This is a genomic window from Deinococcus rubellus, assembly GCF_025244745.1.
In the GTDB taxonomy this organism is placed as follows: domain Bacteria; phylum Deinococcota; class Deinococci; order Deinococcales; family Deinococcaceae; genus Deinococcus; species Deinococcus rubellus.
In genome coordinates this window covers 2,487,501-2,708,871 of record NZ_CP104213.1, presented here as the reverse complement: position 1 = coordinate 2,708,871, position 221,371 = coordinate 2,487,501, and the positions used below count along the sequence as shown (strand labels likewise).

The window sequence follows — 221,371 nt, the reverse complement described above, 5'->3', positions numbered from 1 at the left end:
CGGCATGCTAGAGCTGCTCAAGACCATGCGCCGCCTGCGCGCCCCGGACGGCTGCCCCTGGGACCAGGAACAGACCCATGCCAGCCTGCGCCCTTACCTGCTCGAAGAAGCTGCTGAGGCTGCCGACGCCATCTCGGCGGGCGATTTGGGTGAACTGCGCGGCGAACTCGGTGACGTGCTGCTGCAAGTGGCCTTTCACAGTGTCATTGCCGAGGCGGCGGGCGAATTCAGCTATCAGGACGTCGAGCAGGGCATCGTGGACAAGCTGGTCCGGCGGCATCCGCACGTCTTCGGAGACGTGCAGGTGTCGGACAGCGAGGAAGTGGTAAGTAACTGGCAGAGCATCAAGGCGCAGGAGCAGGGCGGCAGACCACGCAGCGCTGCCGATAAGGTCCCGCGTGCCCTGGGAGCACTGGCCCGCGAGGCGCAGGCGCAGAAACTGGGGCAACGGAGCAAGGACCCGGCCCGGACCCAGCTTCGACAGGCACTGGACGAGGCTCCGGGTACTGAGGCGGGCGTGGCGGCACTGCTGGCCGCCGCTGTGGCCTGGGCGCGTGGCCTGGGCATCGACCCGGAGGTGGCCCTGCGTGCCCACACCGACGCGCAGCTTCGGTCGCTGGACGCCGTGACGGATGAAGCGTGCACCGGTGAGTGACGGTCCATTCCAGTCGATGCTGCCGGAGAGTGACCCCTGGGCCGACTGGCAGCTTGGCCGCACCCGCCGCCGCCTGCACCTGCCGCACTACCGCGCCGCCGCCGTGCTGGTGGGCCTGACCCGCGAACCCGATCCCAGGGTGCTCCTGACACTCAGAAGCAGCGATCTGCCCACCCACCAGGGCCAGATCAGCTTTCCCGGCGGTAGCCTGGAAACTGGAGAAAGCGTCGTGGAGGCGGCCCTGCGCGAAGCCTGGGAGGAAGTCGGATTGGAGCGGGAAGCCGTAAGCGTCCTGGGCGAACTCGACGACGTGTTTACCCCCGCAGGCTTCCACGTGACCCCGGTGCTGGCCCGCCTGGACGCCGCGCCGCGCCTGAGCCTGAGCGCCGAGGTGTCGGCCATTCTGCTTCCGCCGCTGAGCGAACTGCGTGCTCTGGAGCAGCCCGCCGAGCGCCGCAGCGGGCCGGATGGGCAGATGTTCCTGCTCTACCGCTATCCCTGGCAGCAGCACGACATCTGGGGTATGACCGCCCGCGTCGTCCACGACGTGCTCAGTAGCGGCGTGACCTGAAGGCCGAAGACCGGGTTGGAGGCCAGCCCAGGGAGCCAGTTCAGGCAGAACGTGACCTCGGGCGCGGCCACAGCGCTGCCGGGGGCTTACCATGATTCTCAGTGCCCACCACCTCCAAGTCGCCCCGCCGCGCCGCCGCGCCGAGCCAGCGCGTTTGTAACCTGCCGTTCAGACAGCTTCACCTATACTCCCGGAGAGTAAATCCCACGACGAAAAGCGCCCAACCCCCACTCAACTCCGCAAACGCCGTGTTTCGAGGGATGCCATGAACCGATACGATGACCGAGCCAGACTGGTTTTTCACTATGCCCGCGAGGAAGGCAACCGCCTGGGCCACGCGATGGTCGGCCCGGAGCATCTGCTGCTGGGCCTGATGCGCGAGGGCGGCACGGCAGCCCTGATCCTGGGCGAGTTCGATGCCACCCTGGACGGCCTGCGCCGCCGGGTCGAAGAGATCATCGGGCGCGGCGAGGGCAACCGCCTCAACGACGCGCCCAGCATCACGCCGCGCGCCCGCCGGGTCATGGAACTCGCCAGCGCCGAGGCCCGCAGCCTGGGCGCGCAGGTCACCTCCACCGAGCACATTTTGCTGGGCATCATCCGTGAGGGCGACGGGGTGGCCTTCCGTATCCTCCAGGAACTCACCAAGGACGTCGACACCATCCGCTGGCGCATCCTGGCGCAGGGCGACGCGGCGGGCGGCAAAACGGCCAAGCCAGTGGCGACCCCCTTCCTCGACGAGTATGGCCGCGACCTCACCAAGCAGGCCAGAGAGGGCAAGCTCGATCCGGTGATCGGCCGCGCCGAGGAAATTCGCCGCGTGACCCAGATCCTCTCGCGCCGTACCAAGAACAATCCGGTCCTGATCGGCGATCCCGGCGTGGGCAAGACCGCCATCGTGGAAGGGCTGGCGCTGGCCATTCACGAGAAGCGCACCCCGCCCAACCTGCACAATGTCCGTCTGGTCAGCCTCGATCTGTCAGGCGTGGTTGCCGGAACCAAGTACCGGGGCGAATTCGAGGAGCGGCTGCGCCAGATCATCGAGGAGCTTCGCAACGCCAAGGTGATGGCCTTCATCGACGAGCTTCATACCCTGGTCGGTGCGGGCGGCGCGGAAGGCACCCTGGACGCCGCCAACATTCTCAAGCCTGCCCTCTCACGCGGCGAAATTCAGGTCATCGGCGCGACCACGACCGGCGAGTATCACCGCTACATCGAGAAGGACGCGGCCCTGGAGCGGAGATTCCAGCCCGTGATCGTTCTCGAACCCAGCCCTGCCGAAACCGTTCAGATTCTGCGCGGCCTGCGCTCCCGCTACGAGGAGCACCACGGCGTTCAGATCCCTGACGCGGCCATCGATCTGGCGGTCCGTATTGGTGAGCGCAGCCTGCCGGGGCGCAACTTTCCCGACAAGGCCATCGACCTGATCGACGAGGCCGCCAGCCGGGTGCGCCTCAACATGAGCCTGGGTATTCAGGTCACCGAGAATGAGATGGGCGAGCCGATGGTGTCGCGTGAAGACATCGAGAGCGTCATCAACTCGATGGGCGGCATCTACTCCGAGGAGACGGCGGCGCAACTCGCCGACCTCGACGATCAGCTCGACTCTCAGGTGTACGGCCAGCCCGAGGCCATCAAGGCGCTCAGCAATGCCCTGCGCCGCGCCCGTGTGGGCCTGGGAGGCCGCACCCGCGTGGCTGCCAGCTTCCTGTTCGTGGGGCCGAGTGGCGTGGGCAAGACGCACCTCGCCAAAGCGCTGGCCCGCACCCTCTTCGGCTCGGAGCGGTCGCTGATCCGGGTGGATATGTCGGAATTTCAGGAGGCCCACAGCGTCAGTAAGCTGATCGGTTCGCCTCCTGGCTATGTGGGCTACGAGCAGGGTGGCCGCCTGACCGAAGCAGTGCGCCGTCAGCCTTTTTCTGTCATTTTGCTCGACGAGATCGAGAAGGCGCACCCTGACATCTACAACACCTTCCTTCAGGTGCTGGACGATGGCCGCCTCACCGACGGCCTGGGCCGCACGGTGGACTTCCGGCGCACCATCCTGATCATGACCAGCAACACCGGCTTCAACGTCAGTCCCACCGCCGGGTTTAGTCCGGTGACCCAGGACAACAACACCCCGCTGCGCCACCTGTTTACCCCGGAGTTCCTGGACCGGCTCGACGAGGTGATCCGCTTCCGTCCGCTGGGCGAGGACGAACTGGTGCGCGTCTCGCAGCAACTGCTCGAAGAGATGCAGGAAGAACTCGCCAGCCGCGAACTCAGCGTCACCTTCGAGCCGGGCGTGGCGGCCTGGCTGGTCAGCAAGCTCAGGGCGCGCAGCCCCAAACACGCGGTGGGCAGCTCCCGGCAACTCCGTACCCTGGTCCGCGAGGAGATCGAGGACCCGCTGGCCCTGGAACTGCTCTCGCACGGCGAAGAGGAAGTGCGGGTGGGCATCGGCACCGAGCACCTGACCTTCGAGCGCGGCAAGCAGGCGCAGCCGCAAATGCTGGCGTAAAGCCCCGTTGGTTGAGAGCGCCCGGCGAGAAGTGCAGCCGGGCGCTTTTGGTGTGGGTGCCTCCCCTGGATCGTGATCGCCCACATCACTCCTGCTGATCCTTGGAGCATGGCCCAGGCTGCCAGGTCGCCGTCTTTGTTCCTGGTGCGGACGGCACATTCGAGTTGCCCGAGCTGGCCCTGTCCGGCACCCTGCCAAACTTGATACCCTGAGCAGATATGAGCCTCATTCTCGGCATCGACATCGGCGGCAGCGGCATCAAGGGCGCTCCGGTAGACACCCAGACCGGAAAACTCACGGCGGAGCGCTACCGCATTCCCACGCCGGAGGGAGCCAAGGCGCACGATGTGGCCGAGGTGGTTCACGACCTGGTCAAGCATTTTGATCACAGTGGGCCGGTGGGCGTCACCTTTCCCGGCGTGGTGCAGCACGGCCACACCATGAGCGCCGCCAACGTGGACAAGGGCTGGATCGGCCTGGACGCCGACGATCTGTTCACCAAGGCCACCGGGCAGCAGGTCACCCTGCTCAACGACGCCGACGCTGCTGGGCTGGCCGAGGCCCGTTTCGGCGCGGGCAAGGGCGAGGTCGGGGTGGCGCTGCTACTCACCTTCGGCACCGGCATCGGCAGCGCCCTGCTTTACGGCGGCGTGCTGATTCCCAACACTGAACTCGGCCACCTCTGGCTCAACGTCGACAAGGCCGCCACCGAGGCCGAGGCCTGGGCTTCCGACCGAATCCGGGAACAGGACGACCTGGGCTGGAAAAGCTGGGCCAAGCGCGTCAACAAGTATCTGCAACACGTCGAGATGCTCTTTAGCCCTGACCTGTTCATCATCGGCGGCGGCATCAGCAAGAAGGCTGACAAGTGGCAGGCGCAGATTGACTGCAAGACCAGGCTGGTCACGGCGACCCTGCAAAACGACGCGGGCATCGTGGGCGCGGCTTTGTACGCCAGCGAGCGCTAGAAAAGACGCTCTCGCAGACCACCAGAGCTGAAGAAGCGGGCCGCCCGAGTTGGGCGGCCCGCTTCTTCAGCAGAAATCTGGTTTAGCCTTTGAGGGCGGCGGCCAGCTGCTTGAGGCCGTCTTTGTCGGCATCGGGGGCGGCAGAAGCCAGCTTCTCGGTCTCGCTGCCCAGGCCGGGCAGAATTCCGGCGGCTTCCTGAAGGTTGCCGCTTTCCAGAGCCGACTTGAGCTTGGCGAGGTGGCTGACCAGCGTTTCCGCGCCGGGAACGCCGTTCAGGGCGCTATGCCAGCTGGTCACGTTGCTCAGGGCCGCAGCTGCCGGAATGTTGGCGACGCCGCCTTTGGCTGCCTGAAGGGTCTGACTTAGTTGCTCATTCATGGGTGTACCTCCTGTGAAGTGGTCTTGCCCACTTAGCAGACTGCACTGGGCGTCCAACCTGTGTCGGTCTTGTTACAGGCCAATTGTCGGCGCTGACACGAGTCCCTGCTCTTCTGTAAGGCGCGGTGTAGAAAGCAGGGGGTACCGTGAAAAAATGCCCAAGATGCTGCACCCGTCAATCTTTTCGGCGACCCAACTGTGGGCCATTCTGAGCGAAGTCTACGCCCCGGCAGGTCAGGACGCCCAGGCCAATGTGCTGGCAGCGCGGCGGCTGGTCGTGGCCTTTGCTTTTCAAAACCCTGACCTCTATCTCGTGGTGGACGGACGCAGCGGCGAGGCGGTGGTCAGGGCCGATGAAACCGGAGAGGTTCAGGACCTGCCCACGCCCGATCTGACGTTTCATCTGGCGGGTGACACGATCGACCGCTTCTGGCGCGGTGAACTCAACCCGGTGGCCGCCCTCTCGGCAGGGCAGCTCAGGATTGAAGGTTCGCTGCTGACGGCGCTGGCGCTGGCCCCGGCCCTCCCCGGTCTGCAAGCGCGTTACCGCCAGATCACGGCCCGGCTGGTGGAAGGCCCGGAGGTCTGAGCCGCTTCAGTCGCTGCGCCGGTAGTCGCCGCTCTTGCCGCCGCTTTTGCTGAGCAGGCGCACCCCCTGAATCTCGATGGCCTTGCTGGCAGCCTTGAGCATGTCGTAGACGTTGAGGGCCGCCACTGTCACGGCGGTCAGGGCTTCCATCTCGACGCCGGTGGGAGCCTGGGTTCTGACAGTGGCGACGATATGCACGCCGCCCGGCTCCAGGCTCACGTCTACCTGCGCGCCGGTCACGGGAATGGGGTGGCACAGCGTGATCAGGTCTGCCGTGCGTTTGCTGCCCGCCAGGCCCGCCAGTCGCGCCACCATCAAGGGGTCACCTTTCTTATTGGTGCCGCTCTCCAGCGCGGCGCGGGCCTCGGGCGGAAGAACGACCCAGGCCTCGGCGCTGGCCTCGCGGTGGGTTGCGGCCTTGCCGGTCACGTCGACCATGCGCGGCTGCCCCGCCACGAAGTGGGTGAGTTCCGGGGGGGCGGGCGTGTCACTCATCTCTATTCATCCGGCAATTCCAGACCGCTCAGCGACTTGAAGGGGTTCTGGCGGGCGTGCTGCTTCCCATCATGCTGGGCTTCCAGAAAACGCTCGGAGTCGTCCTCAATTGGCACGCCAGCGCTGTGCTCGCAGGGGCCGTCGTTGAGGTCGTGGCCGCAGACCTGGCACAATCCCCGGCAGGCGTCGTCGTGCAGCACGCTCAGCGGCGCTTCGAGCAGGGTGGTCTCGGCCAGGTAGTTGCTCAGATTGAGGTCGGGGTCGCCGAACACCAGAATCTCCTCGCCGGTGTCGGCTTCCTCCAGGTAAGGCGTTGTGGCGGCAGGATCGTAGCGCATCAGGGTGCCGAGCTTGAGCTCGATCGGCACCTCCACCGGGCGTAGGCAGCGGGCGCAGTCCATTTCCAGGGTCGCCTCGAAATGGCCTTGCAACCAGAATTCATTGCCTTGCAGGGCGTTGACGCTGATCTCGTAAAATGCAGGTTCGGCAAAACGCATCGTCTGCGCTTCTTTGCCCTGCTCGTAACGGAGTTCCGTGAGTTCACCGCTGGCTTCGGCGTCGCCCATCTGGCGCAGCAGCGTGCCGAGGTGAATCCGGGGGGTCTGGATGGTCATCCGCTCATGATAGGGCCGGGCGCGGGCCGACATGGCGAGTGAATATTCAGTTGAGGGCCGACAGTTCGGCAGTGCCCTTCCACGCACAGTGGGTGTGCTGCCCCGCATTCCCGTTGATATTCATGCAGTGCTGAGGCATACCGCTGCCCAGGCCCTAGCATGACCGGATGGACATCTCGATTCTGGGCATTCCGATGGACCTCGGTGCGGGGCGGCGCGGGGTGGATATGGGCGCGTCGGCGCTGCGAAACGCTCAACTGGCCGCCACCCTGCGGGCCCTGGGCCACACCGTCACCGATCTGGGCGACGTACCGGTGGCAGTGCCGGAAACTGCCGACAAGTATCAGGATCAGGGGCTGGTCTTTCTGGACGAAATTCTGAGCGCCTGCACCGGGGCGTACCAGCGCCTCAGCGCGCTCGACGCCAGCACCTTTCCGATTGCGCTGGGGGGCGACCATTCCATCAGCATGGGCACGGTGCCGGGTGCGGCGCGTGGGCGGCGAACCGGAGTCGTCTGGGTGGACGCCCACGCCGATTTCAACACGCCCGGCAGCAGCGAGAGCGGCAACATTCACGGGATGCCGGTGGCGCACCTGACTGGCCTGGGTGATTCGCGCCTGAGCAGCATCGCCGGGGGTTGGCATGCCCGCCCCGAGGACATCGTGATGATCGGCCTGCGGAGCGTGGACCCGCGCGAGCGCGAACTGGTGGCCGAGGCGGGCATCAAGACCTACACCATGAAGGATGTGGACCAGCTCGGCATCACCCGGATTGCCCAGGAAACCCTGGAGCGCCTCAGCCATCTGGAGCGCCTGCATGTGTCCTTCGACGCCGACGCCCTCGACCCGGTGGTCTGCCCTGGCGTCGGCACGCCCGTGCCCGGCGGCCTGAGCTACCGCGAGGGCCACCTCTTGATGGAACTGTTTGCCGAATCGGGCCGGGTCACCAGCCTCGATATCGTGGAAGTCAACCCGGTGCTCGACCTCAGAAACCAGACTGCCGAGGTGATGGTCGGCATGGCGGCGAGCCTGCTGGGACAGCGGATTTTGTAAGCAACCCCAGGCCTAAAGGCCGGGGCTTTTAAGGCCCCACTTGCTTACCCGACGACCCGTAAGGGTAAACGATGTTCAAGCCATCACACCCAAGAATGCCTCGCCAGTTTTTGGCTCTGTGTCTACAAACAAAGAAAGCCGGGAAGGGAAAACCTCGCGCCTCTGAATGTAGAGCGACAAACTTGAAGATGCCCGTCTAGGCGAACTTTACACGGCGCTTACGCGCAACAAGGACACACGATGAGTCACCGAGTTTTTGTTCTCAACCCAGATAAATCCCCATTGATGCCGTGTACAGCAAAACGGGCCAGGAAGATGCTGGAAGGCGGTAAGGCCGCTGTGTGGCGGCGCTATCCGTTCACAGTCATCCTGAAAGAAGCGTCTCCGAACCTCTCCCAACCCCTCGCCCTCAAGCTCGATCCTGGCTCCAAAACCACTGGTATGGCGCTCGTACTGAAAGGCAAGACGGGGAAGCAATGCATCTGGGGCGCGGAACTGGCGCACCGGGGTATGGCGATCAAGCTCAAACTACTCGCCCGCCGCTCACTGCGCTCAGCTCGCCGCAATCGCAAGCTGCGCCATCGCCCGGCCCGCTTCCTGAACCGCACCAAGCCTGCCGGGTGGTTGCCGCCATCCCTGATGCACCGCGTCCTCACCATCAAGTCGTGGGCGAAGCGGCTGGATCGCCTCACGCCGTTGGATGCCTTCTCGATGGAGCTGGTGTCGTTCGACACGCAGAAGATGATGAATCCTGACATCCAACGCGAGGAGTATCAGAAGGGAACGCTCTTCGGTACGGAGGTGCGGGCCTACCTGCGTCAAAAATGGGACGACAAGTGCGCCTACTGCGGGAAAAAAGGCGAAGAGGTCGAGCACCTTGTCCCCCGCTCTCGTGGCGGCTCCAATCGCATCAACAACCTCGTGTGGTCTTGCCGCAAGTGCAACGAGGAGAAGGACAACCTCACCCTGGAGGAGTTCCTAGCTAGGAAGCCCGCCGTCCTGCGAAAGATTCAGGAGCAGCAGAAGGCGTCCCTCCACGACTCGGCTGCCGTCAACGCCACCAAGTACCGCCTACTGGACGAACTCAAGACCTTCGGATACCCCGTAGAAACCGGGAGCGGCGCTCAGACCAGCTTCAACCGCACTGAGCAGGGCTACGAGAAAGCGCACTGGATTGATGCGGCCTGCGTTGGGGATTCGGGCGAGAGCGTTGCCCTCCGGCCCCTGAAGCCCCTGAAGGTCGCCTGCATGGGGCGCGGCAATCGTCAGGTGTGCGGCACAAATAAGTACGGCTTCCCGATTCGGCACCGGACGCGCCAGAAAGTGTTCTTTGGCTTTCAGACCGGAGACATGGTGCGGGCCGTGGTCACAACGGGCAAGAAGGTGGGGACGTACATCGGGCGGGTTTCTGTGCGGGCGACTGGCAGTTTCAAACTTCCGCAGGTGGACGGCATCCATCACCGCTTCTTCATAACGCTACACAAAGGAGATGGCTATGGCTACAGCTTCTAGGAGCGCCCCTGGCGCTCACCCCCTTACCTCCCCAGCCCTAAAGGGCGGGGCTTCCGGGGGTCTTTGGTGAGGCTGGTCTGGCCTGAGCTGGTCGGGCCAGTGCAAGTCAGGTAAGGTGGGACCGTACCCCTGGAGGTCAACGATGTTTTACGAACTGCGCCGCTACACCGCCCAGCCCGGACGCCGGGACGAACTGGTCAAATTCATGGAAGAAGTGATCATTCCTTACCAGGTGTCCAAAGGGATGGTCGTCACGGCCTCGTTTATTGACGAGGAGAACCCGGACGTGTATATCTGGATGCGGCGTTTCGAGGATGAAGCTGATCGTCAGCAACTCTACGCCGCGACCTACGACAACGACCACTGGAAGAATGAAATTGCGCCGATTACCAGTCAACTGATGATCCGCGAGAAGATGGTGGTGACCCGGATCGTGCCGACGGCCAAATCGGTGCTGCACTGATCTGAGCGGCTCGTCAATATAAAGCAACCCGCCGACCCCCTTTTCAGTGGGAGTTGGCGGGTTTCGTATCGAGCGCCGCTGCTGTTCTACTTCTCCCGAATGGCCCAGCCTGCCGCCCGCACCGCGCCAATGAGCCGCTCCATGATTGGGTCCACTTCGCTGTCCGACAAGGTCTTCTCGCCCCTGAAGGTGAGGCGCACGGCGACGCTGCGCTGCCCGGTCGGAATCTGCTCGCCCACGTACACGTCAAACGGTTCCAGGCTTTCCAGCAGTGGCCCGGCTTCTTGCCTGAGTAGACCAGCCACTTCGCCGTAGCTGACCGACTGCGGCGCGATGACCGCCAGATCGCGCCAGGCGGCGGGAGCGCGGCTGGGGTCGCTGAAGGCCCACCCGGCGGCGGGCAGCGGCAGAGCGACTTCCAGCAAGTAGGTGTCGCCCTTGAGGCCGTATCCCTGGGCAATCTCTGGGTGGAGTGCGCCCAGCCAGCCGACACTCTGATTGTTCCAGACAATTGCGCCCGCGATGCCGGGGTGCAGTGCCGCTGGTACGTCCGCGCCGCGCAACTGGCGAATCTCCAGACTCGCACCCTGCCCCGCCGCCAGCGATTCCAGCAGGCCCTTGAAGGCGGCGAAACTGCCTGCCACCCCCGCCTGATGGGTGTTGGGAGCCAGCGGCCCGCGCAGCAGCAGGCCCAGTTTCTCGATTTCGCCCGACGCGGGGAAGACGCGCCCGATCTCGAACAGCAGCGCCCGCTCGCCTTTGGGGCGGTTCTGGGCGGCCTTCAGCAGACTGGGATACAGGGCGGTGCGCAGGCCGGTGCGCTCCGCCGTCAGCGGATTTTGCAGCCGGACACTGGGGGCCTCGCTGCGGGCCTGCTCGGCTTCCGGGTCGCTGGTGAAGGTATAGGTCACCACTTCCTGAGCGCCGAGTCCGGCCAGTGCGCCTTTGAGGCTGCGCCGCGCCGCGCTGACGGCTCCCGCGCCGTGGTTGTCGGGGTGGGGGCTGAAAGTGGGCAGGGTTTCGGGCAACTCGGCGTAGCCGTGCAGGCGGGCGACTTCCTCGGCCAGGTCCTGCCAGACTACCATGTCCACCCGCCAGCTCGGGGGCGTGACGGTTAAGGTGTCGCCGTCCTGTTTCACCTTCGTGCCCAGACGCATCAGGATGTCCACCATTTCGCCCGTGTCAATGTGCATACCTAAGAGGCCGCGCACCTGTTCGCCGGTCACTTGAATGTCGGCGGGGAGGTCGGGTGTGCCCACCGTCGTCAGGCCCGCTTCCGCCTTGCCGCCACTGTACTTGACCAGCAACTCAGCCACCCGGTTGGCCCCACGGGGCGAGAGCATCGGGTCGACGCCGCGCTCGTAGCGGTACACCGCGTCGGTCTTGAGGCCCAGCCGGGTGGCGGTGCGCCGCAGCAGCACTGGGTCAAAGTGGGCCGATTCGATCACGACTTCGCTGGTGTCGGCCCGCACGTGCCCGTGATCGCCGCCCATGATGCCCGCGATGCCCAGCACGCCGCCGTCCGTTTGCGGAGTCTGGGCGGTCTGGAAGGCGTCGGCCACGCTCATCACGCCGCGTTCGCGTCCGTCCAGAATCAGCAGGTCTTCCGGCCCGACCTGATGCTCGCCGCCCATCAGATCCTTGACATTCTCGCCCTGCCGCAGACCGAAGGACACCAGAATCTTGTCGTTGGTCACGTCGCGGCGGTCATACAAAGCCGTCGGCTGACCGAGTTCCAGCATCACATAGTTGCTGCTGTCCACGATCAGGTCAATCGAGCGCATGCCGGCCAGGGTCAGGCGGCGCTGCATCTCCACCGGCGCGGGGCCATTCCGCACACTGCTGACGGTGCGGGCCGAGAAGTGATCGGAGCCGAAGCGCAGTTTCTTGCTGGGGTCGCGCTCCAGGGTGACGGCGCGGGGCGGCAGGGTCACTTCGATCTGGCCCTTGCCATTGGCGGCCAACCCCTGCGAAGGCTCTTTCAGCTCCAGCTTGAGGAAGGCCGCCAAGTCGCGGGCCACGCCCAGCACGCTCAGGGCGTCGGCGCGGTTGGGGGTGATCTCAATGTCGAGCACGCTGTCGGCGGCCCACACATCGGCCAGCGGCGTGCCGACTGGGGCCGTGCCTGCCGGAAACAGCAGCAGTCCGGCGCTGCTCTCGCCGATGCTGAGTTCCTTGGCGCTGGCGGCCATGCCCCACGACTCCACGCCTTGCAGGCTGCGGACGCCGTACTCCATGTCGCCCAGTTTGGTGCCGGGCACGACCAGTGCCAGCATCGTTCCGGCAGGCAGACCGACCGCGTTGGGTGCGCCGCTGGCAATGGTGCGCTGGCCGTGCGGACCAGTGTCGAGCGTGAGCTTGGTCAGTTGCGTGCCGGGCATGGCGGTGGCCTCGGTGACGGCCACCAGCAGCACCCCAGCGGGCGGGGCGGGGGCGTCGTCTATGCCTTCCAGCGGCAAGCCAAGCTGGGCGAAAATCGGCTCAAGGGTGTTGACAGGCGGGAGTTGGGGAATCAGTTCTTGGAGCCAGGAATAGGGAAGTTTCATAGGGTGTCCTTTGATGACCGATATTTACTGGAATCTTTTTGTTAGATGCATCATGTCCAGCGCTATTAAAACGCCGTGTTCCACGGTCCTAATTTCCTCATCGCTGAGCAGGCCCAAACGAGAAATAAATTTAGTGTGGTCAATGGTCGTAATCTGATGGCAAAGAATGTAACTGTCTTGCGTCAGTCCTCCCGCCCCAGCCGGTAGTGCTACTGCGGAAGGGCCGCGTGTCGCCTGTCTTCCGCTGGTCGAGCAGGGAAGAACGATGAACGATTTCCAGGTCTGAATGTCATTGAAAATGTCGCTGCTCAACACAAGCACTGGACGGCTGCCGCGCTGCTCACTTCCGCTTCTGGGATCAAGGTTGGCCTGCCAGATTTCGCCGCGCTTCACTCTTCGGCCTGCCAGACTTCCAAACCCGCCGCTTCAATGTCGGGATCGAAGTCATCAATTGTGCCTGCAACGGCCAACGCGTAAGCTTTCAGCTCTGCCCGAATCTTCGCCTGTTCGCGTTGCCAGAGTACTTCTTCAATAGCCTGCCGGGCCAGTGATGTCGCGCTCTCGCCGCTGGCCTTGGCGGTATGCATCAGCGCAGCGTGCAGCTCTTCGGAAAGAGGAACGTGTAAATTCTTCATGACACTAGTCTATGACAAATTTCATGGCAGAATATTGTCACAATTCACCCTAAAGCCCCCCGAAACTGCCCGATCACCTTCGGGTCGTTGGCGTAGAAGTAGCGGATGTCGGGGATGCCGTACTTCAGCATGGCGATGCGCTCCGGCCCCAGCCCGAAGGCAAAGCCAGTCTTGCCCTCGTAGATGCGCTTCTTGCCCGCCGCCTCGCGCAAATCGTCCACGGCCTTAAACACGTTCGGATGCACCATCCCGCAGCCGCCGAGTTCGAGCCATTTGCTCTCGCCGCGTGGGTTTTCCCACCACACTGCGAAGTCGGCTCCCGGCTCGGTGAAGGGGTAATAGCTCGGCTGAAAGCGCACCTTGGCCCCCGCGCCGAACAGGCCCCGAGCCATCTCGGCCACCGTGCCCTTGAGGTCGCTCATCTTGATGCCGTCGCCCACCACCAGACCTTCCAACTGGTGAAACATGGCCTCGTGGGTGGCGTCGGTGGCCTCGTAGCGGTAGACCTTGCCGCGTGCCACGATCTTCAGCGGCGGCGTGTGATCGACCATGTAGCGAATCTGCATTGGGCTGGTGTGGGTGCGGAGCAGTCGGCCATCTTCCAGCCAGAAGGTGTCCTGCAAATCGCGGGCCGGGTGATACCACGGCACGTTCAGCGCCTCGAAGTTGTGGTGCTCGTCCTCCACTTCGGGGCCTTCCACCGTGTCGTAGCCCAGCCGGGTGAAAATCTCGATCAAATCGTCGTACACGCGGGTAATCGGGTGCAGGCCGCCGGCAGGCAGGCTCAACCCCGGCAAAGTCACGTCAATCGCTTCCGAGGCCAGGCGGGCGTCCAGTGCGGCGCGTTTCAGCACCGTCTCGCGCTCGGTCAGGGCGCTGTCTAAGGCGGCCCGCACGGCGTTGATCTCGGCTCCGCGCGCTTTGCGCTCCTCGGGCGGGAGCTTGCCAAGGCTGCCGAGCTCCTTGGTGACGAGGCCGGACTTGCCGACATACTTGGTCTTGACCTGTTGCAGCGCCTCGACGTCGGCGGCGGCCATGATTTCCTGTAAAGCCTGTTCCTGCATGATTCTCCTTTGTGACACTGTTCAACATAAAAAAGCCCCGCCTGCAATCACAGACGGGGCAGCGGGCTGACGTTCTCAGCTCAGCACGGCCCCGCAGCCGAAAAACGGCGAAAGTGTACCGGCGCGGGGCGACATGCGCCCAGCCTAGCCGCTCGTCGGGGGCGGGGTCAAGGTGTAGACTCGGCGGTGACGAGCGCGGGGGAAGCCCGGTGACGGCCTGAGGGCCCATTCCGGCACTGTCGCGCAGCGGTGAAGGCTGTGTTGTGAGCAGCCCAAGTCCGAATGCCTGCCTCGCCGATTTCGCAGCTTGACCCTCGCGGAAAGGGAAACGCTCGGCGCAGTGTTTGAGTACACCACTCAACACCGCTGGACGCTTACTTCCGCCCCCGACGACGTGTCGGCACGGGCGGCTTTTTCGTTGAGGAGGAGGACTCCTCATGTATAAATTGATTGTTCTGAGCGCGGCGCTGCTGATGACTGCCGCCCACGCCACCGCCTACCCGCTGATCCTCACCGACGACACGGGCCGCAAGGTGACGCTCAAGGCCGAACCCATGCGGATCGTCAGCTTTTTGCCGAGCAATACCGAAACCATCTGCGCCATTGGCGGCTGCAACAAACTGGTGGGCGTGGACGAGTACAGCGACTATCCCGCTTCGGTGACCAGGTTGCCCAAAGTCGGCAATCTGTATCAGCCCAACATCGAGGCGGTGGTGGCCCTCAAGCCCGATGTGGTGATTGTCAGCAAATACGGCGACCTTGTCGCGCCACTGACCAATGCCGGAATCACTGTGCTGGCCGTCAATCCCGAAACCTACGAAGATGTGTTTTCCAAGACGCAACTTCTCGGCAAGATCATCAACCGCGAAGCGCAGGCCAAAGCGCTGGTCACGCAGATGCGCCGCGATATTGCCAGAGTGGAGATTCTGGCCAAAAACGCTGCCAAGAAGCCGACTGCCTACTACGAAATCGACCCGACGCCGTACACCGTCGGGCCCAATTCGTTTATCGGCGTGCTGCTGACCAAAGCGGGAGCAGTGAATATTATTCCGGCGTCTCTTGGCGACTTCCCCAAGATCAGCCCCGAATTGGTGGTCAGGTCGGCCCCGCAGTTCATCTTCGGCGTTGACCTTGCTACGGCCAAGGCCCGCCCTGGCTGGAATACCATCCCCGCCGTGAAATCGGGCCGCGTGTTCAAGGATGATGCGCTGGACCACATCCTCTCGCGCCCTGGCCCGCGCTTGCCGCAGGCACTCCTGGGCCTGGCGAAGCTGGTTCATCCTGAACTGTTCAAGTAGGGAGTGGATTGTAGTGCGTGGTTTTCGGCTTGTGGGAGCGGAAAGGGCAAGTTCGGCTTGCCCGTCACCCCCTCCCAACCTCGCCGCTTCCGCGACTCGTTCCCTTCATGGGGGACTCGTAGAGCTGCGGAACAGAGGAGTTAAAAGCAGAGCTCTTATTTTTCCTCTCCCTCTTCAGAGGGGAAATGTCCCGAAGGGACAGAGGGGGTGAAGTGAGCGTAGCGAAGACCTTCCCCAAGCGGGCTGTATCCTCCCTGGCCCTCCCCACACTCCTTCTTCTCCTTGTCACCCTCGCCACCGCCCTACTCGCCGTCGGCCTGGGTAGTGTGCCGATTTCACTTGCCGATACGCTCAAAGCCATTGGGCACGGGCTGAGCGGCACGGGTCTCAGCGGCAACGACGTGATCGTCTGGCAATTGAGACTGCCGCGTGTGGTGCTGGGCTTTCTGGTGGGCGCGGCGCTGGGAGTCAGCGGTGGGGCCTTTCAGGGCGTTTTCCGCAACCCCCTGGCCGACCCGTATCTGATGGGTGTGGCGAGCGGCGCGGGGCTGGGCGCGACGCTGGTGATCGCGCTGGGGCTGGCGACGCTGTGGTTGCCGCTGTTCGCGCTGCTGGGCGCACTGTTGAGCGTCTTCACCGCGCTGATGATCGCCCGCGAGGGCAAGAGATTGCCGCCTGCCCGCCTGATTCTGGCCGGGGTGGTGGTGGGCAGTATCCTCACGGCCTTCACCACTTACCTGCTGCTGCAAAACGCTGACCGTATCCGGCAGGTTTTTGCCTTCACGCTGGGCAATCTGGCGTTTGCGGGCTGGCCACAGGTGGGCAAGCTTTTGCCCTACGTGCTGATTGGCGGCGGGGTGCTGCTGCTGCTCGCCAAGGCGCTCAACACCTTGCAACTCGGCGACCTCACCGCCCACAGCCTGGGCCTGCCGGTGGAGCGTCTGAGACTTCTGGTGATCGTGGCGGCCAGCCTCTGCACGGCAGGCGCGGTCAGCTACGCGGGCATCATCGGCTTTATTGGGCTGGTCACGCCCCATCTGGTGCGGCGGCTGTGGGGCGCAGACCACCGGATTCTGCTGCCGGTGTCGGCCATCGCAGGCGGCACGCTGCTGGTGCTGTCAGACCTGCTGGCCCGCACCCTGACCCGCCCTGCCGAGTTGCCGGTGGGCGTGGTCACGACCTTGCTGGGCGGCCCATTTTTCCTGTATTTGCTGAGAAGGCAAAAAACGTAATGCTGGAAGCGCTGGATGTCTCGGTCAAGGCGGGCAATCTGCTGGCCGTTCAGCATGTCAGCGCTGCCTTTGAGCGTGGGCGATTCTCGGCCATCATCGGGCCGAACGGCGCGGGCAAATCTACTTTGATGCGGGCGCTGGCGGGGTTGGCCCCTGTACAGAGCGGCGAAATTCATTATCAGGGTCGTGCCTTGCCTGGCTACTCGCGCCGCGAACGCGCCCGCACGCTGGCGTATCTGGCCCAGACCGAGGCGTTGCCCCCCGACACCAAAGTGCGCGACGTGGTGGCGCTGGGGCGCGGGGCAGGGGAGTGGCTGTGGGGCCTCTTTCCCGGTAACCCGCTCTCGCTCGGCGGCCTGGGCCTGGAAGACGAGGGTGCAGTGGACTGTGCCATGCAGCGCACCGACACCGCCCGCTTTGCCGAGCGCTCTGTCGCTGAACTGTCAGGCGGCGAGCAGCAGCGTGTCTCGCTGGCCCGCGCCCTGGCCGCCGATCCAGAGTTTTTGCTGCTGGACGAACCCACCAACCACCTCGACCTTGCCTATGCGCTGAACTTGATAGACACTCTACGGGAGGAAGCCAGCAACGGCCTCGGTGTGGTGGCGGTGCTGCACGACCTCAACCTGGCGGCCCGCGCCGATCATCTGCTGCTGCTGAGTGAGGGCCGGGTGGTGGCGCAGGGCTGCGCCGAGGCCGTTCTGACGCCCCAGAACTTGCAGACGGTCTACGGCGTGCGGGTGGACGTCATTCGGCACGGGAGCAGGTTGGTGGTGGTGCCGGAGGGCTAAACATGTCAGGGCGCTGCCGCTCTCATGTCGCGTGTGGGTCCACTTCCCGACCGGCTGCGGGCTGACCTGCTCTCCCGTGATACTGAGCGGGTGTGGGCCAGCGCCTGCGCGGTGATCCGGCTGCACGATTCGGCGGCGTTGAGTGAGTTGGTGCGTCGCCTGCTGGAGATCGAGCGCTTCACGGCTGATCTGAATCTGGGCGGTGGCCTCTTCCAGAACAGCGAGCATCTGATGCAGGCGTTGCGCGTGCTGCGGGCGCATCGGGACGGGTGGGCATTCTGGATCACAGCCTGCCAAACTGGAACATGAGCGACTGCTATCAGTGCGCCGTCTGCGCCACCCGCTACGACGTGGAGTAGGGCGAGTCTCACCACACTTGGTGGCAGTGGAAGCTGGTCTGAATCAGGCTTCCAGGCCCTGCACTTTCCAGCGCTCCACGAACCGCCCGCCAAACACATGCACGATCAGTCCCACAAACACCAGCACCGCGCCCAGCACCTTGAGTGGCGGAAAACTTTCCTGAAAATAGAGGGCGCTGGACAGTAGCCCGAACACCGGCACCAGCAGCGAGAGGGGCGCGACCTTGCTCGCTCCGTGCTGCTGAATCAGCCAGTTCCAGATGCCGAAGCCCAGCACCGTGTTGAAATAGCCCATGAACGCCACCGCCGCCCAGAAGCCGGGGCCGCTGTGGGTCAGGGTGTGGCCGATGCTGGCCCAGCCGCTGGTGAGGCCGGTCATCAGCGTCAGCGGAATCGGTGGAATGAGTGCCGACCAGACCACCAGGCTGAGCATGCTGGCGTTGCCCGCCGACTTGATGAGAATGTTGCTGACGCTCCAGCCGAAGGCCGCGATCAGCACCAGCACCAGGCCGACGACGCTGGTGTGATGGTCGGCCAGCAGCCCGATGACGGCCATGCCCGCAAAAGCCAGCCCAATGCCCACGATCTGTGTGGCGGGCAGCCGCTCGCGCAGCAACAAGGCGGCCAGCAGCGCCGTGAAGAACGCCTGCATCTGCATCAGCAAACTCGCCAGGCCCGCGCCGAGGCCGAGCTGAATGGCCAGGTACAGCAGCCCGAACTGCACCACGCCCACCGCTATCCCGTAGCCCAGAAAAATCTGCCAGCGCATCATCGGGCGCGGGATAAAGAACACGGCAGGCACCGCGGCCAGCAAAAAGCGCAGGGCGGCAACCAAAAGCGGCGGCGCTTCAGTGACGCTCAGCTTGATGACCACAAAATTAACGCCCCAGATGAAGGTGATCAGCAGGGCCAGCAGGAGGCTTCGGAGCGGCATCGGCGATGACATGCCCCCACTTTAGCCCCGCCGCTTTGCAAGACTTGCACCCGAGTACCCAGCTGCGCCCGTGTAAGCTGGATGGCTGATGCCTCCTGGCCCCAAGTCCTTTGCCACACGCGGCCACCTGCTGGTCTGCCAGAACAGCAATTGCAAGGCGCGGGGCTCCGATCTGCTCTACCGCGCCCTCTGGAACGTGCTGGAACGCGACAAGCTGGCCTACTACAAGTCCGGCGGCAGCCTGCGCTTGACCGAGTCGGGCTGCCTGGGTGCGTGCGGTTTCGGTCCGGTGATGGTGTGTTACCGCACCAGGAACGGCGCGATGGAAGAAGCCTGGTACGCGGCGGTGAATGTGCTGCTGGCCCGCGAAGTGGCTCAGGCGATGCATGACGAAACTGAATTGCCTGCTCTTCAACGCTACGGCCCCTGAAATCAGGCGTGGTCTGAGGTCTATGGAGCGGTTGCCCAATGTTCGGGCACGTCTTTGACCTCAGCTGAATTTTATAAAACTATACGTGTTGCAAGAGAATTGGCCTCGAATCTAAAGCTATATTTGAGTTTGACGGCTCTAAGTTAATTTAGAATGAAATGACTCCCTAGCATTGTGGAAGGTAGAGAGTGAGCATTCTGCCTGCTTTACAATCGTTTTTTGAAGATGAACACGAGTTCATGAGCTACAATTTAACTTTGTGCTTATACTCGGTGTTTTGGTGAAATTCGATTTCATCTATTCACCAGATTTTGGGGTGACAGTTGAACAGAACGCACGACTGCCGCACCCGATGAACACAAGTCGAGCTGAACGGCAGGAACGGTAAGGGGGCAATGTGAATCAGAAGAGTTGGACACCGAGCCGGGGAGTGGTCATCCCGGCTCTGAAACTGTTGCGGGCCAAAGGCAACCACCTTGCTGAGGTGGCGTCATTTCATTGGGAGTGGTCAGCACCATTAACGGTGTTTCAGCGCCCGACTCTGCACAGACCAACCCAGCTCAAAGGAGGAAGCGTATGAGCACCGTCAGCGATTTTGTCATTGACCGTATTCAGCAGTGGGGTGTCACACGGGTCTTCGGCTTTCCTGGCGACGGCATCGGCGAGTTCGACGGCGCACTGGGCAAGGCGGAGCGCAAGGGCGAGGGCCTGAAGTACATCCGCCCGACCCACGAGGAAATCTGCGCCCTGATGGCCACTGCCCACGCCAAATTTACCGGCGAGGTGGGGGTGTGCATCGCCACTTCCAGCCCCGGCGCGTTTCACATGCTCAATGGCCTGTACGACGCCAAGATGGACAATCAGCCGGTGGTCGCCATCGTGGGGCAGCAGGGCCTGGCCTCGCTGGGCACCTTCGAGCAGCAGGAAAACAATCTGGAGCGGACGTTTGCCGACGTGGCCTGCTACGTGCAGACCATTGTCTCGCCGGAGCAGGCCCAGGCCGTCGTGGACACCGCCTTTCGCACCGCCCGCACCCGCCTCGCCCCTGCCGTGATTATTCTGCCGCACGACATTCAGGGCATGAAGATGGAAGACGCGGGCCGCGAACACTGGGTGTCGCGCAGCAGCGCTGTGGCTCCGTCCATTCAGATCACGCCGCCGGAAGACGAACTCAAGAAAGCCGCCGCTATCCTGAACGCGGGCAAGAAAGTCGCCATGATCGTCGGGCACGGTGCGAACGGGGCCACCGACGAGGTGCTGAAGGTGGCTGAGCTGACCGGTGCGGGCATCATCACCGCGCTGCGCGGCAAACAGGTGGTCCCCAGTGACGTGCCGCATCACACCCAGCAACTCGGCCTGCTCGGTTCCGGCCCCAGCCTGACCATGATGAAGGACTGCGACACCCTGCTGATGCTCGGTACCAATTACCCGTATGCCGAATTTTTGCCCAAGACCGGCCAGGCGCGGGCCATTCAGGTGGACCTCAAGCCCGAACAGATGGGGCTGCGTTACCCCACCGAGGTCAATCTGTGGGGCGACGTGAAAGCCACGCTCGCGGCGCTGATTCCGCATCTGGACACCAAGACCGATCTGAGCTTCCAGAGGATGCTCGCCGACGCCATGCACGACTGGGATCAGGAAGAGCAAGCGCAGGCCGAGGTGGAATACGAGAAACTCAATCCGCGTCTGGTGTATCACGAGCTGAATAAGCGGCTGCCTCCGCAGGCCATCGTCACCTGCGACGCGGGCACCACCGCCGACTGGTATGGCCATCACATCCGGCTGCGCCGGGGCATGATGGGCGATCTGTCTGGGCGGCTGGCGACCATGCTGGCGGCCATGCCCTACGCCACGGCGGCCAAGTTCGCCTATTCCGAGCGCTGTGTCATCTGCACCATCGGCGACGGCGCGTTTCAGATGCTGGGCATGAACGAACTGATCACCATCAAGAAGTACATGAAGGACTGGGAAAACCCGCAGTTCATCATTCTGGTGCTGCACAACGACGATCTGGAGCAGGTGTCCTGGGAAATGCGGACCGAGGACGGCAATCCGCTGTGGGACACCTCGCAGGACGTGGAGAGCATCGACTACGCCGGATACGCCGAGCTGCTGGGCTTCAAAGGCATCCGACTCAAGAAGGGTGACGACGTGGGGGCTGCCTGGGACGAGGCTTTTGCCCACCGGGGCGTGACGCTGATCGACGCTTATGTGGACAAGAACGTGCCGCCGATTCCGGCCCACATCAGCCGTCAGTACATGCTCAACACCGCCAAGGCGCTCCTGAAAGGCGACCCGGAAGAAGGCAGCGTGATCGTGGACTCGGCCAAAGCGCTGTTCACCGAGGGCGTGGAGCGGGCCAAGGGCATCTTGCACATCGGGCAGGACAAGGAAGGCGAGAAGAACAACTAACCAACGTGTCCCCGTTCCACTCGCCTCAAAAGGAGGCCAAACTCATGCCCCACACCCAACTGCCTCCCCTCACCACCGTCCATCTCCGAACCTACAAAGTCCCCACCCACTCCTTCGGGCAGGACCGCGCCGAGACCGACGGCACCGCCCGCTGGGACAGTACGGGCGTGCTGATCGCTCAGGTCACGGCGGGCAATCAAACCGGGCTGGGCTACGCCTACGTGGATGCGGCGGCGCTGGAAATCGCTCGCCACACACTCTGGCCGCTGCTGCAAGGGCAAGCCCCGCTGGACACGGCCCGGCACTTCTGGACGATGGCGGGAGCCGTTCGTAACCTGGGCTGGCCGGGTGTGGTGGCGGGCGCAATTTCGGCGCTGGACAACGCCCTGCACGACCTCAAGGCCCGCTCGCTGGACATTTCGCTGCTTCAATTGCTGGGCGGCGCACGGACGCACGTCATGGCTTACGGCAGCGGCGGCTTCACCTCGCAGACCCTTTCGCAACTGGAACAGCAGCTCGGCGGCTGGGCACAGCAAGGTTTGAAGGCCGTCAAAATGAAGATCGGCAGCCGCCCCGAGGACGACCTGAACCGCGTCAAGGCCGCCCGTGCCGCCATCGGCAACGATGTGGCGCTATTTGTGGACGCCAACGGAGCCTACAGCCGCAAACAGGCGCTGGGGTTTGCAGAACGCTTCGCCGATCTGAATGTGACCTGGTTTGAGGAACCCGTCTCCAGCGACGATTTAGAGGGATTGCGCCTGATCCGTGACCGCGCTCCCGGTTTCATGCAGATCGCGGCGGGCGAGTACGGCTACACGCCGACCTATTTTCACCACCTGCTCTCGGCGGGCGCGGTGGACACCCTTCAGGCCGACGCCACGCGCTGCGGCGGCGTAAGCGGTTTTCTGTCGGCGGCGGCCCAGGCACAGGGCGCAGGCATTCCGATGAGCGCCCACACCGCACCCGCCCTGCACGCGTCCATCGCCTCGGCGCTGCCCAACGTGGTCAACGTGGAGTATTTCTACGATCACGTCCGGATTGAATCTATGTTTTTTGAAGGTCTACCGATTCTGGAAGCGGGCGAACTGTATCCGCTGCCAGCTCAGCCGGGACACGGCTTGAGGTTCAAGGAAAAAGACGCCCAGCCGTATTTGACGGGCGAATGGAGGTCAAGATGACCGAACAGAAGAAACCTAAAATTGTAGTCGTGACCGGCGCGAGTGCCGGAGCGGGCCGGGCTGTCGCCGTGGCATTTGGCAAGCGCGGCGACACGGTGGCCTTGATCGCACGCGGCAAGGCCGGGCTGGAAGGCGCGAAAACCGAGGTGGAATCGGTGGGCGGCAAGGCCTTGGTCGTGCAGTGCGACGTGGCCGACGCCGACGCGGTGGAGGCGGCAGCCGAGCGCATCGAAACCGAACTCGGCCCAATTGACGTGTGGGTCAACGTCGCCATGACTGGGGTGTTCAGCTATGTCAAGGACATGAAGCCGGAAGAATACAAGCGCGTCACCGAGGTCAACTACCTGGGCTTCGTCTACGGCACGCTGTCGGCGCTCAAGCGGATGCTGCCGCGCGATTCGGGGCGGATCATCCAGTTCGGCTCGGCGCTGGCGTACCGGGGCATTCCGCTGCAAAGCGCTTACTGCGGCAGCAAGCACGCCATCCAGGGGTTTTGCGATTCGCTGCGGGCCGAGCTGCTCAGCGAGAACAGCAACGTGACGGTCAGCATGGTGCAGATGCCTGCCATCAATACCCCGCAGTTCGACTGGCTCAGAAGCCGGATGCCGCGCCGGGCGCAACCTGTGCCGCCCATTTTTCAGCCGGAAATTCCCGCCGAGGCGATTCTCTACGCCGCCGACACCGGACGCCGCGAGCTGCTGGTGGGGGCGTCGACCTGGGTGGCGGTCTGGGGCAACAATTTCCTGCCCGCTCTCGGGGACTGGTATCTGGCGAAGACGGGTATCAACGGCCAGATGACCGATCAGACGCAGCCGAAAGACGCTCCCGACAACATGTTCCACCCGCTGGACGATGAAAAAGACTGGGGAATGCATGGCCGATTTGATGACCGCGCCAAGAACATCAGCTGGCAGTTGCCGCTCGACATGCACCGCTCCATGTTCGCCACCGCGCTGGTCGTGACGGCGGCAAGCATTTGGGGGGTGGGCCGTGCGCTCCGCCGATAAAGTCGCCACCGCCGCGACAGTAACGGCCCTCGCCTCGCTGGCCATCATCAGCGCCCGGCAGTTCGGCTGGATTGAGAAGTTGCCGGAGCTGCCCGGCGCGGTATTTCAGTCCAACGAGTTGACGACCTCTGAAGACAGCAAGGTGCTGGGCCTGCCGGACGGCCCGCTGGGCATCGGCAGCTACGCCCTGACGCTGCTGCTCGTTTCGCGCGGCAGTTCGCTGGCCCGTTACAAGGTCGCGCTTGACCTGCTCTACGCCGTCTCGCGTTCGGGTGGCACCTACCTCAAGGAGAAAGAGCTGTGCGGCTGGTGCCTGATCGCTCTGGGCGCGAGCGCAGTAAGCACGGCGGCGTTGTGGGGTGAGCAATGAGCACGCTGGAAAAGACCATAAAGCAGGACGTCAGGGCCGTGTTGCGCGACGTGAATCAGGGCCGCTTTGAAAGGAGCATGTCCGGCGTGACGGCGGCGAGCGCGATTCTGGTGTGCGCCGAGGTGTATTACGAGCATTACAAAGGTTCGTTCAGCAACCGCCTGATGTGGTCACCCATCGTGGTCACGCCGCCGATTGTGGTGGCCGGTATCGCCGGAATTTTCAGCCGCCGAGCCGCCAAGACTGCGCTGCCCGTTGCCGCCGGACTGTACGTGCTGACCGGGCTGGCCGGGCTGATTCTGCACGCACGCGGTGTGGCCCGCAAGCCGGGCGGCTGGGACTACGCCCGCTACAACCTGGTGATGGGGCCGCCCGTGATCGCGCCGGGCCTGTTTGCAATGGTGGGCGGCATGGGCCTGCTGGCCTCGCTGGTGCGCCGCGAAGGTGAAGACGAATGACCGTCAGCGACCCGGTGAGCGAATTTAAGAAATCAATAGCTCAGACCGCTTCCAGTCAACCCTTCGACCCCAATGACCCCTTCCGCTCCGCTGCCCACCTGCCCAAGCAGCGCGGCGGCCAGGCTCCCGACCCCAACTATTTACCGCGCCAGCGGGCCGGAATCACCCCACAGATGCACGGGCGCTATCCCGATTACGACATTCTCTCGCAGGAAAACGCCTGGGACGAGGTGACGCGCCAGGTGGTGCTGGAACGGCTCAAGACTTATGGACAGCCGAAGTTCTTCAGCCTGGGCGAGTGGCGCACCTTATCTGCCTTTTCCGACGTGCTGCTGGCCCAGCACACCGAACCCAGAGTGGACGTGCTGGCCTACGTGGACGCCAAGTTGCACAAGGCGGGAGAAGGTGGCGTGGACGGCTTTCAGTACGACGATCTGCCCAGCGATCAGGACGTCTGGCGGCAGGTGGCGCGGGGGCTGAACGACTCGGCGCAGGGAAGAGGCGCGGCGAACTACGCCGAAGCGCCGCAGCAAGTCAAGGCAGGAATCCTCAGCGACTTCATGGACGGCACGTTGTCGGGCGGCGTCTGGGATCAGCTGAGCGTCAAGCGGGCTTTCAAGGTCGTCAGCCGCAGCCTTCTGGAAGGTTTTTACAGTCACCCCTGGGCCTGGAACGAGGTGGGTTTTGGTGGCCCGGCCTACCCGCGCGGCTATATGCGGCTCGGCATGGCGCTGGGTGAGGGCGGCGACCAGCGTGAACCCTGGGAAAAGCCGGAAACCAAAGACATCAACGCCCAACTGCTGCGCGACAATGAGGCGCACCTCGGCAGCAAGCAGAAGGCCGACGAACCCGAGGACATTCACTGGCTCAAGTCTCAAGCCGCCCGCGCTGAGCGCATCTCCAGAGCGCTGGCGGCCAATCCGCCGCAGTTTCGCGGCACCGGCTACAAGCGGCTGCTCAAGGGCGCGATTCAGCCCAAGGCCAACGACAGCGCCAAGCTGCTCCACGTTCACAAGCGGGCGGTGCCGCAGGACAAGATGAAGCGCTACGCCGACACAGACGAAGTCGATCTCCTGATCGTCGGCGCGGGCGCGGGCGGTGGAGTCCTGGCCCAGCGGATGGCGCGGGCAGGCTGGAAAGTCGTGGTGCTGGAAGGCGGCCCCTTCTGGGACCCCGACAAGGACTGGGTCAGCGACGAGGCGGCCTCGCACCACATCTACTGGAACGGTAAGCGCGTCATCGGCGGCGAGAACCCGGTGGAAATGGGCAAGAACAACTCCGGCCACGGGGTCGGCGGCAGCATGATTCACTACGCCGGTTACGTGCCGAGGTTTCACCCGTCCGATTTCATGACCCAGAGTCTGGACGGTGTGGGAGCCGATTGGCCGATCAGTTACTGGGACGTGGCGCGGCACTACGAGGCCTGCGAGGTGGAGCTGCCTGCCGCCGGGCAGGACTGGCCGTGGGGCCACATTCACCGCTACACCCACAGCGCCCACCCGATCAGCGGCGCGGCGGAGCGGCTGATCATTGGCGCAGACAAGTTCGGTATGGCGATGCGTGTCGGCCCGGTGGGAATCGCCAACGGCACCTTCGGCAACCGCCCGCACTGCATTTACCGTGGATTCTGTTTGCAGGGCTGCAAGGTGAACGCCAAAGGAAGCCCGCTGGTGACGCATATTCCCGACGCCATCAACCACGGCGCGGAGATTCGGGCCAACAGTACGGCGCTCAAGGTACTGATGGACGGTTCCAAAGCGGTGGGCGTGGAATACATCCGGGGCGGCCAGATTCGCCAGCAAAAGGCCAAACGCGTGGCCGTGGCGGGCTACTCCATTGAATCGCCGCGCCTCCTGCTCAACAGTGCCCAGCCAGGTTGGGAAGGCGGCGTGGGCAACCGCCACGATCAGGTGGGCCGCTACGTGATGGTGCAGGGCGCACCCGTTGTGATGGGCCGCTTTCCCGAAATGCTCCGCACCTACAAAGCACCACCACCCGAAGTCAGCACCGAGCAATTCTACGAAACCGACGATCAGCGCGGCTTCAAGCGCGGTTTTTCCATCCAGACCACCGGGCCGCTGCCGATCGGCTTTGCTGAGAACATTCTGGGTGAGGGCCACTGGGGCGACGCCCTGCGCGAGTACGCCCGCGATTACAACCACTGGGTCAGCATCGGCGGGCTGTGCGAGTTGCTGCCGCATCCCGAGAACCGCGTCACGCTGGCCGAGGTCAAGGACCACAATGGCCTGCCGGTGGCCCGCTACGACCACACCCTGCACCAGAACGACAAGGACAACATCGCCTACGCCAAGAAGTTCATCAAGGGGCTGCTGGAACAGGCGGGCGCTCAGGACATCATCGCCACCGAGCGCTTCGCCCACCTGATCGGCGGCAACCGGATGGGATATACGCCGGAAGACAGTGTGTGTAGCAGTGACCATAAAGTCTGGGGCACCCAGAACCTGTTCATCACCGACGGGAGCGCCTGTCCCACACAGGGCAGCGCCAATCCGGCCCTGACCATCATGGCGCTGAGTTCACGGCTGGGCGAGCGGTTCAGCCGAAATCAAGTGCCAGACGGCGAACCGACGCCGCAGCCCAAGAAGACGAAAAGCCGGGCGGAACTGTTCGGGCCACCAACTTGACCACCCAGGAGGCGCACCCATGACCAACCATCCATCAACCGACCACCCGTCACACAGCGACATCGGCAAACTCGTCTGGGCCATTCCCGAGGGCTGGATTCCCGGCTGGAGTCACGGTCCCGAGCCAGAGCTGCTCTCGCACGAGGCGGCCTGCATCCTCAACCCCAACGACCGCGACGCGCACGTGGAAATCACCATCTACTTTGAAGACCGTGACCCCATCGGGCCTTACAAACTGACCGTCGGCGCGAGGCGCACCCTGCACCAGCGCTTCAACACCCTCACCGACCCCGAACCCATTCCTGTCAGCACCGCCTACGCCTCGGTGATCCGCTCGGATACGCCCATCATCGTCCAGCACACCCGCCTGGATTCGCGTCAGGCTGAGAACGCGCTGCTCAGCACCATCGCTTACACGGAGTAACCATGTCTCAGCCCAGCATCCAACCCCCACTGCACGCTTCCGAGGCTCCCGGACGGCCTGGCCTCAAGCCCACCTGGACGAGCAGCGACAAAGACGCCGTGACCGGCGCACTCGGCGGCGGGCGGGTACGGGCCGCCGTCGGCTACGGGGTGGTCAACGAAGTCTACTGGCCGTCCTCCGGCGAGCCGCAGGTGCGCGACCTGACCTTCATCGTCAAGACGGCAGGCGGCTGGGTGGATATCAAGCGTGACTGCACCTACAGCCTGACGCCCCACGAGGACGGCCCGCTGATCAGCATTGAACACCGCCTGGCCAGCGACCCCGCCTTCAGTCTCAAGCTGGAAATCTTGCCGTCGATAGAAAACGACTCACTGCTGATCAATTACGACCTCGTGGGCGGCACCCTTTACGCGCTGCTCGCGCCCCACCTGGCCGACTCCGGCGAGGACAACAGCGCCTGGATTCAGGGCGGCGTGATGTACGCCCAGCGGGGTGACTCGGCGCTGGCGTTTCTGGCCAGTGGCGAGTTCGGCAAGATGAGCGCGGGCTTCGTGGGCGTCAGCGACGGCTGGCAGGACTTCAATCAGCACGGCGAGATGACCTGGCAGTACGGCAAGGCCGAACACGGCACCGTGGCGTTGATGGCCGAACTCAAAGACGCCCAGGGCACGCTGGCGCTGGCGTTTGCCCATCACGCTCCGGGCGCGGCCATTCACGCCCGCAGCGGCTTGCAGCGGCCCTTCGCCCTGCAACGCGAGGAGTTTCTGGCCAGCTGGAAAACCTGGACTTCGCGCCTCAGGCTGCCCGACGGCAGTGACGAGGAAACGGGCCGCGCCCGCCTCAGCGCCCAGGTCATCCGGGTGCATGAGGGGAGCGACTTCGCGGGCGCGATTGTCGCCAGCCTCAGCGTGCCGTTCGGGCAGGCCCACGACTCGCTGGGGGGCTACCATCTGGTGTGGCCCCGCGACATGGTGGAGGCGGCCACCGGCCTGCTGGCGGTGGGACAGGTGAACGACGCGGTTCGCAGTCTCAATTATCTGCTGGCCGCCCAGTCGCCCGACGGTCACTGGCCGCAGAACATCTTTCCCAACGGTGAGCCGTTCTGGTCCGGCGATCAGCTCGACGAAACCGCTTTTGTGCTGCTGCTGATGGCCAAGTTGCGCGAAGTGGAGCAGGACGACAACTTTACCGCGCGCGCCCTGGAGTGGGCGGCGACGCGGGCCGTGGGCTACTTGCTGCGGCATGGGCCAGTCAGCCAGGAAGACCGCTGGGAAGAAAACAGCGGGATCAGCGCTTACACCGTCGCCATCATGATTGCCGGGCTGGTGGCGGCGACGTCCTGGCTCACCCCGGCGCAAACCGAGTTGGCCCTGGCCGTGGCCGACGACTGGAACGCCCGCCTGGAGGGCTGGTGCTACGTCACCGGCCAGGACGCGGCGCTGGCCGGGAAGTACGGCGTCGACGGCTACTACATCCGGATTGCCCCGCAGGCCGCCGAGCAGCCGGGCCAGCAGGACGTGACCATTGCCAACACTGCCGATCTGAAGGTCAAGGCGGGCGGCCTGGTCAGCCTGGATTTCGGTTATCTGGTGCGGGTGGGTCTGCGGCAGGCCACCGACCCGCGTATTCAAAACAGTCTCAAGGTGGTGGACGGCGAACTCCGCAAGGAGACACCCAGCGGGCCGCTGTATTACCGCTATCAGCATGACGCCTACGGCAACACGGCAGACGGTGGCCCGTTTCTGGGCCTGAACGACGGCATCGGGCGGCTGTGGCCCCTGCTGGCAGGCGAGCGCGGCCATCTGGCGCTGCTGGCGGGCGGCTCGGCGGACGAGTACCTGGACGCCATGCTGAGGTCGAGCGGCGACGGCGGCCTTTTTCCCGAACAGGTCTGGGACACCGAGCCGGAGAAGACCTTTGAGCCTGGTAAACCGGCGGGCAGCGCCATGCCGCTGGTGTGGGCGCACGCCGAATACCTGAAGTTGTTGTGGGCACGCCAGAATGGTCGGTCTTACGAAACGCTGGAAGCGGTCAAAGACCGGTATCTGTCCGGCAGTCCCGCGCCCAAAGTCACCTTCTGGACGACCAATGCGCCTGTGTTCAGGCTGGCGGCGAACCTCGACCTGAGTGTGCAGGACACCCAGCCGTTCACCCTGCACTTTGGTTTTGGAGACGCCGGGCAGTGGACGAGCATTCAGGACAAAGACGCTGAGGAGGGCGAGTTCGGACTGTGGCAGGTCAGGTTCACGGCGCGGGAGCTGGCAGGCAGGGGCAGGCTCAACTTTGTCCGGCGCTACGACTCGGGTTGGGAGAGCCAGAACTGGCGGGTGGAGCTGCCCTCAACGTGAAGCTGCCCGAGCAGCTCTGGTTGGAAGACTACGGCCTGGTCGGCGACCTTCGCAGCGCGGCCCTGATCGGCGCGGACGGCAGCGTCAGCTGGCTGTGCCTGCCCAATCTGGACAGCCCCAGCGTATTCGGTGCGCTGCTTGACGCAGAGGCTGGATTCTGGCGGATCAGACCGGCTGAGTCTGAAACGTCCGGCAAACAGCGCTACTGGCAAGGCAGCAACGTTCTAGACACCACCTTTGATCTGCCCAGCGGCCAGGTCACTCTCACTGATTTTATGCCGCTGGGCGCGGGCACTCTGCAAAGTGACCTCAAAGCTGTAAGGCTGATCCGGCGGGTGCAGGTCACAGGAGCGGCCTGCGACATGGTGGCCGATTTCGCGCCGCGCCCGCAGTACGGCAAAGCGGCCAGATTCAATGCCGAGAATGGGCTGGTCAGCGTTCAGCACGGCCAGCAGATGTGGTTTCTGTGGAGCAGCCAGCCGCATGAAGTGAGCAAAGAGAAGCACGCGGCCCAGGTCCATTTCACGTTGCAACCTGACCAGACCGCCTGGTTTGCCCTCATCGAGCAGCCGCTCAGCCTGGAGCCAGAAGTTTTGAAAGAGCTTCTGGACGACACCCACCGCACCTGGGCCAACTGGCTCGCGGCAGGACAATCGCGGCGCACCCTGGGCGACCACCCGCACCGCGACCTTGAAATCCGCTCAGCCCTGGTGCTCAAGTTGCTCAGCTCCCCTGGTGGAGCTATCGCGGCGGCCCCCACCACCTCGTTGCCGGAAGTGCTGGGCGGAAGCCGCAACTGGGATTACCGCTACTGCTGGCTGCGTGACAGCACCTTCACCGCTCAGGCGCTGCACCACCTCGGGCACCGCGAGGAAGCCGCCGATCTGCTGAAGTGGTTCGGAAAAGCCAGTCGGCGCAGCAAGCCCAGGAACCTCAAAATCGCCTACACCATCGCCGGTGAAGCGGTGCCTGCCGAGCGCGCCCTGAAGTGGTTGGGTTACAAAGGCTCGCGCCCCGTGCATATCGGCAACGGCGCACGCAACCAGAAGCAACTCGACGTCTACGGCGAGGTGATGGCCGCCTATTTCGATTCGGTGCGCTACGGCAAAATGGAACTGGACGATCAGGTCTGGCAGGAGATCAGCGGGCTGGCGGGTGCGGTCTGTGACCTCTGGAAACGGCCCGATAAAGGCATCTGGGAAGCGCGGCAGCCGGGTCAGCAGCATACCTATAGCAAGTTGATGTGCTGGGTGGCGCTCGACCGGGCCGTGAAGCTGGGCGAGCAGAATGGGCGCAAGGTGCCGGGCAAGTGGAAAAAAGAGCGCGACGCCGTGCGGGAAATGATTCTGGACAGGGGCTTTAACCCTGATCTGAACAGCTTTACCCAGACCTTTGGCGGCACCACCCTCGACGCCACCTCGCTGATGATTCCGCTGATGGGCTTCCTGCCGCCGGACGATGTGCGGGTGCTGGGCACCTTGAAAGCAGTTCAGGAACACCTGGCCGATGGAGCGCTGGTACGCCGCTACAACGGCGGCGACGGCATGGAGGGTCAGGAAGGCTATTTCATTCTGTGCAGCTTCTGGCTGATCAGCGCCGAGGCCCTCTGCGGGCAGGTCAAACTGGCCCAGCAGCACTTTGACGAGATGCTGGGGCACTGCTCGCCGCTGGGCCTGCTGGCCGAGGAGATCACGCCGGACGGTGAGCATCTGCTCGGCAACTTTCCGCAGGCGTACAGCCACGTTGGGCTGATCAACGCGCTGGCGTACTTGCAGCAGGCCCAGGGCAGGTTTGAGCAGGATGACCAGCCCCTGCTGAGCGGCACGGAGGTGACTGAATGAATGTCAACTTAATGACCGCTCAAGGCTGGGGCGGCGCTTCCCCCTGGTACTGGCGGCCCGAAGCGCAGATGCTGGAGGAACTGTGATGTTGTTCGCTGTGATGACGCCCTGCGTGAAGGTGTCCGCGTGAGTCTGCCCGCCACCATTCCCGTGTTGCAGCCTGCCTCGCCGCTGGCCCGGCCCATCACCGAGCTGATCTACATCACGCTGGGAGTGGGCGGCGTGGTCTTCTTGCTGGTCACTGGCCTGACCCTCTATTTTTCCTGGCGCTTCAAGCACCGGGGCGCGCAGGGCGAGCCGCCGCAGATTTTTGGTAATGCCCGCGACGAGATCATCTGGATGGGCGCGGCGGCAGCAGTGCTGGTGCTGCTGTTCGGCCTGGCCTGGGGGCTGATGAACAAGGTCGACCCCGAAACGGGGCAAGACGGCACGCCCGACATCAAGGTGACTGGGCATCAGTGGTTCTGGGAAGCCAGCTACCCGCGTGCGTCCAATCCGGCGGGGCAGGGTGTGGTCAGCACCGCCACTGAAATTCATATTCCCACTGGCAAACGGATGCTGCTTCAACTCGCCAGCGCCGACGTGATCCACGATTTCTGGGCACCTCAGCTGGCCCGCAAGATGGACGTCGTGCCGGGCCAGAACAACCGCGTCTGGATTCAGGCCGACAAGCCGGGCAACTACCTGGGGGCCTGTGCCGAGTTCTGCGGAGCGCAGCACGCCTGGATGCGCTTCACGGTGGTGGCCCAGACCCCGCAGGACTTTCAGGCGTGGCTGGCGGCCCAGGCCCGGCAGGCGGCCCCCCCCAGTCCTGGCGCGGCGGCCTCGGGCGCGGCCCTGTTCGTGCGCCAGGGCTGCGGCGAGTGCCACCGGGTGCGCGGACTGGGCGCGAGGGGCAACGTCGGCCCCGACCTGACCCATTTCGCCTCGCGCAGCCAGATGGCCGGGGGCGTGCTGAGCACCCGCCCCGGCGACGTGGTGCGGTGGCTGGGCAACCCGGATGCCTACAAGCCCGGCACCCGGATGCCCAATTTCCACCTGAACGACGCGCAGTTGCGCCAGCTCACGGCTTATCTGGAGACGCTGAAATGACCACCCTCAAGCCTGAAATCAGCCAGCCAGAAACGCGTCTGCCCACCGCCGAGATGGAACCCAAAGCCGCGCCGCGCAACTTCACCCGCTGGCTCTCGACGACCAACCACAAAGACATCGGCCTGATGTACCTGGCGCTCGGCTCGCTGTTCTTCTTTCTGGGCGGGGTGGAGGCGCTGGTCATGCGGCTGCAACTGGCCCGGCCCGGCAATACCCTGCTGACCGGCACGACCTACAACGAGTTCTTCACCCTGCACGGCACCACCATGATTTTCCTGGCGGTGATGCCGATGCTGCTGGGGTTTTCCAATTATCTGCTGCCGCTGCAAATCGGGGCCAAAGACATGGCCTTTCCGCGCCTGAACGCCTTCGGCTTCTGGCTCTCGGCGCTGGGCGGCCTGACCCTCTATCTGAGTCTGCTGGAAGGCCCGCCCTCGGCAGGCTGGTTCGCCTACGCGCCTCTCAGCGAACGGCCCTTCAGCATGAGCCTGGGCGTCGACTTCTGGGCGGTGGCGCTGCTGCTCACCGGCACCGGCACCACCCTGACCGCCATCAACATCATCGTGACGGCCACCCGCTACCGCGCCGTCGGCATGGGCTTCTGGCGGATGCCGCTGTTCGCGTGGATGGTCTACGTCAACGCCTTCATGATCGTGTTCGCTTTCCCGGCACTCAACGCGGCCCTGATCATGCTGGAAGTGGACCGGGTCCTCAGCGGGCATTTCTTCTCGCACGGTGGCAGCGCCCTGCTGTGGCAGCATTATTTCTGGTTTTTCGGCCACCCCGAGGTCTACATCATGGTTCTCCCGGCCTGGGGCATCATCAGCGAGGTCATTCCGGTGTTCTCGCGCAAGCCGATCTTCGGCTACGAGTTCGTGGCGGGGTCCACCGTGGCCATCGCGGTGCTGAGTTTCGCCGTGTATGCCCACCACATGTTTGCCGTCGGTTTTGCCCGCCCGGTCAATCTGGCGTTCGCTGCCAGCACCATGCTGATCGCCGTGCCCACCGGCATCAAGGTCATGAACTGGGTGGCCACCCTCTGGAAAGGCAGTATCCGTTTCACGGTGCCGATGCTCTACGCGCTGGCCTTCCTGATTCAGTTCACCTTCGGCGGCGTCACCGGGGTCAGCTTCGCGGTGCTGCCGATCGACTGGCAGGTCACGGATACGTATTACGTGGTGGCGCACTTTCACTACGTTCTGATGGGCGGCAGCCTCTTCGCCCTGCTCTCGGGCCTGCATTTTTATTACCCCAAGATGACCGGGCGGATGCTCAGCGAATCCGTCGGCAAGTTCGCCTTCTGGATGATCACCCTGGGCTTCAACGGCGTCTTTCTGGTGCAGCACGCCCTGGGCCTGATGGGGATGCCCCGCCGGGTCTACACCTATCCCGATCTGCCGGGCTGGGGAGCCCTGAACATGTTCTCGACCTTCAGCGCCTTCGTGCTGGGTCTGGGGCTGCTGCTCACCCTGATCAATCTGGTGGTCAGCTTCAAGCTGGGCCGGGTGGCCGGAAACAACCCCTGGCAAGCCTGGACGCTGGATTGGCTGACGACCAGCCCGCCGCCGAAGGAGAACTTCACCATGCTGCCGCCGATCCGCTCCAGCCGCCCGCTGTGGGACCTGACCCACCCCGAAGACCAGGACCACAAGCGGCCCCAGCGCCACGACAAGCAGGGCCAGGGCCACATCCGCGCCGAGGAACGGGGGCACGACCAATGACCGGACCATCAGTCGCCGGACAGTCTCTCAGCGGGCCAGACTATGAACCGGGACCGGGCGGTGCTGTGCTGCCGCACTTCTCCGACGCCCATCCACCTGAGTACGCCGACGCCAGTCCGCAGTCCAACGGTTTCTGGGGCATGGTGGTGTTTCTCGCCACCGACACGGTGATGTTTACCTTGCTGATCGTCGCCAACATTTACCTGCGGCGCTACTCGCACGGCCCCGGCCAGAGCGCCCTCGACCCCGGCACGACCCTCTGGTACAGCCTGGGGCTGTGGGCGTCGAGTGGCACACTGATTCTGGCCGACCGCTTCAAGAGCCGCGCCGCGCTGTCCGGCGGCCTGACGTTGCTCACTGCCCTGCTGGGTCTGGTCTTCGTGTACGGCCAGGTGCAGGAGTACCTCGGCCTGATTGCCAAGGGCGCAACTGTGGACGCCAACCTGTTTTTCACTGGCTTCTACACCGTGACCGGACTCCACGGCTTGCACGTGCTGCTGGGCGCAGTCGCGCTGACGATTCTTGGCATTCTGCGCCTGCGGGGGCTGATCGGCCCGAAGCGCTCAGGCTTCGCGGCGGGCCTGGGCATCTACTGGCATTTCGTGGACGCCGTGTGGGTGGTGCTGTTTCTGGTGCTGTACATCTGGGGTGGGCCGTGACCGCTCTGGGTCTTAACCGCTGGCCGCTCGCTGGGGCACTCCTGGCCCTGCTCGGCGCAGGCCTGCTCTACGCTTCAGGCACGGAGATGCGTCCTGGCAGCTTCAGTTCGCACATGGGTGCCCACCTGCTGCTGTCGCTGGGGGCCGCACCGCTGCTGGTGCTGGCCTTTCCGGAATGGCGGCCCCGCGTGAGTGGCCCACTGGCCTTTCTGGCCTTCAACCTCGTCACCTACGGGGTGCATCTGCCCACTATCTACGCCCGACTGATGACGCCAGCCGGAATGGCGCTCGAAAGCCTGCTGTTTGTCGGCACGGGGCTGCTGTTCTGGCTCCGGGCGGCGGGCGGAGGGCTGGGCGCGGCGACGCTCCTCCTTTCACAAATGGTGGCCTGCGCCCTGCTGGGGGCCGCCATTACGTTCAGCCGTGACGCCTACTCCATGACCGTGCCCAGCGACACCGCGCTCGGCGGCGTGCTGATGTGGGTCTTGGGCGGGCTGGTGGTCATGGCGGGAGCGGTCTATCACCTGCTTTCCCTTTTGAATTCTGGTTTGAAGTCTGGACAGGAACCCCATGAACAAGCGACCTAGTTTTTTGACTCAACTGCTCAGCCGTCTGCTGAAAGTGCTGGGCGCTCCGGCGTACTGGCTGGTCCGGCGGCTGGGGTATAGGCCCACCGCGCCCGCCCAGATTCCGATCGTCGTTTCACCTGTGCCCGTTCATAGGCCACCCGCAGAAGCCCCGTTGCCGCCCGGCTGGACCCGCCCGCGCTCAATGCAGGAAGCCAAACCGACCCTTGCGCCGGTGCTGCTGGCGTTCGGGCTGGCGGGCGCGGCCCTCGGCCTGCTCATCACCATCTGGAGCATCGTTGGCGTGGGCGTGGTGCTGGCGGTGCTCGGCGGCGCGATGTGGGCCTGGGACAGCTATCAGGAATCGGGAGAGGGTTGATGAGCGGCGCGGGCGACAAGACTGCGGCGGCTCAGAAAACCCACCAGAAAACGCAGCAGCAGCAGGACACTTCCCGCCGCAAGTTTCTGGTCTGGCTGAGTCTCGGCTCCGGCGCGGCGGCGGCGGCAGCGGCAGGCTACCCGGTGGCGCGGGCGGTGCTCGACCCGGCCTTTCAGAATAAGTACAGCCCCACAGGCGACAAGGGCGAGTGGCAGACCGTCGGGCAGCAGGCCGACTTTCCGCTGGGCCAAACGGTGCTGGTGACGTTCACCCGGCCTGACGCCCAGGCCTACGCCGGGGCCGTCAAGAAGGACACCGCCTACCTGACCCGGCGTGAGGGCGACTGGCTGGCGCTGCACAACGTCTGTATGCACCTGGGCTGCCCGGTGCAGCATCAGGCGGGTTCGGGTCTCTACTTCTGCCCGTGTCACGGCGGGGTCTACAACGCGGAGGGCACCAACGTGGCCGGGCCGCCGCGCATTCCGCTCCGGCGCTTGGGGGTGCGGCTCCAGGGTCAGGACGTGCAGCTTCAGACCGCTGCGTTGCCACTGCCGACGCTGGTGTGGCCGGGGAGCAGTTCGTGAGCAGCCCACCTGACTTTTCCGAGAAGATCATGCCCGACACGCCGGAGGCCAACCGCGACGCCCGCCAGCACGGCAAGGTCGTCGGCTGGCTGGAAGACCGCACCGGGCTGGTCAGCCGCCTCAATCAGGCGGCGGGCCACCGGGTGCCGAGGCGCAGCGGCTGGGCCTTCGTGTTCGGCAGCGCCACGTTGTTCGCCTTCATCTTGCAGGTGGTCAGCGGCATCACGCTGGCGATGTTCTTCGAACCGGCCACCGCCACCGCCTACCAGAGCCTCCAGCAGATTTCGACGCCTGGCAGCTTCGAGGCCCTCGTGCGCGGGCTGCACTACTTCGGCGCGTCTTTGATGGTCGTGATGGCGGGCATCCACATGGCCCGCGTTTACCTGATGGCCGCTTACAAATACCCGCGTGAGGTGCAGTGGCTCAGCGGGGTGCTGCTGCTGTTTCTGGTGCTGGCGATGGCCTTCACCGGGCAGACCCTGCGCTGGGACCAGAATGCCCTCTGGAGCGTGGTCGTCGGTGCGGAGCAGGCTGCCCGTGCGCCCTTCGTCGGCCCGATTCTGGCCCGCTTTCTGCTGGCCGGCGATACGCTCAACGCCGCCACACTCTCGCGCCTGTTCAGCCTGCACGTGTTCTGGTTCCCGGCGATCATGTTCGGCCTGATCGGGCTGCATGTCTTTCTGGTTCTCAGAAACGGGATCAGTGAAACGCCAGTGCCGGGGCGCAAGGTCGATCCGCGCACCTACAAACAGGACTACCAGGCCCGTGTCAAGCGTGACGGCGTGCCGTTCTGGCCCGACGCGGCCTGGCGCGACACGGTGTTCGGCAGCGCCCTGATCTTGCTAATGGTGTTTCTGGCCTGGAAGATCGGCGCACCCGAACTCGGCAAGCCGCCTGACCCCAGCATCGTGCAGGCCGATCCCAAGCCCGACTGGTACCTGATCTGGTACTTCTCGGTGCTGGCGCTGTGGCCTTACGCCGTCACCAACATCATGATCATCGCCGCGCCGCTGCTGGCGCTGGTGGCACTACTGGCCCTGCCGTTTGTCAGCAACAAGGGTGAGCGCTCGCCCAGCCGCCGTCCCTGGGCTATTGCGGCGGTGGTCGTCATGGTGGGCCTGATCTTCAGCCTGACGGTGGTGGGCTACCGGGAACCCTGGCTGCCGCATTTCAAAGCGCTGCCGCTGAGTGCTCAGACGGTGGGCAGCACCGATCCGGCAGTGATTCGCGGTGCGGCCCTGTTTCACAGTCAGTCGTGCATCCTGTGTCACCAGATTGACGGGCAGGGCGGCATTCGCGGCCCCGATCTGAGCCAGGTGGGCGCACGCCTGAGCCGCGATCAACTGATCTGGCGCATCCAGAACGGCGCGGCCAGCATGCCGCCGTATGCCGGGGTGCTGACGGATCAGCAGTTGCGCGACGTGGTGGGCTTTCTGGAGACGCGGAAGTGAAGACAGGCAGGTGAAGACGGGTAGACTTGAGCATGACCCATCTGAGCGGCGGGAAACGCCGGAGGTGAAGTTGAACGCCTTGCAGCAGCGCCGCTGCGCCCACGCCGAGGCCATCACTGAAGTGCGGCCTGAAAGCCTGGATACCTGCCCGGAGTGCGTGGCACTGGGCGACACCTGGATACACCTTCGGGTGTGTATGACCTGCGGGCACGTCGGCTGCTGCGACTCGTTCGAGAATAGGCACATCACCAAGCACTTCCACGCCAGCCAGCATCCGATCATTCGTAGCCTGGAACCAGGGGAGACCTGGGCATACTGCTACGTGGACAGGTGGATGGTGGGCGGCAGACAAATGACGGTTGAGGTCAGTAATTTCCGTTCCTGACTCTGGGAAAACGAGAGAGAATGCTAAAAAAGCCCCTGCCGAAGTTGGCGGGGGCTAGGTTATTTCAAGTGTTTACAGCGAGATCAGGAACGGGTCTTCCAGGCTCTCGGCAATCGCCCGCACGAAGCGGGCCGCGTCCGCGCCGTCAATCAGGCGGTGGTCGTAGCTGAGCGAGAGCGGCAGCATGTTGCGCGGCTCAAACGTCTCTGTTTCCTTGTTCCAGACTGGCTCGAAACCGCCGCGCGAGACGCCCAGGATCGCCACTTCCGGCGAATTGACAATCGGCGTGAAGGCGTAGCCGCCGATGCCGCCGAGGTTGGAAATCGTAAAGGTCGCGCCCTGCATCTCGTCGGGCTTGAGCTTGCGCTCGCGGGCGCGTCCGGCCAGCTCGCTCAGTTGCAGCACCATCTCGGTGATGCTGAGCCGGTCCGCATTTTTCAGCACTGGCACCAGCAAGCCGTTGGGGGTGTCCACCGCCACGCCGAGGTTGACATAGTCCTTGTAGATGACCTGCTGATTCTCCAGGTCCAGGCTCGCACCGAATTTGGGGAACTTGCGCAGGGTGTTCGCCACGACCTTCATCAGGATGTGGGTCATGGTGAGCTTGCCGCCCGCCTTCTCGACCCGCGCCCCGAACTGCTTGCGGACCTCTTCCATGCGCGTCACGTCGGCCTTGTCGAACTGCGTGACCATCGGAATGCTGGTGGAAGCGTTCATGCTGCGGACGGTGGCCTTGCGAATGCCCGACATGTCCTCGCGGCGCACTGTGCCCCACTTTTCAAAGTCGGGCAACCTGGCGGCGGCGGGGACTGCCTGGGCAGGCACCGCTTGAGAGACAGCAGACGCTTGCGGAGCGGGAGCCTGAGCAGCGGCAGGTTGAGCCTGCGCTACCTGAGCCGGAGCGCCGCCCTTGGCCGCCTGCTGCACGTCCTCGGCGCTGATGCGTCCGGCGGGGCCTGCGCCCTGCACCGACTTGATGTTCACGCCGAGTTCGCGGGCCAGCCGCCGTACGCTGGGGGCCGCGTGAACCACGTCGCGTCCGTCGAAGGTCTGCGGGTTCTGGGTCCCTTGCGAGTTGGGATTCTGCGCTCTGGGCTGCTCGCCGCCGTTCTGGGCTGCAGGCGGCAGATTGGGCTGCTCGGTGATGTTATCGCTGGCGATAGGGGCTGGTGTGGACCCTTGCTCAGCTTGAGCGGGTACGCTCGGAGCCGGAGCCGCGCCGCCCGCCCCGGTCCCACCCGCCAGGGTCAGCAACACGCCGCCGATCTTGACCGAGTCGCCCACCTTGACCATCACTGAAGCGACCTTGCCCGCCGCGCTGGAGGGCACTTCCACCACGGCCTTGTCGGTTTCCAGCTCCACGATGGCCTGCCCCTCGGTGACCATGTCGCCCTCGCTGACCAGCACCGTGACCACCGTGCCCTGCTCGATGTTGTCGCCCACATCCGGCAGCACGATGTTCTGTCCGGTCCTGCTCGAAGCTGCAGGTGTAGGGCTGGCCTGTTTGGTTGCACCCTGGTCGGGAGTGGGCTGCTGCACGGCGGCAGGCACAGCCAGAGGAGCCGATTTCACCTGCATGGTCTCGTCGCCGCCGCCCTCGCTGGGAGACGCGGCGGGCACGCCCTGGGCCTGGGAAGCTGCGCCGTCTGCCAATGTCAAAATGACGCCGCCCACCGGCACGCTGTCGCCCACGTTGACTTTAACCTCGGCCACCGTGCCGCCTGCCTCGGCGGGGACTTCCACGACAGCCTTGTCGGTCTCGATTTCGATGATGGCCTGGCCCGCTTCGATGGTGTCGCCCACCTTGACCAGCACGCTGACGACGGTGCCCTGTTCGATGTTGTCGCCCACTTCGGGGAGTTTGATTTCGGTTGGCATGGAGGATTCCTTTTGGGCTGTGGTGAAGTGAGGTTTGGGGGAAGAGCAATCGCTGCGCTCGCTCACCCCTTCTCTCAGTCTCTCCCAAGAGTGGAGAGGAGCGAGACCCTGATCTTTGCGCTTTTACCGCTTGCCCCTTGCGGGAGTGGGGCGTTACGAAGCGGCGGGGTGAGGGACAAGTGCGCGCCAGCGATTGCCCTCAAATCAGCTCAATCAGCGAACCACCGGGGCCAGCCGCTCCGGGTCAATCCCGAAGTCGCTGATCGCCTTCGCTACCACGTCGCCCTTAATCTTGCCGTCGCGCAGCAGGGCGTAGAGCGCCATTACCGTGACGTGCCGGGCGTCGGTCTCGAAGAAGTCGCGTAACTCGGCCCGGGCCTCAGAGCGCCCGAAGCCGTCGGTGCCGAGCGTCCACAGCTTGCGGTCGATGTGACCGTTGAGGCCGTCCGCGCCGAGCTTCACGTAGTCGCTGACCGACACCAGCACGCCGGGGGCGTTGTCCTTGTTGAGCTGCTGGGCCACGTAGCTCACCTGCGGCGTTTCGGTGGGGTGCAGCATGTTATGACGCTGCACGGCCAGCGCTTCCTGGTGCAGTTGCTTGTAGCTGGTCACGCTCCAGATGTCGGCGGCGACGCCGTAGCCTTCGAGCAGTTTGACCGCTTCCTGCGCCGCGCCCATGGCCGGGCCGCTGGCGAGCAGTTGGGCACGCAGCTTGGCCTTGCTTTCGGACTTCTGAAAACGGTACATGCCCTTCACGATGGCGTCGTGCAGGCCCTCGACGTCGGGCGCGGCGGGCTGAATCTCGTTCTCGTTGTCCACCATGATGTAGTAGAAAACGTCCTCGCCGTCCACGTACATCTTCTTGATGCCGTCTTCCACGATGGCGGCCAGCTCGTAGGCAAAGGCCGGGTCGTACATTCGCAGGTTCGGCACGACGTAGCCTTGGAGCAGACTGTTGCCGTCCTGGTGCTGGAGGCCCTCGCCCGCCAGGGTGGTGCGCCCGGCGGTGGCCCCGATCAAAAAGCCCTTGGCCTTCTGGTCGGCGGCGGCCCACACCAGATCGCCCACGCGCTGGAGGCCGAACATGCTGTAGAACACGTAAAAGGGAATCGTGGGCACGCCGTGGTTGGCATACGAAGTGCCCGCCGCGATCCACGAGGCCATCGCCCCGTCCTCGGTGATGCCCTCTTCGAGCATCTGGCCGTCTTTGGATTCCTTGTAGGCCATCAAGGAGCCGCTGTCGACCGGTTTGTAGGTCTGGCCACGTGGCGAGTAGATGCCGATGCGCGGCACCAGCGCGTCCATCCCGAAGGTGCGGGCCTCGTCGGGCACGATCGGCACGATCAGCTTGCCCAGCTCTTTGTCGCGCAGCAGTTTGCTGATGACCTGCACCAGCGCCATGGTCGTGCTGACCTGGCGCTCGCCGCTGCCCTTGGCGAACTCCTGATAGAAGTCCTGTCCCGGCACCTCGGGCATCTGGTACTCGACGTGGCGGGCCGGAATCTGTCCGCCCAGCGCGGCGCGGTGCTCCAGGATGTACTTGACTTCCGGCGAATCGGGGCCAGGATTGTAGTACTCCAGGTGCTCCACCTGATCGTCGGTAAGCGGCAATTTGAGGGTGTCGCGCAGGGTCTTGAGGGCACCGAAATCCAGCTTCTTGACGTTGTGGGCCACGTTGCGGGCCATGGCGCTCTCGCCCAGCGCATAGCCCTTGATGGTGCGGGCGATGATCACGGTGGGGCTGCCCCTGTGCTTGATGGCCGAGGCGTAGGCCGCGTACACCTTGTTGACGTCGTGCCCGCCCCGGTTGAGCAGTTCCAGATCGGCGTCGCTCCAGCCCTCGATCAGGGCCTTGAGTTCGGGGGTGTTGAAGAAGTTCTCGCGCAGTTCCTTGCCGCCGAAGGCCGCGTAACGCTGTGACTCGCCGTCCACCAGCAGCTCGAAGCGCTTGACGATGGTGCCGTTGTAGTCCTTACTCAGCAGTTCGTCCCACTTGCCGTCCCAGACCACCTTGATGACGTTCCAGCCTGCGCCCCGGAACAGCGCCTCGAACTCCTGAATGACCTTGGAGTTGGCCCGCACCGGCCCGTCGAGGCGCTGCAAGTTGGCGTTCAATACAAAAATAATGTTGTCGAGGTTCTCGTAGGCGGCAAACCGGAGCGCCCCGATACTCTGCGGCTCGTCCATCTCGCCGTCGCCCAGGAAGGCCCACACCTTGGCGTCGCCGACCGGCTTGAGCTTGCGGTTTTCCAGGTACTTGATGAACCTGGCCTGATAGATCGCCTGAATCGGGCCGAGGCCCATACTGACCGTCGGGAATTCCCAGTAATCGGGCATCAGCCACGGGTGCGGGTAGCTGGAGAGGCCCGGCCCCTCTGTGCTCAGCTCGCGGCGAAAGCGGTTGAGGTGGCCCTCGTCAAAACGGCCCTCCAGAAAGCTGCGGCTGTAGATGCCCGGCGAGGTATGGCCCTGATAAAACAGCAGGTCGCGGTCCTGGCCTGCGCCGTGACCACGGAAAAAGTGGTTGAAACCGACTTCCAGCAGCTCGGCGGTGCTGGCGTAGCTGGCCAGGTGTCCGCCGATGCCGTCGCTGTTCTTGTTGGCCTTGACGACCATCGCCACCGCGTTCCAGCGGATGATGTTGCGAATTTTCAGCTCCAGCGCGATGTCGCCAGGGTAGACCGGCTGATGCTCCGTGCCGATGGTGTTGAGGTACGGCGTGTTCTGCTTGAACTGAATCGGCGCGCCGTGAAAGTAGGCGTAGTAATCCAGGTCTTCGAGCAGCTGTGCGGCCCGCTCGTCTCCGGCATTGGCCATCACGAAGGCGAGTGAGTCGAGCCACTCCTGCTTTTCGATCTCGTTGAGTTTTTCGCGCTCGGGCGCGGGCAGTTCGGCGCGGGGACGGGTCTGGGTCATGCGGGGGTTCCTCCAGCGGAAAAAGTCAAGGTAGGGCGGGGCGTATTTTGATCGCCTCTCAGTCTAGGCCCGCAGATTGCAAAGCGCCAACAGCGCAAACGGCTATGATTCACCAACCTGGATGGTAAATGGGAAGTAGGATGTGGTGGGTGGAGAGGGGCATCGCTTTGCCCCAAAGGAGCCACATGGAACTGCGCCACCTGCGTCATTTTGTCGCTCTGGCCGAGGAAGGCCACTTCGGACGCGCCGCCGAGCGGGTGTTTGTCGTGCAGCAGGCGCTCTCCAATTCCATCAAGAATCTGGAAGACGAGGTGGGCGTGCCGCTGGTGCTGCGGACCACCCGCAAGGTGCAGCTCACTCCGGCGGGGCGCGAGTTTCTGGAAGCGGCCCGCTCGACGCTTGAGCAGGCCGATCAGGTCATCGAGCGGGCGCGGCGGGCGGCCAGAGGCGAGGTGGGCCGCCTGACTCTGGGCTTCGTCTCGGGGATGGTGTTCGGCGGGCTGCCGGACGTGGTGCGGACCTTTCGTGAGCGCTACCCGAACGTCAGCGTGGCCCTCCATGAACTCACCGCCCAGGAGCAGGAACTCGGTCTTCGGGCCTCGCAACTCGACATCGGGCTGATGCTGCTGCCGGTGCGCGATCCGGGTTTCGCGTTTGAGGCGCTGTGGCGGCAGGAACTGGTGGTAGCGCTGCCGAGTGCCCACCCGCTGACCCGCAAGGCGTCTTTGAACATCGCCGACTTTGCCCACGAGCCGTTCGTATTCTTCCCGCGCCAGATTCGCGCCGCTTACTACGATCAGGTGATGCGCTGGTGCGCCTCAGCAGGTTTTGCGCCGCGCATCGTGCAGGAGGCCATCGAGGTGCCCACCCTGCTGTCGCTGGTCGCGGCGGGCCTGGGTGTGTTTTTGCCGATCCGCTTTTTCGAGCGCGTTTCGCTGCCGGGCGTCACCTACCGGCCCATTGAAGGTGCGCCCGTGGTCGACATCGTGGCAGTGTGGCGCAGGCAGGACGACAACCCGGTGGTGCGGGCCTTTTTGCAGGTGGCGCGGGAAGTGCTGATCTCAGAGCGGGTGGGGGAGGACTGAACTCACTGCCCCCGTGCCAGCGCCGCCTCCAGCGGCAAATCGGTGCCGTGCGCCAGCGCCTTCAGGTCATCACTCACGGCCACGTCCGGCGCGACTCTGGCCGTCAGGTACTGGCCGTCCAGCGAGCGGCTGCGCGCCACCGTGACGCTGAGCCCCCGGAGGCCCGGCAGATCGTTGATGTTGGTGGCGGTGTTGCCGACGCCCACCGTGACCTCGCCCAGCGCGGTGGCCCCGGCTTTTTGCAGCGTCTCGGTGACCACCTCGCTGGCGCTGGCACTCTCGGCGTTGACCAGCACCTCCAGCTTGCCGGTCCACCGCGCCGGATTCTGGATGGTGGTCAGCGCCTGGCTGCCGGAAAAGCACACCCCGCGCACTGCCACCTGGCCGACCGCACTGCTGCCCTGATAGAAGAAGGTGTAGTCCTGCGCGTCGAGAAATTCCAGGGTCTGTCCGGCCAGTTGGGGCGTGAAGGCGGCGCTGACGGCGGTGGCCTCGCTGACCAGCCCGCCCCGGTTGCCGCGCAGATCCACGATCAGGCGGCTGGCTCCGGCGCTCTGGGCTGCCCTCACCAGATCGTGAACTCGCTGGGCGGTGCCCTCGGTGGCAAATGAGGGAATCCTCAGCAGATACGTTGAGCCGACGAGCTGGCCGGACGGCAGGGAACTGCTGGCGATCACGGCGGGCGTCACCGACACGGAGAGTTGCGCCGCGCCGCGCCGGATGCCGAGCGTCACGCTCTGGCCGGATTTGGCCGCCGCACCAAGTACCCCGGAGTAGGCGCTGGCCGCCGCGTTGTCGTCCTGGCCGTCACGGGTGAGCAGTGCGGCGTTCACGCTCAGGATGGTGTCGCCGCGCTGCAGGCCTGCCTGAGCGGCAGGCGTGCCCGCGCCCACGTCGGTCAGCACCGCGCCGTCCTCGCCCGGTACGGCGGCCAGGCTGAAGCCGAAGCGCGGGCCGCTGGTCGGCGCGCCGCTGCTCTGATTCTTGAGTGCCTGATAGCTGGCGGGGTCGAGGTAGAAGGTGTGCTCGTCGTTGATGCCTGAGACGTACTGATCCATCAGGGGGTCGGCGGCGGCGGGAATGGCCTGCTCTAAGCTGCCGAAGGTCTTGCGGAAATTGGCTTCCCACGTTTCGTGAAGCGCTTGCAAATCCACCGTGCTGAAGCCGTAATACGTCGTGTTGATGAGCGTGCGGGTATCGGTGAGCAGGCCTGCCAGTGTCGCGGCGCTGGTCTGGGCGCTGAGGCGGCCCGGCGCGAAGCTGGTATAGGCCAGCCGGGCCAGATCGCCACCGCTGAGCTGCGAGGCCAGGCTCTGCGCCGAGCAGTCGGGCTGGGCCGGGCGCATCAGTCTGGGCACGGTGGGTAGGTCATTGCTGCGGGCACTGCTGCCGGAGCTGTTGGCGGGCGGGGCGGCAATCTGCGGGGCGGTGCCGCAGGCACTCAACAGGCCCACGGAAAGAAGCAGGGCGCGGCGGGTCAGCAATCGGTTCACGCTCCGTAGTGTGGCGTACCGAGGTGCGAAATCGGTGAAGGCGATTCGGGCCGCTAGCGTTGATCTGGCGGTCTCAGCGCCGTTTTCCAGGGACCCAGCGACGTGTTCAGGGTGGCCGGGTTCAGAGCGGTTGGGCCAGAACCGGCATCGAGCACGGCAGCCACGTCCAGCGCGAAGCCGCGCGACCAGGCGGCCAGGGTCATCAGCAGGCCGTAAAGCAGACCCGAGAGCAGCAGCAGGGCGGCCAGGCCCCACATTACCCCGCGAAAAATGGCGGTGCTGAACCCGAAGGCGGCGTTGTCCTCGAAAGCTTGCCCCAGCCCCGGTACGGCGGCCACCACCAGCACCATCAGGGCGGAGAGTAGAAGGGTCGCCAGCCCCAGGCCCAGCACGACCAGGCTGAAGATCAGCCAGCCGCCCGCCGCCGTGGCCGCTGGCGTGACCGGCACTGGAGTGCCGCGCGCGTGGCTGAGGGCCGCCGCGAAGAAGCGCTTGATGCTGCCCAGCACCAGCCAGGTCAGGACGACGGTAGGCACGCTCTGGGCCAGTCCGCTCAGCAGCACCAGAACGGTCTCCGGGCCGCCCAGAGACATTTCTCCATTGTCCGGCAAGAGCACCTGCGACAGGCCGAATGACGCCGCGACGATGCCCAGGCCCAGCACCGCCGAGGCCAGGGTGCCCCACTGCCAGACGCCCAGCCAGGTGATGAAGCGCTTCACGTCGCCGCTCAGCGCGTCGGGTCGCCCGCCCGAACGCCCCATTGAAAAATCCCCAGCCGAAGAAACATAGTCGCGCAGGCTGAGAATGGCCCGCCGCGCCGCTGAGAGTGCCAGCAGGTACGGCAGATAGAACAGGGCCGTGAGCACGAAGCCCAGGCCGAAAATCCAGGTGGGCAGCGCACTGCCCGCGCCGAGTTCCTGCCAGAACGACCCGGAAAAGGCCCACAGCGCCGCCAGCACGCCCAGGCTGAGGAGGGCCAGCAGCGTGTACAGGCCGATCAGGAGGCTGAGGCCGCTGCCGATGCGCTCGGCACGGGTCTGCATACCCTGGCGCGCAAGTTCGGGAGCAGGAAGCTGGGTCATGTCCGTATGCTGCCACGGCGGACGGGGCGCTGTGCCGGGTGAAAGAAGTCCTGACTGACGGCAGCCAGCCGTTACACTGCGCTTTGGCGCTCGCCTACTGCGCGAGTTGGCCGTCACAAGGAGGGCCGCATGTCCAGCGACCAGAGTGGAGTTATCCCCGTCCCCCGTCCCGCTTCCTCCCTGCCCCAGCCGCGCCTGCGTTACTTCGACCTGATCCTGGGCCTGTTCGCGGCGGTGCTGATCATCTCCAACATCGCCAGCACCAAGACCGCCACCCTGAATCTGGGATTCTGGCGACCCACCTTCGACGGCGGCACCATCCTCTTTCCGCTGACCTATATTTTCGGCGATCTGCTGACTGAGGTCTACGGCTACGCCCGCTCGCGGCGGGTCATCTGGTTCGGGCTGGCGATGAATGTGCTGGCGACCCTGACTTTCGCGCTGGTGGCGGGCCTGCCCGAGAGCGCCGACAGCCCCACCAAGGGGGCGTTCGGGGTGGTGTTCGCCTTCGCGCCGCGCATCCTGCTGGCGTCCACAGCGGCATTCTTCGTGGGCGAGTTTCTCAATTCCTACGTGCTGGCCCGCCTCAAGCTGCTGACGGGGGGCAAATGGCTGTGGACCCGCACCATCGGCAGTACCCTGATCGGGCAGGGGGCCGACACGCTGGTGTTCAGCCTGGTGGCCTTCTGGGGCGTGCTGCCGAACGACGTGCTATGGGGACTGGTGCTGTTCAACTACGTCTACAAGGTGGGTCTCGAAGTGGTGCTGACGCCCGTGACCTACGCCGTCGTCGCCTTTCTCAAGCGGGCCGAGGGCGTGGATACCTTTGACCGCCATACCGATTTCAATCCGTTTCGACTGGGCAACTGACAAGCCCTGAAACTGAACGCCCCTACAGCGGGACGTGCTGTAGGGGCGTTCAGTTGGAATCCGGTTCGGCTCGGTCCGGCTCAGCTTTTTGCCAGCGCCTGATACCACCTGGCGCTGTCTTTGAGGGTGCGTTCCTGTGTCTCGTAGTCCACATAGACCAGTCCGAAGCGCTTGGAGTAGCCGTAGGCCCACTCGAAGTTGTCCATCAGCGACCAGCCGAAGTAGCCGCGCACGTCCACGCCCGCTTCACCTGCTGCCAGCACCGCCCGCAGGTGGCTTTCCAGATATTTCACCCGCTCGGGGTCATGGATATCGCCCTCGGCATTTTGCGTATCTGGGTAGGCCGCGCCGTTCTCGGTGATGAAGATGGGCGGCAGGGTGTAGTCGGCGTGCAGGCGGATCAGCAGATCGCTGAGGCCCTGCGGAAACACTTCCCAGCCCATATCGGTGGTGACGGCTCCGGCAGGTTGCTCACCGCTGGCCGAGATATAGCTGCGGGTGTAATAGTTGACGCCCAGGAAATCGAGAGGCGCGCGGATGATCTCGAAGTCGCCTGCCTCCACGACCGGCACGTCCGTGCCGTAGCCGTCCCAGATGTCTCGGGGGTACTCGCCCCTGAAGACCGGGTCGAGGAACCAGCGGTTGAAGCGTCCATCGGCGACGGCGGCGGCGGCCCCGTCGGCGGGGGTGGCGGGGTAGGCTGGGCCGAGGTTGAGCACTGTGCCAAGGTCGGCTGACAACTTCAGCGCCCGCAACTCCTGCATCGCCAGCCCGTGTCCCAGGAGCAGGTGGTGGGCCGCACTCAGGGCGGCGGGGCGGTCGTGCCAGCCGGGGGCGTGCTCGCCGATCTCGTAACTCAGGATGCTGGCGCACCAGGGTTCATTGAGGGTGGCGATGCTGCGGACCTTGTGGCCCAGCCGCTCGCCGATGATGCGGGCATACTCGGCAAAGTGGTGCGCGGTCTGGCGGTTGGTCCAGCCGCCCTGATCCTGGAGGGCCTGTGGCAGGTCCCAGTGGTAGAGCGTCAGGTGCGCCGCAATGCCGCGCTGACTCAGGCCGTCCACCAGGCGTTCGTAGAAGGCCAGGCCCGCCTCGTTGGCCGCTCCGGTGCCGCTCGGCTGAATGCGCGGCCAGGCCACCGAGAAGCGGTAGGCGTCCACGCCCAGACTCTGAATCAGGTCGAGGTCCTGCTCCAGGCGGTGGTAATGTTCGCAGGCCACGTCGCCGTTGGTGCCGTCACGGATGCGTCCCGGCTCGCGGCAGAAGGTGTCCCAGATGCTGTCGCCGCGCCCGTCCTCGTGGGTCGCGCCTTCGATCTGAAACGCGGAGGTGGCGACGCCGAAGACGAAATTGGGCGGGAAGTTCTGGCGGGTCAGGGGTTTGATGTCGGGTGAAGTGAGGGTCATGGTTCTCCAGAAATGGGGGAGAGAGTGGTCGGGTCAGCCCTTCAGTGCGCCGCTGGTCAGGCCGTCGATCAGGCGGCGCGAGGCGAAGGCGAAGATGATCAGCAGCGGCACCACCGTCAGGGCCACGCCGCACATCAAGGCCCCCCAGTCGGTATTGGCGATGCCTTGCAGGGTGCGCAGGGCCAGCGGTGCGGTGTAGGTCTCGGCGCTGCGGAAGATGATCAGCGGCCCCAGGAAGCCGTTCCACGACTGCACGAAGGTCACCAGACCGAGGGTCGCCATCGCGGGGCCGGTCAGCGGCACGACCACCTTGCGAAAGGTCGTGAATTCGGTGGCTCCGTCGATGCGGGCGGCCTCGACCAGTTCCCTGGGAATGGCGCTGCCGATATACTGGCGCATCAGGAAGATACCGAAAGCGTTGGCCATGCCGGGAATCCACAGGGCGCGGGGCGTGTCGATCCAGCCCAGCGCCTGCATGATCAGGGCGTAGGGCACGATGTTGAGGGTGGAGGGAATCAGCAGCGTGATCAGCAGCAGCCCGAACAGCCAGCTCTTGCCCTTGAATTCGTACATGGCAAAGGCGTAGCCGCCCAGCGTGCAGAAAAACAGGGTGGTCGCAGTGGTCAGCACCGCCAGATACAGGCTGTTCCAGAGGTTGCGCCAGAACGGCATCCGTGAGAGCAGGCTGTCGTAATTGTTTGCCAGATCGTGGCCGAACCAGACGGGCGGCGGCAGCGAGAAGATTTCCTGACGCGGGTGGGTGGCAAAAATAAACATGAAGTAGAAGGGGGCCAGCGTCAGCACACCGCCGAACACGAGCAGCAGGATGGAGGCGGCGCGGCTGAGCGGGCGCTTGCCGCTGATGCTGCGGGGCGTCGTGCGTGGGGCGATCAGGGGTGTAGAAGTCATTTTGCCGCCTCGCCCGCGCCCATGCCGCTGCGCCCGAAGATGCGGTTGTTGACCAGAGTCAGCAAGCCGATCACGATAAAGAGGAGCCAGGCCATCGCGGCGGCCAGGCCCGCGTCACTGTAAGCGTTGTAGGTTCTAAACATATACATGATGGTGGTCAGTCCTGCCTGTCCGACGCCGCCGCCGCCGTTGGTGAGAATGTACGGCTCCTCGAACAGTTGGAAGCCGCCGATGAGACTCAGGGTCACGGCCAGGAAGATGGTCGGGCGCAGCAGCGGCAGGGTGATGAACCGGAACTGCTCGGTCCGGGTCGCGCCGTCTACCGCCGCCGCCTCGTAAAGTTCGCCGGGAATGGCTTGCAGGCCCGACAAGTACAGCAGCATGTTCCAGCCCACATAGCGCCAGACGATCACCATGGCGATTGACGGCTGCACGAAGGCGCGCTCACCCAGCCAGTTGATCTTGTCAGCAGGAAACAGCACACCCAGGATGGGAATGTGGTGCAGGCTGTTGAGCGCGGCGTTGAGCACCCCGTACTGCCAGCTGAACAGCGTGAAGAAGATCACCGAGATGGCGACCACCGAGGTGATGTAGGGCAGAAAGTAGATCGCCGTGATAAACGACTGCGCCCGCTTGAGGCCCATGTTGATGGCAAACGCCAGTGGAATGGCAATCAGGTGCTGCGGCAGGCCGCTCTCGACGGCCAGGATCGCAGTGTTCTTGAGTGACAGCCAGAAAGTAGGGTCCGTCAGGTTGTCGGTGAAGTTTCTCAGGCCCACGAACTTCATGTCCCCCAGGCCGCTGCCGGGTTGCCATTCATGCACCGAGAGGTAGCCGTTGAAGAGGATCGGAAAGAGGCCGAAGGCGAAGAACAACAGGAAGAAGGGGCTGATGAAGATATAGGGCGCGTACTTGCGCTGGAAGTTGTCCCAGCCGCCGACCTTGGGGATGGGTTTTGGAGCAGGTTGGATAGGTGCAGCGGTCACGGGACCTCCTCACGTGGGCAAGCGTCTGACGAACGGGCACAAGAAAAGCGTGGCGGCCACAACGCCGTCCACGCTTCTCAGTCGCGGCGTTTAGCGGGTGCGGCGCTCGACCAGGCGCTGGGCGTCGGCCAGCGCGGTGGGGATGTCCTTGCTGCCGTCGAGGACGCTGCCCAGCGCGTCGCCAACGATCTGATCGGCGATGGGGTCAAGCTTGTTGACGTCCAGCGGCTGAATCTTGGCCGCCGCCGTGCGCCACAGCAGGCGGGCCTTCTGGTTGCCCAGGTAGACCACGCCCTGGTTGAACACCGCGTCGGTCTGTCCGGCCTTGAGCGCCGGGAAGGCTCCGGTGGTCTTGAACGCCAGAACCTGCTGGGCGGGGTTGGTGGTCAGGTACTGCACCAGCTTCCAGGCCGCGTCCTTGTTGGTGCTCTGGGCGGGGATGCCGTAAAACGAGCCGCCCCAGCTGGCAAACGTATTGCCGGGTAGGTTCTGGGCGTTCCACTTGCCGGTGAAGTCCTTGGCCAGCCAGTTCTGCATGTGGCCCACCAGCCAGGCCCCTGAGAACTCGGTGGCGAGGTTGCCTTTCTGGAAGGCGGTGGTCCACTCCGGCGAGAAGGCCGCGCCCGCCTTGGCGTCGAGCTTGGCGTCGCGGATCTGCTTGGCCACCGTGAACGCCTTGACGAAGCGGGCGTTGTCGGGGCTGATCAGCACCTTGTTGTCTTTGTCGAAGTACAGGCCGTCGCCCGCCTTGAGGCCGGTGCGCAGGATGATCTGGGCGGCTTCGGAGGCGTCGGGAATCAGGAAGGTGCCGGGGTTGGCCGCCACCACTTTCTTGCCGTTGGTGATGTACGAATCCCAGCTGGCGTTGAGCTGTGAGGGCTTGACGCCTGCTTTGGCCAGCAAGTCGGTGCGGTAGAACATCGAGCCGGGGCCGATATCGGTGGGAATGGCGACGATGCGCCCGTCCTGGGTGGTGGCCTGCGGGAAGGTGAAGCCCACGAACTTGCTGGCCAGGGCCGCCGCGTTATACGGCGCTTTGCTCAGGTCGGTCATGCCGTTGCCCTCGGCGAACTTGGCGACGTAGCCGAAGTCGATGGCTTCCACGTCGTTGGCTCCCTTGCCGGTCGAGAGCGCGGTGGTCAGCGCGTTGTGGTGGTCGGCGTAGGCCAGCGAGTTGATCTTGACGTCGATGTCGGGGTAGAGCTTGTTGAAGCCCGGCAGGGCGGCCTTGACCACGCTGTCGAGGTCGGGGAACACGCCGATGGTGACGGTGGTTTTCTGCGCGGCGGCCAGGCTGACCGAGAGCAGGACGGTAACGGCGAACAAGCGTTGAATCTTCATGGTGAAACCTCCAGGGACAAGGAGCAGAATGCGCTGAAAACGTTATCTGAAACTCTGCTAAAGAAACCCAGCAGACCAGGGCAGAAATGCAGACTCGTTGCACTCCAGACAACAGGTTTGTGGTGAGGAAAAGCATAGGACGAGATAACGTTTTTTGCAAGCCCTGCTGATGGGGGAGGGGCAGGTCAGTCGCTGCGAGGCCGTGTGAGCGGGCAGGCAAGCATGTTGGGAGGTGGGCTGGAGCGGCGGCAGAAGCGTCTTCGGGTCGGGGGCGGTGGGTGCTGGGCTACTTTCGCTCGTGGAGTGGCCCACTCGATTGGCAGGATTGGCGAACACCCGCGCTCGTGATAACGTTTTCAGTATGACCGCCGGAAGCCTTGCCAAATCTCTGACCATTCGTGACGTGGCCCGGCATGCGGGCGTCTCGGTCAGCACCGTGTCGCGGGTCATCAACGGCAAAAAGGTGCGGCCCGAACTCGAAACCAGCGTGCGCCAGGTGTTGACTGACCTCAACTTCCGGCCCAGCGCGGTGGCCCGCAGCATGGTCCGGGGCACCACCCAGACGGTGGGCGTGCTGGTCGAGGATATTTCCAGCGCTTACTACGCCGAGCTGATCAAGGGCATCGAGAGCGTGCTGGAGCGCACTGGCCACCATCCACTGTTCAAGAGCAGCCACTGGAGCACGGTGCTGGAGGAAGAAGCCCTCAAGGTGTTTCTCGACCACAACGTGGACGCCATCATCGTGGTGGGCGGCTTCATTCCCGAGCCGCGGCTGCGCGAACTGGCCGTGCGGCTGCCGCTGGTGGTGGCGGGGAGAAGCGGTCTGAGCCTGGACGTGCCGACCCTGACGCTCGATCAGCGCGGTGGAGCGGAGCGGGCCACCCGCCACCTGATCGAACTCGGTCACCGCGAGATCGTGCATATTTGTGGCCGGATGACCCAGGAGGACGCGGTGGGCCGCCTACAAGGCTACCGTGACGCCATGCGGGACGCGGGGCTGGAGGTGCGGCCCGAATGGATCTTGCCCGGCGACTTTCTGGAAACCTCGGCGTACCGGGCGATGCTGGGCTTCGTCGAGCTGAACCTGCCGTTTACTGCCGTGTTCGCGGCCAATGACCAGATGGCGCTGGGAGCCAATCTGGCGCTGCACCGCAAGGGCCTGCGGGTGCCCGACGACGTGTCACTGATCGGCTACGACGATTTGCCGATGTCGGCCTACAGCTTGCCGCCGCTGACCACCATCCGCCAGCCCGCGCAGCAGGTGGGCGAGGCCGCCGCCCACGCCGCCCACGACCTGATGACCGGCAAGACGCCCCGTTTCCCGACCTTCGAGCTGAGGCTGGTGCTGCGCGAATCGACCCGTGCACTGCGGCGCTGAGGTGAGCTGCCGGGGGGTTGCGGCGCAGAGATCTAGATCTTCATCGGGCCTTGCTACGCTATGGGTATGACCACTGCTGTGCCCGAGGCTCCAGGCTCCCAAGTCCTCACCGTCCGCGAGATGGGAATCGCCGCGCGCCGGGCGGGCCGGGTGCTGGGCACGCTGCCCACCGCCCAGAAAAATGCCGCGCTCGGTGAGGTGGCCGCGCAGCTTCGCGCCCACGCTGCCGAGATTCTGGCCGCCAACGCGCTGGACGTGGCGGCGGCCCGCGCCGCTGGCCTGACCGCCCCGCTGATCGACCGCCTGACCCTGACGCCCGAGCGTCTGGAGAGCATCGCCGCCGATGTGGAGAACGTGGCGACCCTGCCTGACCCGGTGGGAGAGACGCTGGGCGAGGCAACCCGTCCCAACGGCCTGAGAGTCTCACGCCGCCGGGTGCCGCTGGGCGTGCTGGGGGTCATCTACGAATCGCGCCCGAATGTCACGGTGGACGTGGCGACGCTGGCCGTCAAGAGCGGCAACGCGGTGATCCTGCGCGGCGGCAAGGAAACGCAGCAGAGCAACGCTGTGCTGGTGCGCCTGATTGCCCGGGCGCTCGGCGAGCACGGCGTTCCGGCGGGCGCGGTGCAGGTGATCAGCGACCCGCAGAGAGCCAGGATGCTTGAACTCCTGCGCCTTGACGACCTCATCGACGCCATCATTCCGCGCGGTGGGGCGGGGCTGCACCGCTTCTGCGTCGAGAACGCCACCGTGCCGGTGATCGTGGGCGGCGTGGGCGTGGTGCATCTCTACCTTGACGAGAGTTACGTGCAGGACGCGGCGGGCCTGCACAGCGCCTCCGAGATCATCTGCAACAGCAAAGTTCAGCGCCCCAGCGTCTGCAACGCTCTCGACACCCTGCTGATGACCGAGGCCTCGGCCCGGCTGGCCCTGCCGACGGTGGCCCGCGAGTTGCTGGCGGCGGGCGTGGAACTGCGCGCCGATCCGTTCACCCTCAAGGTGCTGGCGGCAGCGGGTCTGACGGCGGTGGCCGCGACGCCGGACGACTTCGGCACCGAGTTTTTGTCGCTCACACTCAGTCTCAGGACGGTGGCCGATCTGAATGAGGCGCTCGACTTCATCGCCGAGTACGGCAATCACACCGACGCCATCCTGACGCGCGACGAGCTTCAGGCCGAGACGTTCGTGCAGCAGGTGGACAGCGCCGCCGTGATCGTCAACGCCTCCACCCGCTTCAACGACGGCGCGCAGCTCGGCCTCGGCGCGGAGGTGGCCGTCTCCACCCAGAAATTGCACGCGCGCGGCCCGATGGCCCTCTTCGAGCTGACGACCACCAAATGGGTGGTGCGCGGCGAGGGACAGGTCCGGGGCTGATGCGGCGGCGTTGGTTGATCTGGGCTGGGCTGGGCGGCCTGCTGCTGGCGTCCGGGGCGCTGGCCGCGGCTGCTGCCCGCACCGATCCCTGGCCCAGCAGCCCGGTGCTGACCCGGCTGTTTGCGCTGCCGTCATCGAAGGCCGATGTGAAGCAGCTCGCCGCCGACCTCGACCTGAGCGCCGGGCAGGTGCAGGACCTGCGCCAGCTCACGGCGGGTGAGGCCCGCAGCGCCAAACTCGGCGAGGCGGTGCAGAGCCGTCTTCAGGCCCAGCAGCTCAACACCGAGATCAGCGCCATGAAAATTGAAAAGGACCGCAAGGCCCGGCTGATTCTGGGGGGCAAGTACGCGGCATTCCGGCAGTGGATTCGCGAGTGGTGGGTAAGACAGGTGAAGCAGAGCCGTCAGGGGGCCGAGCTGCGGCAAGCGGCCCGTGAAGCGGCCCAGGCAGTGAAGGAGTAGATGGCGAAGGGGCAGGCGTCTCAGCCCGCCACGAACCTCAACGCTCCCTCGATATCTTGAAGGTCGCTCAATACCGGCACCACGGTACTCTCCGACACCTGGGCGGCGTAGCGCACGTCTTCGCCGAGGCCCAGGCGCTCCAGTGTCTGTCCGTGCATGCTGCTCGATAAAGCTTCCAGCGGGTTCCCGGCGCTGCGGCGCAGGGTCAGGGCGATGCGCGCGCCGTCATCCACACTCAGTTCGCCCAGCGCCAGCAGGTACTCGGCGATGACGCCTGCCGCGTACACGTCTTCCAGGCTCACCCGCTCGTCGGTTCCGGCGCAGACGATGGCGATTTCCTCCAGGGCCAGGGCCTTGGCCCGCCGGGCGGCGGCGTGGGCGTTGGTCAGCGAGGCCAGCAGCACCCGGCTGCCGCTCTGGGCCGCGATGTGGGCGGCTCCGGTGCCGTTGGTGGTGTTCATGATGATGGTCTTGCCCGTAAAGTTCTGCTGCGCCGCTTCCACCGGACTGTTGCCGAAATCGAAGCCGGGTATCGCCAGCCCGCCGCGCTCACCGCCGAGCAGGTAGGTGTCGTTGCGAATGGGATCGCCCGCCTCGTCGGTGAGGCCCGGCTGCCATTTGAGGCCCAGGGCGATGTCGGGGCTGGCGGTGAGCAGTAAGCTTTCCGCCCCACGCTCCAGGTAGGTGACGGCAGTGGTGGTGGCCCGCAGCACGTCGATGACCAGCACGGTGTCGGAATAAGACCCATGCGGCAGCAGATCGACCCGCAGCTTCATGCGCTCTCCTGGGTCAGCGCGGCGCGCAGTTTCGCCAGGCCCGCCGCCGCACTCTCTGCGCCGAACACGCTTGACCCGGCCACCAGCACCGTTGCGCCCGCATCGGCCAGGGCGCGGGCGTTCTCGGCGCTCACCCCGCCGTCCACTTCCAGTTCCGCCGCGCTGCCGAGTTCATTCAGCCAGCCGCGCACGGTGCGGACCCGCTCCAGCGACTGCGGCAGGAAACTCTGCCCACCGAAGCCGGGGTTGACGCTCATGATCAGGACCAGGTCCACGTCATTCAGCACCGGGCGCAACGTTTCCAGCGCCGTGCCAGGATTGAGCACCACGCCCGCCCGCTTGCCCAGCCCCCGGATCATCTGCACGGCGCGGTGCAGGTGCGGGGTCGATTCGACATGCACCGTCAGACCGTCCGCGCCCGCCGCCGCGAAGTCGGCCAGGTAGCGCTCGGGGCGCTCGATCATCAGGTGAACGTCGACGAACTGCCCAGGCGCGGCGGCCCGCCGGGTGGCGGCCAGAATCGGCACCCCGAAACTGATGTTCGGCACGAACAGGCCGTCCATCACGTCCACATGAATGTATTCGGCGCTGGCGATGGCCGACACTTCGTCACCGAGTCGGGTGAAATCACAGGCAAGGATGCTCGGAGCGAGTTTGACTGGCACGCGGGTCAGTGTACCAACCAGGAGCAGGGAAGCCTAGAGAGGCGGGGCATGAGGGGCGAGGGACCGCCAGGCACGTGGCATAGTGTCTCCATGCCCGCCACGCCTTTTCACCTCGTCGCCTGGGCCGTCATGCAGCGTCCGGACGGTCAGATTCTGCTGGCCCGGCGCAGCAACGTCAGTTACGGCAACGGGCTGTGGGGCCTGCCCGGCGGCCACGTCGAGGACGAAGAGACGCTGCCCGAAGCCGCCGCCCGCGAGGCGCTTGAGGAAGTCGGCACCCGCATTGACCCGGCCCCGCTGACGTTGCTCGGGATGACCCGCTACGTGGACACCAGCGGCGGCGAGCCGGTGCGCGGCCTGGACGCCTTCTATCTGGCGCTGAGCTGGCAGGGTGAGGCGCGGCCAGTGAGTGAATGTTCCGAGGTGGGCTGGTTTTCTCCCGACGACCTGCCACCGGACGTCCTGCCCTGGCTCGGCACCGTCGTGGCGGCGCACCTGCGGGGGCGGGTGGCCTTTCGGGAAGACCTGGGCTGACCTGGGCTTTCCAAGATAGCCAGATCTGGTCCGAATGCTAGGGTAGTGACAAGTGTGGGCTGAAGTAGTGTGATCCTGAATACAAGCGCATGCTAGATTTTCTCGGCGAGGGTTGACTGCTTGGGATGACAGAGTGAAAGTTGATCTGGAGGATATCTAGCGTTGCGTATACCCCATGTTCACTTATTTGGAGCACCCGTCGTCTTTTTGAACAATGAACTACTGCATCTTTCACGCCGTAGTACGGCACTACTAATTTATCTCCTTCTGACTGGTCCTCAACATCGTGACACGCTAGTCAGTTTATTCTGGCCGGGACGGAGCGGTATGAACAATCTCCGGGTAGAACTGTCTAAGTTGCGCTCGGCGGGGATCATTCTCGGGACGCCCGGCTCACCTCTCCTTGCTTTCGAGGCGACTTCCGATTTGCAGCAATGGTTGAGTGCCGCCGAGCAGTCACTGTCCGATTATCCGGCGCTCCAGGGAAGGGCGCTCTCCGGCCTGGAAGCGGTGGGCGAGACGGGCTTCCAGCACTGGGTCATACAGCAGCGCGAAGCCCTGGTCAACCGACTCTCCCCGATTTTGCGGCGGAGTTATGCCCACGATACACGGCCTGAGAGGCGGCGACTGATTGAAGAGAGTGCTGCGCGAATCGGCGTTGTTCTGGATATGTCACTGCCTCAAGGGGAGTACGACCTTTCCCAGAGTGATCTGAACGGTGACATCATTAGACTGCTGCAGGCAGCGATGGACGATCCTCAATTGCTGGTGTTCAGTGGTTGGCCTGGAAGTGGGCGGCGTTCTACCCTGAGCCGTGCCGCTCACTCGCCCTGGAAAGTAGTGGATGTGGACGCTGTTGGCCACTCTGGACTGATGGTCGCCGCCATGGTGATGAGGATCTTGGAGCAGCTTGCCTCAGGTGGCGCGGCGCTGCCAGAAGTGCTGGATATCTCGGCACAGACGCCGGAAAAAACCCTGATCCGGCTGGCTTCGCTGCTCCAGGACGTGCGGGCACCGCTGGTCCTGGTGATTCACGGCACGCGGAAGCTGTCGCAAGAGTCATTTCAACACCTGGAGTTTTTAATGAACTGCCCGGTTCCGCTGCTGATGGTCCTGATGCCGTCCGTGGCTGAGACGGCACCGCTGCTCCAGGTACTCGCAGAGCGGTCGCATATTCGCAACCGACAATTACTGGTGCAGCCGCGTCTGCGCCCCTCGGCGGTGTTGCCTGCCCTTGAGCAGACAGCCCAGACAACGGCTGGCCCTGACACGCTCGCTGCTGCGCTGAAGGTGATTCAGCAATCTGAAGGCTGGCTTGCCGCCGCGCAGGAGTTTTTACCTCGGGCCTTCAGTACTGTCAACCGCTTTCCACTGCCAGTTCGTCTGCGTAGCCTGCTGCTGGAAACGGGCAACACAGTGCCGGGATCATTGGAAACGCTGGCGCGGCTGGCAGGTCTGCGGGTGCCGCTGAGCGAAACGGAGGTGGCGGACCGCTTACCTGACTATGCTACCGCTGAAGCAATTCACACCGTTTTGGGTCGCGCGCAGGCTGCGGGGATGCTGGTCAGACGTCCAACGCAAATCACCGTGGTGCTGCCTGACCTGATCTGGAATGTGCCGGACGGTGAGCATCCCCTGGGCTTTGACAGCGAATTGCAGCGTGCGGCTCTGGCAGGTACGCTGGACGCCGGTTTGAGGGCACGCCTCCGCAGTAGCGGCCTGAGTGAGGGTCCCAGATCGCCTGCACCCCTGACAGCCCCCGTCTCACCGCTGGCCTGGCAGCCTGTGCCGCCGCTGCTTTCTGGAAAGCCGCTGAGCGCTCACGCGGCGGTGTGGTTGCCTGGCGGGTACCATCTCATCGCCGAAGACGGTCAGCTCCATGTTCTGCGGCTGGGTGTGCCGCAACCGAACACCCAGGAGCTGCTGCTGACCCTTCAGACCGCAGTGGCCATGCCCTGGAGCTTGACTGGGCGGCTGGACTCTTTTGCTGGTGGTGTGGGTGATTATCCGCTGGGCGTCTGTTCGGGCGAGAGCCGCAACGTTCTCGATCCGGCTCAATTGCCAGCAGCGGGGCAGTGGTTTCGAGTCGCGGGCACAACGGGCCAGTCCGGCTTGAAACTGACACTGCGAGCTTACGACCTTATTTTGACGATCCGCGAGATCACGCTTGGCGGGCAAGTTGTGCCGTTTGTTCCTGGAAATTTCAAGGATATTGGTTCGGGTGTCCAGCATTGAAACGACACGGTTTTTGTCATTGAGTTAATCGGATGCAACTCACGCCCGAACAGAGAAGCGTGAGGGTTTCCAGAAAGAAGAACGCTTTCGCAAATATGTTGGGAGTTCGGTTTTTCGATGATCGTAAGTGGGCGCAGTTGCCAGAACTGTGGCCAATCAGGGCGAGGCGCAGGTGACCACTGCCTGAGACTCGCTCAGGGTCACGGGACAGCTGCGGCTGCCATCATCAGATTTCAGTGTTGCAGCGGTGCCTTCAGGGACGCTGCCGATCAGCCCGTTGCCCTGGTCGTCCAGTGGATAAGCCAGGTCGCCGACGCGCAGCGTGCCGTAGGTGGCCGGTTCGCCGGGTTTCCAGAAAAGTTGCACGTAACGGCTGACCACGATGTTGCCTCGCCAATCCAGCACCGCTGTGCCGTTGGAAGGCAGCCTGAGCGTCGCGCGGTCGTTTTGCACATTGATATTAAACGGTAGAGCGTTGATGTCAACTTGAACCGTCACGTACTCGTCGCTGGGCAGACGGCTGAGCAGTACGTCGCCCTGGGCATCGGTGACACCTGCCTGGGCACCGTTGACCAGAAAGGGCACACCCTTAACACCTGTACGGATCAGAATCGAGCGTGAGCCGAGACCCTGGCTGAGGGTCAGGCGGCCATTGTTGAGCGAGAACGCTCCATCGAGTGTGCCGGTGACCGACGCACCATCCAGATTGGTCAGTGCCGAAGACGCGCTCAGGCTGGCCTGCACGCGCCCGTTGTAGACATATGACGCTCCTGCACTTTCGGTGTTCACTCTGGCGCTCAGCGTGTTCTGGCCGTTAGGTGTATAGCGCAGGTCGAGTGCTGGAACCACTCGGAATGCAGGCAGAGAGGTGGCCGCCGCGCCAAGACCCACTTGAAGATTTGGCAGAGGCGAGAGATTGGTGCTGAGTGTCGCACTCAATCCCTGCGGACTTTTGCCGATACCGAAGCTGATGGCCTGACCAGAAGCGAAGGTGTAATTGGTGTTGGCACTCAGGTTCAAGGCTTGCTGCCCGAAATCATAGCCGCCACTGACCTGATAGGCCCAGCGGTCAAGGCGGTAAGACGCCCCTGCCTGAAGATTGAGTTTTGCAGGTTGGGTCACAGGGATGGTTGTAGCGATGTTCACGCTGAACTGATCATTCACAATGCGGCCATAGCGCAAGCTCAATCGGGCCTCTGGAGTGGTCTGAACGGTGCCGCCCAGCGTCAGCCCTGTACTTACGCTGTTGAGATCGTCCACGTAATCGAGGGTGGCCGAGGCGCGGTAGCGCTCGCCAAACAGGTCGGCATTGCTGCTCAATGTCCAACCCCGGCCAAGTCCAAAGACCCCTTGCCCAGTCAGGCTGCGTTGACCATCTTGCAGCCCGGCCTGCACCCCCAGCACATAAGCACCGGGGCGCACGCTGCGGGCATCGGCAAAGTAACTGTAGTTCTTGATTCGTGCACCTGTGCCGTCGTCAATAATCACATCCACAGAAGCGCCAAAACCCTGGAAGGGAATATTGATCAGCTTGAGCGTGCCAGCGCTGGCCCGAAAAGTCCGCAGTTGTCGTCCATTGACATTGACCTGAATATCAGCGTCAAGCGGCAGTTCCAGGTTGATAGTAGGGAAGAAGAGCTGATTGTCGCTGCGGGCGTCTACTCGGACGCCCTGGAAGCGTTGCAGGCCGTCTCGGAAGCCCAACGAATCTGGCGGCGCATTATAGGCTGCGGTCAGGTCAAGGCGGGGATTGACCGAATACCGCAGCGTGGCGCGGGGTGCGGCGCTAAATCCTGAAACGGCGGTGTCGCCGGGCGAGAAGCTGGCAAAGCCGCCAGCGTAGCCCGACAGCGCTCCTGAAGCGTAGCCGATCCCCAGATATCCCTGCACGGTGGTGGAAAAATCTGCCGAGAGCGATTGACTGGCCCCGATGCCAAAATCCAGGCCAATACTCGGCTGTGTCAGGGTGGGCATGATCTGTTGATCGCGGCGAAAATCAAGCGTATTGCCTGCCAACAGGTCGAGAAATGGCTGCAATTGCAGGGCCTGCTTCAGCGGATCAAACCTGGGCTTGAGACGTGGGTCAAGCTCTAGGAAAGCACCTTCTTCGCATTCGTTGCGCGCGAGGACATATTTCTGCTCGCTGGGTTGAATGATCCGGGCCTCTACAAAAAACCGCTCGCCGCTCACCTTAACCACAGCGTCGCCGCGTGACTGCCCGCCCACACTGACACTGAGCAGTTGGTTGTCGAGAGCGCAAATGGTTTCGGGGGTCAGTGCGGCGGGTGCAGGCGGGGAAGCTGCTTGCTGCGCCAGTGCCAGCCCACCCAATAGCAATGCGACCGTTGTCAACGTTGTGGCAGCGGCGCTAGGGCAGCGCCAGCGTCTCATTTTTCGTTTCCCCATTGACATTGACGAAGCTGAGCGTCAGCGGCCCGCGCACATTGCCCCAGTCTTTGAGCCGGGCAGTGTAGGTTACGCCAGTCAGGACGGCGTAGGAAGGCAAAGTCAGGCTACGGTCGTCTGCTTTGAAGATGGCCTCACCGTAAACTTGGTGTCGGTTGCCCGCGTTGGTCATGCGGACGAGCAGATCGTTGCCGTCGCGGGCCACCTGATAACTCATGTTCGGTGTGGCGGTTGCACCAGTCACGTAGACGGCTAGACCAAATGAAACCACCTGCTTGAAGCTCATCTCCACCCCTTTTACGGTTTTGTTGGTGGTAGGCGTGTCTTCGTTCGGAACCTGGGTCACCATAACGCGGTAAGCCAGTTCAGCGGCTCCTGGCTTTTTGAGTAACCCTATGCGAATCACCTGGGTTTCACCAGGCTTAACGCTGAAGGAAGAGGGATTAACAACCAGATCACGCGAGGGACTGTACACATTCTGGCTGTCCTGCATCGTCCAGCTAACCACCTTGACGGTGAATTGCTCCGCATTAGCTCCGGTATTGGTGAGCTGCGTCTGGGTACTGAGGCGCTGGACGGGGTTGATGGTTATGGTGGGCGGATTGATGGTCAATCCCTGAGAAGATACGCTACTGACCGAGGCCAAAAACAGAAGGGCCAAAAGTTTCCGGATGGAGTCTTTATTTTTTCTCATATTCATTGTCTCTTCTATCATCTTTTATCGTTACTGGTCAAAAGCTGGAACTTCAGATTCTCAGAAAGATTGCCCTGAACCGTCCACTGATTGCCGGGAATGAGCACAGCAAACTGAAGTTGCTGATTACCCCGGTAAACCAGTCCGTTTTCTCCTGCCAGCGACTTGGCCGCATTGATCAGCAGCAGCTTCAGCGGCGTTTGGCTGTCTGTAAGTAGCTGGAGACTGAGAGTACCGTTTAAACTGCCCGGAACGAGTTGTGATGGGGGCGAGGTTAATTCAAGAGTGTAGGGCCCATCAGCTTGGTCGCAGATCACATTGACGTTCAGCATACCGATGGTGTCAGCCAGGGCCGAGTAGGTGGGAATGTTGGCACTGGTTTGCAAGGTACACTCCGCTCCCGCTGAGCTGCTGCTGATTATACCCAAGATACACAGCCACCGGATTTTGGGAGCCAGTCGCCCATATGGATGTTTGAAAAAACGATTCATCTGATCTCCATAGTAATATGGGCGTGGGCCTGAGCCACCGCCCAGGCCCACATTGTTCGCCTCAATTAATAGAAAGCAATGTTTGTGGTCACCGTACCGGTGTATGTGGCTGCTGGCACGTCCCAGTAACCGAGAGGCGCTGTCAGAGTCAAGTTAGCTGTGTGAACCTCTCCTGAATTGCCGGATGATTGCGTTACGACATCATTAGAGGAGGTGGCTACCAGATACTGGCCCACATTCATACCCGCGACCACTACACTATTCGTCACGGCGAGAGTCGTATTTACGGTGCAGCGGAGTTTGTAGTTGGGTGCGCTGGTGTCGCCCTGCAAGCCGTCAATGGCATTGTATGTGAGATTACGGGTAGCTGGGCTGAGTTCTGATTGACATACCTTAGAGACGATTATATTAAGTGGGGTAGTGACCGTGATCGGGCTAGCAGCAGCTCCCGCAAACGAAACGCCCATCATCAGCCCAATACCCATCAAAGCAATCATTTTCTTCATATGTATTCCTCCAGAAGTACCAGGTTGAGTCAATAAAGCAGGTTTCATCTCTTCTGGCTAAGAGGAGATGCTATCTCAAGTCTTTAGCTGCCCGGTTACGACCGCAGCTTATGGGGCTTACAGCGGGCTTACAAGCACCCCCCTCACTGTGCCATTATTTTTTACTCACCCAGACATTAAATTCTCGTTAAATTGCATTAAAGCTGTTTAGCAGAAATGGTTTTTTTGTCGTATTTTCGGCATTAAAGTTGTCCGGTCGCCAGAATTTTGTGAGAGTACCTGATTTAACGTTTCTTATGCGAACTCAGAAATCTAAGCTGCGCGGTCTGAAAATGAGTCTGTCGGTGTGCCTGTTCAGCGCCTTCTCGCTGGCTGCCGCTTCATCGACAACCATCACGACGCCGCTGAGCATCACGGTTCTGGCAGTCTGCTTCGTCAACGGCGCTACTGCCCAGCAGGTACAGCTCAAATGCACCCGTAACAGTGCGCCGCCGCAAGACCCCCGCACTCTGGGTGGTGTGCCCGACAATCTGCGTATGGCTGGCCCGCTGGTGGTGGTGGCTGAAGACCAGGCGTCAGACGGCGCGACCCTTTACACCTACGCCACGGCCCAGGGAGCCGTGAGCAGTCAAGACGGTGTGTGGAGCGTTGACTATTTCTGAACTTTCATCCTTGATTTTGCTGATTGATTAGGCTGAGCGGCTTGGCGTTCGGTTCAAGCTGCTGCGCCCCGATGCGTTACCCTTCAGTTTATGGACGTGATTGTCATTGGCGCGGGGCTGGCCGGACTGACCGCCGCGCGCACCTTGCAGCGGGCGGGTCAGCGGGTGCGGGTGCTGGAAGCCTCGGCGGTGGTGGGCGGGCGCGTGAAGTCGCGTGAACAGTCTGGCTTTACCCTCGATGCGGGCTATCAGGTGCTGTTCGAGGCGTACCCAGCGGTGCAGCGTCAGCTCGATCTGTCGGCGCTCGATCTGGTCCGCATTCCGCCGTCTGCGGCCATCAAACTGGGCAGCAAAGAGGAACTGCTGGGCGACCCCCGGCGCGACCCCGGCGTCATTCCCGGTCTGCTCACGGCCAGCAGTCTGACTGTCAAGGACCGGTTGCTGTTTGGCCGCCTGGCCGCCTCGGTGGCGCTGGTGCCGCCCCACACCCTGCTGACCGGACCCGACGAGCCGACCCGTGCCTACCTCAAGCGGATGGGCTTCTCGGACAGGGTGCTGGAGTGTTTCTTCGCGCCGTTTTTCGGGGGCATCTTTCTGAAGCGCGACCTCTCGACGGGTGCCCGGCTGTTTCGCTATTACCTGCGGATGCTGCTCAGCGGCCCGATCAGCTTGCCCCGGCAAGGTATGTCGGTCCTCAGCGAGCAACTGGCCTCGGAACTGGTCTCGGGTAGTGCCATCACTTTCAATGCCCGCGCCCTGAAACTCACGCCGCACAGCCGGGGGGTCAGCGTGACCACCTCGCTGGGCGAACTCGACGCCCCGCAGGTGATTGTCGCCACCGACCCGCCCAGCGCCGCCCGGCTGCTCGGCGAGGATTTACCCTACGGCAGCGTGTCCAGCACCTATCTTTATTACACGGCGGACGCGCCGATTGACCCGCAGTTCCGGCTGCTGCTCAATCCGGTGGGTGGTCTGAACAACACGGCCCTCATCAACAACGCCCAGTGGCTCAGCCACCTGATTCCGGAGCGTGCCCCGGCAGGCCAGCACCTGCTCACCGTCACGGTGCTGGGCAATCCTGAGCTGGACGACGCAGCGCTGGACACGGCAGTGCGGGCCGAACTCTCGGTCTGGTACGGCGTGCGGGTCAGCTTGCTGCGGACCCTGGCCGTCGAGCGCATTGCCCACGCCCAGTACCCCCAGCCGCCGGACTATGCAGCGCATCTGCCGGGCCACGCCACCCGGTGGCCCGGCGTGCTGCTGGCCGGGGAGATCACGTCCATGAGCGGCATTCAGGGCGCTATGGAGAGCGGTGAGAAGGCGGCGGCCATCGTGCTGGGTGACCTGGCAACGATGAGCCGCCCGCGCGGGGCATGAGCGTGCCCGCTCTTGATCGTCCTGCCATTGACCATCTGGTGATCGCTGCACGCAGCCTCAGTGAAGGCGCGGCCTGGCTGGAAGACCGGCTGGGCGTACACCTTGCTCCCGGCGGCGAACACCCCACCTTCGGGACCCACAACCGGCTGCTCTCGCTGGGCGAGGCATATCTGGAAGTCATCGCCGTCAACCCGGACGCGCCCGCGCCCACCCGCCCGCGCTGGTTTGGCCTGGACACGCCTGCCGTGCAGGAGCGGCTCAAGCGCGGCCCGGCCCTGATCCACTGGGTGGCCCGCACGCCCCAGCCGCCGCTGGCCGCGCAGGGCGAGGTGCTGGCCCTGACGCGGGGCCGCTACGTCTGGACGCTGACGGTGCCGCAGGACGGCTCTCTGCCGCTGGGCGGTGCATTGCCGAGTCTGATCGCCTGGCAGGGCGACTCACCCGCCGCCACGCTGCCAGACGTGGGCGTGCGCCTGCGAAGCCTGGAGCTGATGACGCCGCAGCCGGAACAACTCCGTGAGGCGCTGACCGGGCTGAAACTTGTGGAGCTGGTGACGGTCCATCAGGCCCCCGAAACCAGATTGCAGGCGGTGCTGGACATGCCGAACGGTGAGGTTGTTCTTGCCTAATCCCCGAAGGCTGCCGCTGCGCCCCGGCGTGGGGGCCGTCATCCTGCGGCGGGATGAGGCGGGCCGCGAGTGGCTGGCTGTCGTGTGCGAGGTGGATGGCAGCCTGACCCTGCCCAAAGGCGGCATCGAGCTGGGCGAGGACGCCTTAACCGCCCTGCGGCGCGAGGTTCACGAGGAAACCGGAATCACGGAACTGGGTGTGCTGGCCGAACTCGGCATCTGGCAGCGCGAGAACCAGGCCGGGACGCGCTGGGTCGAGAACCGGTTTTTCCTGTGTGTCACGGATCAAATTGCCGCCACGCCGCTGGAACCCGGCTACGCGCTGGAGTGGCATCCTCTCGCCAAGCCGCCCGCCCTTTTCTGGGCCGACCAGTACGCCGTGCTGGCCCAGGCCCGCTTGTGGCGAATTTCACATCCTGAGTGAGACTGCTCCAAGCCGCTGTACGACGGTATTCATCAAAAAAATCCGCGCCAGCACGCTGTTTTCCGGGCCTTTACGAATGGGGCGGCAGAAGAGTAAACTGAAGGCCTGACCGCCCCGACCAGTGATGGAGCACGGGGCCGTTCGCGGCCTGCCGAAGAGCAACATTGACGGCGCTGGACACTTCGTCTGGCGCTGCGCTGTTTTCGGCAGCCTGGGTTGCCAGGAGGGGGTGAGGACACATCGGAACCAAGGAGGAAGTGCGCGAGCGGCTGAATATCGCCGACGTGGTGGGCCAGTATGTGAGCCTCACCCCGGCGGGTAAGGGCCGCATGAAGGGCCTGTGTCCCTTTCACAACGAGAAGACCCCCAGCTTTCAGGTGGACACCGAGCAGGGCTACTATTACTGCTTTGGCTGCAAGGCGGGCGGCGACCTGTTCTCGTTCGTGCAGCGCACTGAGAACCTGAGCTTCGGCGACGCCCTGCGCAAGCTGGCCGAGCAGGCGGGCGTCACCGTCGAGACGCGCTACGGCGAGCGCAGCAGCCGCGACATCTACGACGTGAACGCCTTCGCGCTGGAGTACTTCCGCAGCCACCTGCCGGGGCCGGGTCTGGACTATTTTCATACACGCGGCCTGACCGAGGAGACGATTGCCAGGTTTGAACTCGGCTACGCTCCCGATGGTTGGGACGGCCTGCTGAGCCTGGCCCGCAGCCGGGGCCTGACGGACCGGCAACTGCTGGAAGCGGGTCTGCTCTCCGAGAACACCCAGACCGGGCGGGTCTACGACCGCTTCCGGGGGCGGGTGATGTTCCCGATTCGCGACCACCTCGGGCGGCTGGTGGGCTTTGGGGGCCGGGTGCTGAACGACGAGAAGCCCAAATACCTCAATACCCCCGAAACCGAGGCGTTCAAGAAGGGAGAGTTGCTCTACGGCCTGAACTTTGCCCGCAGCGCCGCCCAGCAGGCCAGCCCAGACGGCGGCGGTGAGCTGATCGTGGTGGAAGGTTATATGGACGTGATCGCGCTGCACCAGGCGGGCTTCGAGACGGCGGCGGCGACCCTCGGTACGGCGCTGACCGCCGACCACGCGACGTTGCTGGCGAGGCTCGACATTCAGAAACTGGCCCTGATGTTCGACCGCGACGAGGCGGGCCTGAAAGCCACCTTATCGGGACTCGATCAGGTGGTGGGCAGCAAGCTGAGGGTGCGCGCCACCCGTGTGCCGAGCGGTAAGGACCCCGCCGACGCGGTGATGGCCGGAGAGCTGCACGCTATCCGGCAGGCGCTGGCGAGTGGGCTGGACGAGGTGCATTACCGGGTGGAGGCCGCCGTGCAGAAGTACGGCGTGGCGACCTCAGAAAGCAAGCGCCGCATCTTGATGGAACTGCTGCCGCGTATGCAGAACCTCGATCCCTTCGACGAGAGCGCCAGGGAAATGCGGCGGCTGGCCTGTGACCCACTGGGCCTCAAGCCCGAAGCCCTCAGCGACTGGATCGCCAACAAGGCCAAGCGCAAAACGTTGACCGACACCCACCTGGCGGGCATGTCCAGCACCCCGCAGGGCGACCACGAGCTGGCCCTGCTGCGCCAGATTCTGCTGGCCCCCTCGCTGCTGTCCAAACTCGACGGGCAGACGCCCTGGCACAACGAGACGGTCCGCAAGGTGATGCTGGCCGCGCGCGGAGCGAAAAGCAGCGAGGAGATTCTGGAAGTCTTCCGGGGCCAGCCCGAGGAGCAACTGCTGATCCGTCTGCTGTTCGAGGGCCGCGACCCCCGCGCGCACAGCCGGGCGGCCACCGAGCAGTTCGAGCAGAAGGTGGGAGCCTACGCCGCCGCCGCCGTGGACGACATCCAATCGGGCCTGAGTATCGAGTCGCTCAAGGTTGAAAAGGACCTGCTGGCCCAGCAGATGACGGGCGCTTCTGCCACCGAGCAGCGGGCGCTACTGGTCCAGATTTCCGAGTTGCAGCGGGCCATAGAAGCCGAGAAGCGGGTGCGGCGGACACAGGCCTGAAAGTCAGACTCTCAAATGAGGATGAAGAGAGCGGACGACAAGCGGAGCCATCAACTTGCCGCCGCCAACTACTTTCCTGTCAGCAGGGCCGCGCCCGCCAGCGCCAGCACCACGCCGCCCCACTGGGTTCGCCGCAGCCGCTCGCGCAGCACACCCACGGCCAGCAGGGTGGTGAAGGCCGGATACATGCTGGTCAGCAGCGCGCCGATGGCGAGGCCGCCGCCCTGCACCGAGAGCAGATAAAACAGGTTGCCCAGCAAATCGCCGGGCGCGGATCCCAGGATCAGTGCGGGCTTGCGCGGCCTTAGGCCCACCGTGAAGGCGGTCAGCGGCAGCGCGATCAAGGAACTGGCGGTGCGCGCGGCCGTGAGCGTCCAGAGAGTGCCCGACGGCTCACTGGCCTGCCCCAGCATCACGAAAAAGAAGCCGAAGCCCAGCCCGGCCAGCAGGCCCAGGCCCACGCCGTTGCTCGCCTCGCCCTGTTTGCCCGGCGCGAAACTCAGCAGCGCCGTGCCGATGAGTACCAGCGCCGCGCCCACCCAGCCGAGCGCTCCCAGTGTCTCGCCGCCCAGCACGCCCACCGCCACCGGCACCGCCGCCGAGAGTGCGCCTGCGCCCACCGACACCGCGCCCATCGGCCCCACCGCCAGCGCCTTGTAAAAGGCCAGCACCGCCACCAGTCCCACCGCACCCGCCGACGCGCCCCACCACAAGTCGGCGGCGGGCGGCAGCGGCTGGCCCAGCACCAGCGCCATCAGGGCCAGGACGGCGGCAGCCAGCGGGTGCGAGAGCGCCACCACCCGCAGCGGCGGGTCAAAGCGGCTGGCCAGCCCGGCCAGAAAATCGCCCACCCCGTAGTTGAGCGCCGAGAGGAGGCCGAGGAGAGCAGGATTCATCACGCGAGTCTAGCGGCCCGCTCGCTGAGACTGAAACCGCCTGCGGCTTGAAGCACACCTGTCGGACAGGTTAGAGTGCGGACGTTCTCAAGTTCTAGTCACTTTTACCTGGAGGCCCATTGAGCCAACTGCTGCTGATCCGTCACGGGCAGGCCACCCCGTTTGAGGCCGACACCGACCGCCTGAGCGAACTGGGCCAGGCGCAGGCGCGCCGGCTGGGCGAAGTACTGCGCTCGGAAGGATTGGGCGTTACCCACGTTCTGCACGGTCCGCTGGTGCGCCAGCGCCGCACGGCCCTGATCGCCGCCGAGGACTCGGGCTGGCCTGACGCTACCGAAGACGCCCGACTGGCCGAGTACGACGGAGACGGCTTGCTGCGTCACCTCGCGCCGTTGCTGGCCGAACAGGACGCTAATTTTGCCCGGCTCGCCCGCACCTTCGAGCAGCAAAAGTTCGGCCCCGAGCGCAACAAGCACCTTCAGGCTATGTTGGAGCCGCTGACGGCCCGGTATTTGCAAGGTGATCTTCTGCACCCCGAACTGGAAGCCTGGGCCGACTTCCAGGCGCGGGTGCAGGCGTCGGTGCGCGACCTGCTCAGGCTCTCCGGCGCAACCGTGCTGGCCTTCACCTCCGGCGGCGTCATCGGCAGCGTGGTGGCGAGCGTACTCAAAGCCCCGCCCGACACGGCCCTGGCCCTCAACTGGCGCGTCAAGAACGCCTCTATCACCCGCCTGACTTACGGCGGCGGACGGGTCAGCTTGGATACCTTCAACGAAACCGGGCACCTGCCGCCGGAGCTGATGAGCTGGCGGTGAGGTCAATCTTTCGTTTCTCCAACATCGCCCAGAAGGTCCTGAAAATACGATCAGCCTTCCCCCATCAGCCCTCCGAAGGAGCCTTATGCAAGCTGTCCAGTGCACCCATCTCGGCCCGCCCGACGACCTCGAACTGAATACCATTCCTGACCCCACACCCGGCCCCGGCGAGGTCGTCATCGAAGTTCACGCCGCGCCGCTCAACTTTCCCGACGTGCTGATGATTCAGGGCAAGTACCAGATGCGCCCCGAGTTGCCCTTCATACCCGGCGCGGAGGTGGCCGGAATCGTGACGGCGGTGGGGGAGGACGTGACCCACCTGCAGGTCGGGCAGCGGGTCGCCTCCTTCGTGCAGCTCGGCGGCTTCGCCCAGCAGGTCAAGGCCCCCGCCAGCGCCACCTTCCCGCTGCCGGACGGGGTGGACTTTGCCGAAGGTGCGGCCCTGCCACTCGCCTACGGCACCTCGGCCCACGCGCTGATTGACCGCGCCGAGCTGAAAGCCGGGCAGACTCTGCTGGTGCTGGGCGCGGCGGGCGGTGTGGGGTTGGCGGCGGTCCAGATCGGCAAGGCGCTGGGCGCGCGGGTCATCGCGGCGGCGTCTACTCAGGAAAAGCTTGACCTCTGCCGCCAGAACGGGGCCGACGAAACCATCAACTACGCCGAGCAGGACCTGCGCTCAGTCCTCAAGGAGCTGACCGGGGGCAAGGGGCCGGACGTCATTTACGATCCGGTGGGCGGCAAGCTGGCCGAACCTGCCTTTCGCTCGATTGCCTGGGGCGGCAAATACCTGGTGGTGGGCTTTGCCGAGGGCGATATCCCGGCGCTGCCGCTCAATCTGCCGCTGCTCAAGGGCGCGTCGGTGGTGGGCGTCTTCTGGGGCGAGTTTGCCCGGCGCGACCCGAAGAAAAATCTTGCCAATCTACGCCAGTTGTTGACCTGGATGGGCGAGGGCAAAGTCAAACCGCACATCTCCGCCCGCTACGCCCTGGCTGACGTGCCGCAGGCCCTCAAGGACATGGCCGGGCGCAAGGTGACGGGCAAGGCGGTGGTGGAGCCGCAGCGGTAAGCGCGCCGCGCCGTATCTGGTGCGTGAATTGCAGAAAAAGCAAAGGGCCTGACGACAGGAGTGGTCAGGCCCTTTGCTTCGTTCGGCTGCTTACCCGATGAACGCCTTCCCGCCCAGAAATCCCTGCAACGCTGCCGGAATCCGGATGCGTCCATCTTCCTGCTGGTGGTTCTCCAGAAACGGCACCAGAATGCGCGGCACGGCGATGCCGGTGTTGTTCAGTGTGTGGGCAAACTGCGGCTTGCCGTCCTCGCCCCGGTAGCGCAGGCCGGTGCGGCGGGCCTGCCAGTCGCCCAGGTAGCTGCACGAATGCGTCTCGCGGTAGAGCTGCTCGGACGGCACCCAGGCCTCGATATCGTACATCAGTGCCTTGCCCGCGCCCATATCGCCGGTGCAGTTCTGGACGACGCGGTAGGGCAGTTCCAGCGCCCGCAAGATGCCCTCCGCGTTGGCCAGCAGCGTCCCGAACCACTTCAGGGCCTCCGCCTGATCGGCCCGGCAGATGACGTACTGTTCCACCTTGCGGAACTCGTGGACGCGAATCAGCCCGCGCACGTCGCGCCCCGCCGACCCCGCCTCGCTGCGGAAGGCGGCGGAGAGGGCCGCCAGCGTCACCGGCAGGTCGCCCTCGGCCAGAATCTCGCCCGCGTACAAGCTGTTGACCGGCACCTCGGCAGTTCCGGCCAGCATCAGATCCTCGCCCTCGATCTTGTAGACCTGATCCTCGCCGCCGGGAAAATGCCCCGTCGCCACCAGCGTCTCGGGCCGCACCAGCGCGGTGGTCGAGAGCGGCGTGAAGCCCCGGTCTGCCAGGTAAGTCAGGGCGAACGTCAGAATGGCCTGCTCCAAAAGTGCCGCCTCACCTTTCAGCAGGTAACTGCGGCTGCCCGACACGCGGGCCACCCGCTCCGCATCGGCCCAGCCATGCCGGTCGAGCAGAGCGACGTGGTCGAGCGGCGTGAAGCTGAAGCTCGGCAGTTCCCCTTCCCGGCGCAGTTCCACGTTGCCGCTGTCGTCCACGCCTTCCGGCACGCCGGGCAGCGGGAGATTCGGCACGCGCAGCATCAGTTGCCGCAGGGCGTCCTCGTGGGCGCGTAGCGCCGGTTCCAGCGCCTTGATCTCCTCGCCCAGTGCCTTGCCCTTTTCGATCAGCTCAGGCTTTTCCTCTTTCGAGACCTTCGGCACGGCCCTGGCATTGGCGTTGCGCTCGGCCTGCACCGTTTCTACCCGCTGGCGCACGTCCAGGAGTTCGCGGTCAATCTTCAGCAGCTCGTCCAGATCGAGGTTGATGTGTTTGACCCGGATGGCGTCTTTGACCAGGCCGGGATTGTCCCGAATAAATTTGAGATCAAGCATGTGTGTTCCTTCCAGGGTTCGGGAGTTCTGCTCGGCGGCTGATTTGGCGCTGAATAAGCCCAGCACCTCTCCACACCCCGTTCACTCCGTCTCTACCGTGCGCGGCACTTTCACGAAGCCGCCCTGCATCTCCGGGGCCAGTTGTTCTAGCGCAGCATGCGCCAGCATCTCGCCCGGCACGTCGTCGCGCATCACGTTGACCAGGGCCACCGGGCGCTGCATTTCCTCCACGCCAGTTGTGTCCACGGCCTGAAGTTGTTCGAAGTAGCCCAAGATGGCGTTAAGTTCGCCGCGCAGTTGCTCGGCCTCGCCCTCGGCCAGGTCCAGCCGGGCCAGCTCGGTCAGATGGTTCATTTCGGCGGCGTCGATCATGGGCGTCATTGTAAGTGAAAGACTGGCGGGCAGACTCCAGCGGCTCAGCCGTGTGCGGTGCGGTACTCCTCGCTCGCCAGCTTGATGCACACCGCCACCGCCTGCATCGCCTCTCGCACTTCCTCGACGGGTGGTCGGCTGGGCGAGAGGCGAATGTTGGTGTTGTGCGGATCGACGCCGCCCGGATAGGTGGCCCCGGCAGGGGTCAGGCTCACCCCGGCAGCCTCAGCCAGCGCGATTACCCGGTCCGCGACGGGCAGCACGGTGTCCACGCTGACGAAGTAGCCGCCTTTGGGCGTCTTCCAGGTGGCGTACTCGCCCGCTGCGCCGAGTCCGGCCGCCAGTGCGTCGTAGACGGCCTGGAATTTGGGGGCCAGCAGCTTGGCGTGGTCTTTCATCAGCCCGCCCAGGCCGCCGGGATACTGCGAGAGAAACCGGACGTGTCTCAGTTGCTCGATCTTGTTGGGGCCGATGCTCTGGACGCCCAGCAACTTGGCGAGGTAGGCCACGTTGGCCTCACTGCTGGCAAAAAAGCCCAGGCCCGCGCCGCCGAAGGTGATCTTGCTGGTGGAGGCGAAGACGATGGCCCGGTCGGGGTGGCCTGCCTCGGCGCACAGCTTGATCAGATTCACTGGCACGTCGCGGTTTTGCTCGAACAGGTGATGCACCCGGTAAGCATCGTCGGCAAAAATGGTGAAGTCGGGGGCCGCCGCCTTGAGCTGCGAGAGCCGCCGCGCCTTGTCCTCACTGATAGTCTCGCCGCTGGGGTTGCTGTAGGTCGGCACAAATAAGATGCCCTTGACCAGTTCGTCCTGGGCCAGTCGCTCGACGGCATCGAGGTCGGGGCCGTCGTCCTGCATTTCCACAGTCACCAGGTCATAGCCCAGCGTTTCGAGCAATAAGAAGTGGCGGTCATAGCCCGGCACCGTCACGATCATCTTGGGCTTGCCGCTCAGGCGCACCCAGGGCTGGGGGCTGCCGCGTAGGCCGTGCAGCAGCGCCGCCGTCAGCACGAAGCCCTGGAGTTCCAGGCTGGCGTTGTTCCAGACGATCACCTGCGCGGCGGGCACGTCGAGATACTGGCCGAACAGTTCGCGGGCCTCGGGCAGCCCGTGGACGCCGCCGGGATAGTTGCGGGTATCGAGGTTCCCGGCCATATAGTCGCCCCGCCGCAGCACGTCGAGGAGGCCGTTACTGAGGTCGAAGTCGGCGTCGCTGGGTTGACCGCGCTGCATGTTGAGCTTGAGGTGTCTGGCTTTCAGGGCGTCGTACTGTTGTTGGGCAGGCAGGTCGTCACGGGCAGTCATGTCTTCAGCTTAAGGTCTGGGGTGGGCGCGGCGGGCGAGAACGTCTATGGCATTCGGCAGGGGACCGGGAAAGTTAGGCTTCACTCCCAGATCAGCCGCGCCGCCCACAGCAGCAGCGGGGCGACGAGCAGGGCCGGTAAGAAGCTCCCCACCCGCACCCGGTGCTCTTCCCCGAAGCCCAGACCGGCGAGCATCAGGTTCCAGCCGATGCCCACGATCATCAGCCCGCCCGCCCCGGTGATGACCAGCACATACGGATTGCTGCCCAGGGTCGCGGGGTCGGCCCCGCCCAGCAGCAGCCCGGCCAGCCCGCCCGAGGCCAGCGCGATGCTGCCCTGAATGACCAGCACGGCCACGGCGCTGAGCAGCACGCCGACGCCGTAGACGCTCGCCAGCGCCAGCGACGAGATGCCGTCGAGGGTGGCTTTCAGCACATACGAACTGCTGTCGCCGGTCAGGCCGTTCTGGAGGCCGCCCACAATGGTCAGCGGCCCCACGCAAAACAGCAGCGAGGCGGCCACGAACCCTTCGGTGAACTGGCCCTCGCCGCGCATCCGGCGCTTGAGGCCGTCACCGAGGTGCGAGAGCCGGTCTTCCAGATTGAGCGCCTCGCCGATGACCGCGCCCAGCGCCAGCCCGATCAGTGCCAGAATGACGCCCGGCACCGGCCCGCCCCTGACGCTGCCCAGGCTGTTCGCCATGCCCAGCCCGATATACAGGGTCACCAGACTCAGGACTTGCAGCAGCGTGCGCTGGGTGCGGGCAGGCAGGCGGCTGCCGAGCAGCAGGCCCAGCCCGGAGCCGACGATCACCGTGGCGGTGTTGATGAGGGTGCCGGAGAGCTGGGCGAGAAGCGACATGCGCGCCATGCTAGCGCGGCGCAGCGGCCTCGCCCCTGGACTGCGGCGGTTGGATGGAGCGTCATCAGTACAGCGGTCGAGAAATTCCTAAATAAAGCTTCAGTGCTGCCTGAACGGCCCCTGACATCCGCTGTTATACTGAGGGGCAAGTTGAACGCTTACGGCTGTTTTCAACCGCGCCCGCTTTTCCGGCGGCCCCGCTTCGGTGGGCCTGGCGGTCAGGCTGTGCCGGACGCGGCGCTGCGTGCTCAACCCAATCAACATCTGATCCAGTGGAGGCTGCCTTGTGGCGGCCTTTTTTCGTTGTCTCCGGCTGCCCCCACGCTGTTGCCTCGCGCCCGCCGCCTGTGGTAAATCTCTGCCCGCCCCGCCTGGAGGATCATGTGACCCTAAGCGAACAGTTCCAGACCCTGCCCAAGCTCCTGAAAGTCAGCGAAGTCGCCGAGTTTACCGGCACCCACGAGCGCACCGTGCGCCGCTGGATTCGCGAGGGCCGGATGCCCGCCGTGGAAAGCCCTGCGGGCATCCGGGTGCCGCGCCGGACGCTGTGGCGCTTTCTGGGCCTGGACCTGCTGGCCGCTTGAGAGACCAAGCCGGGTTTGAATGTTAAGGCTGACTGGGCCAAAAGGCGGACGTTTGTTGACCCTGACCCCTCTATGCTGAGCACCATGACGCGCCGCTCCCTCCTGCTTTGTCTGCTGCTGTCGTTATCTGCGCAGGCGGCCACGCCGGGACAGTCTGCTTCGCCGCTTCCGCTCACCAGGGCCTCGGTTTCCGCTCCCGCTGCGCCTGCACCCACCATGACCCCTTCTGCGGCTGCTTCCACCTCACCCAAAGCTGCGCCCGCTCCGGCGTCCGGCGTCCCGACACTGATTCCCAGGGTGGTGGGAAGATACCCGCACGACCCGGCGGCCTTTACCGAGGGCTTGGAACTGGTGGACGGCGTGCTGTTCGAGAGTACCGGGCTGGTGGGGGAGAGCAGCATCCGGCGCACCAACCCGCAGACTGGCGAGGTCATGCAGCGCCGCGCGCCGCCGAGCAGTAAGGTCTTCTCCGAGGGCCTGACGGTGCTGGGCGACGTGGCTTACCAGCTCACCTGGCAAGACGGGCTGGCGTACCTCTACGACGCACGAAACTTGCGGAGCCTGGGACAGTTGCGCTACCGGGGCGAGGGCTGGGGCCTCACCAACGACGGCAAATCGCTGATCATGAGTGACGGCTCCGACACGCTGGTCTGGCGCGACCCCGACACCTTTGCCGTGACCCGCCGCGTCCGGGTATCCGACCGGGGTGCGGCGATCACCAATCTCAATGAGCTGGAATACGCGGGCGGCAGTGTGTACGCCAACGTTTGGCTGAGCAACAAGGTGGCCCGCATCGACCCGCAGTCAGGCAAGGTCACCGCCTGGATTGACGTGACGAACCTGGCCCGCGAGGCGCAGGCCGCCGCTGCCAAAGCCGGTCAGGAACTGGGCTTCGACGACGTGCCCAACGGGATCGCCTTCAACGCGGCCAGGGGTACGCTGCTGCTGACCGGCAAGCGCTGGCCGCTGGTGTTCGAAGTCAAACTGCCCTGAGCCACCGGGTAATGAAAAGAGCGGGGCGCTGAAATCGACTTTCAGTGCCCCGCTGCTATGGTCGGCGGTTCATTTCACGTTGAGCGCGGTGGTGCTGATACGTGAGGGCGGCGGGCAGCCAGGTGCTCATGCCCGAGGCCCCCGGCGGGTCGCTGCGGGCGTGTTCCAGCAGCAGCGGCAAAGCTACTGTCCCAGGCTCGTCAGGCCCGGTGCAGGCGCTTGTGGCGCTTGTGTGGCTGCTGAGTGCTCCAGGCGTTCGAGGTCGTCCAGGCTGCTGGGGCGCTCAAGCAGGGTGCCGACAGGGCCAGCGCGTCGGGTTGCAGCGGCCAGAGGGGGCTCAGGGTCTGCCGCGCCGCCCTCGGGAGGAAGGACCGCCTGAGCGCCGAGGCGCTGGCCCCCCGGGGTGCTGAATTGGGTGTTCAGAAAATCGAGAAGTTTCGTAAGCCTCCGTAGTCAATCAGGCCTCTCCGCCAGGAAGGGGAGAGGGGCAGGTGGCTGACATGAATAAATTCACCGGATTGCTTCATAGGCCTCAGGCAGCCCGGAGTCGAGCCTTCCGCAGTCCATCTCTCGCTCGCCCGGATCGACTGGCAGGGTAAAACAGCGCAGAAGGATATGGACGAACGTCCGCCGCCGAAGGTCTAGGCTGGGGCCATGACAGACTCTTCTCCCACGTCCGTTTCCCGCCCCCAGCGGGTGCTGCTGACCGGCGCGGCGGGCCACATCGGTACGGCCCTGCGCCAGCATCTGCGCGGCCACTACGGGCTGCTGCGCCTGAGCGATCTGCCTGCCGCACTGGCCGGGCTGCCACCTGCCGGGCCGGGTGAGGAACTGTGCCCCGCCGACCTGACCGACCCGGCAGCGGTGCGCGAGGTCACGCAGGGCATGGACGCCGTGATTCATCTGGGCGGCATTCCCGACGAGGACACTTATCCGGTGATTCGCGCCGCGAATATGGACGGCACCGCCAATCTGCTGGCAGCGGCGCAGCTCTGCGGGGTGCGCCGGGTGGCCTTCGCCTCCAGCATTCACGCCGTCGGCTACGCGCCCCACGAACCCACCGGCATGAATGGGCCGGTGCGCCCCGACACTTTCTACGGCGTCAGCAAGGTCTTCGGCGAGGCGCTGGGCCGGATGTACGTGGACCGCTACGGTCTGGAATTCGTCTCGGTCCGCATCTGCTCGTTTCTGGAGCGCCCCCGCGAGGCCCGCAACCTGGCCACCTGGCTCTCGCCGCGCGACGCCGCGCAGCTCTTCCGGCGGGCCGTCGACGCGCCGGGCGTGACCTATTTGACGGTGGCGGGCATCAGCGGCAATACCCGGCGCTGGATGAATCCGGACGGCTGGGACGCGCTGGGCTACGCGCCTGAGGACAATGCCGAGGAGTACGCTGCCGAGATCGGGCACATCGTCCCTGCACCCGGCAGCCACGCGGCGCGCTTCCAGGGCGGCGTCTTCACGGAGCCGGACTATCTGGGGCGGGCCGGGGCCAGATCGTGAGGGGGCCAGCTGTGCCGTGCTGGGGAAGTCGTGGTGAGGGTGTCGGCGCAGTGTTTTCTGACTTACCGTTCGGTCAGTGCTGCGGAGTAGACTCTCTCTTATGACCGCCCCCACCAGCCCGCCGCAACCCGCGCAGCCACAAGCCAGCGTGGGACGCGCCAAACTGATTCTGTTCCTGACCATCTTCGTGGCGATGCTGGGCCTGTCGGTGCTGTTTCCGATTTTCGGACCGCTCTCGCGCCAACTCGGCCTGACCGAATCGCAGACCGGCTGGTTTTCCACCGCCTACAGCCTGATGCAGTTCGTGTTCAGCCCGATCTGGGGAGCGCGCTCCGAGCGCATAGGCCGCAAGCCGGTGCTGGTGATGGGCCTCATCGGCTTCTCGCTGAGCTTCGGGCTGTTTGCCATCGTCGCTGACCTGGGCCTGCGCGGGGTCCTGAGCGGCACCTTGCTGTTCATGTTGCTGGTCGGGGCACGCTTCCTCGGCGGCATTCTGTCGAGCGCCACTTTGCCCACCGCCCAGGCGATGATGGCCGACCTGACGGATAGGGGCAACCGCGCCGCCGCGATGGGCCTGATCGGCGCGGCCTTCGGACTGGGCGTCATCTTCGGGCCGGGCCTGGGCGGCGTGCTGGCGAACTTCGGCCTGACTGTGCCGGTGTACTTCAGTGCCGGGCTGGGCCTGGTCACGGCGCTGCTGGCGAGACTGACCCTGCGCGAGACCCGCGCTCCCGGCACCTCGGCCCCGGCCACTGGCAGCCGCTTTGCGCTGGCCCGCGGCCCCATCATCGTGTTTCTGGTGATCAGCACCCTCTTCACGCTGGCCTCGGTGGGCATGGAGCAGACCATCAGCTTTTATGTGCAGGACAATCTGCATCTGACGGTGGCCCAGACCCCGCAGGTCGTCGGCGGGATGCTGGCCCTCTTCGGGCTGATCTCGGCGGCGGTGCAGGGCGGCGCGATCCGGCCCCTCAGCAAGCGGGTGTCTTCCACCACGCTGATTCCGGTGGGGCTGGTCGTGATGGGCGCGGGCATGTTCGCCCTGAGTGCCGCCAGCGTGTTCTGGACCATGGCCGGGTCACTCGCCCTGATCGGCATCGGCAGCGCCATCCTCGGCCCCAGCCTCTCGGCCGCCCTGTCACTCAGCGTTAACGAGAACCAGCAGGGGCAGGTGGCGGGCCTCAATTCCTCGGCGCTGGCGCTGGGCCGCATGACCGGCCCGCTGATCGGCACTGGCCTCTACCAGACGGTCAGCCACCACGCGCCGTACATTTTCAGCGGCGGCGTGCTGGCGGTGCTGCTGGTCGTCGTGGCACTGGCCCGGCCCCAGGTCAGGACACCCGTACCGGGATAAGTCAGCCCAGCGGCGTCAGGACTTTGACCTCGGCTCCAAACACGAACTCGCCTCCCTCGCCGTCCGGCAGCAGGGGGGCGAGTTGTTCGTGAAGCCAAGTCGCTACCTGTTCCGGTGTCTCGCGCCCCGCGTCGGTCACAGTGATGGTATTGCTCTGGGTCAGAAAATAGGCGATCAATAGCTCTCGGCTCAGCGTCACAGGGTGGGTGAAGCGCTCGGCGTGGAGAGAGAACCCGGCAGCTTCCGCCTCAGTTTGGCCGAAGGGGCGGCGGTCACGGTCAGCGCTCGGGTAGCGTCGCAGATAGCTTTGCCAGAAGTCGGCAAATTTCGGCTCCCCCGTCATCTCGCCCTCAAACCAACTGTTGCAGATCGCCAGCAGGCCGCCCGGTTTCAGCGCCCGCCGCGCCTCAGCCAGAAACTCTTCACGCCTGAGCCAGTGAAAGGCCATGAACACCGTCAGCACATCGGCGCAGCCGTCCGGCAAAGGCAGCGTCTCGGCAGGGGAGAGGGCGTAGCTCACGCGCGGGTGGGGCCGGGCATGGGCCAGCATTTCCTTTGAAATGTCGAATGCCCGCACCTCGGCCACCAGTTCGGCCAGCGCCACGCTGCATTGCCCGGTGCCGCAGGCCACGTCCACGCCCAGGGCTGTGCCTGCCAGAAACGGCTCGACCCGTGCCAGCACCAGCGGCTGCACGTCGGGGCGTCCGGCGGCGTAGCGGGCGGCTCCGTCGGCGCTCAGAAAGGGATTGGTCATGTCCCCACTCTAGCGGCCAGGCAGCAAAAACGCCCCGGCGCAGAGGCCGGGGCGTCTCAGAAAGCGTGTCTCAGATGTTGAAGCCGAACATCCGCATCTGGCGCTTGCCGTCTTCGGTCATCTTTTCCGGACTCCAGGGCGGCGTCCAGACAAACTCCACATTCACCCGGTTGACTCCGTCCAGGCGCATCACGGCCATCTCGGCGTCGGAGCGGATCAGGTCCTGCACTGGGCAACCCACCGAGGTCAGTGTCATGGTCACGTCGACCACACCCTCGGCGGTGATGTCCACGCCGTAGATCAGGCCCAGGTCCACCACATTCACCGGGATTTCCGGGTCCTTGACGATCTTCAGTGCCTCGCGTACCTGCGCCTCGTCCGGCAAACCCGCCGGGGCAGGCGCGGCGGCCGGGTTGATACCGGGATTAGCGTCTTCGCTCATGATGCTCCCGCCTCGGTGGGCAGGCCCGCTTCCTGCCAGGCCAGGGTGCCGCCCTTGAGGTTGGAGACATGGCTGTACCCGTTGTCCAGCAGGTGCTGGGCGGCCTGGGCGCTGCGTGCCCCGCTGCGGCAGATCATCACCAGCTCTTTGTCCCTGGGCAATTCGCTGTAACTCGCCGCGAATTCGCTCAGCGGCATCAGTTTCGCGCCCTGGGCATGGACATCCTCGTATTCACTCTGCTCACGCACGTCAATGAGCATCGCGCCGTCTTTCATTCTGGTCTGGGTTTCCTGCGGGCTGACTTCGTTCATGAAATCAGCATACCTGAGCGGCCCACTCGGTATTGTGAGTCGCCTAAACTGTTCACATGCTGCCTGGTCCTCAGTACCTCGTCATTGACCTGCGCCCCGGTGCCCTGCAAAGGGCTGAGCCGCTGTCCTCCCTGATCCCCAATCCCAGCCGCGCCGTGACGCTGGCCCAGATCGAGGAGGGCGAGCACGGCCTGAGCGCCGCCGACGGTCCGCTGGTCGTCCTCTGCGAGCGCGGCGTTCGCAGCACGCTGGCGGCCCGCTTCCTGCGCGCCGACGGACTGGAGGCGGTGGCCTTTCCCGGCGGCGTCCCGGCCCTGCGGCGGCCCTGAGTCGGCCATGAGTCGGGCGTGAGTCGGCCCACCATCCACGCCATGCACGGTTTTCTGGGCAGTGGCAAGACGACCCTCGCCCGCCAGCTGGAAACGGAGTTGCCAGCCATGAGATTCAGCAGTGACGAGTGGATGGTCGCCCTTCACGGTCAGGACCCACCCGCCGCCGACTTCGGTGACTCCCGCTCGAGGGTTTACAGTCTGATGCGGCGGCAGTGGCTCCGCGTACTGGAACTGGGCCTGCCCGTTATTCTGGACGAGGGCCTGTGGAGCCGCCGCGAGCGTGACGAACTGCGTTCGGAGGCGGCTGCACTCGGCGTGCCGCTCACGATCTACACTTTGAACACGCCCGAAGACCTGGCCCGCGAGCGCGTCCGGCGGCGCAACGCTGAACCGGGCAGCCTTTTTATCGCCGAGAACACCTACGATCTGTTTCGCCTACGCTTCGAGCCGCTCGGGCCGGACGAGGCGCACGTGGTGGCGGCGCTCTGACGGATGCTGCCTCAGTCCGGAGGACAAGCAAAAGCCCCAGCCACTTGGACTGGGGTACTTTTGATGTTGGTTGCAGGGACAGGATTTGAACCTGCGACCTCCGGGTTATGAGCCCGACGAGCTACCAGACTGCTCTACCCTGCGTTAACTGCTTTGCCCCGTTTTCCGGCGCTTAGAAATAGTACCCCCGAGCTGGCAATGTGTCAACTGTGATTGGAGTCGCGGTAGCCTGAATCAGGCCAGATCAGGCCCTTGCTTCCCTGCCCCGCTGCCCTGTATAGTCTTTTCTTGGCCGCAAGTGGGGCCGGGCATCAACAGCGCTCCCGAGCGCGGCCCGCTGACCCCCAGACGGCGACGCCCCAATTTAGGGGCTGTCCGCCGGGCTTTTGAGGAGAATCATGCCGAAAGTAAAGACCAAGAAAAGCGCCGTGAGGCGCATCAAGATCACCGCCACTGGCAAAGTGATGGCGTTCAAGAGTGGCAAGCGCCACCAGAACACCGGCAAGAGCGGCGACGAGATCAGCGGCAAAGGCAAAGGCTTTGTGCTGGCCAAGAGCGAATGGGCGCGTATGAAAGCCGCCCTGCCTGGGAGGAGATAAGGTATGCCACGCACCAAGACCGGCATCATTCGCCGCCGCCGCCATAAAAAGGTGCTCAAGCGGGCCAAGGGCTTCTGGGGATCACGCTCCAAGCAGTACAAGATGGCCTTCCAGACGCTGCTCAACGCCGCGACCTACGAGTACCGGGATCGCCGCAACAAGAAGCGCGATTTCCGTCGTCTGTGGATTCAGCGCATCAATGCGGGCGCTCGCCTGCACGGCATGAACTATTCCAACTTTATTGCCGGTCTCAAACTCGCGCAGATTGATCTGAACCGCAAGATTCTGGCCGATATCGCCGCCCGCGAGCCGGAAGCGTTTGCCGCACTGGTCGAGAGCGCCAAGACCGCCAACAGCAACAAGGTCAGCAAGAACGCCGCCTGAACTTGAGATGACTATCAGGGCCGCTCCTTTCGGGGGGCGGTTTTTATGTGGGCGTATGGCGTGTAACTTTTGCAGAGATGAGCAACACTCAAATTCTGTGCATCATTCTGGACGACGGAAAAGGGCAGCATTCAGGAAACCCATTGCAAACACAGCCTCAGCATTGTCAGGGCTTAGGGGGCCGCTGTCCAGCAGCTCCAGTTCGGAGAACACCGCCTGCAAGTCGTCCGTGCTGTACGCGGTTCCCCCTTCGAGTCTGCCTTGTCTGAACAGCGTCAAGTCATCAGCCACGCTGCCCATTTCACCCGGCGCAAAGGTGCAGATGCCGAAGAGTCCGCCGGGTTTGAGACATGCTGACAGGGCCGTGAGGTAGGACAGCCTTCGGTGCGGTGCGAGATGGTGAAAGCACCCCGAATCGTACACCACATCAAATGGTCCGCCCGGGATCTCTTCGCGCAAGACATCGCATTCGGCATAGGAGGCGCTGGAATCGGGAGACCGCTCACGGGCATGGCTCACCGCGTAGCGAGAGAGATCGACGCCTGTGGCGCAGTAGCCCTGAGCCGCCAGCCAGCGGGTATTCCGGCCCAAGCCGCAGCCGATGTCCAGTGCCATTTTGCTCCCGGTCCTCGGCAGGTCAGTGGTGGGGAGCAGGCCGCGTTTTTGCCAGTCCACCAGATTGGCATCTGGCAAGTCGGAGTTGAGTGGGTGATCTGGGCGGCCAAAGAGGTCGGCCCAGTGGTCGTGGGCGTTTCGTCTGGTCCAGTCCGAACCGTCATCAAAGAGGTGGTCGAGGGTGTCCAGGAGTTGTTCCAGGGTGGAGAGGCGCATCCGGTTCTCCATTTTGCTACTTCCCGAAATACTCCGGCAAGTCCTCTCTATTAATCAGGACTTCTCTAGGCTTGCTGCCCTGGTGCTTTGACACAATGCCCATCGCTTCGAGCAGGTCCATCAGCTTGCCCGCTCTGGCGTGGCCCACCGACAGGCGGCGTTGTAGACGGCTGACGCTGCCCTGGCCTTCCTCGATGCAGATCTCGGCGGCCTGCCTCAGCAGCGGGTCGGAGAAGTCCATGTTGCCCTTGTCATGGCTCGGTCCGCCCGCCTCGATGCCGCCGTCGAAATCTGGGCCGTAGAGTTCCACGAAGGCGTCGTCGAACACCTGACGGCGCAGCTCCTCGGTGATCCGGTTGGATTCGTCCTCGCTGATATACGGCCCCTGAAGCCGGATCGGCTTGACCAGGCCCGGCTGGTAAAACAGCATGTCGCCCATGCCGGTGAGGCGCTCGGCCCCCATGCTGTCCAGAATGGTGCGCGAATCGTGCGAACTGCTGACCGCGAAGGCGATGCGGGCGGGCACGTTCACTTTAATGAGGCTGGTCAGAATGTCCACGCTGGGCCGCTGGGTCGCCAGAACCAGGTGCATGCCGGTGGCGCGGGCCATCTGTGCCAGGCGCATGATCGCCGACTCGACTTCTTTGGGTGAGGTGATCATCAGGTCGGCCAGCTCGTCAATGATGATGACCAGATGCGGCAGTTCGGTTTCATTGACCTGGCGCATCTTGGCGTTGTACTGCTCCAGATTCTTGGCCCCCACCTGCGACATCATCTTGTAGCGCCGCTCCATGTGGGCCACCGCGCCGAGCAGCACCCCGGCGGCGTCCACCGGGTTGGTCACCACGCTGCGCACCAGGTGGGGAATGCCGTCGTAGGGGGTCAGCTCCACCATTTTCGGGTCGATCATCAGAAAGCGCAGATCGGTGGGCAGGTACTTGTACAGCAGTGAGGTGATCAGCGTGTTGACGCACACCGACTTGCCCGACCCGGTGCTGCCTGCGATCAGGAGGTGCGGCATCTTGGCGAGGTCACCCACCATCAGTTCGCCGTCGATGCTCTTGCCCAGGATGATCGGCAATCTGGCGCGGGTGTTCTTGAAGCTGCTGGCCGCCACCGCCGTGTGAAACGTGACCGGTTCGCGCTCGGCGTTGGGCACCTCCAGCCCGATGACGTTCTTGCCCGGCACCGGGGCCTCGACGCGAACCCCGCCGACGGCCAGGGCGCGGGCCAGGTCGTTACTGAGGCTGGCGATGCGGCTGATCTTCTCGCCGGGGGCCGGTTCGATCTCGTAGCGGGTAACGGTGGGGCCGCGCGCGAAGTCCACGACCTTGGCCGACAGCCCGAACTGGCCCAGCGTTTCGTTGATCAGGCCCGCCCGCTGCCTTGCCGAGATGTCGAGTTGCAGGGCGTTGTGGGCGTCCGGCGGAATCGGGTCAAGCAGATCGGTGCCGGGAATCGCCAGGTCGAGTGCGCCCTGCTGCGGGCGGCTGCGTCTGGGTGCACTGTCCGGCGCGTCCTCCCAGGGCAGGCTATCGGCCTCCAGCTTGCGGCCCGAGGGCACCGGCAGTGGCCCGCCCTGTCCCTGGATGCCGCTGCTGCCCGCCGCCACCGGCTTCATCATGACAGGCACCGCCGAGGCCACCAGGATCTCGGTTTTCAGGGAGTCGTCCTTGGCGGCGCCCTCCTGAGCCGGGTCCATCTGCAAGTCGATCAGGGGCGGCTGGAAAGCCAGCGTGCTGCCAAAACTGTCCAGCGTGGGTTCGGCGGCGCTGAACAGTTCGCCCTGCCCAAAGTCGAAGTCGAGAAGCGGCGTACTTGTTTCGGGCTGACCATGATCTTGGCCATGCTCATGAACATGGTCGAGTTTCTCCTGCCAGGCGGCGCGCTCGGCCAGGGTGGTATCGGAGTCGGTCAGCAGCGCCTGTTCGAGGGTCTCGGCCAGGTGCGCCGGACCCGCATCGTAGGCGCGTGCCAGGGCAGGCCAGCCTCCGTAGAGCTGGGCGCGGCGGTGCCAGGCGGCGTAGCCTTCTTCCAGTTCGCGCCAGCTCTGCACCCGCTGGGCGTGGGCCGGGCGCTCACGGGCCAGGAGCGCGGAGTCGGGCTTGCCCAGCGCCTTGGCGGCGCGCGAGCGTTCGCGCTCCAGGCTGCCAGCTTTGGCCGCCAGGCGCGAGAGGTCGAGCGTCAGGCTTCGCCGCAGCCGCTCCAGCGCTCCGCTGGCCAGGGTCGAGGGCAGTTCCAGGCCGAGTTCGTGGCGACCCGCGCGCACGTCCTGGGCCAGCCGCTCGACTTCCGCACCCGCTTCGGGGGCTTCTCGGTCCACGCCCGACTGCAACTCGCGCCCGGCGCTCTCGACAAACGAGTGGCTGATCTCGCGCCAGTGCTTCAAGTCGGCCTCCATGTCTTTAAGGCCGTGTTCGTCGAGGGCGCGTACCTGCTTTCCGGCGTCTTTGGTCTCGTCTTTCCAGCTCTGAAGTTCGCGGCTCTCGGGAAAGAGCTTGCCGAGCGTCTCCAGGTTGCGGCTGTGGGCCACGAGGTGCTGGCGCACCTGCTGGCGCTGCTGAGCGGTTTCCCGGCCTTCCTGCCGGGTCTCGACGGCGGCCTGCCCCCAGTTCAGCAGCATGCCGATTCCGGCGCTGAGGGTGCGGAAAAAACCTTTGAGCAGGCTCAGGGGGCTGAGCTTGAGAATCAGTTCCAGTCCCAATGTCAGGGTGATGATGGGCAGCAGGGCCGCCGCGTAGGACAGCACTAAGAGCGGGCGCAGGGCGAGCGAGGCGAGTTGCCCCGCCGTGCCGGGCGCGAAGATCTCCTGCAAGACCAGCAGTGAGAGCATCACCACGGCGGCTCCCAGCACCCGGCGGCTGAGGCTGCCCAGATCTTTGTTCAGAAAAATCAGCACGCCGTAACACAGCGGCAAGATGGGCAGGGTGTAGCTGGCCCAGGTGAGCCAGGTCATCAGCAGCGTGTGGGCCTGCGACATGAACCCGGCTCCCTGGGTGGGCAACCCCAGCGTAATCATCAGGAAAATGCCCAGCGCGAACAGCACCAGCCCGAACGCCTCGCCGTCGAAGCGGTTCTGGGCGGTCCTGGCGCTTTTTTTCGCCTTGGTCATAGTGTTCAGTCTAGCGGCTGCGGCGCACTTCTGGCGCTGAGCGGTTTCGGGTCACGTTACAGTTCAGCCGCCGCCAGCGCCGGGAAGCCTCACACTGAAGTATGCCTGAAGCTGCCCATCCCGCTGATCTGCCGCCGAGCGCCGCACCGTGGCTGGCCTTGCCGGAGGTGCTGGAAGTCCAGCTCTGGCAGCACGCCGGGCGGGCCGCGCCGCAGGAATGTGTGGGTGTGCTGGGCGGGCGGCGGGGAGACGGCGGCTGGCACGCCGAGGCGCTTTATCCGCTGAGCAACGTCGCCGCCGCCCCGGAGCGTGAGTATCTGGCCGACCCGGCAGGGCTGCTGCGCGCCCTCAAGGCCATGCGGGCCGAATCTCTCGAACTCGTCGCCATCTATCACAGTCACCCGGTCGGCCCGGCACAGTTCAGCCGCACCGACCGGGCCAGGGCTGCCTACGACGTGCCGTACCTGATCGCCGATCTCAGCTGCGCCGTGCTGGGCGCATACCTGCTGCCGGAAGGCCGGGTCTGCCAGCTCAGGCGGTGACCGGGTGTCCGGATGCTGGGTTTTTAGTGACTGTGCTGTTTAGTGGCTGGCGGCCATCACGCCCAGCACCCGGCGCGCGCCGAGGTAGCGGGTGGCCCAGTAGCGGCTGCCCAGGTCGTCGAGACCCACCCGGCCCGCGAACGAATTGGCGTTGATGAAGGTGTTGCCCTCCACCACGATGCCGACGTGCGTGACCTTGCCGCGCCCTTCGGTGTCGAAGAACACCAGGTCGCCGCTTTGCAGCTGGTCCCGCTCCACTGGTACGCCGACCTGGGCCTGGTCGGCACTCACGCGCGGCAGGCTGAGGCCCAGCGGCGCGAACACCTGCAACACGAAGCCGCTGCAATCGGTACCGCTGCGGCTCTTGCCGCCGTAGGCATACGGCACGCCCAGCAAGCTGCGGGCGTTGGTCAGCCAGTCACTGCCCAGCGCGTCGGCGGGCAGCGTGGTGATGATGCTGGCGGCGGTGGTGGCCTCCACTGGGGGCGTCAGGGCCGTGTCAATCAGGGTGCTGGGGGGCACGTCCGGCGTGGAAGCCAGAGACGGCAGCGGGGCGGCGGGCGCGGTGAGGGCGGGTGTCACGGTGATGCTGGACACGGTGCTCATGGACACGGTGCTCTCCGTGCGGCTGACGCTGGCTGCTGACGCATTGACCGTGCCGGGATTGCCCCGGACGATCAGCACCTGCCCCAGTTTCAGATTCGGGCTGGTGAGGTTATTGAGACTCAGCAGGACGTCCACGCTCAGACCGTTCCTGCGGGCAATCGAAAAAGCAGTGTCGCCCTTGACGACGCTGTACGTCGGGGGCGACACCACCAGCACCTGTCCTGCGCTCAGATCGGGGCTGCTGAGGTTGTTGAGGCTGAGCAGCGCGTCCACGCTGAGGTTGTACTTGCGGGCCAGACTGTAGGCCGTGTCTTTGGGCTGCACCGTGATGCTCAGCCCGCTGGGGCCTGACCTTGCCTGAGCATTGAGACCTGGAGCGCCGCCACCCGGTGTACCGGCAGTCGAAGTGGTGCTGGCCAGGGCCAGGCCGGGGCAGAGCAGGAGCGCACAGAGTAAGGTTCGGAACACGAAGACCTCAGTTGACTGGAGCTGCTCACGGGTGCCTGGTTCGCCATAGGTGGAAGGCCGGGGCAGTTCAGCGCGGGGATGCAGGATAGGTTGAGATCAGATGAACGTGAGGTGAAGCTTTGGCGCAGTGTAACACGGTTCACGCTTGAATGTGAGGCCCCCCTGAAGACACCTTGGGGGTGCTGGGCCGGGCCTGGGGGCGTTCCCCGGTTCGGGTTTGGTGGCCGCTCATGTTTCCAATCTGGCGGGGGCGCACGGTGACAGCATGTTTGCCGCCGCTCAGGCGTGGCGTGTCAAGACCTTCCGGGCACTGCGCCACCCCGATTACCGCCGCTACTGGTTCTCGCAACTGCTCAGTCTGGTCGGCTCATGGATGCAGAGCACGGCCCAGTCGTACCTGGTCCTCGAACTCACCAACAACAACTCGGCAGCACTCGGCTGGGTCACGGTGGCGCAGTTCACGCCGAGCCTGCTGCTGTCGCTCTTTGCCGGGGCCGTCGTGGACCGCACCTCGCGCCGCCGGGTGCTGATGGCGACCCAGCTCACCCTGCTGACCACCGCCCTGATTCTGGCCATCACCACCCATCTGGGGCTGGTCACGTTGCCGCTGGTGCTGGTGTTGGCAGGCGTCAGCGGCGTCGCCAACGCTTTTGACATGCCTGCCCGTCAGAGTATGGTGGTGGACTTCGTGCCGAGGGGGGACGTGCCCAACGCCGTGGCGCTCAACAGCTTGTCGTTCAACGTCTCGCGCACGCTGGGGCAAGCGGTGTTCGGCGGGGTGGCGGCGCTGGGGGTGGCGCTGTTTGCCGGGCGTGGGGCGGCCAGCAACTCTATCGAGGGGCTGGCCTTTCCCTTCTATCTCAATGTGGTCTCTTTTGGGCTGGTGATCTATGTGCTGGCGACGCTGCCGTTTCCCAAGCGTGAGGTGGGCGGGCGGCGGGCCGTCGTGGACGACATCAAAGAGGGACTGCGCTACGTGCGCGGTACGCCCTCCATCGCCGTGACGATGCTGCTGGTGGCGCTGCTGAGTCTCACCGCCATCAATTTCAACGTGATCATTCCCTATTTCGCCCGCGCCGTCTACAACCTCAAGGAGGGCGGTTTCGGGGCCATGAACGCGGCCTTCGGAGCGGGGGCAATGGTGGGGGCGCTGTGGCAGGCCTCACAGCGCGATCCGGCCAAGAACCTGCGGTCTGGCGCAGTTATTCTGATCGTCAGCCTGGTGATGTTCGCGTTGACCCCCTCGGCTGTGCTGGCGTCGCTGGTGCTGGCCTGCTGCGGCTTCGGGATGCTGACCTTTCTGATCAGTGCCAACAGCACCGTGCAGCTCACCGTACCGGACGCCCTGCGGGGCCGGGTCATGAGCCTCTACTCGCTGGTGCTGGCCGGAATGGGGCCGCCGGGAGCGTTGCTGGTGAGTTACCTGATCGGCACCACTGGACCGCTGGGACCGCGTGCGGGGCTGGGCGTGGTGGCGGCGCTGTCGGTGGTGGCGGTGGCGGCGGTGTGGCGGCGGCTGCCCAATGGGATCACCCGCTACGAGACGCCCCTGCAAATTGCCCAGGCGGTGCAGGCCGGCACCCTGGAAGCCGGGAAAAAGCCTGGGCAAGCGCCAGTGATGGGGGAGGGTAAGGGAACAGATTGAATCGGGACGTATTGATCAAGGCGGAGCTGGCCCGTCTTGCCCCCTGGCCCCCAAAGGACTAGACTCAGCGGCATGTTGACCGCCCACCGAGCCGGAGACGCCCACACAGGCGTGCTTCTTCTTCGCTGGGGGCGGTGAGCGCAAGCCTTCGCGTTCACCTGACGGCCCCCGAATCCTGCGCGGTTCGGGGGCTTTGTTGCGGTGTAGGGCGCTGAGCAGGAGGGAGGAAAGCCTATGGGAATGACGATTGCCGAGAAAATCCTGGCGGCCCACAGCGGCCACGACACGCTGAAACCGGGTCATCTGATCGAGTGCAAGACCGACTGGGTGCTGTGCCACGAGATCACCACCCCCGCTGCCCTGCGGATGCTCGAAGAGCGCGGCATGGACCGGGTCTTCAACCCCGATCAGATCGTGGCGGTGCCGGACCACAGCGTGCCCGCCATGAACATCAAGGCCGCCCAGATGTACCAGAAGCTCAAGAGCTGGGTCAAGGAAAAGGGCATCAAGCACTTCTATGACGTGGGGCGCGGCGGCATCGCCCACGTGGTGCTGGAGAATACCGGCCTGATGAAGCCCGGTCAAACGCTGGTGTCGGGCGACTCACACACCTGCAACGCCGGGGCGCTGGGCACCTTTGCCACCGGAGTCGGCAGCACCGACCTGGCCGGGGCCATCTACGCGGGCATGGTCTGGTTCAAGGTGCCGGAAACCATGCTCATTAAAGTGACCGGCCAGACCCAGCCAGGCGTGACCCCCAAAGACATCGTGCTGGAAGTCATCAAGCGCATCGGGGCCGATGGAGCCAATTATCTGGTCATGGAGTGGGTGGGCGACTACATCGACAACCTCGACATGGAGGGCCGCTTTACGCTGGCGAACATGGCCATCGAGGCGGGCGGCAAGACTGGCATCGTGGCGGTGGACGACACGACCCGCGCCTACATGGCCGAGCGCGGCGTCACGCCCGATCAGTACACCGAGTACCAGTCCGACGCCGACGCCGTCTACAAGGTCGTCGTCGAGGTGGACGCTTCCCAGGTCGAGCCGACGGTGGCCTACCCGCACATCCCCAGCAACGGCAGGGTGGCGGGCAGCGACCATATCCCCGTGACGCACGCCTACGTCGGCAGTTGCACCAACGGGCGCATCAGCGATCTGCGCGACGTGGCCCGCATCCTGAAGGGCAATAAGGTTGCAGACGGCGTGCAGATGATCGTGGTTCCGGCCACCCAGCTCATTTGGAAGCAGGCGGCGCAGGAAGGCCTGCTCGAAATCTTCGTGGACGCGGGGGCGAGCGTGAGTTACCCCTCGTGCGGCGCTTGCCTGGGCATGCACTCCGGCGTGCTGGGGCCGAACGATGTCTGCATCTCGAGCACCAACCGCAACTTCGTGGGCCGCATGGGCGATCCCTCGGCGGCGATTTACCTGGCCTCGCCCGCGACGGTGGCGGCCAGCGCGGTGGCGGGCTTCATCAGTGATCCGCGCGCCTACAACCACACCTTGCCGGAAGTGGGCGGGGCGGCGGACTGATGGGAGACGCCAAACGCCGCAAACAGCTCGGCCTGATGCCCACTGTTTATCCGTTTGAAGTGGAGATGGACCGGGACGGCACCCTCACCGAAGTCGTGATGCCCGAAGGCGAGGCGCAGCGCCAGCAGATCGCCACCACCCTGCGCCAGCTGCCCAGCGGCGCGCAGTGGGACCAGTTCTACCGCACCGATTACGTCTCGGCGGGGCTGCCGGAGGAGCGCCTGATCACCCGCGAGGACGTGGAGAAGATTGCCGTGCCGCCGCGCCGACGCCTTGTGGGCGAGCTGGCGACCTGGCCTGCGGGCAACCACCGCACCGAACCCGGCGAGCTGAAGGTCGCGGACGCCGAGCACGCCTGGCTGAGGCTGCGCAGCCAGCAGCACGCCTTCGAGAATCAGCCCTGGCAGCAGTTCCCGGAGCTGGAAAATACCGAGGAGTGGCTCGGTTACCTCTTCCAGCACCCGGCCTTGCAGCTTGAGGGCGAGGTTGCTGGCCGCTACAGCGCTGAGCAGTCGGCGGACGGCCAGCTCAGCTGGACCCCTGAGCCGCCCCAGGAGCAGCGCGCCGCCCTGGACGATCTGGCCCGCCGCTGGCACGGCGAGACGCCGGACGACTGGGCCGCCATTCACGCCGAGCGGCTGGGCGAGGAAGATTCGGCCTCGGTCAGCGCGCCTCAATCCCTCCGGTCCGCTTTCGAGTTGCGGCGTCCCTCGCCGCTGCGCTCGTTTCTGGCTGCGCCCTTCGACCTGATCGGCTCTCTGGAAGTCTTCCCCGACGCTGCTGGGCAGGCGTACTCGCTGGACGGTCAGACCTGGCAGGACTACCCGGTCAGTGAACCGGACGACGGTGAGGACTTCGGCGACTTCACCGACGTGGAAACCTTCAGCGCCACCGTCTGGGAAGGCGGGCGCATGGAGTGGCCCGTGGAGTCCCTGGATGCGGACGCTGCCCAGCGCCTCACGGCTGACCTGCTGGCCTACACCGGAGCGGACGACCCGGCGGCCTGGACCAGCTACACCGGGGGTGTGCTGAAATCCTTCTACGAGTTGGAAGAAGACGGCCCCCTGCCGCACGTTCAGGCCATCAAGATCAGCGTGCCGAACGATCTTTACGAGGATGAAGAGGGCAGCGATTCGTTCGAGGCCCAGGTCATTGAGGACGAGATCAGCTTTGACGGCGAACTCTGGCATGACCTCTACGAAGACCTGCCCGACGAACTGTCGGACGCCGCGCTACAGGAGCAGGAATAATGCCCAGAGTCCATGTGTTTGCCCGTGACCACATCAACACCGACGAGATCATCCCGGCCCGCTACCTGACCACCGATATCGAATCCGAACTCGCCAAATTTGCGATGGAAGATTACGACAAGGATTTCGTCAACCGCGTCAAACCCGGCGACATCATGGTGACGGGGGCCGATTTCGGCTGCGGCTCCTCGCGTGAGCACGCGGTGTGGTGCCTGCGCGGGGCAGGGGTCAGCGCCATTCTCGCGCCCAACTTCGCCCGGATTTTTTACCGCAACGCCATCAACAACGGCTTTATGGCCCTGGAATCCGCAGACGTGGTGGCGGCCTTCGAGGACGGCGACGAGGCTGAACTCGACATGGAAGCGGGCACGATCACCAACCAGCGCACCGGCCAGAGCGTGACCTTTCAGCCGGTGCCGCAGTTCGCGCTGGACGTGAAGGCGGCGGGCGGCTGGCTGGAATACATGCGTGACCACTCGAAGGCCGATCTGGAGGGCGAGACGCTGAATGCCCAGAGCACCCAGGCCGGGCACGGCCACCCCGGCCATGACAGTGACGAGAATCTGGCACCTGGAACGCAGCGTGCCTAGAGTCGTCGTGCTGCCCGGCGACGGCATCGGCCCGGAAGTCTGCGCGAGCGCCGCAGAGGTGCTGCAAAAAGTCGCGCCGGACGTGGAGCTCGACTACCAGCTTCTCGGTGGCGGGGCCTACGACCAGACCGGCTCGCCGTTTCCCGACGCCACCAGAGAAGCGGTCATGAACTGTGACGCGGTGCTGCTCGGCACAGTGGGCGGGGCGCAGAACTCGCCCTGGAACGCGCTGCCGCGCCCGCTGCGGCCCGAATCTGGTCTGCTGCAACTTCGTAAGGCGCTGGGCGTGTATGCCAACCTGCGGCCGGTCAAGGTGATGCCGGGGCTGGAGAGCTTATCGCCGCTGCGCGAGGACCTGGCCCGCCAGGTCGATGTGCTGATCGTGCGCGAACTGCTCGGCGGCGCGTACTTCGACCCCCGCCGCGCCATTGAGGGCGACAGCGCCTACAACACCATCGGCTACAGCAAGTCGGAGGTGGACCGGGTGGCGCGGGTGGCCTTCGACGCCGCCAGAACGCGCAAGAAAGAAGTCACCAGCGTGGACAAGGCCAACGTGCTGGAAGTCTCGGAGCTGTGGCGCGGCGTCGTGCAGAATCTGCGCGACACCGAGTACCCGGACATCAAACTGGAACACGAGTACGTGGACTCGGTGGCGATGCTGCTGGTCAAGACGCCGGGCCGCTACGACGTGATCGTCACCGAGAACCTGTTTGGCGACATCCTCTCCGACCTTGCCGCCGTGATTCCCGGCTCGCTGGGCGTGATGCCCTCGGCCAGCCTGGGCGACGGTCCCGGCCTCTACGAGCCGATTCACGGCAGCGCCCCTGACATCGCCGGGAAGGGCATCGCCAACCCCACTGGCACCATTCTCAGCGTGGCCATGCTGCTGCGCCACTCGCTGAACCGCGACGCCGAGGCCCGGCGCATCGAGGCCGCCGTGCAGGCTGCCCTGGAAGAAGTCCGCACGCCGGATCTGGGCGGCAAAGGGACGACGCAGGAGCTGGGCGCAGCGGTGCTGAAGGCCCTGGGCCGCGCCGACCTGGGCTGAAGCGGCAGGATGAACGACAGGCCGTCCCGTGAGCTGGGCGGCCTGTCTCGTTGTTGTCCTCGTTCAGAGTAGGCGGTCGGCCTGACGGCAGGCCAGTCGGGCCTGCTCCTCGGCGGCCCGTGTGTTCGCTTTCAGATAGTGCAGCAGCAGAGACACGAGATAAACCGGCAAGGCAAAGAAGACGATCAACATCAGAAGCTCAGTCGATCCCAAATTTGGCATGACTCAGGTTCTCAAGTATCGTCTCTGAAGGCTGTTCAACTTGATGGGTTTAGCGGCGCTGCTTGCCCTTCGACTTCCCCGAAGCCAATTTTTTGGCTGCCTGAGGCTGCTTCGTCGGCTCCGGTCATCGCGGCTGTGGCGGCGGAGCGATCTTTACAAACAGCCGCACCAGCTCCACGAACACCACCAGCACCAGCGCGATTAGGCCCACCACGATCAGAGTCCCCATGCGCTCAGCCCACGGCACTGGACGCTACGACGCCGGGATAACCTACGACCTGACTGGCAGGGTGTCCAGGACCGGTGGAGCCTGCATATCTTCGTCCAGCGCGGCGTCACTAGGCAGGCTGACCACCCTGTTGCGCCCCGCCTTCTTGGCTGCATACAGTGCGCGGTCAGCGCGGGTCGTACAGCTCTGAAGGTCGTCTCCGGCGGCGCAGCAGGTCAGGCCGAAGCTGGCGGTCACGCCCTGTCCGTGGCTGAAAATCTGCTCCTCCAGCTTGCGGCGCAGCTGTTCGGCCAGCTGCTCTACCAGTTCAGGCGAAAGCCCCGGCAGGGTGATCAGGAATTCTTCTCCGCCCCAGCGCCCCACTGTCCCTTCGTCTTTCAGGTGGGTTCTCAGCAGCTCCGAAAGTCGGATCAACACCTCGTCACCGACATTGTGGCCGAACGCGTCGTTGATGCGTTTGAAATGATCGATGTCGAGCAGGATCAGGCAGCCGCCCACGCCGGTGCGGGCCTCGGAGATCAGCCATTCGATCTCGGAGTAGAGGGCGCGGCGGTTGGGCAACCCGGTCAGCATGTCGGTGTTGGCGAGTTGCTCCATCGACAGGCGTTCACCGCGTTCGGCAGCGAAACGTTCCCTGTACCAGGCCAGCACCGAGAGCAGCACCAGCACCACTCCGCAGCTCAGTTGCACCCGGAGCAGGTTGGCAAACGAGCTGAAGGCTTGCCCTTTCCAGAGCAGGGCGGCCCAGGGTGCGAGCACGCCCAACAGGTACATTCCAGCCGAGAACAGCAGGGCCTGCCGGTTCTCGAAGATCAGGAAGGCCAGAATTGCCAGGGTCGTCAGCAGCCAGTAGGCCGAGCTGGCGAGCCAGACGACTTGGGCCGAGTCGTTGGTAAGGGTCAACAGCAACTGAAACAGCGTGATCAGTGCGTTCACTGCGAAGACGACCCGCTCGGCCACCACCAGGGGCTTACCCCGCAGTAGCCACCAGGTGGCCCAGATACACAGCGGGAGCTGCGCCAAGACCATGCCCACCTGCACGTAATCGGGCGACGGACTTCTGAGCTGGGTAGACAGCACGATCACGATGACGCCCACGCCCAGTGCGATCGCCCACAGATACACCCGCCGTCTCAAATCGGTAGAGGTCGGCGCAAGGCGCGAACGACGGGCCTGAACGGTCAACTCTGAAGGTCGGCGCTGCTCAGGAGTGGGCATCTCTCTGTACACATTACGCCTGAACCTGCCGATTGGTCGCTGAAGAACTTCAAACTCCAGACCGACTCGACCGGATTCTCTGTCGTCGACTGTCCGGCCAGCACATCTAGACCTTTGCCTGCCGACCCTTGACCCCCGAGCCACCTCACGCGTAAGCTGGAATCATGTACGCAAACGCGGCTGCCCTCGTGGTAGTAATTCTTGGCTCCGGGGGTTCACGGCGCTAAGTTCCGCGTGACGTTGTAACCCCCCGCCCCACACCCAGGGCGGGGGTTTTTTTGCACAGGGGCGACGAGAGAGGAGATGAGGCGCATGACCCAGCCAGAGCCGGACCAGCAAGGCCAGCCGCAACCAACGATGCAGGATATGACTGGCGCGAAGGCGCTGTGGGCGACTTTGGCCGCGCACGGCATCAACACGGTGTTCGGCTACCCCGGCGGGGCGATCATGCCGGTGTACGACGCGCTGACCTATTACCCAGAGGTGCGCCATATCCTGGCCCGTCACGAGCAGGGAGCCATTCACGCAGCGGAGGGCTGGGCCAAGGCGACGGGCCAGATCGGCGTGTGTATCGCCACCTCCGGCCCCGGCGCGACGAATCTGGTGACGGGCCTGGCCGACGCCATGATGGACAATGTGCCGCTGCTGGCGATCACCGGCAACGTGGCCCGCCACCTGATGGGCACCGACGCTTTTCAGGAAGCCGACATCACCGGTATCACCCTGCCGATCACCAAGCACAACTATGTGGTGACCGACCCCGACGAGCTGCCGACCATTATCGCCGAGGCCATCCGTATCGCCCGCTCGGGGCGGCCCGGCCCGGTGCTGGTGGACATTCCCAAGGACGTGCAATTGGCAGCCTTTCACGGCGAGCTGGTGCGTCCGCAGGCGACCCCCGAGATGCCCGCTCCTCGCCCCGAGGCCATCGCGGCGGCGCTCGAACTGCTCAAGAGTGCCCAGAAGCCGGTGCTGATGGTGGGGGGCGGCTCGCAGGGCGCGTCCAGGGAGATCACCGAGTTTGCCCGCGCCTGGCAGATTCCGACCATCACCACCCTGATGGGCCTGGGCGCGTTTCCGGCCTCTGATCCTTTGTGGCTGGGCATGCCGGGCATGCACGGCAGTGTGGCGGCCAACCACGCCATCAGCCAGGCCGACGTGCTGATCGGCTTCGGGCTGCGTTTCGATGACCGGGTGACGGGCCGGGTCAAGGACTTCGCGCCGCAGGCCCAGATTATTCACGTGGACCTCGACGCCGCCGAGATCGGCAAGATCGTGCGCGCCCACCTGCCGGTCAAGGCCGATGCGGCGCAGGCGGCCGTGGCGCTCACCGAAGGTGCGGTGCCGTTCGAGCGGCCCGAATGGACGGCCCAGATTGCCGAGTGGAAGACGCGCGGCGAACACCCGACCACCTGGGGCGCGGCCCAGGCGGTGCGGCAGGTCGTGGCCCGGCTGCGCCCCGACGATATCCTGACCACCGACGTGGGCCAACACCAGATGCTGGCCGCGCAACTGGCCCGCTTCGAGAAGCCGCGAAGATGGCTGACTTCCGGCGGCCTGGGGACGATGGGCTTCGGCTTTCCGGCGGGGCTGGGCGCGGCGATGGCCGAACCCGGCGTCGTCAGCATGGTGATCGCCGGAGACGGCGGCTTCCAGATGACCGCCCAGGAACTCGCCACCCTGACCAAGTACGACATCCGCAACGTCAAGATCTGCATCATCAACAACTCGTACCTGGGCATGGTGCGCCAGTGGCAGGAGCTGTTTCACGAGAAGCGCTACTCGGAAGTCTACCTGGGCGACTCCAACCCCGACTTTCTGAAACTGGCCGACGCCTACAACATCAGAGGCTGGCGGGCCGACAACAGTGCCGACCTGGAAACCCAGATTGACGCCTGGCTCTCGCATGACGGCTCCGGCCTGCTGGAAGTGGTGGTGCCCAACGAGCACGGCGTCTTCCCGATGGTTCCGGCGGGCGCAGCACTCTACGAGATGATCGAGAACGAACCCGTCAAGGTGCCGGACCTGGGAGACAAAATGAACGTGATGGCCGACGCCCCGCAGGAGGCCAGCAAATGACTGCCCCCAAGATGGCTCCGCTGGTGACGACCCCGACGCCGCCGGTGCCTGACCACCTGGTGTCGGCGCTGGTGCGCGACGAGCCGCGTGTGCTGACCCGTATCACTTCCCTGTTTGGGCGGCGCGGGTACAACATCAAGAGCCTCAGCGTGGGCACCACCGAGATGCCCGGTGTCTCGCGCATGACCTTTGTCGTCAGCGGCGATAGGGGCGTGGTCGAGCAGGCCATGAAGCAGCTCGACAAGCTCCACGACGTCGTCAAGATTATCGACCACTCGCTGGAGAAGTACGTGGACCGCGAGCTGGTGCTGGTGAAGGTGCGGGTAGAGAATGCCGAGCGCCGCATCGAGATTCGCCAGATGGCCGAGGACTTCCGCGCCCGCATCGTGGACGTGGGCCGCCACGCCCTGACCTTTGAAGTCACGGGCGACGAGGGCAAGATCACCGCCTTCATCGAGCAGATGCGCTCCTTCGGAATTCTGGAAACCATGCGGACCGGGCGCATTGCCCTGACGCGCGGCAGCAACGCCGACATCGCCAGCCATGTGTACCACGACGGTCAGACCGAGACGCTGGAGCCGATTTTGCAAAGTGCGCCGCGTGAGGGCAAGGCGCGGGAAGTCAACAACCTGTTCTGAGGAGTGACGGACGGCGGGCTAGAAAAGCAAGGGTGGGCACGAACGTCAAAGCTCTATAGTCGTTGCTGTTGCTTTTGGCTTGCATTCCATCCCCTTCTGCCCCAGCCTGGCGGCACGAGAACCCCCATCCAAGGAGACCCACATGGCCGCAAAAATGTACTACGACAAAGACGTTTCACTGACGCCCATCGAAGACAAGCTGATCGCCATCATCGGCTACGGCTCACAGGCCCACGCCCACGCCCAGAACCTGCGTGACAGCGGCCTGAACGTGGTCGTCGGTCTGCGGGGCGGCAGCAGCAGCAAGGCCAAAGCCGAGCAAGCAGGCCTGCGTGTGGCGACCATCGAGGATGCGGTGAAGGAAGCCGACGTGGTCATGCTCCTCATTCCCGACGAGAACCAGCCCAAGACCTACGCCGAGAGCATCGAGCCGCATCTCACGGCGGGCAAGGCGCTGGCCTTCGGGCACGGCTTCAACATCCACTTTGGGCGCATCAAGCCGCCCACTGACGTGGACGTGTTCCTGGTGGCTCCCAAAGGCCCCGGTCACATGTTGCGCCGGGTCTACGCCGACGGTGCGGGCATGCCCAGCATCTTCGCCGTCGAGCAGGATGCCAGCGGCCACGCCAAGGAGATCGCGCTGGCCTACGCGCGCGGTATCGGCGGCACCCGTGCGGGCGTCCTGGAAACCACCTTCAAGGAAGAGACCGAAACGGACCTCTTCGGCGAGCAGAGCGTGCTGTGCGGCGGCGTCACCCACCTGATCCAGGCGGGCTTCGAAACATTGGTGGAAGCCGGATACCAGCCGGAAATCGCCTACTTCGAGACGCTGCACGAAGTCAAGCTAATTGTGGACCTGATCTACGAGAAGGGCTTCGAGGGCATGCGCCACAGCATTTCCAACACCGCCGAGTACGGCGACTACGTGACCGGGCCGCGCATCATCACGGGCGAGACCAAGGCCACCATGAAAGAGGTGCTGGGCGACATCCAGAGCGGCAAGTTCGCCCAGAGCTTCATCAAGGACGCCGAGTCGGGTTTTCCGTACATGAATGAGCAGCGCGGCAAGATGCGCGACCATCAGCTGGAAGTCGTCGGCAAGGAACTGCGTGACATGATGCCGTTCATCACGAAAAAAGAGCTGGAAGTCTAAGCGCTTCCAACGTCAAGCGGCCCGTTCTCCCGGTGTGGAGGCGGGCCGCTTGACGTTGCCTGGGGTCAGCTCCGGCGGCGTTAAACTACTGACCGATGACCGACGATGCCCAGAAGTTGCCGCTCCTGAGTGCCGCCGTTGTGCTGCTCTGGTCGGGCGCAAATGAGGTCAAGAAGGGCCGTTCGTATGTGCGTCATCTGGATCAGCTCACCGCTGAGCCGCTGGACGTGGGCTGGCAACTCGGCGGCCACGCTTACGGCACCGACGACTACCGGACGAGCGCGACGCTGGAGAAAAACAGGGTCGCCCGAGCGCGCTGTTCCTGTCCGGTAGGCGGCAGGGGCGGTTGCAAGCACGTGGCGGCGCTGCTCACCCGCTTCAGCGAGTCGCCTGGAGACTTTCAGCGCCTCTCGCCGCTCTCCGAGATGCTGGCCCCGCTTAGCGCCGAAGCCCTGCGCGGCCTGGTGGAGCAGCTTCTGGTCGCTGCGCCCGATTTACGCGTTCTGGCTGAGCGGCTCGCTTCGGGCCGAGCGCCGCAGGGAAGTCAGAGTGTGTCCATCACTTCGCTGTTTTTCCAGCTGGAGCGCCGCCAGCCTCAGAACCACTGGGATGACGACGAGGGGCTGGATACCACCGCCCTGGACGGCGTGATGGACGAGGCGGACGTATTGTGGGAAACGCAGCCGGAGCAGGCGCTGGCGATCTATCTGGAGATGCTCGAGCAGATCGAGCAGGCCACGACAGGTTGGGCCGAGGCCTACGGCGACCCCTTCGAGGAACTGTTTCAGAGCGCGGTGGACGGCGTGCTGAGTCTGGTGGGCGAGGCCAGGCTGGCTGAACCCGTTCGCAGTCAGGCTGTCGCGGCCATCTTCAATATCAAAAACCTGCTGGGGCTGGTGGGCAGTGATGAACTGGCTGACTTTGCCGCCGAACTCAGCCAGACCGAACACGCCGGGTTGCTGCGGCACTTGCAACAGGCCCATGACCGCAGCAGGTTCCAGTATGAGCGGGAACAGCTGGCCCAGACGCTGCTCAAGTTGATTCCGAAAGCCTGCCAGACGCCCGCCCAGCGCGAGGCCTTGCTGCTCAGCAACGGTGATGATGTCCAGGTGGCTGAGTATTTTCTGACAGACGATCCACAGACGGGTCAGCCGGACCTGGCCCAGCGCCGCAAACTGCTCAATTACTTCACCCAGACCAGCCCGCTGTCTCCGCTGGAGCCGCTGTTCGGATTGTTTGAACACCACGCTGCCGAAAGCGTTCTGGAGCAGATTCTGGCGGTGCGCCTTGGCCAGCCGCATGCGTTTCGCCACTTTAGCCCCGAGCATCACTGGTTGCTGAGCCGCTACGCCGCCACCCAGCGCCGCGAGCAGGCGTTTGAACTGGCCTGGAAGGGTTTACTCGCGACGGCCAGTCCTGAATGGGAGCGCCTCGCGCAGTCGGTCAGTCTGGACTGGGCCAGAGACTGGAAAAAGGCTCTGGCCGCCTTCGAGCAGCGCCCTGGCCTGAACGGATTGGGGAATGCCCAACTGCTGGCCTTGCTGCTGGAGGGCGACCACGACCTGAGCGAGGTTGAAGCCTATGACAGGCGGCACCAGGGCCGTTACGCCAGTGCCTACATCATCAGCGGGATGCTGGGCAGGTCCGTCGTCAGCATGCGCGAACAGTTGGCGCAGCAGCTGGGCGAAGTGCCGGACCACCATGCCAGGGCCGCCGATATCTACCTGGACCTGGCTGCCCAACTGACCAGCCAGCGTGGGCGCGAGCAGTACAGAGCGGCGGCGCAGCACCTGCGTCGTCTGGCAGCCCTGATCGGCAAGGAAGCGGCCAGAGAGAAGATAGCGGCCTTTGCTGGGGCCAACAAGAATCTGCGGGCGCTGCAAGAGGAGCTGCACAAAGCCAGGCTGCTGTGACCCGGCCTCCAGCAGAACCTCCCGATTTGCTCCACACCCCCTACTGGCCGCTGCCCGAGCACCGCGCCTTGACGTAAACTGAAGCCAGAATGACTTTCTCCTCCTCCGAACGTCCCTTGCCTCTGATCGTCAGCGCGGGCGAGGCCCTCACCGACCTCGTGACCGCTGGCGGCAACCAGTGGACCGCCCACCCCGGTGGCGCGGCCTGGAACGTGGCCCGCGCCTGCGCCCGCCTGGGCCTGCCGAGCGCCTTTGCGGGCGCGGTGGGTCAGGACAACTTCGGTGACGATCTGGTGCGGGCCTCGGTGGAGGCGGGCCTCGATCCGCGCTTCTTGCAACGCTTCCCGGCCCCCACCCTTCTGGCGGTGGTGTACTCGGCCAACCCGCCCGCCTACCGCTTTCTGGGCGAGAACAGCGCCGACCTGCTGTTCGACCCCGGTCACCTGCCGAGCGGCTGGCTCAGCGCGGCCCGCTGGCTCCACATGGGCGGCATCAGTCTGGTGCGCTGGCCGCTGGCCGACACCCTGCTGGGGCTGATCGAGAACGCCCGTGCAGCGGGCACCAAGATCAGCTTCGACCCCAACGCCCGCATCGTCCACCGCAACCCCGCCTATTTGCCTGTGTTCGAGGCGGTGGTCAAGCGCTCGGATCTGATCAAATTCAGCGACGAGGACCTGGCCTTCTTCTTCGCTGGACAGTCCGAGGACGACGCGCTGCGCCACCTGCGCGGCCTCAATCCGCACGCGCCAATCATCGTGACGCGTGGAGCGCTGGGCGCGAGCCTGTACCATTCGGCGGGCCGGGTCGATTTGCCCACGGTGCCGGTCACGGTGGCCGACACGGTGGGGGCGGGCGACGCCCTGTGTGCCGGGCTGCTGGTCAGTGCCACCCAGCGCCCCCAGGCCCTCTGGACCGAGCACCTCCAGATGGGCCTTAGGGCAGCGGCGGTGGCCTGCGCGCATCCTGGAGCCTACGCCCCGACGCCCGAGGATATCGCGGCACTGGGCTGAGAGTACTGAGTTGAGCGTACTGGGCTGAAGGCGCGGCCCCAAAAAACCCCCGAGCCTTTCGGCTGGGGGGCTGCACTCCCGGTTAAGGGTGATCGTTCGCTGGGGGCGTTACTTCAGTTCGACTTTCGCGCCAGCGGCTTCGAGCTGGGCCTTGAGCTTCTCGGCCTCGTCCTTGTTGATGCCTTCCTTGAGCGCGCCGCCCTTCTCGCTGAGGTCCTTGGCTTCCTTGAGGCCCAGGCCAGTGATGGCGCGGATTTCCTTAATCACGTTGATCTTGGAAGCTCCGGCGTCGATCAGCACCACGTCGAACTCGGTCTTCTCTTCGGCCACAGGTCCAGCGGCGGCGGGGCCAGCCACGGCGACGGCGGCGGTCACGTTGAACTTCTCCTTGATGGCGTCGATCAGGTCGGCCAGTTCGAGGAGGGTGATGTTGGACAGATCGTCGAGAAACTGCTCTTTGTTAAACGCCATGATGAAGCTCCTTTGGTGTACTTTGCTTTGAGTTGAGAGAGAAAGAGTGAGCCGGAAGACTCAGGCTGCCGCTTCTTCGAGCTGGGTCTTGTAGGCTTCGAGGATACCCACGAAGTTGCTCTGGTGAGCGCCCAGCACGCCGACGAGTTCGGAGTAGAGCTGGTCTTTGGTGCCCAGGCTGGCCAGGCGCGACACGGTGGCGAGGTCAACGCGCTTGCCTTCCAGGAAGCCCGCCTTCATGGCCGGGATGCCCTTGTCGTTGGCCTTGGCCGCCTCGCTGAGCATCTTGGCGACGCCAGCAGGATCGTCCTGGGCCACCACGATGGCGCTCGGCCCCTTGAGGGCGTCGCTGAAATCGGTCTCGCCCAGCGCCAGGTTGATCAGGGTGTTCTTGGCCACAATAATGCGCCCACCCTTCTCGACGACCTGCTTACGCAGCGCGCCCAGCTGCCCGGCGTTCAGGCCCTGGTAATCGACAACGAAAAAGGTTTCGATGCCTTCCAGGGACGCCTTCAGCGTGGCCAGAATGTCTTGGTTGCGTTGGTTCGGCATACTTGCGAACCTCCTTCTTGAAACGAAAAACGCTTTGAAGTGAAACTTGAAGCGTCGAGTCCGGTGCGCGTGAGGCGCGTTCCGAACAGCTCGGCGGGTGGAGTTTAAACCTTATGGGGTTGTCAACCTTGGCAAAGGTACCCGCTGTCTACGGTGCCGCGAACGAAGGTGCCTGAATGCACCGGGGTGCTGAGATTAGGACGGGGAAGACGGAGTGAAGCGCTGGCCTTCCCCGGAAGAAAGCTGAATCTGGATGACTGTGTCTGTATTACTGCGTCTGGCCACTCAGCGTCAGGGGAATGCTCGGCCCCATGGTGCTGGTGAGGTAGGCAGTGCGCAGGTAGACGCCCTTGGCACTGGCGGGCTTGGCTCCCTCGAGGGCGCTCAGCAGGGCCTGATAGTTCTCGCTGAGGTTGCCGTTCTCGAAGCTCGCCTTGCCGATGGGGGCGTGCACCACACCGGTCTTGTCATTGCGGAACTCAATGCGCCCGGCCTTGAGGCTTTTCACCATGCCGACCACGTCGGGACCGACGGTGCCGCTCTTGGGGTTGGGCAGCAGGCCACGCGGCCCCAGCAGGCGGGCCAGCTTCTGACCGACCTGGGCCATCATGTCGGGGGTGGCGACCACAGCGTCGAAGTCCATGAAGCCGCCCAAGATACGCTCGATCAGGTCCTCGCTGCCCACCACATCGGCTCCGGCAGCTTCGGCAGCAGCCACGTTCTCGCCCTTGGCGATCACAGCCACGCGCACGCTGCGGCCCGTGCCGTGCGGTAGTGCCACCGTGCCGCGCACGTTCTGGTCACTCTTGCGAGGGTCGATGCCGAGGCGAAAGTGAACTTCCACCGTCTCGTCGAACTTGGCCGTGGCCAGTTCCTTGACCAGCGCGGCGGCCTCGTCCATGCTGTAGAGCTTGTTGCGGTCCACTTTGCTGATGAGCGCGTTGTAGCGCTTGCCGTGCTTAGGCATTGGGGCCTCCCTCGATGGTGACGCCCATGCTGCGCGCGGTGCCCGCGACGGTGTTGGCGGCGGCTTCCACGCTGCCCGCGTTGAGGTCGGGCATCTTGGTCTTGGCGATTTCCAGAACCTGATCCCAGTTGAGCTTGCCGACCTTGGTCTTGTTGGGCGTGGGGCTGCCTTTTTGCAGACCGGCGGCCTTGCGGATCAGGTAGCTCATCGGCGGGGTCTTGGTGATGAAGGTGAAGCTGCGGTCGGCGAAAATAGTGATCTCCACCGGGATGATGGCGTCACCCTTGTCGGCGGTCAGTGCGTTGAATTCCTTGGTGAACTGCATGATGTTCGCGCCGTACTGACCCAGCGCGGGGCCGACAGGGGGGGCCGGGGTGGCCTTGCCTGCCGGAAGCTGCAACTTCACGATGCCGGTAACTTTCTTCATGTTCTCTCCTTAGCTCCCCCGCACGGACCTGTCACTCATTGAGAAGCGGCCTGGGCGTGGTTGGGGTGCTGGCGCTAAGCGGCTCACCGTGCGAAAAACGCGGCAGCAACTTTTTAATTTTACTTACTGATCTGCGAGAAGTCCAGCTCGACTGGCGTTTCGCGCCCGAAGATGCTGACCAGCACTTTGACCTTGGCCTGGCTCAAATTGACCTCGCTGACCACGCCGCTGAAATCGGCGAACGGACCTGCCGTGACGCGCACCATGTCGCCTGCCTTGAAATCGGCCTTGACGCGCGGCGCGGCGGCCACCTCGGCTTGCTGGGTCACGCCCACCGAGACCAGCAGGCGCTCCACCTCGCCCTGCGAGAGCGGCACCGGGTACGTGGTGGTGCCGACGAAACCGGTCACGCCGGGGGTGTTGCGCACCGTTTCCCAGCTCTCGCCGAGTTCGCCGGGCGCGTCGTCGTCCTCGATATCCATCTGCACGAACACGTAGCCGGGAAACAGTAGGCGCTCGACGGTTTCTTTCTTGCCGCCGTCACGCAGTTCCACAGCCTTCTCGCTGGGCTGCAACACCTGGAAGATCTTGGTGCCCTGCATGCCGAGCTTGCGGGCGCGGTCCATCAGGGTCTTCTCGACCCGTTCTTCCTGGCCAATGTAGGTGTGAACGGCGTACCACTCGATACTCACGGCAACACCAGTCGCATCAGAGCGCCGAAGACCTTATCGAGAACGAAGATGATCAGGACCAGGCCGACCAAAAAGATCAGTACCGCCTGACTGCCCTCGAAGACCTGTTCCCGCGTCGGCCAGGTGACCCGTGAGAGCTCGCCCTGGGCGTCTTTGAAATACTGCACGATGTTCATGACCTCACCTCAAAGAAGGGCGAAAAAGAAAACACTGGGCTGCCGCTCCCGGCGCGGCTTGCGACCTGGCCGGAGAAGCGCGGCAGTCCTCAGACTTTTTTCTCCTTGAAGGGCACATGCTTCTTGGCCACCGGGTCGTACTTCTTGAGTTCCAGCTTGGCCTGGGTGTTGCGGCGGTTCTTGGTGGTGGTGTAGTAAAAGCCCGTGCCAGCGGTGCTTTCCATCTTGATGATCATGCGCGGTCCGTCTTTCGCCATGTGCCTTCTCCTTTTCGTCCGGGGACTGTGCGCCGCTCTTTCTTTTGGGGTAAAGCGGGAGCCAGTAGACCGAACTCCCAGCGGCTTCCAGCGTCGGGGCAGCCATCAACCCGTCACAGAGTGCGGCGGGAAAACGGCGGCGGTCCGGGTCACTGCGGCTCGCTGGTCAAGCCTGCCCTTACAGCAGACAGCGCTCACGAGTATACGGTGCAGTGGGGGCCGATGTCCAGCCGGGGAGGATAGGGCAGGTGGAGCGGATGTTCTGCTCGGGGCGAAAATCAACCGCTACACTCAGGGCATGACCGTGACGCCTGCCCAGCTCCGCGCCGCTGCTCTCGGTACGTTGAGCGCCCAGCCTGACATTCAGACGGCCCTCAGCGAGATGGGCTTCGTGCAGGCCGACCCGATACGTGCTCCCGCCCGTGCCCAGGACCTGACGCTGATGCAGCGGGTGGCGGGCTACCGAGCGGGTGACCTGGAGCGGCTTTACCCGGTGCTGGACGTGGAAGAGGATATGCTGCCCAATTACGGCTTCGTCCCCAGAAGCGTGCAGGCGGCGCTGCATCCGCGCGAGGTCGCGCCGCTGCATATCGAGGGGCACGCGCCGGGGCTGAGTGCCGAAGTGTTGGCGTTCGTGCAGGCCCACCCCGGCGGCGAGATTCATCCCCGTGAGGTGCAGCGGCACTTCGGTGCGGCGCGGGTGGGCAACGCCTGGGGCGGCCAGAGCAGCGCCAGCACGCGGGCACTGGACGGCCTGCACTACCAGGGCCGCCTGCGGGTGACGCGGCGGGTTGGTGGCGTGCGGCTCTATGGCCCCGCGACGCACCTGGACGACCTCCGCTCTGCGCCCCAGGCCGAGGCCGAACGCACCCGCGCCGTCGTTCGGCTGTTGGCCCGGCTCTACGGCCCGCTGCCCCAGGCCAGTCTCAGGTATCTGCTGTCACTGAGCGGCTACGGCCTGCCGCACCTCAAGGCGGAGTTGCGTGTGGCTCTCCAGGCGGCTCTGAAAGAAGAGCTGGTAAGCGCAACGGTGGACGGTGTGAAGTATGTCTGGGCTGAGGAAACACTGCTGGAAGACGCACCCACGCCCTCCGGCGTGCGAATCGTCGGGCCCTTCGATCCGCTGGTGTGGGATCGCCGCCGCTTCGCCCATCTGCACGGCTGGGCCTACAAATTTGAAGCCTACACGCCGCCCGCCAAGCGGGTAATGGGCTACTACGCCCTGCCGCTTTTCTGGAATGAGAAGGCGGTGGGCTGGGCCAATTTGAAAGTCGAGCAGGGTCAGCTGGTCAGCGACCTCGGCTGCATGCCGGGCGTGCGGCAGACGGCAGCGCTGCGAAAGGGGATAGCAGCTGAGTTGGAGCGCTACGGGAGGTTTCTACAGCTTGAAGGGTAGACCCACCGATCATGAATTTGCACGAAACGTCAACAGTCAAGAGGAAATACATGTCTAACAAGAGAACGCTGGTGACGTTCGGCGTGATGGCAGCATTGGTCATCAGTGCGGCCGCTTTTGCCCAGACGCCGTTATCTTTCGGCCTGAGTACCCTGAATCTTATAGAGTCCAGGGCGCTGATGTCGGGGAATGTAGATTGGGAGGCCCAGCGAATGGAGCTGATCCGAAACGCTGCGAAACTGAAAAGTGATCAAGACGTTTTGCCGTATCTAGGCGAAATGCTGCTCAGGCTGAACGATAACCACAGTTTTTATATTCTGGGCGATAGAAAGCTGAATCTCTATCAATTGGCAGTTTTATACAAATTAAAAGTAGACTCCTTGGGCGTGGTGACTGGTCTGGGTCAGAGATTTCCAACTGAACTGAAGATTGGGGATAGAATCCTAGAGTTCACTACAGATTCTGGCGTAAACCTGACTCTTCAAAGGACAGGTAAACCTCTCCAGATCACTCTCCCCAGTCTTTTGGACAGGAGCAGTGGGTTCTCTGTGGAAGATGAGAATGGAGTGGCCTACCTGAAAGTGCCAAATCAAATAGGGAACCAGACCCAGGAAGATTATTACGAATCTGGAATCTCGGCTCTTGAAGATCACGGTGAAGCCTGCGCCTGGGTTGTCGATTTGAGAGACAACAACGGTGGAAACCTTTATCAGCTCATTGCAGCACTCTCACCTCTGCTGCCAAACGGCAAACTTCTGGCTTTGGAGGAAAAGAAAGGCCAGCCGATAATGATCAGTATTGATGCTTCGGGCATTAATTTCGGTAAAGACAGGGTTATCGCATTACGGAGCCGAACCCAAGCGCCTAACGCTTCAACTATAGCGATGATTGTCAATAAAAATACGAAAAGCGCTGCCGAAATGATGGCAATGATTTTCAAGAAACTGCATTACCGGGTCTATGGAGAGCCGACCTTTGGGGCAGTAGGCTATCAGACGACCATCCCTCTGAGAAAAGACATCGCTTTGCAGCTGGTCACTGGCGGGGCGCTAGATGAAAGCGGAAAGTTACAGGAGGGGGCTGTCGTTCCCGACGAAGACGATGCTTCTCTTCAGAGCGTTCTGGTAAAGATGAAACAGAGGGGAAGCTGTCAAAAATAGTCGGGCTTTTTGGTGGAGAACCACGCCTGGGGGTGGATTATGGCGCAGCTGGAGCGCTGTTGGTCATTTCTGGTATTGGACGGTAATTCGCGCGGGTCAAGTCGGCGAAACCATCTCAATTTTCGGCCAATTTAAAATACATCTGCGTATCGGTATGACGCGACCCGCTCTTGGCAAAAATGCGGCGCATGGCCTGGTTGTCCGCCCCGGTGCCGCCCCCGTGATGAGCGAACTCCTGCGCTGCCAGACCCAGCAGGTGGGCGTGCAGGCGGGTGCCCAGCCCCTGTCCGCGTGCCTGGGGCTGCACACCGATCAAATCGATGCTGGCCCAGTCCGGGCGTCCGCTGGGACCAACCGCGCCCAGTGCGGCCATTGAGCCGCTGGCATCCGGCAGAGCGATCAGCGTCCAGTCTTCCTTGAAACTCCACTCTGCTCGGCCCAAACGCTCCAGCAAGGCGCGGATATCAGGGCGATCCGCGTCCACCGCCTGTGCCAGCGCATCGGGTGGGGCAGGGTGGGCGGACAGATCGGTGGCGTAGGTCATGTACTGACTGTCGAGCTGCCACCCGGCAACCTCCAGCGGGGCCGGTTCCAGCGGCGCGCAGGCGTTGGTCAGCAGGAGCTGTTGCTGCGGGGCGGCGCGCTCACGAAGGGCGCGGGCCAGGGTGGTCACCGCGTCTGGTGGCGTGTCCGCCCGGTAAGTCGGTATGAGGGGAATGCGGGGATGGTCGGGCAAAATGATGCTGCCCTCCACGCCCCGCTCGGATCTCAGGATCAATGTCTGAGCCAGCGCCAACTTTCCCCCGGCGAGCCGCTCTTCCAAGTCCCTGAGACCCGCCGCCGCTTTCACCCGGTCGGTCAGCAGTGCGAGCAGATCCGCCAGGGTTTCGGCGCTGGCGGGTTCAAGAGTGAAGGTCAGTGAATTCAAGGTGATGACCTCCAGAAATATTGTGCCGAGCAAGCGAACGTGGCAGCAGAGAACCAGTCGGCAGATTGAAGAGTTGTCAGGGGCGTCAGCACCTTTGACACGGTTTTAACACTTCTTCTTCTATGCTGCAGCGCAGGAGGTCAACCCTTGAACGCCGCTCTCTGGCCGTACTGGTCCTGGGTTTTGCCGATTCTGGGCGTCACGGCGCTGTACGCCAGCGGCTCCGGCAAACGCTGGGGCTGGCTGGTGGGGTTCGCCGGTCAACTGCTGTGGATCGTCTATGCTCTCCTCTCCCAGCAGTACGGATTCTTGCTGAGCGCCGCTGCCTTCGCCGCCATCTACGCCCGAAATTATCTTCATTGGCGTGGCGATGTCCCGGCCCGGCAGTTCCGGCCCCCGGTCAACGCTGCGCGGCGGCCACATCCGCAAAACCCCCCACGAACAAGGCCACGCGCAATTCGTGAATGAACTGCTCCAGCCACGCCTCCACCGCCTCGGCGCTTTCCAGGGCGGGGGCGAGCAGGGGCCGGGCCACTGCCACCGCCTGCGCGCCCAGCAGCAAGGCCTTGGCGGCGTCCAGCCCGGTGCGGATGCCCCCTGACGCGATCAGCGGCATCTGCGGCACGGCGGCGCGGACCTCGCGGAGTGCCTGGGCCGTCGGAAGGCCGATCTCGCATAGGTCGGGGCTGCGGACCTCGCCATACCGGACCAGCGCCTCCACCCGCGCCCAACTGGTGCCGCCCGCGCCTGCCACGTCGAGCGCTGCAAAACCTGCCGCCGCCACCGTGCGGGCCACCCCGGCGCTCAGGCCATGCCCGACTTCCTTGAGCAGCAGCGGGTAAGGCACACCCGGCACCACCTCGCCCAGCCGCGCCGCCAGCCCGGCCCAGTGGGTGTCGCCGCCGTGTTGCAGGGCTTCTTGCAGGGGATTGACATGGATTGCCAGGGCGTCCGCGCCGATCAACTCAATGGCCCGCGTGATCTCGGCGGCCCCGTAGCCCTTGAGAAGCTGCGCCGCGCCCAGGTTGCCGATCAAGAGAATGTCGGGGGCGTGTGGGCGCACCTGGAAGCTGCTCAGCGCGGAAGGGTCTTCCAGCATCACCCGCTGACTGCCCAGCATCAGGCCCAGGCCGAGCCGCTGGGCGGCCAGCGCCAGATTGCGGTTGATCCGGCCCGACTGCCGCGCTCCGCCGGTCATCGCCCCGATCAGGACCGGCGCGCTGAGGGCCTTGCCGAGAAACTGGGTGGAGAGGTCCACCGCGTCCAGATCGAGTTCTGGCAGGGCGCAGTAGGGCCAGCGGACCCCCTCCAGCCCGGTGGTCACTGTCTGATACTGGCTCTCGGGGCGCAGGCACGCCTCGATGTGGCGCAGCTTGCGGCCCTGGACCGTCTCGGCAGCGGATTCGGCGCTCGCGTGCGGCTGGGTGGGCAGGGGCATAGCGCCCACTCTAGCGGCTCGGCACTCCAGGGTTCAGCGCGGTTTGGAACCCTTGACCGCCCGCAGCAGGCGCTGCAAGGCGTCGGTCACGTTGAGGGCTTCCTGCCGGACAGTGGGGTCTTTGCTCAGCGAGCCGAGGCGCTCGGCGGCGTCTCGGGCCAGCTTCAGCGCGGCGGCGGTGGGGAGTTTGATGGATTTTCTGGTCATGCTGGACAGTCTGCGCCCGAATGAACTTTGAAAAAGCGGAGTGGGCCTTGATCTCAGCACGGCGATTTCAGCGCGGCTGCTCGATCAGCCAGTAGGCTCCGTAAGGTTCCAGAGCCACTTCCTCGTTGGTCAGATTCCACTCGTGGCCGCTGATGGCGTCGCGCGGGAAGTCGCCCACCACCTCGCGCAGCACCCAGGCGGGCAGCGGCTGAAACTCACCCGTGAAGTTGTAGACGCCCAGCATCTGGCCCAGGGGGTGTGACCGGCGCAGCAGCAGGGTGTGTTCGTTGGAGCTGCGGACGACCTGCGATTCGATGCTGGCATGCAGGTGCGGCAGTTGCTGGCGGGCGCGGATGAGCTGTTGCAGGGCGGCGTACATCTGTCCAGCGGGCGTGGCCGAATCGGCGCGCTCCTCAGCCTTGTCCCAGTCCATCGCCGGGCGGTGCAGCCAGCGGTTGTCGGAGGCGTGTTCCGGCACGTCCTGGTAGCTGTAATCGTTGGTCAGGGCCAGTTCGTCACCCATGTACAGCAGCGGCACGCCGCCGTAGCCCAGCGTCACGGCGTGCAGCAGCCGCAAACGCCTCAGGGCCAGGGACACGTCTTCCGGGGTTTGCGCCGCCTCCAGTCCGGCCAGGCTGGCCGCCGAGCCGCTGATTCGGCGGTCTCCGGTGCGCGGGTTGGCCTGGAAGACCTGCCCGCGCGCGAATGAGCCGGGCCACTCGCCGCTGTAGAAGTCGCTCAGAAAGGCCCGGTGGCCCCAGCCCACAGTGCCCGCCATGCCCGCGTCGTGGTCGCTGATGGCCCAGCCGATGTCGTCGTGGCAGCGTACGTACAGCCCCCAGGTGGTGTTGGTCGGCTTGGGCGCAAATGCCGAGAGGGCCTGCTCGAACAGCCGGGTGTTGCGGCTGGCCAGGCTGCTCCACAGCTGCACCATCAGCGAGTTGTGGTAGGCCATGTCCGACACTTTGCCGGAGTGGTCGCGCTTGCCCAGGTAGGCGATCAGGTCACCGGGCGAGACGATCGCCTCGGCCTTGAAGGCCACTGCCGGGGCCACGATGCGGGCGCAGGCGCGCAGGGCGCGGGTCAGGTCATGCACTTCCGGCTGGTTTTGCGAGTCGGTGCCCAGCCGCTTCCACAAGAAGGCGATGGCGTCGAGCCGGAAGATCTCCACACCCTGGTTGGCCAGGTACAGGATGATGTCCACGAACTCCAGAAACACGTCCGGGTTGGCCCAGTTTAGGTCCCACTGGTACGAGTTGAAGGTCGTCCAGACCCAGCTGGCGGCCTCCTCGTTCCAGGTGAAGTTGCCCGGCGCGAAATCCGGGAAGATCTCCGGTAGGCTGCGCTCGTAGGCGTCGGGCATCTGGCGGTCAGGAAACAGCAGGAAGTAGTCGCGGTATCTGGCTTCCCCGGCCCTGGCGCGCACCGCCCAGTCGTGTTCCCGGGCCACGTGGTTGATGACCAGATCGAGTTCCAGGCTGATGCCCCGCCCGCGCAGCTCGGCGGTCAGCGAGCGCAGATCGTCTATGCTGCCCAGGTCCTCACGCACAGCGCGGTAGTCGGCCACCGCGTAGCCGCCGTCGTTCTCCCTGGCGCGCGGCTTCAGGAGCGGCATCAGGTGCAGGTACTTGACGCCCAGTTCCTCCAGGTAGCCGAGCCGCTGCGACACGCCGCGCAGGGTACCCGCAAAGCGGTCGGTGTAGGCCACGTAACCGATCATCTCCGGCACTTGCAGCCAGTCGGGGCGCAGCAGCCGGGCCTCGTCGAGCCGCTTGAGGTCGGCAGGGCGCTCGGCCAGTGCCCGGCGCAGCAGCGCTTCCAGCCGGGGCCATAAGGCGTCCACCTGCTTGCCGTAAACCGCCCGCAGGCTGTTTTCCAGATCCTGACGGTAGCGCTCCAGCCGGATGTTGAAGGTGCTGAGATCGTGGCCGCTCAGCTCGGGGGCCGCAGGCGTGTCTGCTGTGGCCGCTGCTTCGGCGGCTTTCTTGCTGCGCGGTTTGCTGGTCGGCCTGGCTGCTCCGGTTCCCGCGTGCTCCAAGCTGGCCGCCGACTTGCGCGGGGCGCGGGGCTTTCTGACGGGCGCGGCGGACGAATCGGGCGCGGGCTGAGCAGAGGCAGATTGGTCGGGAATCGGCTGGTCGGCGGCGCTGCGGGGCGGGTTCTCCGGAGCATCTGGGGCAGGCGGCTTGGTCATGCCTTCAGCATAGCGGGGCAGCATGGGAACGGTTCCATCTGTGGTGTGCTTCGCTTTCTCACTCGGCGCAGCTGCGCCGTTTCTCATCCAGCTCCCTTTCTGGCGGGGCCGCCTGACGCTAGGCTGATCGGCAGTTCCCCGCTTTCCAATCACGCTACTGATCTTCCTGTTTCCCTGTTCACTTTTTCGGAGGCTTCATGAAACGATTTCTGAGCGCAACCCTGGCCCTGAATGCTGCCCTCGCCGCCTCGCCCGTGCTGGCTGCTGTGACCGGGGGAAGTGCTGCGCCCGTAACCAGCACGGCCAAGCCATCGCCGGTCCTGAGCGCCGCCAGCCCGAACGATTTCAGCCTCACCCGCGACGTCAAGCGCACGGTGCTGAGTAACGGCCTGACGGTGCTGACCAAGGAAGTGCACGGCGCGCCCGTCGTCAGCGTGCAGGTCTTTTACAAGATCGGTTCGCGCAACGAGGCCCCCGGCGTCAACGGCATCGCCCACCAGCTCGAGCACCTGATGTTCAAGGGCACCACCGACAGGCCAGTGCAGTTTGGCCGCCTCCTCGGGGCACTCGGAGCCGACTTCAACGCCTTCACCTACTACGACCAGACCGCCTACCATGAAACCGTGGAGCGCGAGAAGGCGGGCGCGGCCCTGCAACTCGAAGCGGACCGGATGGTGAACGCCAAAATTGACCCGGCGGCGTTGACCAGCGAGCGCAATGTCGTCTTGTCTGAAATCGAGGGTGACGAGAACGACCCCGCCTACCGTCTGGAGCGCGCCGTGCAGGCGGCGGCCTTTCCGGGGTCGCCCTACGGCCTGACGGTGGGCGGCACCCGCCAGGACATCGAGGGTTTCACGGCAGCCGAGGTGAGCGCCTATTACAAGAAGTACTACTCGCCCGAATACGCCACCCTGATCGTGGTGGGCGATTTCCAGACTGCCGACATGATGCAGCAGATTCAGGCGGCCTTCGGTAAGCTGGGCAAGCCCGGCACCCTGCCGGTGACGACCAGTGCGCCGCTGGTGCCGGGCGGCAGCGAGGCCACCCTCGGCAAGTCGCCGCCCAAGGCTCCCATCGTGCTCAAGGAAGCTGGGTCCACGCCGCTGCTCAACGCCGTGTACCCGCTCCCCGATGTCAGCAGCCCCGACGCTGCGGCCCTCAAGGTGCTCGACTACGTGCTGCTCTCCGGGCGCACCAGCAAGCTGTATCAGTCGATGTTCGAGTCCGGGCTGGCGGCAGATGGCGGCACACTGCCGTACCAGTTCGCGCGCGGCGGCTGGTATTCATTCAACTTCACCCCGACCCCGGATACTGGTCTGCCCAAGCTCGACGCCGCCCTGCTGGCGACCCTGGCCGACGTGCGGACCAATCTGGTGAGCGCCGAGGAGATCGCCCGCGCCAAAACCAGCATCAGTACCAGCACGCTGCTGGGCACCCGCTCGATTGACGCGCAGGCCACCAACCTGGGCATGGACGCCACCACTGCGGGCGATTACCAGTACACCGACAAGTTCCTGGCGGCCCTGCAGACCGTCACGCCTGCGGACGTGCGCCGGGTGGCCCAGAAATACCTTCCCGATAGCGCCCGCACGGTAGGCTACTTCGAGCCGACCAAGGCCGTGGCAGGCAGCGGCAATGCGCCCAGCGCGGGCGGGGCCACCCAGGAAGCCTTCAATGCCGGGCCACCCGTCGATCCTGCCGAGGTCGCCAAGTATCTGCCCGCGTACCAGCCCTCGGGCCAGGCCAAGATCACCTTGCCCGACAAGTTCACGCTGCCCAACGGCATGACCGTGATGCTGCTGAGAGACACCTCCACGCCCACCGTCAGCCTCAGCGCCAACGTCAAGGCCGGGCGCGAGTTCGACACCGACGCCGGGGCCGGGCTGGTCGATCTGGTGGCGGCCAACCTGCTCTCGGGCACCCAGACCCGCGACGAACTGACCCTGGCCAAGCTGCTCGACGACGTGGGCGCGCAGCTCGCTCCGGCGGCCAACCGCTTCGGGGTGCAGATCGGCGGGGCCAGCCGCGACAAGGACCTGCCGGTGCTGCTCACCGCACTCGCCGACATCCTGCAAAACGCCACCTTTCCGGCGGACCAGTTCAAGCGCTCGCAGGCCCGCGCCGTCCAGGGAGCCGTGCAGGCCAACGACGACCCCGGCAGCGTGGCCATCAAGGTGTTCCGCAAAACCCTTTATCCGGCGGGCAATCCCTGGCAGGTGTTCAGCAGCCCCGCCACCATCGGCGCGCTGACCCGCCAGGACGCCCTCGACTTCTACAAGACCCACTACCGCCCCGACGCCACTGTGTTGACCCTGGTGGGGAATTTCGACCCGGCCCAGGTGAGAACGCTGCTCAACCAGAAGTTCGGCGGCTGGAGCGCTTCTGGCCCCGCGCCGCAGGTGGTGTATCCGATGATTGGCAAGCCTGCCGGAGTCGTCAAGGCGTTCGGTGATCTGCCCGGCAAGACCCAGGCGGTGACCTACTTAGGCTACCAGAGCATCGCCCGCAGCGACCCGCGCTACTACGCCTCGCTGGTGCTCAACGACGTGCTGGGCGGCAGTACCCTGTCGAGCCGCCTGGGCACCGAGTTGCGTGACAAGGAGGGCCTGACCTACGGCGTGGGCAGCGGCTTTGCGGCGCTCAAGCAGCCGGGGGCCTTCTCCATCTCGCTCCAGACCAACCCCAAGGACACCGACAAGGCCATTCAGGGAGCGCTGAACATCCTCAAGGACGTGCGCGACAACGGTCTCACCGCCACCGAGGTCGCCACGTCGAAGAACGGGCTGCTGAGCAGCTACACGGTGGGCCTCGCCGACCCTGCCGCGCTGGCGGCCACCTTCACCAGCCTGGTGTCGGACGGGCTGCCGCTGAGCGAACTCACCGATTATCAGGCCAAGATCAACGCGGTGACGCCTGCCGCGGTGAACCAGGCCGCCAAGGAACTGCTTGACCCTGACAACATCGTGGAGGTGACGGCGGGGCCGGAGGGCGGCAAATAAACCTAGACGAGGAGCAGGCCACCCAGATTCGCGGGTGGCCTGCTCCTCGTTGGCCTGCTCAGTAGTTGTTCAGCAACTGGGGCAGATCAGCGCTCAGGGTGCCGTCGCCGAGCGAGTCGCCGTTGTAGACCCGCCGGAAGCGGCCCTGGCGGTCGAGCACCGCGATCTGGTCGCCGTGTAGAATGTTGCCGCTATCGGTGCGGGTGTTGAGGATAAAGAAGGTGCTGGCGGCAGTCTTGGCAATGGCAGGCGTGCCGGTCAGACCGCGAAACTGCGAATCGAAGTTGCTAAGGTAAGCGCGCAGCACCCTGGGCGTATCGTGCTGCGGATCAACGCTGACGAGCTGTACCTGCAGCTCGCTCTGCTGCTTGGCACTGAGCTGCTGGTAAATTTTGGAGAGGCGGCCCAGGGTCAACGGGCAGACGTCCGGGCAGCGGGTGAAGCCGAAGAACACCAGCCGCACCTGTTCGGCCGGGCCTCCCAGTACCGCCGGTTGTCCGTCGTCGCCAATCATCTTGAGGGCCGTCACGCGTGGGGCCGGGTCGAGTGCAGTGCCGCCCAGCGCCTCGGCGGTATTGCCGCGAAAAAAGAGCAGTCCGCCCAGTACGGCGGCGACGGACAGCAGGGCAGCAGTGAGCCACTTCATAGGGACTTAATCTAGTCCTGGACGGTGGGGATGGGTGTCCCTGCCCCCTCCTGTCCCCGGCGCTCAGTCTGCCGTCTCGGGGTAGCGGGTGATGACCAGGCCAATATTCAGCTTGCCCATCTGCCGCAGCAGTTCCGGTGGAAAGTAGCTGGTCTGGGTGTCGCTGCTGTACAGGCCCAGCGGACGGTCCTCAATACCGAAGTCGAGCAGGATGGCGTCCACGCCGGGGCAGTCGGCCAGCGCCGAGAGGGCTGCCTCGTGGCGTTTGAGAAACAGTTCGGCGTCGCTGGCCTGCTGGGCGGGCTGCCGGAAGGGAGCGGCGCTGGCCAGCGCGGCAAAGCCGGACTGCCCGTGTTTGAGTTCCTGGCCCGGTTCAGCGTCGCCGCGCCGGGAACTGAGCTTCTCGCCGCGCCGCCAGACTTTCATCGGCGAGAAACGGCTGCGACGCAAGAACGCGTCCACCTCGAACTCGGCCCCGACCGCCCTCAGCACGCACGACACGCCTGTCAGTCTAGGGCATGTGGCCACGCTCACGGCAAGATGAAACGGGTGTCCACCCAGCGAGCGCTGCCAGGGTTCGTGAACATCAGGTCAGACGGCCAGGCGCGGGCGGCGGCGCAGCAGGTTCACCAGCCACACCACCAGAAGCAGATCGAGCGCGGCGATGCCCGTCAATGCGAGTGGGGTCGCAGCGGGGCCGAAGGTGTCGCGCAGCGAGCCGATGACCGGTGAGAACAGCACCGGCCCCAGGAAGCCCCCAGCAAACACCAGGGTCGGGGCACTCTTGCCCGGCAGTTCGCGGCTCAGCCACACCAGGCTGGTGGCAAAGACCGGGGCCAGAAACAACCCGGTCAGGCTGTAGGCGGCGGGGGCGGCAGCGGGAATCGCTGCGCAGGCCAGACTGATGACGGCCAGCGCCAGCGCGCCGGTGACCAGTTGCGGCGGCGCGAACCGCAGCGTCAGCGGCGCGGTGATCATCCGCCCAGCGGTGAAGAAGACCCAGTAGAGCGAGGAGATCTGGCTGGCGGCGGCGGTGCTCAGGCCCAGGCTGTCTTGCAGCGCCGTGACTTCCCAGGCCCCCACCCCGCCCTCGACGGCGACGTACACCATGAACAGCAGGATAAAGACGCCCAGCAGAAGCTGAACGGGCCGGGCCGACTTGCGCAGCGGGGTTGGTGTGCTCCCAGTGGTTTCCAGGTGCGTGGTGGGGGCGGGGGAGCGGGGCAGTTTCAGCAGCGGCCACAGCAGCAGCCCGGCGAAGACCGCGCAGCCGAGCAGGGGTAATTGCACGTTGCCGCCTGCCCGGCCCACTGCCAGCGGAGCCAGCACCGCCCCGACGCCGAACCCGGCGCTGAGCAGATTCAGCATGGCCGCGCTGCGCTCACCGTAGCGGACCGACAGCCAGACGTTGATGGTGAGGTCGAGCATGCCGAATCCCAGGCCCAGCAGCCCAGAGGCCAGCAGCGCCAGCGGAAAGTCGGGCGCGAAGGCCAGCCCCAGACTGCCCAGCGCCGTGAGCATCAGCGCCAGCGCCGCCCGCCGCTCGGCCATGAGGCGCTCGGGCAGCAGGCCTGCCAGTACCACCCCCAGAAAGGCCCCCGCCGAGTTGGCGCTCAGCAGGAGTGACGCCCCAGTGGCTTGCAGGCCAAACTGCGCGCTGAGCCGGGGCAGTGCCGGGCCGAGAATCGGATAGATGATGCCCAGCAGCAGGAAAATGCCAAGGGCCACCGCCGCCAGGCTGCGGGGCGGCGCGGGAAAAGGGGCGGAAGTGGACTGCACCGACGCAGCATAGCCGCCGCGCAGGGGAAAGGTCGCCGCACGGGGAAGTGGGGCGGACTACTCCAGCGGCAGACTGGTCGTACTCTTTTCCTGCTTGACGATGATGGTGCTGTTGGTGTTGCGGACCCCTGGAATGGCCGCCAGCACATCGACCAGAAAGCGCTGGTAGGCGTCGAGGTCCGGCACGCAGACCTTCAGCAGAAAGTCGCTCTCGCCCAGGCACAGGTAGCATTCCAGCACTTCCGGGCGGCGGATCATGTGCTCGGCAAAGGTCTGGAAGCCGGGCTTGGTCTGCTTGTCGAGGCTCACGTTGACGAACACGGTCAAATCGCGCCCCACCTTCTTGGGATCGAGCAGGGCCACGTAGCGCCGGATGACGCCCTCTTCCTCCAGCCGCCGCACCCGCCGCAGGGTCGGAGCCGGGGTCAGCCCCACCTCGTCGGCCAGTTCGGTGTTGGGAATGCGCCCGTCGCGCTGCAAGATGCCCAGAATTCGGCGGTCAATGGCGTCCAGCTCGGGTTGAGACATTTTCAGAGTCTAGAGCCTGCCCAGGCGCATTGATATTGCTTGGAGGCCGCGATTTGGGCACGCTTCGGCAATCCTGTTGGCCCCGCTGAGGACTAGCATGGAGCCAAACTTCAAGGCAAACGCACCCAGAGTCGGGTGCAAAAGAGGACAACCATGCAGATCGGACTTCCCAAGGAAATCAAGGTCAAGGAAAACCGGGTGGCGCTGACGCCCGGCGGGGTGGGTACGCTGACGCGGCGCGGCCATCAGGTCATCGTGGAGCGGGGCGCGGGCGTCGGCAGCGGCATCCGCGACGACGATTACACGGCGGCAGGCGCGCAGCTTGGCAGCGCCGACGACGCCTGGGCCGCCGAGATGGTGGTCAAGGTCAAGGAGCCAATCAAGTCGGAGTACGCTTACCTGCGCCCTGATTTGCTGCTGTTTACCTACCTGCACCTGGCCGCTGACCGTGCGCTCACCGAAGCGCTGCTGGCCTCGGGTACCACCGGCATCGCCTACGAGACGGTGCAGAGTGCCGACGGCAGCCTGCCGCTGCTGATGCCGATGAGCGAGGTGGCCGGACGCCTGAGCATTCAGGCCGGGGCCTACCACCTGCAAAAGCCGCAGGGCGGGCGCGGCGTGCTGCTCGGCGGGGTGCCGGGCGTGCAGGCCGGGCACGTGGTCATCATCGGCGGCGGCGTGGTGGGCACCAACGCGGCCAAGATGGCGATGGGCCTGGGAGCCAAGGTCACCATTCTGGACGTGTCGCACCGCCGCCTGACCTACCTCGACGACGTGTTCTTCGGCAAGCTGACCACCATGATGAGTAGCGAGGCCAACATCCGCGCTCTGCTGCCGGAAACCGACCTCCTCATCGGCGGCGTGCTGATTCCCGGCGCACGCGCTCCGCACCTGGTCACCCGCGACATGCTCGCGCTGATGCAGGAAGGCAGCGTCATCGTGGACGTGGCGGTCGATCAGGGCGGCTGCGTGGAGACCATTCGCCCCACCACCTACGACGACCCGGTCTACACCGTGGAGGGCATCATCCACTACGGCGTGGCCAACATGCCCGGCGGCGTGCCGCGCACCAGCACCTTCGCGCTGACCAACCAGACGTTGCCGTTCGCGCTGCAACTGGCCGACCACGGCGTCAGTGCGCTGCTGGGCAATGAGGCGCTGAAAAAGGGCCTGAATACCATCGGCGGCAAGCTGACTTTTCAGGGTGTGGCCGACGCGCTCGAACTGCCGTTCACGCCGCCGGAAGACGCCCTCAGAATGCCGGTGGCCTAACCTTCCTCGCCCCTTACCTGCGCCGCTGCCGATTCCGGGGCGGCGCTTTTCTGGCGCTCCAGCAGACTCTGCAACTGCCCGAAGGCCGCCACCACGCGCGGAAAGCCCAGGTAGGGGGCCATGAACAGCAGCGCCTCGCGGACTTCCTGTTCGCTGGCCCCGGCCCGCATCGCGCCGCGCAGATGGGTCTTGAGTTCGGCCTCCGCGCCGAGGCTGGTCAGCAGGGCGCAGGCCAGCAGCTCCTTGGTCTTGAGATCCAGACCGGGCCGCTGGTACACCGTGTCGTAGGCAAACCCAAAGATGTACCTGGCCAGATCGGGGTCGAGCTGCGTCAGCCGGGCCTGAATGCGGTCATGCTGCTCACCGAAGATCAGGTGGCGGGCCGATGACCTGGGGTCGGTGTCGTCTGGACTGGACATGGCAGCAGTATAGAAAAGCGCTCCGCTCCCGTTGTCCGAACAGGCAGCGAAGCGCAGTTAAGCGGGAACTTTATTTCTTGACGGCCTTCTGCGCCGCCGCTGTCAGGTCGGTGGTCTGGGCATTGGCGTAAATGACGACGCTGCTGCTGGCCGCCTTACGCTTGTCGAGCACCACCGTGAAGCCCTGGGCTTTGGCCGCCGCCGCCACCGCCGCGTTGACCGATCCAGCGACGGGCGCAAATGCCTTGCGGCGCTGCACGTCGTAGTTTTGGAGGGCTGTCTGGTAAGTGGTCTGGGCCTTCTTGAGCGTCTGGAGGTCGGCGGGACTGGCCTTACCGGTGTTGACTTTGGCTTGCAGCGCCTGAATCGCCTGGCTCTGTTTGCCCAGGTCGTCGTCGGCCTTCTGATTGAGGGAAATGAAGGCCGGGCCGCCCTTACTGCTCTCGATGACCTTCTGCACGTCCACCAGCCCGACCTTCCCGGCCTTGAGGGTGGCTGCGCCTGCCAGCCCGGTGATCAGGGCGGCGGCCAGCAGGGTGGTCTGGGTAGGTGTCAGGTTCATCTTGTGACTCTTCAACTTGCCGGGCATTTACTTCTTGGCCAGGGCCGCTTTCACCGCGTCGGTCAGGTCGGTGCTGGGATCGGCGTAGACCACCAGGCCGTTGGCGGTGGCGGCGTCCATCACGACGGCCACCCCGTTGGCCTTGGCGGCGGCGCTCACGGCAGTGTCCACCTGGGCGGTGATCGGGTTGACCTTGGCCGAGATCTGGCCGTCGTACTCCTTGGCCTTGGCCTGGATGGTCGTGATCAGCTGGGCCAGCTTATCCTTGTCGGCGGGCTTGATGGCCGACCCCTGGGCCTGAAGCGCCTTGATCTGCGTGTCGAGCGGCTTGAGTTCGTCGTCAGCCTTTTTCTGGAGGGCCACCACTGCCGCGTTGTCAGGGTGGGCCTTGAGAACCTCGGCCACGTTCACGAAGGCGATCTTCTGCGGCGCGGTCTGGGCGTGGGGCGTGAGGCTGCCGAGGGCAAAACCGCCCACAAGCAGGGCGGGCATGGCGAGACTGAGCTTGAGATTGGGCATGGTCAGCAAGCTAGCATGCTCATTTTTGAGCATCGTGAACGCAAAAATCAGCGGGCCGTCAGCGTTCCAGGGGTGGCACCCGGCCCTGAATCTCCTTCCGGGTCGGCTATTTCTTGGTCATCACCGCTTTCACCGCGTCGGTCAGGTCGGTGGTGGGGTCGGCATAGACGACGATGCCGGACTGCTGGGCGGTGTTGGCGTTGAACACCACTGCGACTCCGTTGGCTTTGGCGGCGGCGGCGACAGCGGCGTTGGCCTTCCGGGTGATCGGATCGATTTTGGCATTGATCTGGGCGTCGTACTCTTTTGATTTGCTCTGGGCGGTGGCGATCAGTTGATTGAGCTTGTCCTTGTCGGCGGGGCTGATCTGACTGCCCTGCTTGAGTAGTGGCTGAATCTGGTCGTCGAGCGTCTTGAGGTCCGCGTCGCGCTTCTGGCCCAGGGCCGTCACCGCTGCGTCGTCGGGGCTGGCCTTGAGAACGTCGGCCACATTGATCAGCGCGATCTTCTGCGGCGCGCTCTGAGCGTGCGGCGCGAGGCTGCCCAGCACGACACTGCCGATCAGGAGCGCGGGAAAGAGAAGCAGGGCTGGGGTCTTCCTGGTTGGGTGCATGGCACAGAAAGTAGCATGCCGGTTGCTGAGGGCGGTGAAGGGCGCAGGGCGGCCCGGCGGGCGCTAAACTGTGAGTCATGCTGGTGCGCGACTGGATGACGCCTGACCCCCTGACCGTTTCGCCCACCACCCCGGTGATGGACGCCCTGGGCCTGCTCAAAGAGCGCGGCTTTCGGCGGCTGCCGGTGGTGGAGGGCGGGCAACTCATCGGCATCACCACCCGTAAGGACCTCAAGGACGCGCTGCCGAGCAAGGCGGCCACCCTCAGCATCTGGGAAGTTCACGCGCTGCTGAGCAAGCTGACGGTGGGGGAGATGATGGCCTGCCCGGTGATCACGGCGCAGGAGGGTGAGTATATGGAAGACGCCGCCCTGCGGATGCGCCAGCGCAGTGTGGGCGGTCTGCCGGTGCTGGATGACCGCAAGCAACTCTGCGGCGTGCTGACGGTGGGCGACGTGCTGGAAGCTTTTACCCATATTCTCGGCCAGGACGAGGGCGGCACGCGCCTGTACCTGCGGCTGCCCGACGTGCCCGGAAGCCTGGAGCGGGCCGCCCGCGCCGTGCAGCCGAGCAACATCATCTCGCTGGCGACCAGCGGAGCCGAACTGGGCGAATCGGGCGAGCGCGAGCGCACCTTCGTGGTGCGGGTGCTGGGCGAGCAGGCGGGCGGCGCACGTCAGCGCCTGCGGGAAGCGGGCTTCAAGGTGGAATAAATGCCTGAAGCGAGCGACTGAACCGGAGTCTGGCTCAGTCCTCCGCGCGGCTCTGGGGGCCCGACTCCAGAGCCGCGAGCTGACCCGGTGCGGCGTTTCTCTGTGCGGCCAGGTAAACGTAGCCCTCGATCAGATGCACGATCACCGGGTTATGGGTATGCACGCCGTGTGCCTCGCCCACCTCGCCCTCCTCGATGAAGTGGGCGATCACCGCCGCCTCACTGTCGCGGGACAGCAGGAAAGCGCTCTGCCCGTCGGCGGCCACACTGGGCAGGCCGCTCAGCGTCGTCTGCACGATCTTCACGCCCCTGGGGGTCAGACGCTCCAGGCGGCCCAGCAACTCGGCGCTGCCCGCCATCACCAGGCTGGCCCGCGCATTCAGCGTCAGGTCCTCGCACATGGACGTGATGGCCGCGTTGCCGTAGAGGTGATACACCGCTTCGGGGGCCGGGTCAGGCGCGAGGCGCGAGAGGTCGCGGTCGAGCGCGCCCAGGCGGTCATCGAACGACCTGCGGGCGCGGGCCAGGTATTCGCGGGCTGAGAGCGGCGCGTATTCCAGCGGGTTTTGCCCCACGCGGGCGGCCAGTCCGCGCCCTTCGAGGCGCTCCAGCGTTTCATAAATTTTGGGTCTGGGAATGCCCGCCTGCCGCGCTACACGGGCTGGAACGGCCCGCCCCAGGGCCAGCAAGGCTGTGTAGGCCCGGGCCTCGTATTCGGTGAGGCCCAGCGCTTGCAGGTGAATGACGGCGCTCATTTACCGTCCAGTGTACGTGATTTTGCGCGCCGCACGGCTGCACGCGGTCCGCAGCGTCAGGACCGCCGGATCAGCGCAGCAAAATGCGCCGCCCACACGTTCGGGGCGGCGCAACAAAGGATCTGTCCTGGGCTTACTTGAACTGCTTGAGGGCGGCGGCCAGTTCGGCGTCCTTGGCAGGATCGACGATGGCCACGCCCTGATCGGGATTGCTCGGCTGGGCCACGGGCGGGGCGATGTAGTTGAACTTGCCGTCCTTGTCGGCCACCACGTCCACCGGCTTGCCGCCGATATTCAGGGTGACTTTGGCCCCGGCCTTGACGCCGCTGCCGGTGAAGTTGAGCGGAATGGGGCGGCGGTTGTCGTCCACCTTGACGTCTGGCGTGATGCCCTTCTTCTGAATCTGGCGGCCATTGGGGGTCAGCCACTCGTTGGCGACGATCCGCACCTGCGCGCCGTTGACCAGTTCCACCGGGGTCTGGGCCACGCCCTTGCCGAAGCTGGTCTCACCGACGATGGTGGCCCGCTTGGTGTCCTGCAGGGCTCCGGCCACGATCTCACTGGCCGAGGCGCTGTTCTTGTTGATGAGCAGCACCAGTTGCCCGGTGTAATCGGTGGACTGGGCCTTGGCAGTGTCGTAGACGGTGGTCTTGCCCTTGTTGTCGCGCAGCGAGACGATCGGGCCCTTCTGCATGAACTGATCGGCCACGAACACGCCCGACGACAGCAGCCCACCGCCGTTGTCGCGCAGGTCGAGAATCAGTTTCTTGATGCCCTTTTTCTCCATGCCCTGCACGGCGGCGGCAAACTGCTCGTTGACCTTCTCGCTGTAGAAGGTATTGAGGGCGATGTAGCCGATGTTGCCCGGCAGGATGGTCTGCTCGACGCTGACAATCGTGACCGGCTGGCGCTCCAGCGCCACCGCGTAGGTGGACTTGCCGCGTCCGAAGGTGATGTTGACCTTGGTGCCCTTCTCGCCGCGCACCAGCCGCACCACGTCGTTGAGACTCAGGGTGGTCACGTCCTTGTCACCGATCTTGAGAAACACGTCGCCGGTCTGCACGCCGCCCTGAATGGCCGAGCCAGTCTTGAAGACGGTGTCTACCTTGGCCCCGGTCCCGTCGGGATTGGCCGCCGTGAGCTGAATGCCGATGCCGAAAAATGCGCCGCTGAGGTTTTCCTGATCGGTCTGGTTGTCCTGGGCCTCGACGTAGTACGTGAATTCGTCGTCGAGCGAGGCGATCATGCCCTTGATGGCCCCGTTCATCAGCTTGTTGTCGTCGAGCGGCCTGAGATAGAGCTGGTGCAGCGCTCCGAAGAGTTGCACGAACGCCTTGCCGTTGGTCGTCTTGACGATATCGGTGGTGCTGTAGGTCGTGAACTGCGCGTAGCCCACGGCGGCGGTGGCGGCAAGTGCGCCTGAGACGAGTAAGAGACGTTTTCTCACCCGGTCAGCATAACGGGCTGGGGTGAAGGCCGGTTAAGGAGCAGGTGACATTGATGCCGGGCCGGGCCAGGATTGGGTGCTGCGATGAGATTGGGCCACCGGCCCTCTCATGAGCGGCGCTTTGGTCACATTCATCTGCTCTTAAGCTATCCTGTGCCCGGTCATGACTTGCCTTCTTTTCTTCCTCCCTGTGCCGTGCGCCGCTTCCCGGCGTGACGGGCCACGATGATCGAATTTCGCAGCGTCAGTCTGGAATACGCCGTGACCCGCACCCTGGCCCTCGACGACGTGCATCTGTTTATCGGCAAGGGTGAGTTCGTCTATCTGGTGGGGCAAAGTGGCGCGGGCAAGAGCAGTTTCATGAACCTGATCATCAAGCGCCACCTGCCCACGCGCGGCGAGGTGCTGGTGGCCGGTGAAGCGCTCAGCCGCTACCGGGGAGCACGCACCGCCACCTTGCGCCGCCGCATCGGGATGGTCTTTCAGGACAATCTGCTGCTGCCTCACCTTAACGCGCAGGACAACGTGGCCTTTGCCCTGCGGGTCACCGGGGTGCCGAGGCGCGAGTGGGCCACGCGGGTCGGTGGGGCGCTCCGAACGGTGGGTCTGGAGCACAAGAAGCTGGCCCTGCCGCTGCAACTCTCGCAGGGTGAGCAGCAGCGGGTCGCCATCGCCCGCGCCATCGTGGGCGACCCGCCGCTGCTGCTGGCCGACGAACCCACCGGCAACCTCGACCCCGACAACAGCCGCGAAGTGCTGAAGGTGCTGCAAAACGTCAATCTGCGCGGCACCACCGTGCTGGTTGCCACCCATGCCCGCGATCTGGTCGAGACCTTTCGCCACCGCACCCTGACCCTGCGCCGGGGCAAGCTGGTGCGCGACGATCCGTACGGCGGGTACGCACTGTGAGTCGGAGTGAGTTCGTCAAGAACCAGGTGTTTTCAATTTGGGGTGTGGAAGGGCATTCGCTGCACTTGCCCACCCGTCGTGAACGGACGCCACTCTCTACCCCATCCCCAACCCTCGCCGCTCCCGCGACGCGTTCCTTTAAAGAGAGAGGGAGCTCAGTACCCCGCACCCCATCACTCTCTGGGTTGATGACCAGTCTCAAGAAGATATTGGAAACGCATTTTAAGGCTATCAAGACGGGTCACCAGATCTGGAGAGCTGAGTTTCCGCTCCAGCAGGTCAGGCCGTGAACTTTCATTTCCGCGAGGCGATGCTGCAAATGCGCGGCAATTTCACCGCGACCTTTTCCACCCTGATCACCATGACGCTGACCCTGCTGATGCTGGGCTTCGTGGTGCTGCTGACCCTCAATGTGGACCGTACCCTCTCGCAGCTCGAATCGCAGGTCGAGATCGCCGCCTTCCTGAGTGACAATGCCGATACCCAGGCGCTGACCCGGACGGTGCGCGACCAGCCGCAGGTCACCGAGGTCAAGCTGGTGGGCAAGGCGCAGGTGCTGAGCGAGATGAGCCGCGACTACCCTTACGCCGAGGAAGCGGCGACGCTGGCAGGTAATCCCTTTCCCGATACTCTGCGGCTGCGGGTGGCGCGGGTGGAAGACTCGCGGGCGGTGGCCCAGCTGGTCCGCAAGCTGCCGGGCGTCACTGATGTGGAGTACGGCGCGGGCTACGTCGACCAGACAGTCAGAACACTCAGCACCGTGCGTGGGGCCGGGTACGCGCTGGTGGGGCTGCTGCTCGTCGGCACCCTCTTTAACATTCTCAGCGCGGTGCGGGTCGCCATCTACGCCCGGCGCAACGAGATCAGCGTGATGCGCCTGCTGGGAGCCACACGGGCCTTTATCCGTGCGCCGCACCTGATCGAGGGGGTGCTGCTGGGCCTGCTGGCCGGGCTGATCGCCTCGGGCATCCTGGCTCCCAGCTACCTGGAACTCTCGCTGCGGGTGCAGGAACTCGTGCCGGTGTTGCCGATCATCACCGACCTCGCCACCATCTCGCCCGTTTTGGTGGGACTGTTGTTGCTGGGCGTGCTGGTGGGGCTGGTGGGCAGCCTGTTCGCCACCCGGCGCTACCTGCGGGAACTGGAGTAACGGGTGCCCGCTGCCCACCCCACTTCACCTGTGCGCCGCTGGGCGGCTGGCCTGCTGACACTGGGCCTGCTGGCGGGCAGCCTGGTCATGGCCCAGCAACCGTCTCAGCAACCGGCCCAATCCAAACCGACGCCAGCCAAAGCAGTCCCGGCCAAACCAGTCCAATCCAAACCGGCAGCGGTCAAACCGACTTCGCCCAAGCCCGTCCAGCCCAAACTGACCAGCACCAGTTCAGCCCAGTCGAGTTCAGGACAGTCGAGTTCAGGCCTGGCCAGCCCAGCCCAGCTCAGTCCGCCGCCACCGCCGACCAGCGTGCCCGACCCTTACAACCTGGGCCTGTCCACCACCAGCCAGAAATTGCAGCAGCTTCAGCAGCAGCTCAGCTCGCAACAGCAGCTCAGCACCGCCCAGTTGGCTCAACTCACCACCCTGCGACAAAATATCGCTTCGTTGAGCGCCCAGCAAAAAGACGTGCTGGGCCAGATCGACACGCTGGAAAACCGCATTGCGGCGCTGCAAAACCAGAAACTCAAGCTGGAGCAGTCCATCCGGGGCGCGCTGGCCGATCTGGAGCAGACCAGAGGCCAGGTGGCGCGCACCTCCGAGCGCGTCACGCGCCTGCAAGCTGATGTGCGCCAGCTTCTCGAACTGCTCTACCGCGAACGCAGCGGCCAGTACCTGCGGCTGATCAATCAAGCCAGCAGCCTGTCGGATCTGGTGATTCGCAGCCGCTACGCCAACATGGGCGGCGAGCACAACGTGGCCGTGATCGAGGACCTCAGAACCCAGCGGCGAAGCCTCCAGACCCAGCAGGCCCAGCAGAGCGCCCAGACTGCCCAGCTTCAGGACCTGCGCAGCCAGCAACTCGCCCAGCTCGCCAGGCTGCGTGACGCCCGCAGCCGCCAGCAGGCACTGGTGGCCCGACTCGAAAAGACCCAGGCAGGCAAGCAGGCGCTGGCGCTACAAACCCAGGCCCAGCAAGCCCTCACCGCCCAGAGCATCAACGATCTGGTGGGCGGCATCGTCTCCGAGCGCAGCCGCATCGAGGCCGAGCGGCGGCAGCGTATCGAGGCCGAGCGGGTGCGCCGAGCCGAGGAACTGCGCCGTATTCTGGAAGCCCAGGCGCGCGCCCGCCAGGAAGCAGCCCGGTTGGCGGCCCTGCGCGAGGCCCAGCGTCAGGAGGCGCTGCGTCAGGCCGCGCTGCAACGTGCCCAGGCCCAGGCTGCCGCTGCCGCGCAGGCGCAGGCCCGCTCTGACGCCGAGCAGCGCGCCAGCCAGCAGCGGGCCGCCGCCAACGCCCAGGAACAGAGCAGCTTGCAGTCGCGGGCCAGCCAGATCCAGGCCCAGCAGCAGCAGGCCGCCGTCGAGCTTGCGCCGCTGCCACCTGCCAGTGGGCCGCTCGGCTTTCCGCTGCCCGGCGGCGCGGTGGTCACACCATTCTCGGCCTCGGTGCCCTGGACCCTGATCAGTGGCCCGGCAGGCGCGCAGGCGGTGGCGGCCCAGGGCGGCAACGTGCTGGCCGTCACCAATTACGCCAGTCTCGGCTGGGTGGTGCTGGTCGAGCACAGCCCGGTGCTGGCGACGGCCTATATCGGTCTGGACTCGCCCAGCGTGGACGTGGGCGCGCGGGTGGCGCAGGGCCAGGCGCTCGGCACCATCGGCGGCTCCCCGGTGTTCGGCGCGGGCCGGATGGCCTTTCAGGTGAACCGCATCGCCGCCGACAACAGCCGTCAGGCGGTGCCGCCGACCTTCTGAGCCTGCTGGCAAGTTCCAGTCCAGCATTCAATCAGTCATGGCATCAGCAGGAAGTTACGCTGAACTGCTCCCGGCGTTCTTCCTGCAAGCCGCTTCCCGAGCCGACTTCAGCGGTGAACCGTCACGGTGAGCTGGCCCTCGGCGCTGCGCTTACCCTGCTGGGCAATCACGTTGAGGGTGTACTGCTGCGTGGGGGCCTTGGCCGAGGCGCTCAGGCGCAGCTTGGCCTCGGTGTTGGCGACCACACTGACCGGGTCGAGCACGGCGCTCAGCACCCCGTCCGGCACCTGAACACTGAGCTTGACCGGGCCGAGCGCTGCCACGAAACCGCCGGGCCGCGCCGTCACCTCGACGGTCTCGCCGGGATGCACCGTCACTTCCGGCAGACGGCCTCCCGAGGGCGTACCGAATACGACGTAGCCGCCCGCGCAGCCCACCGTCCGCAGCGCCGAGACGTCGCCCACCCCGAAGGCCAGCGCCGGAAACAGGGACGAGATCGCCATCCCGAAACCCAGCGCCGCCAGCCGGGGACGGCGGCCAAGCTGCGAGGTCGCCAGCGCGATGCCGCCCGGCCCCAGCAGCAGCGGCGGCAGCAGTGCCAGCACGGTATGGCCCTCGCAGGCGGGCAGCAGCGCCCGGCCCAGCGCCCGGACCAGAAAAAACAGCAACGAGCCGAGCACGAAGCCCCCCAGGGTGGCGAGTGGGGCTGAGATCGGCGGACGCAGCATGGTCATGCGGGAGAGCCTAGCGCGGCGGGTGGGGGCCGGTTGTACCTGCTTGTGGGTTTACCACGCCTAACGCTCTTCCTGCGCCAGCTCCACCAAGCGCGTCACCAGGTCGGGATAGCTCAGCCCCGCCGCTTCCCACAGCCTGGGATACATGCTGGTGGCGGTAAAGCCCGGCATGGTATTGACCTCGTTGAGCAGCAGTTCGCCGGTTTCCTCGACGTAAAAGAAGTCGATGCGGGCCAGCCCGGCGCAGTCGAGCGCCTTGAAGGCGACGAGAGCCAGTTCGCGCACCCGCGTGGCCACCTCGGAGGGCACCGGTGCGGGGATATGCATGCTGGCGCGGCCCTCGGTGTACTTGGTGTCGTAATCGTAGATCAGGCCCTCGAACCTCAGCTCGCCCACTGGACTTGCCTGGGGCGCGTCGTTGCCCAGCACCCCGACTTCCAGTTCGCGCGGTTTGTGGGCGGCGGCGGCCTCCACGATCACCCGGCGGTCCAGTGAGAAGGCCAGCGCCAGGGCGGCGCTCAGCTCGCCCGCGTGGGCCACCCGGCTGACGCCCACCGAGCTTCCCAGGTTGGCGGGCTTGACGAACTGCGGAAAGCCCAGCGCCTTCGCTTCCCTCAGGGCCGACTCGGGGTCCGCCGTCCAGGCGTGGCGGGTGATCAGGCGGTAGGCCACCTGCGGCACGCCCGCACTTTCCAGCACCTGCTTGGTCATCACCTTGTCCATGCTGGCGGCACTCCCCAGCACCCCCGACCCCACATAGGCCGCGCCGGTCAGCGTCAGTAAACCCTGCACCGTGCCGTCCTCACCGTGCGGGCCGTGCAGCAGCGGCCACACCACGTCGTAGCCCGCCACCTCGTAGGGCCGCAGTTCATTAGAACTCGGTCGCTCCGGCGTCTCGCCCCGGCCCAGCACCCGCGAAGTCTCGCCCTGGCCCAGCCAGCGGCCCCCCGCGTCGATCACCAGCGGCGTCACGTCGAAGTGCCCGGCAGGCAGAGCGGCCAGCACACTGCGGGCACTCATCAAGCTGACGGCATGTTCACCGCTCTGGCCGCCGCACAGCAGCAGCACGCGGGTCCTGGCGCGGGTCTTATCAGGGGTCGGCAAAGCGTCACGGGAAGCACTCACGCCCGGCAGTATGCCAGCTTGCTGCCGCCTGGGCAGCAGCTTTCGGGCGGGGCCGTGTTGCCGCTCCCGAGAGGTAAACCTATCATGTGTATCATGCTCCTCATACTCACCTGAACCAGCGCGAACGTGACAGAGGTTGCAAGCGTGTCAGGCGGGCATCAGCGGGGCGGGGACTTTCTCATCTTGAACTGAGTCCACCATCATGCATTCGTCTAGACCTTGGGTTATGATGCGCGGGTCTGCACCCGGTCCCTGAACATCTTCTTCACGTTGGTTTGTCCACCGCCGAAGTCAATCCCCTGTTCAGACCACCCCAGCTTCCGGAGGAATACACATGATGAAACCCAAACACGTTACCTTACTTACCGCCCTGCTGCTCGGCTCCGCCGCCCTCGCGGCCACGCCCAAGGATACGCTGGTCATTCAGCAGGCCAGCGACACGCCGACGCTCGATCCGACGGCCAACTACGACACCGCCAGCAGCAACATGGTCGAGAACATCTACGAGACGCTGTGGACTTACAAGGGCAATAGCCTGCGCGCCTTCACGCCGCTGCTGGCCACCGCTGTCCCGAGCTTCACCAACGGCGGCAAGACCCTGACGGTCAGTCTGCGTAAGAACGTCAAGTTCCAGTCCGGCAACGCGTTTACCTGCGCTGATGCCCAGTACACCTTCGAGCGCAATCTGGTGACCAACAGCGCCGAATCCGGCAACTGGTTTCTGGCTGAAGCCCTGACTGGCACCCAGGCCAATGCCAACGACGACAAGTCCGTGACCTGGGACAAGATCAGCAAGTCCGTGCAGTGCAACGCCCAGGGCCAACTGGTCTTCACGCTGCCCAAGGCCGACCCGGCGTTCCTGGCCAAGCTGGCCTTCTCGGGCCAGAGCATCCTGGATAAGCAGTGGGCCATCAAGCAGGGCGAGTGGGACGGCACCGAGAAAACCTGGAAGGACTGGGTCGGCAAAGACTTGCAGGGCAGCAACCTCTCCAAGAACCCCAGCGGCACCGGCGCTTACCAGCTCGTCAGCCGCGACGCCAACGCCATGCTGTTCAAGGCGTTCGCCGGATACTGGGGCAAAAAGCCCGCCATCCAGAACGTGATCGTGCAGAAGATTCCTGAGCTGGCGGCCCGCCAGCAGGCCTTCCTGCGCGGCGACGCCGACCTGATCGAGGCTGGCAGCCGCGCCAATATCGAGGAGCAGCTCAAGGGCAAGCCCGGCGTGGTCGTTGTGGACAACCTGCCGAACGTCGCCGCGACGGGCATCTTCATGAACGAGAATATCAAGACTGTGGACGCGCTGGGCAGCGGCAAGCTCGACGGCAACGGCATTCCCGCCAATTTCTTCAGCGACGCCAACCTGCGCCGGGGCTTTGCCTACTCGTTCAACTATGCCCAGTACATTCAGGACGTGCAGCAGGGCAAGGGCAAGCAGCGCACCATGCTGCTCCCCGATTCGTTCCCTGGCTACGACGCCAAGGTCAAGACCTACAGCTACGACGCGGCCAAGGCCAAGAGCTACTTCCAGAAAGCCTGGGGCGGCGACGTCTGGAAAAACGGCTTTATCCTGAACGCCGACTACCGCGCGGGCAGTGTGGCGGCCCAGACGGCCATGGAAATCCTCAAGAAGAACGTGGAGGCCCTGAACCCCAAGTTCAAGGTCAATCTCAAGCAAAAGCAGTGGTCGGACATGCTCAATGACTCCAAGCAGGGCAAGGAGCCGATGCTCATTATCGGCTGGGCACCCGACTACGCCGATCCTGACAACTTCATGTATACCTTCTACTCCAGTAAAGGCTACTACTTCCCGCGCAGCAACTGGAAGGACGCCGCCGTGGACAAGTGGCTCGATCAGGCCCGCGCCACTGTCAACACTGCCGAGCGCAACAAGCTCTACTCGCAGGTCGCCAACCGCGCCTACGAGCAGGCCCCCTACCTGCTGGTTCCGGCGGGTGTGAACCTCTTCGCCGTGCGCGATAACCTGGTCGGCGCGACGGCGGCCAACTACAACCCGATGCTCGGATCGAGCAGCCTGTTTAACGGCAGCGCCTGGAAAGACCTCAGTAAGAAGTAAGGCGCTTTGCCAGCTTCACGCTAAAAACTGCAAAAGGGGAGCGGACGGTGTGCAGCCGCCGCTTCCCTTTTTGATGTTTCCCGCTTTCGCTGGGCCGAACGCTGAGGTCTTCACCCTTCCGTTAGTTCCGCACACGGGCGATTCAGGCTAGGCCATTTGGCGTAAGTTAGGGGACAGATTATGAATGATTTCTCGGGGTACGGCTATGCTTAACTTCATCATCCGGCGCATTGCCCAGATTCCTCTGGTGATGCTGGCCCTCTCACTGCTGCTGTTTGTCATCATCTTTCAGCTCACGCCCGCCCAGCGTGCCGCCGGGTACATCCGCAGCGAGCAGCAGGCCGCCCAGCTCGACAACATCATCCGCCAGCGCGGCCTGGATAAGCCCTTTCCGATTCAGTACGGCAAGTGGCTGGCCTCCACCGTGCAGGGCGATCTGGGCTTCTCGCGCACCAGCAGCAAACCGGTGCTGGACACCATCGAGGAGCGGCTGCCCAGCACCATCGAACTGTCTCTGTATGCGGGCATTCCCATCGTGTTGCTGGGCATCTGGCTGGGCACCCTGTCGGCGCTCAACAAAGACAGGTTCGTGGACCAGTTTCTGAGGGTCTTCGCGGTGCTGGGCACCAGCTTGCCGAGTTTTGTGCTGGGCATCGTGCTGCTCAAGTTCCTTTACGGCTCGCTCGGCTGGCTGCCGGGACCGGGCCAGGTGGATGTGATCAACCAGTTCGCGGTGCTCGACCCCACCTTCAGGCACTACACCGGGATGCTCAGCGTTGACGCCATGCTCAATGGCCGCTGGGCGGTGGCCGGAGATGTGCTGCGCCACCTAGTGATGCCGGTACTGACCCTGGTGATCATCTTCAGCGCCAACATCCTCAAGGTGATGCGCGCCCAGATGCTCGAAACGCTGACCAGCGACTACGTGCGGACCGCCCGCGCCAAGGGCCTGGGCAGCAAGGCAGTTAACCTCAAGCACGCCCGGCGCAACGCCCTCTTGCCCATCGTCACGCTGACCGGCTTCACCGCCATCAATCTGCTGGCGGGGGCGATCATCACTGAAACCATCTTCGCCTACCCCGGTGTGGGGCAGTGGGTCGGCAGCGCAGCGCAGAACCTCGACGTCCCGGCGGTCATGGGCTTTGCGCTGCTCTCGGCCATTATCGTGGTGGGCATCAGCACCCTCACTGATCTTTTCTACGGGGTGGTGGACCCGCGTGTGCGTTTCGATTGAGCGGGCCGCTGCCCGCGCGCCAGGTCGTCAGCGCCATGAGCCAAGCTCTACTTCAATCAAGGCGGTGATCCTGTGACCACAATCCTCCCCACGTCCACCCCCGAACAAACGCCGGGACGCTTCAAGTCCTTTTTCTCATCGCGCCCGGTGGTCAAGCTGCGGCGCAACAAGCTGGCCGTCGTTGGCCTGATCATGACCTTCATCTTTCTGATGGTGGCTGTGTTTGCGCCGCTGATCGCCGCGCCCAGTCAGGCGGCGGGCGGTAACTGCCTGCGCGACCTGGGCATCACCCGGACCAGCCAGATCTACAACCCGGCGGGCGGGGCCTTCTGGAAAGCGCTGTTCACCGCCCCCGACAGCTGTTACCACACCGAGCGTGAGAGCTTCTCGCCGATTCCCACCCCGCCGGGAAGCGGAGCGTATTTCGGCACCTCGCAGGGCTACGACATCTTCTACGGCATGATCTGGGGCACCCGCGTCATGATGAAGCTGGGATTGGTCATCGTGGCAATCACCCTGCTCACCGGCATCGTCGTCGGGGCGATCAGCGGCTACTACGGCGGCTGGATCGACAACCTGATTCAGCGTTTCATCGACGTGATGCTCTCGCTGCCGAGCCTGGTGCTGACCATCGTGCTGCTGACTGTGCTGGGGCCGAGCATCAGCAGCATCATCCTGGCCTTTTGCCTGACCGGCTGGACCCAGTACGCCCGCATCGTGCGCGGCGACATTCTCAGAACCCGCAATCTGGAATTCGTGGACGCCGCCCGCAGCCTGGGCGCACGCGACTTCCGGCTGATCTTCAAGCACGTGCTGCCCAACTCGGTGGCCTCGGTGCTCACCATCGCCATTCTCGACCTCGGCACCATTCCGCTGAGCATCGCCGCGCTCTCCTTCCTGGGCATCGGCCTGCCGGTGGGCTACACCGACTGGGGCCAGTTCATGAGCTTTGCCCGCGCTTGGATGGACAACCAGTACTGGTACGTGACAGTGTTGCCTGCCACCTTCATCATTCTGTTCAGCCTCGGCTGGAACCTCTTCGGTGACGCGGTGCGCGACGCCTTCGATCCGCGCACCCGCTGAACAGCTGACCCGCTCAGATTGTCACCGATCCCCCCGTTACAGGGGGGCTTTTTCGTGTGCCAGACGGCAAATACCCACATCAAACCCAGATCAAATCGGGACTGATTCGGCGCACAATATAGCCACCTTATGAAACGCCTGCTGCTGCTCGCCCTGGCCCTGAGCCTGACGCCCCCGGCTTTCTCGCAGACCCCCTCACCGCTGCTGGAGTCGGCGGCCAAGCGCGTGGGCACCAGTTCCAGTTCGCCCGCTGTCAGTACCCCGAGCAGCACGGCCCTCCACTCGCCTGCTCAGGACATCTTCGACGAGGTCAACGAGCTGATTCAGGACCAGTACGGCGGCCTCAGCACGGTGGACCGCTCGGCGCTGACCAGGGACTATCAGGCTCGGCTGACGGCGGTGTGCGCCACCGACCCGGCCAGTTGCGCCGCCGAGAAGGCGTTCCCGGTGGTGTCGGCGGAAGTCACCGCGCTGGGCGACGACCACACCTTCTTTCAGGATCCGAGCGACTACCAGGATTTCATCACCAGCGCGACCGGCGGCAACCGGTTGCAGTTTGGTGTGCGGCTGGCGACCCTGGACGGCGAGAGCCGCCTGGTGCTCGACGTGATTCCCGGCAGCGCCAGCGAGGAAGCGGGCCTGAAGCGCGGCGATGTGCTGCGGACCATTGACGGCCAGCCCTACAGCTACGCCGCCCTCAAGACCGCCAAGGAGGCTGGGAAGCCCATCGCCCTGGGTCTGGAACGGCTCGGCACGCCGGTCACGGTGACGCTGGCCTCGCGCGAGAGCAGTTCACGCGACCTGCCGCGCCTGAGCTTCCTGAATGCGCCGGACGGTCAGCCCGGCAAGGTCGCCCTGCTGAGAATCCCCACCTTTCTGTCGGGCGGCAGTGTGGCCCAGACGGTGCACGATGAGGTGCGCTCGGCCCAGGCCCAGAACGCTTCGGGCATGATCGTGGATCTGCGCGGCAACACCGGGGGCGATCTCAGCGAGTGTGACGGTGCGGCCAGCGCCTTCGTGCCGATGTTCACCCGCCTCTCGAAGATGGCCCAGGGATCGAGCCGCACAGTGGTGCGCGGTGGCGCGCGGCTCGACGACGGGCGCATTCGCAGCAGCGTGCAGAGTCCGGCGCTGTGGACCGGCCCGCTCACCGTGATGGTGGACGGCGGCAGCGCCTCGTGCAGCGAATTCTTTGCCTACGAACTTCAGTACGCCAAGCGCGCCACCATCATCGGCGAGGCGACGGCGGGTGTGGGGAACACCGCCACCCGCGTCTTCCCGCTCGACAGCGGCGCGGCCCTGCAACTGACCATCCTCAACTACGCCAAGCCCGACGGCACGCCCTACCCGGTGCGGATCAAACCTGATGTCAGCGCCACCACCGACCTCAACGCGCTGAGCAAGGGCAACGACACCCTGCTGACTGCCGCCGCCCTGACCCTCAAGACGGCCCCGGTCCTGGGCAACGGCGACGCGCAGCGCAGCGTCAACTGAGCCGACTCAGCGTCTGTAGATTTTGAAACGGGCTGTCAGGTCGAAGGTGGCGCAGGGCGCTTCCCCGGCCTGCAGCGGCGAGGCGCAGACGGTCAGCTTGCCGCCTGCGCCCAGGGTGTCGGGTGTGCGCTTCCCGGCCAGGTCGCTGAGCTTGCCGAAGCGGCCCACCAGCTCCAAATGGTCGTAACTCGCCGAATCCAGTGCCAGGTGTAGCGGGTCGCCGCCGGGATTGACCAGCGGCGCGAGCGGCAGCCACTGGCTCTTGCCCTTGTCGCCTCTGACCAACAGGGTCGCCGAGACGCGTGGGATGATGAAGAACGTGCGCCTGCCTGGCCAGCGTTCGCGCAGCGCCAGCGGCCGCAGCTGGCACTGGCCGTAGTCCTCGTCGGGTAGGGCAAAATCCACCCGGTCCACCTTGAAATGGCTGTCGGTGCAGATGAGGCTGATCTTCTCGCGCGGCACCGTGAAGGTGGCGGCCTGGGCACACAGCAGGAGGGTCAGCGAAAGGCAAGCGCCGAGCCGGAGCAGACACGAGGATGGGTTCACTTTGCTCCCGAAGTTACTGGATGAGTTGGGCCTGGATGCTGTCTGTCGGCGGGCTGTACGCGCAACTGAAGTCGGCGCGGCCCGAGAAATTGGAACTGGAGACGACCCAGCCGTCCCAGCGCTTGCCGTCGGTGCTGGAGGTGATCTGGCGGGCCGCTTCCTGGGTATCCGGGAACTGGGCGGCGAGCTGGCCGAGCTGGGAGAGCAGTGCGCGCTCGCAGCGCTCGATCAGGGCGCTGGAGGCGATGCCGCCGGAGAGGTCGTCGGGCATGGGCGGCTGACGCATGACCAGGAAGGCGAGGGCCGCCGCCGTCCACAGCAGCCCGCCGCCCAGCACCCAGCGCCAGCGCCAGGGGCGGGCACGCTGCGCCGCCCGGACCTCGGCCCGGTAGGTTTCGCGGGCGCGGACGTGGGCTGAGCACTGCCGGGCTTCTTGCTCAGCCTGCTCCAGTGCCCGCTCCTCGGCCAGAATCTGCTGTTTCTCGTCCGAACTCAGCATTCCTGCATGGTAGCAAGTGACTCATCTGAGTACAATGAGCAAGATACTCATATAAAAGTCAACCGCCCATCATCGAGGCGGGCGGTTGACTGCGGATTGGTATTGAACCAGGCTTACTTGGCGACGCCGGTGGCCCGCAGCTCGCGCACCACCGTCACCTGCACCTGGCCGGGATATTCCATATCCTGCTCGACCCGCCCGGCGATCTCGCGGGCCAGCAGGGTGGCCTGGGCGTCGCTGACCCGCTCGGGGGACACGATGACCCGCACCTCGCGCCCGGCCTGGATGGCGTAGGCCGAGCTGACACCGGGAAACGACACCGCGATCTGCTCCAGGGCTTCGAGCCGCTTGATGTAACTCTCCAGCTCCTCGCGCCTGGCTCCTGGCCGGGCCGCACTGATGGCGTCGGCGGCGGCCACCAGCACTGAGTAGAGTGTCTCACCGTTTTCCGGGTCGTGGTGGTGGGCAATCGCGTCGATGACCTCGGGCGGCTCAGAAAAGCGGCGACCCAGGTTGATGCCGATCTCGACGTGGGTGCCTTCGATCTCGCGGTCGATGCTCTTGCCCACGTCGTGCATCAGCCCGGCGCGGCGGGCGAGTGAGGCGTCCAGGCCCAGCTCACTGGCCATGATGCCGGTCAGGTGGGCCACCTGCACCGAGTGCTTGAGCACGTTCTGGCCGTAGCTGGTGCGAAAGTACATCCGCCCCAGCAGCTGCATGATGCCGGGTTTGAGGCCCAGCACACCCGCCTCGATGGCCGCCTCCTCGCCCTGGGTGTGAATGAACGACTTCATCTCGTCCTGGGCTTTGTGGACCATTTCCTCGATGCGGGTGGGGTGAATGCGCCCGTCCTGTACCAGTCCCTCCAGAACATGCTTGGCGACCTCGCGCCGCACCGGGTTGAATGAGCTGAGAATCACCGCCTCGGGGGTGTCGTCGATGATCAGGTCCACCCCGGTCAGCGACTCGAAGGCGCGGATGTTGCGGCCCTCGCGCCCGATGATGCGGCCTTTCATCGCGTCGCTCGGAATCGGCACCACACTGACGCTCATGGCCGCCGACGTCTCCGAGGCGCTGCGCTGGATCGCCTGGGCGATCACGTGGCGGGCGGTGCGCTTGGCCTCGCCACTGGCCCGCTCGATCATGGCCTTGACCCGGATGGCCTTTTCCTCCTCGAGTTCGGCGTCGAGGTGAGAGAGGATCTGCTCTCTGGCCTGCTCGGCGCTGAGGCCTGCCACCTCGTAGAGCTTGAGGTCAGCCTGCCGGAGCCTGTCGTGAAGCTGGCTTTCGTCGGCGGTGAGGCGTTCCTGGTGGTGCTCCAGGCGTTCTTCGAGCTGATCGAGCTTGTCGCCGCGTGCGTCGAGTTGCTCGGCGCGGCGATTGAGGCGCTCGATCTCGCGCCCCAGATCCTCGCGCTCACGGCGGGTGTCGGCCCGCTCGGTCTTGAGGCTCTCGCGCTCACGCGCGGCGTCCTGAATAAGCTGGTCGCGCTGACTGGTGGCCTGCAAGACCATCTGGGCGGCGCGCTCGGAAGCGTCCTGAACAAGTTTGCTGGCGTCGCTGCGCTGACGCTCGGCGTCCTGGCGGCTGCGGGCGGCCTCGGCCTCGGCGTCCTGGCGCACGCGCCCCGCCTCGGCCTGAACCGCCACACGAATCTGCTCGGCCTGAAGCTGAGCTTCCTTCACGGCGCTGTCTTCGAGCACCTGACGCTGCTGCCGACCACGCGGAAATCCAGTGACGTAGCCGCCGACCAAACCCACCAGGAGCGCCAGGATGACAAACAACACGGTCATAGTGGCTCCTTTAAACGAAAGTACTGCTGAGAAAAACAAAAACGGGTACGCCCCGCCTGCTGCCTGACGGCAACTGCAGTCTCCCCACGTTCAATTGCGCGGCCCCCGCCCGGAGAAACCCGGAGAGCCGAAAACGAAATCGAGGCGGACGAAACCGGCACCCACCGAAAAGACATTCCTGCGGCGTGCCTGGCTGCCCCCCAGAGGAGCGGGGCGGCCAGGCCCACCTTCAACCATTCTTGAACAACGGGGCCGAAACGAAAAAAGGCTTCCGACCCAGGCGTCAGTCTAGTACGGATCAGTGAGCGCCCCCGGTTGTCCACCGCACAACCACCCGCACGGCCATCCACCGGTCAGCGAGAATGGAGGCAGTCTGCCCCTGCTGGCCCCGCTATCATGCCCGGCATGACGCCCGACTCCCCACTTTCTTCCCAGCACCCCCACGCTGAGATACCCCGCGTGGGTGACAAGCAGGACAAGGCCGAAGGGGTGCAGCGGATGTTCGCCGACATCGCGCCGCGCTACGACCTGCTCAACCGGGTGCTGAGTTTCGGCATTGATAAGAGCTGGCGGCGGGCGGCGGCCAGCGAGGCGTTGCTGCTCGGTCCGGCCCGGTTGCTCGATGTGGCCACCGGCACCGGCGACTTCGCCATCGAACTCAAGCGCCGATCTCCAGAGACCCACATCACCGCCTCGGATTTCGTGCCGCAGATGTTGGACATCGGGCGGAAAAAGGCCCAGGCCCGGCAACTGGACATCATGTTCGAGGAAGGGGACGCCCTCAAGCTGCCCTACCCTGACGCCAGCTTCGAGGCACTCACCTGCGCCTTCGGCTTTCGCAACTTCGCCGATTACGGGCGCGGCCTGGCGGAATTCTGGCGGGTGCTGACGCCCGGCGGACGGCTGGTCATCCTGGAATTTCCGCCGCCTGCCGGGGGCCTCTTCGGCAGCGTTTTCCGGTTTTATTTCAGGCATATCCTGCCGCGCATCGGCGCGCTGGTGAGCGGCAATGCCGGGGCCTACACCTACCTGCCCGAGAGCGTGCTGGCCTTTCCCGACCCGGCGCGGCTGGCCCGGCTGATGCAGGCCACTGGCTTTCGCACCCGCTACCGGTTGCTCAGTGGGGGCATTGCGGCGATTCACGTGGGGACCAAGCTGGGGTCGGCGGGCTGGGAAACACTTTAAGCTGGGCAGATGAACCGCGCCGCCGCCCTGCTTTTTCTGACGCTTTCTCTGGCCCTCGCTGCACCTGCCCACGACCCCGTCCACGATCTCTCGGTGGACGGCTGGGCCTCGCAGCGGGCCACCCACCTCAGCCTTCAGGTGGACGCCTACGACGCCTCACGCCACGCCGGGCTCCCGCTGCTGCAAAATATCGCTCGCTTACTGCCGCAGGGATCAGCAGGCGTGACGGTGACGTGTCAGGCTGGCGAGCAGAGCATCACCGTGCAGACCGATCAAAGCGGTCACGCCCGCTGCGATCTGGCCGCGACAGGAACAGTCAGGGTCAGCCTGGCGAGCGGCGAGTCGCTGATGCCCGACATTCCCAGCCTGCCCGACGCTCCCGTGACCATCATCAGCGACCTCGACGACACCGTGCTGATCACGGGGGGGCCGCAGGGCCGCGCCCTCGCCACTTTCCTGAACGCCACCGTCAGCAACCGGGCCGCTTTTGCCGATATCGCGCCGCTGTACCGCGACTTCGCAGCGCGGGGTTTATCTATCGTCTACCTCTCCAACAGCCCGCTGGGACTGAGCGACTTTCTGCGCACGGTGCTGCCTGCGCGGGGCCTGCCGAACGGCCCGCTGCTGCTGCGCCCATTGGACTGGAAGTCGCTGACCGCCTCAAAGAGCTTCAAGACCCAATCGCTGAACGAACTCGCCGCCGATTTGCCGGGCCAATTTCTGCTCATCGGCGACACCGACCAGAAAGACCCGGAAGTCTACGCGGCCTTCGCCAGATCGCATCCTGGCAGAGTGGTGGGCATCGCCATCCGCGACGTGTCGGGGGCGGGGCGGCGGGCCGAGGTCGGGGGTTTGCTGGCGAATATCGGTGTTCGGGTGGTCCTCAGCCCGGAGGCGTCGGCCTTCGCCTCACTCGTCCGCTGAGTCTGGCTGGGCTTCCTCCCTGGCCTGCGCCCGCAGGACGGCCTGACGCAGCAGCCGGATCTGGCCCCGGTCACTCAGCTCCTCTTCCATGACGTGAAACCAGATCCAGTGGTGGTTCATGTCGGTAAAGCCCGGCAGCGTCAGGCGCTCGGCGAGCCAGGCGTCATCTCTTCTGGCGAGTTCGGCGAGTGTGCCGCGCCTCACCTCCTCCAGCTCGCGCAGCAACTTCTCCAGCGATTGACGGGGCAGCACCGGGCCATGTTCGCCGTAGGTCATGGCTCCCAGGTAAGGGGCGTAGTCCGGTACGTCCTCGGCAAACGGGTCAGTGCCCTGAAAGGAAATGTACTGATACGCCCGCTCGGCGGCGGTCCGGTGCGCGAGTTGCAGGGCAACGGAATGCGGAAAGTCCGGGTAGGTGGTGTTCAGCTCGGCCCGGTCCATGCCCTCCACAGCTTGCAGGGTGGTGAGGCGTGCGTAGGTGAGCATCTCCACCAGCACGCCGATGTGCGGCGAGTAAGCAGGCTGCGGATCAATGCGCAGCGCCCGCGCCCAGGCTTCGGGAGTGGGAGTCGTCATTGCTTCAGCGCCTTGCGGATCAGCCGGATCTGGCCCCGGTGGCTGACCTCGTCTTCCATGACATGAAACCAGGCCCAGTGGTGATTCGGATAATCGAAATCAGGCGCACTCAGGCGTGAGGCCAGCCAGGTATCGCCTCGCCCAGCGAGTTCGGTCAGGGTTTTCGTGCGAACTGCGTCCAGATCGGTCAACAGCTCGTCTAGCGTGCGGCCCCGCACCTTCTCGCCTTTCTTGCCAAAGGTCATAGCCCCGATGTAGGGCGCGTACTCAGCATATTCGGCGACGTTCTCGTGCATCGGATCAACGCCCTCAAAACTCAGGTACTGGTACATCCGGTCGGTGGCGGCGATGTGGGCCAGCAGCATGCCGATGGAATTGGTGAAGTTGGTGGGCACGGCGTCCAGCTCGTCCATACTCAGACCGTCCACCGCTTGCAACGTCGTGAAGCGGGCATACGCCATCATCTGCACCAGTGCGCCGATGTGGGGCGTGTAGGGCGGCTGGGGTTCTATACGGAAGTCCTCTTCCTGCATCCGGCGGGTCATGACGGCAGTCTAACAAGGGTGTTACTTCTGGCAATCCAGCCGCACCCGGAAGCTGGGCGTGGGGGTGGTATAGGTCACGCCGGAACTTGTCGCCGCCGCGATGCTGGGATCGATCTCGACCAGGAGTTTGGACGGCTGGGCCAGGCTGGGCAGGGCGTCGTCGGCATAGAAGGGAATGTTGAAGGTCATCCCGGCGGCCTGCGGCAGCTTGCGGTACTTGAGCTGCTGGAGGTTGTCGGAGGTCAGTGTCGTCCCATCGGCCAGCACCAGTGTGAACTCCTTGAGGCCGGTGTTGAGGGCGTCGATGCTGCGGGCCGTGCCGTTTTTCCACTCCAGATTGAGTATGTAGCCGGGGTGGGTGCCGTATTCGAAGCCTGGCTTGAACGACCTGACGGTCATGCGCCAGACGCCGTTGAAGAGGGTCTCGTTCATGCAGCCTTCCAGCGAGGCTTTCTGGTTGGCTCCGCCGGGCGTGGTGGCCGTTGTTGAAGTCGCCGCGCCGCCCAGCGTGAGCGTGGTGCCCTTGAGGCTGCTGCCGATGCCCAGCAGCTTCAGGGCCGAGAGCGGCACATAGGTCTGACCATTCACCACGATGGCGGGAGCGGGGGCCACCTGGCCGTTGACGATGATGCTGTAGGTGCCGGCGGCCTGAGCGCCGGACAGGAGCAGGGCCAGGGCGAGCGGAACAAGTCGGTTCATGGGAAACCTCCTGCTGAGCAGAAATGATTGAAGTATTTGTCATAAAAGTCTCAAGATTTTTATGACCGAGCGGAGCGAGTGAAATACATGCTGGAGCAGGTGGGAGCGGGCAGGCGTCCCCAGGGGCGTCCGTTCTGCCCAAGACAGTGGAATTGGTGGAGTGCTTTTCTACACCAATGAAACGGACAGATGCTCTAGGGCCGGAAGGCTGCCTTCACCGCGTCCAGCAGCGGATCGCGCTGACCGGCGGGTTTGTTGCCGAAGTGGGCCTGGCCCAGCGTCCAGATGATGGTGCCGCCGAGTCCCTTCTCGCGGGCGTAGCGGCCCTTCTCGGCGATGGACTGTGCGTCCTCGTAGCTGACGAAGGTGCACTTGTCTGTGCCCAGCGGCGTGGCTGAACTCAGGTACGGCACCTTGGCGGCGGCGTCCCACTTCCTGGCGGCGGGCGTGAAATAGCCACTCATCAGGGTGGTGTAACTCATCTGGCCGTCGTCGGCAGCGATTTTCATGCCCGCCGCATTCTGGTTCGGCCCGAGGACGCCCTGGTAACACAGCCCGTAAAAGCCGATACCCAGGCCCAACTTGCTGGCCGGAACACCCGCCGCCAGGTACGCCTTCACGCTGCTGTCCACGCTGCTGGGCGTGCTGTCACTCTCGCCCATCAGCGCCGAGGAGTGCCACGACTTCCAACCCTCGTACACGCCTGCCATGCCGTAGCTCATGATGTTGAGCCGGTCAACGGTCTGGGCCAGGTCGGCGTAACTGGGCCGCGCCTCGTCGGCGGGAAAATTTGAATTGACGAAATTGACCGGTACGGTCAGCAGCAGGTCTGGTTTGGCTGCCTTCAGACTCACGGCCAGCGCCTTCAATGGGGCGTCGTCGGCGCTCGCCACCGGCTCCCAGTCGAGGTCCACGCCGTCAAAGCCGTAGTCCTGCACCAGAGTCAGGATGTTCTGGACGAACACTTGCCGCTTGCCCGCCGACGCCGCACCCACGAATCCGGCGTGCTCGCCCGCGCCGCCGAGCATCAATAGGGCCTTGACGTTATGGGCATGGGCCTGCTGCACCATGCTTTTGGCCCAGGCCGGGCCGCCCACCGCGTCGATGTCAAAGGTCGTGTTGAGGCTGCCGTCGGCGTTGGGTGTGGCGCGGCCCACGGCGAGGTGGGTCAGCGAGGCCCAGTTCAGTTCGCTGGGCGGCAGCAGATCGCGCTCGTAGCCCACCGCGTAGCCCATCACCCAAGCGCCCGAAACGGGGTTGGTGGTGTCAGTCGGGGTCGTGGAAGAAGGAGTGGAGGGGGAGCTGGCAGACCCGCCGCAAGCGCCCAGTGTGAGAACGAGCGAGAGGGCCACAACGGATAAGGGGGCGGGGTGCGGCATGGTTTCTCCTGTCATTCTGGATGTGGGGCACGGCGGGCTTCGGGGTTCAGTTTATGCCGGATCTGAGGCGGGGCAAGACTGGATCTCAATCTTGCCCTCCTCCCGCTTACTGGGCGATGCGGGAAGCAGCTTGTGCGTTGTCGTCTATGGCTTGCTGGCGCACTGCCGGAACCACGCAGACCGCGTCACCCTGGAAGGCGTTGCGCCACACAAAGCCGCCGACGCAGGAGTTGGAGCCGTAGGGGCCGTTGGGATCGCGTCGGGAGGCGGCCCGTGAGTTGTCGTAAGCCGTCTGCTGGCGCACCTGGGGGGTCACGCAGACGTGGTCGCTGGGAATTGCCTCACGCCAGACGTAGCCACTGAGGCAGGTGTCGGGGCCGGAAGCCAGTGGGGCCGGGGCGAGCCGATTGGCCGCCTGGGCGTTGTCGTTGCGGGTCTGTTGGCGCACCGCCGGAACCACGCAGACTGCGTCTCCCTGGAAGGCTTCGCGCCAGACGTAGCCGTTCACACAGGAATTGGAGCCGGAGGAGGCGTTGGGATCGCGGCGAGACCCGGCCTGCGAGTTGTCGTAGGCGGTCTGCTGGCGCACCTGGGGGGTCACGCAGACATGGTCGCTGGGAATCGCCTCGCGCCAGACATACCCGGAAGCGCAGGTGTCGGGGCCGGAGGTGCCAGCGGCCTGGGCGGGGCTGGCCAACATGGAGAGGGTGAGCAGGGCGGGGGCAGCGGTCACCAGGACTTTCAGGATGCTGTTCATGTCATTTCTCCTTGGGGTGTTTCAGGGGCTGTATCTCGGGAGTGGGCGGGTGGCCGCTGGGTTTCTTCTGAAGCTCCTCAAGCGTAGAAGGGGGACTGTCCCGTTGTCTTGAGGCTGGATTTGTCCCGGTTTCTGGGACAAGGGGCTTTCTTTCGGCGTCCCTGTCCCAGTTGGTGTCTCAGTCAAAGCGCACGGAAGCGGGCACCAGCTTCCACAGCTGGCAGGCACCGTCGGCGTAGGTCGAGCCGGGGTTGAGGCCCATGCTGGTGGAGCAGTGGTCGGCGTCCAGGAACTGGCCGTTGATCTTGAGTTGCAGCCGGTTCCAGCCGCCGCCCGCCGGAACGAGTCTCCAGAGTTCGCACGCGCCGTCGGCGTAGGTGGAGCCAGGGTTGAGCGTCACCGGGCTGGCGCAGTGGTCGGCGTCCAGATACTGGCCGTTGCTCTTGAGCTGAATGCGGTAGTAGCCGTCTCCGTTGGGGATGAACTTCCACAGCTGACACGCGCCATCGGCGTAGGTGGAGCCGGGGTTGAGGCTGAGGGTGGCGGTGCAGTGGTCAGCATCGAGGTACTGGCCGTTCACCTTGAGCTGAAGGCGGTAATACTGCGCCGAAGCGGACGAGGCGGCGCTCAGAGAGAGGGCGGTCAGGACGCTGGCGGCGCTGAGGAGCAGGGTCTTGTTCATGGCGGGACTCCTTGAAGCGGTTAGGGAAGGCGGGGAGAGGACAACGTCGTCTGGGACTTGCTTTTGGCTGGGCGAATGGCTGGCCTCCTTTGCCGACGAAAGGTCTGTGGCTGCTGCGCTTGAATGCAACTGCGCTTAAGTGGAACGGTTGAACTGACCAGACCTTAGGTGTGGTGGTGTCCTGTTGTCTTGAGACCGTTCTTGTCCCAGAAGCCGGGACACCGCGCTCCCTCGGCAGCGGGACACGGCGCGGGGCATACTCAGCTCATGCAGGTTCGCCCGCCCCTCGTGTCCACGCCCGGCAGCGCCCGGCGGCTTTTGTGGGCGCTCGAGACGTGGGTCTGGCCCGCCCTGCTGCTCGTCGGCAGCGCTGCCCTGATTTCCGGCGCGCTGCACCCGCGCTGGCTGGACCTGGTCTGGCAGGTGCGCGACCTCACCGACACCCAGTGGCCCGCTGCCTTTACCCGGTTGCGGCTGTGGCTGGACGGTGCCCAGACCGGGCTGGCTGCCCTCAGCGCCGCGTTGCTGCTGACGGTGGGGGGGCGGCAGCGCTACCCGGCGCTGCTGGGCGTGCTGGGGGTGGGGCTGGCGTCCAGTCAGTTGTGGCCCGTTCCGGCAGGCGGACTGCTCAGTTTCTGGCTGCTGCTCGGTGCGGCCTGGCTGTGGGGACTGTCGGACTTGAGGCGGCTGGAGCGCCCCCAGCGGGTATCCCGCGTGGTGCTGTGGGGCTACGGCAGCGTGCTATTGACGCTGCTGGTCTGGACTTTCGGGGTTGTGCCGCTGGAATTGTCGGGGGCAGCCCTGGACCGCGTGCCACCGGGCCTACTTTGGAATGAACTGATCCGGCCCGGCGTGCGCGATCTGGGCCTCGCGGCGCTGCTGCTGTGTGCGGTGCTGGCCTACGCCGAGCAGTCGCCGGGCGCGGTGCGCGGCGGCCTTCTGCGCGGACTGGTCTTCGGCGGCCTGAGCCTCGGTACCGCCCTGCTGTTCAGTGTGGTCGTCGGCGGCTTCAGTGCCCTGCTGCATACCTCGGGCACGCTCTGGCCGTCTCTGGTGGCGGCGGGGCTGGTCGCGGCCCTGATTGAACCGGCCCGCAGCGCCCTGAGCCGCAGCCTGCGCCGGTTGCTCTACGGCGAGCGCGACGACCCTTCAGGCGTGATGCAGGGACTGGCCCGGCAGCTGGAAAGCTCCGGCGGGGCCGCGCCACTCAGGACAGGTCTGGAAAATGCCCTGGCGGGTGTGGCCGCCGCGCTGAGGTTGCCGTTTGTGGCGCTGCGCTTCGCAGACGGGGAAGTGTTGAGCTGCGGTCAGCTTCCCGCGCAGCCGCCTGAAATCCTGCCGCTGACCGCTCAGGGCGAATTCATCGGCACGCTGGAGGTGGCCCGCCGCACCCAGCGCGAGGCGTTCAGCAAGGCCGAGTGGGCGCTGCTGGAAGGGGTGGCGCGCCAACTCGCCGTCTCCGCCCACGCCTGGCACCTGGCCGAGCAGCTTCAGGCCTCGCAGGACCACCTGATCCGGGCTGGTGAGGAGGAGCGCCGCCGCCTCAGGCGTGACCTTCACGACGGTCTGGGGCCATCATTGGCGGGGCTGGGCCTCAAGCTGGAGGCCGCCCGGCTGCTGCTGACCCGCTCGCCCGAGCGGGCCGCCGAGCAGCTCTCGGCCCTGCGGGAAGAGGTGCAGGAGAGTGTCAGCGAGGTGCGCCGGTTGGTCCACGATCTGCGCCCGCCCAAGCTCGATGATCTGGGTCTGGTCGGCGCGCTGGAAGAGTTGCTGGTCGGAGTGCGGCAGACCGGGCTGGACGCGTCCCTGGAACTAAAGCCGTTGCCGCCGCTGGGTGCGGCGCTGGAAGTCGCCGTCTACCGCATCGCCCAGGAAGCCCTGACCAACGTGATGAAGCACGCGCGGGCCAGCCAGGTCAGCCTTTCCCTGAGTGCGGCGGATGGCCTGCTGACGCTGGAGTGCCGTGACGACGGCGTGGGCCTGCCTGACGTACGCGAACCCGGCGTCGGCTCGCGCTCGATGCGTGAGCGGGCCGGGGCGCTGTCTGGTACGCTGGAGCTGGCGGCGGCCCCGGCGGGCGGTACATTGGTGCGTGCCCGCCTGCCGCTTGCCGCCGTGCGCCCTGGTGTTTAAGTTCCTGAGATCAAAGGTGGTCTATGTCCACTGATCCGCCTCTGAATCATCCCATCCGCGTCCTGATCGCCGACGACCACCGCCTGTTCCGCGAGGGGCTGAAAGTGCTGCTCAGCGTGACCGACCATCTGGAGGTCGTGGGCGAGGCCGAGAATGGACAGGCCGCGCTTGAGCTGGCCACCCAGCTTGGGCCGGACGTGATCATCATGGATATTCAGATGCCGCTGCTCAGCGGGCTGGAAGCCACCAAGCGGATTCTGGCCCTGCATCCTGACGTGGGCATTCTGGTGGTCAGCATGTTCGAGGACGACGACAACGTGTTCGCAGCCATGCAGGCGGGCGCACGCGGCTACCTGCTGAAAGGTGCGGCCCCTGAGGAGTTGCTGCGCGGCATCGAGGCGGTGGCGCAGGGCGAGGCGCTGTTTGCGCCCAGCATTGCCAGGCGGCTGATGAGCTACTTCAGCCGCCCCACCAAACTCCCGCCCACCGTGCTGCCGGAACTCACCGAGCGCGAGCGCGAAATCCTCTCGCTGATCGCGCAGGGTGACACCAACCCGAGAATTGCCCGTCACCTGGAGCTGGCCGAGAAGACGGTGCGAAACCACATCACCAGCATCTTTTCCAAGCTGCAAGTCGGCAGCCGCGCCGAAGCGGTGCTGAGGGCCAAAGAGGCGGGCTTGTGAGGTGGCTGCTGACTGCGGCGCTGTTGGCTTCTCTCTCCACGTCGCAGGCCCAGACTTTGCAACTGGGGCGCGGCGTCAATCTGGAAGGTTGGCTGGATCAGACCCAGTTTCAGCCACTGGATGAGGCCAAGCTCGGTCAACTCAAAATGATCAGGGCCGCCGGATTCGACTTCGTGCGGCTGATGGTCAACCCCAACACCCTGATTGCCGCCGTAAACAGCGCCGCTGAACCGTTCGCCTCGCTGACGCGGGTGCTTAAAGCGGCCCAGCAGAACAAGCTCAAGGTGCTGCTGACCCTGTTTGACGAGGCACCGACCAAGGACGCCGTGATCGCGGGCGGCAAGGCCAGAGACACCTACCTGGCGCTGCTGGAAAAGCTGGGCGGGGTGCTTGCCGCTTCCGATCCGCGCATGGTGGGGCTGGAACCGATAGACCAGCCCGGAGCCTGCGATCTCGCGCCCGCCGCCTGGACGCAACTCGAAAGTCAACTCGTCGCCGCCGTTCGCCGCAGCGCGCCCAGGCTTACCCTGGCCGTGACTGGCCCGTGCTACTCCGATTACTACGGCCTGACCACCCTGAGGCCACTGGCCGATGCCAATCTGATCTACAGCTTTCAGTATGTGGAGCCGCTAATGTTTACTCAGCAAGGCAACCCGACCAATAGCGCGTGGAGCTACTTTGCGGGCGTGCCGTATCCGCTTGATAAAAGCAGATTGCCCGCGCTGCTGAGCACAATTTTGAAGGCCACGCCCGCCGCGTCCAGGGCGCTGGTCAAGAAGGAATTTGAAGCGCGTACTGTCGGTAGTTTCGATCAGGCGGCCCTCGCGGGCCAGATCAATCTGGTGTCCGGCTGGGCGCAGCGCAGCGGCGTAAAGGTGCTGCTGAGTTCGTTCGCCGTGCACCGGAGCGCTCCCCCTGCGGACCGTCTGCGCTGGCTGCATGACGTGCGGATGGCGGCTGAGGCGCAGAAAATGGGCTGGGCGGTGTGGAGCTGGGAGAGTCCCTACGGGTACGGGGTGACCGAGCAGGGCAAGCTGCTACCTGAGATGAAGAAGGCGCTGGGGCTGCCCTAACGACTGGGTGCGAGCTGCTCCTTGACGTCTTGCACGGCTTTTGCATCGCCCGCTTCACTGAACGCTTCCAGAGCGGCTTGCCAGTGGGCCGTGGCCTTGCTACGTTCATCTTGCGCGGCGTACCAGTCGCCCAGCCCGCGCTCGCCGCAGCCCAGAGCCACCAGATCACCAGACGCCTGCTGCGCCTGAACGGCCTGCTCGAAATATTCCCTAGCCTTCTGCGCTTCTCCCAGCGCCTGCCAGACCGTGCCGAGTTCGTAGGCGTTGGCGGAGACGGGTAGCGGTGAGTCGCCCAGAGTGGCGATCAACTCAGCTTCCTCCTGAAAGCATTCGAGCGCCGCGTTCCACTCGCCTGCCATTCGTTCCACCATACCGAGCTGATGCAGGCAGACGTGTTCCAGCGGAAGTCCGACATTCTTTGTCCTCAACGCGGTGTAGATGGCGCGGGCTTCCTCGAAACGCCCGGTGAAGGCGTACACGTACCCCAGTCCAAAGGCCCTGCTATCTTCGGGCAGCGTGTCAAACAGCGCCTCAGCCTGTCCGTACTCTGCTTGATCGAGGGCGGCGTAGGCTTGCTGCTCGACGTTCATGCTCCAAGCCTACACGACAAAAAAAGAGCAACGACCCTCGCCGCTGCTCTCCAATCCATCTGCTCGCGTTTTACTCGGCGGCCACCAGTTCCGCTTCAGGCGCGGCGGGCTTCACTGCGTCCTTGACGTTCCCGGCCTTGATGGCGGCGGTGACGCGCTCGCGGATCTCCTGTTCCAGATCGGGGCGCTCGGCGATGTAGGCAATCGCCTTTTCCTTGCCCTGGCCGATGCGCTCCTCGTTGTAGCTGTAAAAGCTGCCCGCCTTTTTCACGATGTCCATGTCGGCGGCCAGGCCCACCAGATCGCTGAGCTGGTCAAATCCCTTGCCGAAGACCAGTGCCAGTTCGACTTCCTTGAACGGCGCGGCCACCTTGTTCTTCACCGTCTTGATCTTGACGGTGTTCGCCACTGCGTCGTTGCCGATCTTGGTGGGCTGACCGATCTTGCGCACGTCGAGCCGGACCGAGGCGTAGAACTTCAGCGCCCGGCCCCCGGTGGTGGTCTCGGGGTTGCCGTACATCACGCCGATCTTCTCGCGCACCTGGTTGATGAAGATGGCGGCGGTGCCGGTCTTGGACAGAATGGCCGTCAGCTTGCGCAGCGCCTGCGACATCAGGCGGGCCTGCAGACCGGGCAGCGAGTCGCCCATGTCTCCCTCGATCTCGGCACGGGGGGTGAGTGCGGCCACCGAGTCCACGACGACCACGTCGATTGCGCCCGAACGCACCAGCAGTTCCATGATCTCCAGCGCCTGCTCACCGTTGTCGGGCTGCGACACCAGCAACTCGTCGGTGTTGACGCCCAGGGCGCGGGCGTACACCGGGTCGAGCGCGTGCTCGGCGTCGATGAAGGCCGCCGTGCCGCCCGCTTTCTGGGCCTGGGCGATGATGGCCAGCGCCAGCGTGGTCTTGCCGCCCGACTCGGGGCCGTAAATCTCGGTGACGCGCCCGCGCGGGATGCCGCCGACGCCCAGCGCCAGATCGAGGCTGAGACTGCCGGTGCTGATGACCTGCACGTCGAGCTTGGTATTGGCTCCCAGCCGGACGATGCTGCCCTTGCCGAACTGCTTCTCGATCTGGCTCATGGCCGTGTCGATGGCTTTGGTGCGCTCCACGTTGTTGTTGGGGGCGGCGGTGGTTTCTTTGGGATTGTCTTTGCTCATGGGGTGTCCTCCAGATTCAGGGCAGCAGTGCCGATCGCTTCTGATTCAGTGCTGGACATAATGGTAGCACGTAATTCGCCGCGCAGTTTAAACATCGCCAGGTTCTCGTAGATTGGCCCGGTCTTCTGGAGGTGGCTGCGGTAGAGTGTGACCGCGCCCGCGTCCCAGCCGGTCTCGAACAGCCTGGGCGGCACCCTCGGAGCCGCGCCCTTCTTGCGGGCCAGGGTGATGTGGGCCTTGAATCCGGCGTTATCTGTTTCCACGCCGAGTTCGGCCAGATCCACGCGCAGCCGGGCGGCGAGGTCTTCCAGGCCCTCGGCCTCCACCTTGACGAACCACACGCGCGGGCTGCCCTCGTTGGGAAAGTAGCCGGTGCCGCGCAGCTTGAGGCCCAGCGGCGGCGTGTCCAGGGTCAGCGTGTCGCCCAGCTTCTTCAGGGCGTCCAGCTTGGTCGGATCGACGCCCGGCAGGTACGCCAGCGTCACGTGGAGCTGATCGGCCCGCACCGAGCGCCAGTTGCCGCGCAGGTCTTTCTGGACGAGGGCGAGCTGCTCGGCCACCTCAGGCGGCACTTTCAGCGCGTAGAACAAGCGTGGGCGGGCCTCGTGGGAGCTGACTTCCTGCGGCGGACCGTTCCTGTTGCCCGGCTTGCCTGGCTTTCTGGTATCTGCCTTGCCTGCCTTTTTGGTGTCCGGCTTGCTGGTGCGGCGCGGCCCGGTCATGAGTTGACCTGCTGGCCTGTGGAGACCTGGCCCACTGGCGATTGACCCAGCGCCCGGAATGCCAGATTGAGCGCGGCAGTGGCGGCCCGCTCGCGCACCTGCCCGGCGTCGCCCGGCCAGTTGACCAGGGCGCTGCGCTCCAGGTTCTCGCCCACGATGGCCACCGCCACCTGCCCTGCTGCCTCACCCTGGGTGACGGCGCTGACACTCAGGCCCATGTCCGCGCCGAAGCGTTCGCGTGCGCCGTGAGCGAGTTCCAGCGCGGCGGCCTGGCTGCCCAGCCCGGCCTCGCCCAGCGTCACGGGCGTCAGGCCGAGGGTGAGCAGGGTCGCGTGGTCGTCGGAAATGGCCACGCCTTTCAGCGCCGACTCGCCTGCGAACTGCACCGCCAGGCTACCGCTGCTGCCCGCCTCCACGATGCCCAGGCTGCGCCCGGCCAGCAACGCAGCGACGGCGCGGGCCAGCGTGGCAGGTGGGTCGCCGGGCTTTTCCTCAGCCCAGATGTAGTTGCCCAGCGCGGCGCGCACCTGGGCCAGCACCGGGGCGGCCAGGTGCTCGGCCTCACCCGATGTCGCGGCACTCGCCGCCACCCGCACGTCGGTTCCGCTCCTGCGGGCGTAGGTCGCCACGCTGGGATTGGCCACCCGCGTCAGCTCGCCCAGGAGCTCGGCCACGTTGCTTTCCCCGATGCCTGCCGTGTGCAGTGTCACCGCCCAGAAGGCCCACTCCGGCAGGTTCAGGCGCGGCAGCAACTCTTCTCTGAACATCCGGGTCATCTCGCGTGGCGGCCCCGGTAGGGCGGCGATGCGTTTTCCAGCAAATTCGTGGTCCGGCGGCAGGGTCACGAACCAGCCCGGCGCGGTGCCGAGCGGGTTGGGGAGCGCCTGGGCCGAGGGAATCAGCCAGGTCTGTTTGCGGTTGATCGGGGCCATCACCCGGCCCCGCGACGTGAACAGATCGTCCAGCCAGATCAGCAGTTCGGGGTCTTCGGTGGGCGTTTCTCCGGCCACTGCCGCGATGCTCTCGCGGGTCAGGTCGTCGTCGGTGGGGCCGAGGCCGCCGCCCAGGATGACCAGATCGGCCCGTGTCAGGGCTTCTTCAATCAGGCCGCTGATGCGCTCCAGGTTGTCGCCGACGGTGGCTTTGCGCCGCAGGGTGACGCCGCGCGCTGCCAGTTCGCGGGCCACGAAGGCGGCGTTGCTGTCCACGATCTCGCCCAGCAGCAACTCGGTGCCGACGCTGATAATCTCGGCGTTCAAGTGGACCTCTGCCGGAAGCGGGGAATGGGGCGGGGTGCGGGGTCAGTGGGGGAGATCAACATAGCGACAGCATAAACAAGGTTGGCGGGCGGCGTACTGGGGGAGACAGGTGCGCGCGGCTTGTTCAGCCGGTGTTGATCCTTTCTCCGCCTGCTGCCTCGAACCCGCTCTGGCGGTGCGAGCCGTCGCAGTAGGGCTTGTTGTGACTCGCCCCGCAGCGGCACAGGGCGGCTCGGGTGTCACGGACGCTGCCCTGCGCTCCTGCGATCATCAAATCACCGCGCACGAAGAGGGGGCCGTTGGCGCGGACCTCGATGCTGGTCGGCCCCGTCGGTTCAGCGAGAGCAGATTTGGCGGGGCCGTTCTTCAGCGCATAGTGTAGTGCCCCGGTGGGGCAGCGCCGCACCACCTCGGCCACCTGTTCGGCGGGCGCGGCGTCGGCCTGAATCCAGGGCCGGGCGGCGGTATCGAAGACCTGCGGCAATCCGCGAATGCAGGCGGCGAAGTGAATGCAGCGCGCTTTGTCGTAGTAAACCGTGAGGTCCGGCGCGGTGTAGGCGCGGCCCCAGTCGGGTGCGGGCGTGGGTGGCGGTGGCAATTCGGGTTGGCTCATCACTCTCTCCCCGGCGTGCTGGAAGCCAGCGCTTTGCCCAGCGTTGCTACGGCAAGTGTCGGCACAGCAAAAGCGCCGCCCGTATCTTGTCACGGGTCGGCGCTTGTATGGGTGGCTGATCTGGTGGAACTTAGCTGGCCCGCTCCAGACCGCCCGCCCAGGTCTGACGTTCGCGTCTGGCAACCTTGCGGTGCAGTTCCAGGATGGCGTCGTTGCCCTCGATCTGGCCGCCTTCCAGCGCGGCGGCGGTCGCGGCGTCGAGGTACGACAGGCGGCGCAGTTCGTCGGTGCTCAGGCCGTCGCGGGTGTGCTTGACCCCGCGTTCGCGGCGCAGGGTGGCGCTGTCTTTACCCAGCACGCTGCGGTTACTGACGCTTCCGAGCTGCCCAAATACCGGGCCGTGACCGCCGTGCCGGGCAGCGGCGCTCATCAACGTGCGGCGGGCGTCCTGCGATTCGAGCCGGGCGTGGAGCCAGCTGCGAGAGAGCGGCTCGGCGTTGCGCTCGGCAATCTCGGCGGCCAGGTGAATGTCGCCGGTCAGGGCGCGGGCGTAGCTCTGCTGCATCCGGCGCTGAATCCGGCGGGCGGGGGTGGTGTCGCTGCGGGCGGCCAGGGCCACGAACTCGGCCACACTGAGGGTCGGTTCCGGTCCCGCACCAAAGTCGCTGAGCACCCGGCTGAGCTGATGCGTGTGCTCGAAGGCGGCCCAGTGTGGGCTTTCCCAGTCCTGGCGTGCCCACCCGGCGGCCTGGGTCAGCCCCAGCACGGCCAGAGCGCTGGCGGCGTGCAGACGTCCGTCCGCACTCTGCGGCACCCGGGCGCTGCCGATCTGAAGGGTAGGGGCTACCGTTTTGAGGATTGCAGTCATAGAAGTATTGTAGCATAATTCTGCTGAAAACATAATAGATGAAGTACTTCCCGACTCCTTCAGACGCTCAACTTGTGGCAAAATCGTGCGCGTGAACCCCCGATTCCCCCTCCTGCTGACCGCCTGCCTCGCCGTCTGTTTCTCGGTCTCTGGGGCGGTTGCCCAGGCCGCCGTAGCGCCTGACGCTCCGCCTCTTGCCGGGCGCTACGGTGTGCAACTCGGCGGGGTGCCGCCTTTTCTGGTGTCTGCCGGAGGCTACGCCCGGTTGTCGGATACCGGGTCCAACCGGCTGGAAGGCCGGGTGCTGCTGAGTAGCGCCTTCCTGCCGACCTTTGCCAGTGCGCTGGGGGCCGAGGCCGATCTGCTGATCAGCCGTCCCCTCTCCGAGCGCTGGCGGGTGTACGGCGGCCTGGCAGCGGCAGTCGCCAATATTTCGCCCGGCGATCAGTCCACCTATTTCGGACTGGGCGGTCTGGTCGGTGTCCGTAGCGGGCCGGGGCTGGGCATCTTCGCCGAGGCGGGTGTGGCGACTTTCTTCGGCGGCGTCACCGGGCCGCTGCTCCGGCTGGGTGTCAACTACAGTTTCTGATGCTGCCGAAACAGAAAAGCCGGAGCGCACCAAGGCTCCGGCTTTTTCTGCTCTGCGGCGCTCGGTTCAGGCCCGCTGGCGCGGCCAGCTCAGCAGCAGGATGATCAGCGTGAAGGCCACCAGGCTCAGCACCGGGATGGTGACCACATTGGACACGCTGCTCAGGTTGCTGCCAAAGATCGGCCACTTGGCGTCACAACCAGTGCCGATGGGACCTGCCGTGCAGGCTTTGAGGGTCTGCACCACGCCCCAGACTTCGAGGTTCTGGTAGAGGGCGATCAGCCAGCCGACAGCGGCCAAGCTCAGCCCGTAGACCCGGATATTGAAATCGGCACGCAGCGCCGCCACCCCCAGCACAATCGCCAGTGGGTACATGAAGACGCGCTGAAACCAGCACAGGATGCACGGCACGAAGCCGCGAATCTCCGAGAAATACAGGCTGCCCATCGCGGCGACCAGGGCCACCACCCAGGCCAGATACAGACGGTTGTCGCGGGTCACGGTTTACTTCTTGGCGAGGTCGGCGTCAATCGCCTTGCCAATCTCATCGGCGCTGAAGTTTGCCGCCAGCACGCCGTTGACGAACACGCTGGGGGTGGAGTTGACGCCTGCGTTGACCGCCTGCTGCTTGTCGGCCTCGACCCGGGCCTTGGTGGCGTCGCTGTCGAGGCAGGTCTTGAATTTGGTCATATCGAGGCCGTCGACGCTGCCGGCCAGGTCTTCGAGCTTCTCCTTGGTGGCCCACACCTGGGTCTCGTCACCCTGGGCGCGGAACATGATGGTGGACATGCCCTCGTAGCCGTCGTTGCCAGTCTGGTCGTAGGCGCACTCTGCCGCCTGGGCTGCCAGCACCGAGTCGTTGGTGGGAAGGTTGTCACCCAGGAAGGGGAAGTTGATCTTGTACATCTTGGCCTTGCCGGTGTCGATGTACTTCGACTTGATCTGCGGGTAGATGTTTTCCTCGAAATTCTTGCAGTTGGGGCACTTGAAGTCCTCGAAGGCCACCAGGGTCACAGGGGCGTCGGCCTTGCCCAGAAACGGCTGGCCGGTCAGGTCGAAGGTCTTGGTGCTGGCCTGGGTGGCGGCTGTCTGGTTGCGCTGCACCGCCCAGACGGTGACGCCGATCAGCAGCAGGGCCACCAGGGTGCCGACAATCAAAACAATGCGGTTGTTGGAAGAGGAGCCGTTGAGTCTGGTCATAGTCAGAGCAGTTTAAGGGCTGGAGCGGCGACCATTGACCCAGCCCAGATGAGAGAGCCCCGGCGGGCCTTTACTGGCCGAGGCGCTGCCCGTTCTGGTCGCGCACAGTGACGCTGGCGAACTGGCCTTGCACCGCCACGATGGTCCAGGGACTGGTGATCGACTGGGTAGTGATGCTGCCGGGGCCGGGAGCGCGCACGTTCACCGTGATGTTCAGCGCCGAGCCACTGGCACTCACCGACTGCACCGTGACACCGTAACCCCCGGTGGGGCGGTTGCCCAGGAAGATGCCCACGGCGGTCTGGCCCAGGATGATCGGGGTGGGCGGCACCGGCACCTGACGCCCGTAGGCCGAGTTCCAGAGTGCGCCGAGATCGTCCTGACTGGAGGCCAGCTTGACCTGCGGAGTGCTGGCCAGGGCGTTGCTGCCGCTGGCGACCTCGCGAAACTTCAGGGTGGTGCCAGAAGGCACGGGCGCGTTCGAGCCGGAACCGGTCACAGTGCCTCCAGTGTTTCCAGTGTTGGTGGTCGTGGTGGTCGTCGTGGAGGTGATGACCGACAGCGGCTGGAGGTACAGCCCGGTCCGCAGCGTCTCGGTGGGGGCAGGTTGCGCGGCCAGTGGCGCGTCGGGCAGTTCGTCTGCGGGCAGCACCGTCACCGTGAAGGTGCCCTGGGTGCCCAGTGCGCTGCTGAGCACGCTGGCCTCGCTGGCAGTGAGCTGGCCTGCGCCGCTCAGGCCGCCCACCGGCTGGGCGGTGGCCTGCACCTCGCTGCCCGCCGCCAGTGCGCCGCTGAGCCGGTACCAGGCCCCGCCGGTCACCAGGTAGGTGGCAGCAATGTTCTGATTGGCGCTCACGGTATAGGTCATGCCCTGCTGCACCACGCTGGAGCGCGGCAGGGCGCTGCTGGTTTTGCTCTTGTAGACGGCCCGGCCGCCCACGCTGAGGCTGCCCGGCGTGCCCAGTGGATCGCTGATCTGTGGGCGGAGTTCCAGGGTCTGTCCGGCCAGGCTGAGGCTGCCCTTGCCGCCGGTGAGGCTGCCGTAGACCCACGTCAGCCGGTCTTGCGAGGAGCCGTAGAACAGCACCTCATGCACCTTGAGGTTGCCCGCGCCCTGCATGGTGCAGCCCGACAGTAGCGCCGCGCCGAGCAGTGCGCCCGCGCCCGAGAAAATGCCCGCAGATTTCTTCATGCTGCTCATCTTAGTGGGGAGGGCTGATGCACGACTGAAGGAGGATGAAGCTGGCCTTCATGCTTGGCGGCTCAGGGTGTTGACAGACTGGCCTTACCGGGCTTGCTCTTCTTCTTTCCGGCTCCTGTGGCCGCGCCCGCCGTGAGCAGTTCGCTGGCGTGTGAGAGGGCCACCTCCGAGGTATTGCCGCTGAGCATCCGGGCGATTTCCTCCAGCCGTTCCTGGCCCGACAACAGCCGCACCCGGCTGACGGTGCGCCCCGCTTCCACAGCCTTCTCGACCTTGAAGTGCCAGTCGGCGCGGGCCGCGATCTGCGCCAGATGGGTGACCACCAGCACCTGCCGCGAGTCGGCCAGGCGCGCGAGCTGATCGGCCACCGCCAGGGCCGCCGCGCCGCCGATGCCCGCGTCCACCTCGTCAAAGACCACGCTGGGCGTTCCGGCTCCCAGCACCGTGCTGATGGCCAGCATCACCCGCGAGAGTTCGCCGCCCGAGGCAGTGTCGGCCAGATCACCGAGAACCTCGCCGGGGTTGGCGGTAAAGCGGATGCTCACGTCGTCCAGGCCGTGTGGACCAGGCGTGCCGAGCGGGCGCAGCTCGAATTCCAGCCGGGCGTGGGGCATCCCCAGCTCGCGGATGATGCGCAGCAGATCGGCGGCCAGCGGCGCGGCGGCCTGCTGGCGGGCGGCCCGCAGGGTGAGGGCCACCTGGGCGGCTCTGGCCTGCAAGGCGTCCACCTCGGCTTCCAGGGTGCCTGCGTCATGTTCGTCGGTTTCCAGGGCGGCGAGTTCCCGCTCGGCTTCGATTTGAAAATTCAGCACGTCGCCGAGGGCCGGGCCGTACTTGCCCCGCAGCTTGCCGATCAGGCCCAGGCGGCTTTCAATCAGCGAGAGTGCCTCGGGGTCGGGGGCGCGGTCCTCAGCCACGCTGCGGAGTTCGCCCGCCACCGCCTGCAAGCTGTCGAGCGCCGCGCCGAGTTCGCCCTGAAGCTGTGAGAGGGCCTCGTCGTAGCGGGCCGGAGTGTTCAGCGCCCGCACCGCCTCGGCGATGAGTCCCGCCGCACTCACCTCGCCGTCGCTGAGCAGTTCCAGCGCCCCCGCCGCGCCGGAAGCGGTGGCCTCGACATTTGAGAGCCGCACCAGTTCGGCTTGCAGCGGCTCCTCCTCGCCGTCTCGCAGGGCGGCTCCGGCCAGTTCGTTCACCTGAAAGCGCAGCAGGTCGAGCTGGCGTGCCCGGTCTCGCCCGGAAGTCCGCAGGCGCTCCAGCCGCCCGGCGGCGTCCTGCCAGGCGCGGTAGGCGGCCTGGTAGGTCGTGAGGTCACCGGCGATGAGCTGGTCGAGCAGGGCACGCTGGTTGGCGGCGCTCAGCAGGCTCTGGGCGCTGTGCTGCCAGTGGATGGTGAGGCGCGACTGCGACACGTCGGCCAGCTCGCGCAGCGACACCACCTCGCCGTCCACGCGTGCATTGCTGCGGCCCTGGTGGGTCAGCTTGCGTGACAGGGCGTCCTCGCCCCAGAAGCCGGTGACCAGCAGGTCGTTCTCGCCGCTGCGAATCAGGTCAGTGTTGGCCCGTGCGCCCAGCAGCAGCCCCAGCGCGTCCACGATGATGCTCTTGCCCGCGCCCGTCTCGCCGGTAAACGCCGAGAAGCCGCTGCGCAGTTCGAGTTCCAGCGCTTTGACGGTGGCGAGGTTGCGGATCTCCAGTCGGGTGAGATGGGCGGGAGCGCGTTGGGGCACGTCCGGCAGTTTAGCGCGGGCAGCGGGTGGGACGGTGACGTGGGGCAGACTCCAGCTCAAAAAGCGCCGCCTCCTTTTTTGGAGTGCGGCGCTGATGGTTGACGCTCAGTTGCGGCTGTGTGCTTAAGGCTGCGACTTGGTGTCGGGCTTGTGCAGATCGGCCTCGTTCACGGCTTCCAGCGCGGCGGTGCCGGTCTCGTGGGGACGCACGTCGAGCGGGTTGATGCTGACGGTTTCCTTGCTCACCGAGTCGAGCAGCATGTCCAGCACGTCGGCCTCTCGGGCAGCAGCCACCGCCTTATGGGTGATGATCTCGCCGATGTTGAGAATGATGTTGTCGGCGGGGTCGAGGATGACCCGGTTGACTGGGCGGCCAACCGCGTCACGCTCTTTTTGCTTCTGCGCTTCCTGCTGACGCTGATCGACGGCTTCCCCGGCGTCGTCGCGCTTCTCGCCGAGCCACTGCTTGGCCCGGTCGAACAAATTGCTGGCCCCGGCGCTGACGTTGCTCAGCCCCGCCGAGAGCTGATCGCTGGTGGACGGGCCGCTGCCCTCGGTCACCGGCTGCCCGGCCCCGGTGGCGGCCAGCAGATCAGCTTCACGGTCCAGAATGCGGGCACGCTCCAGCACGCCCTGGGTCACGATCTGGCCCTGGGCGGCGATCAGGGTGCGGTTGGGGCCGTACACGTCGCTGCGAACCCGGCGGCCCAGGGCGCTGACGGCAGGTGTGGCGGCTGGCATGTCGGTGGCCGTGCTGACGGACGGGCCGCCACTCAGGCGCTCGACGCCGCTCTGCACGTTGCCCGACGCTGCCGAGGCCACCAGACGGCCCAGGGCGTGCTTCTCCTCGGCGCTCTGCACCGCCAGCGGGGTGATCATTTGACCCTTGAGAACGATCACGGTGTCGTCGTCGCCGTGTACGTCGCTGCCCGCCACCTTGCCCAGCACGTACTCGACCTGACGCTCGCGGCTGGCGCTGCTGAGGTCCTCGACCCGGCTCTGCACGCTCGACGAGGCGCTGGCGTAGAGGGTCTGCACGCTGCCGCTGGTGGCAGCCGCCGTGAGCTGGCCCAGCAAGCTGTGTTCGCGGGCACTGGCGGCCTGCTCGGCGGTGATGATGCTGCCCTTCGCCACCAGAATCACGCCGTCCTCGGTCATCACGTCGCTGCCCGCTGCCTTGCCGACCACGTACTCGGCCTGACGGTCCTGCGAGGCGCTGCTCAGGTCGTCCACCCGGCTCTGCACGCCCGTCGCCGCGCTGCTGTAGGCCGCCTGCATGCTGCCGCCGGTGGCCGCCGCGACCAGCGAACCGAGCAGGCCCTGTTCCTCGGCAGTGTCGGCCTGCTCGGCGGTGATGGTCTCGCCCCTGGGCACCAGCACCACGCCGTCCTGGGTGGTCACGTCGCTGCCCGTTACCTTGCCGATTACGTATTCCTTCTGACGCGACTTGGTGGCCGTCGCCAGGTTCTCGTAGTTCTGGCTGATGTTGTCGCCCGCCCGGTTGAGCGCGCCCTGAAAGCCGCCCGCTTCCTGCTCCTCCATCGCCTGCGCCACCGACACCGGTACGATGGCAGCGTTGTCGCCGATGCTGATGCTCTCGGGTGCGGGCACGAAGGTGCGCCCACTCGACAGATCGGAGAACAGCCCACCAGTGGCCTCGTAGCCCACCACCTTGCCGCTGACTTCCTCGAAGTACACGTCGGCGATCCTGCCGAGTTCGCGGCCATCGGTGGTCAGCAGTTGCAGGCCGATGAGGCCCACCTTGGTATCGAGCAGGTCGGCGATGCGCGAGTCGTCGCGCGCACTCACCACGTCGCCCTCGTCGGCGATCATCACGGCGTCCTCGCCGATGCTGCGAACCGCCTCGAACGGCACCACTTTGGCTGAGCGAAACCAGCCGCCCTCGTCGACCAGCAGGGCCAGCACCTGATTGGCGTCGTGGTCGAACACCAGGTCGTGGACCTTGTCGATATTCGAGCCGCTGCTGATGGCGACCACCGTGCGCCCGATCATGTCTTTCCCTTTAATCATAAAAGTCTCCCTGGAATGTAAGTGAACAATCAAAAACCGCTGTGTCGGGGCCTAGAAATCCGGGATCAGAACCCCAGGTCGAGCAGGCCGTTGGGTTGCAGATAAAAGCGGTAGAGCAGGTACAGCAAAACCAGCACCACGATGATCCCGATGATCCATGCCAGGCCGCCGCCGCCTGAGTTGTTGCCTTTGAGTCGCGCCATAAAGTCTCCTTGGATTGAGCTGGGCCGAAAACGTCTGCTGACGCGGCGGGTGAACATCGGTTGAAAAGCGGTCCATGACGCCAGAAGCCATAGACACTCCTGAAGAGAAGTCTAGGCCGCTGTCAGGCGTGTGCGAAACGTCACGGCGCTTACATGGGCTTGGCCTAGCCTTTGGCAAACCTTTAGCCGGGTCTGTCCAGACCGTTAGACTGCGGCCCATGACGCTTTATTTTTCTCTGTCCGGTCTCTGGCCCGGTCAGGAATCGCAGCCGGGTCAGGCCCGCCCATCAGAGGCCCAGCGATCAAATATCCGGCCGCCGAATGCTCAGCCACTCTCCACCCTGCCGCTGATCGTGCTGGTCGGTGTGACGGGCGTGGGCAAGAGCACCGCCCTGGCCGCCCTGGGTGCCGAACGCCTGCGGATTTTGCCGGACCGCCGCGAGGTGACGGACGCCGTGATGATCGGGCCGCTGGCAGGGAAGTCCGTGACCGACCGTCAGGAGCGTTTCGCCCTCACCGCCCGCTACCGCGAGGCCCACCCTGGCGGTATGGCACAGGCGCTCGGCGGGCTGTGGGCCGCGCCCGAAGCGGGTGAGCGCCTGGTCTTTGACGGGCTGCGCGGTCTCGATGAGGTGCAGTATGCCGCCGAGCAGTTTGCCGGGTGGAGATTTGTCAACCTGCACGCGCCCGATGTGCTGCGGGTGCGCCGACTGCTGGGCCGGAACGACAGCTTCGATCAGGTGAGTGCTGCGGGCGGCGGCGACTTGGCCCGTGAGCTGGCGGCCCTTTCCGGCGCGGCGCAGGTCTTTGCGCCTGCCGAGCTCGCCGAACTCGCCGCCCTGGAGTCAGCAGGCCACTCGCCCGCCGACATTCTCGCCAAAACTAAAATTGTGCTGACTGAGAAGCTGAACTACGACCCTGCCGCTGCCCGCACCTTCCTGCTGACCCTACCGCCCGAACGGGTGCTGGGTCTCGACACCGCTGCCCTGCCGCCGGAAGAAGTGGCCCGGCGCATTCGGGGCTGGTTGTGACAGGCAAGGCTGTGACGATCGTCCGGCTGGAGGGGATTCCCTACCGCCTGCCGCTGCACGGGTCGCTGGCCTGGGGCGCACACAGCCGCCTGAGTGCTGCCGAGCATGTGCTGGTGCGGGTTCATCTGGAAGACGGCAGCGTGGGCGAGGCCGAAGCGCCGCCGCGCCCCACCATCTACGGTGAGACGGTGGCGAGCGTGCTGGGCATTCTGAAGCACCTCGAACCCGCCTTCGTGGGCCTGGACATTCACGACGAGGCCGCCCTCAACGCCGCCCGCAACAGCGTGGCCCAGAACCTGACGGCCAGGGGCGCACTCGACATGGCGCTGTGGGACGCCCGCCAGAAAGCCAGCGGCCAGAGCCTCTTTGACGTGCTGCTGGGACCGCAGCATTCGGTGCGCGTCTCCTACATCCTGGGGATCAGCACGCCCGCCGAGATGCTGGAGGAAGCCCGCCGGGTGGTCGGACAGGGCGTGCGGGTCCTGAAGGTGAAGGTGGGCCGCGACCACGCCCGCGATCTGACCGTGATTGGGGTGCTGCGTTCCGAATTCGGCGACGCGGTGCAGCTTTATGCCGACAGCAACGAGACGCTGACGCCCGAGCTTGCGCCTGCTGCCCTCGAGGCCATGCGGGAGGCCGGACTGACGTATGTGGAGGAACCGCTGCCGGTACGCCTCCTGCATGAGCGCCGTGCCCTCAGGGCCAGCGGCAAGCTGCCCATCGTGGCCGACGATTCCTGCTTCACGCCCGCCGATCTGGAGCGCGAACTGGCCTTCGACACCTTCGACATTCTGAACATCAAAACGGCCCGCAACGGCTTTACCGACGGCCTGGCCATGCTCGCGCGTGCCCGGCAGGCAGGCAAGGGCGTGATGATCGGTTCGCAGGCCAGCAGCGGCCTCGGCACCCTGCACGCCGCGCTGCTGAGCACCCAGGGAGGCGTCACCGAACCGTGCGAACTGAGCTTCGTGCTGAAGGTGCAGGGCGATCTGCTTAACCTGCCGATTGAATTCAGGGACGGCTGGCTGGACGTGGCGGCGCTGCGCAATCATAAAGTGGACGAGGAGAAATTGCGGGCGGCGCGAATCTGAATCCGGCCCTGTCTAGTCTTCTTCAGGCAGTCAAATTTTTGTCAGAAAGCACCTGATACGTTATGAGAAATGCCTCAAGAGATGCTCAACACTCTCGCCCTGCCGCTGCTGTTCGCCACTTTTGCCGGTCTGTGGATTTACCGCCACCGCCGCTCGCAGCGCCCCCAGCTGCTGCTGACCCTCTGCCTGCTGTTCGTGGTGGCCGCTTACGGCTACGCGCAGGGGCCGCAGCCAACGTTGTTCGCGCTGCTGCTGGGCTTCATGCTGATCCTCAGTGGTCTGATGCTGCACCACTGGGAAGTGCTGACCGTGCCGGTGCCCCGCAGCGGCTCCCAGCGGCGATAACTCAGCGCTGTTGGTTTAGCGCCGGTGGGCGACCACGAAAATTCGCCGGAACTCCAAGGGCGTGCCGTAGCTGCGGGCCGGATACGCCCTGATAAGTTCTGCGCCGTACTCGGCCAGAAAGTCGGCGGCATCGGGCGCGCTGAGTTGCGCCAGCACCGGCCTGAGCGCCGTGCCCTTGACCCATTCCAGTACCGCGCTGCCGCCCTGCGGCGGGTTGGGCAGCAGGTGCAGGTAGGTGGTTTCCCAGGCGTTGACGGTAAAGCCCAGCGGCGCGAGCAGGTCGGTGTATTCGGCGGGGCCGAAGCTGCCCAGCGCCGCCTTATCGCGGCCCTCGCTCAGGGCGGTTGACCACCTTGGACGTGACAGCACCTCGGCCAGCAGCGTATGGCTCGGCGCGGTGAAGTTGCCCGGCACCTGAAAGGCGAAAGTGCCGCCGGAAGCGACCAGTCCGGCCAGGCGGGGGATCAGCGCGGCGTGACCGGCCACCCATTGCAGCGCCGCGTTGCTGATCAGCAGACCCGGCGCGCGCTCGGGTCGCCAGCTTTGAAGATTGCCCTGCTGGAAGCTCAGCCTGGCCGAGGTGTGCTGACGCGCCCGCTCAAGCATCTCGGCGCTGCTGTCTATGCCTACCACTTCTGCTTCCGGCCAGCGCTGTGAGAGTGCGGCGGTGAGGTGCCCGGTGCCGCAGCCGAGGTCGGCCACCACCTGCGGCTCACCTTCCACCTGCGCCAGCAGATCGAAAAAGGGCCGGTCACGCTCGGTCTGAAACTGAAGGTACTGCTGCGGGTTCCACATGTCGGCAGCTTAAAAGAAAGGCTGTGTCCGCCTGCGTACTACCGCAGGGACAACACTAGCCTTCCACTCCGTCCAGATAGAGCCAGCGCCCACCCTCCTGCACGAAGGTGCTGCGCTCCCGGAGTGACTGACGCTGGCCGCCCTCCTGATAGCGGGCGGTGAAGCTGACGGTGTCGCCCTCGGTGCGGCGCACGGTGAGGCCCAGCCACCCGGTGTGCCCCAGGCGCAGCTCGGCAGGGCGGGTGCAGGGGTGCCAGGTGGCGAGGAGATAGGCAGCGTCTTGCAGCACGTAGGCCGCATAGCGCGAGCGCATCAAAGCTTCGGGTGTCTCGGCGGGCGTTTCGCCGCTCAGGCACGGAGCGCAGCACCCGGCGTACTTTTTTCTGGAGCCGCAGGGGCAGGGCTTGAAGGCCGGATAGGGCAGGGGAGACATGCGCTGAGGGTAACCCAGCGCCACTGCGTCACGCGCCACGCCGTCCTATGCTCTAGGCCATGCTGAGTGCCCTTCTCACGGTGGTGCTGCCGGTGCTGCTGATTCTGGGTCTGGGGGCGCTGGTCGGCAACCGACTGTCGCTGGACTCCACCACCATCAACCGCCTCAACCTGTATCTGCTGACGCCCACGCTGGCGCTCAACACGCTGCTGCACACCGAGGCCAAACCGCGTGAACTGGCGACACTGGTGCTGGCCTACTTCGTGCTGTCAGGGGCGGGCGTGCTGCTGGGCTACCTGGCGGGTTACCGGCAACCCGGTCCCACCCGCCGGGCGGTGATGGCCTGCGTTTCCATCGGGAACAACGGCAATTTCGGCTTGCCGGTGGCCTTATTCGCGCTGGGTCAGGCGGGCTTCGATCAGGCGCTGGTGATCTTCCTGTCCAGCGTGGTGCTGACCTTCACGGCGGGGCCGCTGATCTTCGGCGGGGGCGGTGGCCTGTGGCCGACCCTGCGCGGCGTGCTCAAGCTGCCGGTGGTGTGGTGTATCGCGGCGGCGCTGATCATGCGCGGCCTACACCTGGCCCTGCCGTTGGGCCTGGACCGGGGCCTGGGATTGCTGGCGGGGGCGACCCTGCCGATGGTGCTGCTGTCGCTGGGGGTGCAGCTCGGCACAGGTGGGCGGCCCAGGCTGAATTTCCCGGTGTGGCTGGCCAGCGGGCTGCGGGTCTTCGCCATGCCGCTGCTGGGCCTCATCATCGGTTACGCCATTGGGCTGCGCGGGCTGCACCTTCAGGGGCTGGTGCTGTCCTCGGCCATGCCCACCGCCGTCAACGCCTTCGTGCTGTCCAAGGAATACCGCGCCGACAGCGACACGGTGGCCTCGACGGTGCTGGTCACCACCCTGTTGAGCGTGGTGGGAGTGGCGATTGTGGTGCCCCTGCTGGGACGGCTGCCGTAGAGGGGGTTGTAGGCGGCGGGAAAGCCGGGGGCGCAGACAGTGAGGTGCATACTGAGAATTGTGTCCACCGCGCCAGAGTCTGACCGCGCTGCCCCCAACAAGGCTCCGTCCCAGCCTGATTCCGTAACTCCGGATCAAGTGGCGAGCGACGCCCGCAATTACCGCCTGGGTATCCTCAACGGGTTTCTGGCTTCTACTGGCGACGGGTTTTTCAATACCTCGGTGGTGCTGGCGGGCTTCGCCTCGCGGCTGGGCGCGTCCAATACCGTGATCGGGCTGCTTCCGGCCATTGCCCAGGGCGGCTGGATGCTGCCGCAGATTCTGGTGGCGGCCAGGGTACGGGCGCTGCCGTACAAGCTGCCGGTCTATCGGTCCTCGGCCAGTGTGCGTATCGGCTCGTACCTGGCGATGGTGCTGATCACGGCCTTCTTGTGGGAATCTCCGGCGCTGTGCCTGAGCCTGTTCGTCGTGGCCATGAGCATCAACGCGCTGGCGTCGGGCATCTCGGGCCTGCCGTTTCTGGAAGTGGTCAGCAAGACGGTGCCCTCTCAGCAGCGGTCCGCCTACTTCGGTGTGCGCAATCTGGGCGGCGGGCTGCTGGCTTTCGCGGCGGGCCTGATCGTGCGCTGGATTCTGGGGTCGGGGCTGGGCTTTCCGTACACCTACGTCCTGATCTTCGCGCTGGCGACAGTGGCCTACACCGCCGCCTACACGATCTTCGGCAGGGTGCAGGAGCCGCCCGACGCAGCGCAGCCCGCTTCCGACATCCGCCAGGAACTCCAGGCCATTCCGCAACTGCTCCGGGCCGACGCCCACTTCCGGGCCTTTCTCAGCGTGCGGCTGATTCTGGCCTTCGCCAGTTTGGCCGATCCCTTTTACACCGTCTACGCGCTGCGCGAGTTGCGGGTACCGAGCAGCATGCTGGGCGTCTTTCTGATGACCATCACCGGGGTCGCGCCGCTCTCGAATATCGTCTGGCGCTGGGTCGCCGAGCGCAAAGGCTCGCGCCGGATTATCCGGTATTCGGCGGCGGCGGCGTTTCTGGCTCCGCTGATCGCGCTGGGGTTAGGGTGGTTTTTTGGGCCGTCGCACGCGGGCAGCGAAGTCAGCAGCGGGGCGCGGCAGAGTCAGGTCGGCTGGCTGTATCTGGCGGTCTTTGTGATGTCCAGCGTGGCGGCGCAGGGCTTTAACCTGGGCCACACCAACCACCTGCTCAACATCTCGCCGCCGCACAGCCGCAGCCGCTATATCGGCACGCTCAATACGCTGGTGGGGATGGCATTGTTCGCTCCGGTGCTGGGCGGCGTCATTGCCGACAAGCTGGGGTACGACGCGGTGTTCTGGCTGGCGGCGGGGCTGTTTGCGCTGGCATGGTGGTGGTGCGGCAAGTTGCGGCGAGATGCTTAGCGGCTGAGCAGTTGTTTGGGCTTTTGCGGTTGCCCCTTCCCTCAGCGGGCAGACGTCCTCAAGGGCGTCCGTTCTGCCCAAGAAGCCCCTTCCCCGGTGGGGAGTGGGAAGTTGGTCGCTCCGCTCAGGATGGAGCTTCCGGCTTTTCTGGCAGTTGATTGCGCCAACATTTCAGACTGGTGGACGCTTTCGTGGTGGGCGCTGTGCAAAAGGCTTACTCATAATTGGCAGGATGGAAGGCCGTGATTGACTCGGCTTTTGCCCCTTCGCCCTTGAGTGGGGGATTGGGAGGGGGTGAATGGGCGTAGCAAGTACCCTTCCCCCCTCAGCTCTCTTCACGCCCTGACCGCTCGTTCGGGGTGCATTGTCCTCCCCGGTGCGGCCTAGACTGCCCACATGGAATACCGCAAATTGCACGGCACCGATCTCACCGTCAGCGCTCTGGGCTTCGGCGTCTGGACGGTGGGCACGACCTGGTGGGGCGTCAAGGACGAGCAGATGGGCGAACAGCTGCTGCGCCGCGCTTTTGACCTGGGTGTCACCTTCTTCGACAACGGCGACACCTACGCTTCCGGCAAGGCCGAGGAACTCCAGCGCCGCGCTCTCGGCGACGTGCGCGACAAGATTGTCATTGCCAGCAAGTTCGGCTACGACATCTACTCCAACCCCGAACGCCCCGGCCAGCAGGAGCGCCCCCACGACTGGACGCCCGTGTATCTCCGCAAGGCGCTGGAAGGCAGCCTCAAGCGCCTCGGCACCGATTATCTGGATTACTACCAGCTCCACAATCCGCGCCTGAACGCCATCGAGCGCGGCTCGGCGCTGGCCGACGATCTGTGGGCCGAACTCGGCAAGCTGAAAGCTGAGGGGCTGATTCGCGCTTACGGCACCGCACTCGGACCTGCCCTCAACGAGCGCCAGGTCGACGAGGGCATCGCCACCATCAAAGACCGCCACGCGCCGCCGCAGATCATTTACAACCTGCTGGAGCAGATCATCGGTGGGCCAGTGCTGAAGGTGGCCGAGGCCGAGGGCGTCAGCGTGATTGCCCGCGTGCCGCACGCTTCGGGCCTCCTGGAAGGCTACATGACGCTGGAAACCGAGTTTGAGCCGGGCGACCACCGCAACTGGCGCATGACCACCAACGCCAAGAAAAAAGCCTGGATGGAAGACGGCCTTCAGAAAGCCGAACAGATCGACGCCGGATTCGTGGAGGGCAAGGGCCGCACCATCGGTCAACTGGCCCTGCAATTCGCGCTGCATTCGCCCATGATGGCCAGCGTCTTGCCCAACATCTACAACCAGAAGGGATTGGACGAGTACGTTGCCGCCTTCGACGCTGCCCCGCTGACGGCCAGTGAGTACGACGGCATTCAAGCGCTCTACGCTGACAATTTCGGCCTTCAGACCAACCTGATCGGCGAGGTCGTGAAATGAGCGCCGAATCATCCAAAGAAAGTTTGGATAGCCAGATGCCGACGCAGGCCGCCGAGACACCGCCCGCCAGGCCCGCAGGCCGCCCCAAGATGATGGTCGACCTCGATCCCAGTGGTCAGGTCACGCAGCGCGAACCCGATAGGGCCAACCGCCAGTTTCTCAATTACGCCTTCTACAAGCTCGACCCGGCCTTCAGGCGCTTACCGAGCGGCGAGCAGGCGGAGATCAAGGCTGAGTTTCTGGCGGCGGCTGCGGGCTGGGTCACGGACGCGCCCCAGCAGAAGGGCATCATTCAGCGTACCTACTCGCTGATGGGCGTGCGGGCCGATGTGGACTTCATGCTGTGGCGAATCGCCTTCGATGTGCGCGAGTTTGCGGATGCCCAGGCCCGCCTCAATCGCACCCGCCTGATGGGCTACCTGACGCAGCCTTACAACTATGTTTCGATGCAAAAGCGCAGCCAGTACGTCAACCGCGTCGAGGGTAGCGGGCACGGCCTGGAAGTGCTGCCGGGGCAGGGCCAGTTTCTGTTTATCTACCCCTTCATCAAGACCCGGCCCTGGTATAAGCTCACGCCGCATTCTCGCCAGGGCATGATGGACGAGCACATCTACGCCTCTGCGCCGTTCAAGGGCGTGCGGATCAACACCAGCTATTCCTACGGCATCGACGATCAGGAATTCGTGGTCAGCTTCGATTCCGACACCCCGCAGGAATTTGTGGACCTCGTTCACCGTCTGCGCTACACCGAGGCCAGCAGCTACACCCTGCGCGACGTGCCGATGTTCACCTGCATCAAGAAGGAACTCAGCGAGATTCTGGGGGAGCTGAGCTAGCTCTCACCCCCGTATCTCCCGCAGCCGCACCCCCAGATTCGGCAGATCTACTTCCGCCACCTGCACCTTCAGCAGCGTGCCGGTGGGGGCTGCCGTGCTCATCAGGGTATCTAAGGCCAGTTCGGGAATCAGCACGGTGGCCTGCGGGCCGCGCCGCTCGACCACCTGCGCGTCCCAGATGCGCCCAGGCTGGCGCTTGAGCATCACCAGGGTGTAGTGGCGGCGGGTGAGTCGCTCGGTGGTGCGGGTGCCGCCTGCGTTCATCTCGGCCTGCGCGACCCGCCCGGCGATCTCGCCCCCCGTCAGGCCAGGCTCCTCCTTGAGGGCGGCCCGGAGCTGCTGGTGCACCACCAGATCGAGGTAGCGGCGCATCGGCGAGGTGGCCTGTGCGTAGGCGTCCAGGCCCATGCCGTGATGTGCCCCCGGTGAAGGCCGGAAGCGGGTGCGGGCCAGCGTCTTGCGGCGTGCCCAGTGCGCCGGAAGGTCGTCGCCGCGCACCTCGCGGGTGGGGGCGTCCTGGGTGGCGTAGGGCAGCGCAATCTCCAGGTCGTCGGCGTAGATGGCGGCGGCCCAGCCCGCCAGCGTCATGCACTCCTGCACGATCAGGCGGGTCTCGGGCCGGGGCAGGGATTTGATTTCAATCTCGTCGCCGTGCAACTTGACGCGCACCTCCGGCAGGTCGATGGTCAGTGCGCCCTCGGCCTCGCGCTGCTTTTTGCTGGCAAGATAGAGTGATCTGAGCGTCACGAACGGCTCCTTGCCCGCGTCCAGCCGGAGTTGCGCGGCGCTGTAACTCAGCCGCTCGGCTTTGATGGTGGTCAGTTGCACGTCCACCGTGTCGGCGTTCCACTCGGCGTCGAAGTCGATGCTGATACTCAGCGCCGGGGAGGTCGGGTGCAGGCCCAGGCCGAGTTGCTCCACCACCGAGTTCGGCACCATGCTGTAAATTCGGTCCGGCAGATACAGGGTCGCGCCGCGCGCGCGGGCTTCCAGGTCCAGCGGGCTGTTCGGCCCGATCAGTGCGGCCACGTCCGCCACATGCACCCACAGCCGCCAGCCGCTGGAGAGTGGTTCCAGGCTGATGGCGTCGTCGGGGTCCAGGCTGCCCTCGTCGTCGATGGCGTAGGCCGGAAGGTGGGTCAGGTCGAGGCGGGTCTCACCTGGCAGTTCGGGCACCGGCAGGGCGATGTCACTCAGGTCAATGCCCGCCCGCTCGGCGTACGGCACCCGCAACTCGTCCCACACCCCCCGGCGCAGCAAAAACTCGTGGGCGATCTCCGGCGTCTCGTTGAGCTTGGCGTCGCGGATCACCTTGGAGCGCTCAGCCTTGCCGCGTGCCAGTAGTTCCACCTCGGTGCGTTGGGCAGGCGTCAGGTCGTCGGGTGGGGTGCTGGGGTGCTGGGGCGCGGTCATCCGTCCAGCATAGCGGGGCAGAAGGGACACCGGAACGGCATAACATTTTGTAAAGGTCGGCTTTCTAATCGCGCCTTATTCCGGTCTGAGCTGCCCTTTTGGCTCCCACTTTCGACATTAAAATCTTGAATAGAAATCTAAACTTGACAATCTGGCACTTTTAGGTTTATAAAGAGCTCAGAGGAAGGGCGACGACCGCCTGACCCGGTACGGCCTGGAGGACATATGAACGACGAGAACACGGGAGGACAGCATGCGGCAGACCAGAACGCCTTTCGCCTGCAAGTTCAGACGCTGGTGGCGCAAGGCAAACTCACCCCCGAGGAAGCCGCCGATCTGCTGGGTGAGGGCATCGAGACCTTCGAGAACACGGCCAGCCCGGTATCACCAGTCCCCCCAGCCCCAGTGGAGTTGAGCAAGCCGGTTGAGCCGACGTCACCTGCTGAGGGCGCGGGCCTGGGCAGCAATATTCCCACCATCCCCGGTCTCTCCGCCGCTGCGCCGCTGATCGGCAAGCTGGTCAACAAGCTGGTGAGGGAAGTCGCGCCGCACCAGGAAGGCGACACGCCCAGCGACCTGCGCCTCGACATCGCGGGCTACTCGCTGATCGTCAGCACCGATACCTCGCTGAGCGCCCCGATCCTCAGTGGCGACACCGACGGCCTGACGCTGCTCAGCTCCCACAAGGGCTGGAGCCTCAAGCAGGAACACGGTTTGCGCTTCGGCGGCAGGCGCGTGACCCTCAGCGTTCCGTTCGCACCGCGCCACGTGCGGGCCGAGCTGGCAGGTGGGCAACTGGTCTTGCCGGACGTGCTGGGCGAACTGCAAGTCGAAGTCGCGGGCGGCAATGTGCGGGTGGGCAACGTGGGCCACCTCAAGGCCGAGATCAACGGCGGCAACCTGACGGCGGGCGAGGTCGGCGGCAACCTGCACCTGGAAATCAACGGTGGCAACGGCAAGATCGAGCGCAGCCAGACACTGATCGCCGAGGTCAACGGCGGGATGCTCAACTGGACCGGTTTGCTCACCGAGGGTCAGCACCGCCTGGAAGTCAACGGCGGCGCGGCCAACCTCAACCTGCTCCCCGGCAGCAGTGTGCAGCTCAGCGCCGAGGTCACGGTGGGCCAGCTCGTCAGCAATTTCCAGACCCATAAGCGAGGTGGGATGCTCAATGCCACCTACAGCGGCACGCTGGGCAGCGGCGCGGCGGGGCTGTCGTGTCAGGTTTCGGCGGGCCAGGTGCGCCTGAATGCCGAGGACGTTTTGCCGGGAGGAGTGACCCATGCGTGAGCAGATTCGCCGGATTCTGGGCCTGGTTCATGCGGGCCGCCTCAGCAGTGAGGACGCCGCGCCGCTGCTGGCCGCCTTACACCCCAAGCTGGCGCTCAGCGAGGACGCCCTCGCGCCGATCTTTGCCCTGCTGGTGGCCGACGGGTTCGGCCCTGAACGGGTTACCGACATTCTGTATGCCCGCACCGACCCGCCCAAGGCGGCGGCGGCCAGCGCCCGCAGCGTGCCGAGTGCGCCCGCAGCGCCGCCCCCGCCCAAAGCTGGTGGCTGGCTCGGCGGCCTCGACGGCCTGGCCGAGCGCATCACCGACACCGTGGAGCGGGCGCTCGACAGCGTGCCGGGTGTGTCCAGCAATGTGACTTCCAACAGCGCCCGCCCGCCCGGCCCACAGCGCCCCGGCAGCATCCTGAGAATCGAGGTGGAAGACCAGAACGGCGGCAGCTACAGCGCCAACCTGCCGATGAGCCTCGCGGCCCACGTCGGCAAACTGATTCCGCCGCAGGCCCTCAAGTCGCTGGCTAATATGGGCCTGAGCGTGGAAGCCCTGCAACTGCTGCTGGAAAGTAATCCCCCGCTGGGGCCGCTGCTGGAATCTGAGGACGAGAACGGCAACGAGGTGCGGCTGACGGTGAAGTGAGGCAGCCGCCAGGGGCGTCTTGCCCAGCCTGCCAGAGCGGCCCGGTGACGACCGGGTTTCTTCTGGCAGGTTTCTCCTGTTCTCTGCTCAAGGAGCGCTAGATTGAACTCCATGCCCCGCCGCTCTTTGCCCCTGCCGTTCCCCGATGTGACCGAGGCCCCGCTGGTCACCGAGCTGCGTTTTCCCGAGGCGGGCCTCACCATCCAGGGCGAGTTCGAACTCAATGAATTCGCCACCCTCGCGCCCGACACACTCGATTTTCTGCGCCTCTACATCAAGGTGCGCGGCAACCTCAAGGAAGTCGAGCGCATTCTGGGCCTGAGTTACCCCACCGTGCGCGCCCGGTTCGACAACCTGCTGCGGGCCATCGGCTACGAATCCGAGGTCGCCGATCCCCGCGACGAGGTGCTCAGCCAGCTTGAGCGCGGCGACATCACGCCCGAAGAGGCGGCCAAAAAACTGCGGCGCTGAACATTCAATCGTTCAGCGCCGCAGTTTCAGTTGGGTTCGTTTACTCTTCGTCTTTGGCGGCCAGCTCGTTGTACTTGTTGGCCAGCACGAAGAAGGTGGGGGCCCACAGGCCCACGAAGATGCCGAAACGCTCACCGTGGGCGCGCTCGTCGCCGCTGCCCTTGCCGCCGGTGGTAAACCAGATGGCGATGGACGCCAGAATGGAAGCGAAGCCCGCGACGGTCAGTACGTTGGAAGTGGTGCGGTTGTCCATGATGGTGGTCCTCCTGAATGTGATGGTCAGCACGCTGCTGGCCTGCTCCGGTCAGTCTGCTGGACGCGTCGGCACCGCTCTGCATCTTTACTGACCAATCCCGCCGCGCTTAAGAGGAAATTAAGAAGCGTTGCCCGGCAGTTCAGGCTCGTTCTTGGCGTTTCTGAAGATGTCCTGGCCGCTGAACTTCTCGACCTTGACCCGCTGACCGCTGCGGGCGCTCTGGTAAATGGCGTCCATCAGGCGGTGGTCCTGCACGCCCTCCTCGCCAGAGGTATAAGGCTGCCTGTCCTGGCGGATGCACTCGGCGAAGTGATCGACCTCCAGCGTGAACTGGTCGTAGGCAGGAAACTGGGGCCGCGTCTTGGCCTGCTTGTCGCTCAGTTCCAGCTCCAGGCCGCTGTAGACGAAGGCCGGGTCGAGCAGCACCGAGCCGTCCTCGCCCAGCACCCGCACGGTGTCGGTCTTGGTGGCCCCGTAACTGGTCAGGATGTTGGCGATCAGACCACCGGGAAAGCCCAGCATCACGCTCATGGACTCTTCCACTTCCCTGAAGCGCTCGTCTCCCTGAGGCTGATGTGTGGCGGCGTAGACCCACTCCGGCTCCAGGCCGATCAGGAAGCGCAGGGTGTTGAGGCAGTAGATGCCCACGTCCACCAGCGGCCCGCCGCCCGCCTGCTCCAGGCTCAGTCGCCAGACGCTGGCATCGTCTTCCACCTGGGTGTGGATGCTGTCGAGGAGTTTAATTTTGCCGAGCTTGCCCGCCGCGATGGCCCGTTTGGCGGCCCAGTGGTGCGGTGTGTACTGAATGCGGTAGGCCGCCATCAGCTTAACGCCCGCGTTTTTGCAGGCGGCCACCATCGCCTCAGCGTCCTCAGTGTTGGCGGCCAGCGGTTTTTCGCACAGCACGTGCTTGCCCATTTTGGCGGCGCGCTCGGTGTACTCGCGGTGCAGGTTGTTGGGCAGCACGATGTAGATGGCCTGCACATCGCCCCGCTTCGCCAGGTCGTCGAACTGCTCATAGGTGTAGGCGTCGTTCTCGGTCAGGCCAGCGGCACGGGCAAAGGCCTTGCCCTTCGCCGGTTCGCCGGTCACGACGGCGGCCAGGTAAGCGTGCTGGCTGGTTCGCAGTGCGGGAATCAGTTCCTCGGCGCTGAGTTCGCCCAGGCCCACGACGGCGAAACCGACGCGGCGCTGCTGGGGTTCGGGGTTTGAAATATCGGGTTTGTTGGGCATGGCGGCTCCTTTGGAGTGAGGTCCAGTCGCCCGCTTACCCTAGAAGGCGGCGCTCACGTCCGGATTGGGGGGCCGTCAAGCGGTCTTTAAGTAACTGGCAGGTCAATGAAATGGTCGCTCAGATCACCCCGCCGCCGATAACCAGCCGCAGCCCGGCCAGCACCAGCACCACCGCGCACAGCACCAGACCGCCGCGCTTGCCGCTGATGGCCCCCAGAATCAGGCCGATGATGCCCAGCGGCAGCGTCACGAACCAGTTGGTCCAGCCCAGCAGCGGCAAAAATCCCAGGACGAGGCCCAGCACGGCCAGGATGCCGAAGATGATCGAAGCGGTGTTCATGCCTGTGAATACTGTCGGTGCGCCGCGAAAGTTGCTGGACAGTTTCGACTGACCCCGTTCCTGAGTCCGACTTCAAGGAAGCGTGACTTCACGCCCAAGCCGCCTTTGCTCCGTCTTCACGGGCCACCGAGCGCCGGAGTCCAGGCTGCGTGACATGACCAGTTCACAACCCTTGCAGGGCAAGACCATCGCCATTCTCGCTGCCGACGGCGTGGAGCAGATCGAGCTGACCAGTCCGCGTGAGGCACTCGAAAAAGCCGGGGCCACCACCCACCTGATCAGTCTCAAGGCCGGGCAGATCCAGAGTATGAAAGGCGACATCGAGCCGAAGGACAACTACCCGGTGGACAAAACAGTGGCCGACGCGAGTGCTGGCGACTACGACGCTCTGCTGCTGCCGGGCGGCACCGTCAACCCCGACAAGCTGCGCCTGAGCGACGAGGCGATGTCTTTCGTGCGCTCGTTCTATGAGGGCGGCAAGCCGATGGCGGCCATCTGTCACGGCCCCTGGAGCCTGAGTCAGATCGGCATCGTGAAGGGGCTGAAGCTGACCAGTTGGCCCAGCCTGCGCCGCGAACTCGAACTCGGCGGAGCGCAGTGGGTCGATCAGGAAGTGGTGCAGGACAGGGGGATTGTCACCAGTCGCAAGCCGGATGATCTGCCCGCCTTCAACCGGCAGATCGTTGCCCTGTTTGCTGAGGGAGATCAGCACGCTCAGCGTTCCTGAGCCGTCCCTCGTTTCTAAGTGCGCCTGAGTCTGATGCTCACCCGAACCCTGGCGGCAAGGGGCAGGCTGGGAGCATGACCAATTCTGAGAGCACCAGCCAGGACAAGCCCAACCAGTACAAGCTCAGCCGCAGCGAAACCCAGCACGGCAAGGACGGTCAGCACCATCTCATCAAAGGCGAGAAGGGAAGCGTGCGCCTGTGGCACAACGAGGAACCTTCGGTCAATGACGACAAGACCATGCACAAGCACGAGTACGAGACGCTCGGCTACGTCATTTCGGGTCGGGTGGAGTTGCTGGTAGGCGGCCAGACCATCGCCCTGGAACCGGGAGACAGTTACTGCGTGCCCAGCGGTGCGGAGCATGCATTCCATATCCTGGAAACCCTGACCGCCGTAGAAACGACCACGCCCAGCGCCTTCTGAAGTAAGAATCTGTTGGGCAGCTTGACTTTGAGCGCACTCCAACCCCTAGAGTGCGCTCATGACTGATTCCCAGACAGTTCCTGACCACATCACCTCACCGTTCGGTGCCCGCAGCACGGCCCTGGAGGTCGTTGCCGGACACAATTTGAGCGGCAAGACCGCTGTCGTCACCGGAGCTGCCTCCGGTATCGGTGTCGAAACCGCCCGCGCTCTGCTCAGTGCTGGGGCGCGGGTGCTTCTGGCGGTGCGCGACACGGCGAAGGGCGAGGCGGTGGCCCAGGAGCTGAGAAGGAGTACAGGCAATGACGCGGCGGAAGTCGTCGAACTCGACCTCAGCTCGCTGGCCTCGGTGCGTGCGGCGGCGGCCCGGATTCTGGAAAGGGTACCACGGCTCGACATCCTGATCAACAACGCGGGCGTGATGGTCACGCCATTCTCGCGCACGGCTGACGGCTTCGAGATGCAGTTCGGTACCAACCACCTGGGCCATTTCCTGCTTACTGAACTGCTGATGCCTGCCCTGCTGGCGGCGGCCCCGGCGCGGGTGGTGGCGCTCAGCAGCAGCGGCCACCGCCGCAGCGACGTGCGGCTGGACGATCTCAATTACGACTCGCGGCCTTACGAGAAGTGGGAGGCTTACGGTAACTCCAAGACCGCCAATGCCCTTTTCGCCGTCGGCCTGACCCGGAAGTACGGCTCCCAGGGCGTCACGGCCAACTCGGTCAACCCCGGCGGCATCATGACCGGCCTGCAAAAGCACCTGCCTGCCGAGGAACAGCGGGCGATGGGCTGGATGGACGAGAACGGCAATCTCAATCCTGTCTTCAAAACAGTGGAGCAGGGCGCGGCCACCAGTGTCTGGGCGGCGGTGGGTGCCGAGCTGGAAGGCGTCGGCGGCCTGTACCTGGAAGATGTGCAGGAAGCCCTGCCGGTGGACCCGTCACGGCCTTACGTGGGCTACCTGCCCTACCTGCGCGACGGCGAGAAGGCCCAGCGGCTGTGGGACGAGAGCGAGAAACTGGTCGGGCTGAAGTAGACCCTGCCAGTAAGCCAGAGCAAACGCCCCCGATCCGTCTGGGGGCGCTTCTCATTGAGGTCCTGGGATAAAAAGTGATCACGAATGACCTACACTCCGAAATTCGATTGCAAGCACACCGTCGGCGCTTCCGTTCCGGTAGGGGCATAATACGCTCTGGACGTACTCAATGAATGTAATTCAAGTTTGAATAGCTGCATACTGCCTCGCGGTGTTGGCTGGGCGGGTGTGGAGGGCAGGTCTAAAGTTTTAGACTTGCCGGGCAGCCATCTGACCTGCCACCGGTATCTGCCGTCTGGTCGGTTGCCAGTGCTGAAGATGACCCGGACACCCTCAAGGACGTCACTCCTTACCACTTAAGCTACCTGCTGGAGCGCTGAGCGCCTTTTTGCCTTTCTTGCCGGGTCCTTCGCTCCCTTTTGGGGCGTACTGCTCCACCCCGCCCGCCGCTGCGAACTCGGCCTCCAGTTCAGCCAGTGGCTTGTCAGGCTTGCTGCTGGCGTCGCCCGGCAGGGTGTGGGCAAACACCTCGATGGCGTCGGGGTAGCCGTCACCGTCGCTGTCACCATTGGCAGCCAGCACGCTGTACAGCACGTCCCCGAAGTTCGCCCTGGGATTGGTCTGGAAGCCCTTTTGGAGCGCCTGCCCGAACGGATTCCAGGGTGCGCCGCCGTCCTTGTTGACGTGGCAGAAGGTGCAGGCCATGACCCTGCCGCTGTACTGCCACAGCGGCTCGCCCACGTCGTAGTGCAGCTGCTGGATGGCGGTGAGGCGGAAGGCAGGCATCGAGAGGGCCGGCGTCAGGATGAGGAGGGCCAGCGCCCCCCAGCGTCCGAACGTCCTCCTCAACTGAGCCATTTCGGGCCGTCGAATTTGCCGCCCAGGATGTCCTTCGAATCGAGTTTCAGCCAGGTGTCGAGTGCCTGGGCATAGACGCCCCGGAAGTCCTGCTTGTAGCGGATGTCGCCGTCGGCCAGGTTTTCCAGGTCGGGGCTGTCACCGTGAACGCCTCCCTTGACCGATTTGCCCAGCACGAACATCACGCTGCCCTGGCCGTGATCGGTCCCGGCGCTGTCGTTCTCGGCCACCCGCCGCCCGAACTCGGAAAATCCCATCACGACCACCTTGTCCGCAAGTCCCTGCACGTCCAGATCGGCCTGGAAGGCGGCCAGCCCTTCGGCGAGCTGGGTCAGCAGATCGTCTTGCTCAGCGCGTTGCCCGGCGTGGGTATCGAAGCTGCCCAAGCTCGTATACAGCACCCGCTGGCCGTTGCCGCCCGCGATCAGCCGGGCGATGTCCTGCAAGCTGGCAGCGAACTTGCTGTCCGGATACGCCGCGCCGGGGCGGTACTTGCTGAGGTTTTTCTGCACCCGGGCAGTGTTGAGCAGCATCTGCTTGGTGGCTTTCTGGAGGTACTCGGCCTCGCCCTGTCTCGGCGCGTTCAGCATGGTCGTGAAGGGGTCTTTCAGCCCGGCGGGCAACTTGACCTGAAAACTGTCCACGCTGCTGATGCTGGGCAGCGAGAAGTCCTTAGCCTGGAGCGCCAGCGGCGTGGCGTTGCCGATGTTGCTGGCACAAAACGGATCGCCGATGGTCTCGGCAATGCGCCCGATCCAGCCGTCCGAGGCGGCCTGGGTGGGATCGGCGGTGTGCCAGATGGCCATGCTGGCAAAGTGGCTGCGGTTGGGGTTGGGGTAGCCGATATTTTCCAGCCAGCCGAGTTGCCCGGCGTCCCAGAACTTGCCCAGCGCCCGCAGGCTGGGGTGCATTCCCAGATCGGCACTCAAAGTCAGCACGTCTTTTTTGGCAATGGCGATGTTGGGCCGGGCCGCGTAGTACGCGCCGTTGGAATAGGGAATCAGGGTGTTGAGGCCGTCGTTGCCGCCGGTGAGCTGAATGACCACCAGGGTCTGGTCGCCGCCCGAGGCGCTGGCCTGGGCCGCTGCCCGCGCCAGAAAGCCGGGCATCCCGCTGGTGACGCTGACCGCCAGCGCCGAGACTTTGAGAAAATCGCGTCTGTTCATGGAGGACTCCTTTTTCGGATTGTGGGGTGGTGAGCAAAGCAAATATTCCAGCCCATACCCTCAGATCAACTGGTACTCGGGGCTGACCAGCATCAGGTAGGTACGCTGTGCGGGTGGCAGCTTCGCCAGGGCAGGCGGCAGGTGTTCGCTGCCGGTCAGGGCCAGCGGGCTGAACCCGGGCGCGGGTTTGGTACCCTGGCCCAGCGCCTGCTTGCCCAGGGTCAGCCCGGCGGCCACCTGCATTCGCAGGAGCAGCGTGCCGTCGTTGATCCACTCACGGCCCCCGTCCCACCCCTTGACGGTGGGCGGGTGCAGCAGTTGCTGGCCCAGCCGCGCCAGGGTGCCGCTCAGGTTGAGGTAGGTCTTCTCGTCGATGTCGCCACGGTTAGAAGAGCGCAGCGCCCCCACCACGAACTCGGCAGGGCTGCGGATGATGCTGCTTCTGGCCGCGTAGAACTCCTGGCTGCTCAGTAGGTCCTGCATCACCGCCCTGAGGTCGCCGCCGTGCTGGCGGTAGGTCTCGGTCAGCCTGGCCTGCCCCGCTGCGTCGGGCGTGTCACTGACGAACGACCGCCACAGCTTCATGGCGACCCGCCCGGCGGTGGAAGGATGGCCCGCCGCCAGCCGCACGATGTCGTCGCCGCCGAAGTTGCCTGACTGGCCCAGGTAGGTTTTGGAGCCGCTGTCGTGCTGCTTGGGGTTGAAGGCGAAGACTTGCGGGTCGGCAAACTGCTTGTTGCCCCGGCCCCCCTGATAGGTCCAGCCGGTCAGCGCCCTGGCTCCCTCTTTCACGTCGGCTTCCGAGTAGTTGCCGATGCCCGCCGTGTAGAGTTCCAGCAGTTCGCGCCCCAGGTTCTCGTTGGGCTTGCCCTTGCGGTTCTGGTCGTTGTCGAGGTAGTTCATCACGGCAGGTGTCTTGACGGCGGCCAGCGCCAGGTCGGTGAAGTTGCTCAGGGATTGGGTCCTCAGCACCGTCAGGTAGCCTTCCAGCGCGCTGACGTTCTTCACCTTGTCGGTGCCGATGACGAAGTGGTTACTCCACATCAGGGCCAGACGCTCGCGCAGCGGGTAGGGGGTGAGCACCATCTCGCGCAGCCAGCCCGCTTCCATCAGCTTGATGGCGGCGTAGGGGGCCACCGCTTCCAGGGGCTTGAACGGTGTGTCGAGGGTGGTTGCCGGGAAGCTCAGCAACCCGGTGGCGGCGGCCTGCGGTGTCTGCCCGATCAGGGCGCGGATCTGCGCTTCGGTGGCTCCGAAACTGGTGCGGCGCAGCAGATGGGCGGCGTCGGTCAGCGTCAGGGGCCGGGTGTTGGGGGTGAGTGGCACAAAGTCTCCTGGGGGCTTCGAGGATTGCGGGAGGTTCAGGGTTGGCGGGATTCGGGGACAGGAAGAGTCAACTCTGCGGCTCTACGGATTGGAGTCGTCCGGCGGCATGAAAGTTCCCAGCGCGCTGAGGTCGCCGGGCCGGATTCCCTTGAGTGCGGTCTGAAGGTCCTGGGCTGTGAGGTTGCCGACCAGCCAGACGAAGCCGTCGCCGACTTTGCGCGAGACCACACCCTGCGCCGCCTTGACACCTTTTTGCGCGGTGACCAGCGCCAGCACGTTGAGGCCGTCGCTGAACACGACCTGCGCGCCCGCCGGACGCCGCCCCACGCCCACCGCCCGGAAGCCGGGTGGCAGCGCCAGCCCCGGTAGGGCCTGACGTAGCGCCTGCGCCAGCCCTGGCAAAGCTGCGGCCTGCACGGGCTTGCCACGCTTTTGCAGCTTGTCGGCCCGCAGCAGTTCGGCGCGGCGGGCCAGGCTGCCGTCGGCGCTGCGCTCCTCGTAGGCCAGCGGCACATTCCACCTGGCGTCCACCCAGACGCGCCAGCTCGCCGCCGCGCCGACTTTGGGGGTCAGCGTGAAGACCTGGCTGGGCCGCTGCGCCACCACCTCGTCGGGCTGGCGTTTGATGTCGAAGTTCTGCTTGAGCATCGCGGGAAAGACCTCGATCAGCGGCAGGCTCTGGGCCGTGCGGATGGGCGTGGGGCGCGGCGGAAACAGTACCGTGACGCTGGCCTCGCCGCGCACGACGAATCTGGTGTTCTTGATCAGGGCGCTCAGGAGCCGGGCGGCGTCGGTGGGGGTTGTGATGCTGGCCACAACGGTGCTGGGCACGGTATTCTTCAGCGCAGCGGGGGGCAGGGTCGTGACGGATGGGGTGGCCACTTGAGCTGCCAGCACCGGACCACTCAGCGGCCCCAGCAGCAGCAAGGTCAGGACCGCGCGGGCCGCGCCGCGCCTCACCACTCACCGCCCAGCGCCGAGGTATAGGCGTCGTAGGCGGCGCTGCTGGCGAGCAGCGGCTGGGGCGGGGTGGTCGGCGCGGGCCTCAGCACCAGTATCCCGCCGCAGAGGGCGGCGGCCGCCAGCAGTGTGGTCAGTACGGACGGCCACCGGTGCAGAGGGGGGCCCAGACGGCGTGCGGGCAGTGTGGGCAGGGGAGTGGCAGACACCATCGACACCTGGCGGCTCAGAAAGCGCTCCGCTGCGCCAAGGTCGTCCGGGGTCGGCTGCCGCACTCGGACGAACAGGTCGTCCAGATCTGCATCGTCGAACGTTTCGGGGTGGGCGGATGGCGGCTTCATGGCTTGACTCCTTGTTTCGGGGCAGGCACGTCCCAGTGGTCGCTGAGCAGGTCGCGGAGTTGGGCGCGGCCCCGGCTGATTCTCGATTTGACGGTGCCGAGTTCGACATTCAGTACCTCGGCGATCTCTGCGTAGTCCAGTTCGGCCAGTTCGCGCAACGTCACGGCCTCGCGCACGCCCTCGGGAAGCTGCTGCATGGCCCAGGCCAGCCGTTCGCGCAACTGGGCCTGCTCACCGGCCTGCGCCGGGTCGCTGCGGGCTACCATTTCCGGCCAGTCATCCAGCGAATCGGGTTGCTTTTTTCTCAGCGCCGCCGAGCAGGCGTTGATCGTGATGCGGTGCAGCCAGGTGCTGAACTTGGCGTCGCCCCGGAAAGATTTCAGATGTCTGTGCACGCTCACGAACACCTCCTGCACCACGTCGTCGGCAGCGCCGGGGCCCACCACGCTGGCGGCCAGCCGGTGAACCTGGGGCGCGTGGCGGCGCAGCAGTACCTCGAAGGCCCCGGCGCTTTCCGAGTGAGCGCCGCTTCCTGGGTGGGCCAGGCGAATGAGTTGTTCGTCGGTGTAGTCATCCATGGGTGGGGCCGCCCTGAGCAAAGCGCCTTACTTCTTGGAGTCGGGCCAGGCCCTGAAAGTTCCCTGCCCCTCCCTGCTACTCTAGGCCGCGTGAGCCTGAGCCTGCCGCCCGAACTCAGAAGAGTGCTGCCTGCCGCCCGCTGGGAGGACGTATCGGGCGATTCCGGCGCGCGGGTGTGGCGCTCGCAGAAGTTCGTCGTCAAGGTGCAGGAGCTGGGCCGACTGGAAAGCCTGAGAACCGAGCAGGCCAAATTGCGCTGGCTGGCCGGGCGCGTGCCGGTGCCGCGCGTGGTCGGTTACGCCACCGACGAAGTGAGCGAGTACCTGGCCACCACCCGCTTGCCGGGGCTGCCGATGCACCACCCTGACGCCCTGCTGCACGCCCGGCGCAATGCCGGGTTACTGGCCCGCGCCCTGCGTCAGCTTCACGCCCTGCCGGTCCGCGAGTGTCCCTTCAACGAGAGTCTGGCCGTCAAGCTGAGACAGGCACGTGAACGGGTAGAGCGCGGGCTGGTGGACGAGGCCGACTTCGACGCCGAGCGCCGTGGCCAGTCGGCGGCGCAGGTGCTGGCGTACCTCGTTCGCGCCCGACCTGTTGCCGAGGACCTGGTGGTGGCGCACGGCGACGCCTGCCTGCCCAATTTCCTGGTGTCGGGCGACTACGTGGAAGCTGTACTGGACGTGGGCCGTCTCGGTATCGCGGACCGTCATCAGGATCTGGCGCTGGCCCGCCGCAGCCTGCGCCGCAACGCGGACGACGAAATGGCTGATCACTTTCTGGACACCTACGGGCGCAGCCTGATTGATCTGGCGAAGCTGGAGTATTACCAGGGCCTCGACGAACTGTTCTGAGTGATGATTACTCTGGAGTCAGTAGCGGTTAAATGCCGTCTCAGCGGCATTTAACCGACCTTTAGGTCTTCCTTAAGGTGTCAAATGTCCTTTTGGAGCTGTCTGCAAACGAGTAAAGTGAAGTCACCAACAAATCCGTCCTCTGGACTGCATGTGTTCGCGGGTTCTGCGCTTTTAAATGGGCCACTCGGCTTCCAGTTTGCTGACGGGCGTTGCCAAACCGTTCATTCTCAAAGCTTCAAAGGGGGAAAGTGAAGTGTCGAGCATCGTCTGCACTTGGGTTCCGGGCACCACCGATACCATCCGTCTGATGACCCGTCAAAAGACCCTCAAGATCAAACTTCGGCAGGTTGTTTCCTTACTTGGCCCGCAGGCTGTTAACGATCTCTATCTGCGGGGCCGTTTTTCCAAAACAGTGACTCCGGAAGAATTGGAGCAATTGCTGAAAGCCTGAACTGTTGTTAGAACCTCAGTCAGTGTTTGAGAGATCGCCACATGTCAGAGAGCTGGAGGCAAAGTCCATGACTGCCCCCGGCTCTTTTCGATTTCGTTCCGGATCGGCGCTGACCCGACTCTGACGCCTTCTTAAGTGTTCCTCATCTTCGGCTTAGGGCAGATCATCTGCGGCGGGGCATACTGCCTGCATGATCAAACGCTCAATGCTCCTACTCGGCGCGGCCCTCACCGTGGCCAGCGCCACTCAGGCCTCGGCAGGTCGGCTCTCGCCGGATCTGCTGACCAAAGTCCGGTCCAACAGCACCGCGCCGATTGGCGTCATCGTGCGCTTCAGCGTCTCCAATTCGGCCCAGGGCCGCGACGTGTTCAAGAACCTGCGGGTGCAGTTGCAAAACAGCCTCTCCAAGCTCGGCCCGGCGGCGGGTTTCGTCAATGATTCCCTCAAGAAAAACGGCGCGGAGCTGTGGCTCGATCAGTCCATCTTCCTCAAGCTGACGCCCGCCCAGATTCGCGCCCTGGTGACGTTGCCCATCGTGGACGAGATCTTCGAGAACTTCAAGGTGCAGATTCCCAAGGCCCAGGCGCTCAGCGCGGCCAGCGCGCCCACCGGGGTGCCGTACCATCTCCAGGCCATCGGGGCCAAGCAGGCCCAGGCGGCGGGCTTCAAGGGGCAGGGCGTCCGCATCGGGCACCTCGACACCGGTATCGATCCCAACTCGCCGGAATACAAGGGCAAGATTCTCAACTACGCCGAGTTCAACGGCGACGGCGACAAGGTGCAGGGCAGTCAGCCGCACGACACCGCCGAGCACGGCACCCACACGGCGGGTCTGCTGGTCGGCAACACGGTGGGCGTGGCTCCCGATGCCAGGCTGATCAGCGCCCTGGTCCTGCCCGACGGCTCCGGTACGTTTGCCCAGGTCATCGCGGGCATGCAGTGGGTGCTCGACCCCGACAACAATGCCGACACCAACGACGGCGCGAACGTGGTCAGCATGAGCCTGGGACTGCCCGGCACCTACCAGGAGTTCGTGGTGCCGGTCCAGAACATGCTCAAGGCGGGCGTGGTGCCGGTCTTCGCCATCGGTAACTTCGGCCCCACGGCGGGCAGCACCGGCAGCCCCGGCAACATCCCCGACGTGATCGGCGTCGGCGCAGTCGATCAGAACGGCCAGGTGGCCTCGTTCAGCAGCCGGGGTCCGGTGGCCTGGACCGGGGCCTACAGCGGCACCTTCATCAAGCCTGATGTGGCGGCCCCCGGCGTGGCGATCACCAGCAGCTTCCCCGGCGGCGGCTACGGTTCGCTGTCCGGCTCCTCACAGGCGGCCCCCATCACGGCGGGTGCGGTGGCGGTGATGTTGGGAGCCAAGCCCGGTACCAGCGTGGACGCCATCAAGCAGGCGCTCTACTCCAGCGCCTCCAACAACGGCCAGAAGAACAACAACACCGGCTACGGCGAGATCAATCTGCCCGGCGCACTCGCCAAGCTGGGCGTGAATATCTCTGCTCCCGCTCCTACCCCCGCTCCGGCACCGACGCCCGCCCCGACGCCGACCCCTGCGCCCACTCCGGCACCGACGCCAACCCCAACGCCGACGCCGACCCCCGCGCCCACCCCAACCCCAACGCCAACTCCGACCCCCACGCCGCCCCCGGCCAACAATAATGTGGTGCCGCCTGTCGGCTACACCTTCTGCGCGCCGGAAGGCGGAGCCTGCAACTTCAGCGGCGAGCGTCAGGCCGCGTTCGGCGCGAATGGCCGCTACATCTCCGGCACCGCCACCGACGGCTTCAAATGCACCGTGGCGGAATGGGGATCGGACCCGGTGCCCGGCGCGACCAAGGCCTGCTTTCTGAAACCCGGTGCGGCTCCCGCGCCCAAGCCCACTCCGGCCCCGGCCCCCGCGCCGACTCCGGCTCCCAAGCCGCCGACCTCCGGTAAGCTGCCCACCGTGCTGCTGGTGGACGACGACATGGGCCAAGGACCGGACGTGACCACCTACCTGCGTGACGCGGTCAAGGCCAATGCCGCGCCGGGCGGGGCCTTCCGCTGGGACGTGCAGACCCAGGGCGCGGTGCCGCTTGAGGAGATGAAGAAGTACGACATTCTGCTGTGGCTCAGCGGTGAGCAGTACAGCAACACCATCACGGCGGCCGACCAGCAGAATTTGCAGCAGTACCTGGCGGGCGGCGGCAAACTGATCGTCAGCGGTCAGGACATCGGCTACGACATCGGCGAGAGCAACTTCTACCGCAGCATCCTCAAGGCCCAGTTCGTGGCCGATTCGTCCGGCACGACCAAGTTCGTGACCAGCGGCGTCCTGGGCAACGTGGGCTACACCCTCAACGCCGACGGCAGCGCCAAGGATCAGGTGTACCCCGACGTGATCGCCAACATCGGCGGCAGCGTGGTGGCCGGATCGTGGGGCAGTGCGGGTGCGACGGCGGGCACCATTCAGGCCCAGAGCATCGGCGCGGACAACAACAAGGCCCGTGCCCAGTCCAAGAGCGGCAAACCGCGCGGCCTGATCGAGCAGGTGACGACCAGTGTGCTGCGCCAGCTCATCGGGCAGGCGGGCAACGGCAAGCCGGTCAAGCAGCCCTCGGTGCGTGCCCAGTCGGCGGGCCAGGATGCCGGGGCCATCGTGCTCAACGACGGAGGCCGCTACCGCACTGCCACGATGGGCTTCGGCCTCGAAGGGCTGTCGCCCAGCGCCCGTTCGTCGCTGCTCAAGGCCACCTTCAACTGGCTGATGCGCTGAGTTAATCTCAAGCTCTTTTCCACTCAAAGCCCGCCTTCCAACTGGGAAGGCGGGCTTGTTCAGCGTGGGATATTTACGCCACGTCGTCGTTCGCCAGTTCCAGGCGGCCCTTGGGCAACCAGACGTTGACGGTGGTGCCGCTGCCCACCTGGCTCTTGAACCAGATGCGCCCGCCGTGGGCGTCTACGATGCTGCGGGCAATCGCCAGGCCCAGTCCTGCGCCGCCCTGGTCGCGGCTGCGCGATTCCTCCACCCGGTAAAAGCGGTCAAACAGTTTCTCCAGATGCTCCGGGGCGATGCCGGGGCCGTCGTCACTGACGCTCAGACGCACGCCGCTCTCACCGGTTTCGTTCGTGTCGGCGCGGCTGCTCAGCTCGACCTGACTGGCCCCGGCCTTGAGGGCGTTGCTGACCAGATTGATGACGACCTGCTTGAGCCGGTCCGGGTCGCCCTCCAGCGCCTCGTCGCTGCCGGTAACATTCAAAGTCGCCTGCTGGGCCTGGGCCAGCGGCTGCAACTCGCGGGCGATCTCGCCCAGCAGCATCCTGGGCAGCACCGGCTGGCGGCGCAGTTGCATCACCCCGCCGTCTGAGCGGGCCAGTTCCAGCAGGCTGCTGATCAGATTGGTGAGGCGCTCGGCCTCGCTGCGGATGATGGTCAGGCTCTCGCGCTGGCCCTCGCTGGGGCTGGTGCGTCTCAGCAGGTAGCTGGCGTGGCCGCTGATGGCCGTCACCGGGGTTCTGAGTTCGTGGCTGGCATCGGACGTGAAACGCCGCTGCGCCTCGAACGAGCCTTCCAGACGGCCCAGCATCCGGTTGAGCGCCTGGGCCAGCGACTGCACTTCGTCACGGGTGCTCGGCTCCGGTACGCGGGCGCTCAGCGTCTTCCCCCCGATCTGTTCGGCGGCTTTCTGCACCTGTCGCAGCGGCCTGAGTGCCTGGCCCGAGAGCAGGTAGGCCCCCACGCTGCTGATGACCAGCCCACCCAGAAACAGCACCCACATCAGCGATCTCAGACGGTCCAGCGTGTCGTAGGTCGGTTGCAGGCTGCGCCCCACGTAGATCAGCGCCGCCTGGGTCAGCGGCTTGTTGTCGATGGCGACGCCGGTTTGAATCTCGGAGAGCTGCACATACACCTGGGTCGGCACCGGATCGTCGAAGGCCGCCTGGGTCGGCACGGTCAGCTCCAGCCCGCGTGAGGGGTCGCTCAGGAGCTGGGTCAGTTGGGCGTCGCTCAGCTCAATCGGCGCGTTCGGGTCGATGCCCACCGGCAGGCGCTTTTTCGAGGCGATCAGCCGCATGAAATTCAGCTCGGCCACGCGGTCCTGGGGACTGCTCTCCATCATCGCCTGCAAATTGTCGATGCTGGTCACCAGCGGGTCAATCTGAATGCGGTAATTGGGAAAGCTCTGGCGCAGGGTCGATAAGGTGGGACCGCTGGGGTCGCTGGGATCGCTCAGCAAACCGCCCCCCAGCCGGTCCAGTGGGCTGGCCGGGTCGAGTGGGGCGTTGGGCAGTACCAGACGGCTGATCTGCCCGAAGGTGTTGGTTTTGAGATCGTCCTTGATGCTGCCGATCAAGCGGTTTTGCATGATGCCCAGCACCAGCACTGCCAGCAGGGCCAGTAGCGCGGCCAGCAGCACTGTGTAAAACAGGGTCAGCCGCCCGCGCAGGGTCATGCGGGCGGCCTGATATGACTGAAGATGGAGGAGAGGAGGGCAGACATGGCCGCCAGTCTACAGGCAAGCGGTGAGCTGCGGGTTCCCGGCCTGGGGGCGGGTTATTCCTCGCGCAGCACGTAGCCCACGCCGCGCACGGTGTGGATCAGGCGGCGCTCGCTGCCCTCTTCGAGCTTGCGGCGCAGGTAGCCGATATACACGTCTACGACGTTGCTGCCGCCGGTGTATTCGGGCCAGACCTTCTCCTCGATCTCGAAGCGCGAGAAGACCTTGCCGGGGTTGCGGGCCAGCAGTTCGAGCAGCTCGAATTCCTTGGCGGAGAGCTCGACCCGCCGTCCACCCCGGAAGATCTCGCGCCCGTCGAGGTTCATGACCAGATCGGCCACCCGCACTTCCCCAGTCACGGCAGGGTTGACCCGGCGCAGGTGGGCGCGCACACGGGCCAGCAGTTCCTCGATCGAGAACGGTTTGATCAGGTAGTCGTCGGCCCCCGAGTCCAGGCCCTCCACCTTGTCCTGAATGCCGTCCTTGGCGGTCAGGATGATGATGGGGGTGTTGGAGGTCTTGCGGACCCGGCGGGCCACTTCCAGGCCGTCGAGCACCGGCAGCATCAGATCGAGAATCACCAGATCGGGGTTGACTTCGCGGAATTTGGACAGGCCGGTCACGCCGTCGAAGGCCACCTCGGTGGCGTAACCTTCGGCGGCCAGCTCCAGCTCAATAAAGCGGGCAATGTCTTTTTCGTCTTCGATGACGAGCACCAGGGGCTTGCGTTCCATACCTCCACCCTACGTTCCATTCTCATGAGAAGAGGGGTGGGGGGCTTAACCACTTTTCATCTGGCCGCTTCGAGCAGCAGGCCGCGCACGGTTCCGGCCAGATACAGGCTGCCGGTGACCAGCAGCGTGCCGCCCGGCGGGGTCAGCGCCCGCGCCCGCGCGAAGGCCGCAGGTACGCCCTCCACTGCCTCGCCGCCGAAGCGCCTGGCCAGCTCGCGGGGGTCACTCGCCAGATCGCCGGGAGAGGTGAACACCCGCCGGGGGGCCAGGGCCAGCAGCGGCGCGAGGGTCGCCCCGGTATCCTTGCGGGCCAGGTTGCCGAACAGCAGCACGTCGGCGTGCGGCACGGCAGCGGCCAGCGCCCGGGCGGCGTGCGGGTTGTGCGCGCCGTCAAGCAGCACAGTAATGTCGGCCACCCCGTTTCCAGGCAGCCCGAAGCGCTCCAGCCGGGCCGGGTGGCCCGCGTCCAGGGCAGCCTCGATCCCGCTGCCAGAGCCCAGCAGCCGCAGGGTGGCGGCGGCCAGCTGGGCATTCTCGATCTGGTGCGGCCCGGCCAGGCGTGGCGGGTGCGGCAACTCGAAGAGGGCCGGGTGCGTCTGCGGCGTGTAGAGGGGTGTGCCCCGCTCTCCGGCCACCTGCCGGATCACGTCCAGACCCTCGCCAATGGCGGTTGTCAGCAGCGGCACGCCCGCCAGTGCGGCCCCGGCCTTGTCACGGGCGATGTCGCTGAGGCCTGGCCCCAGGACCGCCGTGTGGTCGAGCGCGACATTGGTGAGGGACACCGCCGCGACGCGGTGAAGCGCCTGGGTGCCGTCCGAGCGGCCCCCCACGCCCGCCTCCATCACGGCCCAGCTCACGCCTGCGCGGGCAAATTCCGAGCAGGCCAGCCCCAGTGTCAGGTCGAAAAAGGCTGCGTCCGGAGCGTGCTGACGCGCCCAGGCGATGAAGACGGCGCTGCGGCGTGGGTCCAGCTCCTGCCCGCTGGTCCGAATGCGTTCCTCGAAGCGCTCCAGATGCGGGCTGGTAAAGCGCCCGGTGGGAAGTCCGGCGGCGATCAGTCCGGCTTCCAGCATGGTGCAGGTGCTGCCCTTGCCGTTGGTGCCGATGACCCGAATGCTCTGAAACGTCTGGTCCGGCGAGCCGAGCTGGTCGAGCAGTGCCCGCGCCCGCTGCGGCCCCCGCGCCTGGCCCTGACGGGTGCGCGAGTAGAGCCAGTCGTAATCGGGCCGCTCCTGCTTGGGCCAGTTCTGCTCAGGTTGTGCTGGTTCAACAAGGTCACCGGGCCGCGTCATCTCCGGCGCAAGATACGCCATCTGTCAGGCTTGGAGAGCAGGGGAGATCGGGAGATCGCCCGGTGGCCCGGCCCGCTAAACTGGCTGAGTGACGGTTTCCTTGACAGCTTCCTCAGAACAACTTCAAGTCGGCGTGGTGATGGGCAGCCGCAGCGACTTCGACACCGTGAGTGGCGCGCTGACTGTGCTCAAGCAGCTCAAAGTCGCCTACGAGGTGCGGGTGCTCTCGGCCCACCGCACGCCGCAGCTTCTCTCCAGCTACGCGGCGCGGGCCGAGCAGCTGAACTTCTCGGCCATCATCGCGGCAGCGGGCGGGGCGGCCCACTTGCCCGGCATGCTGGCGGCCTACGGGCGGGTGCCGGTGCTGGGCGTGCCGGTGCAGAGTAGGGCGCTCAGCGGCCAGGACTCGCTGCTGAGCATCGTCCAGATGCCTGCCGGGATTCCGGTGGCGACCTTTGCCATCGGCCCGGCAGGAGCCAGAAATGCGGCCCTGTTTGCTGCCGCCATGATCGCCACCACCGACGCGGCCATGCGCGAGCGCCTCGACGCCTTCCGCGCTGCCCAGACCCAGGCTGTGCTGGACGATCCGTACTTCGAGGATGAGCCGCAGGCGGGCGAGGCGTGAGCGCGCCGTTCCCGGTGGCCACCCTGGGCATTCTGGGCGGCGGCCAATTGGCCCAGATGCTGGCGCTGGCGGCCCTGCCGTTGGGCGTGCGGGTGGTGGTGCTGGAACCTGATCCACACGCCCCAGCCCGCGTGTGTGCCGAGCACATTCAGGCCCCCTACACCGACGCAGCGGGGTTGGAGCGCCTGGCGCAATGCGACGCCGTCACGCTGGAATTCGAGAACGTGCCGCTGGCGGCGCTGGCCCAATTGGAGGGCCGGGTGCCGGTGAGGCCTGCCGGGTCGCTGCTGAATTTCAGCAAGCACCGCGCCCGTGAGAAGGAGGCGCTGCACGCGGCGGGTGCCGGAACCGCTTCCTTTGTGGTCATCGAAACCGAGGCTGATCTGCCCGGCGCGCTGGAACGGATCGGCGGGCGCGGCGTGCTCAAGACTGCCGAACTCGGCTATGACGGCAAGGGCCAGGTGCGCATCGGGGCGCAGGCCGAACTCAGTGTGGCCTGGGGCGAGTTGGGCCGGGTGCCCTGTGTGCTGGAAGGCTGGGTCGACTTTGTCCGCGAGGTCAGCCTGGGTGTGGCGCGCACAGTGGGCGGCGGGCTGGCGTTCGGCGGCCTGACCGAGAATGTCCACCGGGACGGTATTCTGCGCCGCAGCCTGTACCTGCCGAACGATCCTGCTGAGGTGCAGGCCCGTGCCCTGGCCCGTCAGGTGGCCGAGGGCTGGAACCTGGAAGGGCTGCTGACCCTGGAGTTCTTCGAGCTGCCTGGCGGTGAGCTGCTGGTCAACGAGGTCGCGCCCCGCGTTCACAACAGCGGCCACCTGACCCAGGACGGCGGCGGCGTCAGCCAGTTTGAGGCGCAGGTGCGGGCGGCGCTCGGCTGGCCTCTGCCAGACTTCACGCCGAAACTGCCCTGTGCCATGGTCAATATTCTCGGCTGGCCAGCGGATCAGGAACCCGACTGGCAAGGCATTCTGAAGCTGGAGGGCGCGAGGCTGCACCTTTACGGCAAGGCCCACAAGCCGGGGCGTAAGCTAGGGCACGTCAATCTGGTGGCGCAGGACGAGGCGGCACTCAGGGCCAGGCTGGGGGAGTTGGAAGCGCTGATTCCCTGAGCCACATAAAACGAAAAGGGGGAGAAGTCGCTCTGGACTTCTCCCCCTTTCATTACTGGAATTACTCGCTCTTCGTTTCCTCGTCCTGAGCCTGCTCGCCTGATTCACTCTGAGCAGCTTCGGCGCGCTCGTCGCTGGCCGACTCAGTCTGGGCGGCCTCGGGCTGGGCCTCGCTGGTCTGGGTCTCTGCGGCTTCTGGGCTGGCCGCTTCCGGCTTGGGCGCGAGCTGGGCGAGGGCCTGGGTCAGCGCCTTCTCGCGCACGATGCTGGCGTAGTAGCTGTTGAGGCCGTCCGGCCCGAGCTGGGTGCGCAGCTGCTGGGCGGTCAGCTCGTTGGCCTGGGCCAGCGCCATCATGGTCTGGTTGAATTCCTGGTCGCTGACGTTGACCTGCATGTCTTCGGCGAGCTGCTCCAGCGCCAGATCACGGCGTACCCGAGTCTCGGCGTTCTTGTCGAGGTCGGCCATGAATTCGTCGAGCTTGCCCTGCTCCTGCATGAAGCTCTCGTACTCGCCCCACTTGACGCCCTGGCGCGAGAGGTCACTCTGAATTTCTTCCATCATGGCGTCGCGGCGGCGCTTGAGCAGCGCTTTGGGAATGGTGGTGTCCATCCCGGCGACAAGCTGCTCGATGAACTCCTCGCGGCGGGCCGCCTCGCCTTCCTGCTGGGCGCGGCGGGTCAGCTCGGTTTTCAGGTCGGTTTGCAGACGGTCCAGGCTCTCGAAGTTGAGGCTCTTTGCAAACTCGTCGCCGAGTTCCTGGCGCTGCTTGTGGCGCACGTCCAGCACCTTGACCTCCACGGTGTGCTCGGGATGCTCGTGGTCGCCGTGCTGGTGGGCGGGCACGGTGATGCTCACCTCGTCACCCTTGCTCTTGCCGCTGAGGGCTGCCTGCACGTGGGGTTCGGCCACGTCGAGGTAGATCGGGTAGCTGCCGCCCTCCTCGCCGGTTTCCTCGATCATGATCATGTCGTTGCCCTCGGCGGGCCGCTCCACGCTCTCGAAGGTGGCGTTGCGGTCTTGCAGGTCACTGAGGGTGCGCGAAAGCACGTCATCGGTGATCTGCGGCGCGGCGGAGCTGAGCTGAGCGGCCTTCCAGTCACCGAGCTTGACCTCAGGGTAGGTCTCGCCCTTGACGCTGAAATCGAACGACTGGCCGTCTTTCAGGGTGGCTGGGTTGATCTCGGCGTCTACCAGGCTGAGTTTCAGCTCGCGGGCGGCCTGGGGGTAGTGGACTTGCAGCAGCCGGTCACGGACCTCGTTCTCGACGTAGTCCGCGCCGACCCGCTGCTCCAGCACCTTCTTGGGGGCCTTGCCAGGTCTGAAGCCCGGCACCCGCACGTCGCGCGACAGCCCGGCCCAGACCTGCTGGTAAGCGCGGCTGACCTCTGCGGCGGGAACCGACGCCTTGAATTCGACTTTGTTGCCCTCTCTACTCATCAGCTCTGCCATGGTCTCTCCCGTTGCGCCGTGCGCTCTTGCCCTGCGATTGCTTCCCCGCTTTCCCTGCTTCAGCGGCAAAAAGAACGGCCCCATCACAGGGCCGCCGTTTCTGCTGGTGCGAGGAAAGGGACTTGAACCCTCACATCTTTCGATACCAGATCCTAAATCTGGCGCGTCTACCAGTTTCGCCATCCCCGCGTGTGACTCACCGGCCTTGAGCCGACTTCCGTCAGCACGTGGGGCTTTCCCGGCGCAGCTCTGGACACCTGTGTAGTTGGGGTGGATTAGGGGACTTGAACCCCCGGCCTCCGCTTCCACAGAGCGGCGCTCTAACCAACTGAGCTAAACCCACCGTACCCACCGGACCGGCTCGGTCCAGCTTCCTGCCTTGCTCAGAGCCTGCGCTGTGAGCCTGACTATGCTAAAGAATCACTCTCCAGGTGTCAAGCGCCCATCTAGGAAAGCGCGCCGCCGTCTTCATCTTCCGGCGTCTCCCAGGTCTGCCGGGGGCCCTCAAGATGGCGCTCCGGCACGTCGGCCCAGCGGCCCGAGATCACCGGAACAAAGCCCGGCGCGTGCCTGCGATCAGTCCGGGCGTACAGGTACACCCAGCTCCGGGCCGGGCCGCCAGCAGTCTGCACCGTGACCAAGGCGCGCTCGTACAGCGGCGGTGAGAGGTGCAGGCCCTCCAGGTCGTCGAGGAAAGGGAGGGCAAGCGGCCAGCTCGCGGCGTCGTAGGTGTAGAGCCAGCCGTGAACCACGGCGCTGGCCTGCGCGTCGGTAAACAGCGCCGGGTAGCCCTCGGGCCGCAGATCGGCCAGCACCACGCCGCCGAGCTGGGCGATCTGCGCGTGGTAGGTACCGCCACGGCGGGCGACGGCTTCCCAGCGCTCGCCGGGCATCAGGGTGCCGTAGACGAAGACACTGGTGGGTTCGCGGCTGGGTTCGGAGCCGGTGGATTCGGAGCTGGCATCGGTCACGGGGGCGTCGGGCTGGCTCATGTCTCCAGGGTAGAGCGGGGCGGGGGCGCAACTGTCAGAATGACGCCCATTTCTCACCCCCTGACGGCGCAGAGTGGGGCATGTCGCCCGAACGATCTGATTCCGGTATGGCCCGGCTGGGAGCCAGGGTATGGCTCGGGCCCGTGCTGGCTCTCTCTTCTGTCGCCGCCGCGCAGGGCGCAGCCCCCCAGCTCAGCGCGCCGCCGACCTCGCCACTGCCCCGCCTGGCCGCCCCACCTGCCGGGGTCGACGCCGCGCCCAAGCCGCTGACCCAGAGCGAGCAAAAGAGCCTGGGCAGCATCTTCACCAAGTCCCGGCCCGGCAGCCTGCGTCTGGAGCAGTGTCCTGTCACCGGAAGCTGCGAGCCGCCCGATGGCGAGCCCGATGGCCTGGGCAGCGCCTTCGTCATCGAGTCGGGGGCGAATGGCACACTGGCACTGACGGCTTACCATGTGGTGTTCGGGGCCAAGAAGCTGGTCGCCGTGACACTTGACAAGACCCGCTACCCGGTAACGGTGCTGGGCTATGACGACGGGCACGACGTGGCCCTGCTCAGGATCAACGTTCCGACGGGGCGCACCCTGCCGGTGCTGCCGCTGGCTGCCGCCATGCCCAAGGTGGGCCAGAGTGCTTTGGCCATCGGCAACGGGGGCGGCGACTTTCTGGTTTCAAAAACTGGGCGGCTGACGGCGCTGAACGTGGCGGCCAGCCGTGCTGACTTCCCGCCAGGCACGCTCGAACTCACTGCGCCGCTGGTGCCGGGCGACAGCGGCGGCCCGATACTCAACGCGCAGGGCGAGGTGATGGGCATCGTGAGTTACATCAGCGCCATGCCCACGCCGTTCGGCATCGCCACCCGCTCCTCGTATGCCGTGCCGGTGACCAGAAACGCGCCGATTCTGGCCCAGCTCCGGGGCGGCCTCAAGGTGGACGCGCCAGTCATTGGCCTGCTCTCGTTCGGTGACATCGCCGATGAATATTTCGGGCCGCTGGGCCTGGGCAGCCTGCCCGGCGCGGTGTTCACCTCGGTCACCAAGGGCAGCCCCGCCGATCAGGCCGGACTGAGGCCGCTTAAGCCGCTTAAGACTGACCAGAACGGTACCCCCACCCGGCTCAGCGGCGACGTGATCACCGCCATCAACGGCCTGCGGATTCACAATTTCGACGAACTGCTCAGCGCGGTGCGGGCGCGGCGGGTGGGCGACGTAATCAAGCTCAGCGTGGTGCGCGACGGCAAACCGATTCCCGATCTGAGCCTCAAGCTGGGGCCGCGCACCCTCACGGCAGGTGAGCAGCCCTAACGTGGTGAAGGGGGTGTCGTCTACTTCTGGCCCAGCGGATCACTGACGGCAGGGGTGAAGCCCAGCGACTGGTCGCAGTCTGAGCAGCGTCCCGGCACCACTCCGCCCGCAGCCAGCGCGCCGCAACTCAGGCAAGCCAGTGGAGCGTTGTGAATCGTGCCGGGCGGGACGATGCTGGGCGGTTCCAGATCCCAGGGCGGCACAATCGGTAGGCCTGGCGGCGCTTTGCCGGACGGGTACGTGAACAGGCTGAGCTGGCCGTTTTGCTCGAAGTAGGCCCGCTGCACTTCGCCGAGTTGCCGGACGCTTTGGTTCCTGAGTGTCTCGCACACGTCTTCGCGACTGAGTTTGGCGTGTTCGAGTTCGGAAAGGCGCAGGCGGCCGCCGTGCACCAGTTCGCTGGGCCGTCCTTCGATCAGGGTTTCCATCCGCTCGCTGCGGCGAATCAGAAGCGCCATACCGTGTTGAAGGCCCACCACCAGGGCCATTACCAGCATGGCGTGCAGGAGCGGCACCTCGGGGTAGAACATCGGGTCGCCCACCGCCGAGCCGAGCGCGATGACGATGGCAAACTCGATGGCGCTGAGTTGCGCCAGACTGCGCCGCCCGGTGGCCCGCAGCAGCACGATCAGCCAGATGAACACCACCAGCGTCCGGAAAGCGATCTCCAGATAAAACAGTGGCGGCGCGTCGCCCACAAAGAGCCTGGCCCAATCGAAGAGGGGCGACGTCGTTCACGGCTGCTCCGGCCAGCCCCCGCGCAGATCCTCTTCGCTGAGCCCCAGCCCGGCCAGGATCTGCGGGCGAGGCCACCCGGTCAGGGCACTCAGCTCGGCGAATGCCTGCTCAAACGTCTCGGCATTGGCCTGGGCCTCAAGGGGACCGGATTGCCGGAGGACGAGCCACAGGGCATTGCGGCGCTCCAGAAAGGCACGGTTGGTTGCATGGGGCATGGGTCTATTTTAAGTTGAACCGCTGGGGTCGGCAGCGGTGTTAAGCTCTCGGGCGTGAACAGACCGCCGATGACCGCCTCCAAAGCGGAGTGGCGCACCTGGGCCAGGGCGCAGCGCGCCGAATTGCCCGACGTTTCGGCGCAGCTCTGCGCGCAGCTGCAAACTTTCCTGCAGGCGCGTGGTGCGGCAGTGGTACTGGCTTACCGGGCGCTGCCGGGCGAAGTCGATGTGTCGGCCCTGAGTGCTGACTTCACCCTGCTTGCCCCGCGCGCCCACTTCCGGCCCACGCCGCGCCTGACCCTGCACGCCTGGGAGAGCGCCACCGAGTTGAGCCGGTTTGGGGCGCTGGAGCCGCCGCTGGGCACCCCGGAAGTCGGGCGGGAGGCGGTGGACGCTGTGCTGCTGCCGGGCCTGGCCTTCGACACGGCAGGCGTGCGCCTGGGCTACGGCGGGGGCTTTTATGACCGGCTGCTGGCCGACTGGCTGGTCTGCACGGTGGGTGTGGTGGCCAATGCGTTGCTGATGCCTGCTCTGCCGCGCGAGGCCCACGATTTGCCGGTGCAGTGGCTGGCGAGTGAGACGGGGGTGCGCCGCTCCCAGCAGGCTTGACACCTTCCGAGGGAGTGCTTATACTCCCCTTCGCCCTCAAGGGCCGTTAGCTCAATTGGTAGAGCAGCTGACTCTTAATCAGCGGGTTGTAGGTTCGAGTCCTACACGGCCCACCATAGAAAAGCCTCGTCTCAGACGAGGCTTTTTGCATTCTGCTGAAGTGAGATTGAGGCGCTTTCAGACCGGAATGTCACTTCAGTGTCACTCCGCCCGCCTCAACGGCCGTTTTGGCTGCTGCCGCGCCCTGCGCTGCGCCGCGCGTCTTGATGGGCCGCAGGTCTGCCAGATCGAAGGCCTCCTCCTCCCACTGCTGATCGTTGAGGTGTGTAGACGCGCACGGTGAAGACCACGTCGGTGTGCCCGAGGCGGTCACTGCTTCTCTTTGGCGTCAGGCCATGCTGGAACATCAGCGAAGAGGACGAAGACATCGAAGACCGACCCAGTGTGAATTAATTAACACCGGAACCTCCACCTCATTTAAGTCCGCTGTTAGAGCCTGGCGGGGAAAGTAAAGGGTGCGCGCGTGGAGTGCTGTCGTTCCAGATTCTGGCAGACCACTTCAAATTCAGCGGGCACAGGAGGATGAAATGCATATCTTACAAAAAGTCTTTTGGGCGGGCCTGGGTCTGAGCACCATGCTGCTGCTGGGCGGCTGTGGTCAGTCAGGGGTCCAGGGGCTGAGCAAGGCGCAGGCGGTCAGGTACGAGTACAACACGTCCGTGTCGATTACCGCCAGCGACACGCAGGCCGCCGTCGAGCAGCGCTACGGTGCTACAGCGGTGGTCTGGCGACCCGACGCTGGATTTGCGGTGCTGGGCCTGCATCACAGGCCCCAAGGTGGGCAGCTTCAGGTACAAGATCTGAATGGAGCGGCACTCACGTATGTGGACAATCAGAACGTCTTTGGGGCCAGCGGCACGTCGAGCGCCTGGTCCGGGAAGGCGGTGCAACTCGACAGTGCGGGCCGGGCCTACGTCTGGAGCGGGGGCCGTGCCTACGTTTGGAGTGGAGGGCGTGCCCGTGTCTGGAGCGGTGGCAGCGGCACCGTGGGCGGTATTCCCGAAAACAGTGCAACTTGGGGCCGGATCGGTTTGCCCGCCGCCTGGGCCGCCGCGCCCAACCTGGGTGAGGGCGTGACGGTGGCGGTCATCGACACCGGTATCGACCTCCAGCACGAGATGTTCCAGGGTGCGCTGGTCGGTTCCCAGGACCAGTGGGATTTCGTCGGCAACGACGCAGTGCCGCAGGAAGAGGGCAGCTTCTCGGACGAAGGGTTCGGCCACGGCACCAATGTGGCGAGCATCGTCTTGCAGATCGCGCCGCACGCCAGGATCATGCCGCTGCGGGTGCTGGCCCCGGACGGCAGCGGCGACGAAACAGCGGTGGCGCAGGCCATCGACTTTGCTGTGTCTCACGGCGCAAACGTCATCAACCTGTCGCTCGGTTCCATCACCAAGTCGGACACGATCAAGAAGATGATCAATTACGCCGCCAGCAAAGGCGTCGCGGTCATCTCTTCGTCCGGCAACACCGGCGACGACCGCGTGACCTACCCGGCGCGGGACGCCAGCGGCAATTTCATGGTGGGCGTCGGCAGCGTCAATTCCAAAGACCTGAAGTCGGACTTTTCCACCTACGGCGATAAGGTCGGTGTGATGGCCCCCGGCGAGATGGTCTGGGGTCCGGTGCCGGGCAACCTCTTCTCATACTGGAGCGGCACCTCGATGGCCTCGCCGATGGTGGCGGGCAGCTTGGCGCTGGCGCTGGGCCAGCCACTCGCCAACAAAATCAAGCCGGAAAACCTGGTCGGCCTGATCCTCAAAACCGCCAGTGATATCAAGAACCTGAACGGAAGTTACGGCGCGAAGGTCAAATTGCGCTTGAACGTCGGCAGCTTCATTCAGGCAGCCACGCAACCCTCTTCGTCCAAGTAGTTCGGTTGAGGCTGCGCCGGTCACTGAGGCCGGTGGCAGGCTGAGTCCAGACAGCGGTCTTCACCATCTTGTTGCAGCGGGGGCATGGCCGGGCCGGGTCCGTCCCCGCTGCTGTTCGTCAACCAATCGGCGCTTCAGCTTTCGGCGCGTCGCCCCTGATTTCTTTCCGGCCCCGGAGTCCTGTTATGCAGCCACCCTTTGACGCCTTCGCTCAGCCGCCCAATTCCCCGACGGTGGACGCCCTGATCCATGCTGCCTCGGCGCTGCTGCCCATCAACCCCAAGCGCGCGCTGGACATGGCCCAGGAAGCGCTGGCGTTGGCCTGCGATCTGGCTTATCAGGCGGGGCAAGCGCAGGCCCATTTGCTGTGCGGGCAAACCCTGCACCGCATGGCTGAGCTTCAGGAGGCCGAAGGTCACCTCAACAGAGCCGTCACGTTGTTCACTGACCTCGGCGACACGGCGAAGCAGGCCCAGGCGCTGCTGGCCAGCGGCATGGTGCTGCGTGAACTCGGCGAGCCGGGTCAGGCCGGAGAAGCACTGACGCGGGCACTCAGCCTGAGTGAGCGAATGAAGGACCGCTCCATGCACGCCTCGGTCCTCAACCAGCAGGCCGCGCTCTCGCAAACCAGCGGCAATGCGAAGCTGGCCCTGGAGCAACTCGGCGGCGCACTCGAAATCCGCCGCCAGCTGGCCGACAACCTTGGCGCGGCGCAGTGTCTGAACAACATCGGGCAGGTTCACCTGAGCCGCCACGAACTGCCCACGGCCCTCCAGACGCTGACCGAGGCCTACGAGCTGCTCAAGACGGTCGATGACCCCAGCACCAGCGCCCACTGCCTGGTGAATATCGGCTTCGTTTACGAGGAAATGGGCGATCACCAGCTCAGCTACGACTACCACGCCAGGGCCCTCGAACTGGCGCGCGGACACGGCAACCACACCCTGGAGCTGTATTGCCTCAATAACCTCGCTGAAGCAGTCAGCAGCTTAAAGCGCCATCAGGAAGCCTGGGAGCTGTTTACCCAGGCACTGAGCATGTCTGAGCGCATCGGCATGCGCTACCTCAGTGGCTGCGCCCACCACGGTCTGGGCCGGGCGGCCACGGCCCTAGAGCGTCCTGGCGACGCTGTCACGCACCACCAGCAGGCACTGGACATCGCCGCTGAACTCGGTGAGGCCCAGAGCGAGATCGACGCCCTGCTGGGCCTGGGAGAAGCGTACCTGGCGCTGGAGCAGCCCATCAGGGCGCAAGAAGCCCTAGGGCGCGCCCTGCCCCTGGCGATAGATGCGGTGGCCCACAAGCAGGTGGCGCGCATCCGGGCGCTGCTGGCCCACAGCGCTCAGGCGGCGGGCGACTTTACGGGCGCACTGGATCACCTGTGGGCGCTGCGCGAACTCGAACAGTACCTGTTCAACGACGAGCGCGAACGCCACACCCGGCAACTCACTGTGCAGTTTGATGTGGAGCGTGCCCACCACGAAACGGCGGTGTCGAACCTGAAAACTGGGATCGCCCAGCAGGCCTATCAGGCGGCTGAACTCAAGGTCAGCGAGCAGACCCGGCGCTTGGCCCAGACACAAGTCGAGGTGGCGATCAGGCTGGCCAACGCCGCCGAGTACCGCGACGATGTGACCGGCGAACACACCCTGCGGGTCGGTCACGTTTCGGCGTTGCTGGCCCAGCAGCTGAATTTTCCTGCCGAAGACGTCGCGCTGCTGAGGGTAGCGGCGCGGCTGCACGACGTGGGGAAGATCGGCATTTCCGATTTGATTTTGCAAAAGCCCGCCAAGCTCACCGAAGAGGAATTCGAGACGATGAAGCGCCACACGACCATCGGCGGCCAGATTCTGGCGGGCGGCGTGTCGCCCCTTCTGCAAATGGCCGAGCAGATCGCTCTGGGCCACCATGAGCAGTGGAGTGGGCGTGGCTATCCCCAGGGCCTGAGCGGCGAGGCGATTGCCCCGGTGGCCCGCATCGTCGCCGTGGCTGACGTGTACGACGCGCTGCTCAACCCCCGCCCCTACAAATGCGCCTGGGAACTTGGCGAGGTGCTCGGCGAAATTCGCCAGCAACGCGGGCGGCACTTTCAGCCGGAAATTGTCGATGCCCTGCTGGCGCTGCACGCTTCAGGCGAGTTGCCGCTACGCACCCTGCGGCACGACGACACGCCGCTGCAAGATATCCTGATCAAAAGGAGTGCGGTGGAAACGCAGCCGGGCCAGGCTCCACTGCCAAGGAGCCGTGACGGTGCCGGGCACCTGCTGGAGCTGGAACATAAGTATCAGCAGGCCTGTCAGACCATCGACACCCTGAAGGTCGCGGCCTTTACCGACGCCCTGACGGGGCTGGCCAATCGCCGCGCCTTCGAGGACGAACTCCAGACTGAAATTCTGCACGCGGTCCGCCACCAGCACCCGCTGAGCGTGGTATCGATGGATGTCGACGGCCTCAAGGGGGTCAACGACCTCGAGGGCCATGACCGGGGAGATACGCTGCTGCGGCAGGTGGCGCTGGCGCTGCGCACCCACATCGGCTCGGTGGGCCGACTCTACCGCATCGGCGGCGACGAATTTGCCGTGGTGGTCGGCCACGTCGGTAAAGCGCAGCAAGCCAGCTTCCTCAAAAACTTGGAGCGGGTGGTTCGCACTGTTCAGCAGCAGGGGTTTCCTTCCACCAACATCAGCGCGGGCATCGCTTCGTTTCCGGAAGAAGCGGCCCTCGAAGGTGACCTGCTGCGCCTGAGTGATCAGCGGATGTACGCCTGCAAAGTCGCCCGCCGCCAGCACCGAGCAGCCACGGCTCCCCACCGCGTCAACTGAGCCGGGCAGGGACGATTGAACTTGGATACGTCGTTCGTGGTGGGCTGCTGACGCCCAACTGGAACAATGTAGATGCAGTGGACTGCATCATCCGTCACATAACTTTCGGCCCACTGCACGTTCTCGCCATCTCGCTGCATGCTCTCCAACACACGATTGGCGTTTTGCGAGGCCCCTCGCAGTTCCTCGCTAGTGATGACTCCCCGCTCTAAAGGGCGAGGCTTCTCTGGTCAGCAAGCGCCGGAGATTGCACGCTCTCGCAGAAGGCAGCATCCCTGCCCCGATTCAGGATATTCAAAGCGGCATGGACATCGCGGTGCATGTCCAGTCCGCAGTTGGCACACAGGTAGGCATGGCCGATTTTAATTTTCTGGCGATGCCCACACTGGTGACAGTCCTGACTCGTATATTTCGGGTCAACCCCGAGAACTCTCCGACCAGCGTTCGCAGCTTTGAGGGAGAGGATGTTGATGAAGCTGGCCCAACCCGCGTCCAGTACACCTTTGGCGGTACGGGAACGGGCCAGCCCGATGATGTTGAGGTCTTCGTGAAACACGGTGTCGTGGCGATTCACCAGAGTGCGGGCCGTCTTGTGGTGGAAGTCCCGGCGACGATTGGCGACCCGGCGATGCTCAGCAGCGACCTGACGCTTCAGCGCCTTGTGGCGGCGGCTGCCCCGCTTCCTCTTGCTGGCGGCCCGCTGAAGCAGGCCAATTTTGCGCTCCGACTTCTTGAAGTGACGGGGAGCCGGAACGAACTCGCCGTCCGACGTGATGAGGAAGTTTGGATTCGTGCCGAGGTCAATCCCAATCACGTCACCCGTCGCGGGGAGGGGTGCAGCTTCGACCTCGCAGGCAAACACGATGAACCACTTGTCACCCTCCCGCTTGACGGTGGCCGTCTTGACCTGCCCTTCAAGCGGACGGTGGAACGTGCAGCGCACGTTCCCAATCTTGGAGAGGTCGACCTTCCCAGAATCTTCCAGGGGCATCGCCCCCGTCTTACCCGCTTGCGGGTAAGTAAAGGAGTCGTAGTGGTTGCGCCCTTTGAACCTCGGATACCCGGCAGTCTGTTTTGCCTTGACCCGCCGAAAGAATCCCTTGAAGGATTTGTCCAGCCGCTCTATGACGTCCTGCAACACCTGGGAGTGGATTCCCTTGTACTCCGGCAGGTCGGCCTTGATTTCAGTCAGGGCGCGTTTCTGTTCGTAGTAGCGGACCGAGACGCCGCTTTTCTTGTAGGCTCCCCTGCGTTCCTCAAGGGCCGCGTTGTACAACTGGCGGCACAGGTACAGCGTGGTATCCAACGCCTTCTCCTGCGTGACGTTCGGGAAAAGCCTATATTTCATGGCCTTAAACCCCATCGTCTTCCACCTGCCCTTTGCGCTGCCCTTCGATGTACCGCTGAATCACCTCGGCGGAGATGTTGCCCGCCGACCCGACGTAGTAGGCATTCGTCCACAGGTGGCCGCGCCGCTTCAGCTCGGGGAACTCCTGAAGGAGAAGCCGAGCTGAGACGCCCTTCAGAATCTTGGCGATGTCGGACGGTGCCCATTTCGGCGGGCAGGACACGAACACATGCACGTGGTCCGGCATGACCTCCATGCCCCAGATGAGCCAATCCCGTTCAGCGCAGGTAGCCGTGAAAATCTCCATCAGGCGGTCACGGGACGGGCCGAAGAACGAACGACGGCGGTACTTCGGCGTGAACACCAGATGGTAGTTCAAATTGAAGTGTGCATGTCGTGTTGAACGCTCTTGGGCCATATGCACATGGTAGCAGATAAACCACTAGATTTCTAGCCCGTGCGGTGCTTTAGCTTTGCGGCACCTGCGGTGCCGAGGGCTTATATCCCCGCCCTGAAGGACGGGGGATGATGCCCTTTTCTCTAAGTTTTCCGGCACCTGGAATCTCCTGTTCGATCAGATATTTCGGCATCCACTCTCCCGCGACTAGGAAGGCTTCGGCCGGATGCGCCATAAACTCGTGCGGTGGGCAAGCGCCCAGGATACGTCCATCGCAGTCCGTGTCTCCGGAAATCAGGAGCGAATTTACTCCCGTGATGCAGGCCGGGTATCTCGCTGTTACACCACACATGGGAGCCACTACACCTGTCAACTTCCCTCACTGAGTGAGTAAGGGTCAGGCCCGCGCCGTCAGACAGCGGAAGCTGGCCCCGATGGTGTAGCTGCCGTCTGGCTGGCGATACGGCTCCATCGCCCGGCTGATGGCTGTCTGGACTGCTTCCTCACCGGAGTGGTTGATGGCCCGCACCGCGACCCCGGCCGAAAGTTGCGCGCGCAGGGCCGTGGAGAGGTTGGCGTAGTGCCACAGCAAAGGTACGTCGAAGACCTCCAGCGGTTCCAGACCTGCGCCAGTCGCAAATGCCCGCAGGGCCACCTCGTCCGAGAGGGCAAACGGGCCGGGTGCACCGGGGGGCGGGGGCGGCAGCAGCGGCCCGAACGTCCTGACCACTGAGGCTGCCTCCATCTCTTCCGGCTCGCCCCAGGTCATGATCAGCACCTGGCCGCCCGGTCTGGTGACCCGCTTCGCCTCGCCCAGCGCGATGCCTGGGTTTCCGGCGTACTGGAACGAGTTGAATCCGGTCACCAGATCGAAACGGTCATCCGCGTAGGGCAGGACTTCAAGGTCGCCCTCCAGGAATTCGGCGGTCGGCACCCGTTCCTGAGCAATCGCCAGCATGTTGGGTGAGGCGTCGAGACCCCGAACCGACGCGCCCCGTTCGGCGGCGAGCTGCGCGGCCATCCCGGCACCGCATCCCACGTCAAGGTGGTCGCACCCTGCTGACAAGCCGAGGCGCTCGTAGGCGGCCAGATACACGGGTCGGCACTGGCCTTCCTGAAGGTCGGCCCAGTCCCGTGCCCGGCTGCCCCAGAGCGGGGCGTTGACGGCGGCGGTGCGAGGTCTCGGTTCACTGGTCATACATGCCTCCACCTTCTGGCGAGCGTGTGCTTCTTGCAGCTGTGTGCGGCCCTCAGTTGGACGGCGGTGTGGGTGCCTGGCGCGGCGGCAGACGAAGGGCAGGGAAGGCCCCGAAGCTCAGGTCTTCCCTGCCGACATGTCCTCTGAACCCAGATGAAGGCAGCACCACCGCTGAATGTCGTTTCTACAGCAGCCCGTCTTGCCAGGAGCCGCTCATTTGACCGGAGTGACCAACTCAGCTCCGTCGAGCAGCAGAAACGCCGACACGTAAGTCGCAGGCAGCGTGGTCATGTTGCAAAAGTTGTGGACGTCCCCTGCCGGGTAGATGTAGGCCTCACCCGCCTTGTACGTCTTGCTGGTGGCCGGAGTGGTGGCTGTGGCCTGCGTTTGCACGACGATTTCTCCACTCAGCACGGTCTCGATGCCCGGCCCGCCGTGGACATGAAAGCCGGAGCAAACCCCTGGCGAAAACTCGAGATAGGATTGGTCGACCTGCACCGTGGCCGGAAGTGGCGGAGGCGTGAAGACGTTATTGTAGACAACCCGGAACCCAGGATCCGGTGCGGCTGGAGTCTGGGCCTGTGACGCTCCCAGCAGCAGACCCCCAATGCAGACGACGGCGCACAGACGCGTAAATGCTCCCCTCATGCTTTCCCCCTGGCAAGGCGTATTTGCCCTGCGAACCAGAAAATCCTCTGAACCCAGATGAAGGCGGCACCACCGCTGAATGTCGTCTCTACAGCGGCCCAGTTTGCCGGGAGCCGCTCATTCGTCCGGCGTGGTCGGCGCGGCTCCGTTAGGCAGTAGGAGCACCGCTGTGTAGGACGCGGGCAGCGTGGTCATGTTGCAGAAGTTGTGGACGTCTCCTGCCGGGTAGATGTAGGCCTCACCCGCCTTGTAGGTCTTGCTGCTGGCCGGGGTGGTGGCTGTGGCTCTGGTTTCCACCATGACCTCGCCAGTCAGCACGGTCTCGATGCCTGGACCGCCGTGGTGATGAAAGCCGGTGCAGATTCCTGCCGGAAGATCGAGCACGTCTTGCTCCACCTGCACTGTGGCCGGGAGTGGCGGAGGAGTGAAAGCGTGCGCCGAGACAACCTTGAACTCGGGCTTCGGCGCGTCTGAAGTCTGGGCCTGTGACGCTCCCAGCAGCAGACCCCCAATGCAGACGACGGTGCATAGATGCGCAAATGCTCCTCTCATGCTTTCCCCCTGGCAAGGCGTACTTGCCCTGCGAACCAGAACATCCCTCTTCCAGTCGCCCTGTAAGTGGTGCTTTCACTTTCCGAACCTTCCCTCACTGAACGGATGGACCAGAATCCGGATCAGCCCTCAGTGATGCCTTACGGTAGGCGCTGGGAGGACACCTTCACATCAGCAATACTCGGTAGTCTGCCCTGGTAGTAGGATTCGGTACACCGCCGCAAATCTGAAGAAGCACGGCCAGCCAGGAGTGTGGGGACCGTACGCCCGGTACGGAAGCCCGGTATGGTCAATCTGATCGGTCACCGACCAACATCGGTCTTGACCTGCTGTTACGGGTGGAGAACCGTTCGCTGTTTGGTGGCCCAGCGGGTCCGTTGCATGCGGTTGCACAGCCCCTGGTCGTGTTGCCGCACGATAATGTCGCGCGGTGCCCCAGCCTTTGCCCCGTGACATGAAGCATAAAACGCTCAATTTGATAGAACCCCAGAACACAGGCGGCAGGCGGACACCCACTTATGGGGGTGCCCGCCTGCATTCACCCGCTTAGAGACCGCTGGCGTAGGCCGTGCCCATCACCGGTACACCGAAGCTGGTCAGCGCCTGGCCGTCCGAGGACAGGGTAATGGTGCTGATGGCGTTGACAGAACTGCGCTTGCTCTCCCGCTGCACCGAGACGGTCAGCAGGGCGTCTGAGCCGTCCTGCTCCGCTTTCGCGAGGGTGATGGTGGTGCCGACAGGCAGGTTGCCCGCCGCGAGCGTCAGGTTGCTGGGCAGACTGCCGCCGAGTTGCGCAAGCGGCATGCGCAGCATCATCCATTTCGACTCGGTATAGAGAGCCGAATAAGCAATATCACCTTTTTTGTTGCAGATCATGACGCTGCTGGAGATGTCGGCGCTGGGCGCGGCGAGGGCAACGGGGGCGAACAGGGCGGCGGCGACGGTCAGGCAGGCAATGAACTTACGCATGGTGCGTCCTCCAGGGCAGGGCAGACCTACCGCTGCGCTCCTTTTTCATCCCCATGGGACGACGGGCAGCGCGAAGAGAAACGGGTGAACGACGCCGAAAACCCAGGGAGCCTGGTGCGCTGCTCCCCCTCTGCATCAGCGTTGCGCTGACCCTTTCAGGGTGCGCGTTCTCGGGGAAAAGTACATCGCCACAACTGCGAATACCCCGGCTGACGACCCTGGCAGCACTAGGTACGCCCCTGGGTCTGCGTTCTCTACGGGTACAGCAGATAGCGGCGGCGGCGGGAGTTCGCCGTCACGTCCGGAAGATGTGTTTCCAGCTCAGTTCTTCGCTTCGTTTTTGCCGTTGAGGGGACCAGTAGAGGGTTAGTCAAGCGCCAGTCAAGACCTGGGTTGTCCTGACGTCTCTGCGGAACCTGGTGCGTCTGGCGGCGCGTGCTCGATGGCCCAGCGGGCCAGTTCTACCCGGTTGCGTAGCCCCAGTTTGCCGAGGAGGTTGCTGACGTGTTTGCTCGCCGTGCCCGGACTGATGCCCAGCAGGCGGGCGACCTTCCGGTCCGGGTGGCCCTGCGCGACGAGCGCCAGCACCTCCCATTCACGGGGCGTCAGGGCTGGACGGGCGTCTGGACGCTGCGCGGGTACGGACAGGTGCTGCACCAGCTGTTCAGCCAGCTCCACCGCATCCGGCAACAGCAGGCGTGTTCCTGCCGCCCAGGCCTCGAGGTAGCTGTCCTCCCCCAACACCTGACGGGCCTGGGCCAGATCACGCCGGAGCTGGAGGTCCGAGACGCTTTGCGATTGTTCCAGACATGGGTCATTCACGAACGCCGCGAACTGTACCAGGGTGCGCCAGTCCTGCACGTCCGCCGCCAGTAGGGTCAGGCTCCAGCTCAGGACAGCGCCGGCCACGCTCCTGAAGCCCTGCCTGGCCGCCTCGTGGAGGCAGGCAAGCAGCAGCGTCATGGCCTCAGCCCGCCGGTTCAGGTGCAACATCAGTTGGCCCATCAGGTTCTGGGTGAGAAGTTCAAACACATGGTTACTGACCTCCCGGTAATACTGGCGGGCCAGTGTGGCGTAGTTCAGGGCCTCCTCGTGCCGACCCAGTTCCAGCAGGCAGCGGGCGGCTGCCAGACGCGAAATGGGCCGGTTCATCCGCCCCCTGGGGGTCTGGCAGCCGCCGACCATCCGTTCAGGTTCCTCGCGCAGCACCTGCTCCACGCGTTCCCAGGCTTGATCGGCGCGGCCTGTCGCCAGTTCCACTTCGGCGAGGGCGAGGCTGGTCATGGCGGTGGCGTCCTGGTCGTCCAGCTCCTGGCAGATCGTCAGCATCTCTTGCAGTCGCACTTCTGCAACCTGCAACTGCCCAGTGGCATTCAGGCTGTAAGTACTGACTTGCAGTGCCCGCAGCAGCATCTGCCGGTCCTCGGGAGCGGGGAGAGCCAGCACCTGATCCGTCAGCAGCGAGTCCTGGTCAGTCAGACCGAAGGACATCCAGAAAAATCCGATCGTGCAGAGGTAGCGGTAGGCGAGGTCGGCCTGACCCTGCTGTATGACCCAGACCATCCCGGCCCGGATGTTGGGATAGTGCGGCAGGTAACTTGCCCGGTGGTCAATGTCGCCCTGTGACCACTTGCGGATGGCCTCCTCGATCATTCCCAGAAAGTAGCGGGCATGTCGGTCACGCCAGGTCTGCGCCAGCGGGTTGTGGGCGAGGTGCTCGGCGGCGAGTTCACGCAGCGGTTGCAGGATCTTCCAGCGCGTTTCTGGCGTGTCCAGGCGCTGCACGAAGCTCTGGTCCAGGAGCATCTCGATCCGGTCAAGCGCGTCCTGTGAGCCCCAGACCGCTGTCAGCCCCGCCGGAGTAAAGCCGCCCTCGAACAGAGCGCAGCACTCGAAGATGTCACGGTCATCCCCGCCCAGCAGGTCGTAACTCCACTGCACGGCGGCGCGCAGCGAACGCAGCCGTTCCGGACGGTCCCGGAAATCCGCGTGCAGTCCCCCCAGTGAGTGTTCCAGTTGCACCAGCAGGTCGGGCAGGGCGTAGCTTCGCAGGCGGGCAGCGGCGAGTTCCAGGGCCAGCGGCACCCCTTCCAGGATTTCGCAGAGCCGGATCACTTCAGGTGTATTATCCGCACCGAGTTGAAAGGAGGGGCGCGAAGCCTGGACGCGCTGCACGAAGAGCTGCACGGCGGGGCTGCACGCGGCCTGGACGGCGCTTCCCGGCAGGGCCAGCGGCTCCACGGGATGCTCGTGTTCGTCATGGAGGCGCAGGGCGGTGCGGCTGGTGACCACGATCTGGAGGGTGCCGTCGCCCGAATGCAGTTCACACAGATGCACCGCTGCCGGGAGGAGGTGCTCGAAGTTGTCGACAATCAGCAGTGTCCGCTGCTGTGCGGCGAATTCACGGATGAGTCGTCCAGGATCGGCCCCATGTGCGGGCAGGGAGAGTGCCAGCGCGATGCTCTTGAGGACCTCGCCTGGGTCGCGTAGGGCAGACAGGTCCACGAACTGGACGTGGTCGTACATCATCTGCACCCACTGGGCCAGGTGCAGGGCGAGCGCCGTTTTGCCGATGCCGCCGGGACCGCGCAGGGTGATGAGCCAGCAGCCGCTGTGCAGGAGTTCGGTCAGACGGCTCAGATCGTGCTCTCGGCCCAGCAGGAGGCCAGGTCCTGCCGGAAGCGGTGCCCCCCTCTGAGGGTTCATGCCTTAGTGTACAGAGTGAATTACCTCACACGGCTCTGTGACCCGTCCCTATTGGAGGAAGACCCCAAACCGGAGTCCTGAGCGCAGGTTTTGGTTCCGAGTCTTAGGTCACCCCAAATGGACTGGAACCTCCACGGCAGCCCGAACGGATGTTATCGTGTGACTGTAAGTACGGCTCCTCCGTATGCTCCTGCTTTGACCGGGTAGGGTTTCACAGCGCAAACTGTTGGCACCGTCGCCACTTCAATACTGCACTTTCGATTGCGTGCCCTACGTTAGGTAGAGGAGGACATATGAAAGGACTTCTGACCCTCTCATTGGCCGCGACTGTCACGCTCGCCTGCGCCGCCCCCACCCGTGGCGGCACCCTGACGTATGGCCGCTTCGCTGACTCGCTCCTGCTCGATCCTGTCTATACGGACGCGAATTTCGACATCCGGATTCTGACCAATATCTACGACACCCTGATTGAAACCGTGCCGGGCACGGACACGTTCCGCCCCGCTCTCGCCTCGGCGTATTCATTCTCGCAGGACGGCAAAACCTTTACGCTCACTGTCCGCCCAGAAGCAAAGTTCTCAGACGGCACACCAGTGAGCGCTGATGATGTGAAGTTCTCGCTCGACCGCGCCCGCGACCCCAAGAACGGCGACTGGAACTTTCTGCTGGACTCCATCGGAACGGTCACGACAAAGGGCGATCAGGTGATCCTCAACCTGAAGCACCCTGATCCCAGTCTCGTGGCTGCGCTCGCCACCTTCAACTCGGCGATCTTACCGAAGAAGCTCTACATGGTCACTCCGGGCAAGAACGACGCGGCCCGCGCCGCCGCTTTCGCCGCGCATCCGGTGGGATCGGGGCCGTTCATGCTCAGCGAATGGGAGCACGGTTCCTCCATGACTCTCAAGCGCAACCCCTACTACTGGCGCAAGGCGGCGGACGGTCAGACGTTGCCTTACCTCGATGCCGTGCATTTTGAAGTGATTCCCGATGACAACACCCGCGTCCTGAAACTACAAGCAGGCGAGTTGCAAGGCGCGGAGTTCATTCCCTTCGCACGCGTGGGGGAACTCAAAGCCGATCCGCAGCTCAATATGGTTCTCTTTTCGTCCACACGGCGCAATTTCATCGTGATGAACAACCGTCCCAAGCTGGTGGGCGGCCAGGCCAATCCGCTCTCAAACCTGAAGTTACGCCAGGCACTCAATGACGCGACCGACAAGGCAACCCTGATCAAACTCGTCGCGTTCGGCAACGGCAAGGTGAGTACGTCCTTCCTGGCGAGTACAACCCCGCTCTACGCCGCGCAGACGGGCTACCCATATGATCTCGCCAAAGCGAAGCAACTCTTCGCGGAGTCCGGTGTCCCAGAAAACCTTTCGCTGAGCCTTCAAATCGTCTCTGGGAATGCCGACCAGATCGCCCTCGCGACCGCGTTGCAGCAGATGTGGAGTGCCATCGGCGTGAAGCTCAGCATTGAGCAGGTCGAGAATGCCAGCTTTTATGGCCGCTCCGGGAACAACGACTTCCAGATGCAATTCGGTGCCGAGACCGATGACATCGCTGATCCCAATGAGGCCACTGCCTACACCGCCGTCTACAAGAACGCGCAGTCCTTCCACACCGGCTTCCAGAGTGCGCGTGTGGATCAGCTCTTCGTGCAGAGTCAGTTCGAACTCAACCAGGCGCAGCGTGCGGGACTGTACAAGCAAATACAGCAACTCTACGTGGCGGCGGCCCCGATCGTGTTCCTCTACGAGCAGCCATTCCCGATTGCGCTTCGCAGCAATGTGCAGGGCTTTGTGCAGACTCCGCTGGGCACCAGCGTCTTCATGAACACCTACTTGACGAAATGATGGTGTGACGGATGGAAGGTGGCTCCCATCAGACCGCTCCGTGATCTGTCCTCGCTGGAGGAAGACCTCAACTGGATTGCTCAGCGTAGGTGTTGGTTCCAGGTCTCCAGATCCCCCTTTCCCTGGAGAGCATCGTTATTCAGTCGAAGCAGCGAAAGGCAACTCTGAACCAGCGGGTTGTAGGTTCGAGTCATATACGCCCCATCATTAAAAAAGCCCCGCCTGGCGCGGGGTTTCTGCATATATTGAGTTTTTCGTACTTGGGCGAGACTGTTTATTTCCGCCCCTCACGCAACCGCTTAAAAAAGTTCAGACAGAACATCAGCAGCGCGAGGCCCGCTCCCGCCCCCTGCGCTGCCGCCGAGTAGTCACCGTCCTCGGCTGAGGTGACGGCCAGTACGCCCAGGCCCAGCACGAACACCGCAAGGAGGGCCAGTACGACCCAGCGCCAGGCTGGACTCACCGGGAGCCGCTGATCACAGCAGGCCCTGTAGTATCAGACTGATCACTGCACAGTAAACGCCGTAGAGCACCGCCGCGCCCAGCACCCAGGAGTGTCGGGCACGTGCCGCGTGGCAGGAGGGTATAGATGGTCAGCTTTTTCGCCACCGACTTATTCCTGCTCGGAGAGCGATTTGGCTTTCTCGGCGCTGGCGACCTCGCTGCGCGCCGAATGCACCGCCCGATAGATGAAGTAGCCCGGCACGCTCAGCACCGCCAGCCCGATCAGGCCGTAGCTCTGGTAGCGGTGCCAGACCTCGATGAAGGCCACCCCGCCCAGCCACATCCCGATCTGCCACACCGCCGTCCAGGACAGCGCGCCCAGAAACGAGCAGGCCAGGTACGGCAGCGGTTTGAGACCTGCCGTGCGGGCGTACAGAATGAACAACGTCCTGAGCGGCCCAAACCAGCGGCTGATGACGGCCATCCAGGGACCATGCTTTTCGAGCATGTTCTGAATCTGAATCAGGCCCAGGCGCTGCTGGGTCTTCTTGGGAATGAGCCTGAGACCGCGCGGCCCGATGTAGTAGCCGATCAGATTGCCCAGGGTATTGCCCAGGGTGCCGAACAGCACCGCTTCCCAGAGCGTGGTGGTTTGCCCCTTGACCATCAGGCCCAGCGCCAGCATGCTGGCTTCGTAAGGAACGCCTGGCAGGCCGATGCCCTCCAGGGTCAATAGGAGAAAGTTGACCAGATGAACGGTGAATGGATCGAGGGTTTCCAGCCAGTGCAGGACGGCGTTGACCATGCTCCTGCCTCAGCGCGACGACTTGCTCAGACGGGCAATCGGCGTTTGTGCGCCGTAGACCTGATCGCCCACGCCCACCAGGAAGTCCACCTCGCCGAAAATGAACAGATCGACCTGTGAGCCTCGCTCGATGAAACTGATCTTCTGGCCGGGCCGGGTGGTCTCGCCCACCTTCACATAAGTGCTGATTTTATTCACGAACTTGTCGGCGATCTCGACCATCGCCACCTTGACCCGGCCCTCGATGAAGATGGTCTGGCGCTCGTTTTCCAGGGCGTAACGCTTGGCGAACAAGTCGACGGCCCGGCGCAGATAGGTGAGCTGGATGTATTCCCAAAGGTCTACCATCGGCAGGTTCAGTTTCGCGCCGTTGTGGACGATGCCGGTGATGCGGCCCTGCATCGGTGCATAGTTGAAATGCACGTCCAGCGGCGACATGTAGATGCCGATCAGCCAGCCTGCCCCCGGCGTCTCACCCTCGGGCCACTCGGCGTGGGTGATTTCCGAGACGCGGATTTTCTGGCCCAGCTTCTCGCTGACGATCTCACCGTTCTCGACCCGGCGTACGTAGACCACCTGGCCGTCGCAGGGACTGGTCAGCAGATCCTCGTCGGTGGGGGTGATGCGCACCGGGTCGCGGTAAAACCAGACGCGCTGCAAGAACAGCAGCACGGCTCCCCAGATCAGAGCGAACGGCAGCAGCCGCCGCAGGAAGGTCAGCAGGAATTTCAACATGGCCAGAGTCTATCAGCGGCGGCCCGGTTCATCAGTGCTGGGATGATTCTCCAGGTACGCCTTGCGGGCGATATACGGCAGCTTGGGCAGGTAGTAGCGGGCAAATCCGGCGGGGCCGTGCCAGGCGGGCGGCGGGGCGTGCGGTGTGCCGAGGTCCTGCCAGACGCCGCTGCGGTATAAGCCGTCGAGGTGCGCGCAGGTGCTTTCCCAGCCGTGGGTTTCGGTGTGGGTCAGCACCCGCTCGGCCTCGGTGTGTTCGGTCCAGTGCAGATCGAAGCCGGTGAGCGCCTCGACTACCTCCGCCCGCGCCCGCAGCGCCGGGGTGAGGCCCATCAGCATCTGCGTTCTCAAGGTGTTGTAATCCTCGCGGCTCCAGGGCAGCGTGTCTGGCAGCCGGGCTACCCGCTCCACCGCCTGCAAGATGGCCCACAACCGCTCGGGGTCCGGCACCGGGTCGAGAACGCGCAACTCCACAGTGCCCAGCCGCCGCGTCACGATCAGGTCCTGAAAGCGCTCGCGGGAATCGGGGCCGAGTTCACCCAGCGCGAACGACGCGCCGACCCGCGAGAGCGCCCCGGTGCCGCCTGCACCGAAATACGGACTGCTGGCGCTTGCCAGGGCCAGCACCGGCAGCACATAAGCCAGATTGCCGTAGAGCCGCGCCCGCTCGCTGCTGGGGTCACTGCCGGAACCGGCAGGCACGCCGACGTGGATGTGCAGGCCCGCCGTGTGGTAGCGGTCACTGCCGGGGAGTGCTCCCAGCGCGACGAGTTGCCCCGATGCAAAAACCCGCGACAGTGCGGTGCGGCGCGATAGGGCCGCCGTAAAGAGGGTGGCAGCGCTCAGCTCGACGGGTGTGCTGACCTCCACGCTGCTCATCACTTCCCGCCGGGCCGCTTTGCCGCGCCGGAAGTTGGTGGCGGTGGCGGCCCAGTTGCGCTTTGGGTCTTGCCACAGCAACCCGCCCATGTTCCACAGGCTGCCCAGCGAGGTGCGCCCGCCGTGCAGCACGAAGACTTCTTCCTCCAGGCCGAAGCTGGGGCGGGCCGACTGACTGCTCGGGGCGGACATGCCAGCGAGTATAGGGGCCTAGAGAAGGTCTTTCTTCATGAATCCTTCGTTTATATTGGTGGGCGCTGATGCGCCTGAAAAAGCCACGCAAATGGAAACGCCTGACCAGCCTGCTGGTGCTGGTGGTTTTGCTGGCAGCCTTTGTCAACGGCTGGTACTGGCTGCCCACCGGCAGCCTGACGCTGCATCAGGTGAAGGCGGCGGCGGCAGCCCTGCCGGAAATGAAGCCGCTCAGCGGGCGGGTGCTGTTCGTCTCGCCGCACCCCGACGATGAGACGCTGGCGGCGGGCGGCATTTTGCAGGACGTTATGGAGAGGGGCGGGCAGGTCTACGTGGTCTTCTTGACCAGCGGCGACGGCTTCGAGTGGGACGCCCGCGCCACCACCCGCGAGCTGAGCGTCAGCCACGCCGACATGCTGCGCCTGGGCCTGCAGCGTATGAACGAGGCCCGCGCCGCGACCAGGGCGCTGGGCATCCCCGCCTCGCACGTCTATTTCCTGGGGTTTCCCGATCAGGGCCTGACGCCGATCTACCTGCAAAACTACCTGGTGCCTTACACCTCGCTGCATACCGGCGTCAACCGGGTGCCGTATGCCGGAACCCTCGCGCCGGGCAAACCCTACACCGGCAAGGAGTTGGATAGGCAGCTGTCCGCCGTCTACGATCTGGTCAAGCCCGAGATCGTGCTGGCCCCCAGCGCCCAGGACGGCCACCCCGACCACCGCACGGCGGCGTATCTGGCCTCACGGCTGGCCTCGCAGCGCGGCGAGAAGCTGTACTTCTACCTGGTTCACGGCGGGCTGGAGTGGCCGCTGCCCAAGGGCCTGCACGAGGGGCTGCCGCTCGCGCCGCCGCGTCCTACCTCGCAGGGCCTCAAGTGGCAGCGCTACCCGGTGACGGCTCCCCAGCGTGCCCGGCAGATCAAAGCCATCCAGGCCTACAAATCGCAACTGGTGGTCATTCCGCGCTTCATGTGGGCCTTCGTGCGCCAGAACGAACTGCTGTTGCCTGCCCCCGCCGAGGGCAGTCCCATTCCGCCTGCCGATCTGGGCAAGTAGCCACGGTCCATGGAACCCGCCGCCCCCGTACCTGCTGCTACCCCACCTGCTGCTGCCGTACCCACCGCCGACGGCTCCCTAAGTGTCTTCAGCGAGCGCTACGGCGAGTGGTACGCGTCGCAGCACGGCGCGGTCCGCCAGTCGCGTACGGTGTTTCTGGAAGGCAGCGCCGCGTGCCTTCACCCGGCCCCCCGCGTGCTGGAGGTCGGTTTCGGGCTGGGCCTGAACTTCCGCACCACCCTGGCCGATGTGACCGGGCGCGGCGTGCCGCTGAACTATCTGGCATTTGAGGCGTTTCCGTTGGCGGCTTCCGATCTGGTGGGTGTGGCCGGAGACGAGGCCCATCCTCTCTGGCGGGCGCTGCTGCACGCCTGGGATGCCGGCCAACAAGCCGGGCATCTGAGCGTTCAGCACGGGCCGCACCGCCTGCGCCTATGGTTTGCCGACATCACCGCCGCATTGCTGCCCCCGCAGTGGGCCGACGCCATCTATCTCGACGGCTTCAGCCCCGCCCGGAACCCGGAAGTCTGGACGCCTGAGTTTCTGGCCCGCCTGGCCGACAGCCTCGCGCCGGGTGGACGGCTGGCGACCTACAGCGCGGCGGGTGCAGTGCGGCGCAGTCTGATCGCGGCGGGTCTGCGGGTGGAGCGGCGGCGTGGCCGGGCTGCCGGGTTGGTGGGCAAGCGCGAGTTTCTGGTGGCCTGCAAACCGTGAGACGCCTGCTGGTCATCGGCGGCGGCATCGTGGGAGCGTCGGCGGCGTATTTCGCGGCGCGGCGCGGCTTTGTGGTGACGCTGCTCGACGCTGGGGAGGGCCGCTCAAGCGACGTGCCCGCTGCGTTGCTCAACCCGGTGCGCGGGCAGAGCGGCAAGGTGGAGGCGCTCTCACTCAAAGGCTTGCGCCAGACCTGGGCCTTGATCCAGGAGCTTGAGGTTTGCGGCCACGTCGTCCCCCACGGTCAGACCGGCGTGCTGCGCCCGGTGCCGGACGAGAAGACCCGGCGCAAGTGGCAGGCCAATTTGCCCGCTGAGTTGCCGCACCGCTGGCGCGAATCTACCGACCTCCCGCCCGGCTGGCACAGCGCTCTGGAGATTCCCGAAGGCGGCTGGGTGAGCGGCGCAGCATTGGTGCGGGTCCTCAAGGTGGCGTCGGGGGCTCGGCTGGTGCGCGGGCGGGCGGCAGCGATCACCGGCAGCGGCGCGGTGCTGGAAGGCGGGACAACCCTGGCTGCCGATCAGGTCATCTGCTGCGGGGGTTCGTTTGGGGCAGCACAGTTCGGTGTGGGCCGGGGCGTTCACCGGGCCGGGAGCCTGTTGCTGCTGGACGAAGCCCCCGAGCAGCCGCTGAGCTTCGGGGCATACCTGTCACCTGCCCAGGTCGGCGGCGTGCTGGGCGCGACCTTCGAGACCCAGGTGGACAGCCATGCGGAAGCGCTGGCCCTCGGCTTGCCGCTGAAATCGCTGGACTGGCTGCTGGACAAGGGGGGGCCCTTACCGATTTGCGCGGCGCTGGCGTCACGGGCCGCTGGACGGGCGTGCGCCTCTCGCCGCTGCGGTGCGGACTGGACGAGTCAGGGGTGTGGCACATCAGCGGGCTGGGCAGCAAGGGCTTCTTGCTGGGGCCACTGCTGGCGCGGGATGTGGTGGCGGGAATGGCGTCTCCGACCCAGGATTGTTGTTCCTCCAGTTGGTACAGATGATGAACCTGACGGAAGCGGTGCATCCATTACACTAAATCCATTATGGCTCACTACCGCATTGCACTGATTGAAGGCGACGGCATCGGCCACGAAGTTATTCCAGCGGCCCGCCGCGTGCTGGACGCCGCAGGTTTCAGCGCCGAGTACGTGGACGCTCAGGCTGGGTACGAATACTTCCTGGATCACGGCACATCTACCCCTCAGGCCACCTACGACGCGGTTGAAACCACCGACGCCACCCTCTTCGGGGCCGCCACCAGTCCCACCGACAAGCCCGCCGGATTCAAGGGCGCGATCCGCCATCTGCGTCAGAAGTACGGCCTATATGCCAACGTGCGCCCCACCAAGACCCGCCCCGTGCCGGGTGCTTACGAGAACGTTGACCTGGTACTGGTGCGCGAGAACACCCAGGGGCTGTATGTGGAACAGGAACGCCGCTACGGCGACACCGCCATTGCTGACACGGTCATTACCAAGGACGCCAGCCTCGCCATCGGCAAATTTGCCGCCAACCTCGCCATGCAGCGCCGCAAGAAGCTGACGGTGGTCCACAAGGCCAACGTGCTGCCAGTCACGCAGGGCCTGTTTCTCAATACCATCATGGATGAGGTCAGCGGCATGGACGGGCTGAATGTCAGCACCATGATCGTGGACAATGCTGCCATGCAGCTTGTCCGCAACCCCCAGCAGTTCGACGTACTGGTCATGACCAACATGTTCGGCGATATCCTCTCCGACCTTGCGGCGGGACTGGTGGGCGGCCTGGGCATCGCAGCCAGCGGCAACATCGGCGATAAGTTCGGCATCTTCGAGTCGGTTCACGGCTCGGCTCCCGACATTGCCGGGCAGGGCGTCGCCAACCCCAC

Annotated in this window: 220 protein-coding genes, 4 tRNA genes and 1 pseudogene (1 of these 225 running past the window's edge); 110 read left to right on the top strand and 115 right to left on the bottom strand. The window is 65.0% G+C overall.

Annotation, left to right across the window (positions count from 1 at the left end):
• Nucleotides 1–4 precede the first annotated feature (4 nt).
• The 4 genes from N0D28_RS13895 (at nt 5) to ppgK (ending at nt 4,697) form a co-directional block, all read left to right on the top strand.
• Complete coding sequence (locus N0D28_RS13895; protein ID WP_260560087.1) at nt 5–655, top strand: MazG family protein; 651 nt, start codon at nt 5–7, stop codon at nt 653–655.
• Complete coding sequence (locus tag N0D28_RS13890) at nt 633–1,226, top strand: NUDIX hydrolase (protein WP_260560086.1); 594 nt, start codon at nt 633–635, stop codon at nt 1,224–1,226. Before N0D28_RS13895 ends, N0D28_RS13890 begins: the two co-directional genes overlap by 23 nt.
• 265 nt (nt 1,227–1,491) lie before the next feature.
• Entirely contained in the window at nt 1,492–3,729 is a 2,238-nt protein-coding gene (locus tag N0D28_RS13885; RefSeq protein ID WP_260560085.1) for an ATP-dependent Clp protease ATP-binding subunit, read from the top strand.
• A gap of 218 nt (nt 3,730–3,947) precedes the next feature.
• Nucleotides 3,948–4,697, top strand: a complete 750-nt coding sequence (gene ppgK / locus N0D28_RS13880; protein WP_260560084.1) for a polyphosphate--glucose phosphotransferase — start codon at nt 3,948–3,950, stop codon at nt 4,695–4,697.
• An 82-nt stretch (nt 4,698–4,779) separates the two neighbouring features.
• Here ppgK and N0D28_RS13875 read toward each other — a convergent pair whose 3' ends face one another.
• The gene (locus N0D28_RS13875; protein ID WP_260560083.1) at nt 4,780–5,076 is read right to left on the bottom strand and encodes a hypothetical protein; all 297 of its coding nucleotides are present in this window, start codon (nt 5,074–5,076) and stop codon (nt 4,780–4,782) included.
• 154 nt (nt 5,077–5,230) lie between these two features.
• On the opposite strand from N0D28_RS13875, the gene N0D28_RS13870 reads away from it, so the two are divergent.
• Nucleotides 5,231–5,665, top strand: coding sequence for an SCP2 sterol-binding domain-containing protein (locus N0D28_RS13870; RefSeq protein ID WP_260560082.1), 435 nt, complete (start codon nt 5,231–5,233; stop codon nt 5,663–5,665).
• A 6-nt stretch (nt 5,666–5,671) separates the two neighbouring features.
• On the opposite strand, the gene moaC is transcribed toward N0D28_RS13870, so the two are convergent.
• Nucleotides 5,672–6,160 carry a cyclic pyranopterin monophosphate synthase MoaC gene (gene moaC, locus N0D28_RS13865; RefSeq protein ID WP_260560081.1) on the bottom strand — a complete coding sequence of 163 codons (489 nt, stop codon included), beginning with the start codon at nt 6,158–6,160 and terminating at the stop codon, nt 5,672–5,674.
• A 2-nt stretch (nt 6,161–6,162) separates the two neighbouring features.
• Entirely contained in the window at nt 6,163–6,774 is a 612-nt protein-coding gene (locus N0D28_RS13860) for a DUF177 domain-containing protein (RefSeq protein WP_260560080.1), read from the bottom strand.
• A 167-nt stretch (nt 6,775–6,941) separates the two neighbouring features.
• Between N0D28_RS13860 and rocF the strand changes: the two genes are divergently transcribed.
• The 3 genes from rocF to N0D28_RS13845 all read left to right on the top strand — a co-directional run bounded on the left by rocF (nt 6,942) and on the right by N0D28_RS13845 (nt 9,801).
• A complete protein-coding gene (gene rocF / locus N0D28_RS13855) occupies nt 6,942–7,826 on the top strand; it encodes an arginase (protein ID WP_260560079.1) in 885 nt (294 codons plus the stop codon).
• A gap of 240 nt (nt 7,827–8,066) precedes the next feature.
• Complete coding sequence (gene iscB / locus N0D28_RS13850; protein ID WP_312846411.1) at nt 8,067–9,338, top strand: RNA-guided endonuclease IscB; 1,272 nt, start codon at nt 8,067–8,069, stop codon at nt 9,336–9,338.
• 142 nt (nt 9,339–9,480) lie between these two features.
• The gene (locus N0D28_RS13845) at nt 9,481–9,801 is read left to right on the top strand and encodes a putative quinol monooxygenase (protein ID WP_260560078.1); all 321 of its coding nucleotides are present in this window, start codon (nt 9,481–9,483) and stop codon (nt 9,799–9,801) included.
• Between the two features lie 86 nt (nt 9,802–9,887).
• Here N0D28_RS13845 and N0D28_RS13840 read toward each other — a convergent pair whose 3' ends face one another.
• The 4 genes from N0D28_RS13840 to pheS are packed head-to-tail and all read right to left on the bottom strand — an operon-like array spanning nt 9,888 to nt 14,046.
• A complete protein-coding gene (locus tag N0D28_RS13840; RefSeq protein WP_260560077.1) occupies nt 9,888–12,347 on the bottom strand; it encodes a phenylalanine--tRNA ligase subunit beta in 2,460 nt (819 codons plus the stop codon).
• Nucleotides 12,348–12,371: 24 nt separating this feature from the next.
• Nucleotides 12,372–12,740, bottom strand: coding sequence for a type II toxin-antitoxin system PemK/MazF family toxin (locus N0D28_RS13835; protein ID WP_260560076.1), 369 nt, complete (start codon nt 12,738–12,740; stop codon nt 12,372–12,374).
• Complete coding sequence (locus N0D28_RS13830; protein WP_260560075.1) at nt 12,737–12,982, bottom strand: YlcI/YnfO family protein; 246 nt, start codon at nt 12,980–12,982, stop codon at nt 12,737–12,739. The genes N0D28_RS13835 and N0D28_RS13830 overlap by 4 nt, the downstream gene beginning before the upstream one ends.
• A 44-nt stretch (nt 12,983–13,026) precedes the next feature.
• Nucleotides 13,027–14,046 (bottom strand): phenylalanine--tRNA ligase subunit alpha, encoded by a 1,020-nt coding sequence (pheS, locus tag N0D28_RS13825; protein WP_260560074.1) that lies wholly within the window; start codon nt 14,044–14,046, stop codon nt 13,027–13,029.
• 437 nt (nt 14,047–14,483) lie between these two features.
• Between pheS and N0D28_RS13820 the strand changes: the two genes are divergently transcribed.
• The 4 genes from N0D28_RS13820 (at nt 14,484) to N0D28_RS13805 (ending at nt 17,673) form a co-directional block, all read left to right on the top strand.
• Complete coding sequence (locus N0D28_RS13820) at nt 14,484–15,344, top strand: ABC transporter substrate-binding protein (protein WP_260560073.1); 861 nt, start codon at nt 14,484–14,486, stop codon at nt 15,342–15,344.
• A 326-nt stretch (nt 15,345–15,670) separates the two neighbouring features.
• Nucleotides 15,671–16,576: a FecCD family ABC transporter permease gene (locus tag N0D28_RS13815; protein WP_312846410.1), complete on the top strand. Its 906-nt coding sequence runs from the start codon at nt 15,671–15,673 to the stop codon at nt 16,574–16,576.
• Nucleotides 16,576–17,364, top strand: coding sequence for an ABC transporter ATP-binding protein (locus tag N0D28_RS13810; RefSeq protein ID WP_376777630.1), 789 nt, complete (start codon nt 16,576–16,578; stop codon nt 17,362–17,364). The genes N0D28_RS13815 and N0D28_RS13810 overlap by 1 nt, the downstream gene beginning before the upstream one ends.
• 33 nt (nt 17,365–17,397) lie before the next feature.
• Nucleotides 17,398–17,673, top strand: a complete 276-nt coding sequence (locus N0D28_RS13805) for a hypothetical protein (protein ID WP_260560071.1) — start codon at nt 17,398–17,400, stop codon at nt 17,671–17,673.
• A gap of 93 nt (nt 17,674–17,766) precedes the next feature.
• On the opposite strand, the gene N0D28_RS13800 is transcribed toward N0D28_RS13805, so the two are convergent.
• Nucleotides 17,767–18,657 carry an EamA family transporter gene (locus tag N0D28_RS13800; protein ID WP_425556294.1) on the bottom strand — a complete coding sequence of 297 codons (891 nt, stop codon included), beginning with the start codon at nt 18,655–18,657 and terminating at the stop codon, nt 17,767–17,769.
• An 88-nt stretch (nt 18,658–18,745) separates the two neighbouring features.
• Here N0D28_RS13800 and N0D28_RS13795 point away from each other — a divergent pair, with 88 nt between their 5' ends.
• The 18 genes from N0D28_RS13795 (at nt 18,746) to N0D28_RS13710 (ending at nt 38,607) form a co-directional block, all read left to right on the top strand.
• The gene (locus tag N0D28_RS13795; RefSeq protein WP_260560069.1) at nt 18,746–19,087 is read left to right on the top strand and encodes a (2Fe-2S) ferredoxin domain-containing protein; all 342 of its coding nucleotides are present in this window, start codon (nt 18,746–18,748) and stop codon (nt 19,085–19,087) included.
• Between the two features lie 576 nt (nt 19,088–19,663).
• The gene (locus N0D28_RS13790) at nt 19,664–21,499 is read left to right on the top strand and encodes a thiamine pyrophosphate-requiring protein (protein WP_260560068.1); all 1,836 of its coding nucleotides are present in this window, start codon (nt 19,664–19,666) and stop codon (nt 21,497–21,499) included.
• 44 nt (nt 21,500–21,543) lie between these two features.
• Nucleotides 21,544–22,677, top strand: a complete 1,134-nt coding sequence (locus N0D28_RS13785) for an enolase C-terminal domain-like protein (RefSeq protein ID WP_260560067.1) — start codon at nt 21,544–21,546, stop codon at nt 22,675–22,677.
• Nucleotides 22,678–22,706: 29 nt separating this feature from the next.
• Complete coding sequence (locus N0D28_RS13780; RefSeq protein ID WP_260560066.1) at nt 22,707–23,684, top strand: SDR family oxidoreductase; 978 nt, start codon at nt 22,707–22,709, stop codon at nt 23,682–23,684.
• Entirely contained in the window at nt 23,668–24,054 is a 387-nt protein-coding gene (locus tag N0D28_RS13775) for a hypothetical protein (protein ID WP_260560065.1), read from the top strand. The genes N0D28_RS13780 and N0D28_RS13775 overlap by 17 nt, the downstream gene beginning before the upstream one ends.
• Complete coding sequence (locus N0D28_RS13770; RefSeq protein WP_260560064.1) at nt 24,051–24,512, top strand: hypothetical protein; 462 nt, start codon at nt 24,051–24,053, stop codon at nt 24,510–24,512. The genes N0D28_RS13775 and N0D28_RS13770 overlap by 4 nt, the downstream gene beginning before the upstream one ends.
• Nucleotides 24,509–27,157 (top strand): GMC family oxidoreductase, encoded by a 2,649-nt coding sequence (locus tag N0D28_RS13765; protein WP_260560063.1) that lies wholly within the window; start codon nt 24,509–24,511, stop codon nt 27,155–27,157. The genes N0D28_RS13770 and N0D28_RS13765 overlap by 4 nt, the downstream gene beginning before the upstream one ends.
• A 19-nt stretch (nt 27,158–27,176) precedes the next feature.
• Nucleotides 27,177–27,581, top strand: a complete 405-nt coding sequence (locus tag N0D28_RS13760; protein WP_260560062.1) for a sensory rhodopsin transducer — start codon at nt 27,177–27,179, stop codon at nt 27,579–27,581.
• A 2-nt stretch (nt 27,582–27,583) separates the two neighbouring features.
• On the top strand, nt 27,584–29,929 hold the full coding sequence (locus N0D28_RS13755) for a glycoside hydrolase family 15 protein (protein ID WP_260560061.1): 2,346 nt from the start codon (nt 27,584–27,586) through the stop codon (nt 29,927–29,929).
• Nucleotides 29,926–31,770 carry a glycoside hydrolase family 15 protein gene (locus N0D28_RS13750; protein ID WP_260560060.1) on the top strand — a complete coding sequence of 615 codons (1,845 nt, stop codon included), beginning with the start codon at nt 29,926–29,928 and terminating at the stop codon, nt 31,768–31,770. Before N0D28_RS13755 ends, N0D28_RS13750 begins: the two co-directional genes overlap by 4 nt.
• A 126-nt stretch (nt 31,771–31,896) precedes the next feature.
• Nucleotides 31,897–32,862 carry a cytochrome c oxidase subunit II gene (coxB, locus tag N0D28_RS13745; protein WP_260560059.1) on the top strand — a complete coding sequence of 322 codons (966 nt, stop codon included), beginning with the start codon at nt 31,897–31,899 and terminating at the stop codon, nt 32,860–32,862.
• On the top strand, nt 32,859–34,583 hold the full coding sequence (locus N0D28_RS13740; protein WP_260560058.1) for a cytochrome c oxidase subunit I: 1,725 nt from the start codon (nt 32,859–32,861) through the stop codon (nt 34,581–34,583). The genes coxB and N0D28_RS13740 overlap by 4 nt, the downstream gene beginning before the upstream one ends.
• Nucleotides 34,580–35,242 carry a cytochrome c oxidase subunit 3 gene (locus tag N0D28_RS13735; RefSeq protein ID WP_260560057.1) on the top strand — a complete coding sequence of 221 codons (663 nt, stop codon included), beginning with the start codon at nt 34,580–34,582 and terminating at the stop codon, nt 35,240–35,242. Before N0D28_RS13740 ends, N0D28_RS13735 begins: the two co-directional genes overlap by 4 nt.
• A complete protein-coding gene (locus tag N0D28_RS13730) occupies nt 35,239–35,829 on the top strand; it encodes a cytochrome c oxidase assembly protein (protein ID WP_260560056.1) in 591 nt (196 codons plus the stop codon). The genes N0D28_RS13735 and N0D28_RS13730 overlap by 4 nt, the downstream gene beginning before the upstream one ends.
• Nucleotides 35,813–36,187, top strand: coding sequence for a hypothetical protein (locus N0D28_RS13725; protein WP_260560055.1), 375 nt, complete (start codon nt 35,813–35,815; stop codon nt 36,185–36,187). The genes N0D28_RS13730 and N0D28_RS13725 overlap by 17 nt, the downstream gene beginning before the upstream one ends.
• A complete protein-coding gene (locus N0D28_RS13720; RefSeq protein WP_260560054.1) occupies nt 36,187–36,771 on the top strand; it encodes a QcrA and Rieske domain-containing protein in 585 nt (194 codons plus the stop codon). The genes N0D28_RS13725 and N0D28_RS13720 overlap by 1 nt, the downstream gene beginning before the upstream one ends.
• Complete coding sequence (locus N0D28_RS13715) at nt 36,768–38,222, top strand: cytochrome b N-terminal domain-containing protein (RefSeq protein WP_260560053.1); 1,455 nt, start codon at nt 36,768–36,770, stop codon at nt 38,220–38,222. The genes N0D28_RS13720 and N0D28_RS13715 overlap by 4 nt, the downstream gene beginning before the upstream one ends.
• Before the next feature lie 70 nt (nt 38,223–38,292).
• Nucleotides 38,293–38,607 (top strand): UBP-type zinc finger domain-containing protein, encoded by a 315-nt coding sequence (locus tag N0D28_RS13710; protein ID WP_260560052.1) that lies wholly within the window; start codon nt 38,293–38,295, stop codon nt 38,605–38,607.
• Between the two features lie 72 nt (nt 38,608–38,679).
• On the opposite strand, the gene aceF is transcribed toward N0D28_RS13710, so the two are convergent.
• Both aceF and aceE read right to left on the bottom strand, forming a co-directional pair.
• Nucleotides 38,680–40,485 (bottom strand): dihydrolipoyllysine-residue acetyltransferase, encoded by a 1,806-nt coding sequence (gene aceF / locus N0D28_RS13705; protein ID WP_260560051.1) that lies wholly within the window; start codon nt 40,483–40,485, stop codon nt 38,680–38,682.
• Between the two features lie 213 nt (nt 40,486–40,698).
• Nucleotides 40,699–43,401, bottom strand: a complete 2,703-nt coding sequence (gene aceE / locus N0D28_RS13700) for a pyruvate dehydrogenase (acetyl-transferring), homodimeric type (RefSeq protein WP_260560050.1) — start codon at nt 43,399–43,401, stop codon at nt 40,699–40,701.
• Nucleotides 43,402–43,586: 185 nt separating this feature from the next.
• Between aceE and N0D28_RS13695 the strand changes: the two genes are divergently transcribed.
• Nucleotides 43,587–44,486 carry a LysR family transcriptional regulator gene (locus N0D28_RS13695; RefSeq protein ID WP_260560049.1) on the top strand — a complete coding sequence of 300 codons (900 nt, stop codon included), beginning with the start codon at nt 43,587–43,589 and terminating at the stop codon, nt 44,484–44,486.
• Between the two features lie 2 nt (nt 44,487–44,488).
• Here the strand turns inward: N0D28_RS13695 and N0D28_RS13690 are convergent, their stop codons facing one another.
• Together N0D28_RS13690 and N0D28_RS13685 are read right to left on the bottom strand one after the other, a co-directional pair.
• On the bottom strand, nt 44,489–45,979 hold the full coding sequence (locus tag N0D28_RS13690) for a S41 family peptidase (RefSeq protein ID WP_260560048.1): 1,491 nt from the start codon (nt 45,977–45,979) through the stop codon (nt 44,489–44,491).
• Between the two features lie 53 nt (nt 45,980–46,032).
• Entirely contained in the window at nt 46,033–47,061 is a 1,029-nt protein-coding gene (locus tag N0D28_RS13685) for a hypothetical protein (RefSeq protein ID WP_260560047.1), read from the bottom strand.
• Between the two features lie 129 nt (nt 47,062–47,190).
• Here N0D28_RS13685 and N0D28_RS13680 point away from each other — a divergent pair, with 129 nt between their 5' ends.
• The gene (locus N0D28_RS13680; protein ID WP_260560046.1) at nt 47,191–47,931 is read left to right on the top strand and encodes a queuosine precursor transporter; all 741 of its coding nucleotides are present in this window, start codon (nt 47,191–47,193) and stop codon (nt 47,929–47,931) included.
• 80 nt (nt 47,932–48,011) lie between these two features.
• Here N0D28_RS13680 and N0D28_RS13675 read toward each other — a convergent pair whose 3' ends face one another.
• The 4 genes from N0D28_RS13675 to N0D28_RS13660 form a co-directional block, all read right to left on the bottom strand.
• Nucleotides 48,012–49,337, bottom strand: coding sequence for a GH1 family beta-glucosidase (locus tag N0D28_RS13675; protein WP_260560045.1), 1,326 nt, complete (start codon nt 49,335–49,337; stop codon nt 48,012–48,014).
• A 33-nt stretch (nt 49,338–49,370) separates the two neighbouring features.
• A complete protein-coding gene (locus N0D28_RS13670) occupies nt 49,371–50,246 on the bottom strand; it encodes a carbohydrate ABC transporter permease (protein ID WP_260560044.1) in 876 nt (291 codons plus the stop codon).
• Nucleotides 50,243–51,232: a carbohydrate ABC transporter permease gene (locus tag N0D28_RS13665; RefSeq protein ID WP_260560043.1), complete on the bottom strand. Its 990-nt coding sequence runs from the start codon at nt 51,230–51,232 to the stop codon at nt 50,243–50,245. Before N0D28_RS13665 ends, N0D28_RS13670 begins: the two co-directional genes overlap by 4 nt.
• Before the next feature lie 90 nt (nt 51,233–51,322).
• Entirely contained in the window at nt 51,323–52,573 is a 1,251-nt protein-coding gene (locus N0D28_RS13660; RefSeq protein ID WP_260560042.1) for an ABC transporter substrate-binding protein, read from the bottom strand.
• A gap of 361 nt (nt 52,574–52,934) precedes the next feature.
• On the opposite strand from N0D28_RS13660, the gene N0D28_RS13655 reads away from it, so the two are divergent.
• The 3 genes from N0D28_RS13655 to N0D28_RS13645 all read left to right on the top strand — a co-directional run bounded on the left by N0D28_RS13655 (nt 52,935) and on the right by N0D28_RS13645 (nt 55,786).
• Nucleotides 52,935–53,951 carry a LacI family DNA-binding transcriptional regulator gene (locus tag N0D28_RS13655; protein WP_260560041.1) on the top strand — a complete coding sequence of 339 codons (1,017 nt, stop codon included), beginning with the start codon at nt 52,935–52,937 and terminating at the stop codon, nt 53,949–53,951.
• A gap of 66 nt (nt 53,952–54,017) precedes the next feature.
• Entirely contained in the window at nt 54,018–55,325 is a 1,308-nt protein-coding gene (locus N0D28_RS13650; RefSeq protein ID WP_260560040.1) for a glutamate-5-semialdehyde dehydrogenase, read from the top strand.
• Nucleotides 55,325–55,786, top strand: coding sequence for a hypothetical protein (locus N0D28_RS13645; RefSeq protein ID WP_260560039.1), 462 nt, complete (start codon nt 55,325–55,327; stop codon nt 55,784–55,786). Before N0D28_RS13650 ends, N0D28_RS13645 begins: the two co-directional genes overlap by 1 nt.
• A gap of 20 nt (nt 55,787–55,806) precedes the next feature.
• On the opposite strand, the gene N0D28_RS13640 is transcribed toward N0D28_RS13645, so the two are convergent.
• The gene (locus tag N0D28_RS13640) at nt 55,807–56,562 is read right to left on the bottom strand and encodes a 2-phosphosulfolactate phosphatase (RefSeq protein ID WP_260560038.1); all 756 of its coding nucleotides are present in this window, start codon (nt 56,560–56,562) and stop codon (nt 55,807–55,809) included.
• On the bottom strand, nt 56,559–57,227 hold the full coding sequence (rpe, locus tag N0D28_RS13635; RefSeq protein ID WP_260560037.1) for a ribulose-phosphate 3-epimerase: 669 nt from the start codon (nt 57,225–57,227) through the stop codon (nt 56,559–56,561). Before rpe ends, N0D28_RS13640 begins: the two co-directional genes overlap by 4 nt.
• Before the next feature lie 90 nt (nt 57,228–57,317).
• On the opposite strand from rpe, the gene N0D28_RS13630 reads away from it, so the two are divergent.
• Both N0D28_RS13630 and N0D28_RS13625 read left to right on the top strand, forming a co-directional pair.
• Nucleotides 57,318–57,761 carry an NUDIX domain-containing protein gene (locus N0D28_RS13630; RefSeq protein ID WP_260560036.1) on the top strand — a complete coding sequence of 148 codons (444 nt, stop codon included), beginning with the start codon at nt 57,318–57,320 and terminating at the stop codon, nt 57,759–57,761.
• Nucleotides 57,762–57,968: 207 nt separating this feature from the next.
• Nucleotides 57,969–59,996 (top strand): AfsR/SARP family transcriptional regulator, encoded by a 2,028-nt coding sequence (locus tag N0D28_RS13625; protein WP_260560035.1) that lies wholly within the window; start codon nt 57,969–57,971, stop codon nt 59,994–59,996.
• A 156-nt stretch (nt 59,997–60,152) separates the two neighbouring features.
• Here the strand turns inward: N0D28_RS13625 and N0D28_RS13620 are convergent, their stop codons facing one another.
• The 4 genes from N0D28_RS13620 to N0D28_RS13605 form a co-directional block, all read right to left on the bottom strand.
• Nucleotides 60,153–62,348, bottom strand: coding sequence for a fimbria/pilus outer membrane usher protein (locus tag N0D28_RS13620; RefSeq protein ID WP_260560034.1), 2,196 nt, complete (start codon nt 62,346–62,348; stop codon nt 60,153–60,155).
• 16 nt (nt 62,349–62,364) lie between these two features.
• Nucleotides 62,365–63,102, bottom strand: coding sequence for a fimbrial biogenesis chaperone (locus N0D28_RS13615; protein WP_260560033.1), 738 nt, complete (start codon nt 63,100–63,102; stop codon nt 62,365–62,367).
• A gap of 11 nt (nt 63,103–63,113) precedes the next feature.
• Nucleotides 63,114–63,482, bottom strand: a complete 369-nt coding sequence (locus N0D28_RS13610; protein WP_260560032.1) for a hypothetical protein — start codon at nt 63,480–63,482, stop codon at nt 63,114–63,116.
• Between the two features lie 170 nt (nt 63,483–63,652).
• A complete protein-coding gene (locus N0D28_RS13605; protein WP_260560031.1) occupies nt 63,653–64,093 on the bottom strand; it encodes a hypothetical protein in 441 nt (146 codons plus the stop codon).
• Nucleotides 64,094–64,389: 296 nt separating this feature from the next.
• Between N0D28_RS13605 and N0D28_RS13600 the strand changes: the two genes are divergently transcribed.
• The 5 genes and pseudogenes from N0D28_RS13600 (at nt 64,390) to dnaG (ending at nt 69,200) form a co-directional block, all read left to right on the top strand.
• On the top strand, nt 64,390–64,755 hold the full coding sequence (locus N0D28_RS13600; RefSeq protein WP_260560030.1) for a hypothetical protein: 366 nt from the start codon (nt 64,390–64,392) through the stop codon (nt 64,753–64,755).
• A 78-nt stretch (nt 64,756–64,833) separates the two neighbouring features.
• Nucleotides 64,834–66,132 (top strand): annotated as a pseudogene (locus N0D28_RS13590) (protoporphyrinogen/coproporphyrinogen oxidase); the annotation flags it as partial.
• On the top strand, nt 66,129–66,761 hold the full coding sequence (locus N0D28_RS13585) for a VOC family protein (protein ID WP_260560029.1): 633 nt from the start codon (nt 66,129–66,131) through the stop codon (nt 66,759–66,761). The pseudogene N0D28_RS13590 and the gene N0D28_RS13585, both read left to right, overlap by 4 nt.
• Nucleotides 66,754–67,185, top strand: a complete 432-nt coding sequence (locus N0D28_RS13580; protein WP_260560028.1) for an NUDIX domain-containing protein — start codon at nt 66,754–66,756, stop codon at nt 67,183–67,185. Before N0D28_RS13585 ends, N0D28_RS13580 begins: the two co-directional genes overlap by 8 nt.
• Before the next feature lie 257 nt (nt 67,186–67,442).
• Nucleotides 67,443–69,200, top strand: coding sequence for a DNA primase (dnaG, locus tag N0D28_RS13575; RefSeq protein WP_260560027.1), 1,758 nt, complete (start codon nt 67,443–67,445; stop codon nt 69,198–69,200).
• 68 nt (nt 69,201–69,268) lie between these two features.
• Here the strand turns inward: dnaG and N0D28_RS13570 are convergent, their stop codons facing one another.
• The gene (locus tag N0D28_RS13570; RefSeq protein ID WP_260560026.1) at nt 69,269–70,096 is read right to left on the bottom strand and encodes an EamA family transporter; all 828 of its coding nucleotides are present in this window, start codon (nt 70,094–70,096) and stop codon (nt 69,269–69,271) included.
• Nucleotides 70,097–70,215: 119 nt separating this feature from the next.
• Between N0D28_RS13570 and N0D28_RS13565 the strand changes: the two genes are divergently transcribed.
• Nucleotides 70,216–70,911 (top strand): histidine phosphatase family protein, encoded by a 696-nt coding sequence (locus N0D28_RS13565; RefSeq protein WP_260560025.1) that lies wholly within the window; start codon nt 70,216–70,218, stop codon nt 70,909–70,911.
• An 85-nt stretch (nt 70,912–70,996) separates the two neighbouring features.
• Entirely contained in the window at nt 70,997–71,977 is a 981-nt protein-coding gene (locus N0D28_RS13560) for an NADPH:quinone oxidoreductase family protein (protein ID WP_260560024.1), read from the top strand.
• Between the two features lie 90 nt (nt 71,978–72,067).
• Here N0D28_RS13560 and serS read toward each other — a convergent pair whose 3' ends face one another.
• The 4 genes from serS to N0D28_RS13540 form a co-directional block, all read right to left on the bottom strand.
• Entirely contained in the window at nt 72,068–73,333 is a 1,266-nt protein-coding gene (serS, locus tag N0D28_RS13555) for a serine--tRNA ligase (protein WP_260560023.1), read from the bottom strand.
• Nucleotides 73,334–73,414: 81 nt separating this feature from the next.
• Complete coding sequence (gatC, locus tag N0D28_RS13550; RefSeq protein ID WP_260560022.1) at nt 73,415–73,705, bottom strand: Asp-tRNA(Asn)/Glu-tRNA(Gln) amidotransferase subunit GatC; 291 nt, start codon at nt 73,703–73,705, stop codon at nt 73,415–73,417.
• 44 nt (nt 73,706–73,749) lie between these two features.
• Entirely contained in the window at nt 73,750–75,012 is a 1,263-nt protein-coding gene (locus tag N0D28_RS13545; protein WP_260560021.1) for an aspartate aminotransferase type Ic, read from the bottom strand.
• Between the two features lie 80 nt (nt 75,013–75,092).
• Complete coding sequence (locus N0D28_RS13540; RefSeq protein WP_260560020.1) at nt 75,093–75,872, bottom strand: DUF554 domain-containing protein; 780 nt, start codon at nt 75,870–75,872, stop codon at nt 75,093–75,095.
• A 383-nt stretch (nt 75,873–76,255) separates the two neighbouring features.
• On the opposite strand from N0D28_RS13540, the gene N0D28_RS13535 reads away from it, so the two are divergent.
• Both N0D28_RS13535 and N0D28_RS13530 read left to right on the top strand, forming a co-directional pair.
• Complete coding sequence (locus tag N0D28_RS13535; RefSeq protein WP_260560019.1) at nt 76,256–76,456, top strand: helix-turn-helix domain-containing protein; 201 nt, start codon at nt 76,256–76,258, stop codon at nt 76,454–76,456.
• 216 nt (nt 76,457–76,672) lie between these two features.
• On the top strand, nt 76,673–77,449 hold the full coding sequence (locus tag N0D28_RS13530) for a glutaminyl-peptide cyclotransferase (protein WP_260560018.1): 777 nt from the start codon (nt 76,673–76,675) through the stop codon (nt 77,447–77,449).
• Between the two features lie 55 nt (nt 77,450–77,504).
• On the opposite strand, the gene N0D28_RS13525 is transcribed toward N0D28_RS13530, so the two are convergent.
• Nucleotides 77,505–77,630, bottom strand: coding sequence for a hypothetical protein (locus N0D28_RS13525; protein ID WP_260560017.1), 126 nt, complete (start codon nt 77,628–77,630; stop codon nt 77,505–77,507).
• A 473-nt stretch (nt 77,631–78,103) separates the two neighbouring features.
• On the opposite strand from N0D28_RS13525, the gene N0D28_RS13520 reads away from it, so the two are divergent.
• The gene (locus tag N0D28_RS13520) at nt 78,104–78,949 is read left to right on the top strand and encodes an NAD-dependent epimerase/dehydratase family protein (RefSeq protein ID WP_260560016.1); all 846 of its coding nucleotides are present in this window, start codon (nt 78,104–78,106) and stop codon (nt 78,947–78,949) included.
• Between the two features lie 100 nt (nt 78,950–79,049).
• Nucleotides 79,050–80,303 (top strand): MFS transporter, encoded by a 1,254-nt coding sequence (locus tag N0D28_RS13515; RefSeq protein ID WP_260560015.1) that lies wholly within the window; start codon nt 79,050–79,052, stop codon nt 80,301–80,303.
• A gap of 1 nt (nt 80,304) precedes the next feature.
• Here the strand turns inward: N0D28_RS13515 and N0D28_RS13510 are convergent, their stop codons facing one another.
• From N0D28_RS13510 to N0D28_RS13500, 3 genes are all read right to left on the bottom strand, one after another.
• Entirely contained in the window at nt 80,305–81,057 is a 753-nt protein-coding gene (locus N0D28_RS13510; protein WP_260560014.1) for a class I SAM-dependent methyltransferase, read from the bottom strand.
• Nucleotides 81,058–81,127: 70 nt separating this feature from the next.
• Complete coding sequence (locus N0D28_RS13505; protein WP_260560013.1) at nt 81,128–81,499, bottom strand: metal-sulfur cluster assembly factor; 372 nt, start codon at nt 81,497–81,499, stop codon at nt 81,128–81,130.
• Nucleotides 81,496–81,810 carry a rhodanese-like domain-containing protein gene (locus N0D28_RS13500; RefSeq protein WP_260560012.1) on the bottom strand — a complete coding sequence of 105 codons (315 nt, stop codon included), beginning with the start codon at nt 81,808–81,810 and terminating at the stop codon, nt 81,496–81,498. The genes N0D28_RS13505 and N0D28_RS13500 overlap by 4 nt, the downstream gene beginning before the upstream one ends.
• A 56-nt stretch (nt 81,811–81,866) precedes the next feature.
• Here N0D28_RS13500 and N0D28_RS13495 point away from each other — a divergent pair, with 56 nt between their 5' ends.
• Together N0D28_RS13495 and N0D28_RS13490 are read left to right on the top strand one after the other, a co-directional pair.
• On the top strand, nt 81,867–82,139 hold the full coding sequence (locus N0D28_RS13495; RefSeq protein WP_260560011.1) for a rhodanese-like domain-containing protein: 273 nt from the start codon (nt 81,867–81,869) through the stop codon (nt 82,137–82,139).
• Between the two features lie 18 nt (nt 82,140–82,157).
• Nucleotides 82,158–82,631 (top strand): P-loop nucleotide/nucleoside kinase family protein, encoded by a 474-nt coding sequence (locus N0D28_RS13490; RefSeq protein WP_260560010.1) that lies wholly within the window; start codon nt 82,158–82,160, stop codon nt 82,629–82,631.
• 67 nt (nt 82,632–82,698) lie between these two features.
• Here the strand turns inward: N0D28_RS13490 and N0D28_RS13485 are convergent.
• Nucleotides 82,699–82,775 (bottom strand) — tRNA-Met (locus tag N0D28_RS13485).
• A gap of 254 nt (nt 82,776–83,029) precedes the next feature.
• Here N0D28_RS13485 and rpmI point away from each other — a divergent pair.
• Nucleotides 83,030–83,230, top strand: coding sequence for a 50S ribosomal protein L35 (gene rpmI / locus N0D28_RS13480; protein ID WP_260560009.1), 201 nt, complete (start codon nt 83,030–83,032; stop codon nt 83,228–83,230).
• 3 nt (nt 83,231–83,233) lie between these two features.
• Nucleotides 83,234–83,614: a 50S ribosomal protein L20 gene (rplT, locus tag N0D28_RS13475; protein ID WP_260560008.1), complete on the top strand. Its 381-nt coding sequence runs from the start codon at nt 83,234–83,236 to the stop codon at nt 83,612–83,614.
• Between the two features lie 102 nt (nt 83,615–83,716).
• Here rplT and N0D28_RS13470 read toward each other — a convergent pair whose 3' ends face one another.
• Together N0D28_RS13470 and N0D28_RS13465 are read right to left on the bottom strand one after the other, a co-directional pair.
• A complete protein-coding gene (locus N0D28_RS13470; protein WP_260560007.1) occupies nt 83,717–84,445 on the bottom strand; it encodes a class I SAM-dependent methyltransferase in 729 nt (242 codons plus the stop codon).
• A gap of 16 nt (nt 84,446–84,461) precedes the next feature.
• The gene (locus N0D28_RS13465; RefSeq protein WP_260560006.1) at nt 84,462–87,557 is read right to left on the bottom strand and encodes a DNA translocase FtsK; all 3,096 of its coding nucleotides are present in this window, start codon (nt 87,555–87,557) and stop codon (nt 84,462–84,464) included.
• Nucleotides 87,558–87,658: 101 nt separating this feature from the next.
• Here N0D28_RS13465 and N0D28_RS13460 point away from each other — a divergent pair, with 101 nt between their 5' ends.
• Nucleotides 87,659–88,099, top strand: coding sequence for a M67 family metallopeptidase (locus tag N0D28_RS13460; RefSeq protein WP_260560005.1), 441 nt, complete (start codon nt 87,659–87,661; stop codon nt 88,097–88,099).
• 39 nt (nt 88,100–88,138) lie between these two features.
• Here N0D28_RS13460 and N0D28_RS13455 read toward each other — a convergent pair whose 3' ends face one another.
• Nucleotides 88,139–89,173 (bottom strand): LysM peptidoglycan-binding domain-containing protein, encoded by a 1,035-nt coding sequence (locus N0D28_RS13455; protein WP_260560004.1) that lies wholly within the window; start codon nt 89,171–89,173, stop codon nt 88,139–88,141.
• A gap of 265 nt (nt 89,174–89,438) precedes the next feature.
• On the opposite strand from N0D28_RS13455, the gene N0D28_RS13450 reads away from it, so the two are divergent.
• From N0D28_RS13450 to leuB, 5 genes are all read left to right on the top strand, one after another.
• On the top strand, nt 89,439–90,818 hold the full coding sequence (locus tag N0D28_RS13450; RefSeq protein ID WP_260560003.1) for an MFS transporter: 1,380 nt from the start codon (nt 89,439–89,441) through the stop codon (nt 90,816–90,818).
• A 234-nt stretch (nt 90,819–91,052) separates the two neighbouring features.
• Nucleotides 91,053–92,351 carry a homoaconitate hydratase family protein gene (locus tag N0D28_RS13445; RefSeq protein ID WP_260560002.1) on the top strand — a complete coding sequence of 433 codons (1,299 nt, stop codon included), beginning with the start codon at nt 91,053–91,055 and terminating at the stop codon, nt 92,349–92,351.
• Nucleotides 92,351–93,601, top strand: a complete 1,251-nt coding sequence (locus N0D28_RS13440) for a hypothetical protein (RefSeq protein ID WP_260560001.1) — start codon at nt 92,351–92,353, stop codon at nt 93,599–93,601. Before N0D28_RS13445 ends, N0D28_RS13440 begins: the two co-directional genes overlap by 1 nt.
• Nucleotides 93,601–94,191: a 3-isopropylmalate dehydratase small subunit gene (locus N0D28_RS13435; RefSeq protein ID WP_260560000.1), complete on the top strand. Its 591-nt coding sequence runs from the start codon at nt 93,601–93,603 to the stop codon at nt 94,189–94,191. The genes N0D28_RS13440 and N0D28_RS13435 overlap by 1 nt, the downstream gene beginning before the upstream one ends.
• Nucleotides 94,184–95,239, top strand: coding sequence for a 3-isopropylmalate dehydrogenase (gene leuB, locus N0D28_RS13430; RefSeq protein WP_260561909.1), 1,056 nt, complete (start codon nt 94,184–94,186; stop codon nt 95,237–95,239). Before N0D28_RS13435 ends, leuB begins: the two co-directional genes overlap by 8 nt.
• Before the next feature lie 63 nt (nt 95,240–95,302).
• Here leuB and N0D28_RS13425 read toward each other — a convergent pair whose 3' ends face one another.
• Nucleotides 95,303–95,431 (bottom strand): hypothetical protein, encoded by a 129-nt coding sequence (locus N0D28_RS13425; protein WP_260559999.1) that lies wholly within the window; start codon nt 95,429–95,431, stop codon nt 95,303–95,305.
• A 301-nt stretch (nt 95,432–95,732) separates the two neighbouring features.
• The gene (locus N0D28_RS13420; protein WP_260559998.1) at nt 95,733–96,908 is read right to left on the bottom strand and encodes a GGDEF domain-containing protein; all 1,176 of its coding nucleotides are present in this window, start codon (nt 96,906–96,908) and stop codon (nt 95,733–95,735) included.
• Between the two features lie 312 nt (nt 96,909–97,220).
• Here N0D28_RS13420 and ilvB point away from each other — a divergent pair, with 312 nt between their 5' ends.
• From ilvB to N0D28_RS13395, 5 genes are all read left to right on the top strand, one after another.
• Entirely contained in the window at nt 97,221–98,987 is a 1,767-nt protein-coding gene (gene ilvB / locus N0D28_RS13415) for a biosynthetic-type acetolactate synthase large subunit (RefSeq protein ID WP_260559997.1), read from the top strand.
• Nucleotides 98,984–99,625 (top strand): acetolactate synthase small subunit, encoded by a 642-nt coding sequence (gene ilvN, locus N0D28_RS13410; protein ID WP_260559996.1) that lies wholly within the window; start codon nt 98,984–98,986, stop codon nt 99,623–99,625. Before ilvB ends, ilvN begins: the two co-directional genes overlap by 4 nt.
• A 142-nt stretch (nt 99,626–99,767) precedes the next feature.
• A complete protein-coding gene (ilvC, locus tag N0D28_RS13405) occupies nt 99,768–100,778 on the top strand; it encodes a ketol-acid reductoisomerase (protein WP_260559995.1) in 1,011 nt (336 codons plus the stop codon).
• A gap of 95 nt (nt 100,779–100,873) precedes the next feature.
• Nucleotides 100,874–102,691: an SWIM zinc finger family protein gene (locus N0D28_RS13400; RefSeq protein ID WP_260559994.1), complete on the top strand. Its 1,818-nt coding sequence runs from the start codon at nt 100,874–100,876 to the stop codon at nt 102,689–102,691.
• A gap of 89 nt (nt 102,692–102,780) precedes the next feature.
• Nucleotides 102,781–103,701: a carbohydrate kinase family protein gene (locus N0D28_RS13395; protein WP_260559993.1), complete on the top strand. Its 921-nt coding sequence runs from the start codon at nt 102,781–102,783 to the stop codon at nt 103,699–103,701.
• Between the two features lie 108 nt (nt 103,702–103,809).
• Here N0D28_RS13395 and rplL read toward each other — a convergent pair whose 3' ends face one another.
• The 7 genes from rplL to rpmG all read right to left on the bottom strand — a co-directional run bounded on the left by rplL (nt 103,810) and on the right by rpmG (nt 107,243).
• Complete coding sequence (gene rplL, locus N0D28_RS13390) at nt 103,810–104,172, bottom strand: 50S ribosomal protein L7/L12 (RefSeq protein WP_161881674.1); 363 nt, start codon at nt 104,170–104,172, stop codon at nt 103,810–103,812.
• 60 nt (nt 104,173–104,232) lie between these two features.
• The gene (gene rplJ / locus N0D28_RS13385) at nt 104,233–104,724 is read right to left on the bottom strand and encodes a 50S ribosomal protein L10 (RefSeq protein ID WP_260559992.1); all 492 of its coding nucleotides are present in this window, start codon (nt 104,722–104,724) and stop codon (nt 104,233–104,235) included.
• A 268-nt stretch (nt 104,725–104,992) separates the two neighbouring features.
• Nucleotides 104,993–105,691 carry a 50S ribosomal protein L1 gene (rplA, locus tag N0D28_RS13380; RefSeq protein ID WP_260559991.1) on the bottom strand — a complete coding sequence of 233 codons (699 nt, stop codon included), beginning with the start codon at nt 105,689–105,691 and terminating at the stop codon, nt 104,993–104,995.
• The gene (gene rplK, locus N0D28_RS13375; RefSeq protein WP_260559990.1) at nt 105,684–106,118 is read right to left on the bottom strand and encodes a 50S ribosomal protein L11; all 435 of its coding nucleotides are present in this window, start codon (nt 106,116–106,118) and stop codon (nt 105,684–105,686) included. Before rplK ends, rplA begins: the two co-directional genes overlap by 8 nt.
• A 119-nt stretch (nt 106,119–106,237) precedes the next feature.
• On the bottom strand, nt 106,238–106,810 hold the full coding sequence (gene nusG / locus N0D28_RS13370; RefSeq protein WP_260559989.1) for a transcription termination/antitermination protein NusG: 573 nt from the start codon (nt 106,808–106,810) through the stop codon (nt 106,238–106,240).
• Nucleotides 106,807–106,986 carry a preprotein translocase subunit SecE gene (gene secE, locus N0D28_RS13365; protein ID WP_260559988.1) on the bottom strand — a complete coding sequence of 60 codons (180 nt, stop codon included), beginning with the start codon at nt 106,984–106,986 and terminating at the stop codon, nt 106,807–106,809. Before secE ends, nusG begins: the two co-directional genes overlap by 4 nt.
• Before the next feature lie 89 nt (nt 106,987–107,075).
• Nucleotides 107,076–107,243, bottom strand: coding sequence for a 50S ribosomal protein L33 (rpmG, locus tag N0D28_RS13360; RefSeq protein WP_109826019.1), 168 nt, complete (start codon nt 107,241–107,243; stop codon nt 107,076–107,078).
• Between the two features lie 298 nt (nt 107,244–107,541).
• Between rpmG and N0D28_RS13355 the strand changes: the two genes are divergently transcribed.
• Entirely contained in the window at nt 107,542–108,639 is a 1,098-nt protein-coding gene (locus tag N0D28_RS13355; RefSeq protein WP_260559987.1) for a DNA glycosylase AlkZ-like family protein, read from the top strand.
• An 11-nt stretch (nt 108,640–108,650) separates the two neighbouring features.
• Nucleotides 108,651–109,799 carry a S41 family peptidase gene (locus tag N0D28_RS13350; RefSeq protein WP_260559986.1) on the top strand — a complete coding sequence of 383 codons (1,149 nt, stop codon included), beginning with the start codon at nt 108,651–108,653 and terminating at the stop codon, nt 109,797–109,799.
• 115 nt (nt 109,800–109,914) lie between these two features.
• Here N0D28_RS13350 and N0D28_RS13345 read toward each other — a convergent pair whose 3' ends face one another.
• A complete protein-coding gene (locus tag N0D28_RS13345; RefSeq protein ID WP_260559985.1) occupies nt 109,915–110,727 on the bottom strand; it encodes a GNAT family N-acetyltransferase in 813 nt (270 codons plus the stop codon).
• A gap of 147 nt (nt 110,728–110,874) precedes the next feature.
• Here N0D28_RS13345 and N0D28_RS13340 point away from each other — a divergent pair, with 147 nt between their 5' ends.
• Nucleotides 110,875–111,195: a hypothetical protein gene (locus N0D28_RS13340; RefSeq protein ID WP_260559984.1), complete on the top strand. Its 321-nt coding sequence runs from the start codon at nt 110,875–110,877 to the stop codon at nt 111,193–111,195.
• Here the strand turns inward: N0D28_RS13340 and fni are convergent.
• The 3 genes from fni to N0D28_RS13325 form a co-directional block, all read right to left on the bottom strand.
• Entirely contained in the window at nt 111,128–112,165 is a 1,038-nt protein-coding gene (fni, locus tag N0D28_RS13335; protein WP_260559983.1) for a type 2 isopentenyl-diphosphate Delta-isomerase, read from the bottom strand. The genes N0D28_RS13340 and fni overlap by 68 nt on opposite strands.
• A 33-nt stretch (nt 112,166–112,198) precedes the next feature.
• Complete coding sequence (locus tag N0D28_RS13330) at nt 112,199–112,372, bottom strand: hypothetical protein (protein WP_260559982.1); 174 nt, start codon at nt 112,370–112,372, stop codon at nt 112,199–112,201.
• A gap of 67 nt (nt 112,373–112,439) precedes the next feature.
• Nucleotides 112,440–114,566 (bottom strand): amylosucrase, encoded by a 2,127-nt coding sequence (locus tag N0D28_RS13325; protein WP_260559981.1) that lies wholly within the window; start codon nt 114,564–114,566, stop codon nt 112,440–112,442.
• A 197-nt stretch (nt 114,567–114,763) separates the two neighbouring features.
• Between N0D28_RS13325 and N0D28_RS13320 the strand changes: the two genes are divergently transcribed.
• Complete coding sequence (locus N0D28_RS13320; RefSeq protein WP_260559980.1) at nt 114,764–117,565, top strand: M16 family metallopeptidase; 2,802 nt, start codon at nt 114,764–114,766, stop codon at nt 117,563–117,565.
• Between the two features lie 58 nt (nt 117,566–117,623).
• On the opposite strand, the gene N0D28_RS13315 is transcribed toward N0D28_RS13320, so the two are convergent.
• The 4 genes from N0D28_RS13315 to N0D28_RS13300 form a co-directional block, all read right to left on the bottom strand.
• Complete coding sequence (locus N0D28_RS13315; RefSeq protein ID WP_260559979.1) at nt 117,624–118,211, bottom strand: SCO family protein; 588 nt, start codon at nt 118,209–118,211, stop codon at nt 117,624–117,626.
• Between the two features lie 63 nt (nt 118,212–118,274).
• Nucleotides 118,275–118,712: a hypothetical protein gene (locus tag N0D28_RS13310; RefSeq protein ID WP_260559978.1), complete on the bottom strand. Its 438-nt coding sequence runs from the start codon at nt 118,710–118,712 to the stop codon at nt 118,275–118,277.
• A gap of 90 nt (nt 118,713–118,802) precedes the next feature.
• Entirely contained in the window at nt 118,803–119,990 is a 1,188-nt protein-coding gene (locus tag N0D28_RS13305) for an MFS transporter (RefSeq protein WP_260559977.1), read from the bottom strand.
• Nucleotides 119,991–120,047: 57 nt separating this feature from the next.
• Nucleotides 120,048–120,518, bottom strand: coding sequence for an Lrp/AsnC family transcriptional regulator (locus N0D28_RS13300; protein ID WP_161881687.1), 471 nt, complete (start codon nt 120,516–120,518; stop codon nt 120,048–120,050).
• A gap of 153 nt (nt 120,519–120,671) precedes the next feature.
• On the opposite strand from N0D28_RS13300, the gene ald reads away from it, so the two are divergent.
• Nucleotides 120,672–121,790 (top strand): alanine dehydrogenase, encoded by a 1,119-nt coding sequence (gene ald / locus N0D28_RS13295; protein WP_260559976.1) that lies wholly within the window; start codon nt 120,672–120,674, stop codon nt 121,788–121,790.
• On the opposite strand, the gene N0D28_RS13290 is transcribed toward ald, so the two are convergent.
• From N0D28_RS13290 to N0D28_RS13275, 4 genes are all read right to left on the bottom strand, one after another.
• Nucleotides 121,787–122,209 carry a carboxymuconolactone decarboxylase family protein gene (locus N0D28_RS13290; protein WP_260559975.1) on the bottom strand — a complete coding sequence of 141 codons (423 nt, stop codon included), beginning with the start codon at nt 122,207–122,209 and terminating at the stop codon, nt 121,787–121,789. The genes ald and N0D28_RS13290 overlap by 4 nt on opposite strands.
• A gap of 70 nt (nt 122,210–122,279) precedes the next feature.
• Nucleotides 122,280–122,771, bottom strand: coding sequence for an OmpH family outer membrane protein (locus N0D28_RS13285; protein ID WP_260559974.1), 492 nt, complete (start codon nt 122,769–122,771; stop codon nt 122,280–122,282).
• Between the two features lie 27 nt (nt 122,772–122,798).
• Complete coding sequence (locus tag N0D28_RS13280) at nt 122,799–123,290, bottom strand: OmpH/Skp family outer membrane protein (protein WP_260559973.1); 492 nt, start codon at nt 123,288–123,290, stop codon at nt 122,799–122,801.
• Nucleotides 123,291–123,396: 106 nt separating this feature from the next.
• Complete coding sequence (locus N0D28_RS13275) at nt 123,397–123,903, bottom strand: OmpH family outer membrane protein (RefSeq protein WP_260559972.1); 507 nt, start codon at nt 123,901–123,903, stop codon at nt 123,397–123,399.
• A 77-nt stretch (nt 123,904–123,980) separates the two neighbouring features.
• On the opposite strand from N0D28_RS13275, the gene N0D28_RS13270 reads away from it, so the two are divergent.
• A complete protein-coding gene (locus N0D28_RS13270; protein ID WP_260559971.1) occupies nt 123,981–124,616 on the top strand; it encodes a CBS domain-containing protein in 636 nt (211 codons plus the stop codon).
• Between the two features lie 34 nt (nt 124,617–124,650).
• On the opposite strand, the gene N0D28_RS13265 is transcribed toward N0D28_RS13270, so the two are convergent.
• Together N0D28_RS13265 and N0D28_RS13260 are read right to left on the bottom strand one after the other, a co-directional pair.
• Nucleotides 124,651–125,370: a TrmB family transcriptional regulator gene (locus N0D28_RS13265; RefSeq protein ID WP_260559970.1), complete on the bottom strand. Its 720-nt coding sequence runs from the start codon at nt 125,368–125,370 to the stop codon at nt 124,651–124,653.
• Between the two features lie 133 nt (nt 125,371–125,503).
• Complete coding sequence (locus N0D28_RS13260; RefSeq protein WP_260559969.1) at nt 125,504–126,817, bottom strand: S41 family peptidase; 1,314 nt, start codon at nt 126,815–126,817, stop codon at nt 125,504–125,506.
• Nucleotides 126,818–127,042: 225 nt separating this feature from the next.
• Here N0D28_RS13260 and ftsE point away from each other — a divergent pair, with 225 nt between their 5' ends.
• The 3 genes from ftsE to N0D28_RS13245 all read left to right on the top strand — a co-directional run bounded on the left by ftsE (nt 127,043) and on the right by N0D28_RS13245 (nt 130,631).
• On the top strand, nt 127,043–127,726 hold the full coding sequence (gene ftsE / locus N0D28_RS13255; RefSeq protein WP_260559968.1) for a cell division ATP-binding protein FtsE: 684 nt from the start codon (nt 127,043–127,045) through the stop codon (nt 127,724–127,726).
• 286 nt (nt 127,727–128,012) lie between these two features.
• Nucleotides 128,013–128,876, top strand: coding sequence for a cell division protein FtsX (locus N0D28_RS13250; protein WP_260559967.1), 864 nt, complete (start codon nt 128,013–128,015; stop codon nt 128,874–128,876).
• A 3-nt stretch (nt 128,877–128,879) separates the two neighbouring features.
• A complete protein-coding gene (locus N0D28_RS13245; RefSeq protein WP_260559966.1) occupies nt 128,880–130,631 on the top strand; it encodes a peptidoglycan DD-metalloendopeptidase family protein in 1,752 nt (583 codons plus the stop codon).
• A 107-nt stretch (nt 130,632–130,738) separates the two neighbouring features.
• Here the strand turns inward: N0D28_RS13245 and N0D28_RS13240 are convergent, their stop codons facing one another.
• Nucleotides 130,739–131,365 carry a hypothetical protein gene (locus N0D28_RS13240; protein ID WP_260559965.1) on the bottom strand — a complete coding sequence of 209 codons (627 nt, stop codon included), beginning with the start codon at nt 131,363–131,365 and terminating at the stop codon, nt 130,739–130,741.
• Nucleotides 131,366–131,425: 60 nt separating this feature from the next.
• Nucleotides 131,426–132,385, bottom strand: coding sequence for a D-alanine--D-alanine ligase family protein (locus tag N0D28_RS13235; protein ID WP_260561907.1), 960 nt, complete (start codon nt 132,383–132,385; stop codon nt 131,426–131,428).
• Between the two features lie 442 nt (nt 132,386–132,827).
• On the opposite strand from N0D28_RS13235, the gene N0D28_RS13230 reads away from it, so the two are divergent.
• The 4 genes from N0D28_RS13230 to N0D28_RS13215 all read left to right on the top strand — a co-directional run bounded on the left by N0D28_RS13230 (nt 132,828) and on the right by N0D28_RS13215 (nt 138,375).
• Complete coding sequence (locus N0D28_RS13230; protein ID WP_376777674.1) at nt 132,828–134,564, top strand: ABC transporter substrate-binding protein; 1,737 nt, start codon at nt 132,828–132,830, stop codon at nt 134,562–134,564.
• Between the two features lie 205 nt (nt 134,565–134,769).
• Nucleotides 134,770–135,798 (top strand): ABC transporter permease, encoded by a 1,029-nt coding sequence (locus N0D28_RS13225; protein ID WP_260559963.1) that lies wholly within the window; start codon nt 134,770–134,772, stop codon nt 135,796–135,798.
• Nucleotides 135,799–135,870: 72 nt separating this feature from the next.
• The gene (locus N0D28_RS13220) at nt 135,871–136,881 is read left to right on the top strand and encodes an ABC transporter permease (RefSeq protein ID WP_260559962.1); all 1,011 of its coding nucleotides are present in this window, start codon (nt 135,871–135,873) and stop codon (nt 136,879–136,881) included.
• Nucleotides 136,882–137,010: 129 nt separating this feature from the next.
• The gene (locus tag N0D28_RS13215; protein WP_260559961.1) at nt 137,011–138,375 is read left to right on the top strand and encodes a S41 family peptidase; all 1,365 of its coding nucleotides are present in this window, start codon (nt 137,011–137,013) and stop codon (nt 138,373–138,375) included.
• 6 nt (nt 138,376–138,381) lie between these two features.
• Here the strand turns inward: N0D28_RS13215 and N0D28_RS13210 are convergent, their stop codons facing one another.
• The 3 genes from N0D28_RS13210 to rny all read right to left on the bottom strand — a co-directional run bounded on the left by N0D28_RS13210 (nt 138,382) and on the right by rny (nt 141,213).
• Nucleotides 138,382–138,921 carry a hypothetical protein gene (locus tag N0D28_RS13210; protein WP_260559960.1) on the bottom strand — a complete coding sequence of 180 codons (540 nt, stop codon included), beginning with the start codon at nt 138,919–138,921 and terminating at the stop codon, nt 138,382–138,384.
• A gap of 13 nt (nt 138,922–138,934) precedes the next feature.
• Entirely contained in the window at nt 138,935–139,420 is a 486-nt protein-coding gene (locus N0D28_RS13205; RefSeq protein ID WP_260559959.1) for a hypothetical protein, read from the bottom strand.
• Between the two features lie 113 nt (nt 139,421–139,533).
• A complete protein-coding gene (gene rny / locus N0D28_RS13200; RefSeq protein ID WP_260559958.1) occupies nt 139,534–141,213 on the bottom strand; it encodes a ribonuclease Y in 1,680 nt (559 codons plus the stop codon).
• A 405-nt stretch (nt 141,214–141,618) separates the two neighbouring features.
• Between rny and ubiE the strand changes: the two genes are divergently transcribed.
• Nucleotides 141,619–142,398 carry a bifunctional demethylmenaquinone methyltransferase/2-methoxy-6-polyprenyl-1,4-benzoquinol methylase UbiE gene (gene ubiE / locus N0D28_RS13195; protein WP_260559957.1) on the top strand — a complete coding sequence of 260 codons (780 nt, stop codon included), beginning with the start codon at nt 141,619–141,621 and terminating at the stop codon, nt 142,396–142,398.
• Between the two features lie 9 nt (nt 142,399–142,407).
• Nucleotides 142,408–143,322 (top strand): phosphatase domain-containing protein, encoded by a 915-nt coding sequence (locus N0D28_RS13190; protein ID WP_260559956.1) that lies wholly within the window; start codon nt 142,408–142,410, stop codon nt 143,320–143,322.
• Here the strand turns inward: N0D28_RS13190 and N0D28_RS13185 are convergent.
• From N0D28_RS13185 to N0D28_RS13160, 6 genes are all read right to left on the bottom strand, one after another.
• A complete protein-coding gene (locus N0D28_RS13185; protein WP_260559955.1) occupies nt 143,308–143,898 on the bottom strand; it encodes a mycothiol transferase in 591 nt (196 codons plus the stop codon). The genes N0D28_RS13190 and N0D28_RS13185 overlap by 15 nt on opposite strands.
• Nucleotides 143,895–144,443, bottom strand: a complete 549-nt coding sequence (locus N0D28_RS13180; protein WP_260559954.1) for a DinB family protein — start codon at nt 144,441–144,443, stop codon at nt 143,895–143,897. The genes N0D28_RS13185 and N0D28_RS13180 overlap by 4 nt, the downstream gene beginning before the upstream one ends.
• Before the next feature lie 21 nt (nt 144,444–144,464).
• On the bottom strand, nt 144,465–145,142 hold the full coding sequence (locus N0D28_RS13175; protein ID WP_260559953.1) for a hypothetical protein: 678 nt from the start codon (nt 145,140–145,142) through the stop codon (nt 144,465–144,467).
• A 194-nt stretch (nt 145,143–145,336) separates the two neighbouring features.
• A complete protein-coding gene (locus tag N0D28_RS13170) occupies nt 145,337–146,521 on the bottom strand; it encodes a glycoside hydrolase family 18 protein (RefSeq protein ID WP_260559952.1) in 1,185 nt (394 codons plus the stop codon).
• A gap of 106 nt (nt 146,522–146,627) precedes the next feature.
• Entirely contained in the window at nt 146,628–147,278 is a 651-nt protein-coding gene (locus tag N0D28_RS13165; protein WP_260559951.1) for a hypothetical protein, read from the bottom strand.
• Nucleotides 147,279–147,456: 178 nt separating this feature from the next.
• Complete coding sequence (locus tag N0D28_RS13160) at nt 147,457–147,960, bottom strand: RICIN domain-containing protein (protein WP_260559950.1); 504 nt, start codon at nt 147,958–147,960, stop codon at nt 147,457–147,459.
• 267 nt (nt 147,961–148,227) lie between these two features.
• On the opposite strand from N0D28_RS13160, the gene N0D28_RS13155 reads away from it, so the two are divergent.
• From N0D28_RS13155 to N0D28_RS13145, 3 genes are read left to right on the top strand one after another with little or no spacing between them, the layout of a single operon-like run.
• Nucleotides 148,228–150,093 (top strand): sensor histidine kinase, encoded by a 1,866-nt coding sequence (locus N0D28_RS13155; RefSeq protein WP_260559949.1) that lies wholly within the window; start codon nt 148,228–148,230, stop codon nt 150,091–150,093.
• Nucleotides 150,094–150,116: 23 nt separating this feature from the next.
• Nucleotides 150,117–150,776 (top strand): response regulator, encoded by a 660-nt coding sequence (locus N0D28_RS13150; protein ID WP_260559948.1) that lies wholly within the window; start codon nt 150,117–150,119, stop codon nt 150,774–150,776.
• Nucleotides 150,773–151,849 carry a glycoside hydrolase family 5 protein gene (locus N0D28_RS13145; RefSeq protein ID WP_260559947.1) on the top strand — a complete coding sequence of 359 codons (1,077 nt, stop codon included), beginning with the start codon at nt 150,773–150,775 and terminating at the stop codon, nt 151,847–151,849. The genes N0D28_RS13150 and N0D28_RS13145 overlap by 4 nt, the downstream gene beginning before the upstream one ends.
• On the opposite strand, the gene N0D28_RS13140 is transcribed toward N0D28_RS13145, so the two are convergent.
• The 6 genes from N0D28_RS13140 to ddrC form a co-directional block, all read right to left on the bottom strand.
• Nucleotides 151,846–152,439: a tetratricopeptide repeat protein gene (locus N0D28_RS13140; protein WP_260559946.1), complete on the bottom strand. Its 594-nt coding sequence runs from the start codon at nt 152,437–152,439 to the stop codon at nt 151,846–151,848. The two genes, N0D28_RS13145 and N0D28_RS13140, sit on opposite strands and share 4 nt — an antisense overlap.
• A gap of 70 nt (nt 152,440–152,509) precedes the next feature.
• Entirely contained in the window at nt 152,510–153,601 is a 1,092-nt protein-coding gene (recA, locus tag N0D28_RS13135) for a recombinase RecA (RefSeq protein ID WP_260559945.1), read from the bottom strand.
• Nucleotides 153,598–154,323: an RNA 2',3'-cyclic phosphodiesterase gene (thpR, locus tag N0D28_RS13130; protein WP_260559944.1), complete on the bottom strand. Its 726-nt coding sequence runs from the start codon at nt 154,321–154,323 to the stop codon at nt 153,598–153,600. Before thpR ends, recA begins: the two co-directional genes overlap by 4 nt.
• Nucleotides 154,320–155,582 (bottom strand): CinA family nicotinamide mononucleotide deamidase-related protein, encoded by a 1,263-nt coding sequence (locus N0D28_RS13125; RefSeq protein WP_260559943.1) that lies wholly within the window; start codon nt 155,580–155,582, stop codon nt 154,320–154,322. Before N0D28_RS13125 ends, thpR begins: the two co-directional genes overlap by 4 nt.
• Nucleotides 155,583–155,706: 124 nt before the next feature.
• Nucleotides 155,707–156,195, bottom strand: a complete 489-nt coding sequence (locus N0D28_RS13120) for a (4Fe-4S)-binding protein (RefSeq protein ID WP_260559942.1) — start codon at nt 156,193–156,195, stop codon at nt 155,707–155,709.
• Nucleotides 156,196–156,325: 130 nt separating this feature from the next.
• A complete protein-coding gene (ddrC, locus tag N0D28_RS13115) occupies nt 156,326–157,063 on the bottom strand; it encodes a DNA damage response protein DdrC (RefSeq protein ID WP_260559941.1) in 738 nt (245 codons plus the stop codon).
• Nucleotides 157,064–157,154: 91 nt separating this feature from the next.
• Between ddrC and N0D28_RS13110 the strand changes: the two genes are divergently transcribed.
• Entirely contained in the window at nt 157,155–157,652 is a 498-nt protein-coding gene (locus N0D28_RS13110; protein ID WP_260559940.1) for a hypothetical protein, read from the top strand.
• A 66-nt stretch (nt 157,653–157,718) separates the two neighbouring features.
• Here the strand turns inward: N0D28_RS13110 and N0D28_RS13105 are convergent, their stop codons facing one another.
• The 6 genes from N0D28_RS13105 to N0D28_RS13080 form a co-directional block, all read right to left on the bottom strand.
• A complete protein-coding gene (locus N0D28_RS13105) occupies nt 157,719–158,153 on the bottom strand; it encodes a disulfide bond formation protein B (RefSeq protein ID WP_260559939.1) in 435 nt (144 codons plus the stop codon).
• A 3-nt stretch (nt 158,154–158,156) separates the two neighbouring features.
• Nucleotides 158,157–158,852, bottom strand: a complete 696-nt coding sequence (locus N0D28_RS13100; RefSeq protein ID WP_260559938.1) for a DsbA family protein — start codon at nt 158,850–158,852, stop codon at nt 158,157–158,159.
• 70 nt (nt 158,853–158,922) lie between these two features.
• The gene (locus N0D28_RS13095) at nt 158,923–160,044 is read right to left on the bottom strand and encodes a protease complex subunit PrcB family protein (RefSeq protein WP_260559937.1); all 1,122 of its coding nucleotides are present in this window, start codon (nt 160,042–160,044) and stop codon (nt 158,923–158,925) included.
• Nucleotides 160,045–160,115: 71 nt separating this feature from the next.
• The gene (locus N0D28_RS13090) at nt 160,116–161,780 is read right to left on the bottom strand and encodes a DNA repair protein RecN (protein ID WP_260559936.1); all 1,665 of its coding nucleotides are present in this window, start codon (nt 161,778–161,780) and stop codon (nt 160,116–160,118) included.
• Nucleotides 161,781–161,903: 123 nt separating this feature from the next.
• On the bottom strand, nt 161,904–163,811 hold the full coding sequence (locus N0D28_RS13085) for a PRC-barrel domain-containing protein (protein WP_260559935.1): 1,908 nt from the start codon (nt 163,809–163,811) through the stop codon (nt 161,904–161,906).
• A gap of 65 nt (nt 163,812–163,876) precedes the next feature.
• Nucleotides 163,877–164,014: a hypothetical protein gene (locus N0D28_RS13080; protein WP_260559934.1), complete on the bottom strand. Its 138-nt coding sequence runs from the start codon at nt 164,012–164,014 to the stop codon at nt 163,877–163,879.
• Nucleotides 164,015–164,232: 218 nt separating this feature from the next.
• Between N0D28_RS13080 and N0D28_RS13075 the strand changes: the two genes are divergently transcribed.
• From N0D28_RS13075 to N0D28_RS13065, 3 genes are all read left to right on the top strand, one after another.
• A complete protein-coding gene (locus N0D28_RS13075; protein ID WP_260559933.1) occupies nt 164,233–165,045 on the top strand; it encodes a DEAD/DEAH box helicase family protein in 813 nt (270 codons plus the stop codon).
• Between the two features lie 11 nt (nt 165,046–165,056).
• Nucleotides 165,057–166,136 carry an enolase C-terminal domain-like protein gene (locus tag N0D28_RS13070; RefSeq protein WP_260559932.1) on the top strand — a complete coding sequence of 360 codons (1,080 nt, stop codon included), beginning with the start codon at nt 165,057–165,059 and terminating at the stop codon, nt 166,134–166,136.
• Nucleotides 166,137–166,217: 81 nt separating this feature from the next.
• The gene (locus tag N0D28_RS13065) at nt 166,218–166,481 is read left to right on the top strand and encodes a hypothetical protein (RefSeq protein WP_260559931.1); all 264 of its coding nucleotides are present in this window, start codon (nt 166,218–166,220) and stop codon (nt 166,479–166,481) included.
• A gap of 15 nt (nt 166,482–166,496) precedes the next feature.
• On the opposite strand, the gene N0D28_RS13060 is transcribed toward N0D28_RS13065, so the two are convergent.
• Together N0D28_RS13060 and N0D28_RS13055 are read right to left on the bottom strand one after the other, a co-directional pair.
• On the bottom strand, nt 166,497–167,276 hold the full coding sequence (locus N0D28_RS13060; RefSeq protein WP_260559930.1) for a methyltransferase domain-containing protein: 780 nt from the start codon (nt 167,274–167,276) through the stop codon (nt 166,497–166,499).
• A gap of 55 nt (nt 167,277–167,331) precedes the next feature.
• Nucleotides 167,332–167,709 (bottom strand): YchJ family protein, encoded by a 378-nt coding sequence (locus N0D28_RS13055; protein ID WP_260559929.1) that lies wholly within the window; start codon nt 167,707–167,709, stop codon nt 167,332–167,334.
• A gap of 59 nt (nt 167,710–167,768) precedes the next feature.
• On the opposite strand from N0D28_RS13055, the gene N0D28_RS13050 reads away from it, so the two are divergent.
• The 4 genes from N0D28_RS13050 (at nt 167,769) to N0D28_RS13035 (ending at nt 172,348) form a co-directional block, all read left to right on the top strand.
• A complete protein-coding gene (locus tag N0D28_RS13050; protein ID WP_260559928.1) occupies nt 167,769–168,668 on the top strand; it encodes an AEC family transporter in 900 nt (299 codons plus the stop codon).
• Between the two features lie 138 nt (nt 168,669–168,806).
• Entirely contained in the window at nt 168,807–170,075 is a 1,269-nt protein-coding gene (locus tag N0D28_RS13045) for an MFS transporter (RefSeq protein ID WP_260561906.1), read from the top strand.
• A gap of 396 nt (nt 170,076–170,471) precedes the next feature.
• Complete coding sequence (locus N0D28_RS13040) at nt 170,472–171,512, top strand: aldo/keto reductase (protein WP_260559927.1); 1,041 nt, start codon at nt 170,472–170,474, stop codon at nt 171,510–171,512.
• Between the two features lie 89 nt (nt 171,513–171,601).
• Nucleotides 171,602–172,348: a chlorite dismutase family protein gene (locus N0D28_RS13035; RefSeq protein WP_260561905.1), complete on the top strand. Its 747-nt coding sequence runs from the start codon at nt 171,602–171,604 to the stop codon at nt 172,346–172,348.
• Nucleotides 172,349–172,351: 3 nt separating this feature from the next.
• Here N0D28_RS13035 and N0D28_RS13030 read toward each other — a convergent pair whose 3' ends face one another.
• On the bottom strand, nt 172,352–173,761 hold the full coding sequence (locus N0D28_RS13030; RefSeq protein WP_260559926.1) for an RNB domain-containing ribonuclease: 1,410 nt from the start codon (nt 173,759–173,761) through the stop codon (nt 172,352–172,354).
• Nucleotides 173,762–173,986: 225 nt separating this feature from the next.
• On the opposite strand from N0D28_RS13030, the gene N0D28_RS13025 reads away from it, so the two are divergent.
• The 3 genes from N0D28_RS13025 (at nt 173,987) to N0D28_RS13015 (ending at nt 176,159) form a co-directional block, all read left to right on the top strand.
• A complete protein-coding gene (locus N0D28_RS13025) occupies nt 173,987–175,051 on the top strand; it encodes a DUF4097 family beta strand repeat-containing protein (RefSeq protein ID WP_260559925.1) in 1,065 nt (354 codons plus the stop codon).
• Nucleotides 175,044–175,688, top strand: coding sequence for a hypothetical protein (locus N0D28_RS13020; RefSeq protein ID WP_260559924.1), 645 nt, complete (start codon nt 175,044–175,046; stop codon nt 175,686–175,688). The genes N0D28_RS13025 and N0D28_RS13020 overlap by 8 nt, the downstream gene beginning before the upstream one ends.
• A 111-nt stretch (nt 175,689–175,799) precedes the next feature.
• Nucleotides 175,800–176,159, top strand: coding sequence for a DUF2089 domain-containing protein (locus tag N0D28_RS13015; RefSeq protein ID WP_260559923.1), 360 nt, complete (start codon nt 175,800–175,802; stop codon nt 176,157–176,159).
• Between the two features lie 40 nt (nt 176,160–176,199).
• Here the strand turns inward: N0D28_RS13015 and N0D28_RS13010 are convergent, their stop codons facing one another.
• The 3 genes from N0D28_RS13010 to N0D28_RS13000 all read right to left on the bottom strand — a co-directional run bounded on the left by N0D28_RS13010 (nt 176,200) and on the right by N0D28_RS13000 (nt 177,988).
• On the bottom strand, nt 176,200–176,412 hold the full coding sequence (locus N0D28_RS13010; RefSeq protein WP_260559922.1) for a hypothetical protein: 213 nt from the start codon (nt 176,410–176,412) through the stop codon (nt 176,200–176,202).
• A gap of 120 nt (nt 176,413–176,532) precedes the next feature.
• Entirely contained in the window at nt 176,533–177,648 is a 1,116-nt protein-coding gene (locus N0D28_RS13005; RefSeq protein ID WP_260559921.1) for a Gfo/Idh/MocA family protein, read from the bottom strand.
• Nucleotides 177,649–177,766: 118 nt separating this feature from the next.
• A complete protein-coding gene (locus tag N0D28_RS13000; RefSeq protein ID WP_260559920.1) occupies nt 177,767–177,988 on the bottom strand; it encodes a hypothetical protein in 222 nt (73 codons plus the stop codon).
• Nucleotides 177,989–178,142: 154 nt separating this feature from the next.
• Here N0D28_RS13000 and N0D28_RS12995 point away from each other — a divergent pair, with 154 nt between their 5' ends.
• The 3 genes from N0D28_RS12995 (at nt 178,143) to N0D28_RS12985 (ending at nt 180,176) form a co-directional block, all read left to right on the top strand.
• Nucleotides 178,143–178,715 carry a type 1 glutamine amidotransferase domain-containing protein gene (locus N0D28_RS12995; RefSeq protein WP_260559919.1) on the top strand — a complete coding sequence of 191 codons (573 nt, stop codon included), beginning with the start codon at nt 178,143–178,145 and terminating at the stop codon, nt 178,713–178,715.
• 74 nt (nt 178,716–178,789) lie between these two features.
• Nucleotides 178,790–179,140, top strand: a complete 351-nt coding sequence (locus N0D28_RS12990; RefSeq protein WP_260559918.1) for a cupin domain-containing protein — start codon at nt 178,790–178,792, stop codon at nt 179,138–179,140.
• Nucleotides 179,141–179,198: 58 nt separating this feature from the next.
• Nucleotides 179,199–180,176: an oxidoreductase gene (locus N0D28_RS12985; RefSeq protein ID WP_260559917.1), complete on the top strand. Its 978-nt coding sequence runs from the start codon at nt 179,199–179,201 to the stop codon at nt 180,174–180,176.
• A gap of 342 nt (nt 180,177–180,518) precedes the next feature.
• Here N0D28_RS12985 and N0D28_RS12980 read toward each other — a convergent pair whose 3' ends face one another.
• From N0D28_RS12980 to N0D28_RS12955, 6 genes are all read right to left on the bottom strand, one after another.
• On the bottom strand, nt 180,519–181,034 hold the full coding sequence (locus N0D28_RS12980) for a thrombospondin type 3 repeat-containing protein (RefSeq protein ID WP_260559916.1): 516 nt from the start codon (nt 181,032–181,034) through the stop codon (nt 180,519–180,521).
• Complete coding sequence (locus N0D28_RS12975) at nt 181,022–182,200, bottom strand: DUF1501 domain-containing protein (protein WP_260559915.1); 1,179 nt, start codon at nt 182,198–182,200, stop codon at nt 181,022–181,024. Before N0D28_RS12975 ends, N0D28_RS12980 begins: the two co-directional genes overlap by 13 nt.
• A 60-nt stretch (nt 182,201–182,260) precedes the next feature.
• Complete coding sequence (locus tag N0D28_RS12970) at nt 182,261–183,526, bottom strand: DUF1800 domain-containing protein (RefSeq protein WP_260559914.1); 1,266 nt, start codon at nt 183,524–183,526, stop codon at nt 182,261–182,263.
• 81 nt (nt 183,527–183,607) lie between these two features.
• Entirely contained in the window at nt 183,608–184,486 is an 879-nt protein-coding gene (locus tag N0D28_RS12965; RefSeq protein WP_260559913.1) for a transcriptional regulator, read from the bottom strand.
• Complete coding sequence (locus N0D28_RS12960; protein WP_260559912.1) at nt 184,483–184,827, bottom strand: hypothetical protein; 345 nt, start codon at nt 184,825–184,827, stop codon at nt 184,483–184,485. The genes N0D28_RS12965 and N0D28_RS12960 overlap by 4 nt, the downstream gene beginning before the upstream one ends.
• A complete protein-coding gene (locus tag N0D28_RS12955) occupies nt 184,824–185,405 on the bottom strand; it encodes an RNA polymerase sigma factor (RefSeq protein ID WP_260559911.1) in 582 nt (193 codons plus the stop codon). The genes N0D28_RS12960 and N0D28_RS12955 overlap by 4 nt, the downstream gene beginning before the upstream one ends.
• A gap of 90 nt (nt 185,406–185,495) precedes the next feature.
• Here N0D28_RS12955 and N0D28_RS12950 point away from each other — a divergent pair, with 90 nt between their 5' ends.
• From N0D28_RS12950 to N0D28_RS12940, 3 genes are all read left to right on the top strand, one after another.
• Nucleotides 185,496–186,257 carry an APH(3') family aminoglycoside O-phosphotransferase gene (locus N0D28_RS12950; protein WP_260559910.1) on the top strand — a complete coding sequence of 254 codons (762 nt, stop codon included), beginning with the start codon at nt 185,496–185,498 and terminating at the stop codon, nt 186,255–186,257.
• 199 nt (nt 186,258–186,456) lie between these two features.
• Nucleotides 186,457–186,711: a hypothetical protein gene (locus N0D28_RS12945; RefSeq protein WP_260559909.1), complete on the top strand. Its 255-nt coding sequence runs from the start codon at nt 186,457–186,459 to the stop codon at nt 186,709–186,711.
• A 190-nt stretch (nt 186,712–186,901) separates the two neighbouring features.
• On the top strand, nt 186,902–189,475 hold the full coding sequence (locus N0D28_RS12940; protein WP_260559908.1) for a S8 family serine peptidase: 2,574 nt from the start codon (nt 186,902–186,904) through the stop codon (nt 189,473–189,475).
• Between the two features lie 73 nt (nt 189,476–189,548).
• Here the strand turns inward: N0D28_RS12940 and N0D28_RS12935 are convergent, their stop codons facing one another.
• The 3 genes from N0D28_RS12935 to N0D28_RS12925 form a co-directional block, all read right to left on the bottom strand.
• Nucleotides 189,549–191,153 (bottom strand): sensor histidine kinase, encoded by a 1,605-nt coding sequence (locus N0D28_RS12935; RefSeq protein ID WP_260559907.1) that lies wholly within the window; start codon nt 191,151–191,153, stop codon nt 189,549–189,551.
• A gap of 101 nt (nt 191,154–191,254) precedes the next feature.
• The gene (locus N0D28_RS12930) at nt 191,255–191,932 is read right to left on the bottom strand and encodes a response regulator transcription factor (protein ID WP_109827840.1); all 678 of its coding nucleotides are present in this window, start codon (nt 191,930–191,932) and stop codon (nt 191,255–191,257) included.
• Between the two features lie 56 nt (nt 191,933–191,988).
• On the bottom strand, nt 191,989–193,245 hold the full coding sequence (locus N0D28_RS12925; protein ID WP_260559906.1) for a glutamate ligase domain-containing protein: 1,257 nt from the start codon (nt 193,243–193,245) through the stop codon (nt 191,989–191,991).
• Nucleotides 193,246–193,363: 118 nt separating this feature from the next.
• Here N0D28_RS12925 and purE point away from each other — a divergent pair, with 118 nt between their 5' ends.
• On the top strand, nt 193,364–193,849 hold the full coding sequence (gene purE, locus N0D28_RS12920; protein ID WP_260561904.1) for a 5-(carboxyamino)imidazole ribonucleotide mutase: 486 nt from the start codon (nt 193,364–193,366) through the stop codon (nt 193,847–193,849).
• Nucleotides 193,846–194,958, top strand: a complete 1,113-nt coding sequence (gene purK / locus N0D28_RS12915; protein ID WP_260559905.1) for a 5-(carboxyamino)imidazole ribonucleotide synthase — start codon at nt 193,846–193,848, stop codon at nt 194,956–194,958. The genes purE and purK overlap by 4 nt, the downstream gene beginning before the upstream one ends.
• Nucleotides 194,959–195,019: 61 nt before the next feature.
• Here purK and tig read toward each other — a convergent pair whose 3' ends face one another.
• From tig to N0D28_RS12895, 4 genes are all read right to left on the bottom strand, one after another.
• A complete protein-coding gene (gene tig, locus N0D28_RS12910) occupies nt 195,020–196,408 on the bottom strand; it encodes a trigger factor (protein WP_260559904.1) in 1,389 nt (462 codons plus the stop codon).
• Nucleotides 196,409–196,512: 104 nt separating this feature from the next.
• Nucleotides 196,513–196,597 (bottom strand) — tRNA-Leu (locus tag N0D28_RS12905).
• A 77-nt stretch (nt 196,598–196,674) separates the two neighbouring features.
• A tRNA-His gene (locus N0D28_RS12900) sits at nt 196,675–196,751 on the bottom strand.
• Between the two features lie 103 nt (nt 196,752–196,854).
• Nucleotides 196,855–197,400, bottom strand: a complete 546-nt coding sequence (locus tag N0D28_RS12895; RefSeq protein WP_260559903.1) for a gamma-glutamylcyclotransferase family protein — start codon at nt 197,398–197,400, stop codon at nt 196,855–196,857.
• A gap of 80 nt (nt 197,401–197,480) precedes the next feature.
• Between N0D28_RS12895 and N0D28_RS12890 the strand changes: the two genes are divergently transcribed.
• On the top strand, nt 197,481–198,701 hold the full coding sequence (locus N0D28_RS12890) for a S1C family serine protease (protein ID WP_260559902.1): 1,221 nt from the start codon (nt 197,481–197,483) through the stop codon (nt 198,699–198,701).
• A 20-nt stretch (nt 198,702–198,721) separates the two neighbouring features.
• Here N0D28_RS12890 and N0D28_RS12885 read toward each other — a convergent pair whose 3' ends face one another.
• Nucleotides 198,722–199,399, bottom strand: a complete 678-nt coding sequence (locus N0D28_RS12885; RefSeq protein WP_260559901.1) for a DUF421 domain-containing protein — start codon at nt 199,397–199,399, stop codon at nt 198,722–198,724.
• A gap of 36 nt (nt 199,400–199,435) precedes the next feature.
• A complete protein-coding gene (locus tag N0D28_RS12880) occupies nt 199,436–199,654 on the bottom strand; it encodes a hypothetical protein (RefSeq protein ID WP_260559900.1) in 219 nt (72 codons plus the stop codon).
• A 54-nt stretch (nt 199,655–199,708) separates the two neighbouring features.
• Here N0D28_RS12880 and N0D28_RS12875 point away from each other — a divergent pair, with 54 nt between their 5' ends.
• Nucleotides 199,709–200,263: a 5-formyltetrahydrofolate cyclo-ligase gene (locus tag N0D28_RS12875; protein WP_312846409.1), complete on the top strand. Its 555-nt coding sequence runs from the start codon at nt 199,709–199,711 to the stop codon at nt 200,261–200,263.
• 40 nt (nt 200,264–200,303) lie between these two features.
• Nucleotides 200,304–200,379: transfer RNA gene (locus tag N0D28_RS12870), tRNA-Lys, on the top strand.
• A gap of 74 nt (nt 200,380–200,453) precedes the next feature.
• Here the strand turns inward: N0D28_RS12870 and N0D28_RS12865 are convergent.
• Entirely contained in the window at nt 200,454–200,636 is a 183-nt protein-coding gene (locus N0D28_RS12865) for a hypothetical protein (protein ID WP_260559899.1), read from the bottom strand.
• Nucleotides 200,637–200,850: 214 nt separating this feature from the next.
• On the opposite strand from N0D28_RS12865, the gene N0D28_RS12860 reads away from it, so the two are divergent.
• Together N0D28_RS12860 and N0D28_RS12855 are read left to right on the top strand one after the other, a co-directional pair.
• On the top strand, nt 200,851–202,197 hold the full coding sequence (locus N0D28_RS12860; protein WP_260559898.1) for a S8 family peptidase: 1,347 nt from the start codon (nt 200,851–200,853) through the stop codon (nt 202,195–202,197).
• A gap of 185 nt (nt 202,198–202,382) precedes the next feature.
• Nucleotides 202,383–205,019, top strand: coding sequence for a tetratricopeptide repeat protein (locus tag N0D28_RS12855; RefSeq protein ID WP_260559897.1), 2,637 nt, complete (start codon nt 202,383–202,385; stop codon nt 205,017–205,019).
• Here the strand turns inward: N0D28_RS12855 and N0D28_RS12850 are convergent.
• From N0D28_RS12850 to N0D28_RS12815, 8 genes are all read right to left on the bottom strand, one after another.
• A complete protein-coding gene (locus N0D28_RS12850; RefSeq protein WP_260559896.1) occupies nt 204,947–205,171 on the bottom strand; it encodes a DUF4242 domain-containing protein in 225 nt (74 codons plus the stop codon). The two genes, N0D28_RS12855 and N0D28_RS12850, sit on opposite strands and share 73 nt — an antisense overlap.
• A gap of 56 nt (nt 205,172–205,227) precedes the next feature.
• The gene (locus tag N0D28_RS12845; protein ID WP_260559607.1) at nt 205,228–206,367 is read right to left on the bottom strand and encodes an RNA-guided endonuclease InsQ/TnpB family protein; all 1,140 of its coding nucleotides are present in this window, start codon (nt 206,365–206,367) and stop codon (nt 205,228–205,230) included.
• A gap of 4 nt (nt 206,368–206,371) precedes the next feature.
• A complete protein-coding gene (gene tnpA / locus N0D28_RS12840) occupies nt 206,372–206,791 on the bottom strand; it encodes an IS200/IS605 family transposase (RefSeq protein ID WP_446681960.1) in 420 nt (139 codons plus the stop codon).
• A gap of 370 nt (nt 206,792–207,161) precedes the next feature.
• Nucleotides 207,162–207,962, bottom strand: a complete 801-nt coding sequence (locus tag N0D28_RS12835; RefSeq protein WP_260559894.1) for a class I SAM-dependent methyltransferase — start codon at nt 207,960–207,962, stop codon at nt 207,162–207,164.
• Between the two features lie 213 nt (nt 207,963–208,175).
• A complete protein-coding gene (locus N0D28_RS12830) occupies nt 208,176–208,610 on the bottom strand; it encodes a cupin domain-containing protein (protein WP_260559893.1) in 435 nt (144 codons plus the stop codon).
• Between the two features lie 117 nt (nt 208,611–208,727).
• The gene (locus N0D28_RS12825) at nt 208,728–209,162 is read right to left on the bottom strand and encodes a cupin domain-containing protein (protein WP_260559892.1); all 435 of its coding nucleotides are present in this window, start codon (nt 209,160–209,162) and stop codon (nt 208,728–208,730) included.
• A gap of 546 nt (nt 209,163–209,708) precedes the next feature.
• Nucleotides 209,709–210,131: a hypothetical protein gene (locus N0D28_RS12820; protein ID WP_260559891.1), complete on the bottom strand. Its 423-nt coding sequence runs from the start codon at nt 210,129–210,131 to the stop codon at nt 209,709–209,711.
• A gap of 381 nt (nt 210,132–210,512) precedes the next feature.
• Complete coding sequence (locus N0D28_RS12815; protein WP_260559890.1) at nt 210,513–212,837, bottom strand: ATP-binding protein; 2,325 nt, start codon at nt 212,835–212,837, stop codon at nt 210,513–210,515.
• 293 nt (nt 212,838–213,130) lie between these two features.
• Here N0D28_RS12815 and N0D28_RS12810 point away from each other — a divergent pair, with 293 nt between their 5' ends.
• Complete coding sequence (locus N0D28_RS12810) at nt 213,131–214,693, top strand: ABC transporter substrate-binding protein (RefSeq protein ID WP_260559889.1); 1,563 nt, start codon at nt 213,131–213,133, stop codon at nt 214,691–214,693.
• 274 nt (nt 214,694–214,967) lie between these two features.
• Here the strand turns inward: N0D28_RS12810 and N0D28_RS12805 are convergent, their stop codons facing one another.
• From N0D28_RS12805 to N0D28_RS12790, 4 genes are all read right to left on the bottom strand, one after another.
• Nucleotides 214,968–215,156, bottom strand: a complete 189-nt coding sequence (locus tag N0D28_RS12805) for a hypothetical protein (protein WP_260559888.1) — start codon at nt 215,154–215,156, stop codon at nt 214,968–214,970.
• Nucleotides 215,157–215,306: 150 nt separating this feature from the next.
• A complete protein-coding gene (locus tag N0D28_RS12800) occupies nt 215,307–215,942 on the bottom strand; it encodes a DedA family protein (protein ID WP_260559887.1) in 636 nt (211 codons plus the stop codon).
• A 9-nt stretch (nt 215,943–215,951) separates the two neighbouring features.
• Nucleotides 215,952–216,677 (bottom strand): phosphatidylserine decarboxylase, encoded by a 726-nt coding sequence (locus tag N0D28_RS12795; RefSeq protein WP_260559886.1) that lies wholly within the window; start codon nt 216,675–216,677, stop codon nt 215,952–215,954.
• 12 nt (nt 216,678–216,689) lie between these two features.
• Nucleotides 216,690–217,748 (bottom strand): glutamate--cysteine ligase family protein, encoded by a 1,059-nt coding sequence (locus N0D28_RS12790; protein ID WP_260559885.1) that lies wholly within the window; start codon nt 217,746–217,748, stop codon nt 216,690–216,692.
• Nucleotides 217,749–217,816: 68 nt separating this feature from the next.
• Here N0D28_RS12790 and N0D28_RS12785 point away from each other — a divergent pair, with 68 nt between their 5' ends.
• The 4 genes in view from N0D28_RS12785 to N0D28_RS12770 are tightly spaced (at most 9 nt apart) and all read left to right on the top strand, a layout consistent with a single transcriptional unit that may run on beyond the window.
• On the top strand, nt 217,817–218,806 hold the full coding sequence (locus tag N0D28_RS12785; RefSeq protein WP_260559884.1) for a PIG-L deacetylase family protein: 990 nt from the start codon (nt 217,817–217,819) through the stop codon (nt 218,804–218,806).
• A gap of 9 nt (nt 218,807–218,815) precedes the next feature.
• Nucleotides 218,816–219,520: a tRNA (5-methylaminomethyl-2-thiouridine)(34)-methyltransferase MnmC2 gene (gene mnmC2, locus N0D28_RS12780; RefSeq protein ID WP_260559883.1), complete on the top strand. Its 705-nt coding sequence runs from the start codon at nt 218,816–218,818 to the stop codon at nt 219,518–219,520.
• Nucleotides 219,517–220,572, top strand: a complete 1,056-nt coding sequence (locus tag N0D28_RS12775; RefSeq protein WP_312846408.1) for an NAD(P)/FAD-dependent oxidoreductase — start codon at nt 219,517–219,519, stop codon at nt 220,570–220,572. The genes mnmC2 and N0D28_RS12775 overlap by 4 nt, the downstream gene beginning before the upstream one ends.
• On the top strand, nt 220,548–221,371 hold the 5' portion of the coding sequence (locus N0D28_RS12770) for an isocitrate/isopropylmalate dehydrogenase family protein (protein ID WP_260559882.1). Its footprint extends 172 nt past the window's final position; only the first 824 of its 996 coding nucleotides appear in the window; the start codon lies at nt 220,548–220,550; its stop codon lies off the right edge, out of view. The genes N0D28_RS12775 and N0D28_RS12770 overlap by 25 nt, the downstream gene beginning before the upstream one ends.

Bases quoted from the DNA above. Each gene is read 5' to 3' on its own strand.
- N0D28_RS13645 (WP_260560039.1), top strand. From the start codon at position 55,325: ATGCGGCGGCGTTGGTTGATCTGGGCTGGGCTGGGCGGCCTGCTGCTG.
- N0D28_RS13795 (WP_260560069.1), top strand. From the start codon at position 18,746: ATGCCTCCTGGCCCCAAGTCCTTTGCCACACGCGGCCACCTGCTGGTC.
- N0D28_RS12895 (WP_260559903.1), bottom strand. From the start codon at position 197,400: ATGAGCCAGCCCGACGCCCCCGTGACCGATGCCAGCTCCGAATCCACC.
- N0D28_RS13755 (WP_260560061.1), top strand. From the start codon at position 27,584: ATGTCTCAGCCCAGCATCCAACCCCCACTGCACGCTTCCGAGGCTCCC.
- gatC (WP_260560022.1), bottom strand. From the start codon at position 73,705: ATGATCGACGCCGCCGAAATGAACCATCTGACCGAGCTGGCCCGGCTG.
- N0D28_RS13630 (WP_260560036.1), top strand. From the start codon at position 57,318: ATGCCCGCCACGCCTTTTCACCTCGTCGCCTGGGCCGTCATGCAGCGT.
- rplL (WP_161881674.1), bottom strand. From the start codon at position 104,172: ATGGCGTTTAACAAAGAGCAGTTTCTCGACGATCTGTCCAACATCACC.
- N0D28_RS13450 (WP_260560003.1), top strand. From the start codon at position 89,439: ATGTTTGCCGCCGCTCAGGCGTGGCGTGTCAAGACCTTCCGGGCACTG.
- N0D28_RS13010 (WP_260559922.1), bottom strand. From the start codon at position 176,412: ATGGACAACCGCACCACTTCCAACGTACTGACCGTCGCGGGCTTCGCT.
- N0D28_RS13035 (WP_260561905.1), top strand. From the start codon at position 171,602: ATGATGGTCGACCTCGATCCCAGTGGTCAGGTCACGCAGCGCGAACCC.
- N0D28_RS13725 (WP_260560055.1), top strand. From the start codon at position 35,813: ATGAACAAGCGACCTAGTTTTTTGACTCAACTGCTCAGCCGTCTGCTG.
- aceF (WP_260560051.1), bottom strand. From the start codon at position 40,485: ATGCCAACCGAAATCAAACTCCCCGAAGTGGGCGACAACATCGAACAG.
- N0D28_RS13235 (WP_260561907.1), bottom strand. From the start codon at position 132,385: ATGAGTGCCCGCAGTGTGCTGGCCGCTCTGCCTGCCGGGCACTTCGAC.
- N0D28_RS12930 (WP_109827840.1), bottom strand. From the start codon at position 191,932: ATGGAACGCAAGCCCCTGGTGCTCGTCATCGAAGACGAAAAAGACATT.
- N0D28_RS13230 (WP_376777674.1), top strand. From the start codon at position 132,828: ATGAAACCCAAACACGTTACCTTACTTACCGCCCTGCTGCTCGGCTCC.
- N0D28_RS13040 (WP_260559927.1), top strand. From the start codon at position 170,472: ATGGAATACCGCAAATTGCACGGCACCGATCTCACCGTCAGCGCTCTG.
- N0D28_RS13155 (WP_260559949.1), top strand. From the start codon at position 148,228: ATGCAGGTTCGCCCGCCCCTCGTGTCCACGCCCGGCAGCGCCCGGCGG.
- N0D28_RS13015 (WP_260559923.1), top strand. From the start codon at position 175,800: ATGCCCCGCCGCTCTTTGCCCCTGCCGTTCCCCGATGTGACCGAGGCC.
- N0D28_RS12880 (WP_260559900.1), bottom strand. From the start codon at position 199,654: ATGCCCCATGCAACCAACCGTGCCTTTCTGGAGCGCCGCAATGCCCTG.
- N0D28_RS13080 (WP_260559934.1), bottom strand. From the start codon at position 164,014: ATGGCGCGACTCAAAGGCAACAACTCAGGCGGCGGCGGCCTGGCATGG.
- N0D28_RS13640 (WP_260560038.1), bottom strand. From the start codon at position 56,562: ATGAAGCTGCGGGTCGATCTGCTGCCGCATGGGTCTTATTCCGACACC.
- ddrC (WP_260559941.1), bottom strand. From the start codon at position 157,063: ATGACTGCAATCCTCAAAACGGTAGCCCCTACCCTTCAGATCGGCAGC.
- N0D28_RS13000 (WP_260559920.1), bottom strand. From the start codon at position 177,988: ATGAACACCGCTTCGATCATCTTCGGCATCCTGGCCGTGCTGGGCCTC.
- N0D28_RS12935 (WP_260559907.1), bottom strand. From the start codon at position 191,153: ATGACCCTGCGCGGGCGGCTGACCCTGTTTTACACAGTGCTGCTGGCC.
- purE (WP_260561904.1), top strand. From the start codon at position 193,364: ATGGGCAGCCGCAGCGACTTCGACACCGTGAGTGGCGCGCTGACTGTG.
- N0D28_RS13560 (WP_260560024.1), top strand. From the start codon at position 70,997: ATGCAAGCTGTCCAGTGCACCCATCTCGGCCCGCCCGACGACCTCGAA.
- N0D28_RS13470 (WP_260560007.1), bottom strand. From the start codon at position 84,445: ATGCGCCTCTCCACCCTGGAACAACTCCTGGACACCCTCGACCACCTC.
- recA (WP_260559945.1), bottom strand. From the start codon at position 153,601: ATGAGCAAAGACAATCCCAAAGAAACCACCGCCGCCCCCAACAACAAC.
- N0D28_RS13670 (WP_260560044.1), bottom strand. From the start codon at position 50,246: ATGACTTCTACACCCCTGATCGCCCCACGCACGACGCCCCGCAGCATC.
- N0D28_RS13440 (WP_260560001.1), top strand. From the start codon at position 92,351: ATGGGAGACGCCAAACGCCGCAAACAGCTCGGCCTGATGCCCACTGTT.
- N0D28_RS13060 (WP_260559930.1), bottom strand. From the start codon at position 167,276: ATGTGGAACCCGCAGCAGTACCTTCAGTTTCAGACCGAGCGTGACCGG.
- N0D28_RS13500 (WP_260560012.1), bottom strand. From the start codon at position 81,810: ATGAACGAAGTCAGCCCGCAGGAAACCCAGACCAGAATGAAAGACGGC.
- N0D28_RS13760 (WP_260560062.1), top strand. From the start codon at position 27,177: ATGACCAACCATCCATCAACCGACCACCCGTCACACAGCGACATCGGC.
- mnmC2 (WP_260559883.1), top strand. From the start codon at position 218,816: ATGGAACCCGCCGCCCCCGTACCTGCTGCTACCCCACCTGCTGCTGCC.
- N0D28_RS13190 (WP_260559956.1), top strand. From the start codon at position 142,408: ATGAACCGCGCCGCCGCCCTGCTTTTTCTGACGCTTTCTCTGGCCCTC.
- secE (WP_260559988.1), bottom strand. From the start codon at position 106,986: ATGAACATCGTGCAGTATTTCAAAGACGCCCAGGGCGAGCTCTCACGG.
- N0D28_RS13005 (WP_260559921.1), bottom strand. From the start codon at position 177,648: ATGCCCAACAAACCCGATATTTCAAACCCCGAACCCCAGCAGCGCCGC.
- N0D28_RS13540 (WP_260560020.1), bottom strand. From the start codon at position 75,872: ATGTCGCTTCTCGCCCAGCTCTCCGGCACCCTCATCAACACCGCCACG.
- N0D28_RS13140 (WP_260559946.1), bottom strand. From the start codon at position 152,439: ATGAACGTCGAGCAGCAAGCCTACGCCGCCCTCGATCAAGCAGAGTAC.
- N0D28_RS13770 (WP_260560064.1), top strand. From the start codon at position 24,051: ATGAGCACGCTGGAAAAGACCATAAAGCAGGACGTCAGGGCCGTGTTG.
- N0D28_RS13355 (WP_260559987.1), top strand. From the start codon at position 107,542: ATGACCGTGACGCCTGCCCAGCTCCGCGCCGCTGCTCTCGGTACGTTG.
- N0D28_RS13400 (WP_260559994.1), top strand. From the start codon at position 100,874: ATGACCGACGATGCCCAGAAGTTGCCGCTCCTGAGTGCCGCCGTTGTG.
- N0D28_RS13845 (WP_260560078.1), top strand. From the start codon at position 9,481: ATGTTTTACGAACTGCGCCGCTACACCGCCCAGCCCGGACGCCGGGAC.
- N0D28_RS12820 (WP_260559891.1), bottom strand. From the start codon at position 210,131: ATGCGTAAGTTCATTGCCTGCCTGACCGTCGCCGCCGCCCTGTTCGCC.
- N0D28_RS12800 (WP_260559887.1), bottom strand. From the start codon at position 215,942: ATGGTCAACGCCGTCCTGCACTGGCTGGAAACCCTCGATCCATTCACC.
- N0D28_RS13615 (WP_260560033.1), bottom strand. From the start codon at position 63,102: ATGAATATGAGAAAAAATAAAGACTCCATCCGGAAACTTTTGGCCCTT.
- N0D28_RS13170 (WP_260559952.1), bottom strand. From the start codon at position 146,521: ATGCCGCACCCCGCCCCCTTATCCGTTGTGGCCCTCTCGCTCGTTCTC.
- N0D28_RS13180 (WP_260559954.1), bottom strand. From the start codon at position 144,443: ATGACCCGCCGGATGCAGGAAGAGGACTTCCGTATAGAACCCCAGCCG.
- N0D28_RS13100 (WP_260559938.1), bottom strand. From the start codon at position 158,852: ATGACCAGACTCAACGGCTCCTCTTCCAACAACCGCATTGTTTTGATT.
- ppgK (WP_260560084.1), top strand. From the start codon at position 3,948: ATGAGCCTCATTCTCGGCATCGACATCGGCGGCAGCGGCATCAAGGGC.
- N0D28_RS12925 (WP_260559906.1), bottom strand. From the start codon at position 193,245: ATGGCGTATCTTGCGCCGGAGATGACGCGGCCCGGTGACCTTGTTGAA.
- N0D28_RS13020 (WP_260559924.1), top strand. From the start codon at position 175,044: ATGCGTGAGCAGATTCGCCGGATTCTGGGCCTGGTTCATGCGGGCCGC.
- N0D28_RS12975 (WP_260559915.1), bottom strand. From the start codon at position 182,200: ATGAACAGACGCGATTTTCTCAAAGTCTCGGCGCTGGCGGTCAGCGTC.
- N0D28_RS13315 (WP_260559979.1), bottom strand. From the start codon at position 118,211: ATGAAGTGGCTCACTGCTGCCCTGCTGTCCGTCGCCGCCGTACTGGGC.
- N0D28_RS12830 (WP_260559893.1), bottom strand. From the start codon at position 208,610: ATGAGGGGAGCATTTACGCGTCTGTGCGCCGTCGTCTGCATTGGGGGT.
- N0D28_RS13570 (WP_260560026.1), bottom strand. From the start codon at position 70,096: ATGAATCCTGCTCTCCTCGGCCTCCTCTCGGCGCTCAACTACGGGGTG.
- N0D28_RS13395 (WP_260559993.1), top strand. From the start codon at position 102,781: ATGACTTTCTCCTCCTCCGAACGTCCCTTGCCTCTGATCGTCAGCGCG.
- N0D28_RS13075 (WP_260559933.1), top strand. From the start codon at position 164,233: ATGACGCTTTATTTTTCTCTGTCCGGTCTCTGGCCCGGTCAGGAATCG.
- N0D28_RS13675 (WP_260560045.1), bottom strand. From the start codon at position 49,337: ATGACCCTCACTTCACCCGACATCAAACCCCTGACCCGCCAGAACTTC.
- N0D28_RS13465 (WP_260560006.1), bottom strand. From the start codon at position 87,557: ATGACCAAGGCGAAAAAAAGCGCCAGGACCGCCCAGAACCGCTTCGAC.
- ftsE (WP_260559968.1), top strand. From the start codon at position 127,043: ATGATCGAATTTCGCAGCGTCAGTCTGGAATACGCCGTGACCCGCACC.
- N0D28_RS13740 (WP_260560058.1), top strand. From the start codon at position 32,859: ATGACCACCCTCAAGCCTGAAATCAGCCAGCCAGAAACGCGTCTGCCC.
- N0D28_RS13205 (WP_260559959.1), bottom strand. From the start codon at position 139,420: ATGCTGAGTTCGGACGAGAAACAGCAGATTCTGGCCGAGGAGCGGGCA.
- ilvB (WP_260559997.1), top strand. From the start codon at position 97,221: ATGACCCAGCCAGAGCCGGACCAGCAAGGCCAGCCGCAACCAACGATG.
- N0D28_RS13830 (WP_260560075.1), bottom strand. From the start codon at position 12,982: ATGAAGAATTTACACGTTCCTCTTTCCGAAGAGCTGCACGCTGCGCTG.
- N0D28_RS13215 (WP_260559961.1), top strand. From the start codon at position 137,011: ATGAAACGCCTGCTGCTGCTCGCCCTGGCCCTGAGCCTGACGCCCCCG.
- N0D28_RS13290 (WP_260559975.1), bottom strand. From the start codon at position 122,209: ATGTCCAGTCCAGACGACACCGACCCCAGGTCATCGGCCCGCCACCTG.
- serS (WP_260560023.1), bottom strand. From the start codon at position 73,333: ATGCTTGATCTCAAATTTATTCGGGACAATCCCGGCCTGGTCAAAGAC.
- iscB (WP_312846411.1), top strand. From the start codon at position 8,067: ATGAGTCACCGAGTTTTTGTTCTCAACCCAGATAAATCCCCATTGATG.
- moaC (WP_260560081.1), bottom strand. From the start codon at position 6,160: ATGAGTGACACGCCCGCCCCCCCGGAACTCACCCACTTCGTGGCGGGG.
- N0D28_RS13585 (WP_260560029.1), top strand. From the start codon at position 66,129: ATGAGCGTGCCCGCTCTTGATCGTCCTGCCATTGACCATCTGGTGATC.
- N0D28_RS13240 (WP_260559965.1), bottom strand. From the start codon at position 131,365: ATGACCATGCTGCGTCCGCCGATCTCAGCCCCACTCGCCACCCTGGGG.
- N0D28_RS13225 (WP_260559963.1), top strand. From the start codon at position 134,770: ATGCTTAACTTCATCATCCGGCGCATTGCCCAGATTCCTCTGGTGATG.
- N0D28_RS12815 (WP_260559890.1), bottom strand. From the start codon at position 212,837: ATGAACCCTCAGAGGGGGGCACCGCTTCCGGCAGGACCTGGCCTCCTG.
- N0D28_RS12790 (WP_260559885.1), bottom strand. From the start codon at position 217,748: ATGTCCGCCCCGAGCAGTCAGTCGGCCCGCCCCAGCTTCGGCCTGGAG.
- N0D28_RS13890 (WP_260560086.1), top strand. From the start codon at position 633: ATGAAGCGTGCACCGGTGAGTGACGGTCCATTCCAGTCGATGCTGCCG.
- N0D28_RS13885 (WP_260560085.1), top strand. From the start codon at position 1,492: ATGAACCGATACGATGACCGAGCCAGACTGGTTTTTCACTATGCCCGC.
- N0D28_RS13820 (WP_260560073.1), top strand. From the start codon at position 14,484: ATGTATAAATTGATTGTTCTGAGCGCGGCGCTGCTGATGACTGCCGCC.
- N0D28_RS12890 (WP_260559902.1), top strand. From the start codon at position 197,481: ATGTCGCCCGAACGATCTGATTCCGGTATGGCCCGGCTGGGAGCCAGG.
- N0D28_RS13065 (WP_260559931.1), top strand. From the start codon at position 166,218: ATGCTCAACACTCTCGCCCTGCCGCTGCTGTTCGCCACTTTTGCCGGT.
- ilvN (WP_260559996.1), top strand. From the start codon at position 98,984: ATGACTGCCCCCAAGATGGCTCCGCTGGTGACGACCCCGACGCCGCCG.
- N0D28_RS13445 (WP_260560002.1), top strand. From the start codon at position 91,053: ATGGGAATGACGATTGCCGAGAAAATCCTGGCGGCCCACAGCGGCCAC.
- rplJ (WP_260559992.1), bottom strand. From the start codon at position 104,724: ATGCCGAACCAACGCAACCAAGACATTCTGGCCACGCTGAAGGCGTCC.
- N0D28_RS13175 (WP_260559953.1), bottom strand. From the start codon at position 145,142: ATGAACCGACTTGTTCCGCTCGCCCTGGCCCTGCTCCTGTCCGGCGCT.
- rpmG (WP_109826019.1), bottom strand. From the start codon at position 107,243: ATGGCGAAAGACGGACCGCGCATGATCATCAAGATGGAAAGCACCGCT.
- N0D28_RS13055 (WP_260559929.1), bottom strand. From the start codon at position 167,709: ATGTCTCCCCTGCCCTATCCGGCCTTCAAGCCCTGCCCCTGCGGCTCC.
- N0D28_RS12810 (WP_260559889.1), top strand. From the start codon at position 213,131: ATGAAAGGACTTCTGACCCTCTCATTGGCCGCGACTGTCACGCTCGCC.
- rny (WP_260559958.1), bottom strand. From the start codon at position 141,213: ATGACCGTGTTGTTTGTCATCCTGGCGCTCCTGGTGGGTTTGGTCGGC.
- N0D28_RS13165 (WP_260559951.1), bottom strand. From the start codon at position 147,278: ATGAACAGCATCCTGAAAGTCCTGGTGACCGCTGCCCCCGCCCTGCTC.
- N0D28_RS13285 (WP_260559974.1), bottom strand. From the start codon at position 122,771: ATGAACCTGACACCTACCCAGACCACCCTGCTGGCCGCCGCCCTGATC.
- N0D28_RS13680 (WP_260560046.1), top strand. From the start codon at position 47,191: ATGTCCAGCGACCAGAGTGGAGTTATCCCCGTCCCCCGTCCCGCTTCC.
- N0D28_RS13420 (WP_260559998.1), bottom strand. From the start codon at position 96,908: ATGCCCACTCCTGAGCAGCGCCGACCTTCAGAGTTGACCGTTCAGGCC.
- thpR (WP_260559944.1), bottom strand. From the start codon at position 154,323: ATGACCGGGCCGCGCCGCACCAGCAAGCCGGACACCAAAAAGGCAGGC.
- N0D28_RS13875 (WP_260560083.1), bottom strand. From the start codon at position 5,076: ATGAATGAGCAACTAAGTCAGACCCTTCAGGCAGCCAAAGGCGGCGTC.
- N0D28_RS13655 (WP_260560041.1), top strand. From the start codon at position 52,935: ATGACCGCCGGAAGCCTTGCCAAATCTCTGACCATTCGTGACGTGGCC.
- N0D28_RS13265 (WP_260559970.1), bottom strand. From the start codon at position 125,370: ATGAGCGCCGTCATTCACCTGCAAGCGCTGGGCCTCACCGAATACGAG.
- ubiE (WP_260559957.1), top strand. From the start codon at position 141,619: ATGACGCCCGACTCCCCACTTTCTTCCCAGCACCCCCACGCTGAGATA.
- N0D28_RS13510 (WP_260560014.1), bottom strand. From the start codon at position 81,057: ATGACCAATCCCTTTCTGAGCGCCGACGGAGCCGCCCGCTACGCCGCC.
- N0D28_RS13720 (WP_260560054.1), top strand. From the start codon at position 36,187: ATGAGCGGCGCGGGCGACAAGACTGCGGCGGCTCAGAAAACCCACCAG.
- N0D28_RS12855 (WP_260559897.1), top strand. From the start codon at position 202,383: ATGCAGCCACCCTTTGACGCCTTCGCTCAGCCGCCCAATTCCCCGACG.
- N0D28_RS12785 (WP_260559884.1), top strand. From the start codon at position 217,817: ATGCGCCTGAAAAAGCCACGCAAATGGAAACGCCTGACCAGCCTGCTG.
- N0D28_RS12795 (WP_260559886.1), bottom strand. From the start codon at position 216,677: ATGTTGAAATTCCTGCTGACCTTCCTGCGGCGGCTGCTGCCGTTCGCT.
- fni (WP_260559983.1), bottom strand. From the start codon at position 112,165: ATGCCCCTGCCCACCCAGCCGCACGCGAGCGCCGAATCCGCTGCCGAG.
- N0D28_RS13325 (WP_260559981.1), bottom strand. From the start codon at position 114,566: ATGACCAAGCCGCCTGCCCCAGATGCTCCGGAGAACCCGCCCCGCAGC.
- N0D28_RS12860 (WP_260559898.1), top strand. From the start codon at position 200,851: ATGCATATCTTACAAAAAGTCTTTTGGGCGGGCCTGGGTCTGAGCACC.
- N0D28_RS13160 (WP_260559950.1), bottom strand. From the start codon at position 147,960: ATGAACAAGACCCTGCTCCTCAGCGCCGCCAGCGTCCTGACCGCCCTC.
- N0D28_RS13515 (WP_260560015.1), top strand. From the start codon at position 79,050: ATGACCGCCCCCACCAGCCCGCCGCAACCCGCGCAGCCACAAGCCAGC.
- N0D28_RS13735 (WP_260560057.1), top strand. From the start codon at position 34,580: ATGACCGGACCATCAGTCGCCGGACAGTCTCTCAGCGGGCCAGACTAT.
- N0D28_RS12955 (WP_260559911.1), bottom strand. From the start codon at position 185,405: ATGGATGACTACACCGACGAACAACTCATTCGCCTGGCCCACCCAGGA.
- N0D28_RS13275 (WP_260559972.1), bottom strand. From the start codon at position 123,903: ATGCACCCAACCAGGAAGACCCCAGCCCTGCTTCTCTTTCCCGCGCTC.
- N0D28_RS13280 (WP_260559973.1), bottom strand. From the start codon at position 123,290: ATGCCCAATCTCAAGCTCAGTCTCGCCATGCCCGCCCTGCTTGTGGGC.
- N0D28_RS13810 (WP_376777630.1), top strand. From the start codon at position 16,576: ATGCTGGAAGCGCTGGATGTCTCGGTCAAGGCGGGCAATCTGCTGGCC.
- N0D28_RS12960 (WP_260559912.1), bottom strand. From the start codon at position 184,827: ATGAAGCCGCCATCCGCCCACCCCGAAACGTTCGACGATGCAGATCTG.
- N0D28_RS13330 (WP_260559982.1), bottom strand. From the start codon at position 112,372: ATGACCAGAAAATCCATCAAACTCCCCACCGCCGCCGCGCTGAAGCTG.
- N0D28_RS13050 (WP_260559928.1), top strand. From the start codon at position 167,769: ATGCTGAGTGCCCTTCTCACGGTGGTGCTGCCGGTGCTGCTGATTCTG.
- N0D28_RS12985 (WP_260559917.1), top strand. From the start codon at position 179,199: ATGACTGATTCCCAGACAGTTCCTGACCACATCACCTCACCGTTCGGT.
- N0D28_RS13840 (WP_260560077.1), bottom strand. From the start codon at position 12,347: ATGAAACTTCCCTATTCCTGGCTCCAAGAACTGATTCCCCAACTCCCG.
- N0D28_RS13660 (WP_260560042.1), bottom strand. From the start codon at position 52,573: ATGAAGATTCAACGCTTGTTCGCCGTTACCGTCCTGCTCTCGGTCAGC.
- N0D28_RS12825 (WP_260559892.1), bottom strand. From the start codon at position 209,162: ATGAGAGGAGCATTTGCGCATCTATGCACCGTCGTCTGCATTGGGGGT.
- rplK (WP_260559990.1), bottom strand. From the start codon at position 106,118: ATGAAGAAAGTTACCGGCATCGTGAAGTTGCAGCTTCCGGCAGGCAAG.
- N0D28_RS13785 (WP_260560067.1), top strand. From the start codon at position 21,544: ATGCCCCACACCCAACTGCCTCCCCTCACCACCGTCCATCTCCGAACC.
- aceE (WP_260560050.1), bottom strand. From the start codon at position 43,401: ATGACCCAGACCCGTCCCCGCGCCGAACTGCCCGCGCCCGAGCGCGAA.
- pheS (WP_260560074.1), bottom strand. From the start codon at position 14,046: ATGCAGGAACAGGCTTTACAGGAAATCATGGCCGCCGCCGACGTCGAG.
- N0D28_RS13650 (WP_260560040.1), top strand. From the start codon at position 54,018: ATGACCACTGCTGTGCCCGAGGCTCCAGGCTCCCAAGTCCTCACCGTC.
- N0D28_RS13120 (WP_260559942.1), bottom strand. From the start codon at position 156,195: ATGAGCCAACCCGAATTGCCACCGCCACCCACGCCCGCACCCGACTGG.
- N0D28_RS13030 (WP_260559926.1), bottom strand. From the start codon at position 173,761: ATGACCGCGCCCCAGCACCCCAGCACCCCACCCGACGACCTGACGCCT.
- ald (WP_260559976.1), top strand. From the start codon at position 120,672: ATGCAGATCGGACTTCCCAAGGAAATCAAGGTCAAGGAAAACCGGGTG.
- ilvC (WP_260559995.1), top strand. From the start codon at position 99,768: ATGGCCGCAAAAATGTACTACGACAAAGACGTTTCACTGACGCCCATC.
- N0D28_RS13895 (WP_260560087.1), top strand. From the start codon at position 5: ATGCTAGAGCTGCTCAAGACCATGCGCCGCCTGCGCGCCCCGGACGGC.
- N0D28_RS13095 (WP_260559937.1), bottom strand. From the start codon at position 160,044: ATGAAGAAATCTGCGGGCATTTTCTCGGGCGCGGGCGCACTGCTCGGC.
- N0D28_RS13860 (WP_260560080.1), bottom strand. From the start codon at position 6,774: ATGACCATCCAGACCCCCCGGATTCACCTCGGCACGCTGCTGCGCCAG.
- N0D28_RS13870 (WP_260560082.1), top strand. From the start codon at position 5,231: ATGCCCAAGATGCTGCACCCGTCAATCTTTTCGGCGACCCAACTGTGG.
- N0D28_RS12845 (WP_260559607.1), bottom strand. From the start codon at position 206,367: ATGAAATATAGGCTTTTCCCGAACGTCACGCAGGAGAAGGCGTTGGAT.
- N0D28_RS13495 (WP_260560011.1), top strand. From the start codon at position 81,867: ATGCTGCCTGGTCCTCAGTACCTCGTCATTGACCTGCGCCCCGGTGCC.
- N0D28_RS13150 (WP_260559948.1), top strand. From the start codon at position 150,117: ATGTCCACTGATCCGCCTCTGAATCATCCCATCCGCGTCCTGATCGCC.
- N0D28_RS13800 (WP_425556294.1), bottom strand. From the start codon at position 18,657: ATGCCGCTCCGAAGCCTCCTGCTGGCCCTGCTGATCACCTTCATCTGG.
- N0D28_RS13460 (WP_260560005.1), top strand. From the start codon at position 87,659: ATGCCTGAAGCTGCCCATCCCGCTGATCTGCCGCCGAGCGCCGCACCG.
- rocF (WP_260560079.1), top strand. From the start codon at position 6,942: ATGGACATCTCGATTCTGGGCATTCCGATGGACCTCGGTGCGGGGCGG.
- N0D28_RS13695 (WP_260560049.1), top strand. From the start codon at position 43,587: ATGGAACTGCGCCACCTGCGTCATTTTGTCGCTCTGGCCGAGGAAGGC.
- N0D28_RS13530 (WP_260560018.1), top strand. From the start codon at position 76,673: ATGACCCCTTCTGCGGCTGCTTCCACCTCACCCAAAGCTGCGCCCGCT.
- N0D28_RS13600 (WP_260560030.1), top strand. From the start codon at position 64,390: ATGCGAACTCAGAAATCTAAGCTGCGCGGTCTGAAAATGAGTCTGTCG.
- tig (WP_260559904.1), bottom strand. From the start codon at position 196,408: ATGGCAGAGCTGATGAGTAGAGAGGGCAACAAAGTCGAATTCAAGGCG.
- N0D28_RS13085 (WP_260559935.1), bottom strand. From the start codon at position 163,811: ATGATTAAAGGGAAAGACATGATCGGGCGCACGGTGGTCGCCATCAGC.
- N0D28_RS12940 (WP_260559908.1), top strand. From the start codon at position 186,902: ATGATCAAACGCTCAATGCTCCTACTCGGCGCGGCCCTCACCGTGGCC.
- N0D28_RS12835 (WP_260559894.1), bottom strand. From the start codon at position 207,962: ATGACCAGTGAACCGAGACCTCGCACCGCCGCCGTCAACGCCCCGCTC.
- N0D28_RS13790 (WP_260560068.1), top strand. From the start codon at position 19,664: ATGAGCACCGTCAGCGATTTTGTCATTGACCGTATTCAGCAGTGGGGT.
- N0D28_RS13605 (WP_260560031.1), bottom strand. From the start codon at position 64,093: ATGAAGAAAATGATTGCTTTGATGGGTATTGGGCTGATGATGGGCGTT.
- rplA (WP_260559991.1), bottom strand. From the start codon at position 105,691: ATGCCTAAGCACGGCAAGCGCTACAACGCGCTCATCAGCAAAGTGGAC.
- N0D28_RS12995 (WP_260559919.1), top strand. From the start codon at position 178,143: ATGACCAGTTCACAACCCTTGCAGGGCAAGACCATCGCCATTCTCGCT.
- N0D28_RS13320 (WP_260559980.1), top strand. From the start codon at position 114,764: ATGAAACGATTTCTGAGCGCAACCCTGGCCCTGAATGCTGCCCTCGCC.
- N0D28_RS13350 (WP_260559986.1), top strand. From the start codon at position 108,651: ATGAATTTGCACGAAACGTCAACAGTCAAGAGGAAATACATGTCTAAC.
- N0D28_RS13270 (WP_260559971.1), top strand. From the start codon at position 123,981: ATGCTGGTGCGCGACTGGATGACGCCTGACCCCCTGACCGTTTCGCCC.
- N0D28_RS13435 (WP_260560000.1), top strand. From the start codon at position 93,601: ATGCCCAGAGTCCATGTGTTTGCCCGTGACCACATCAACACCGACGAG.
- N0D28_RS13425 (WP_260559999.1), bottom strand. From the start codon at position 95,431: ATGTTGATCGTCTTCTTTGCCTTGCCGGTTTATCTCGTGTCTCTGCTG.
- rpmI (WP_260560009.1), top strand. From the start codon at position 83,030: ATGCCGAAAGTAAAGACCAAGAAAAGCGCCGTGAGGCGCATCAAGATC.
- N0D28_RS13025 (WP_260559925.1), top strand. From the start codon at position 173,987: ATGAACGACGAGAACACGGGAGGACAGCATGCGGCAGACCAGAACGCC.
- N0D28_RS12980 (WP_260559916.1), bottom strand. From the start codon at position 181,034: ATGGCTCAGTTGAGGAGGACGTTCGGACGCTGGGGGGCGCTGGCCCTC.
- rplT (WP_260560008.1), top strand. From the start codon at position 83,234: ATGCCACGCACCAAGACCGGCATCATTCGCCGCCGCCGCCATAAAAAG.
- N0D28_RS13520 (WP_260560016.1), top strand. From the start codon at position 78,104: ATGACAGACTCTTCTCCCACGTCCGTTTCCCGCCCCCAGCGGGTGCTG.
- N0D28_RS12990 (WP_260559918.1), top strand. From the start codon at position 178,790: ATGACCAATTCTGAGAGCACCAGCCAGGACAAGCCCAACCAGTACAAG.
- N0D28_RS13185 (WP_260559955.1), bottom strand. From the start codon at position 143,898: ATGACGACTCCCACTCCCGAAGCCTGGGCGCGGGCGCTGCGCATTGAT.
- N0D28_RS13300 (WP_161881687.1), bottom strand. From the start codon at position 120,518: ATGTCTCAACCCGAGCTGGACGCCATTGACCGCCGAATTCTGGGCATC.
- N0D28_RS13765 (WP_260560063.1), top strand. From the start codon at position 24,509: ATGACCGTCAGCGACCCGGTGAGCGAATTTAAGAAATCAATAGCTCAG.
- N0D28_RS13545 (WP_260560021.1), bottom strand. From the start codon at position 75,012: ATGACTGCCCGTGACGACCTGCCTGCCCAACAACAGTACGACGCCCTG.
- N0D28_RS13505 (WP_260560013.1), bottom strand. From the start codon at position 81,499: ATGAGCGAAGACGCTAATCCCGGTATCAACCCGGCCGCCGCGCCTGCC.
- N0D28_RS13685 (WP_260560047.1), bottom strand. From the start codon at position 47,061: ATGACCCAGCTTCCTGCTCCCGAACTTGCGCGCCAGGGTATGCAGACC.